At 74.3% G+C, this 229,203-nt stretch carries 182 protein-coding genes (1 of these 182 only partly in view); 91 read left to right on the top strand and 91 right to left on the bottom strand.

The features are described 5' to 3' along the window. From AC3ERT_RS00910 to AC3ERT_RS00900, 3 genes are all read right to left on the bottom strand, one after another. A protein-coding gene (locus AC3ERT_RS00910) for a non-ribosomal peptide synthase/polyketide synthase (RefSeq protein ID WP_435172182.1) crosses the window boundary here: on the bottom strand, window positions 1-5,381 show its start. It extends 18,697 nt beyond the left edge of the window; the window shows 5,381 of its 24,078 coding nt (coding positions 1-5,381); it begins with the start codon at window positions 5,379-5,381; its stop codon lies beyond the left edge, outside the window. Window positions 5,382-5,486: 105 nt separating this feature from the next. Then, entirely contained in the window at window positions 5,487-7,832 is a 2,346-nt protein-coding gene (locus tag AC3ERT_RS00905; RefSeq protein WP_435172180.1) for an ABC transporter ATP-binding protein, read from the bottom strand. A gap of 193 nt (window positions 7,833-8,025) precedes the next feature. After that, window positions 8,026-8,364: a DUF5132 domain-containing protein gene (locus tag AC3ERT_RS00900; RefSeq protein ID WP_335980808.1), complete on the bottom strand. Its 339-nt coding sequence runs from the start codon at window positions 8,362-8,364 to the stop codon at window positions 8,026-8,028. A gap of 522 nt (window positions 8,365-8,886) precedes the next feature. Between AC3ERT_RS00900 and AC3ERT_RS00895 the strand changes: the two genes are divergently transcribed. The 6 genes from AC3ERT_RS00895 to AC3ERT_RS00870 all read left to right on the top strand — a co-directional run bounded on the left by AC3ERT_RS00895 (window position 8,887) and on the right by AC3ERT_RS00870 (window position 16,789). Continuing rightward, window positions 8,887-10,470, top strand: coding sequence for an ABC transporter substrate-binding protein (locus AC3ERT_RS00895; RefSeq protein WP_435172178.1), 1,584 nt, complete (start codon window positions 8,887-8,889; stop codon window positions 10,468-10,470). A 39-nt stretch (window positions 10,471-10,509) separates the two neighbouring features. Continuing rightward, complete coding sequence (locus AC3ERT_RS00890; RefSeq protein ID WP_435172176.1) at window positions 10,510-11,478, top strand: ABC transporter permease; 969 nt, start codon at window positions 10,510-10,512, stop codon at window positions 11,476-11,478. A 2-nt stretch (window positions 11,479-11,480) separates the two neighbouring features. Then, complete coding sequence (locus tag AC3ERT_RS00885) at window positions 11,481-13,346, top strand: dipeptide/oligopeptide/nickel ABC transporter permease/ATP-binding protein (RefSeq protein ID WP_435172175.1); 1,866 nt, start codon at window positions 11,481-11,483, stop codon at window positions 13,344-13,346. Continuing rightward, window positions 13,343-14,173 carry an ABC transporter ATP-binding protein gene (locus AC3ERT_RS00880; RefSeq protein ID WP_435172173.1) on the top strand — a complete coding sequence of 277 codons (831 nt, stop codon included), beginning with the start codon at window positions 13,343-13,345 and terminating at the stop codon, window positions 14,171-14,173. The genes AC3ERT_RS00885 and AC3ERT_RS00880 overlap by 4 nt, the downstream gene beginning before the upstream one ends. Before the next feature lie 145 nt (window positions 14,174-14,318). Next, the gene (locus AC3ERT_RS00875) at window positions 14,319-15,353 is read left to right on the top strand and encodes a 3-oxoacyl-ACP synthase III family protein (RefSeq protein WP_335980813.1); all 1,035 of its coding nucleotides are present in this window, start codon (window positions 14,319-14,321) and stop codon (window positions 15,351-15,353) included. A gap of 95 nt (window positions 15,354-15,448) precedes the next feature. Beyond that, entirely contained in the window at window positions 15,449-16,789 is a 1,341-nt protein-coding gene (locus AC3ERT_RS00870; RefSeq protein WP_335980814.1) for a type I glutamate--ammonia ligase, read from the top strand. On the opposite strand, the gene AC3ERT_RS00865 is transcribed toward AC3ERT_RS00870, so the two are convergent. From AC3ERT_RS00865 to AC3ERT_RS00850, 4 genes are all read right to left on the bottom strand, one after another. Beyond that, entirely contained in the window at window positions 16,783-17,304 is a 522-nt protein-coding gene (locus AC3ERT_RS00865; protein ID WP_435137402.1) for a GNAT family N-acetyltransferase, read from the bottom strand. The genes AC3ERT_RS00870 and AC3ERT_RS00865 overlap by 7 nt on opposite strands. Next, window positions 17,301-18,518: a type III PLP-dependent enzyme domain-containing protein gene (locus AC3ERT_RS00860; RefSeq protein WP_435172331.1), complete on the bottom strand. Its 1,218-nt coding sequence runs from the start codon at window positions 18,516-18,518 to the stop codon at window positions 17,301-17,303. The genes AC3ERT_RS00865 and AC3ERT_RS00860 overlap by 4 nt, the downstream gene beginning before the upstream one ends. Before the next feature lie 259 nt (window positions 18,519-18,777). Next, window positions 18,778-19,242 carry an MmcQ/YjbR family DNA-binding protein gene (locus AC3ERT_RS00855; protein WP_435137399.1) on the bottom strand — a complete coding sequence of 155 codons (465 nt, stop codon included), beginning with the start codon at window positions 19,240-19,242 and terminating at the stop codon, window positions 18,778-18,780. A 90-nt stretch (window positions 19,243-19,332) separates the two neighbouring features. Then, on the bottom strand, window positions 19,333-20,046 hold the full coding sequence (locus AC3ERT_RS00850; protein ID WP_435172171.1) for a beta-glucanase: 714 nt from the start codon (window positions 20,044-20,046) through the stop codon (window positions 19,333-19,335). 280 nt (window positions 20,047-20,326) lie between these two features. Between AC3ERT_RS00850 and AC3ERT_RS00845 the strand changes: the two genes are divergently transcribed. Beyond that, a complete protein-coding gene (locus AC3ERT_RS00845) occupies window positions 20,327-22,324 on the top strand; it encodes an ATP-binding SpoIIE family protein phosphatase (protein ID WP_435172169.1) in 1,998 nt (665 codons plus the stop codon). A 28-nt stretch (window positions 22,325-22,352) separates the two neighbouring features. Here AC3ERT_RS00845 and AC3ERT_RS00840 read toward each other — a convergent pair whose 3' ends face one another. Further along, window positions 22,353-22,550 (bottom strand): hypothetical protein, encoded by a 198-nt coding sequence (locus AC3ERT_RS00840; RefSeq protein WP_335980819.1) that lies wholly within the window; start codon window positions 22,548-22,550, stop codon window positions 22,353-22,355. Between the two features lie 239 nt (window positions 22,551-22,789). Here AC3ERT_RS00840 and AC3ERT_RS00835 point away from each other — a divergent pair, with 239 nt between their 5' ends. From AC3ERT_RS00835 to AC3ERT_RS00820, 4 genes are read left to right on the top strand one after another with little or no spacing between them, the layout of a single operon-like run. Then, window positions 22,790-24,088 carry an ABC transporter substrate-binding protein gene (locus AC3ERT_RS00835; RefSeq protein WP_435137390.1) on the top strand — a complete coding sequence of 433 codons (1,299 nt, stop codon included), beginning with the start codon at window positions 22,790-22,792 and terminating at the stop codon, window positions 24,086-24,088. 14 nt (window positions 24,089-24,102) lie between these two features. Continuing rightward, complete coding sequence (locus tag AC3ERT_RS00830) at window positions 24,103-25,044, top strand: carbohydrate ABC transporter permease (protein ID WP_335980822.1); 942 nt, start codon at window positions 24,103-24,105, stop codon at window positions 25,042-25,044. Then, complete coding sequence (locus AC3ERT_RS00825; RefSeq protein WP_335980824.1) at window positions 25,044-25,862, top strand: carbohydrate ABC transporter permease; 819 nt, start codon at window positions 25,044-25,046, stop codon at window positions 25,860-25,862. The genes AC3ERT_RS00830 and AC3ERT_RS00825 overlap by 1 nt, the downstream gene beginning before the upstream one ends. Further along, window positions 25,859-28,336 (top strand): beta-xylosidase/alpha-l-arabinosidase, encoded by a 2,478-nt coding sequence (locus AC3ERT_RS00820; RefSeq protein WP_435172167.1) that lies wholly within the window; start codon window positions 25,859-25,861, stop codon window positions 28,334-28,336. Before AC3ERT_RS00825 ends, AC3ERT_RS00820 begins: the two co-directional genes overlap by 4 nt. A gap of 38 nt (window positions 28,337-28,374) precedes the next feature. Here the strand turns inward: AC3ERT_RS00820 and AC3ERT_RS00815 are convergent, their stop codons facing one another. The 5 genes from AC3ERT_RS00815 to AC3ERT_RS00795 all read right to left on the bottom strand — a co-directional run bounded on the left by AC3ERT_RS00815 (window position 28,375) and on the right by AC3ERT_RS00795 (window position 33,438). Next, window positions 28,375-29,034 carry an ABC transporter permease subunit gene (locus tag AC3ERT_RS00815; protein ID WP_335980825.1) on the bottom strand — a complete coding sequence of 220 codons (660 nt, stop codon included), beginning with the start codon at window positions 29,032-29,034 and terminating at the stop codon, window positions 28,375-28,377. A 1-nt stretch (window position 29,035) separates the two neighbouring features. Beyond that, the gene (locus AC3ERT_RS00810) at window positions 29,036-30,124 is read right to left on the bottom strand and encodes a methionine ABC transporter ATP-binding protein (RefSeq protein ID WP_435172166.1); all 1,089 of its coding nucleotides are present in this window, start codon (window positions 30,122-30,124) and stop codon (window positions 29,036-29,038) included. A gap of 34 nt (window positions 30,125-30,158) precedes the next feature. Further along, a complete protein-coding gene (locus tag AC3ERT_RS00805) occupies window positions 30,159-31,154 on the bottom strand; it encodes a MetQ/NlpA family ABC transporter substrate-binding protein (RefSeq protein WP_435172164.1) in 996 nt (331 codons plus the stop codon). Between the two features lie 489 nt (window positions 31,155-31,643). Next, window positions 31,644-32,402: a GNAT family N-acetyltransferase gene (locus AC3ERT_RS00800; RefSeq protein ID WP_435172162.1), complete on the bottom strand. Its 759-nt coding sequence runs from the start codon at window positions 32,400-32,402 to the stop codon at window positions 31,644-31,646. Between the two features lie 421 nt (window positions 32,403-32,823). After that, window positions 32,824-33,438 carry a helix-turn-helix domain-containing protein gene (locus AC3ERT_RS00795; RefSeq protein ID WP_335980829.1) on the bottom strand — a complete coding sequence of 205 codons (615 nt, stop codon included), beginning with the start codon at window positions 33,436-33,438 and terminating at the stop codon, window positions 32,824-32,826. A gap of 217 nt (window positions 33,439-33,655) precedes the next feature. Between AC3ERT_RS00795 and AC3ERT_RS00790 the strand changes: the two genes are divergently transcribed. After that, on the top strand, window positions 33,656-35,902 hold the full coding sequence (locus AC3ERT_RS00790; RefSeq protein ID WP_435172160.1) for a glycoside hydrolase family 3 N-terminal domain-containing protein: 2,247 nt from the start codon (window positions 33,656-33,658) through the stop codon (window positions 35,900-35,902). Window positions 35,903-35,926: 24 nt separating this feature from the next. On the opposite strand, the gene AC3ERT_RS00785 is transcribed toward AC3ERT_RS00790, so the two are convergent. After that, entirely contained in the window at window positions 35,927-37,099 is a 1,173-nt protein-coding gene (locus AC3ERT_RS00785) for a winged helix DNA-binding domain-containing protein (protein ID WP_435172159.1), read from the bottom strand. 214 nt (window positions 37,100-37,313) lie between these two features. On the opposite strand from AC3ERT_RS00785, the gene AC3ERT_RS00780 reads away from it, so the two are divergent. Beyond that, window positions 37,314-38,441: a lipid II:glycine glycyltransferase FemX gene (locus AC3ERT_RS00780; RefSeq protein ID WP_435127866.1), complete on the top strand. Its 1,128-nt coding sequence runs from the start codon at window positions 37,314-37,316 to the stop codon at window positions 38,439-38,441. A gap of 15 nt (window positions 38,442-38,456) precedes the next feature. Here AC3ERT_RS00780 and AC3ERT_RS00775 read toward each other — a convergent pair whose 3' ends face one another. The 3 genes from AC3ERT_RS00775 to AC3ERT_RS00765 form a co-directional block, all read right to left on the bottom strand. Then, window positions 38,457-39,659 (bottom strand): sialidase family protein, encoded by a 1,203-nt coding sequence (locus AC3ERT_RS00775; protein WP_435172157.1) that lies wholly within the window; start codon window positions 39,657-39,659, stop codon window positions 38,457-38,459. A 137-nt stretch (window positions 39,660-39,796) separates the two neighbouring features. Continuing rightward, window positions 39,797-40,714 carry a dihydrodipicolinate synthase family protein gene (locus AC3ERT_RS00770; RefSeq protein ID WP_335980835.1) on the bottom strand — a complete coding sequence of 306 codons (918 nt, stop codon included), beginning with the start codon at window positions 40,712-40,714 and terminating at the stop codon, window positions 39,797-39,799. After that, window positions 40,714-42,282, bottom strand: coding sequence for a sialate:H+ symport family MFS transporter (locus tag AC3ERT_RS00765; RefSeq protein ID WP_435172156.1), 1,569 nt, complete (start codon window positions 42,280-42,282; stop codon window positions 40,714-40,716). The genes AC3ERT_RS00770 and AC3ERT_RS00765 overlap by 1 nt, the downstream gene beginning before the upstream one ends. A gap of 115 nt (window positions 42,283-42,397) precedes the next feature. Between AC3ERT_RS00765 and AC3ERT_RS00760 the strand changes: the two genes are divergently transcribed. The 3 genes from AC3ERT_RS00760 to AC3ERT_RS00750 all read left to right on the top strand — a co-directional run bounded on the left by AC3ERT_RS00760 (window position 42,398) and on the right by AC3ERT_RS00750 (window position 44,838). Continuing rightward, window positions 42,398-43,144: a FadR/GntR family transcriptional regulator gene (locus AC3ERT_RS00760; RefSeq protein WP_435127872.1), complete on the top strand. Its 747-nt coding sequence runs from the start codon at window positions 42,398-42,400 to the stop codon at window positions 43,142-43,144. Between the two features lie 123 nt (window positions 43,145-43,267). Further along, window positions 43,268-44,347 (top strand): LacI family DNA-binding transcriptional regulator, encoded by a 1,080-nt coding sequence (locus AC3ERT_RS00755; RefSeq protein WP_435172154.1) that lies wholly within the window; start codon window positions 43,268-43,270, stop codon window positions 44,345-44,347. Further along, a complete protein-coding gene (locus AC3ERT_RS00750) occupies window positions 44,344-44,838 on the top strand; it encodes a GNAT family N-acetyltransferase (RefSeq protein ID WP_435172152.1) in 495 nt (164 codons plus the stop codon). Before AC3ERT_RS00755 ends, AC3ERT_RS00750 begins: the two co-directional genes overlap by 4 nt. An 87-nt stretch (window positions 44,839-44,925) precedes the next feature. On the opposite strand, the gene AC3ERT_RS00745 is transcribed toward AC3ERT_RS00750, so the two are convergent. Next, entirely contained in the window at window positions 44,926-45,492 is a 567-nt protein-coding gene (locus tag AC3ERT_RS00745; protein ID WP_435172150.1) for a sugar O-acetyltransferase, read from the bottom strand. Window positions 45,493-45,561: 69 nt separating this feature from the next. Here AC3ERT_RS00745 and AC3ERT_RS00740 point away from each other — a divergent pair, with 69 nt between their 5' ends. After that, on the top strand, window positions 45,562-46,176 hold the full coding sequence (locus AC3ERT_RS00740; protein ID WP_435172148.1) for a glyoxalase: 615 nt from the start codon (window positions 45,562-45,564) through the stop codon (window positions 46,174-46,176). 48 nt (window positions 46,177-46,224) lie between these two features. Here the strand turns inward: AC3ERT_RS00740 and AC3ERT_RS00735 are convergent, their stop codons facing one another. Together AC3ERT_RS00735 and AC3ERT_RS00730 are read right to left on the bottom strand one after the other, a co-directional pair. Continuing rightward, complete coding sequence (locus AC3ERT_RS00735) at window positions 46,225-46,602, bottom strand: DUF427 domain-containing protein (protein ID WP_335980845.1); 378 nt, start codon at window positions 46,600-46,602, stop codon at window positions 46,225-46,227. Between the two features lie 152 nt (window positions 46,603-46,754). After that, window positions 46,755-48,830, bottom strand: coding sequence for a GTP-binding protein (locus AC3ERT_RS00730; RefSeq protein ID WP_435172146.1), 2,076 nt, complete (start codon window positions 48,828-48,830; stop codon window positions 46,755-46,757). 182 nt (window positions 48,831-49,012) lie between these two features. On the opposite strand from AC3ERT_RS00730, the gene AC3ERT_RS00725 reads away from it, so the two are divergent. The 7 genes from AC3ERT_RS00725 (at window position 49,013) to AC3ERT_RS00695 (ending at window position 58,023) form a co-directional block, all read left to right on the top strand. Beyond that, window positions 49,013-49,759 (top strand): FadR/GntR family transcriptional regulator, encoded by a 747-nt coding sequence (locus tag AC3ERT_RS00725; RefSeq protein ID WP_335980847.1) that lies wholly within the window; start codon window positions 49,013-49,015, stop codon window positions 49,757-49,759. A 276-nt stretch (window positions 49,760-50,035) separates the two neighbouring features. Continuing rightward, complete coding sequence (locus AC3ERT_RS00720; RefSeq protein ID WP_435128248.1) at window positions 50,036-51,478, top strand: amino acid permease; 1,443 nt, start codon at window positions 50,036-50,038, stop codon at window positions 51,476-51,478. Between the two features lie 68 nt (window positions 51,479-51,546). Continuing rightward, complete coding sequence (locus tag AC3ERT_RS00715) at window positions 51,547-52,890, top strand: glutamine synthetase family protein (protein ID WP_435172330.1); 1,344 nt, start codon at window positions 51,547-51,549, stop codon at window positions 52,888-52,890. Beyond that, entirely contained in the window at window positions 52,887-53,606 is a 720-nt protein-coding gene (locus AC3ERT_RS00710; RefSeq protein WP_435127888.1) for a gamma-glutamyl-gamma-aminobutyrate hydrolase family protein, read from the top strand. Before AC3ERT_RS00715 ends, AC3ERT_RS00710 begins: the two co-directional genes overlap by 4 nt. A 115-nt stretch (window positions 53,607-53,721) precedes the next feature. Further along, window positions 53,722-55,122, top strand: coding sequence for an aldehyde dehydrogenase family protein (locus tag AC3ERT_RS00705; RefSeq protein ID WP_435172144.1), 1,401 nt, complete (start codon window positions 53,722-53,724; stop codon window positions 55,120-55,122). Between the two features lie 3 nt (window positions 55,123-55,125). Next, complete coding sequence (locus AC3ERT_RS00700; protein WP_435172142.1) at window positions 55,126-55,899, top strand: 3-oxoacyl-ACP reductase; 774 nt, start codon at window positions 55,126-55,128, stop codon at window positions 55,897-55,899. A 57-nt stretch (window positions 55,900-55,956) separates the two neighbouring features. After that, window positions 55,957-58,023, top strand: coding sequence for a phosphocholine-specific phospholipase C (locus AC3ERT_RS00695; RefSeq protein WP_335980852.1), 2,067 nt, complete (start codon window positions 55,957-55,959; stop codon window positions 58,021-58,023). A 21-nt stretch (window positions 58,024-58,044) separates the two neighbouring features. Here AC3ERT_RS00695 and AC3ERT_RS00690 read toward each other — a convergent pair whose 3' ends face one another. From AC3ERT_RS00690 to AC3ERT_RS00680, 3 genes are read right to left on the bottom strand one after another with little or no spacing between them, the layout of a single operon-like run. Further along, complete coding sequence (locus AC3ERT_RS00690; RefSeq protein WP_335980853.1) at window positions 58,045-58,797, bottom strand: succinate dehydrogenase/fumarate reductase iron-sulfur subunit; 753 nt, start codon at window positions 58,795-58,797, stop codon at window positions 58,045-58,047. Next, window positions 58,794-60,743: a fumarate reductase/succinate dehydrogenase flavoprotein subunit gene (locus tag AC3ERT_RS00685; RefSeq protein ID WP_435127896.1), complete on the bottom strand. Its 1,950-nt coding sequence runs from the start codon at window positions 60,741-60,743 to the stop codon at window positions 58,794-58,796. The genes AC3ERT_RS00690 and AC3ERT_RS00685 overlap by 4 nt, the downstream gene beginning before the upstream one ends. A gap of 10 nt (window positions 60,744-60,753) precedes the next feature. Next, entirely contained in the window at window positions 60,754-61,458 is a 705-nt protein-coding gene (locus AC3ERT_RS00680) for a succinate dehydrogenase (protein ID WP_335980855.1), read from the bottom strand. 93 nt (window positions 61,459-61,551) lie between these two features. Between AC3ERT_RS00680 and AC3ERT_RS00675 the strand changes: the two genes are divergently transcribed. Continuing rightward, window positions 61,552-62,445: a LysR family transcriptional regulator gene (locus AC3ERT_RS00675; RefSeq protein ID WP_335980856.1), complete on the top strand. Its 894-nt coding sequence runs from the start codon at window positions 61,552-61,554 to the stop codon at window positions 62,443-62,445. A 78-nt stretch (window positions 62,446-62,523) separates the two neighbouring features. On the opposite strand, the gene AC3ERT_RS00670 is transcribed toward AC3ERT_RS00675, so the two are convergent. Further along, a complete protein-coding gene (locus AC3ERT_RS00670; RefSeq protein WP_435172140.1) occupies window positions 62,524-63,153 on the bottom strand; it encodes a TetR/AcrR family transcriptional regulator in 630 nt (209 codons plus the stop codon). Between the two features lie 154 nt (window positions 63,154-63,307). On the opposite strand from AC3ERT_RS00670, the gene AC3ERT_RS00665 reads away from it, so the two are divergent. The 3 genes from AC3ERT_RS00665 (at window position 63,308) to AC3ERT_RS00655 (ending at window position 65,957) form a co-directional block, all read left to right on the top strand. Then, entirely contained in the window at window positions 63,308-64,168 is an 861-nt protein-coding gene (locus AC3ERT_RS00665) for an enoyl-CoA hydratase/isomerase family protein (RefSeq protein ID WP_435172139.1), read from the top strand. A gap of 95 nt (window positions 64,169-64,263) precedes the next feature. Further along, complete coding sequence (locus AC3ERT_RS00660; RefSeq protein WP_435172137.1) at window positions 64,264-64,950, top strand: TetR/AcrR family transcriptional regulator; 687 nt, start codon at window positions 64,264-64,266, stop codon at window positions 64,948-64,950. Between the two features lie 74 nt (window positions 64,951-65,024). Next, entirely contained in the window at window positions 65,025-65,957 is a 933-nt protein-coding gene (locus tag AC3ERT_RS00655; RefSeq protein WP_435127906.1) for an MBL fold metallo-hydrolase, read from the top strand. Here AC3ERT_RS00655 and AC3ERT_RS00650 read toward each other — a convergent pair. Together AC3ERT_RS00650 and AC3ERT_RS00645 are read right to left on the bottom strand one after the other, a co-directional pair. Continuing rightward, on the bottom strand, window positions 65,954-66,802 hold the full coding sequence (locus AC3ERT_RS00650; RefSeq protein ID WP_435172135.1) for an AraC family transcriptional regulator: 849 nt from the start codon (window positions 66,800-66,802) through the stop codon (window positions 65,954-65,956). The two genes, AC3ERT_RS00655 and AC3ERT_RS00650, sit on opposite strands and share 4 nt — an antisense overlap. Before the next feature lie 22 nt (window positions 66,803-66,824). Continuing rightward, on the bottom strand, window positions 66,825-67,736 hold the full coding sequence (locus AC3ERT_RS00645; RefSeq protein WP_435172133.1) for an MBL fold metallo-hydrolase: 912 nt from the start codon (window positions 67,734-67,736) through the stop codon (window positions 66,825-66,827). Window positions 67,737-67,892: 156 nt separating this feature from the next. Between AC3ERT_RS00645 and AC3ERT_RS00640 the strand changes: the two genes are divergently transcribed. Continuing rightward, entirely contained in the window at window positions 67,893-68,705 is an 813-nt protein-coding gene (locus AC3ERT_RS00640; RefSeq protein ID WP_335980865.1) for a helix-turn-helix transcriptional regulator, read from the top strand. A gap of 58 nt (window positions 68,706-68,763) precedes the next feature. Here AC3ERT_RS00640 and AC3ERT_RS00635 read toward each other — a convergent pair whose 3' ends face one another. From AC3ERT_RS00635 to AC3ERT_RS00620, 4 genes are all read right to left on the bottom strand, one after another. Next, complete coding sequence (locus tag AC3ERT_RS00635; protein WP_435127914.1) at window positions 68,764-69,018, bottom strand: hypothetical protein; 255 nt, start codon at window positions 69,016-69,018, stop codon at window positions 68,764-68,766. Window positions 69,019-69,067: 49 nt separating this feature from the next. Beyond that, window positions 69,068-70,138 (bottom strand): hypothetical protein, encoded by a 1,071-nt coding sequence (locus AC3ERT_RS00630; RefSeq protein ID WP_435172131.1) that lies wholly within the window; start codon window positions 70,136-70,138, stop codon window positions 69,068-69,070. Beyond that, the gene (locus AC3ERT_RS00625) at window positions 70,128-72,161 is read right to left on the bottom strand and encodes a hypothetical protein (protein WP_335980869.1); all 2,034 of its coding nucleotides are present in this window, start codon (window positions 72,159-72,161) and stop codon (window positions 70,128-70,130) included. Before AC3ERT_RS00625 ends, AC3ERT_RS00630 begins: the two co-directional genes overlap by 11 nt. Window positions 72,162-72,363: 202 nt before the next feature. Next, entirely contained in the window at window positions 72,364-74,409 is a 2,046-nt protein-coding gene (locus AC3ERT_RS00620; RefSeq protein WP_435172129.1) for a phosphocholine-specific phospholipase C, read from the bottom strand. Between the two features lie 460 nt (window positions 74,410-74,869). Here AC3ERT_RS00620 and AC3ERT_RS00615 point away from each other — a divergent pair, with 460 nt between their 5' ends. The 4 genes from AC3ERT_RS00615 to AC3ERT_RS00600 all read left to right on the top strand — a co-directional run bounded on the left by AC3ERT_RS00615 (window position 74,870) and on the right by AC3ERT_RS00600 (window position 80,083). Further along, window positions 74,870-76,528: a purple acid phosphatase family protein gene (locus AC3ERT_RS00615; protein ID WP_435172128.1), complete on the top strand. Its 1,659-nt coding sequence runs from the start codon at window positions 74,870-74,872 to the stop codon at window positions 76,526-76,528. A 133-nt stretch (window positions 76,529-76,661) separates the two neighbouring features. After that, a complete protein-coding gene (locus AC3ERT_RS00610; protein WP_335980874.1) occupies window positions 76,662-77,249 on the top strand; it encodes a GNAT family N-acetyltransferase in 588 nt (195 codons plus the stop codon). Between the two features lie 198 nt (window positions 77,250-77,447). Further along, complete coding sequence (locus tag AC3ERT_RS00605) at window positions 77,448-78,908, top strand: hypothetical protein (protein WP_435172126.1); 1,461 nt, start codon at window positions 77,448-77,450, stop codon at window positions 78,906-78,908. Continuing rightward, complete coding sequence (locus AC3ERT_RS00600; RefSeq protein WP_435172124.1) at window positions 78,905-80,083, top strand: ARPP-2 domain-containing protein; 1,179 nt, start codon at window positions 78,905-78,907, stop codon at window positions 80,081-80,083. The genes AC3ERT_RS00605 and AC3ERT_RS00600 overlap by 4 nt, the downstream gene beginning before the upstream one ends. Window positions 80,084-80,105: 22 nt before the next feature. On the opposite strand, the gene AC3ERT_RS00595 is transcribed toward AC3ERT_RS00600, so the two are convergent. Next, window positions 80,106-80,819: a class I SAM-dependent methyltransferase gene (locus AC3ERT_RS00595; protein ID WP_335980878.1), complete on the bottom strand. Its 714-nt coding sequence runs from the start codon at window positions 80,817-80,819 to the stop codon at window positions 80,106-80,108. Window positions 80,820-81,031: 212 nt separating this feature from the next. Here AC3ERT_RS00595 and AC3ERT_RS00590 point away from each other — a divergent pair, with 212 nt between their 5' ends. Together AC3ERT_RS00590 and AC3ERT_RS00585 are read left to right on the top strand one after the other, a co-directional pair. Further along, a complete protein-coding gene (locus AC3ERT_RS00590) occupies window positions 81,032-82,510 on the top strand; it encodes an MFS transporter (RefSeq protein ID WP_435172122.1) in 1,479 nt (492 codons plus the stop codon). An 82-nt stretch (window positions 82,511-82,592) separates the two neighbouring features. Beyond that, window positions 82,593-83,330 (top strand): TetR/AcrR family transcriptional regulator, encoded by a 738-nt coding sequence (locus AC3ERT_RS00585; protein WP_435127929.1) that lies wholly within the window; start codon window positions 82,593-82,595, stop codon window positions 83,328-83,330. Window positions 83,331-83,389: 59 nt separating this feature from the next. On the opposite strand, the gene AC3ERT_RS00580 is transcribed toward AC3ERT_RS00585, so the two are convergent. The 3 genes from AC3ERT_RS00580 to ykgO all read right to left on the bottom strand — a co-directional run bounded on the left by AC3ERT_RS00580 (window position 83,390) and on the right by ykgO (window position 85,113). Further along, complete coding sequence (locus AC3ERT_RS00580) at window positions 83,390-83,971, bottom strand: GNAT family N-acetyltransferase (RefSeq protein WP_435172120.1); 582 nt, start codon at window positions 83,969-83,971, stop codon at window positions 83,390-83,392. Window positions 83,972-84,013: 42 nt separating this feature from the next. Then, window positions 84,014-84,673, bottom strand: a complete 660-nt coding sequence (locus AC3ERT_RS00575) for a zinc ribbon domain-containing protein (RefSeq protein WP_335980883.1) — start codon at window positions 84,671-84,673, stop codon at window positions 84,014-84,016. Between the two features lie 317 nt (window positions 84,674-84,990). Continuing rightward, entirely contained in the window at window positions 84,991-85,113 is a 123-nt protein-coding gene (ykgO, locus tag AC3ERT_RS00570) for a type B 50S ribosomal protein L36 (RefSeq protein ID WP_335980885.1), read from the bottom strand. Between the two features lie 109 nt (window positions 85,114-85,222). Here ykgO and AC3ERT_RS00565 point away from each other — a divergent pair, with 109 nt between their 5' ends. Continuing rightward, the gene (locus AC3ERT_RS00565; protein ID WP_435127934.1) at window positions 85,223-85,537 is read left to right on the top strand and encodes a hypothetical protein; all 315 of its coding nucleotides are present in this window, start codon (window positions 85,223-85,225) and stop codon (window positions 85,535-85,537) included. A 19-nt stretch (window positions 85,538-85,556) separates the two neighbouring features. Here AC3ERT_RS00565 and AC3ERT_RS00560 read toward each other — a convergent pair whose 3' ends face one another. Beyond that, window positions 85,557-86,207 (bottom strand): TetR/AcrR family transcriptional regulator, encoded by a 651-nt coding sequence (locus tag AC3ERT_RS00560; protein ID WP_435172118.1) that lies wholly within the window; start codon window positions 86,205-86,207, stop codon window positions 85,557-85,559. A 215-nt stretch (window positions 86,208-86,422) separates the two neighbouring features. Between AC3ERT_RS00560 and AC3ERT_RS00555 the strand changes: the two genes are divergently transcribed. Then, the gene (locus AC3ERT_RS00555; RefSeq protein WP_435172116.1) at window positions 86,423-87,145 is read left to right on the top strand and encodes an SDR family NAD(P)-dependent oxidoreductase; all 723 of its coding nucleotides are present in this window, start codon (window positions 86,423-86,425) and stop codon (window positions 87,143-87,145) included. A 30-nt stretch (window positions 87,146-87,175) separates the two neighbouring features. Here AC3ERT_RS00555 and AC3ERT_RS00550 read toward each other — a convergent pair whose 3' ends face one another. Next, entirely contained in the window at window positions 87,176-88,138 is a 963-nt protein-coding gene (locus AC3ERT_RS00550) for a LysR family transcriptional regulator ArgP (RefSeq protein WP_435172114.1), read from the bottom strand. A gap of 118 nt (window positions 88,139-88,256) precedes the next feature. On the opposite strand from AC3ERT_RS00550, the gene AC3ERT_RS00545 reads away from it, so the two are divergent. Then, window positions 88,257-88,868, top strand: a complete 612-nt coding sequence (locus tag AC3ERT_RS00545; RefSeq protein ID WP_435172112.1) for a LysE/ArgO family amino acid transporter — start codon at window positions 88,257-88,259, stop codon at window positions 88,866-88,868. A 93-nt stretch (window positions 88,869-88,961) separates the two neighbouring features. Here the strand turns inward: AC3ERT_RS00545 and AC3ERT_RS00540 are convergent, their stop codons facing one another. Next, complete coding sequence (locus AC3ERT_RS00540; RefSeq protein WP_435127942.1) at window positions 88,962-91,046, bottom strand: SpoIIE family protein phosphatase; 2,085 nt, start codon at window positions 91,044-91,046, stop codon at window positions 88,962-88,964. Between the two features lie 200 nt (window positions 91,047-91,246). On the opposite strand from AC3ERT_RS00540, the gene AC3ERT_RS00535 reads away from it, so the two are divergent. After that, the gene (locus tag AC3ERT_RS00535; RefSeq protein WP_435172110.1) at window positions 91,247-92,080 is read left to right on the top strand and encodes an aldo/keto reductase; all 834 of its coding nucleotides are present in this window, start codon (window positions 91,247-91,249) and stop codon (window positions 92,078-92,080) included. An 87-nt stretch (window positions 92,081-92,167) separates the two neighbouring features. Here the strand turns inward: AC3ERT_RS00535 and AC3ERT_RS00530 are convergent, their stop codons facing one another. The 7 genes from AC3ERT_RS00530 to AC3ERT_RS00500 all read right to left on the bottom strand — a co-directional run bounded on the left by AC3ERT_RS00530 (window position 92,168) and on the right by AC3ERT_RS00500 (window position 101,371). Then, a complete protein-coding gene (locus AC3ERT_RS00530) occupies window positions 92,168-92,689 on the bottom strand; it encodes a GAF domain-containing protein (protein ID WP_335980934.1) in 522 nt (173 codons plus the stop codon). 50 nt (window positions 92,690-92,739) lie between these two features. Next, window positions 92,740-93,582 carry a S8 family peptidase gene (locus AC3ERT_RS00525; RefSeq protein WP_435172108.1) on the bottom strand — a complete coding sequence of 281 codons (843 nt, stop codon included), beginning with the start codon at window positions 93,580-93,582 and terminating at the stop codon, window positions 92,740-92,742. Between the two features lie 103 nt (window positions 93,583-93,685). Beyond that, window positions 93,686-97,165, bottom strand: coding sequence for an AAA family ATPase (locus AC3ERT_RS00520; RefSeq protein ID WP_435172106.1), 3,480 nt, complete (start codon window positions 97,163-97,165; stop codon window positions 93,686-93,688). Between the two features lie 31 nt (window positions 97,166-97,196). Next, complete coding sequence (locus tag AC3ERT_RS00515) at window positions 97,197-97,400, bottom strand: aroma-sacti cluster domain-containing protein (RefSeq protein WP_335980935.1); 204 nt, start codon at window positions 97,398-97,400, stop codon at window positions 97,197-97,199. An 83-nt stretch (window positions 97,401-97,483) separates the two neighbouring features. Beyond that, the gene (locus AC3ERT_RS00510) at window positions 97,484-98,107 is read right to left on the bottom strand and encodes an iron-containing redox enzyme family protein (protein WP_435172329.1); all 624 of its coding nucleotides are present in this window, start codon (window positions 98,105-98,107) and stop codon (window positions 97,484-97,486) included. Window positions 98,108-98,193: 86 nt separating this feature from the next. Then, window positions 98,194-99,336, bottom strand: coding sequence for a radical SAM protein (locus tag AC3ERT_RS00505; RefSeq protein WP_435127947.1), 1,143 nt, complete (start codon window positions 99,334-99,336; stop codon window positions 98,194-98,196). A 145-nt stretch (window positions 99,337-99,481) separates the two neighbouring features. Beyond that, window positions 99,482-101,371, bottom strand: coding sequence for an AfsR/SARP family transcriptional regulator (locus AC3ERT_RS00500; RefSeq protein WP_435172104.1), 1,890 nt, complete (start codon window positions 101,369-101,371; stop codon window positions 99,482-99,484). A 264-nt stretch (window positions 101,372-101,635) separates the two neighbouring features. Here AC3ERT_RS00500 and AC3ERT_RS00495 point away from each other — a divergent pair, with 264 nt between their 5' ends. The 7 genes from AC3ERT_RS00495 (at window position 101,636) to AC3ERT_RS00465 (ending at window position 108,823) form a co-directional block, all read left to right on the top strand. Further along, the gene (locus tag AC3ERT_RS00495; RefSeq protein WP_335980898.1) at window positions 101,636-101,797 is read left to right on the top strand and encodes a hypothetical protein; all 162 of its coding nucleotides are present in this window, start codon (window positions 101,636-101,638) and stop codon (window positions 101,795-101,797) included. A gap of 109 nt (window positions 101,798-101,906) precedes the next feature. Continuing rightward, window positions 101,907-102,089 (top strand): hypothetical protein, encoded by a 183-nt coding sequence (locus AC3ERT_RS00490; RefSeq protein WP_335980899.1) that lies wholly within the window; start codon window positions 101,907-101,909, stop codon window positions 102,087-102,089. Between the two features lie 44 nt (window positions 102,090-102,133). After that, window positions 102,134-104,848 carry a class III lanthionine synthetase LanKC N-terminal domain-containing protein gene (locus AC3ERT_RS00485; RefSeq protein WP_435172102.1) on the top strand — a complete coding sequence of 905 codons (2,715 nt, stop codon included), beginning with the start codon at window positions 102,134-102,136 and terminating at the stop codon, window positions 104,846-104,848. A 9-nt stretch (window positions 104,849-104,857) separates the two neighbouring features. Further along, window positions 104,858-106,189 carry an MFS transporter gene (locus AC3ERT_RS00480; protein ID WP_435127953.1) on the top strand — a complete coding sequence of 444 codons (1,332 nt, stop codon included), beginning with the start codon at window positions 104,858-104,860 and terminating at the stop codon, window positions 106,187-106,189. 315 nt (window positions 106,190-106,504) lie between these two features. Further along, entirely contained in the window at window positions 106,505-106,969 is a 465-nt protein-coding gene (locus AC3ERT_RS00475) for an XRE family transcriptional regulator (protein ID WP_335980902.1), read from the top strand. A 59-nt stretch (window positions 106,970-107,028) separates the two neighbouring features. Further along, window positions 107,029-107,583 (top strand): ParH-like protein, encoded by a 555-nt coding sequence (locus AC3ERT_RS00470; protein WP_435127955.1) that lies wholly within the window; start codon window positions 107,029-107,031, stop codon window positions 107,581-107,583. Beyond that, window positions 107,576-108,823 carry an MAB_1171c family putative transporter gene (locus AC3ERT_RS00465; RefSeq protein ID WP_435172100.1) on the top strand — a complete coding sequence of 416 codons (1,248 nt, stop codon included), beginning with the start codon at window positions 107,576-107,578 and terminating at the stop codon, window positions 108,821-108,823. Before AC3ERT_RS00470 ends, AC3ERT_RS00465 begins: the two co-directional genes overlap by 8 nt. A 43-nt stretch (window positions 108,824-108,866) precedes the next feature. Here the strand turns inward: AC3ERT_RS00465 and glgC are convergent, their stop codons facing one another. Both glgC and glgA read right to left on the bottom strand, forming a co-directional pair. After that, entirely contained in the window at window positions 108,867-110,087 is a 1,221-nt protein-coding gene (glgC, locus tag AC3ERT_RS00460; RefSeq protein WP_435172099.1) for a glucose-1-phosphate adenylyltransferase, read from the bottom strand. A gap of 82 nt (window positions 110,088-110,169) precedes the next feature. Continuing rightward, window positions 110,170-111,342: a glycogen synthase gene (gene glgA, locus AC3ERT_RS00455; RefSeq protein ID WP_435127961.1), complete on the bottom strand. Its 1,173-nt coding sequence runs from the start codon at window positions 111,340-111,342 to the stop codon at window positions 110,170-110,172. A gap of 413 nt (window positions 111,343-111,755) precedes the next feature. On the opposite strand from glgA, the gene AC3ERT_RS00450 reads away from it, so the two are divergent. The 3 genes from AC3ERT_RS00450 (at window position 111,756) to AC3ERT_RS00440 (ending at window position 114,528) form a co-directional block, all read left to right on the top strand. Next, window positions 111,756-112,313, top strand: coding sequence for a GNAT family N-acetyltransferase (locus tag AC3ERT_RS00450; RefSeq protein WP_335980937.1), 558 nt, complete (start codon window positions 111,756-111,758; stop codon window positions 112,311-112,313). A 220-nt stretch (window positions 112,314-112,533) separates the two neighbouring features. Then, on the top strand, window positions 112,534-113,499 hold the full coding sequence (locus AC3ERT_RS00445; RefSeq protein ID WP_435172097.1) for an acetylxylan esterase: 966 nt from the start codon (window positions 112,534-112,536) through the stop codon (window positions 113,497-113,499). Window positions 113,500-113,592: 93 nt separating this feature from the next. After that, complete coding sequence (locus tag AC3ERT_RS00440) at window positions 113,593-114,528, top strand: RNA polymerase sigma factor SigF (protein ID WP_435127965.1); 936 nt, start codon at window positions 113,593-113,595, stop codon at window positions 114,526-114,528. 48 nt (window positions 114,529-114,576) lie between these two features. Here AC3ERT_RS00440 and AC3ERT_RS00435 read toward each other — a convergent pair whose 3' ends face one another. Then, on the bottom strand, window positions 114,577-116,070 hold the full coding sequence (locus tag AC3ERT_RS00435; RefSeq protein WP_435172095.1) for an MFS transporter: 1,494 nt from the start codon (window positions 116,068-116,070) through the stop codon (window positions 114,577-114,579). Window positions 116,071-116,213: 143 nt separating this feature from the next. Between AC3ERT_RS00435 and AC3ERT_RS00430 the strand changes: the two genes are divergently transcribed. From AC3ERT_RS00430 to AC3ERT_RS00395, 8 genes are all read left to right on the top strand, one after another. Further along, the gene (locus AC3ERT_RS00430) at window positions 116,214-116,954 is read left to right on the top strand and encodes a DUF1275 family protein (protein ID WP_435172093.1); all 741 of its coding nucleotides are present in this window, start codon (window positions 116,214-116,216) and stop codon (window positions 116,952-116,954) included. A gap of 238 nt (window positions 116,955-117,192) precedes the next feature. Then, window positions 117,193-118,512 (top strand): glycoside hydrolase family 3 N-terminal domain-containing protein, encoded by a 1,320-nt coding sequence (locus AC3ERT_RS00425; RefSeq protein ID WP_335980914.1) that lies wholly within the window; start codon window positions 117,193-117,195, stop codon window positions 118,510-118,512. Window positions 118,513-118,690: 178 nt separating this feature from the next. After that, on the top strand, window positions 118,691-119,125 hold the full coding sequence (locus AC3ERT_RS00420) for an SH3 domain-containing protein (RefSeq protein WP_435172091.1): 435 nt from the start codon (window positions 118,691-118,693) through the stop codon (window positions 119,123-119,125). A 252-nt stretch (window positions 119,126-119,377) separates the two neighbouring features. Beyond that, window positions 119,378-120,883: an EfeM/EfeO family lipoprotein gene (locus tag AC3ERT_RS00415; protein WP_435172089.1), complete on the top strand. Its 1,506-nt coding sequence runs from the start codon at window positions 119,378-119,380 to the stop codon at window positions 120,881-120,883. Then, window positions 120,880-122,142 (top strand): iron uptake transporter deferrochelatase/peroxidase subunit, encoded by a 1,263-nt coding sequence (efeB, locus tag AC3ERT_RS00410; protein WP_435172087.1) that lies wholly within the window; start codon window positions 120,880-120,882, stop codon window positions 122,140-122,142. The genes AC3ERT_RS00415 and efeB overlap by 4 nt, the downstream gene beginning before the upstream one ends. Before the next feature lie 176 nt (window positions 122,143-122,318). After that, on the top strand, window positions 122,319-124,250 hold the full coding sequence (locus AC3ERT_RS00405; RefSeq protein ID WP_435172085.1) for an alkaline phosphatase family protein: 1,932 nt from the start codon (window positions 122,319-122,321) through the stop codon (window positions 124,248-124,250). A gap of 421 nt (window positions 124,251-124,671) precedes the next feature. After that, complete coding sequence (locus tag AC3ERT_RS00400) at window positions 124,672-126,873, top strand: discoidin domain-containing protein (protein WP_435172083.1); 2,202 nt, start codon at window positions 124,672-124,674, stop codon at window positions 126,871-126,873. Window positions 126,874-127,000: 127 nt separating this feature from the next. Beyond that, window positions 127,001-130,870, top strand: a complete 3,870-nt coding sequence (locus AC3ERT_RS00395; protein ID WP_435172081.1) for a DEAD/DEAH box helicase — start codon at window positions 127,001-127,003, stop codon at window positions 130,868-130,870. Window positions 130,871-130,906: 36 nt separating this feature from the next. Here the strand turns inward: AC3ERT_RS00395 and AC3ERT_RS00390 are convergent, their stop codons facing one another. The 5 genes from AC3ERT_RS00390 to AC3ERT_RS00370 all read right to left on the bottom strand — a co-directional run bounded on the left by AC3ERT_RS00390 (window position 130,907) and on the right by AC3ERT_RS00370 (window position 134,995). Further along, on the bottom strand, window positions 130,907-131,677 hold the full coding sequence (locus AC3ERT_RS00390; RefSeq protein WP_435172080.1) for a class I SAM-dependent methyltransferase: 771 nt from the start codon (window positions 131,675-131,677) through the stop codon (window positions 130,907-130,909). A gap of 42 nt (window positions 131,678-131,719) precedes the next feature. After that, window positions 131,720-132,661 carry an anti-sigma factor RsbA family regulatory protein gene (locus AC3ERT_RS00385; protein WP_335980923.1) on the bottom strand — a complete coding sequence of 314 codons (942 nt, stop codon included), beginning with the start codon at window positions 132,659-132,661 and terminating at the stop codon, window positions 131,720-131,722. A gap of 119 nt (window positions 132,662-132,780) precedes the next feature. Further along, window positions 132,781-133,311 carry a hypothetical protein gene (locus AC3ERT_RS00380; protein WP_335980925.1) on the bottom strand — a complete coding sequence of 177 codons (531 nt, stop codon included), beginning with the start codon at window positions 133,309-133,311 and terminating at the stop codon, window positions 132,781-132,783. Window positions 133,312-133,416: 105 nt separating this feature from the next. Continuing rightward, window positions 133,417-133,908: a DUF5709 domain-containing protein gene (locus AC3ERT_RS00375; RefSeq protein WP_435172079.1), complete on the bottom strand. Its 492-nt coding sequence runs from the start codon at window positions 133,906-133,908 to the stop codon at window positions 133,417-133,419. A 463-nt stretch (window positions 133,909-134,371) separates the two neighbouring features. Next, window positions 134,372-134,995, bottom strand: a complete 624-nt coding sequence (locus AC3ERT_RS00370; protein WP_335976245.1) for an alpha-ketoglutarate-dependent dioxygenase AlkB — start codon at window positions 134,993-134,995, stop codon at window positions 134,372-134,374. 82 nt (window positions 134,996-135,077) lie between these two features. Here AC3ERT_RS00370 and AC3ERT_RS00365 point away from each other — a divergent pair, with 82 nt between their 5' ends. After that, window positions 135,078-136,625 carry an ATP-dependent DNA ligase gene (locus AC3ERT_RS00365; protein ID WP_435127989.1) on the top strand — a complete coding sequence of 516 codons (1,548 nt, stop codon included), beginning with the start codon at window positions 135,078-135,080 and terminating at the stop codon, window positions 136,623-136,625. A 111-nt stretch (window positions 136,626-136,736) separates the two neighbouring features. Next, window positions 136,737-137,399 (top strand): endonuclease, encoded by a 663-nt coding sequence (locus AC3ERT_RS00360; RefSeq protein ID WP_435127991.1) that lies wholly within the window; start codon window positions 136,737-136,739, stop codon window positions 137,397-137,399. A 19-nt stretch (window positions 137,400-137,418) separates the two neighbouring features. On the opposite strand, the gene AC3ERT_RS00355 is transcribed toward AC3ERT_RS00360, so the two are convergent. Further along, window positions 137,419-137,808 carry a hypothetical protein gene (locus AC3ERT_RS00355; protein ID WP_335976241.1) on the bottom strand — a complete coding sequence of 130 codons (390 nt, stop codon included), beginning with the start codon at window positions 137,806-137,808 and terminating at the stop codon, window positions 137,419-137,421. Between the two features lie 162 nt (window positions 137,809-137,970). Here AC3ERT_RS00355 and AC3ERT_RS00350 point away from each other — a divergent pair, with 162 nt between their 5' ends. Continuing rightward, a complete protein-coding gene (locus tag AC3ERT_RS00350) occupies window positions 137,971-138,411 on the top strand; it encodes a YchJ family protein (RefSeq protein WP_435127993.1) in 441 nt (146 codons plus the stop codon). Next, on the top strand, window positions 138,408-139,028 hold the full coding sequence (locus AC3ERT_RS00345; protein ID WP_435127995.1) for a nucleotidyltransferase family protein: 621 nt from the start codon (window positions 138,408-138,410) through the stop codon (window positions 139,026-139,028). The genes AC3ERT_RS00350 and AC3ERT_RS00345 overlap by 4 nt, the downstream gene beginning before the upstream one ends. A 145-nt stretch (window positions 139,029-139,173) precedes the next feature. Here the strand turns inward: AC3ERT_RS00345 and AC3ERT_RS00340 are convergent, their stop codons facing one another. After that, the gene (locus AC3ERT_RS00340; protein ID WP_435128254.1) at window positions 139,174-140,433 is read right to left on the bottom strand and encodes an MFS transporter; all 1,260 of its coding nucleotides are present in this window, start codon (window positions 140,431-140,433) and stop codon (window positions 139,174-139,176) included. A gap of 461 nt (window positions 140,434-140,894) precedes the next feature. Here AC3ERT_RS00340 and AC3ERT_RS00335 point away from each other — a divergent pair, with 461 nt between their 5' ends. From AC3ERT_RS00335 to AC3ERT_RS00320, 4 genes are all read left to right on the top strand, one after another. Beyond that, window positions 140,895-141,077 carry a hypothetical protein gene (locus tag AC3ERT_RS00335; RefSeq protein ID WP_435127997.1) on the top strand — a complete coding sequence of 61 codons (183 nt, stop codon included), beginning with the start codon at window positions 140,895-140,897 and terminating at the stop codon, window positions 141,075-141,077. Window positions 141,078-141,356: 279 nt separating this feature from the next. Then, window positions 141,357-141,632 (top strand): DUF5133 domain-containing protein, encoded by a 276-nt coding sequence (locus tag AC3ERT_RS00330; protein ID WP_335976233.1) that lies wholly within the window; start codon window positions 141,357-141,359, stop codon window positions 141,630-141,632. A gap of 448 nt (window positions 141,633-142,080) precedes the next feature. Next, on the top strand, window positions 142,081-142,872 hold the full coding sequence (locus AC3ERT_RS00325) for a chaplin (RefSeq protein ID WP_435127999.1): 792 nt from the start codon (window positions 142,081-142,083) through the stop codon (window positions 142,870-142,872). 265 nt (window positions 142,873-143,137) lie between these two features. Continuing rightward, the gene (locus AC3ERT_RS00320) at window positions 143,138-144,904 is read left to right on the top strand and encodes an ABC transporter ATP-binding protein (protein WP_435172077.1); all 1,767 of its coding nucleotides are present in this window, start codon (window positions 143,138-143,140) and stop codon (window positions 144,902-144,904) included. A 131-nt stretch (window positions 144,905-145,035) separates the two neighbouring features. Here the strand turns inward: AC3ERT_RS00320 and pgm are convergent, their stop codons facing one another. Further along, window positions 145,036-146,676: a phosphoglucomutase (alpha-D-glucose-1,6-bisphosphate-dependent) gene (pgm, locus tag AC3ERT_RS00315; protein WP_435128003.1), complete on the bottom strand. Its 1,641-nt coding sequence runs from the start codon at window positions 146,674-146,676 to the stop codon at window positions 145,036-145,038. Between the two features lie 184 nt (window positions 146,677-146,860). Here pgm and AC3ERT_RS00310 point away from each other — a divergent pair, with 184 nt between their 5' ends. Further along, the gene (locus tag AC3ERT_RS00310) at window positions 146,861-148,375 is read left to right on the top strand and encodes a DHA2 family efflux MFS transporter permease subunit (RefSeq protein ID WP_435172075.1); all 1,515 of its coding nucleotides are present in this window, start codon (window positions 146,861-146,863) and stop codon (window positions 148,373-148,375) included. A 28-nt stretch (window positions 148,376-148,403) separates the two neighbouring features. Here the strand turns inward: AC3ERT_RS00310 and AC3ERT_RS00305 are convergent, their stop codons facing one another. The 5 genes from AC3ERT_RS00305 to AC3ERT_RS00285 all read right to left on the bottom strand — a co-directional run bounded on the left by AC3ERT_RS00305 (window position 148,404) and on the right by AC3ERT_RS00285 (window position 157,336). Next, on the bottom strand, window positions 148,404-148,889 hold the full coding sequence (locus AC3ERT_RS00305) for a MarR family winged helix-turn-helix transcriptional regulator (RefSeq protein WP_435128007.1): 486 nt from the start codon (window positions 148,887-148,889) through the stop codon (window positions 148,404-148,406). A 29-nt stretch (window positions 148,890-148,918) separates the two neighbouring features. Next, complete coding sequence (locus AC3ERT_RS00300; protein ID WP_335976219.1) at window positions 148,919-150,637, bottom strand: MFS transporter; 1,719 nt, start codon at window positions 150,635-150,637, stop codon at window positions 148,919-148,921. Between the two features lie 174 nt (window positions 150,638-150,811). Continuing rightward, entirely contained in the window at window positions 150,812-151,324 is a 513-nt protein-coding gene (locus tag AC3ERT_RS00295) for a mycothiol transferase (protein ID WP_435172073.1), read from the bottom strand. Between the two features lie 162 nt (window positions 151,325-151,486). Then, on the bottom strand, window positions 151,487-155,770 hold the full coding sequence (locus tag AC3ERT_RS00290; protein WP_435172071.1) for a discoidin domain-containing protein: 4,284 nt from the start codon (window positions 155,768-155,770) through the stop codon (window positions 151,487-151,489). Window positions 155,771-156,070: 300 nt separating this feature from the next. Further along, a complete protein-coding gene (locus tag AC3ERT_RS00285; protein WP_435172069.1) occupies window positions 156,071-157,336 on the bottom strand; it encodes an FUSC family protein in 1,266 nt (421 codons plus the stop codon). Window positions 157,337-157,684: 348 nt separating this feature from the next. Between AC3ERT_RS00285 and AC3ERT_RS00280 the strand changes: the two genes are divergently transcribed. The 3 genes from AC3ERT_RS00280 (at window position 157,685) to AC3ERT_RS00270 (ending at window position 164,714) form a co-directional block, all read left to right on the top strand. Then, window positions 157,685-159,814 (top strand): discoidin domain-containing protein, encoded by a 2,130-nt coding sequence (locus AC3ERT_RS00280; RefSeq protein ID WP_435172328.1) that lies wholly within the window; start codon window positions 157,685-157,687, stop codon window positions 159,812-159,814. A 182-nt stretch (window positions 159,815-159,996) separates the two neighbouring features. Next, window positions 159,997-161,235: a beta-1,3-glucanase family protein gene (locus AC3ERT_RS00275; protein ID WP_435128016.1), complete on the top strand. Its 1,239-nt coding sequence runs from the start codon at window positions 159,997-159,999 to the stop codon at window positions 161,233-161,235. A 257-nt stretch (window positions 161,236-161,492) separates the two neighbouring features. Continuing rightward, the gene (locus AC3ERT_RS00270) at window positions 161,493-164,714 is read left to right on the top strand and encodes a SpoIIE family protein phosphatase (RefSeq protein WP_435128018.1); all 3,222 of its coding nucleotides are present in this window, start codon (window positions 161,493-161,495) and stop codon (window positions 164,712-164,714) included. 30 nt (window positions 164,715-164,744) lie between these two features. Here the strand turns inward: AC3ERT_RS00270 and AC3ERT_RS00265 are convergent, their stop codons facing one another. The 3 genes from AC3ERT_RS00265 to AC3ERT_RS00255 all read right to left on the bottom strand — a co-directional run bounded on the left by AC3ERT_RS00265 (window position 164,745) and on the right by AC3ERT_RS00255 (window position 166,837). Then, window positions 164,745-165,197, bottom strand: a complete 453-nt coding sequence (locus tag AC3ERT_RS00265) for a roadblock/LC7 domain-containing protein (RefSeq protein ID WP_435128020.1) — start codon at window positions 165,195-165,197, stop codon at window positions 164,745-164,747. A gap of 281 nt (window positions 165,198-165,478) precedes the next feature. Continuing rightward, complete coding sequence (locus tag AC3ERT_RS00260) at window positions 165,479-166,291, bottom strand: alpha/beta fold hydrolase (RefSeq protein ID WP_435128022.1); 813 nt, start codon at window positions 166,289-166,291, stop codon at window positions 165,479-165,481. Between the two features lie 87 nt (window positions 166,292-166,378). Further along, window positions 166,379-166,837 (bottom strand): cupin domain-containing protein, encoded by a 459-nt coding sequence (locus AC3ERT_RS00255; RefSeq protein ID WP_435128024.1) that lies wholly within the window; start codon window positions 166,835-166,837, stop codon window positions 166,379-166,381. A gap of 138 nt (window positions 166,838-166,975) precedes the next feature. Here AC3ERT_RS00255 and AC3ERT_RS00250 point away from each other — a divergent pair, with 138 nt between their 5' ends. Next, window positions 166,976-167,590 (top strand): TetR/AcrR family transcriptional regulator, encoded by a 615-nt coding sequence (locus AC3ERT_RS00250; protein WP_335976198.1) that lies wholly within the window; start codon window positions 166,976-166,978, stop codon window positions 167,588-167,590. 64 nt (window positions 167,591-167,654) lie between these two features. Here the strand turns inward: AC3ERT_RS00250 and AC3ERT_RS00245 are convergent, their stop codons facing one another. Further along, window positions 167,655-169,052, bottom strand: coding sequence for an NADP-dependent succinic semialdehyde dehydrogenase (locus AC3ERT_RS00245; protein ID WP_435172067.1), 1,398 nt, complete (start codon window positions 169,050-169,052; stop codon window positions 167,655-167,657). Window positions 169,053-169,400: 348 nt separating this feature from the next. Between AC3ERT_RS00245 and AC3ERT_RS00240 the strand changes: the two genes are divergently transcribed. Further along, window positions 169,401-170,963, top strand: coding sequence for a hydrolase (locus AC3ERT_RS00240; protein ID WP_435128258.1), 1,563 nt, complete (start codon window positions 169,401-169,403; stop codon window positions 170,961-170,963). Between the two features lie 78 nt (window positions 170,964-171,041). Here AC3ERT_RS00240 and AC3ERT_RS00235 read toward each other — a convergent pair whose 3' ends face one another. Next, on the bottom strand, window positions 171,042-171,320 hold the full coding sequence (locus AC3ERT_RS00235) for a hypothetical protein (protein WP_335976190.1): 279 nt from the start codon (window positions 171,318-171,320) through the stop codon (window positions 171,042-171,044). A 477-nt stretch (window positions 171,321-171,797) separates the two neighbouring features. On the opposite strand from AC3ERT_RS00235, the gene AC3ERT_RS00230 reads away from it, so the two are divergent. Together AC3ERT_RS00230 and AC3ERT_RS00225 are read left to right on the top strand one after the other, a co-directional pair. Continuing rightward, window positions 171,798-172,202, top strand: coding sequence for an NTP pyrophosphohydrolase (locus AC3ERT_RS00230; protein WP_335976188.1), 405 nt, complete (start codon window positions 171,798-171,800; stop codon window positions 172,200-172,202). Between the two features lie 30 nt (window positions 172,203-172,232). Further along, window positions 172,233-172,637 carry a hypothetical protein gene (locus tag AC3ERT_RS00225; RefSeq protein WP_435172065.1) on the top strand — a complete coding sequence of 135 codons (405 nt, stop codon included), beginning with the start codon at window positions 172,233-172,235 and terminating at the stop codon, window positions 172,635-172,637. A gap of 41 nt (window positions 172,638-172,678) precedes the next feature. Here the strand turns inward: AC3ERT_RS00225 and AC3ERT_RS00220 are convergent, their stop codons facing one another. From AC3ERT_RS00220 to AC3ERT_RS00205, 4 genes are all read right to left on the bottom strand, one after another. Beyond that, window positions 172,679-173,686: an ABC transporter ATP-binding protein gene (locus AC3ERT_RS00220; RefSeq protein WP_435172063.1), complete on the bottom strand. Its 1,008-nt coding sequence runs from the start codon at window positions 173,684-173,686 to the stop codon at window positions 172,679-172,681. Between the two features lie 97 nt (window positions 173,687-173,783). Beyond that, entirely contained in the window at window positions 173,784-174,905 is a 1,122-nt protein-coding gene (locus AC3ERT_RS00215) for a DUF5954 family protein (protein ID WP_435172061.1), read from the bottom strand. A gap of 147 nt (window positions 174,906-175,052) precedes the next feature. Next, window positions 175,053-175,889, bottom strand: coding sequence for a hypothetical protein (locus tag AC3ERT_RS00210; protein WP_435172059.1), 837 nt, complete (start codon window positions 175,887-175,889; stop codon window positions 175,053-175,055). Window positions 175,890-176,103: 214 nt separating this feature from the next. Beyond that, a complete protein-coding gene (locus tag AC3ERT_RS00205; RefSeq protein ID WP_335976170.1) occupies window positions 176,104-177,276 on the bottom strand; it encodes an ROK family protein in 1,173 nt (390 codons plus the stop codon). 203 nt (window positions 177,277-177,479) lie between these two features. Here AC3ERT_RS00205 and AC3ERT_RS00200 point away from each other — a divergent pair, with 203 nt between their 5' ends. The 4 genes from AC3ERT_RS00200 (at window position 177,480) to AC3ERT_RS00185 (ending at window position 181,582) form a co-directional block, all read left to right on the top strand. Further along, on the top strand, window positions 177,480-178,661 hold the full coding sequence (locus AC3ERT_RS00200) for a Gfo/Idh/MocA family protein (protein WP_435128032.1): 1,182 nt from the start codon (window positions 177,480-177,482) through the stop codon (window positions 178,659-178,661). Next, on the top strand, window positions 178,661-179,581 hold the full coding sequence (locus AC3ERT_RS00195) for a sugar phosphate isomerase/epimerase family protein (RefSeq protein ID WP_335976165.1): 921 nt from the start codon (window positions 178,661-178,663) through the stop codon (window positions 179,579-179,581). Before AC3ERT_RS00200 ends, AC3ERT_RS00195 begins: the two co-directional genes overlap by 1 nt. A gap of 130 nt (window positions 179,582-179,711) precedes the next feature. After that, window positions 179,712-180,461 (top strand): sugar phosphate isomerase/epimerase family protein, encoded by a 750-nt coding sequence (locus AC3ERT_RS00190; protein WP_435128035.1) that lies wholly within the window; start codon window positions 179,712-179,714, stop codon window positions 180,459-180,461. Then, the gene (locus AC3ERT_RS00185) at window positions 180,458-181,582 is read left to right on the top strand and encodes a Gfo/Idh/MocA family protein (RefSeq protein WP_435172058.1); all 1,125 of its coding nucleotides are present in this window, start codon (window positions 180,458-180,460) and stop codon (window positions 181,580-181,582) included. Before AC3ERT_RS00190 ends, AC3ERT_RS00185 begins: the two co-directional genes overlap by 4 nt. Before the next feature lie 102 nt (window positions 181,583-181,684). Here the strand turns inward: AC3ERT_RS00185 and AC3ERT_RS00180 are convergent, their stop codons facing one another. The 5 genes from AC3ERT_RS00180 to AC3ERT_RS00160 form a co-directional block, all read right to left on the bottom strand. After that, window positions 181,685-182,521 carry an undecaprenyl-diphosphate phosphatase gene (locus AC3ERT_RS00180; RefSeq protein ID WP_435172056.1) on the bottom strand — a complete coding sequence of 279 codons (837 nt, stop codon included), beginning with the start codon at window positions 182,519-182,521 and terminating at the stop codon, window positions 181,685-181,687. A gap of 325 nt (window positions 182,522-182,846) precedes the next feature. Next, the gene (locus tag AC3ERT_RS00175) at window positions 182,847-184,187 is read right to left on the bottom strand and encodes a chitinase (protein ID WP_435172055.1); all 1,341 of its coding nucleotides are present in this window, start codon (window positions 184,185-184,187) and stop codon (window positions 182,847-182,849) included. Window positions 184,188-184,411: 224 nt separating this feature from the next. Next, complete coding sequence (locus AC3ERT_RS00170) at window positions 184,412-185,785, bottom strand: S53 family peptidase (RefSeq protein ID WP_435172053.1); 1,374 nt, start codon at window positions 185,783-185,785, stop codon at window positions 184,412-184,414. A gap of 278 nt (window positions 185,786-186,063) precedes the next feature. Then, a complete protein-coding gene (locus AC3ERT_RS00165) occupies window positions 186,064-186,975 on the bottom strand; it encodes an ABC transporter permease (protein WP_335976142.1) in 912 nt (303 codons plus the stop codon). Continuing rightward, window positions 186,972-189,758, bottom strand: a complete 2,787-nt coding sequence (locus AC3ERT_RS00160; protein WP_435172051.1) for an alpha/beta fold hydrolase — start codon at window positions 189,756-189,758, stop codon at window positions 186,972-186,974. Before AC3ERT_RS00160 ends, AC3ERT_RS00165 begins: the two co-directional genes overlap by 4 nt. 557 nt (window positions 189,759-190,315) lie before the next feature. Here AC3ERT_RS00160 and AC3ERT_RS00155 point away from each other — a divergent pair. Further along, window positions 190,316-190,969 carry a hypothetical protein gene (locus AC3ERT_RS00155; protein WP_435172050.1) on the top strand — a complete coding sequence of 218 codons (654 nt, stop codon included), beginning with the start codon at window positions 190,316-190,318 and terminating at the stop codon, window positions 190,967-190,969. Window positions 190,970-190,980: 11 nt separating this feature from the next. On the opposite strand, the gene AC3ERT_RS00150 is transcribed toward AC3ERT_RS00155, so the two are convergent. Continuing rightward, window positions 190,981-192,042 (bottom strand): aldo/keto reductase, encoded by a 1,062-nt coding sequence (locus AC3ERT_RS00150; protein ID WP_335976130.1) that lies wholly within the window; start codon window positions 192,040-192,042, stop codon window positions 190,981-190,983. A gap of 131 nt (window positions 192,043-192,173) precedes the next feature. Here AC3ERT_RS00150 and AC3ERT_RS00145 point away from each other — a divergent pair, with 131 nt between their 5' ends. The 3 genes from AC3ERT_RS00145 (at window position 192,174) to AC3ERT_RS00135 (ending at window position 194,755) form a co-directional block, all read left to right on the top strand. After that, complete coding sequence (locus tag AC3ERT_RS00145) at window positions 192,174-192,821, top strand: TetR/AcrR family transcriptional regulator (protein ID WP_435172048.1); 648 nt, start codon at window positions 192,174-192,176, stop codon at window positions 192,819-192,821. A 61-nt stretch (window positions 192,822-192,882) separates the two neighbouring features. Continuing rightward, window positions 192,883-193,884 carry an aldo/keto reductase family protein gene (locus tag AC3ERT_RS00140; protein ID WP_335976124.1) on the top strand — a complete coding sequence of 334 codons (1,002 nt, stop codon included), beginning with the start codon at window positions 192,883-192,885 and terminating at the stop codon, window positions 193,882-193,884. 130 nt (window positions 193,885-194,014) lie between these two features. Beyond that, entirely contained in the window at window positions 194,015-194,755 is a 741-nt protein-coding gene (locus tag AC3ERT_RS00135) for a phosphatase PAP2 family protein (RefSeq protein WP_435128050.1), read from the top strand. Here AC3ERT_RS00135 and AC3ERT_RS00130 read toward each other — a convergent pair. Continuing rightward, window positions 194,745-196,013 carry a transglycosylase family protein gene (locus tag AC3ERT_RS00130; protein WP_435128052.1) on the bottom strand — a complete coding sequence of 423 codons (1,269 nt, stop codon included), beginning with the start codon at window positions 196,011-196,013 and terminating at the stop codon, window positions 194,745-194,747. The genes AC3ERT_RS00135 and AC3ERT_RS00130 overlap by 11 nt on opposite strands. 148 nt (window positions 196,014-196,161) lie before the next feature. Between AC3ERT_RS00130 and AC3ERT_RS00125 the strand changes: the two genes are divergently transcribed. From AC3ERT_RS00125 to rho, 4 genes are all read left to right on the top strand, one after another. Beyond that, window positions 196,162-197,163 carry an LLM class flavin-dependent oxidoreductase gene (locus tag AC3ERT_RS00125; RefSeq protein WP_435128054.1) on the top strand — a complete coding sequence of 334 codons (1,002 nt, stop codon included), beginning with the start codon at window positions 196,162-196,164 and terminating at the stop codon, window positions 197,161-197,163. 154 nt (window positions 197,164-197,317) lie between these two features. Beyond that, window positions 197,318-198,595, top strand: coding sequence for a D-alanyl-D-alanine carboxypeptidase family protein (locus AC3ERT_RS00120; RefSeq protein ID WP_435128056.1), 1,278 nt, complete (start codon window positions 197,318-197,320; stop codon window positions 198,593-198,595). 113 nt (window positions 198,596-198,708) lie between these two features. Then, a complete protein-coding gene (locus tag AC3ERT_RS00115; protein WP_435128058.1) occupies window positions 198,709-200,814 on the top strand; it encodes a restriction endonuclease in 2,106 nt (701 codons plus the stop codon). 369 nt (window positions 200,815-201,183) lie between these two features. Beyond that, window positions 201,184-202,359, top strand: a complete 1,176-nt coding sequence (rho, locus tag AC3ERT_RS00110; RefSeq protein WP_435128060.1) for a transcription termination factor Rho — start codon at window positions 201,184-201,186, stop codon at window positions 202,357-202,359. Between the two features lie 62 nt (window positions 202,360-202,421). On the opposite strand, the gene AC3ERT_RS00105 is transcribed toward rho, so the two are convergent. The 3 genes from AC3ERT_RS00105 to AC3ERT_RS00095 form a co-directional block, all read right to left on the bottom strand. Next, complete coding sequence (locus tag AC3ERT_RS00105; RefSeq protein ID WP_335976092.1) at window positions 202,422-203,033, bottom strand: M23 family metallopeptidase; 612 nt, start codon at window positions 203,031-203,033, stop codon at window positions 202,422-202,424. Window positions 203,034-203,593: 560 nt separating this feature from the next. After that, window positions 203,594-204,610, bottom strand: a complete 1,017-nt coding sequence (locus AC3ERT_RS00100) for a GNAT family N-acetyltransferase (protein ID WP_335976088.1) — start codon at window positions 204,608-204,610, stop codon at window positions 203,594-203,596. A gap of 130 nt (window positions 204,611-204,740) precedes the next feature. Further along, window positions 204,741-205,367 (bottom strand): nucleoside/nucleotide kinase family protein, encoded by a 627-nt coding sequence (locus tag AC3ERT_RS00095; RefSeq protein WP_435128063.1) that lies wholly within the window; start codon window positions 205,365-205,367, stop codon window positions 204,741-204,743. A gap of 236 nt (window positions 205,368-205,603) precedes the next feature. Here AC3ERT_RS00095 and AC3ERT_RS00090 point away from each other — a divergent pair, with 236 nt between their 5' ends. Both AC3ERT_RS00090 and AC3ERT_RS00085 read left to right on the top strand, forming a co-directional pair. Beyond that, window positions 205,604-205,798, top strand: a complete 195-nt coding sequence (locus AC3ERT_RS00090; protein WP_335976079.1) for a hypothetical protein — start codon at window positions 205,604-205,606, stop codon at window positions 205,796-205,798. A 172-nt stretch (window positions 205,799-205,970) separates the two neighbouring features. Continuing rightward, window positions 205,971-207,620, top strand: coding sequence for a hypothetical protein (locus tag AC3ERT_RS00085; protein ID WP_435172046.1), 1,650 nt, complete (start codon window positions 205,971-205,973; stop codon window positions 207,618-207,620). A 479-nt stretch (window positions 207,621-208,099) separates the two neighbouring features. On the opposite strand, the gene yczR is transcribed toward AC3ERT_RS00085, so the two are convergent. Continuing rightward, window positions 208,100-209,611, bottom strand: a complete 1,512-nt coding sequence (gene yczR / locus AC3ERT_RS00080; RefSeq protein ID WP_435172044.1) for a MocR-like transcription factor YczR — start codon at window positions 209,609-209,611, stop codon at window positions 208,100-208,102. 64 nt (window positions 209,612-209,675) lie between these two features. Between yczR and yczE the strand changes: the two genes are divergently transcribed. Then, window positions 209,676-210,362 carry a membrane protein YczE gene (yczE, locus tag AC3ERT_RS00075; protein WP_488179794.1) on the top strand — a complete coding sequence of 229 codons (687 nt, stop codon included), beginning with the start codon at window positions 209,676-209,678 and terminating at the stop codon, window positions 210,360-210,362. Window positions 210,363-210,620: 258 nt separating this feature from the next. Continuing rightward, window positions 210,621-210,995 (top strand): RNA polymerase-binding protein RbpA, encoded by a 375-nt coding sequence (locus AC3ERT_RS00070; protein WP_031517570.1) that lies wholly within the window; start codon window positions 210,621-210,623, stop codon window positions 210,993-210,995. A gap of 104 nt (window positions 210,996-211,099) precedes the next feature. On the opposite strand, the gene AC3ERT_RS00065 is transcribed toward AC3ERT_RS00070, so the two are convergent. From AC3ERT_RS00065 to AC3ERT_RS00035, 7 genes are all read right to left on the bottom strand, one after another. Further along, the gene (locus AC3ERT_RS00065; RefSeq protein ID WP_435172042.1) at window positions 211,100-212,593 is read right to left on the bottom strand and encodes a hypothetical protein; all 1,494 of its coding nucleotides are present in this window, start codon (window positions 212,591-212,593) and stop codon (window positions 211,100-211,102) included. A gap of 66 nt (window positions 212,594-212,659) precedes the next feature. Next, window positions 212,660-213,250, bottom strand: a complete 591-nt coding sequence (gene fxsA, locus AC3ERT_RS00060) for an FxsA family membrane protein (RefSeq protein ID WP_435172040.1) — start codon at window positions 213,248-213,250, stop codon at window positions 212,660-212,662. Window positions 213,251-213,335: 85 nt separating this feature from the next. Further along, on the bottom strand, window positions 213,336-214,106 hold the full coding sequence (locus tag AC3ERT_RS00055) for a polyprenol monophosphomannose synthase (protein ID WP_435128075.1): 771 nt from the start codon (window positions 214,104-214,106) through the stop codon (window positions 213,336-213,338). After that, the gene (gene lnt / locus AC3ERT_RS00050; protein WP_435128077.1) at window positions 214,103-215,812 is read right to left on the bottom strand and encodes an apolipoprotein N-acyltransferase; all 1,710 of its coding nucleotides are present in this window, start codon (window positions 215,810-215,812) and stop codon (window positions 214,103-214,105) included. Before lnt ends, AC3ERT_RS00055 begins: the two co-directional genes overlap by 4 nt. A 727-nt stretch (window positions 215,813-216,539) precedes the next feature. Further along, on the bottom strand, window positions 216,540-218,216 hold the full coding sequence (locus AC3ERT_RS00045) for an amidohydrolase (RefSeq protein WP_435172038.1): 1,677 nt from the start codon (window positions 218,214-218,216) through the stop codon (window positions 216,540-216,542). Between the two features lie 30 nt (window positions 218,217-218,246). Then, window positions 218,247-218,687 carry an Lrp/AsnC family transcriptional regulator gene (locus AC3ERT_RS00040; RefSeq protein ID WP_328473841.1) on the bottom strand — a complete coding sequence of 147 codons (441 nt, stop codon included), beginning with the start codon at window positions 218,685-218,687 and terminating at the stop codon, window positions 218,247-218,249. Between the two features lie 65 nt (window positions 218,688-218,752). Next, on the bottom strand, window positions 218,753-219,994 hold the full coding sequence (locus AC3ERT_RS00035; RefSeq protein ID WP_435172036.1) for an FAD-binding protein: 1,242 nt from the start codon (window positions 219,992-219,994) through the stop codon (window positions 218,753-218,755). A 298-nt stretch (window positions 219,995-220,292) separates the two neighbouring features. On the opposite strand from AC3ERT_RS00035, the gene AC3ERT_RS00030 reads away from it, so the two are divergent. Then, complete coding sequence (locus tag AC3ERT_RS00030) at window positions 220,293-220,817, top strand: hypothetical protein (protein WP_435172035.1); 525 nt, start codon at window positions 220,293-220,295, stop codon at window positions 220,815-220,817. A gap of 78 nt (window positions 220,818-220,895) precedes the next feature. Here AC3ERT_RS00030 and AC3ERT_RS00025 read toward each other — a convergent pair whose 3' ends face one another. Then, window positions 220,896-222,071: an acyl-CoA dehydrogenase family protein gene (locus AC3ERT_RS00025; protein ID WP_435172034.1), complete on the bottom strand. Its 1,176-nt coding sequence runs from the start codon at window positions 222,069-222,071 to the stop codon at window positions 220,896-220,898. 399 nt (window positions 222,072-222,470) lie between these two features. Here AC3ERT_RS00025 and AC3ERT_RS00020 point away from each other — a divergent pair, with 399 nt between their 5' ends. Next, entirely contained in the window at window positions 222,471-224,258 is a 1,788-nt protein-coding gene (locus AC3ERT_RS00020; RefSeq protein ID WP_435172032.1) for a serine/threonine-protein kinase, read from the top strand. A gap of 33 nt (window positions 224,259-224,291) precedes the next feature. Here the strand turns inward: AC3ERT_RS00020 and AC3ERT_RS00015 are convergent, their stop codons facing one another. The 3 genes from AC3ERT_RS00015 to AC3ERT_RS00005 form a co-directional block, all read right to left on the bottom strand. Next, window positions 224,292-226,472 carry a putative bifunctional diguanylate cyclase/phosphodiesterase gene (locus AC3ERT_RS00015; RefSeq protein ID WP_335976278.1) on the bottom strand — a complete coding sequence of 727 codons (2,181 nt, stop codon included), beginning with the start codon at window positions 226,470-226,472 and terminating at the stop codon, window positions 224,292-224,294. Between the two features lie 155 nt (window positions 226,473-226,627). Further along, a complete protein-coding gene (locus tag AC3ERT_RS00010) occupies window positions 226,628-227,446 on the bottom strand; it encodes an SAM-dependent methyltransferase (protein WP_435128090.1) in 819 nt (272 codons plus the stop codon). A 312-nt stretch (window positions 227,447-227,758) separates the two neighbouring features. After that, window positions 227,759-229,006, bottom strand: a complete 1,248-nt coding sequence (locus tag AC3ERT_RS00005) for a chitinase (protein WP_435172030.1) — start codon at window positions 229,004-229,006, stop codon at window positions 227,759-227,761. Window positions 229,007-229,203 lie beyond the last annotated feature (197 nt).

Genomic DNA, 229,203 nt, shown 5'->3' with positions numbered 1-229,203 from the left:
GCGTGCTCCAGGGCCTCGCCGCCGAACACCACGGTGCGCAGGGCGAGTCGGCGGCCGGTTCCGGGGGCCTGGGCGTCGGCGGCCATCAGCTGGTAGAAGGCGGAGGGCGTCTGGTTGAGCACCGTGACCTTCTCGCGGGCGAGCAGGTCGAGGAAGCGGCCGGGCGTGCGGCTGGTCTCGTGGTCCACGACCACCAGGCGGCCGCCGTGCAGCAGCGGGCCCCACAGCTCCCACACCGAGAAGTCGAAGGCGTAGGAGTGGAAGAGGGTCCACACGTCGTCGGCGCGGAAGCCGAACAGCTCCCGGGTGGCGGTGAACAGCCGCACCACGTTGCGGTGCGGGACCACCACGCCCTTGGGGTCGCCGGTGGAGCCGGAGGTGTGGATGACGTAGGCGGCGTGGCCGGGGTCGATACGGACGCCGGGGTCGTCCTCGGGCAGCGTGTCGAGGTCCGCGGTGTCCATCAGCAGGCGCTCCAGGCCGCCGGCCTCGGGCAGCTCGGGGACCTGGCCGGTCGTCACCAGCAGCGCGGGCCGGGTGTCCTTGAGCAGGTAGGCGATCCGGGCGGCCGGGTATCCGGGGTCCACCGGTACGTAGGCGGCGCCGGCCTTGAGGACGGCGAGTACCGCCACGACCAGGTCCGCCGAGCGCGGCAGGGCCAGCGCCACCAGCTGCTCGGGGCCCGCGCCCCGGCCGATGAGGGCGTGGGCGAGCCGGTTGGCGCGGGCGTTCAGCTCGCCGTAGGTCAGGGTGGTGGCGCCGTCGGTGAGGGCGGGCGCGGCGGGGTCGGCCCGCACCTGCCGCTCGAACAGCGCGGGCAGCGCGGTGCGCGGCAGGTCGCCGTCCTGGTCGGTGGCGGCGGGCAGCAGGGCCCGCAGTTCGTCGGCGGACACCACGTCGATCCGGGCGATCCGCCGGGAGGGGTCGGCGGCGACGGCGCGCAGCAGCCGCAGCCAGCGGTCGGCGATGTCGCGTACGGTGGCCGCGTCGAACAGGTCGGTGCTGTACTCCACGACGCCCGACAGCCCGTCCTCGCCGGGCTGTTCGGCCAGGACGAAGGTGAGGTCGCACTTGGCCGTGCCGGTGGGCACCAGGTCGCAGCTCACGCTCAGCCGCGGCAGTTCGAAGCCGGCCGACGGCGCGTTCTGCAAGGTCAGCAGGGTCTGGAAGAGCGGGTGGTGCGCGAGGGTGCGGGTGGGGTTCAGGGCCTCCACGAGGTGTTCGAACGGCAGGTCCTGGTGCGCGTAGGCGGCCAGGGCGCCGGTGCGCACCCGCTCCAGCAGGTCGGTGAAGGCCGGGTCGCCGGACAGGTCCGTGCGCAGCACCAGGGTGTTGACGAAGAAGCCGACCAGGTCGTCCAGGGCCTCGTCGGTGCGTCCGGCGACGGGGGTGCCGATCGGGACGTCGGTGCCGGCCCCGAGTTTGCCGAGCAGGGCGGCCAGGCCGGCCTGGAGCACCATGAAGAGGCTGGCGCCGCCGTCGCGGGCGAGGGCGCGCAGGTCGCGGTGGAGGTCGGCGTCGATCCGCAGCGGCAGTTGGGCGCCCTGGTAGGTCGTCGCCGCGGGGCGGGGCCGGTCGAAGGGCAGCTCGACCTGCTCGGGCAGGTCCGCCAACCGGTCGCGCCAGTAGGCAAGTTGGCTGCCGATCAGGCTGCCGGGATCGGTTCCGTCGCCCAGCAGGTCCTGCTGCCACAGGGCGTAGTCGGCGTACTGGACGGGCAGCGGCGCCCAGCTCGGCCGCTCCCCCGCGCTGCGGGCGGCGTAGGCGGTGGCCAGGTCGCGGGCGAGCGGCCCCGTGGACCAGCCGTCGGCGGCGATGTGGTGCACCACCAGCAGCAGGACGTGCTCCTGCGGGCCGAGCCGGAAGAGTCCGGCCCGCAGCGGCGGCTCCTCGGCGAGGTCGAAGCCGCGGCGGGCGGCCCGCGCGAGCCGGTCCGGCAGGTCGCGCGCGTCGACGTCGGTCAACGGCAGCGGGGGCCGGGCCGCGCCGGGGTCCAGCACGTGCTGGCAAGGGGTGCCGTCGGCCACGGGGAAGACGGTGCGCAGGCTCTCGTGCCGCTCGACGACGTCCGCGAGGGCGGCTTCCAGGGCCCGGCGGTCCAGTTCCCCGGACAGCCGCAGCGCCAGCGGGATGTTGTAGGTGGCGCTCGGGCCCTCCATGCGGTGCAGGAACCACAGCCGGCGCTGCGCGAAGGACAGCGGGACCGCCGCGGGCCGCTCGCGCCGGGCCGGCGCCGGGCGCGCCCGACCGGCGGCGCCGACCGCGGCCGCCAGTCCCGCCGGGGTCGGCGCGTCGAACAGGTCGCGCAGTCCCAGCTCCACGCCCAGCACGGACCGGGCCCGGGCGACCAGCCGGGTGGCGAGCAGGGAGTGCCCGCCGAGGTCGAAGAAGCTGTCGTCCGGCCCGGCCTCGGCGACGCCGAGCACCTCGGCGAACAGCCCGCACAGCAGGTGCTCGGCCGGGGTGCGCGGTGCGCGGCCCGGTGCGGCGGGCCGCGGCCCGGGGGCCGGGAGGGCGCGGCGGTCGAGCTTGCCGTTGGGGGTCAGCGGCAGGGCGTCCAGCACCTCGAAGACCGACGGCACCATGTACGCCGGCAGCCGCTCGCGCAGGTGGGCCCGCAGGTCCTGGGCGCGGACGCTCCGCCCCGCGGCGGGCACGACGTAGGCGACCAGGCGGGCTTCCTCCTCGGCACGCGCCATGACCACGGCCCGCGCGACCTGCGGGAGTCCGGTGAGCGCGGCCTCGATCTCGCCGGGCTCGATCCGGAAGCCGCGCACCTTGACCTGGTCGTCGCCGCGGCCGAGGAACTCCAGGTTCCCGTCCGCGTCCCACCGCACCAGGTCGCCGGTGCGGTACATCCGGCTGCCGGCCGGACCGTAGGGGTCGGCCACGAACCGCCCCGCCGTCAGCCCGGGCCGCCCCAGGTAGCCGCGCGCCAACCCCGGTCCCGCGATGTACAGCTCCCCTGCGGTGCCCGCCGGCACCGGCCGCAGGCCGCCGTCGAGCACATGCAGCCGGGCGTTGGCGACGGGGCGGCCGATGACCGGCCGCGGGCTCGAACCCACGGGTGCGGTCACCGCGTTGACGGTGCACTCGGAGGGCCCGTAGAGGTTGAGGCAGGCGGTCCCGTCAGCAGCTCGCAGCCGCTCCCACAGCTGTTCCGGTACGGCCTCGCCGCCCGCCGCCACCAGCCGGGGGCGGTGCCGCGGGTCGTCCAGCAGCCCGTGCTCGACGAGGACCCGCAGGTAGGACGGGGTGGCCTCCAGGTAGTCGAGTCCACGGCTCGCGGCGTACTCGGCCAGGGCCTCGGGGTCGGTGAAGGTGGCGTGGTCCAGGACGTGCAGTTCGTGGCCGGTGAAGAGGGCGAGCAACTGGTTCCAGGAGGCGTCGAAGGACACCGAGGTGGTCAGGCCGACGCGCATCCGCGGCCGGTCCGCCGACGGCGGCGCGAACTGCGCCATGCCCGGGTCGGCGAGCAGGTCGAGCAGTCCGCCGTGGGTGGCCACCACGCCCTTGGGCCGCCCCGTCGAACCCGACGTGTAGATCACATACGCCGGATGCGCCGGATCAACGGCCACCGGCTCCACCACCTCCGACCCCGCCACCAGAGCGGCCGTCGCCGGATCATCCAGCACCAGAGACCCGACCCCGCCGAGCTCCGGCAACCCCGCCGCCGTAGCCGTATCCGTCACCACCAGCACCGGCCGCGCATCCCCCACCATCAGCTCGACCCGCGACCGCGGATACCCCGAGTCCACCGGCACATACGCCCCACCCGCCCGCACCACCGCAAGCAACGCCACCACCAACTCCACCGACCGCGGCAACACCACCGCCACCAACCGCTCCGGCCCCACACCCCGCCCCGCCAACACCCCGGCCAACCGGCCCACCCGCGCATCCAACTCCGCATACGTCAGCGCCACACCACCACACACCACCGCCACCGCACCCGGAGCCCGCCGCACCTGCGCCGCGAACAACCCCGCAAGATCCCCGGCCGGACCCTCCACCACAGGCCCGGTGCCCCAACCCGCCACCACCCCGCGCTCCCCCGCCGACAGCAGCTCCACCCGGCCGACCGGCTCGTCCGGGGCGCAGTCCGCGACGGCCTCCAGCAGGGCGAGCAGCCGCTGCTGGTGGGCGGCGAGGTCGTCGTCCCCGTACGCCTGCGGCGCGCCGTGCAGCCGGAGCAGCGGGGGGTTGCCGTCGCGGTAGTCGAAGACCCACACGGCCAGATCGGTGGTCGAGCCGGACACGAAGTGGTGCACGGAGGCGGGGTGCCCGGCGAAGCTCGGCCGGGCGTTGAACGCCATGATGTTGACGATCAGCGGGAACGCCGTGCCGATGCCGCCGGGCGCGCCGAGGTCGCGCAGCAGGTCCTCGCTGCGGTAGCGCTCGTGTGCGACGGCCGACTCGACCTCGCGTGCCGCCTGGGCGACGAGTTCGCCCCAGGGCATGTCCGGGCGGACCGTCAGCCGCAGGGGCACCACGTTGGACATCGTGCCGGGTACGGACATCAGCTCGCGGCCGGTGCCCCGGCGGGCGGTGACGGGCAGGGCGAGCACCACGTCCTGGGCGCCGCTGAGCCGGTGGGCGTAGAGCGCGGTCGCGGCGACCACCAGCCGGGACCAGCGGACGCCGGCCCGTTCCGCGGCCGCCCGCAGCGCCTCGGCGCGGCGCAGTTCCCGCTCGCCGGCCACCCGCAGGGCCAGGTGCGGGTCGGTGGCACCGCGGTCGGTGAGGCGGGTGGGGGCGGGCAGGTCGGCGAAGCGGCCGGTCCAGTAGGCGCGGTCGGAGGTGAAGTCCGCGGACGAGCGGTAGGCGGTGTCGCTGTCGACGAGGTCGCGCAGCGGGCCGAACGGGCAGGGCGGCACGGCGCCGCCCTCGGCGAGCGCCGAGTACACCTCGCCGACCCGCGCCCGGACCATGGAGCTGCTGATCGCGTCCAGCACCAGGTGGTGGTAGTTGAGGTACCAGAGGAACTCCGTGGGCGACAGCCGGATCAGCGCGTGGCCGAAGAGCGGGTCGCGGGCGGGGTCCAGCGGGCGGGCCAGGTCCTGTTCCATCCATGCCGTGGCCGCGGCCCGGGGAACCGGTTCAGCGGCGAGGTCGAGGTGCACCGGTGCCCAGTCCCAGCTGTCGCGGAGGACCTGGCGCGGGCCGTCGCCGTCGTCGGTGAAGGTCACGTGCAGGGCGTCGACCTCGTCGACCACCCGGCGCAGCGCGGTGTCGAACAGCTCCGGGTCGACCGGACCGTGGATCTCCAGGCACTCCCCGACGCGGTAGCCCGGGATCGGGGTGCGGGAGCTCTGCTCGGCGAGCCAGATCTCCCGCTGCGCCGCGGTCAGGGGAAGGGTTTCTCGTTCGCGACGGGACATGGGGGTACCTCCGAAAGAAGTGGGCGGGGCGGGCGCGCGGGACGTGCCGGGCCGCGCCGGTCGCGGTGGCGTCACGCGACGGGCGGCGGGGCGGGGCGTCCGCGGTCAGGCGGCGAGTTGGCCGGCCTGGATCTGCCAGAGGGATGCGTAGTGCCCGTGCCGGGCGAGGAGTTCGTCGTGGGTGCCCTGTTCGGCGACGACGCCGCCCTTGTCCATGACGTAGATCCGGTCGGCGTGGCGGACCGTGGACAGGCGGTGGGCGATGACGATCATCGTGCGGCCGGCCGCGAAGCTGCGCAGCGCGCGCTGGATGGCGGCCTCGGTCTCGTTGTCGACGGCGGAGGTGGCCTCGTCGAGGATGACGACCGGGGAGTCCTTCAGGATGGTGCGGGCCAGCGCGATGCGCTGCCGCTGGCCGCCGGAGAGCGCGGCGCCGCGTTCGCCGATCAGCGTGTCGTAGCCGTCCGGCAGGGCTGCGATGAAGGGGTCCGCCTCGGCCATGGCGGCGGCCTTGCGCACGGCCTCGTCCGGGGCGTCGAAGCTGCCGTAGCGGATGTTGTCGGCGATGGTGCCGTCGAAGAGGAAGGGGTCCTGGGAGACGAAGCCGATGGCGTGGCGCAGGCGGTGGCGTCCGAGGTCGCGGATGTCCTGGCCGTCGAGCAGGACCCGGCCGGAGTGCGCGTCCTGGAAGCGCATCAGCAGTTTGGCGATCGTGGTCTTGCCGGAGCCGGTGGCGCCGACCAGGGCGGTCACCCGGCCGGCCGGGACGGTCAGCGAGAGCTGGTCCAGGGCCGCCGGCCGGCCGGGGTAGGCGAAGGTGACCGCCTCGAGGGCGATCTCGCCGCGCACCTCGGCGGGGCCGGCCGCCGCCTCGCCGCTGTCGGTCTCGACGGGCAGGGCGCGCAGCCGCTGGACCCGGTCGTAGGAGGCGAGGGTGCGCTGGTACTGGTCGGCGATGCCGCCGAGCCGGCTCATCCGCATCAGCAGCATCTGGGGCAGTCCGATGAGCGGGCTGAACACCTCGAAGCGCAGCGTGCCGTTGAGCACCGAGCGGCCGCCGACCAGCAGGGTGCCGGCCATCGACGCGGTGGTGCAGGCGCGGACGGTCTCGGCGTGGCGGATCGTGCCGCGGTCGCTGAGCCGGCTGCTCTCCAGGGCCGCCTCGCTCAACTCGTCGACGTGTGCGGCCTCGTGGTCCTCGGTGCAGAAGCTCTTGACGGTCGCGCCGGCCTCCAGCGAGTTGATCACCTGGCTGCCGAGCCGGGCCCGGCGCTCGCCGGTGACGGCGTATCCGGCGGCGGCCTTCTCCTGGTGGCGCAGCGACAGCCAGGCGACGACCGGGATCGGCAGGAAGGCGATCCAGGCGATCTGCGGGGCCAGCAGGAGGAACGCGGGCACCAAAAGGGCGAGGCTGGTGCCGAGTTGCAGGACGTCGTTCGCGGGGCCGGCGAAGAACGCCCCGAGCTGGCCGACGTCATTGGTGAGGGTGCCGGCGACCCGGCTGGTCCGCTCGCCCTCCAGGTGGCTGAGTTCGAGGTGCTGGACGTGCCGGTAGGTGCGGCTGCGCCAGTCGTGCTCGATGTCCTGGCCGAGGCGGCGCCACTGGAGGTTCGAGGCGTAGGAGAGGGTCGCGACCGCGGCGCAGGCGGCTGCCACCAGCCCGGCCAGGCCCCAGAGTTGGGCGGAGGCCGTGGTCAGACCGAGGCGGGCCAGCGGGGCCGCCTCGCCCTTGATGAGGACCAGGCCGGTCCAGCCGAGGAAGGTGCCGAGCGCGGTCTCGGCGGCCTGGCAGGCGACCGACAGGGCGGCGGCGCGGTAGAGGCGGCGCCGGTGCGGTCCGACGATCTCCAGCAGCGGGTGGCGCTCGCCGTCCGGCCCGGCCGCATTCCGGGCGGCGTCGAGCGTCCGGCGCCAGTCGTTGCGCAGCACCACGGCGGTCGCGGCGACCACGCCGCCCGCCGCGACCAGGTGCCGGCTCAGCGCCGATCCCCTGACCAGCGCGATCCCGGCGGCGACGGTGGCGCCGACGGCGAGCGCGGGGCCCGCGGCCGGGCCGCGGTGCGCGGGCGGGGCCGCGTCGGCGGCGGGGCCGGCCGGTGCCGGGCCGCCCGCCGGGTCTCCGGCCGGTGTTCCAGCCGCTCCGCCGGCCGGTCCGCCGGCGTCGATCGGCTGCTCCGCGATCAGGGCGACGGCTTCGCGCACGGTCCGCCCGATGTCCGCGGCGCGCATCCGCGGGTCGTGCCGGACGAGCACCCCGCCGGTGACCGGGTTGGCCTGCGCCTCGGTGATCCCGGGCACGCGGCGCAGCGCGGCGGCGAGAATCCGGGCCGTGCGGGGCCGGCCGCGCACCGGCCCGACGTCCCAGCGCTGGCGGCCCGGGGTGACCGAGCGCGGGCGCGCGGCCCGGTCCGCGGATCGGGTTCCGGCTGCGGCGCCCAGTAACGATGGCATTTCTACGATCACCTGTTTGCGGGGGTCGCGGCGGACCGTCGCGCACGCGACGGAATACGGCGACGAAGTGGAAAGTGCTGGACGGCGGGTCTCAGCAGCCGAGGGCCTTGCGAACGGCCGCCGCCCGGGGGCGTTCCACCGAATGCGATCGGCAGGTGCGCGCCCGGCGGCGGCCGCAGGTCCTGACGGTTCGTCAGTGCGCCTTTCCGGCGGTGGCGCGGGGCTTCGGGGTCTTCGCGGCGCTTTCGGCGTGGCCGACGGCCTCGTCCATGGGGGCGCGCGCGGCGACGGTCCGGGCGTCGCCGGAGCGCGCTCCGGCGTCGGCGCCGGTGATCTGGGCGGCCACCACGTCGGCGGTCACCTCGGCCGCGAGGTCGTTGAGGTTCTCCCCGACCTCGTAGGCCGCCTTCTTCACCTCCATCGCGATGCCGACGGACGTCCGGACGACTCCGCTGACCACGGGCCTGAGCAGGCGCTTGGCGAGCGGTGCGACGATGAGACCTACCAGGAAGGGCGGTACGACGGGCGGCATGATGCTCCATCCTCTCCACGTATACGTATGACAGGGAACCCGGGTACGGCGAACACCGATAAGCGGCGCACGGCCGGGCGGAAGGAAGCATTCCAGCTCGGTATCCGGGATTCACCGAAAACGTCGGATTCCCGGGCACCGGAACGCGCTGTCCGATTCCGTGATCACCGTAGTGGAGCTGTGCGCGCTTGGGCCAAACGGCTACCTCCGAGTTCACTCATGCGAGTGTTCATTCCCTTCCCGCGTGACCTGAACCTCGGCGTACCGAAACGCCAAAGAAAGCGATGAACGGTTCATATGATCTCCATATGAACCGTTGGCGAGGGTGAAATCGATCGCGCCCCGCTCAGGAATGGCACAGCACCGCCCGCCGCCCCTCGTAAAGGTGAATCGCCGCCACCCGCCCGGGCCGCCCCGAACGCCCCCCGGCCTGCTGCCACATGGCCTGCCGGACATTCGAACGCCGTTGCCGCGCCCGCCGGTTGCCCCGCCGCAACCGAGCCCCGATGGCACGATGACGCCATGCCCCGACGCACCCCCGCGGTCGTCCTGGCGGCCGCCCTCACCGCCGCGTCCATATCGCTGGGCGGCTGCGGCCGCGGCCCCGCCTCCTCGACGACCACCCCCCTGGTGGAGCACGGCACCGTCCGGATCGCGGAGTCCAGCGAGACACCGAGCTTCGACCCGTACTCCGCCTTCGGCGCCTCCCAGGCCCGCTACGCCTACGACTCGCTCGTCGACACCGCTCCCGACGGCAGCCTGGTGACCGGGCTGGCCGCCTCCTGGCACGCCACGTCCACGACGGCCGCCTTCACCCTGCGCCCGGGCATCACCTGCTCCGACGGCACCGCGCTGACCGCCTCCGCGGTGGCCCGGGCGCTGACCTACGCCGACGACCCGGCGCACCAACTCGCCGGCGCCCGGACCGTACTGCCGAACGTACCGTTCACCGCGCGCGCCGACGACCGCACCGGCACCGTGTCGGCCACCAGCGCGGCCCCCTACCCGTTCCTCGTCCGGACCATCGGCCTGCTGCCGATCGTCTGCCCCGCCGGACTCGACCGGCCCGGGGCGCTCGCCCGCACCACCGAGGGCACCGGCCCCTACGTACTGACCCGCTACACCCCCGGCGGGCCCTACGAGTTCACCGTCCGCGACGGCTACACCTGGGGGCCGGCCGGGGCGCGCACCGACGCCCCCGGCCTGCCCGCGCGCCTCGTCCTGTCGGTGGTGCCCCAGACGTCCACCGCGGCGAACCTGCTGCTGACCGGCGGCATCGAGATCGCGGCCGTGAGCGGGCCGGATCGCGCCCGGCTCACCGGCCGCGGCCTGGCCGCCACCGACGTGGCGACCGTGGTCGGGCTGACCTTCTTCAACCAGCGGCCCGGCCGGGCCCTCGCCGACCCCGCCGTGCGCCGCGCCCTGGTCGCCGCCCTCGACCGCCAGGGGCTCGCCAACGTGGCCGTCGGCGGCACCGGCCGGCCCGCGACCGACTTCGGTGCCGAGGGCGCCGTCTGCCACGCCGACCTCGCCGACGCCAACCTCCCCTCGGGGGACGCCGCCGCGGCGCTGCGGGCAGCCGGCTGGACCCGCACCGGCGGCGGCCCGCTGGCCAAGGACGGCCGCCCGCTGCGGCTGCGCCTGATCACCAGCCCCGACCTCGGCCCCACCCTGCCGTCGGTCGCCGAGCTGATGGCGCGGGAGTGGACGGCCCTGGGCGCGCGGGTCGAGCAGGTCACCGAGAGCCTGCCCGCGCTGGTCAACGCGATGTACGGCACCGCCGACTTCGACGTGGTCGTCGGCAGCACCCCGGGCCTCGCCCTGCCGGTCGGCTACGTCCCCTTCTTCTCCGGCCCCGCCCCCGCGCGGGGCCTCGACTTCGCGGGGGTGGCCGATCCGGCGTACGACGCCCTGGTCGCGCAGGCCCTGAAGGAGGCCGACACGAGCGGCTGCGCGACCTGGCACCGGGCCGCGGCGGCGCTCTTCCGCGCCGCCGACGCGCTGCCGATCGCCGACGGCCGCAGCGGCGTGTACGGCTACCGCACCACCTTCGCCACCTCGTTCGGCGGCCAGCTCGTCCCCACCAGCATCCGCCTCCACCGGTGACCGCCGCCCGTGACCGCCACCCATGACCGGGGACCCGCCATGTCCGTACCCCAGCTGACGCGGCACCCGTGGGCGGTGTTCCTCGGCCGCCGCACGCTGCGGCTGCTGCTGTCCCTGGGGGTCGTGCTCACCGCGTCGTTCGCGATGGTCCGCCTCGTCCCCGGCGATCCGGTCCGCGCCTCGCTCGGCGTCGACGCCGCCCCGGACCTGGTGGCCGCCCGCCGGCACGCCCTCGGGCTCGACGCGCCTTTCTGGTCCCAGTACGGGACTTACGTCCACGGCCTGCTGCACGGCGACCTCGGCACCTCGCTGGTCACCGGCACACCGGTCGCGGAACTGGTGGAGACCCGGCTGCCGGCCACCCTGGAGATCGCCGGCCTCGCCTTCGCGGCCACCCTCGCCGTCGCGCTGCCCGGCGGGCTGCTGGCCGCCGTCCGCACCCGCGACGGGCGCCGGCCGCGGACCGAGCTGGCGTTCACCGCGGTCACCGCCGCCCTGGCCGGCGTGCCGGACTTCGTCCTGGCCGCCGGGCTGACCGCGCTGCTGGCCGTCGGGCTGCGGCTGCTGCCCGTGGCCGGGGCGGCGGGCGCGGAGTCCTTCGTGCTGCCCGTCCTCGCACTCTCGCTCGCCCCCACCGCCGTGCTGCTGCGCATCGTCCGGGTGGAGGCGCTGAGGGTCCTCGACGAGGACTACCTGCGCACCGCCCGCAGCAAACGCCTCTCCCCCGCCCGCTGCTACCTGCGGCACGCGGCGCCGAACACGGCCACCGCCGCCCTCACCGTCGCCGGCAGCCTGCTGCCCGCGCTGATCGCCGGCACCGTGCTGGTCGAGAAGGTCTTCGACTGGCCCGGCATCGGCTCCGCGCTGGCCCAGTCGGTGCTGGCGAAGGACTACCCGGTGATCCAGGCGATGGTGCTGGTGCTCGGCTCCACCCTGCTGCTCACCGGCCTGCTGGTCGATGTGCTGCTCGCCGCCGTCGACCCCCGCTCGGCGATCCGGGAGATGTGACCATGCGCCCTCCCGCCGTCCTGCGGCGCTCGCCCCTGGCCTGGAGTGCCGCGGCCATGACCGCCTCGCTCGCGGTGCTCGCCCTGATCGGCCCGCCGGTGTGGGGCGCGGCAGCGGACCGGGTGGACCCCTCGGCCGTACTCCAAGGGCCCTCCGCGCACCACCCGTTCGGCACCGACGGCCTCGGCCGGGACCTGCTCGCCCGCGTCCTGACCGCCGCCCGGCCCTCCCTGCTGCTCGCGCTGGCGGCGGTCCTGCTCGGCGCGGGCGCGGGGGTCCTCCTCGGGGCGGGCAGCGCCGTGCTCGGGCGGCGCGGCCGCCGGCTGACCGCCGGGCTGGTCACCCTGCTGCTCGCCTTCCCGGCGCTGCTCGTCGCGATGTTCCTCGCGGTGGTCCTCGGCGCGGGCAGCACCGGGGCGGTGCTGGCCCTCGCGGCCGCGGGCGCCCCCGGGTTCGCCCGGCTCGCCCAGACCCTCGCCGCCGCCGTTTCGGGCACCGACCACCTGGCCGCGGCCCGGGTGCTCGGGCTGCGCCGCGGGCGGCTGCTGTGCCGGCACGTCCTGCCGCACATCGCCGAGCCGCTGCTGCTGAGCGCCACCACGGCCGCGGGCACCAGCCTGGTGGCGCTGTCCGGACTGAGCTTCCTGGGCCTGGGCGTCCAACCACCCGGCTACGACTGGGGACTCCTGCTCAGCCAGGGCCTCGACCGGATCTACGCCGACCCGCTGCCCGCGCTGGCCCCGGGCCTGGCCGTGCTCTACGCGGCCCTGGCCTTCCAGCTGCTCGGCGAGGTCCTGGCCGGCAGCGCCGCCCGGCGCGGCCCGGCCCCGCGCGTCCCCGCGCCGCCGCCCGCCCCGAGCGGCCCCGCGCAGGACGGGCTGGTCCTCCAGGTCGAGGACCTCAGCGTCGAACTGCCCACCCCGCACGGCCCGATCCGGCCGGTGCGGGGGGTGAGCCTCACGGTGCGGCCGGGCGAGGCCGTCGGGCTCGTCGGCGAGTCGGGCGCGGGCAAGTCGCTCACCGCGCTCGCCGTCGCCGACCTGCTCCCGTACGGCGCCCGGGTGTCGCGCCGCACCCTGCGCCTGCGCGGCGCGGACCTGGCCGCCATGGCCCCCAAGGAGCGGGACCGGCACCTCGCGACGGGCCTGGCGATGGTCTTCCAGAACCCGGCCTCGGCGCTCAACCCGGCCCTGCGGATCGGCACCCAGCTCACCGAGGCCGTCCGGGCGCACCGCGGCGCGAGCCGGGCGCAGGCCGCCGCGCAGGCCGCGGAGGCGCTGCGCCGGGTCGCGCTGCCCCCGGCGCTGATGCGTTCCCGCCCGCACCAACTCTCCGGCGGCCAGCGGCAGCGCGTGATGATCGCCGCCGCGCTGATGACGCGGCCGGGGCTGATCATCGCCGACGAGCCGACCACCGCGCTGGACGTCACCGTGCAGCGGCAGATCATCGGGCTGCTCACCGGCATCCGGCGGGAGACGTCGACCGCGGTGCTGTTCGTCAGCCACGACATCGCGCTGGTGGGCGGGGCTTGCGACCGGGTGCTGGTGATGTACGCGGGCGCCGTCGTGGAGGAGTTGCCGGCCGGCCGCCTCGCCGACGGCACCCGCCACCCGTACACCCGGGCCCTGGTCGGCTCGGTGCCGGACCTCGCCGCCGACCGCGGCCGGCCGCTGCCGGTGATCGAGGGCGCGCCGCCCGACCCGCTGGCGCCGGCGCCCGGCTGCCCGTTCGAGCCGCGCTGCCCGCGCCGCCGGGCCCGCTGCGCCGAGCAGGAGCCCCCGCTGGCGGACGTCGATGCCGGCCACCGGGTGGCCTGCTGGCATCCGGTGCCGGTGGCGGCGATCCCCGGGCAGGTGACCGCCTCATGACGGCCCTTCAGGTGATCGGCCTCACCGTGCGCCACCCCGGCCCGGGCGTGCGCCCCGCCGCCGTCGACGGTGTCTCGCTGGAGATCCCGTCCGGCACCACCCTCGGCCTGGTGGGCGAGTCCGGCTGCGGCAAGTCCAGCCTGGCCCGCGCGATCGTCGGCCTGCTGCCCGTGCACGGCGGCCGGGTACTGGTCGACGGCCGGGAGGTACGCACCCGTACCGTGCGCGACCGGCGCCGGCTCGGCCGGCTGGTCCAGATCGTCCTCCAGGACCCGGACACCGCGCTCGACCCGCGGATGACGGTGCGTCAGACACTGGCCGAGGCCGCCACCGTCCACGGGCGGCTGGACCGGGACGCCCGCGCCGAGCGCGTCGCCGGACTGCTGGGCCTGGTCGGCCTGGACCACCACCTCGCCGGCCGCCTGCCGCGGCAGCTGTCGGGCGGGCAGCGCCAGCGCGTCGCCCTCGCCCGGGCGCTGGCCGCCGGGCCCGGGCTGCTGATCGCCGACGAGATCACCTCGGCGCTCGACGTGTCGGTGCAGGCGGCCGTCCTGAACACCGTCCGCGAACTCCAGCGGCGGCTGGGCCTGTCGGTGCTGTTCATCGGCCACAACCTGCCGGCGGTCTGCCATGTCTCCGACGCCGTGGCGGTGATGCGCGACGGCCGGATCGTGGAGAGCGCCCCCACCGGAACGATCCTGCGCGCACCGCGGCACCCCTACACCCGGGAGCTGCTCGCCGCCGTGCCGTCCCTGCGGACGCCCCCGCCCGGGCAGCCGTCGCCGGCGCCGGGGGCCGTCCCCCGCTCCGGGACCGGGAGCGGCTGATCCGCCGTCCCCTGCCCGCGGACGCGCCCCGCCCCCGGGCCGCAGCCGCGCCCCGCCCGCCCGCACCCGCCACGAACCGCTGTCGAAAGGAACGGACCATGGGAGCCCTTCGAGAGGTGCCGCCCGCACCCGGACGGAGGCCGGTATGACCGTCGCCCCGGACCTGACCCCCTGCCACCAGACCGGCGCCGGCCTGTCCGTGCCCTTCGCCGTCGCGGGGACCGGGATGCACCTGCCGCCGGCGGTCGTCACCAACCACGACCTCGCCCGCACCCTGGACACCAGCGACGCGTGGATCACCAGCCGCACCGGCATCCGCGAACGCCGCCGCCTGGACCCGCGGCTGGCGACCTCCGACATGTGTGTCGCCGCCGCCCGCCCGGCCCTGGAGGCCGCCGGCACCTCGCCCGCCCGGCTGGACGCGGTCGTCGTCGCCACCTACACCTGGGACCAGCCGCTGGTGTCCACCGCGCTGATCGTCAAGGACGCCCTCGGCGCGGAGCGCGCCCTGGCCCTGGACGTCACCCACGCCGCCTGCGCCTCCGGCATCCAGGCCATGCTGATCGCCGCCCACCTGCTCCAGAACCCGTCCATCACCACGGTGCTCCTCATCGCGGCCGACTGCGCCTCCCGGATCACCGACCCCGCCGACCGCACCACCGGCGTCTTCTTCGGCGACGCCGCCGCGGCCGTCGTCCTCACCCGCGCCGGCACCCCCGGCGCGGGCCTGCTCTCCTACAGCCTCGGCTCGCAGCTGTCCTACGCCGTCGAGATCCCCGCGGGCGGCTCCCGCCGGCCCGCCGGGAGCGCCACCGTCGCCGCGGGAGGCCACCACCTGTCCATGGACGGCCGCGCCGTCTGGAACACCGCGACCACCCGCCTGCCCGAGAGCATCACCCGGGCCGTCGAGCGCGCCGGCCTGCCGCTCGGCGCCGTCCGCCACTTCTTCCTGCACCAGGCCAATCTGAACATCATCACCGAGACCATGGCGGCGCTGGAGGTTCCCCCGGAGCGCGCCCCCGTCACCGTGGACCGGCTGGGCAACACCGGATCGGCCGGGCTGTTCACCGCGCTGCACACCACCGCCGCCGCCGGCGCGCTGCGCCCGGGCGACACCTATGTGCTGGCCGGGATCGGCGCGGGCTTCCAGTGGGGAAGCCTCTGCATGCGGCACGCATGACATCGCGTCAGCCCGCCGCCGCGTTCCTGCCCGGACGGGTGAACTCCCCTCCGAACCCGGGCGGGCCGGCCGCCGCCCGCAGCAGCATGGGCGGCATGACGACCACGCGCTCCCGGGCCGAACGGGCCGCCCAGGCCCGGACCGCCGCACCACGACTCGCCGCCGAGGGCATCGACGGGGTGGTGTTCGGCTGGGTCGACAACGCCGGGCTCACCCGGGTCAAGTCCGTCCCGCTCGCCCAGCTCGAACACGCCGCCGAGTACGGTGTCGGCGCCGCGCCCTGCTTCGACTACTGTCTGGTCGACGACTCCTTCACCACCACGCCGTCGAGCAGCGGCGCGACCGGCGACCTGCGGCTCGTCCCCGACCTCGACCGGCTCACCCCGCTCGCCGCCCAGCCCGGCTGGGCGTGGGCCCCGGCCGACCGCTACACCCAGGCCGGCGCCCCGCACCCCGGCTGCCAGCGCGGCTTCGCCCGCCGGGCCGCCGAGGCCGTCGAGGGGCGCAGGATGTCGGTCAAGGCCGGGATCGAGGTCGAGTGGGTGGTGGCCGACGCCGCCGGAACCCCCGCGGCGCCCGGGCCCGGATACGGCATGACCCGCTTCGTCGAGCACTCCGACTACCTGCGGGAGGTGCTGACCGCCCTCACCCGCCAGGGCCTGGACGTGCTCCAGCTCCACCCGGAGTACGCCGCCGGGCAGTTCGAGGTCTCGCTGGCCGCCGAGGGGCCGGTCGAGGCGGCCGACACCGCGATGCTGGTGCGCCACACCATCCGGGCCGTCTCCGCCCGGCACGGCCTGCGGGTGTCCTACGCGCCGGTCTTCTCCGACGGCGTGCTCGGCAACGGCGGGCATGTGCACCTCAGCCTCTGGCGGCGGGACCGCAACCTCGCACACGGCGGGCCCGGCCGCCACGGGCTGCACCCGGAGGGCGAGCACTTCCTCGCCGGCGTGCTGGCCGAACTGCCGGCCCTGCTCGCCCTCGGCGCGCCCAGCGCCGCGTCCTACCTGCGCCTGGTGCCCTCCCGCTTCGCCGGGGCCTACCGCTGCTGGGGCCTGGAGAACCGCGAGGCGGCGCTGCGCCTGATCACCGGCTCCACCGCCGGGCAGGCCAACGCCGAGTTCAAGTGCTTCGACGCCGCCGCCAACCCCTACCTGGTGCTCGGCGGTGTGCTGTCCGCGGGCCTGGCCGGGCTCGACGCCGGGCTGCCGCTGCCGCCCGAGGTCCGCGGCGACCCGGCCGCCCTCGGCACCGCCGACCGCCTCCCGACGTCCCTGTCCGAGGCGGCCGACGCCTACGAGAAGTCCGCGCTGCTGCGCACCGCCCTCGGCGGCGACCTGTACGAGGCGGTGCTCGCCGTACGCCGGGCGGAGGCGGAGCTGTTCGCCACCCGCACGGACGAGGACGTCATCGAGGCCACCCGCTGGCGCTACTGACCGGCGGCCGGTTCCCCGGCCGCGTCCAGCGGCTGCGCCATGTAGACCGCGTCGGCGCCGTAGCCCGCGGGCAGTTCGGCCTCGGGGCGGGCGCGGTAGCCCAGCCTGCGCCACAGGCCCTGCGAGCCGTGCACGGCGACCAGGGAGAGGGTGCGGTGGCCGCCGGCCCGCCCGGCCCGCGCCAGCTGCCGCTGCATCCGGCGGGCCAGGCCCCGGCCGCGTGACCGCTCGGCGATCACCAGGTCGTGCAGGTGCAGGTTGCCGGGTGCGGCCCGGCCCTCCTCGGCGCGGCTCAGGTCCGGGCAGCGCAGGAGCGGGTAGGGCAGCGCCAGCAGGTAGCCGCCGAAGCCGCCCGCGTGCTCCAGCACGAAGCAGGTCGCCGGCGAGGCGCGCTGCCGGGAGCGCAGGATCTCCTCGCCCTCGGACATCCCGCTCGCCGCGTAGGCGCGCTCCTCCAGCGCGACCACCTCGGCCCAGTCCGCCTCCCGGAGCAGCCGGACCCGGGTGCCGGTCACCCGCGCCCACCGCCTGGGCCCGGACCGCCGACGCAGGTGTAGGGCAGCGGCGCGAAACCGTTGAACCCCCGCGTGGTGTACGCCGCGGCGTACGCGCCGCAGGAGTGGACCCACACCGGCTCGCCGGAGGCGACCGCGCGCGGGACCCGCACCAGGCCGCCGTCCTGGGCGTACGCGTCGTCGCTGTCGCAGGTCGGCCCGGCCACCACGGCGTCGACGAACGGCCCGCCGGGGTGGGTCGGGAACTCCAGCCGGTACCGCAACTGGTCCATCTCGTACAGGCCGTTGAACTTCCCGCAGCTGAGGTAGAGCCAGTCCTGACGGGTGCCGTCGAGCCGGTGGCGGGAGGTGAGCCGGGCGACGTGGGCGCGGATCGCCCCGTGGTCGGCGACCAGGTGGCGGCCGGGCTCCAGCAGGAAGTCCAGCGGTGCCGGGCTCAGGGTGCGCAAGTGCTCCATGCCCTCGCGGATCACCGTGAACATCGCGTCCAGCGGCGGTTCCAGCGGCCGGCCGCGCCGGTCGAGGACGCCGAGCGCGGGCAGCCCGCCGCCGAGGTTGATCCGGTCCGGGACGATGCCGCGCCGGGTGAGCGCCGCCAGCACGGCGGCCAGCGTCTCGAACGCCCCGGCATACGCCTCGGCCGTCATCTGCTGCGAGCCGACGTGCACCGACAGGCCGGAGGGCACCAGCCCGGCGGCCCGGGCGGCGCCGAGCACCCGCACGGCGTCCTCGGGCGAGCAGCCGAACTTGTGGCTCAGGCCCCACAGCGCGCCCGCGCCTGTGGTCGCGATCCGGCAGAACACCCGCGCGCCCGGGGCGTGTGCGGCGATCGCGGCGACGTCCTCCAGGCTGTCGGTCGCGAAGTCGCGCACGCCGAGCCGGTGGGCCTCGGCGATGTCGCGGTCCGACTTGATCGTGTTGCCGTAGTGGACCAGCCCGGGCGGCACCCCGGTGCGCAGGGCCTGCGCGATCTCCCGCGGGCCGGCCGCGTCGAAGCCGCAGCCGAGCCGGGCGAGGTGGCCGAGCACCTCGTCCACCGGGCACGCCTTCATCGCGAACCGGACGGCGGCGCCGGGCAGTTCGGCCCGTAAGGACGCGTACTGGCGGCCGATGCCGTCCAGGTCGTAGATGAGGGCGTCCTCCGTGGCCGCGGCGAGCGCGGCGCGCAGTGCGGGGCGGCCCGGGCGGCCGCGGGGATCGTACGGCCGCGGCAGCACCACCCCGCCCGCGCGGTGGCCGCTGCTGCCGCGGCCGGCCGTCCGCCGCGGTTCGTCGATCCGACGCGTGTCGGCGGCCTGAGGTGTCACGGGTGTGCTCCCAACGCGGCTGGACGGTCGATGCCGGACCTCACCGGCATCCACCCGCAGAACGAACAACCCGGCCGCCGGTTATGACATATGCCCCTGATTCACCCCCGTGTTCACCCCCGGATGCACCCCCGCCGCACCGCGTCCGCCACCGGCCGGCGGCGCGTCAGGGCGCGGGCGGGGCGACGGGCGGGGTCAGCAGGAGCAGGCGGTCGCGGGTGGCCTTGGGGAGTCCGGCCACGACGCAGGAGTAGGAGTGCGCGACGAGGTCGTCGAGTTCGTCCGGGGGGATGGTGCCGTCGAGCGCGACGGTGTTCCAGTGCTTCTTGTTGAGGTGGTAGCCGGGGGTGACGGCCGGGTAGCGGTCCCGCAGGTGCAGGGAGAGGGCGGGGTCGCACTTGAGGGAGACCGAGGGCGGGTCGGTGTCGGGGCTGAGGATGGCGAAGATCCGCCCGGCGACCTTGTAGACGTCGACGCCCGGGCCGAACGGGTTCTCCTCGGCGGTCTCCGGCAGGTCGAGGGCGAGTTCGGCCACCTGTTCCGGTGTGACCTTCGGATACGGCGCGGAGTCCGGCCGCCGCTCGCCCTCGTCGGCGCCGCCGTCGCCGCCACCGCGTGCCCTGCTCGCCATCGGTCCGTCCTCCCGGAGGTGCCGCACTCACGAATCCCGCCGGTCCGCGGGCGTGCCCACGCTACCGCCGGGCACCGACACCCACCGGGGTCACGCCTGGGCGGTGCCGCGCCGGACCTCCAGGTCGGTGCACTGCCAGCTCATCTCGCGGACGTGCGGTCCGGGGGCCGGGTGGCCGTAAGCCCCGGCGGAGACGCTGATGCACACCACCAGCCAGGCGCGCCAGCCGGTGCCGACGCCGCGCCCGTCGTCGTAGACGGTCCGGCCGTCGACCTGCCAGCGGACGCTGTCGGCGCCGAGCAGGACGTCCAGCCGGAAGGGGCGGCCGGGGGTGACGAGGCCGTCGACGGTGTCGCCCGCGCCGCCGACGTGGTTGCTCAGTTCGAGCAGGTGCGGGTGGGTGGCGTGGTACTCGAAGAGGTCGACCTCGCCGTGGCCGGGCTGCGGGTGGCCGCCGGGGGTGTCGCGGCCCCATGTCCACAGCGCGGGCCAGGCGCCCTGGGTGTCGTCGACCACGCAGGTCGCCGACACTTCGTCGCCGGGCCGCAGCTCGAAGCCGCCGGGCGCGTACTCGGTGGAGACCAGGTCGGTGTGCCACCGCCCGCCGCCGGCCGCGCGGGCGGTGAAGACGCCCGCGGCGGTGGGGCCGTAGGAGGGGCCGATCTGGTCGAGTTTGTTGTCGCCGGGGTTGCGGCCGTCGGGCGGATAGGCGGAGGAGCGGCCCACGGCCCAGGCCGTGCGGTCGGTGAAGGGGGCGGCGAAGACGACGGGCGCGGGGCGCGCCGCGGACGGCGGGACGGTCATGGGTGCTCTCCCCGGACGGCGGCCGGTGCTCCCGGCCGGCTACTCCCGAACAACTACTCCCGGTCAACTACTCCCAGTCAACGCCGGTCACGTCCGGTCCGGAAAGCGGCGCGCTGAAGCGCCCCGGGAGCGCGCCCGGCGGGCAGCGCGCCCCACGCGGTCCGGCCGAAGCCGCCGAGGTGAGCGTACGATCGTGACAAAAGCTCACTAAACGTATGATCACGGTCGGCGGGCGGCGCGCGCCCGGCACGAGCAGGCAGGGACGACGGAAAGGGCGCGGATGGGCGGCGGCGCACGCGGCAATCCGGCTCGGCGCGGGGAGGACGACGCCGAGCTGCGGCAGATCGACGCGCTCAACCGGCTGCACACCGACCCGTCGGCCCGCGAGGAACTGGCGCCCGATCCGCCGGACGCGGCGGAGGACGGCAGGCCCGCGGCGGACCCCGGGGAGGCGCCGGACCCGCCCGGCGCCGACCCGGAGGAGACCGCGGAGCCGCCGGAGGCAGCCGCGGAGGCGGCGGAGGCACAGGCCCCCTCGGGCGAGGCCCCCGCCGCCGCCGCGGACGGCGCCGCCGCCAGCCCCCGGCACCGCGACGCCCTCCTGGTGGACACCGGCCACACCGTCGCCGACGCGCAGTCCCTGGACGAGGCGCTCAGGGCCCTCAACGCGCTGCGCACCCCGGACTTCCCGCTCGACGGCCAGGCCGTCTTCGGCATCAACGGCGGCTTCCTCAGCAAGCTCGCCACGAACGGCTTCCGCGCCGCCGGCCCCGAGCGGATCTTCCGGATGCCGCTGTCGACCGGCTACCCGGCCACCGAGGTGGTCCGCACCGGCCGCCCGGTCTTCCTGGCCACCGCCGAGGAGTACCGCAGCCGCTTCCCGGTGACCTATCCGCTCACCGCGCACAAGGGGCGCCGGTCGTGGGCGTTCCTGCCGCTGACGGCCGGCGGGCGGCTGAACGGGGTGTGGCTGGCGGCGTTCCGCACGCCGGTGGCCTTCACCGAGGACGAGCGGACCCTGCTGACGGTGACGGCCCGGCTGGTGGCGCAGGCGCTGGAGCGCACCCGGGTCGGGGAGGCGGAGATCGCGCTGTCCCGCGGGCTGCGCAGCAGCATGGGCCGGGCCGGGGCGGCGATCAAGGGGCTGAGCGTGGCGACGCGCTACGTGCCGACCGGCGGCGGCCTGATGGTGGGCGGCGACTGGTTCGACAGCATCGACCTGCCCAGCGGCCGGCTCGCCCTGGTCATCGGCGACGTACAGGGCCACGACGTGCACGCGGCGAGCCTGATGACGCAGCTGCGCACCGCCGTGCACGCCTACGCCTCCGAGGGGCACGGCCCGGACGCGGTGCTCGCGCGGGCCTCGCGCTTCCTCACCGAGCTGGACGAGGACCGCTTCGCGACCTGCGTCTACATCGAGGCCGACCCGGAGACCGGGCTGCTCCAGCTCGCCCGCGCCGGGCATCCGCACCCGGTGATGCGGCTGCCGGACGGCACCTGCATGATCAAGCACGTCCCCGGCGGGCTGCCGCTGGGGCTGATGCCGGGCGGCGAGGACTACCCGGTGACGCTGATGCAGCTGCACGAGCAGGAAGTGCTGATGCTGTGCACCGACGGCCTGATCGAGACCGGCGGGTACGACATGTACAGCGGGTGGGTGCGGGTGCGCGACGCGATGGCGCCGGGCCCCGGCGACGACCTGGAGCGTATGGCCGACCGGCTGGTGGAGGCGGTGAACGGTCCTGCGCAGTCCGCCGACCGCGCGCGCCCGGAGCCGGACCTGCGCCGGGCGGACGTGCGCGCGCGCAACGAGGACGACATCGCGCTGCTGCTGGTGCGCCGGGACGCCGGCGAGCGGCTGCCGGACCTGAGCGAGCGGCGGCTGGTGCTGGCCATCGAGCAGGGCCGCGGCGAGGACCTGTCCGAGGCGCGGGCGGAGCTGGAGTCGCTGCTGCACGACTGGGCGCGCTCGGACCAGGTGGACACCGCGGTGCTGCTCGCCTCGGAGCTGGCGGGCAACGTGCTGATGCACACCGACCAGTCCGCCGCGCTCGTCGCGGTGGTCGCCGGGGAGTGCGGCCGGCGCGTCCTGACCGTCGAGGTGACCGACCGCGGCGACGAGCTGCCGCACCAGCGCGCCCCGGGCGAACTCGCCTCCTCAGGGCGCGGGTTGGTGCTGCTGGACCTGCTGGCCGACGCGTGGGGCGTACGGCCGGAGGCCGAGGGGAAGACGGTGTGGTTCTCGCTGCGGGAGGACACCGCCGCGGGCGGCGGTTGAGCGCTGCCGCCGCCGGCGGCGGGGCGGTCTACGCGCTGCGGCGGCGTTCGCCGTAGGGCGGTGGGAGAGGGGCCTTGCGGCCTGCCGGGCTGTCCTCCGGGCGGGTGTGCGCCGCGCCGCGCAGCTCCGGTGCCTCGATGACGGGGGGAAGGTCGGGCGTGAGGTGCACGCCTCGCCGCCCCCGGTGGGGTCCGTTGCGGTCGTCTCCTTCGCTTCCTTCACTCATGTCCTTCGGGTACCCAGCGGTATGTCCGTAATCAGCCGACGCGTACTTTCGGGCCCCGATCGACCCCCAGCTCCGAAACGATCGAAACCTCACTCTGCACCTTTCGCCACACCCGATCCCTGCTACGTAACGCTTTGATAACCGCAGACCGGAGGGTTGACCAGCTTTCCCGGCGGTCAATACGTTCTGGGCGGCGCATAACTTTCGACATCGCCGTCGAAACATTCGAAAGGCACTCCATGATGAAGCGCGCTCGGTTCTCTCGCGCCGCCGCCGGTGGCGTGGTGCTCGCACTCGGGCTGTCCCTGGCGGCCTGCGGCGGCAGCAGTTCGGCGGGCGGCGCGGGCCGCATCCACGTCCTGGTCTACGGCGACGCCACGAACAAGGTGGAGAAGCAGATCGTCGCCACCTTCAACAAGACCTCGAAGGTCAAGGCGGTGCTGGACACCATCCCCGGCGCGGACTACCAGCAGAAGCTCCAGACGATCATCACCACCAAGCAGGCGCCGGACATCTTCTACAACTGGGGCGCCGGCAGCATCGAGCCGTTCGTCAAGGCCGGGCTGCTGATGCCGCTGGACAGCTTCATCGCCAAGGACCCGGGGCTGAAGTCCAACTTCCTGCCGTCGGTGTTCAACACCGCCGTCGTCGACGGCAAGGCGTACGGGATACCGATGCGCGGCACCCAGCCGGTGCTGCTCTTCAACAACAAGAAGGTGCTGGCCGACGCGGGGCTGAGCGAGCCGAAGACCTGGGACGACCTGCTGGCCGACGTCAAGGCGCTCAAGGCCAAGGGCAAGACGCCCATCGCGCTCGGCGGCGGCGACCAGTGGCCGACCCAGATGTGGTTCGAGTACGTCTACGACCGCATCGCCGGCCCGGGCCTGTTCGAGAAGGCGCTCGGCGGCGACACGAGCGTGTGGGCGAGCGCGGACAGCCGCAAGGCGCTGGGCATGCTCAAGCAGCTCGTGGACGCGGGCGCGTTCGGCAGTTCGTACGACTCGGTGAAGTTCACCGACGGCGGCTCGCCGGCGCTGCTGGCCACCGGGAAGGCCGCGTTCGAGCTGATGGGCTCGTGGGAGTACTCCACCGAGCAGGACGCCAACCCCGACTTCACCAAGAGCGACCTGGGCTACGGCCCCTTCCCGACCGTGCAGGGCGGCAAGGGCGACCCGGCCGACGTGGTCGGCAACACCAACAACTTCTACTCGGTGCTGAAGAAGACCAAGTACCCCGACGCGGTCGCGCAGTTCCTCAAGCTCCAGTACTCCGACGAGTTCGTCAAGGCGCACCTGGCGATCGGCAACCTGCCGACCACCACCAACACCCCGAAGTTCCTGGACACCGCGGCCAACCCGGCCTATCTGAAGTACCAGTTCAAGCTGGTCCAGCAGGCGCCGTCGTTCCAGCTGTCCTGGGACCAGGCGTACCCGCCGTCGGCGACCACGGCCATCCACACCGCCGTCCAGGAGTTCTTCGACGGCAAGACCGACACGGACGGCTTCATCAAGGCCATGCAGTCCCTGCCGAAGTCCTGACCGGGATACGCGAGATGACCACGACCACGACCTCCACCGCGGTGGCGCCGCCGAAGGCCGCGCGCGGCGCCCGCCGCGCCGGCACGGCGGTGCCCCGCCCGGGCCTGGCCTGGGCGGCCCCCGCCACCTTGTTCTTCGCGCTGTTCGCGGTACTGCCCCTGGTGCTGGTGGCGGTGCTCTCCTTCACCGACTGGGACGGCCTGGGCGCGCCGCAGTTCGCCGGCCTGGACAACTGGCGGGCGCTGCTGCACGACCACACCATGCTCAAGAGCCTGTGGCTGAGCGTGCTGATCACCGTGCTCGGGGTCGCCGTGCAGACCCCGCTGAGCATCCTGCTCGGCGTGTGGGCCGCCGGGCGGCAGCGCAACCGGGCGGTGCTGTCGGCGGTGTTCTTCGTGCCGCTGCTGCTGTCGGCGACCGCGGTGTCCGTGCTGTGGCGGGCGATGCTCGACCCGAACTTCGGGGTGCCGGCGCAGGCCCGCTGGCTGTTCGGCAACGGCAACCTGCTGGGCATGCAGTCCGGCGCGATCGGCGTCCTCGTCTTCGTCGGCGCCTGGCAGTACACGCCCTTCCACACGCTGATCTACCAGGGCGCGGCCCGCGCGATCCCGCAGGTCCTCTACCAGGCCGCGGAGGTCGACGGGGCTGGCACCGTACGGCAGTTCTTCCACATCACGCTGCCGCAGCTGCGCACCACCATGATCACCTCGATGATCCTGATGGTCGTCGGCGGCCTGACCACCTTCGACACGGTGCTGATCCTCACCCAGGGCGGCCCCGGCACCGACACCACGATCAGCGCCTACTACATGTACCAGCAGGCGTTCAAGAGCTTCGACTTCGGCGGCGGCGCGGCGATCGCGCTGGTCCTGGTGCTGGTCGCCACGGTCATCTCGCTGGTGGTGGTCCGGGTCTCCGGCTACGACCGGATGCGCAGCAGTTCGGAGGGCCTGTGATGAGGCGGCGCCCCAACGTCCTGGCCGGACTCGGCTCGCTGGTCTGGCTGTTCCTGGTCGGCCTGCCGCTGTACGTCATGCTGCTGGCCACGCTGCGCAGCCGCAGCGACTACGCGGCGCACGGCCCGCTGGCCTTCCCCGCGCACTTCACGCTGCACAACTACACGCAGGACTTCTCGAACGGTTTCGGCCGCTACTTCCTCAACACCCTGCTGGTGACGGCCGCGGTGGTGGCGATCGTGCTGCTGCTGGTGCCGCCGCTGTCGTACGCGATCGTGCGCGGCCGCGGCCGGGTCACGACCGGCGTCTTCCGGCTGTTCCTGCTGGGCCTGGCGGTCCCCGCGCAGGCGGTGATCGTGCCGATGTTCTACGTGATCAACCGCGCCGGGCTCTACGACAACCTCGCCGGGGTGATCCTGCCGACCGCCGCGTTCTGCCTGCCGGTGTGCGCGCTGGTGCTGACCGGGGCGATGCGCGACATCACCCCTGACCTGTACGAGGCGATGGCCATGGACGGGGCCCCGCAGTGGCGGGTCTTCCTCCAGCTGGTGCTGCCGCTGTCCAAGGGCGGGCTGTCCACGATCGTGGTCTTCTCCGCGCTCCAGGCGTGGAACGGCTTCCTCTTCCCGCTGGTGCTGACCCAGTCCGACTCCTCCAAGGTGGTCACGCTGGGCCTGTACGACTTCCAGACCGAGCACGGCGTGGACATCCCCGGCCTGCTGGCCGCGGTGGTGCTGTCGATGCTGCCGATCCTCATCGTCTACCTGTTCGCCCGCCGTGCCCTGGTACAGGGGCTCATGGGCGTCGGAGGAAAGTGACCGACACCGTGCCCGAACAGACCACGCCCCGCCCCGACCGGCCCGGACCCGATCCGACCGGCACCGACACGCCCGGCCCCGACACCCAGGGGGCCGCCCCCCGCTGGCACGACACCGCGCTGCCGCCCGAGGCCAGGGCCGACGCCCTGCTCGCCGAGCTGACCCTGCCGGAGAAGGCCGCGCAGCTGTACGGCGTCTGGGTGGGCGCCTCCGCCGAAGGCGGCGAAGTCGCCCCGCACCAGCACGAGATGGAGGCCCCCGCCGACCTCGACGCCCTGCTGCCGCACGGACTGGGCCAGCTCACCCGGCCGTTCGGCACCGCCCCGGTCGACCCGGCGCTCGGCGCGCTGTCGCTGCTGCGCACCCAGCGCCGCATCATGGCCGCCGGCCGCTTCGGCATCCCCGCGCTCGCCCACGAGGAGTGCCTCGCCGGGTTCGCCGCCTGGGGCGCCACCGCCTACCCGGTGCCGCTGGCGTGGGGGGCGACCTTCGACCCGGAGCTCGTGGGCGCCATGGCCGGGCGGATCGGCCGCGACATGCGGGCGGTCGGCGTCCACCAGGGGCTCGCGCCGGTGCTGGACGTGGTGCGCGACCCGCGCTGGGGCCGCGTCGAGGAGACCATCGGCGAGGACCCGTACCTGGTCGGCACGATCGGCACCGCCTACGTGCGCGGGCTGGAGTCGGCCGGGGTCGTCGCCACCCTCAAGCACTTCGCGGGCTACTCCGCCTCCCGCGCCGGCCGCAACCTCGCGCCGGTGGGCATGGGCGGCCGGGAGCGCGCCGACGTGATCCTGCCGCCGTTCGAGATGGCGGTGCGCGAGGGCGGCGCCCGGTCGGTGATGCACGCCTACACCGACACCGACGGCATCCCGTCCGCGGCCGACGAGCAGTTGCTGACCGGGCTGCTCCGCGACACCTGGGGCTTCACCGGCACCGTCGTCGCCGACTACTTCGGTGTCGCCTTCCTCCACACCCTGCACGGCGTGGCCGGCACCCTCGCGGAGGCGGCCGGTGCCGCGCTCGGCGCGGGCGTCGACATCGAGCTGCCCACCGTCAAGGCGTACGGCGAGCCGCTGCTCGCGGCCGTCGCCGAGGGGCGGGTGCCCGAAGCGCTGCTGGACCGCGCGGTGCGCCGGGTGCTGGTGCAGAAGGCCCAACTCGGCATGCTGGACGCCGACTGGGACCCGGTGCCGCCGGTACTGGACGGCCGCGCCCCGGACGCCGGCCCGGACATCAGCTCGGACACGGACGCGGACGCGTCCTCGGTCGAGGCGCTGCGCGGCAGCGTGGACCTGGACTCCCCCGCCAACCAGGACCTCGCCCGCCGGCTCGCCGAGCGCAGCGTGGTGCTGCTGCGCAACGACGGCACCCTGCCGCTGGCGCAGCCGCGCACCATCGCGGTGCTCGGCCCCAACGCCGACACGCCCACCGCGGTCCTGGGCTGCTACTCCTTCCCGGTGCACGTCGGGTCGCAGCACCCGCAGGTGCCCGCCGGGATCGAACTGCCCACGCTGCGGGAGGCGCTGGCCGAGCAGTTCGCCGGCAGCCGGATCGTCTCGGCGCCCGGCTGCGCGGTGGACACCCCCGACACCGGCGGCATCGCCGCCGCGGTGCGTGCCGCGGCCGAGGCCGACGTGGTGGTGCTCGCGCTCGGCGACCGGGCCGGGCTCTTCGGCCGCGGGACCAGCGGCGAGGGCTGCGACGCGCAGTCGCTGGCGCTGCCGGGGGTGCAGCGGCAACTGCTCGACGCGGTCCTGGACACCGGCCGGCCGGTCGTCGTCACGCTGCTCGCCGGGCGCCCGTACGCGCTCGGCCGCGCCGCGCAGGAGGCCGCCGCGGTCGTCCAGACCTTCTTCCCCGGGCAGATGGGCACCGCGGCGCTCGCGGCGGTGCTCGCCGGGCAGGTCGAGCCGTCCGGGCGGCTGCCGGTGAGCGTGCCGGCCCACCCCGGCAGCCAGCCGTCCACCTATCTGACCGCGCGGCTGGGGCAGGCCAGCGACGTGTCCAACGTCGACCCGACCCCGGCCTACCCCTTCGGGCACGGGCTGGCGTACACCTCCTTCGCCTGGACGGAGTTGGACACCGCCGCCCCGCGGGCGGGCACCGACGGCGCGCTGCGCTGCGCCTTCACCGTCCGCAACACCGGGCGGCGCGAGGGCACCGAGGTGGTGCAGGTCTACCTGCACGACCCGGTCGCGTCCGTGGTCCGGCCCGAGCAGCGGCTCGTCGGCTACCGACGGGTGCACCTCGCACCGGGCGCGGCGGCCCGGGTGGAGCTGACCGTGCCCGCCGACCTCGCCGCGTTCACCGGGCGCGACGGGCGCCGCGTGGTCGAACCGGGCTCGCTCGAACTGCGGTTGGGCGCGTCCAGCGCGGACATCCGGCTGACCGCCGCGTGCGAGCTGACCGGCCCGCCCCGCACGGTGGACCACACCCGCGCCCTGCACCCGCAGTTCACGGTGGCGCAGGTGTGATCCCGCGGGCGCCGCGCCGCTGCCGCGAAGCACCGAAGTCAGCGGCGCAGCGCCCGCCGGGCCAGCCAGTTGCCGAGGAACTGCCCGGCCTGCACGATCACCACGATGGTCGCCACCGTGATGTACACGATCGGCCAGTTGTACCGCTGGGAGCCGTAGGTGATCGCGAAGTCGCCCAGCCCGCCGCCGCCGAACAGGCCCGCCTGCGCGGACATGTCCACCACGGCGACGAAGATGAACGTGTAGCCCAGGACGATCGGGCCGAGCGCCTCCGGGATCAGCACCGTGACCAGGATGCCGATCCGGCGGGCGCCGGCGGCCCGGGCGGCCTCGATGACGCCGGGGTCGACGGTCAGCAGGCTCTGCTCGACGATCCGGCTGACCGCGAACGCCGCCGCCAGCGACAGCGCGAACGTCACCGCGTTCGTGCCGATCGTGGTGCCGATGGTGTGCAGCATCAGCGGCTGGATGGCCGTCAGGAAGATCACGAACGGCACCGGGCGCACCACGTTGACCAGGATGTTCACCGCGAGGAACACCGCGCGGTTGCCCAGCAGGCTGCCGGGCCTGGTCGCGTAGAGCAGCAGCCCGAGCGCCAGGCCGAGCAGCCCGCCGACCGCGGTGGAGATCAGCACGATGAAGAAGGTCTGCCGGATCGCCTCGCGGTAGACCGGCAGGTTGGTCACGAACTCGTGCATCTCAGTCGTCCTCCTCGGTCAACTCGACGCCGTCGGCCCGCAGTTCGCCCAGGGCCGCGTCGATCGCGGCAGGCGCGCCGACCAGCTCGAAGGTGAGGCTGCCGACCGGCCGCTCCTGGAGTTCCCCGACGCCGCCGAAGACGATCCCGGCGGCCACCTCGTGGTCCAGGAACGCCCGGGCCACCCGGGTCTGGAACCCGGTGCGGTCCTGCACCCGGACCGAGACGATCCGGCCGGGGTGCCGCTGCCGCAGCCGCGCGAGGGTCTCCTTCGAGGGCCGCTCGCGCAGCGCGGTGCCCAGCAGCCGCACGGCCGCGTCGCTGCGCGGGTGGGCGAAGACGTCGTAGACGCTGCCCTCCTCCACCACCCGCCCGGCGTCCAGCACCGCGACCCGGTCGGCGACCGCGCGGATCACGTCCAGCTCGTGGGTGATGATCACCACGGTGACGCCCAGGGTGCGGTTGGCCCGGCGCAGCAGGTCCAGCACCTCGGCGGTGGTGCCGGGGTCGAGCGCGCTGGTCGCCTCGTCCACCAGCAGCAGCGAGGGCTCGGTGGCCAGCGCGCGGGCGATGCCCACCCGCTGCTTCTGCCCGCCGGACAGCTGCTCGGGGTGGTCGCGGGCCCGGTCGAGCAGTCCGACGAAGTCCAGCAGGGCGGCGACCCGGCGGTCCCGGTCCGGCTGCCCGACCCCGGCGACCTTCAGCGGGTAGGCCACGTTGCCGGCCACCGTGCGGGAGCGGAAGAGGTTGAACTGCTGGAAGACCATGCCGATGTCGCGCCGCACCCCGCGCAGTTCGCGCTCGGCGAGCCCGGTGAGGTCGTGCCCGCCGACGTGCACGCTGCCCGAGGTCGGCGCCTCCAGGCCGTTGATCAGCCGCACCAGGGTGCTCTTGCCGGCACCGGAGTGGCCGATGATGCCGAACACCTCGCCGCGGCGGATCTCCAGGCTGACGTCGTCCAGCGCGGTGAACGGGGTGCCGCGCCGCCCCTTGCCCGCGAAGGTCCGGTGTACGTGCTCCAGCCGCACATGCACCTCCTCCGGCCGTTCCCGCGCCTGCTCCGGCCGTCCGGCCGGCTCGCTGCCGGTCATGCCGCCGCCCTCCCCGACTCCCGTGTCCGCACGGCTACTTCTTCGCCGCTTCGGCCTGCTTCTGGACCGTGGCCAGCTCGGTGCGCAGCTGCGCGGCGGGCACGGTGCGGAAGACCGCGGTGCCGCCGTTCGCCTCCTGCACGCCCTTCTCGACCGACGGGTCGTGGTAGAGCGCGGCGAGCTTGAGGTAGGTGGGGTTGTCCTGGTCGGCGGCGCGGGCGGTGAAGATGTTCACGTAGGGCGCGGCGCTGGCGCTGGCCGGGTCGTCCTGGAAGACCACGTGGGACTGGGTGAGCTTCGCGCTGGTCGCGTAGTTGTTGTTGACGATCGCGGCCGCGACCGAGCCGCTCTGCAACGCGCCGGCGGTCTGCGAGGCGTCGAGCGCGGTCACGTCGACCTTGTGGGTGAGGATGTCGGCGGTGCTGGAGAAGGCCGATCCGCCGTCCTTGAGGGTGAGCAGCTTGGCCGCCTGGAGCACCAGCAGGCCGCGCGCTTCGTTGATGGCGTCGTTGGGGATGGCGACCTTGGCACCGGCCGGCAGCTGCGCCGGGGAGGAGTACTTCAGCGCGTACAGCGGCAGCGGGTAGACGGCGGTGGCGCCGATCGGCTGGAGGTCGTCGTGCGCGGTGACGTTGTAGTTCGCCAGGTACTGGATGTGCTGGAACTCGTTGAGGTCGAGCTGCTTCTCCTTCAGCGCCGGGTTGGGCTGGCTGTAGTCGTTGAAGTTGACCAGTTTCACCTTCACGTCGAGCTTCTTCTCCGCCAGCGCGGAGAAGGTCTTCCAGTACGGCTCGGACGCGTCGGTGACGCCGATGCTCACCGTCTTCTTGTCCGAGCCGCCGCCGGAGGACAGCACCAGTCCGACGATCAGCCCGGCGACCACGACCACGGCGGCCGACGCCACCCAGGTGATCCGCCGCCGGTTCCAGCGGGCGGGCGGCAGTTGCGGGGCGTTCGACGGCTCGTTCGGCGACGGCTGCGACGGCTGCGACGGCTCGCCGGATATCGGCGTTCCAGGCGTTTCGGACATGGCGGGGCCCTCCAGGGGACGGTGGAGACGGACGGACGGGGGCGGGAACGGTTTCAGGGCACGCGGGCAGCACGGCACGGCCGCGCGGCGGCGGCAGGCGGCATGCGGCGGGTGGCCAGTGGCGGCAGATGGCCGCCGGCGCGGAACGCGCGGAACGGGGGTTCGGCAGACCGGACTACGGCGCCGGGCGCACCCGCGCGGGCCGCGGACCGTACGGGTCCTTCGGCGGGGCGTGGTGCACAGGGCGCGAGCGGACCCGGATCAGGAGGCTGATGCCTGCCCGCGCGGTCCGCTTCGGCTGCCGGTCAGGGACACAGGCAGCTGGCGACACGCGCATAGTCGATGACGCGTCGAGTCGTCAGCAGTGCGGTGTCCATGCCGATCACCCTAACAGCACCGCGGGGTGGCAATGGACATGTCCAGCAACACGGTGCGGTCACGGGAAAGGGGCGGGCCGCCCGCGGGCGGCCCCGCCCCCTACCGGTGCGGCTACTCCTCCAGGGTCAGGTAGAGGCGGGTGCCCTGCGGGGTGAAACCGAGGCGTTCGTAGACGCGGCGGGAGTCGTCGCCGGAGTACTCCAACCACACCGAGGCGGCGCCCTGTTCGAACATCGCCGCGGCGACGGCGGCGGTGACGGCCGCGCCGACGCCGCGGCAGCGGAAGGCGGGGCGGGTGCCGATGCCCGCCACCTCCGCGGTGCCGACCGCGGGCGGGGAGCAGGACGCGGCGCCGGCGCAGCCGCCGTCGGCGGTGCGCGCGTACCGCACCGCTCCCCCGCCGTCCTGGAGGCGCCGCAGCCGCGCGGCGCCCTCCGGCGAGGCGGTGGACTCCCCGGTGAACGCCTCGGCCAGTGCCGCGTCGATCGCCGTGTACTCCGACTCGGCGGTGGGCACCGCGACGGCGAACCCGGCGCCGGACGGCGGCGGCACGGTCAGCGTGCCCGGCTCGCAGACCAGGTACGTGTGCACCGCCTCGGTGCCGAACCCGGCGGCGCGCAGCGCGGGTTCGACCGCGGGCGCGCTGTCGGGCGCGAACTCCAGCCGCGGGGTGAGCCCGCGGCCGCGGAAGGCGGCGACCAGCGCCGCGACGTCCGCAGCGGTCGGCTCGGCGCCGGGCAGCGGGGTGGCGTAGTTGACGAAGGGGCTGGTGGTGGCGGGGTCGAAGCCCGCGACGAACCCGCCGGTCGCCACGGCCTCGGGGCGGCGGCGGAGGTTGGCGACGGCGAAGCTCTGCACAGGGGTGCGCATGGTGGTGGTGTGGCCTCACGGAACGTGGGTGGTGCGCCGGTCCCGGGCTGCCGTGGGTACGGCGCCGGCGGGAGGCGCGGGGCGGGCCGCCCCCGCGCGAGGGCGACCGGCGGTGCCCGGGGCACCGCGGTGGCAGGCCGCGTACGTCAGAGCGCGCGGCACGAACGGGCGGCGGCGCCGCGGACCGTTGCGTGCGTACGGCGGCCGCTGCGGGACGCCGGAACCATGGACTTCGTTCCCCACCGTGAGAGCGTTGCGTGCGAGCACCCGGGCCGTCACGGCCGCGGGCGAGGCCGACTCTGCCAGGGCGCCCCCGCCGGGCGCAACAGGTTTTCCGCCGGGCCGTGGTGCGGTGGTGCGGGGCGGGGGCGGGACCTTCGGGGCGCGTCGGACCCCACGGGACCCTCCGGCGCCCCCGGTGTCAGGAGGAGCCCGGCACGGAGCGGGCGCGCAGGTGGACGCGCTCGCCCTGCGGCCCGAAGAGGGCGAGGAACTCCACCGGCCGGTCACCGGCGTTGGCGAAGCCGTGCGGGGTGCGGGTGTCGAACTCGGCCGCCTCGCCCGCGGTGAGGATCACGTCGCGGTCGCCGAGGGCGAGCCGGAGCCGGCCGGAGAGCACGTAGAGCCACTCGTAGCCCTCGTGGGTGCGCTGCTCCAGCGGGCTGTCCGGGTCGGGGCCGCCCGGCCGGACCGGCATGATCTGCTTGTAGGCGTGCAGCCCGCCGAGGTAGTGGGTCAGCGGCACGTAGGTCTGGCCGTGGCGGGTGAAGGGCCGCGGGTGGATGCGCGGGTCGCCGGTCGCGGGCGCGCCGACCAGCTCGTCGAGGGGCACGCCGTACGCCTTGGCCAGCGGCAGCAGCAGTTCGAGGGTGGGTTTGCGGCGGCCGGATTCCAGCCGGGACAGGGTGCTCAGCGAGATGCCGGTCTCCTCGGCGACCCGGGCGAGGGTGAAGGTGCGGGCGTGGCGCAGGCTGCGCAGCCGGGGGCCCACTTCGGCGAGGACTTCGTGCAGTTCGGCCATATCCGTATGTGCCATCCCGGCAACGCCGTTTGTCAAGTTCCGCCGCGCGGCGCGGTGCCCGGCCGTACGGCGGACAGTCCCGCGCACTATCGTCGGACCGGCCGCGTCCTCGTCCCTGACCTGGTACGCGGCGGCACCGCACCACCGCACCACCGCACGAGCGCACGCCCGCACGCCCGCACGCCCGCACGACCGCACCGCCGCACCATCGACCCGGGGAGCCCGCACACCCATGGCACAGCATCCGACCGACCGGCACAGCGCCCTCATCGAGGACCTGCTGGCGCAGATGACCCCGGCGGAGAAGTTCGGCCAGCTCCAGCAGCTCGCGTGGAACGGCGACACCGGTCCGGGCGGCGGCCAGAACCACCTGGCGGAGGCCGCCGCGCGCGAGGGCCGGCTCGGCTCGGTGCTCAACCTGGTGGGCGCCGCGCACACCAACGCGCTCCAGAAGCTGGCCGTGGAGGAGTCCCGGCTCGGTATCCCGCTGCTCTTCGGGTTCGACGTGATCCACGGCTACTGGACGACGTTCCCCGTGCCGCTGGCGCAGGCCGCGAGCTTCGACCCGCAGGTGGCGGTCGCGGACGCGCGGACCTCGGCGCGGGAGGCCCGGTCGAACGGCCTGCACTGGACGTTCGCGCCGATGATGGATGTGACGCGCGAGCCGCGCTGGGGCCGGATCGCGGAGAGCTGCGGCGAGGACACGTACCTGACCGCGCGGTTCGCGGCGGCGAAGACGCACGGCTACCAGGGCACCGCCGCCGAGCAGGGGTACGACGGCGCGAGCGGCGACCTCGGCGACCTCCTGCGCGCCGACGCGGGCGGCGCCCCGGACGCCGCTTTGGGCGCGGACCTGTACGGGGGCGACCGGCTCGCGGCCTGCGCGAAGCACTTCGCCGGGTACGGCGCGGTGGAGGGCGGCCGCGACTACAACACCGTGGACCTGTCCGCGCGCCGGCTGCGCAACGTCTACCTGCCGCCGTTCGCGGCGGCGGTACGGGCCGGGGCGGCCACGGCGATGGCGGCGTTCAACACCGTCAACGGGGTGCCCTCGCACGCCAACCGCGCGCTGCTCCAGGGCGTGTTGAAGGACGAGTGGGGCTTCGACGGGGTCGTGGTGAGCGACTGGGGCGGCGTGGACGAGCTGATCGTGCACGGCTTCGCGGCCGACGGCGCCGACGCGGCCCGCCTGGCGCTGGGCGCGGGCCTGGACATGGAGATGGCCGGCACCCACGTGGGCGACCACGGCCCCGCGCTGCTGGCCGCGGGGCTGGTCGGCCAGGGCCGGCTGGACGACGCGGTCCGCCGGGTGCTGCGCCTGAAGGCCCGGCTCGGCCTCTTCGACGACCCGTACACCGACGAGGCGGCGGAGATCGCCGGGCCGACCGCGGAGAGCCGGGCGGCGGCGCGGCGGGCCGCGGCGCGCTGCGCGGTGCTGCTGAAGAACGACGGCGGGGTGCTGCCGCTGGACCGCAGCGGCGGCGGCTCGCTCGCGGTGGTCGGCCCGTACGCGGACTCCGCCGACCTGCACGGCACCTGGTCCGGTCCCGGCGAGCGGCGCTTCCCCGCGGTGAGCGTGCTCGCGGCGCTGCGGGCGGCGGCGCCGGAGCTGCGGATCGAGCACGCCGCCGGCGGCGCGGCGGCCGTCGAGGCGGTGCGCGCGGCGGACATGGCGCTGGTGGTCGTCGGCGAACAGGCCGCGCTCAGCGGGGAGGCGTCCTCGCGCGCCGACATCACGCTGCCGGGCGGGCAGGAGGAGCTGATCGCGCAGGTCGCGGCCACCGGGCGGCCGTTCGCGGTGGCCGTGGTCGCCGGGCGCCCGCTGGTCACCGAGCGCTGGATCGAGCGGGCCCCCGCGGTGCTGCTCGCCTGGCACGGCGGCCTTGAGGCCGGGCCGGCGCTGGCCGACGTCCTGTTCGGCGACGTCAACCCCGGCGGCAAGCTGCCGGTGACGCTGCCCCGCTCGGTCGGGCAGCTCCCGCTGTACTACAACCACGAGAACACCGGCCGCCCGGCGGACCCCACCGACCCGGCGAAGCCCTACGTCACCGGCTACCTCGACCAGCCGTACGGGCCGCGCTTCCCCTTCGGGCACGGCCTGTCCTACACCTCCTTCGAGGTCGGCGCGCCCCGCACCGCGGCCGGCAGCGTCGCGGTGGCCGACCTGCTGGCCGGGGCGCGGGTCGAGGTCGCCGTGCCGGTCGCCAACACCGGTGCGCGCGACGGCGACGAGGTGGTGCAGCTCTACCTGCACGACCCGGTCGCCTCCGTGGTGCGGCCGGTGCGCGAGTTGCGCGGCTTCCGGCGGGTCGCGCTCGGCGCGGGCGAGCGCACCGAGGTGGTCTTCTCGCTGGGCGCGGCCGAGTTCGGCTTCCTCGCCGACGACACCGGCGCGCTGGTCCTGGAGCCCGGCCGGATCGACGTCCACGTGGGCGGCGACTCGCAGCGCACCCGGCACCTCGCCCTGACCCTCGTGTGACCGCTCGCCGGGCGGGCAGTGGGGTCAGGGCGTGACGACGGTGGTGCGGTCGGCGGGGAAGCCCTTGTCCCACCAGTGCCGGTAGCGGCTGTAGACGGCCGGTTCGCGGTCGGCGAGCAGCGCCGACAGCCGCTCGGCCTCCTCGGTCAGCGCGCGCCACCGGGCTGCGCGGAGGGGGCGGAAGGCGGTCAGCTCCACCCCGCCGTCCACGGCCCGCCAGACTCCGGCGACCTGCCCGTCCACCAGCAGGGTCGGCAGGGTGTCGCCGTTGCGGCGGACGATCAGCGGGCGGTACTCCTCGGGGACGATCCGGCCGTGTCCGGCGTAGGCCATCAGCACGCTGTCCCACATCGGCAGCAGCCGCGGCGGGGCGGGCGTGTCCGGCTCGGGCACGGTGGCGTCCGCCAGGTCCAGCAGGGCGCCGGAGTCCGGGCCCGCCACGGGCACCACCCGCTCGCCGAGCCGGTCCAGCGCCCGGCGTACCACGGGGCTGGTCAGCAGCGTGAACCGGGCGAAGTCGCGCGCCGTCGCCGGGCCGAAGGCCCGCAGGTAGGCCAGCAGCAGGCGCTGAACCGCCGCGTCCTCGGCGGTGTCGGCGCCGTCCTCCGGGCCGAGGTCCGGGCCGGGGTCCGCCGAAGGGGCCGCCGGGGCCGCGCGGTAGGTGTTCGGCAGCCGGAACGCCCACGGGCCGCCGGTCGGCACATGGTGCAGCGGCGCGTACGTGCGCAGCGCCCACCACAGGCGCTGCGCGCCCGCCCCGAACCGCCGCCCGAGCTCCTCCTCCATCTGCGCGCCGGTCCGCGGTCCCGCCAGCAGCCCGGGCAGCTCCGCGAGCAGCCCGTCGGCGTCGGCCGCGGTCAGCCCGGCCGAGGTGAAGCGGCGGTCGTACACCCGCGCCCCCCGCAGACTGGCGCGCATCGCGGCATGGCAGTCCGCGTAGTCCGCGCCGTGCACGGCGTGCAGCGTGATCCGCATCAGGCTCGCCTTGACGACCCGGCCCTGCGCGAACGCCGCGTCGAGGTCGTCCGGCGCGAAGCCGCTCACCCGGTTCCACAGCGCGAGATACGGCGACGCGGCAGCCTGCGCCTGCGCGGCGCATATCCGGCGCACCGCCTCGGCCACGTCCAACGGCTCGCGCCGGAGCAGGAGTTGGCGGTCCAGGGTGGCCAGGGTGAGCTGCCGCGCGGTGATGCCCATCCGAGGATTATGCCGCGCCGGCGCGAGGGCGGTACGGCCCGCACCGGGCCGGTGCGGCCGGCCGCGGCACCCGGCCGCCGCGACCTATCGCCGGTCCGCGCCGCCGAGCCGGGCCGCCGGGGCCGTCGTACGCTGCGGGGACCGGCGCGACACGTTGACGCGCGGCGCCTCCCGCGAGGCCGCCCGCGCAGACGAAGGGCGGCTGAGTTCCCTGATGGCATCGACGACGTACACCGTGGCACCGATCAGCACCCGGCGGCATCTGGAGTTCGTGGCGGCGCGGGGCGGCGCCAGCCATACGCAGATGCCGTCGTGGGGCGGGGTGAAACCGGACTGGCGGGCGGAGAGCCTGGGGTGGTCGGACGCCGCGGGGCAGCTGGTCGGGGCGGGTCTGGTGCTGTACCGGCCGCTGCCGGGGGTACGGCGGTCGCTGGCGTACCTGCCCGAGGGCCCGGTGATCGACTGGCACGCAGCCGACCTGGACCGGTGGCTGGCGCCGCTGGTGGCGCACTGCCGGGCGCAGGGCGCCTTCGCGGTGCGCGTCGGGCCGCGGGTGGAGGCGCGCACCTGGGACGCGGCGGCGGTCAAGGCCGCGATCGCCGATCCGGGCATCACCCGGTTGGGCCAGGCGGCGCCGACGTGGCAGGACCCGCGGGCCGGCGAGGTGGCGGCGCGGCTGCGGGCGGCGCGCTGGCGGCCGGCCAGGACCGGCGCGGACGGCTTCGGCGCGGGCCAGCCGCGGTTCGTGTGGCGGCTGCCGGTCGCGGACCGGGCCCCACAGGACCTGCTGCGCGGCTTCAGCCAGCAGTGGCGGCGCAACGTGAGGAAGGCGGAGAACGCCGGAGTGAAAGTGGTCCGCGGCGACGCCGGGGACCTCCCGGAGTTCCACCGGCTGTACGTCGGGACCGCGGCGCGCGACGGCTTCCTGCCGCGCCCGCTGCCGTACTTCCGGCGGATGTGGGACGCCCTGACCGCCGAGCACCCGGACCGGATGCGGCTCTACCTCGCCGCGCACGACGGCGACGTGCTGGCGGCGGCGACCATGCTGACGGTCGGCGGGCACGTCTGGTACTCCTACGGCGCCTCCGCGGTGCTGCGGCGCGAGGTGCAGCCGAACAACGCGATCCAGTGGCAGATGATCCGGGACGCCTGCGAACTGGGCGCGTCCGTCTACGACTTCCGCGGGATCACGGACACCGTCGACCCGGACGACCCGCACGTGGGGCTGCTGCGCTTCAAGTCGGGTGCGGGCGGCGAGGCGTGCGAGAACCTCGGCGAGTGGGACTTCCCGGTCAACCGGGTGCTGCACCGCGCCCTGGACGCGTACCTCTCCCGCCGCTGACGGCAAGTCCCCGCGCTACGGCCGCAGTTCGGCCAGGCGCAGCCGGGCGAAGGCGATCCGCTCGTACGCGCTTGCCGCACCGGTCTCGTAGAGCAGGCCGACCTCGCCGGGGCCGGTCTGCACCAGGTCGCTGTAGGCGGCGGGGAGCGGGGACAGGGTCAACACCTCCGTCCAGGTCCGGCCGCCGTCGGTGCTCGCGCGGACCGCCATGGCGGCGCGGGCGTCGGGGTCGGCCGGCCCGGCGAACAGCAGTGGCCCGGCGGCGGGTTGCAGCAGGCTGCCCTGCACCACCGGTCCGGCCAGGCCCGGTTGGGGCGCGTACGGCTGCTCCAGGTGTGCGCCGCCGTCCGCGCTGCGGGCGTCGACCCGGACACCGGGCGCGCTGCCGTTCTGGTTGCGTGCGTTGAAGTAGACGGTGCCGTCGGGCAGTTGGGCGGCGGCGGTCTCGTTGGCGTTGACCACGCCGTCGGGGGTGTCGTCGAGGAACCCGATCCGCCAGGTGGTGCCGCCGTCGTCGCTGAGCAGGCAGTGCCCGCCGTAGTACTTCGCCTCGGTGCCGGTGTCCGCGGAGCCGGCGGGCGGCGGCACCGAGTGGTTCGCGGGGGCCACGAGGCGGCCGCGGTGGCGGCCGGCCGTCAGCGCGATCGCGTGGCCCGGGCCGGTGGCGTACCAGCGCCAGTCCGGGTGCTTGGCGGCGGCGGTGATCTCGCGCGGCGCGGTGAACGTCCGCCCGTCGTCCGTGCTGTGCTGCACCCACACCCTGCGGCCGTCCGCCGCGGACGCCTGGCCGGACATGATCTGCGCCTCGGTCACCCCGGCGCCGTTGGTGCAGGTCAGCAGGGTGATACGGCCGGTGCGCGGGTCCACCACGGGGGCCGGGTTGCCGTGGGTGTCGCTGCCGTCGCCCGCGACCGCCGCCTGCGCGGCCCAGGTGCGGCCGCCGTCGGCGGACCGCTTGGCGACGACCACGGTCCGCGCGCTGTCCGCGCTTCCGCTGCGCGCCTCGGCGAACGCCACGAGGGTGCCGCGCACCGTGCGGACCACGGCGGGGATGCGGTAGACGGCGTAGCCGTCCGCGCCGGAGGTGAACACGGTGGTCCCGGGCGCCGGAGCGGTCGGGCCGCCCTCCGCGGCGGCGGCCCGCGTCGACAGCCCGGCGAAGCCGAGTGCTCCGGCGGCGAGCGGCAGTACGACGAGCCTGCGGCGGCTGAACGACATGCGCGGTCTCCTCTTCTCCGAACAACGTGTTCCCCGAACAATGTGTGTGAACGGCTGCTCCGAACGGCCGCTCCGAACGGTCCGCCGGTGCTGCTTTCCGTGCCGCTGACCCGTGGGGTGCTCCGCCCGCCGCCCGGCTATCCGACCGGGCCCAGTTCCGCGGCGCCGACCCGGGCGGCGACGGCGGCCGCCTCCTCCGGGGTGAGGGGCAGCAGCGGGGGCAGGGTGCGGCCGGAGCGGATGACGCGGCGGGCCACGAGCGCCGCCTTGAACGCGCCCAGGGCGGCGGACATCCGCCCGATCCGCCCCCGGTCGGGCACCTCGATGATCCCGAACAGCTCGGTGAGCCGCCGCTGTTCGGCCCGCGCGGCGGCCAGGTCCCCGCGCCGCGCGGCCTCGTAGAGCCGTACGTAGCCGTGCGGGTCGACGTTGCCGAGGCCGGGCACGATCCCGTCCGCGCCGCGCTCCATCGCGAGGTCGGCGAGCGTCTCGGAGCCGGTCAGGCACCCGGCGCCGCTGCCCGCGGTGCCGTCGAGCACCCGTTGGAAGCCTTCCAGGTCGCCGGAGGAGTCCTTGACCGCGGCGATCACCTTGTCCTGGGCGAGGCCCACCAGCAGCGCGGGCGACAGCTTGACGTGGGTGTTGGCCGGGATGTCGTAGGCGACCAGCGGCACGTCGAGCGCGGCGTGCAGGAGTGCGAAGTGGGCGCGCACCTCCGGCTCGGTGACGCCGACGTAGAAGGGCGCGGTGGCCACGACCGCGTCGGCGCCGATCGCCGCCGCGCGCCGGGCGTGGTCCAGCACGCGCAGCGTCCCGGTGTCGATCACCCCGGCGAGCACCGGGACCTGCCCGGCGGCGGTGCCGACGACCGTGCGCAGCGCGGTGTCCCGTGCGGTGTCGGTCAGTTGGGCGATCTCCCCGGTGGAGCCGCCGACGAACAGGCCGTGCACGCCCGCGTCGAGCTGGAAGGCGGCGAGCCGCTCCAGCGACGCGGTGTCCACGTCCCCGTCGTCGGTCAGCGGGGTGCACAGGGGAGGGACGACTCCGTGGAACATCAGGTCCTCTTCGAGGTGTCGGGGTCGGGTCCGGCGCCGTTGCCGGCGGCGGGTGGTGGTGCGGGCGGTGCGGGAGGTCCTGGCGGTGCGGCGACGGCCGCCGGGCCGGTGTCCGCGGCCGGGCCGTGGCGCGGGGCCGGGCCCTCGCGCGGGGGCAGCCCGGCGCGTTCCGCCCGCCGGTCCGCGGCCGCCTGCACCCGGGCCGGTACGTCGCATCCGACCAGCAGGACGACGAGCGCGGTGAGCGCCACGCCGAGCACGGCGATCGAGGTACCCAGACTGAGGGGCTTGGCGAGCTTCGCACCGAGGATCGGGGCCGCGGCGCCGCCGAGCGCGCCGACGTTGTAGCTGAAGCCGAGCGCCGCCGCCCGCATCTGAAGCGGGTAGTGGTCGCTGACGTACTTCGGCAGCACCCCGGAGCCGCCCGAGCCGGTGCCGACCAGCAGGAACAGCAGCACCCACATCCACACGGTGTGGCCCGAGCCGAGGGCGAAGACCGGCACCACGAAGGCGAGCGAGGCCGTCAGCATCCCGGTGTACGCGATCCGCGTGCCGAACCGGTCCCCGAGGTAGCCGCTGAGCACGGAGCCGACCGCGTAGCCGCAGCCCGCGTACAGCAGCGCGTCGGAGACCTGGTCCGGGCTGTAGTGCAGCGAGGTCTTCAGGTAGGTCGGCAGCAGCGCCTGGAGCGGCCAGGAGTACAGGAACGCGCAGAACACGGTGACCATCAGCGCGACCACCACCGGCCACAGCCGCCCGGCGAACTGGACGGTCAGCGTGACGAAGCAGGCGGTGACCACGGCGACGAGCCCGAGCGTGACGGCCGTGTCCTGCCCGCGCAGCACCACGACGAGCGCGACCGCGGCCACCAGGCAGAGCACGATGTTGGCCGCCCGGCGCCGGCCTGCGGCGAAGAGGATCGCGGTGGCGCTGACCGGGCGGCGCCCGGCGTCGGCGGCCTGCTGCCACTCGGCGGCCTCCGGGAGCTTGCGCCGCAGGTAGATCGCCAGGACCACCGGCAGCACCCCGATCCAGAACAGCACCCGCCAGCTGCTGTGCGGCACCACCCACGCGTAGGTCTTCGCGGCGAGCACCCCGCCGAGCGGGTAGCCCGAAAGGATCATGCCGCTGGCGGTGTTGCGGAGTTTCCGCGGCCAGCTCTCGATGAGGTAGGTGACGCTGGTGCCGTACTCGCCGGCCATGCCGAGGCCGACGACCATGCGGAAGGCGAAGAGCGACCAGTAGCCCCAGGAGAAGCCGCACAGCACCGAGCCGGTCGCGTACAGCGCGATGCTCAGCACCATCGCGGGGCGGCGGCCGAAGCGGTCGCCGAGCGCGCCGATGGCCAGGCCGCCGAACCAGCGGGAGACGAAGGCCGCGGAGACCAGGGTCGCGGCGGTGACCGTGGAGAGGTGGAAGTCGTGGGCGATCTCGGTGAGGACCAGCGTGATCAGGACGAAGTCGAAGCCGTCCATCGCGTAGCCCAGCCAGGCCGCGGTGAACGCCTTCCAGTCCTGGCCGGACAGCTCCGCGCGCCAGCGCAGGGGTGGGGCCGTCGAGCGGCTCATGCGGCTCTCCTCCTCGGGAGCGGGCTCGGACGGCGGACTCGGAGCGGGGCCGGGTCCTCCGATGAGGTTGGACGTAGGACGTCCGACGTCCTACGGTCCCGGTAACGTAGGCGCCATGCCCGCTGAGCGCAAGCCCCTCGCACCGAAGGACGCACCGCGCGCCCGCGGCCGGCAGCCTTCGGTCCAGGACCGGATCACCGACCTGATCGTCGAGCTGGACCTCGACCCGGGGGACGCGCTGCCGCCCGAGCCGGAGCTGATGCGGGCCCTGGGGGTCAGCCGGAACTCGGTGCGCGAGGCGCTCAAGGGCCTCCAGGCACTGGGCATCGTGGACGTCCGGCACGGCTACGGCACCTACGTCGGCACCGCGCAGCTGCTGTCCATGGCGCCCGGGCTGCTCTTCCACGCGCGGCTGGCGGTGCGGCGCGAGCACCCCGGCGCGCTGCGCGACATCGTGGAGGTGCGGGCGCTGCTGGAGAGCGGGCTGATCCGGCGTTCGGCCGTCGAGCTGTCCGGCGCCGATCTCGACCGGCTCCAGGCGGAGTTGGACGCGCTGGCCGCCGACGGCGCCGCGGCCCGCGCCGACCACGACCGGCGCTTCCACGAACTGCTCTACGAGCCGCTCGGCAACGCGCTGGCGCTCCAGCTCATCGCGCTGTTCTGGGGGGTGTACCGGCAGCTCGAAGGCGAGGTGGGCAAGGCGCGCACCGACCACGAGCAGGTGGTGCGCCAGCACCGCAAGGTGCTGGCCGCGCTGCGCTCGCGCGACGCGGACGCGGCGGCGGCAGCCATCGCCGAGCACTTCGCGGACGTGATCGCCCGCACCGAGCGGTGGGCGGTGGACCGGGCCCGCCCGGCGTGAGGCCCGTCGCGGTGCGGCCGGGTGCGCGCCGACGCGTGTAACGCGGTGAAACGGCCGGCGCACCCTGGTGGGCTCGTGGACAAGGGGGTTACGCTGCCCGGGCGAAACGGGAGGGTGTAACGCGTGGCGAGCGGGAGCGGTAACGCAGGCGGCGGGGCCGGAGGCGGGGGCACGGGCACCGGCACCGGCACCAACACCGGCCGGGCGACGGTCCGGGCGATCGCGGCCGAGGCGGGGGTGTCGATCGCGACGGTCTCGCGGGTGATGAACGGGCAGGTGCGGGTCGCGCCCGACACCGAGAGCCGGGTGCGGCGGGCGGTGGCCCGGCTGGGCGCGCAGGCGCCGGCCCGGCGCGGCAGTGCGACCGGGGCGATCTACGTCCGCTGCCCGTACGTACTCACCGACTACTTCGGGGTGATCGTCTCGTCGGTCGCCGAGGCGGTGGACCTGCACGGGCGGCGGCTGGTGCTCAGCGCGGGCGACGCGGCGCGGGCCACCCAGGTGCTGCCCTCGCTGCCGGACGACCCGGGCATCGCGGGGGCGCTGCTGATCGTCCCGCCGGAGCCGGAGCGGGAGTTGGAGGCGCTGCGGGCGAAGGACTTCCCGTTCGTGGTGATCGATCCGCGCACGCCGCTGCCGCGGGACATCGCGTCGGTGTCGGCGGCGAACCTCACCGCGGCCCGCAGCGTCACCGCGCACCTGGTGGAGCTGGGGCACCGCAGGATCGGGGTGATCGGCGGGCCGAGCGACTGGCTGGTCTCCAAGTCCCGCCTGGCGGGCCACACGTCGGCGCTCGCGGACGCGGGCGTGCTGCCCTCCCCCGAGCTGGTCCGCTCGATCGAGCCCACCGCCGGGTGGGGTTACGCCGCGGCCTGCGAACTCCTCGACCTGCCCGAACGCCCCACCGCGCTGGTCGCGTTCAACGACAAGGCCGCGGTCGGCGCGCTGCGGGCGGCGTACGAACGGGAGTTGGCGGTGCCGGCGGACCTGTCGATCACCGGCTTCGACGACATCGACCTGAGCCGCAGTACGGTGCCGCGGCTGACGACGGTGCGCCAACCCCTGGAGGAGATGGGGCGGATGGCGGTCTCGCTGCTGATGCGGCTGCTGGAGCAGCACACCGTGGAGACCCTGCATGTGGAGCTGGCCACCGAACTGGTGCTGCGCGGCTCCACCGGTCCGGCGCCGGGGGGCGCCGGGTGAGCGAACCGTTCAGCCTCCAGCCGCTGCGGCCCGAACACGCCACCGCCGTGCTCGCCTTCGAGCGCGAGAACCGGGCGTACTTCGCCGCCTTTGTGCCCGACCGCGGCGACGCGTTCTTCGCCGACTTCGACGCCCACTTCACCCAACTCCTCGCCTTCCAGGCCGCCGGCGAGGATTACCCGCACGTCCTGCTCACCCCGCACGGCGACGTCGCCGGCCGCGTCAACCTCTACCGCGTCACCCCCGAGCGCTCCGCCGAGCTCGGCTACCGCATCGCCCAGCACGCCGCCGGCCGCGGCCTCGCCACCGCCGCCGTCCGCGAGATCTGCCACGTCGCCGCCACCGCCTACGCCCTCACCGCCCTCACCGCACGCGTCACCGACGACAACCCCGCCTCCCGCGCCGTCCTCGAACGCAACGCCTTCCGCCCCACCACCCCCCTCACCCTCAACCACAAACCCGCCACCGCCTTCCACCGCCCCCTCCCCTGACACCGCCTCAGCCGGGCCAAACAGGCGGTTCCACGAGGACGCCGTCGTACGGGGCGGGCAGGGGGCGTTCCTGCGGGTAGGCGGGCGTCACGCTTCGGACGGCGGGGGCAGGGGGCGGAGGATGCGGGCCGGGTTGCCCACGGCCAGGACGGACGGCGGGAGGTCCTTGGTGACGACGGAGCCCGCGCCGACCACGGTGTTCGCGCCGATGGTGACGCCGGGGCAGACGATGGCGCCGCCGCCGAGCCAGACGTTGTCGCCGATGGTGATGGGCAGGGCGCGCTCCCAGCCGGCGCGGCGGCGGTCGGGGTCCAGTTCGTGGGTGGGGGTGAGGAGTTGGACGTTGGGGCCGATCTGGACATCGGCGCCGATGGTGATCGGGGCGGCGTCGAGGAAGACGGCGTTGAAGTTGACGAAGGTGCGCGGGCCGATGGTGATGTAGGTGCCGTAGTCGCACTGGAAGGGCGGGCGGACGCGCACCTGGTCGCCGACCGAGCCGAGCAGGTCGCGCAGCACGATCCCGCGCTGTTCGGGCCCGGTCGCGGAGTTGAACGCGCGGCACAGCTCCTCGCGCCGCCTGGTGTCCGCGCCCAGTTCCTCGTCGTCCGCGATGTACCACTCGCCGGCCAGCATGCGTTCCTTGTTCACACCCATGGCCCCCAGTGTGCCCGGATGGAGCAGGGGGAGCGGGCGGGGGCGGGGAGCCGTGCTTACCGTCGGGACATGACTTCCATCGAATCCGTGGTCCTGGAGGCGGAGGACCCCGCCGCCGCCGAGGAGTTCTACGCCGCCGCCTTCGGCCTGGGCGGGCGGCTGCGGGTGCGGCCGGCCGAGGGGGAGACCAGCGGCTTCCGGGGCTTCACGCTGTCGCTGACGGTGGCCCGGCCGGCCACCGTGGACGGCTTCCTCCAGGCGGCCCTGGACGCGGGCGCCACCGCGGTGAAGGCGGCCGCGAAGTCGTTCTGGGGCTACGGGGGCGTGGTGCGGGCGCCGGACGGGGCGCTGTGGAAGGTGGCGACGTCGGAGAAGAAGGACAAGGGCCCGGCGACGCGGGAGGTGGACCGCTTCGTGCTGCTGCTGGGCGTGGCGGACGTGAAGGCCACCAAGGAGTTCTACGTCGGGCAGGGCCTGACCGTGGGCAAGAGCTTCGGCCGCAAGTACGTGGAGTTCGCCGCGCCCGGCAGCCCGGTGCAGCTGGCGCTGTACGGCCGGGCGGCCCTCGCCAAGGACGCCGGGGTGCCGCCCGACGGCAGCGGCTCGCACCGGATGGCCGTGGTCGGCGGCGACCGGGGGGCCTTCACCGACCCGGACGGCTTCGCCTGGGAGCAGCCCGCCTGAATCGGGCGCCGGGCGCGGCGGCCCGGCGCCCCCGGTCCGGCACCCCGGTCAGGCGCTCTGGAGCTGCTCGACCTCCACGTGCTGCGGGTAGAACGCGACATGCCCGGCGATCGCGCCCACCGCCTCGTACGGCTCGCGGTAGGTCCACACGGCGTCGGTGACGGTGCCGTCGCCGGTGACCAGCGAGTAGTACGAGGCGTCGCCCTTGTAAGGGCAGTAGGTGCTGGTGTCGGTGGGGGCAAGCGCGTCCGCCGCCACGTCGGCCAGCGGTATGTACTGGACGGCCGGGTAGTCGGCCTCCTGGAGGGTGAGCGCGGCGGTGGTGTCGGCGACGACCTTGCCGCCGGCGCGCACCACGACGCGGGCGGCCGTCGGCTCGACGGTGATGGGGTGGTCGGGGCCGGGCGTCTTGACGGGGCGGGCCATGAGGACTCCAGAACTCCTGCCGGGTCGGCCCGGACGGTCATCCGGGCCTCCCCCACGTCAACCCCGCCGGCCCACCCGCCATTCCCGCCGACCCATCCGCCATTTGCGCCGGCTCACCCCGTGGCCGACGGCTCACCCCCGTTGCCGCCGACTCACCCGTCGCCGCCGCCGGCCCGCCCTCCGTTCGCGCCGGCTCCCGGCACCCGCCGCAGCACCCGCAGCAGGTACTCCTCCCGGTCCAGCGGGTTGTGGTCGGTGCGCGGCCGCTCCGGCACCTTCCCGGTGACCGGCCGGTAGTGGTGGAAGGCGCTCTCCAGCGCCCCTTCGCCCCGGGTGAGCGTGGGCAGTCGCCGCTCCAGGTCGTGGACGCGGGCGGCGGGGATGTCGCCGGCCAGTTCGTACCCGCCGTCGTGCGCGGCCGGGGTGCGGGGCAGCGCGCCGAGCCGGGCCAGCACGGGCAGCACCGTGCCCAGCGCGTCGGCGGGCAGGTCGAGCCGGAAGCGGTGCATCGGCTCGTGCACGGTGGTGCCCGCCTGCCGCAGCGCCGCCATGAGCACCAGCGGGGTGAGCCCGCGGAAGTCCGCGCCCGTACTGGACATGCTCTTGTCGAAGGTCCCGTGCGCGTGGCTCTGCCGCGGCCAGTACCCGCAGTGCGTCATCGTGACCGCGCAGTCGGTCACCCGCCAGCCGTGCAGCCCCTGCTCCAGCGTGCGGCGCACCGTCTCCTCCACCGCGGCGAAGAACGCGTAGGGCATCGCGCCCAGTTCCACGCCGAGCCCGAAGGCGACCCCGCTGCCGGCCGGGCCCGGCGCGACCCGCAGCCCCACCGTGGCCAGGAACGGATTGCCGTCCTTCGCGATGGACTCGACGGCGGCGCCGGTCCCGGCCGGGCGCTCGATGTGCAGGGTGGTGGTGGGCCGGAAGTCGGCGTCGAGCCCGAATTCGCCGGCCAACGTCGCCTGGATGACCTCCTTCTGCACCTCGCCGTAGAGCGACACGGCGATCTCCTGCCGCAGTTCGTCCCGGCGCAGGTCGATCAGCGGGTCCTGCTCGGCGAGTTGGACGAGCGCGGCGTGCAGCGCGCCGCGGTCGGCCGGGCGCCGGGCGGTGACGACCGTCTCCAGGGACGGCGGCGCGAAGTGCCGGTCCTCCCCCGCCGCGGGCGGCGGCGCTCCGACGGTGTCGCCGATCCGCACGTCGCCCAGACCCCAGACGCGGGCGATCCGCCCGGCCGGGGCGTGGTCGCGCCGGGTGTCGGTGCCGGCCTCGAAGACGCTGAGCGCGGTGACCCGGCCCTCCCCGACCGGGCCGCCGCCGCGGTGCACCGGCAGCCGGTCGCGGGTGCGGACGGTCCCGGCGGCCACCCGCACGTAGGCGATGCGCTCGCCTGCCGGGCCGCGCTCCATCTTGAAGACGGTGCCGCGCACGGGCGCGTCCGGGTCGGGGCGGCGCGCCGGCAGCAGTGCGGCGATGCCCGCGATCAGGGCGCTCGTTCCCGCACCGGTGACGGCGGAGCCCGCGTAGACCGGGTGGACGAGGGCGGCCGCGGTCTGCTCGGCGAGCGCCGCGCGCAGCCGGGCGTGGTCGACGGCGTGCTCGTCGCGGACGTACGCGGCCAGCAGCCGGTCGTCGCGGCGGGCCAGCAGGTCCAGCAGCCGCGCGTCGAAGCCGGGGTCGGCCGCGGTGTACGGCGGGGCGGCCGCCTGCGGGGTGCCCTGGGCGCGGGCGCCGGTCATCGCGACGATGTCGGGGGTCAGCCGGCCGGCGACGGCCCGAAGGGTGCGGTCGAGGTCGGCGCCGCGCCGGTCGAGCTTGTTGACGAAGATCAGCGTGGGGATGCGCAGGCGGCGCAGGGTGCGCATCAGGACGCGGGTCTGCGGCTGGACGCCCTCGACCGCGGAGACGACCAGGACGGCGCCGTCGAGCACGCCGAGCACCCGCTCGACCTCGGCGATGAAGTCGGGGTGGCCGGGGGTGTCGATCAGGTTGACGTCCGGGCCGCCGGGACCTCCGTCGGGGGCGCCGCCCCCGGGCAGTGTGAAGGCCACCACGGCGGACTTGATGGTGATGCCGCGCTGCTTCTCCAGCGCGAGCGTGTCCGTGGTGGTGCTGCCGCGGTCGACGCTGCCGATCTCGTCGATGACACCGGCGGCGTACAGCAGCCGCTCGGTGAGGCTGGTCTTACCGGCGTCGATGTGCGCGAGGATGCCGAGGTTGAGCGAGTGCACAGGCCGTCATGTCCTTGGGGTCGGGGGTGGTGGCTTCCGGGGCGGGCATGACGGAACCGCGCATCTTCACTGCTCCTCGGTCGGTGGCCGGCCCGGGTGGCCGGCGTGCGTGACCGGCCGATCACAGCACGTCCGCATACCGGGGGCAACGTGTTTTCCGGCGGCGGGCGGACAATGGCGGGATGAGCGAGTTGTCCGAGCCGGACGCTGCCGGCACGCTGAGCGGCGCCGCGTTCTTCCGGCCGGTGCGGGCCGGGAACGCCTTCGAGGAGACCGTCGAGCGGCTGCTCCAGGTGATCAAGCTCGGTGTGGTCGCACACGGTGAACGGCTGCCCCCGCAACGGGAGTTGGCGGAGCGGTTCCGGGTCAGCCGGGTGACGCTGCGGGAGGCGCTGGGCTCGCTGGAGCAGGCGGGGTACGTGCAGTCGCGGCGCGGCCGCACCGGCGGGACCTTCGTCACGCACCGGCCCGGGGGCGCGGACGGCGGGCCGCCCGGGCGTTCGGCCGAGCGGGCGCCGGACGAGCTGGAGGACACCCTCGCCTACCGCCGGGCGCTGGAGATCGGCGCCGCCGAACTGGCCGCGGGCCGCGCGCTCGGCCCCCAGGAGCGCCGCCACCTCGCCGACCGGCTGCGGGACACCCAGCAGTGCGACGCGGTGGACTACCGGCGCACCGACTCCCGCTTCCATCTGGCGATAGCCGAGCTGAGCGGGTCCAGGTCGCTGGCGGCGAGCATCGCCGACACCCGGATGCGGCTGAACGACCTGCTCAACGCGATCCCGCTGCTGCCGCGCAACATCGAGCACTCGCAGGCGCAGCACGCCCGGATCGTGGCGGCGATACTCGACGGCGACCCGGCCACCGCCCGCCGGGCGGCCGAGGAGCACCTCGCCGCGACCGCGTCGCTGCTGCGCGGCTTCCTGGGCTGAACTCCGGTCCGCCCGCACCCGGCAGGCCGCAGACCGGACCGACCGCCGCCGCCCACCGCGCTCTTGACGGCGCGTCCGGCGGAGTGAGACGGTCTCCCCGCTAATGGAACAGGTTCATTCCATTAACCAGCCCGGGAGACGCCCATGTCTGCTCCCCGCCCGCCGGACCCGACCGCCAGTCCCCCCACTCCCCCCAAACCCCCCACTCCCGCCTCCCCCTCCGCCGACGAGCAGCGGCTGCGCGAACTCGGCTACGTCCAGGAGCTGGCCCGCTCGATGTCGGGCTTCTCCAACTTCGCCGTCTCCTTCTCCATCGTCTCGATCCTCTCCGGCTGCCTGACCCTGTACGGGTTCGGCATGAACACCGGCGGCCCGGCGCTCATCACCTGGGGCTGGCCGGTCGTCGGGCTGATGACGCTGTGTGTGGGCCTGGCCATGGCCGAGATCTGCTCCAGCTTCCCGACCGCGGGCGGCCTGTACTACTGGGCGGCGAAGCTCGCGCCCTCCCGGGCCCCGGCGTGGAGCTGGTTCACCGGCTGGTTCAACTTCCTCGGGCAGGTCGCGGTCACCGCGGGCATCGACTACGGCGCCGCCACCTTCCTCAACGCCCTGCTGGACCTCCAGTTCGGCCTGTCGGCCACCCCCGGCCACACCGTGGAGCTCTTCGCGGTGATCCTCCTGGCGCACGGCCTGCTCAACACCCTGGGTGTGCGGCTGGTGGCGCTCTTCAACGACGTCAGCGTGTGGTGGCACCTGGTCGGCGTGCTCGTCATCGTCGCGGTGCTGGTGTTCGTGCCCGACCACCACTCCTCCACGTCGTTCGTCTTCAGCAGGTTCGTCGACGACACCGGCTTCCACAGCCCCTTCTACGTCTCGATGCTGGGCCTGCTGCTGGCGCAGTACACCCTCACCGGCTACGACGCGTCCGCGCACATGACCGAGGAGACCCACGACGCGGCCCGCTCCGGCCCGCGCGGCATCGTGAACGCCATCGTGGTGTCGCTGGTCGCCGGGTGGGTGCTGCTGCTCGGCCTGACCTACGCCATCCAGGACTACGACGGCGAGCGGACCACCAGCAGCGGGGTGCCGCCGGCGCAGATCTTCATCGACGCGATCGGCCACACCGGCGCCAAGCTCCTGCTGCTGATCGTGATCGGCGCCCAGTTCTTCTGCGGCATGGCGTCGGTGACCGCCAACTCCCGGATGATCTACGCCTTCTCGCGGGACGGCGCGCTGCCCGCCTCCCGCCTGTGGCACCGGATCAACCCGCGGACGCAGACACCGACCAGCGCCGTGTGGCTGGCCGCGGCCGGCGCCTTCCTGCTCGGCCTGCCCGCGCTGTGGAACTCCACCGCGTACGCGGCCGTCACGTCGGTGTCGGTGATCGGCCTCTACATCGCCTACGTCATCCCGGTCTACCTGCGGCTCCGGCAGGGCGACGCGTTCACGCCCGGGCCCTGGCACCTGGGGCGCTGGAGCCGGCTGGTGGGCAGCGTGGCCGTCGGCTGGACCGGGCTGATCACGATCCTGTTCATGCTCCCGACCGTCAGCCCGATCACGGTGGCGAGCTTCAACTACACGCCGGTCGCGGTCTGCGTCGTGCTGGGCTTCGCCGGGGTGTGGTGGCTGGTCTCGGCCCGGCACTGGTTCACCGGCCCCCGGGTGCAGGACCGCGACTCCTTGTCCGGCGCCGAACCCAGTGATCTGGAGGCGAGTTGAGCAGCGGGACCCGTACGCACAGCACGGACAGCCCGAGCGGCGGGAGCGGCGGGAGCGGCCGTCCCCGGCTGACGCTGGAGGAGTTGCGCTCGCGCGTCGCGGCCGGCGCGGTCGACACCGTCGTGCTGGCCATGACCGACATGCAGGGCCGGCTCCAGGGCAAGCGGGTGGCGGCCGACTTCTTCCTGAGCGACGTGGTGCCCGGCGCGGCCGAGGGCTGCGGCTACCTGCTGGCCGTCGACGTCGACATGAACACCGTGGACGGCTACGAGGTCTCCTCCTGGGACGCCGGCTACGGCGACCTGGTGCTCGCCCCGGACCTCGCGACGCTGCGGATGGTGCCCTGGCACCCGGCGACCGCCATGGTGCAGTGCGACGTCACCCACCACGACGGCACCCCGGTCGGTGTCTCGCCCCGGCAGGTGCTGCGCCGCCAGCTCGACCGGCTCGCCGGGCACGGCTGGCACGCCTACGCGGGCACCGAGTTGGAGTTCATCGCGTTCCGCGACAGCTACGAGCAGGCGTGGGACCGCGCCTACCACGGCCTGACGCCGGTCAACCAGTACAACGTGGACTACTCCATCCTCGGCACCTCCCGGATCGAGCCGCTGCTGCGCCGTATCCGCAACGGGATGGCCGGCGCCGGCCTGACCGTCGAGTCCGCGAAGGGCGAGTGCAACCCCGGGCAGCACGAGATCGCCTTCAAGTACGGGCCGGCGCTGGCCACCTGCGACGACCACGCGGTGTACAAGACCGGCGCGAAGGAGATCGCCGCGCAGGACGGGGTGAGCCTGACTTTCATGGCGAAGTACGACGAGAAGGAGGGCAACTCCTGCCATGTGCACCTGAGTCTGCGCGACGCCGAGGGCCGCCCGGTGCTCGCCGGCGACGGCCCGTACGGCTTCTCGCCGGTGATGGAGCACTTCCTGGCCGGGCAGCTCGCCTGCCTGGCGGACTTCGCGCTGCTGCTCGCGCCGAACGTCAACTCCTACAAGCGGTACGTGGCCGGCAGTTTCGCGCCGACCGCGATCGCCTGGGGCCGGGACAACCGCACCTGCGCGCTGCGCGTGGTCGGGCACGGGCCGTCGCTGCGGTTCGAGAACCGGGTGCCCGGCGGCGACGTCAACCCGTACCTGGCGGTGGCCGCGCTGGTCGCCGCCGGGCTGCACGGGGTGGAGCAACAGCTGCCGCTGGAGCCGGAGTTCACCGGCAACGCCTACGCGTCGGCCGCGCCGCGCGTCCCGGCCACGCTGGGGGCGGCGGTGGACGCCTTCGCTCGCAGCGAGGTCGCCGAAGCGGCCTTCGGGGCGGACGTCGTCCGGCACTACGCGCACGCCGGGCGCACCGAACTGGCCGCGTTCGAGGGGGCGGTGACCGACTGGGAGCGGCGCCGCGGATTCGAGCGGCTGTGACGCGCCCGCTGGTCGGCGTCACCGGCTACCTCGACGAGGCGGCGTGGGGCGTGTGGCGGCAGCCCGCCGCGCTGGTGCCGGACACCTATGTCGCGTCCGTCGCCCGGGCCGGGGCCGCCGCGGTGGTGCTGCCGCCGCAGGACGGCGGGGTGGCCGAGGTGCTGGACCGCCTCGACGGCCTGGTGCTCGCCGGCGGCCCCGACGTGGACCCGGCCCGGTACGGCGCCGCACCGCACCCGCGCACCGGCGTGCCCCAACCGGTGCGCGACTCCTGGGAGTTCGCACTGCTCGCCGGTGCGCTGGCCCGGGAGCTGCCGGTGCTCGCGGTGTGCCGCGGCATGCAGCTGCTGAACGTGGCGCTGGGCGGCACCCTGGTCCAGCACCTGCCGGAGCGGGTCGGCGGCAGCGCCCACCAGCCGGCGCCGGCGGTCTTCGGGCGCCGCAGCGTACGCACCCGGCCGGGGAGCGTCCTGCACGGCATCCTGGGCGCGAGCGCCGAGGTGTCCTGCTACCACCACCAGGCCGTGGACACCCTGGGCCGGGGGCTGACCCCCACCGCGTGGAGCAGCGACGACACCGTGGAGGCGCTCGAACTCGCCTCACACGAGGGCGTGTTCACCGTCGGTGTGCAGTGGCACCCGGAGACCGACCCGTCCGACCCCCGGCTGTTCGCCGCGTTCGCCGCGGCGGCCGCGTCCCGGCCCGGTGCACGATGACGCCGGCGCGCGGTCCGTGCCGCACCGGCCCCTGCACCGGCCGCCCGCCCCATCGCGCGACCGGCCCCTTGACCGACCGATCGACCGACCGCTTCGAGAACAGGGTGGACAGCTGATGGCCCCAGGACAGGGCCCCGCGACGGACGTCGGGGGCGGGGTGTGGCCGGTGGTGAACCCGGCCACGGAGGAGATCATCGACCGGGTGCCGATGGCGGACCTGGCCGCGGCGGACGCGGCGATCGCGCGCAGCCGGGCGGCGTTCGGGCCGTGGCGGCGGGTCGCCCCGGCCGACCGGGCCCGGCTGCTGCGGGCGTTCGCCGCCGCGGTGGACGCCGACCGCGAGCACCTGGCGCGGCTGGAGGTCGCCAACTCCGGCCACACGCTGGGCAACGCCCGGTGGGAGGCGGCCAACGTCCGCGACGTGCTGGAGTACTACGCCGCCGCGCCGGAGCGGCAGGCCGGCCGGCAGATCCCGGTGGCCGGCGGCCTGGACGTCACCTTCCACGAGCCGCTCGGCGTGGTGGGGGTGATCGTGCCGTGGAACTTCCCGCTGCCGATCGCCGGTTGGGCGCTGGCCCCGGCGCTGGCGGCGGGCAACACGGTGGTGCTCAAACCCGCGGAGCTGACCCCGCTGACCGCGCTGCGGCTGGGCGAACTCGCCTTGGCGGCGGGCCTGCCCGCGGGCGTGCTGGAAGTGGTGCCCGGCCGCGGCGACGTGGTCGGGCGGCGCTTCGTGACGCACCCGGACGTCGCGAAGGTCGTCTTCACCGGCTCCACCCGGGTCGGCAAGGAGATCATGGCCGGGTGCGCGGCCCAGGTGAAGCCGGTGACACTGGAGTTGGGCGGCAAGAGCGCCAACGTGGTGTTCGCCGACGCCGACCTGGCGAAGGCCGCCGCCACCGCGCCGTCGGCGGTCTTCGACAACGCCGGGCAGGACTGCTGCGCGCGCTCCCGCATCCTGGTGCAGCGCGAGGTGTTCGACGACTTCATGGCGCTGCTGGAGCCGGCGGTCAAGGCGGTGCGGGTCGGCGATCCGGCCGACCCGGCGACCGAGATGGGCCCGCTGATCTCCGCGCGGCGGCGCGCCGCGGTGGCCGCCTACGTGCCCGAGAGCGCGCCGGTCGCCTTCCGCGGCAGCGCCCCGGACGGGCCGGGCTTCTGGTTCCCGCCGACCGTGCTGTCGCCGGTGCGGCCGGACGACCCGGCGTTCACCGAGGAGATCTTCGGGCCGGTGGTGGCCGTGGTGCCGTTCACCGACGAGGAGGACGCCGTACGGATCGCCAACGACACCGCCTACGGCCTGTCCGGCTCGATCTGGACCCGGGACGTGGGTCGGGCGATCCGGGTGGCGCGGGCGGTGGAGGCGGGCAACCTGTCGGTCAACTCGCACGCGTCGGTGCGGTACGCGACACCGTTCGGCGGGTTCAAGCAGTCCGGGCTGGGCCGCGAGCTGGGCCCGGACGCGCTGCACGCCTTCACCGAGACCAAGAACGTCTTCATCGCCACGGAGGATTGAGCAATGACGCTCGCAGCACGCCTGGACGGCCGCGTCGCGGTGATCACCGGCGCCGGCAGCGGCATCGGGCTGGCCAGTGCCCGCCGGCTGGCCGCCGAGGGGGCGTCGGTGGTCTGTGTGGACATCGACGAGGACAGCGGCGCCGCGGCCGCGGCGGAGGTCGGCGGCCTGTTCGTGCGGGCCGACGTCACCGACGAGGACGCGGTGCGCGGCATGTACGAGACGGCCGTCGCCACGTACGGGCGGCTGGACGTCGCCTTCAACAACGCGGGCATCTCCCCGCCGGAGGACGACTCGATCCTCACCACCGGCCCGGACGCCTGGCGCCGGGTGCAGGAGGTCAACCTGACCAGCGTCTACCTGTGCTGCAAGTACGCCATCCCGCACATGCAGCGGCAGGGCAAGGGCTCGATCATCAACACGGCGTCGTTCGTGGCGGTGATGGGCGCGGCGACCTCGCAGATCTCCTACTCTGCGTCCAAGGGCGCGGTGCTGTCGATGAGCCGGGAACTGGGCGTGCAGTTCGCGCGCGAGGGCATCCGGGTCAACGCGCTGTGCCCGGGGCCGGTCAACACCCCGCTTCTTCAGGAACTGTTCGCCAAGGACCCCGAGCGCGCCGCCCGCCGTCTGGTGCACATTCCTCTCGGCCGGTTCGCCGAACCGGAGGAACTGGCCGCCTCGGTCGCGTTCCTGGCGAGCGACGACTCGTCGTTCATCACGGCGTCCACCTTCCTCGTCGACGGCGGGATCTCGGGCGCCTACGTGACCCCGCTGTAGCGGGCCCGGCCCCGGCCGGTCCTGCCCCTCCCCAACCCCCACGGAAAGGTCCACCACATGAGCGACGTCAGCCGCAGGACGTTCATGGCGATCTCGGCCGGGGCGGCCGCCGCGGCGACCGTCGGCGGTGCGGCGGAGGCGACCGCCGCCGCGCCGGGCCAGGCGCCGGCCGCCGCGCCGAAGGCCACCGGGACGCTCACCGACGCCAAGCACGTCGTCGTCCTCATGCAGGAGAACCGCTCCTTCGACCACTACTTCGGCACGCTGAAGGGCGTCCGCGGCTTCGCCGACCGCAGCGCGATCCAGGTCGCGGGCGGCTACAGCGTCTTCAACCAGCCGAACGGCAGCGGCCGGCAGTACCCGTGGCAGTTCAGCGCCACCGCGCCGGCCGGCGGCGCCGACCCCGAGCGGCTCGCGCAGTGCAACGGCGACCTCGCGCACGGCTGGGCCGACCAGCACGCGGCGTGGAACGGCGGCAAGATGGACGGCTGGGTCGCCGCCAAGGGCAACGTCCGCACCCTCGGCCACCTCACCCGCGCCGACATCCCCTTCCACTACGCGCTCGCCGACTACTACACCGTGTGCGACGCCTACTTCAGCTCCACGCTCAGCGCCACCGGCCCCAACCGCACCTTCCACTGGAGCGGCCAGATCGACCCGGACGGCCGCAGCGGCGGTCCGGCCTACGACGGCGGCTCGGAGTCCGGGCTGCGGTGGCAGACCTACGCCGAGGCGCTCCAGAACGCGGGCGTGAGCTGGAAGGTGTACCAGAACGCGGCGGACAACTTCACCGACAACGCGCTGGCGTACTTCACCCAGTTCACCTCCGCGGCCGCCGGCACCCCGCTGCACGACCGCGGCATGGGCTCGGTGCCGAAGGCCACCGGGCGGACCCCGGACGACATCGCGGCCGCCATCAGGGCCGACGTGCTCGCCGGCACGCTCCCCCAGGTGTCCTGGGTGGTCGCCGACGAGGGCTCCTCGGAGCACCCGTACGCCACGCCCGCCGACGGGGCGCACTTCGTGCACATGGTGATCGACGCCCTCAACGCCGATCCGGCGGTCTACAACTCCACGATCCTGTTCCTCAACTACGACGAGAACGACGGCTTCTTCGACCACGTGCCGCCGCCGGTCCCGGTGTCCGGGACCGCGGGCGAGTTCTACACCGGCACCCCGATCGGGCTGGGCGTGCGGGTGCCGATGATCGCCATATCCCCCTGGAGCCGCGGCGGTTGGGTCGACTCCGAGGTCTTCGACCACACGTCGGTGCTGCGCTTCCTGGAGACCTGGACCGCGGCGCTGGGCACCCCCGCGACGTGCCCGAACATCAGCGCCTGGCGCCGCGCCGTCTGCGGCGACCTGACGTCCGCGTTCGACTTCGCCAACCCGGTGGCCGGGCTGCCGTCGCTGCCCGACACCTCGGCGGTGATCGGCGAGTCGACCTGCGCGCCGCTGCCCAACCCGGCGCCGGTGACCAACGCGCTGCCCGCGCAGGAGTCCGGCACCCGCCCGGCGCGCGCCCTGCCGTACCAGCCGGACGCCTTCCTCGACCACATCGAGTTCGGCACCGGCGGGGTGACCAAGGTGTGGCTGGCGATGGACAACACCGACGCCCGCTCCACCCGCGCGGTGCACTTCGCCGCCTACGCCAACGCCCACCGCGGCGGCGGGCCCTGGCAGTACACGGTGGCCGCGGGCGGCACCACCAGCGACTTCTTCAACTGCGGCAGCGGCTACGGCGACGGCAAGTACGACCTGAGCGTGGTGGGCCCCAACCGCTTCCTGCGCCGCTTCCAGGGCGACACCACCGCACCCGGCAAGGACGTCGCCGTCACCCCCTCGTACGCCGTGACCAACAGCACCGGCAAGCTCGCGCTGTGGTTCACGATGGCCAACCACGGCGCCGCGGCGGTCACGTTCACCATCACCGCGAACGCCTACCGCACCGACGGCCCGTGGACGTACCAGGTGCCGGCCGGCGGGCAGGTCGCCGACTACTTCAACGCGGTGGCGTACAACGGCGGCTGGTACGACTTCACGGTGACGGTCAGCGGTGACGCGAGCTGGTCGCAGCGCTTCACCGGGCACCTGGAGACCGGCGCGCCGAGCGTCAGCGGCTGACCGGGCAGCGCGCCGGCGGCCTCAACGGCTGCGCGCGGCCTTGCGGTTGGCGCGCAGCCACTCCTTGTTCATCGAGGTGATCGACATCAGCGGGATGCCCTTGGGGCAAGCGGTCGCGCACTCGCCGGTCAGGGTGCAGCCACCGAAGCCCTCGGCGTCCATCTGCCCGACCATGTCCAGCACCCGGCTCTCGCGCTCCGGGCCGCCCTGCGGGAGCGCGGCGAGGTGGTTGATCTTCGCGGAGGTGAAGAGCATCGCGGAGCCGTTGGGGCAGGCGGCGACGCAGGCGCCGCAGCCGATGCACTCGGCGTGCTCGAAGGCGCGGTCGGCGTCGGGCTTGGGCACGGGCGTGGCGTGTGCCTCGGGCGCGGCGCCGGTGGGCACCGAGACGTAGCCGCCGGCGCCGATGATCCGGTCGAAGGCGGAGCGGTCCACCACCAGGTCGCGGACGACGGGGAAGGCGGCCGCGCGCCAGGGTTCGACGTCGATGGTGTCGCCGTCGCGGAAGGAGCGCATGTGCAGCTGGCAGCTGGTGGTGCGCTCCGGGCCGTGCGCGTCGCCGTTGATGACCACGCCGCACGCGCCGCAGATGCCCTCGCGGCAGTCGTGGTCGAAGGCGACCGGGTCGGCGCCTTCGAGGGTGAGGCGTTCGTTGAGGGTGTCGAGGACCTCCAGGAACGACATGTCCGGCGAGATGCCGTCGACGTCGTAGGCGGTCATGGCACCGGGGGCGTCGGCGTTCTTCTGCCGCCAGATGCGCAGGGTGAGCCTCATGCGTAGCTCCGCTGGGTGGGGTGGACTTCGGTGAAGACGAGTTCTTCGCGGTGCAGCACGGGCGGCTCGCCGGTGCCGGTGAACTCCCAGCCGGCGGCGTACCCGAACTCCTCGTCGCGGCGGGCGGCCTCGCCGTCGGGGGTCTGGGACTCCTCGCGGAAGTGGCCGCCGCAGGACTCGGCGCGGTGCAGGGCGTCCAGGCACATCAGCTCGGCGAGTTCGAGGTAGTCCACGACGCGGTTGGCGCGCTCCAGGGACTGGTTGAACTCGGCCTCGGTGCCGGGGACCTTGATCCGCTGCCAGAACTCCGCGCGGATCTGCGGGATGCGGTCCAGCGCCTTGCGCAGGCCCTGCTCGTTGCGCGCCATGCCGCAGAACTCCCACATCAGCTCGCCCAGTTCGCGGTGGAAGGAGTCGGCGGTACGGTCGCCGTCGACGCTCACCAGCCGGTGCAGCCGCTCCTTGGTGGCGGCCAGCGCCTCGGTGACGGCGGGGTGCTCCGGGTCGACGGGGGCGGCGGCCGGGTGCCGGGCGAGGTAGTCGTTGAGGGTGGCGGGCAGCACGAAGTAGCCGTCGGCCAGGCCCTGCATGAGCGCGGACGCGCCGAGCCGGTTCGCGCCGTGGTCGGAGAAGTTGGCCTCGCCGATCGCGAACAGCCCCGGCACGGTGGTCTGGAGGTCGTAGTCCACCCACAGCCCGCCCATGGTGTAGTGCACGGCCGGGTAGATCCGCATCGGCACCTCGTACGGGTTCTCCGCGGTGATCCGCTCGTACATCTCGAAGAGGTTGCCGTACTTCTCCGCGACCGCGCGCCGGCCCAGCCGGGCGATGGCGTCGGCGAAGTCGAGGTAGACGCCCTGGCCGCCGGGGCCGACGCCGCGGCCCTCGTCGCAGACGTTCTTCGCGGCGCGGGAGGCGATGTCGCGCGGCACCAGGTTGCCGAAGGAGGGGTAGATCCGCTCCAGGTAGTAGTCGCGCTCGGCCTCGGGGATGTCGGCCGGCGGGCGGGCGTCGCCCTTGGCCTTGGGCACCCAGATCCGGCCGTCGTTGCGCAGCGACTCGCTCATCAGGGTCAGCTTCGACTGGTGGTCGCCGGTGCGCGGGATGCAGGTGGGGTGGATCTGGGTGAAGCAGGGGTTGGCGAAGTACGCGCCGCGGCGGTGCGCCCGCCAGATCGCGGTGGCGTTGGAGTTCATCGCGTTGGTGGACAGGTAGAAGACGTTGCCGTAGCCGCCGGTGGCGAGCACCACCGCGTCGGCGAGGTGGGTGCTGACCTCGCCGGTGACCAGGTCGCGGGCGACGATGCCGCGGGCCCGCCCGTCGACCACCAGCAGGTCGAGCATCTCGGTGCGCGGGTGGATCTCCACGTTGCCGGCCGCGATCTGCCGCGACAGCGCCTGGTAGGCGCCGAGCAGCAGTTGCTGGCCGGTCTGGCCGCGGGCGTAGAAGGTGCGGGAGACCTGGACGCCGCCGAAGGAGCGGGTGTCGAGCAGGCCGCCGTACTCGCGGGCGAAGGGCACGCCCTGCGCCACGCACTGGTCGATGATCTCCACCGAGATCTGCGCCAGCCGGCGCACGTTGGACTCCCGGGCGCGGAAGTCGCCGCCCTTGACGGTGTCGTAGAAGAGCCGGTGGATGGAGTCGCCGTCGTTGCGGTAGTTCTTCGCGGCGTTGATGCCGCCCTGCGCGGCGATGGAGTGGGCCCGGCGCGGGGAGTCCTGGTAGCAGAACTGCACGACGTGGTAGCCCTGTTCGGCGAGGGTCGCGCCCGCGGAGCCGCCGGCCAGGCCGGTGCCGACCACGATCACGCGGTGCTTGCGGCGGTTGGCGGGGTTGACGAGCTTGGCGGTGAAGCGGCGGGTGTCCCAGCGGTCGGCCATCGGGCCGTCGGGGGCCTTGGTGTCGGCGATGGGCGCGCCGGTGCCGTAGCGGGTGTAGTCGGTCAACTCGGCTCCCTCAGTGGACGGTTCCGGTCATGACGCCGACCGGTACGGCGATGAAGCCGGCGGTCAGCAGCACGGCCAGGCCGGTGGCGGTGGCCTTCAGCGCGCGGTCGCGGCGGCGGCTGCCCGCGCCGAGGGTCTGCGCGGCGCTCCAGAAGCCGTGCTGGATGTGCAGGCCGAGCGCGAGCATCGCCACGATGTAGATGACGTCGCCGTACCAGGTGTGGAAGGTCGCCTCCACGTTCTGGTACGGGTGGCCGGGCTGGGCGTTGCGGTTGACGGTGAGCGTGGTCAGGTCCAGCAGGTGCCAGACGATGAACAGCGCGAGGATCACCCCGCCCCAGCGCATGGTGCGCGTCGCGTAGCTCGCGCGGGCCTTTCGGTGGACGTAGCCGACCGGGCGGGCCCGCAGGTCGCGGCGGCTGAGCTGGTAGGCGCTCACGCCGTGCGCGAGGACCGCCGCGACGAGGACGACCCGGATGATCCACAGCGCCCACTCGTAGTGCAGCGCGGGCTCGCCGAGGGTGCGCAACCAGTGCGCGTAGCCGTTGTAGTCGTCGGCGCCGAAGAAGATCTTGAGGTTGCCGAGCATGTGGGCGACCAGGTAGAGCAGCATGATCAGGCCGCTCACCGCCATGACCGCCTTCTTGCCGACGGTGGAGTCCCATGCGGTGCGCAGCGTGGGCGGCCGCCGGTCGGTCCGCGTTGCCAGTGCCATGTCCACGACGGTAGGACGCGGAGTGACGAGTGGTCCAAGACATGATTCGGCTTGTTTCCATAGCTACTGCCTATCGACAGTTATCGTGGGGGGATGCAGTTCCAGCAGCTCGCGTACTTCGCGGCGGTCGCGCAGGCCCGGCACTTCACCCGCGCCGCGCAGTCCCTGCACGTCTCGCAGCCGTCGCTGTCGCAGCAGATCCGGGCGCTGGAGAAGGAGTTGGGGGCGCCGCTGTTCAGCCGGGCGCGCGGCAACATCACGCTCACCGACGCCGGGGAGGCGCTGCTGCCGCTGGCGCTGCGCATCCTGGCCGACGCCGACACCGCGCGGCACGAGGTGCTGGAGCTGGCGCAGCTGCGCAGCGGGCGGGTCCGGCTCGGTGCCACGCCGAGCCTGTGCACGGGCATGCTCCCCGACGTGCTGCGCGCCTTCCACGACCGGCACCCCGGTATCCGGCTGCTCCTGGAGGAGGGCGGCTCCCACGACCTCGTGCGCGAGCTCGCCCGCGGCGCCCTCGACCTCGCGCTCGTGGTCCTGCCCCTGCCCAGCCCCTCCCCCGCGCTCACCACGGTCGAGCTCTTCCAGGAGGACCTGGTCGCCGTCTCCGCGCTGGACGCCGCCGCGCCGCCGTCACCGCTGCGGGTCGCCGACCTGCGCGGGCAGCCCATGGTGATGTTCCGGCACGGCTACGATCTGCGCGACCTCACCGTCTCGGCGTGCCGCTCCGCGGGGTTCGAGCCGACCTTCACCATCGAGGGCGGCGAGATGGACGCGGTCCTGGGGTTCGTACGGGCCGGGCTCGGGATCGGTGTCGTGCCCTCCACGGTGGCGGCTCGCGCCGGCGAGGGCCTTCGGGTCACCCCGCTCGCGGCCCCGGGGCTGCGGCGCACCGTGGCGCTCGCCCACCGCAGCGATGTGGCCCCGCCGCGCGCGGCGAGGGTCCTCCAGCAGGTCATCCTCACCGAAGCGGTCCCCTCGCGCCCCTGACCCCCCGGCTTCCTCCGCCCCGTCCGCGCAGAGACCACCTGCCGGCGGCGGGCCGGCCGCGGACGAAGCCTCGGCCTCTTACGACGGAGCGTCCGTCTGCCGGCGCGCCGGGGTCGAGAAGGAGGCGAACGCGGCGTCCAGCAGGTCGCCGAGGCCCTCCTGGCCGTCGCTCGCACTCCATCGCCCGAGAACGATCCACAGGATCTCGAGCGCCGCCGCCACGCGTACGTCGGCGACGACCGACGCCCCGTCGGCGTCGGCGTCGGCCGAGGAGTCCGTCCGCCGCAGGCGGGCGACGATCTCCGGCCGCCATTCGGCCTGCTTCTCGCGGAGACGTGCGCACAGGGCCGGGGTCTGGTCGACCAGGCCCAGGATCGTCACGAGTTCCGGCACGTCGCGCACGAGGAACCTGGTGGCCGCCTCCACCGCGTTGCGCAGCCTGCCCCAGTCGTCCGGTCCGGCCCGCTCGGCCTCGAGCGCGTCGGCGATGACGTCACCGACCGGGTCGAAGACGAACAGGACCACGTCTTCCTTGGTGCCGAAGTACCGCAGGAAGGTGCTTCGCGACACCCCGGCGGCTTCGGCGAGGTCGGCGAACGTGACCTGGTTGAAGCCGGTGAGGCAGAAGCGGTTGAACGCGACGCGGGCCAGCTCTGCCTGCACCGCGTGGCGGCTGATCTCACGGGTACCGACCGGCGCTGCACTCATGAGGACAAGTGTACTCCGCCACACTCGTTTGCTTCTTCGCATATGAGTTCCTAACCTGATACTCAGTGTCAGCCGCGAACCTGAGATTCGCGTTGCTGTCCCCAGCCGACGGACCGGTCACGGGCCGTCCCCTACCGCGGTACGGAGCCACCTCATGACCTACGAAGACCTTCCCGCCCTGGCGATCGCCGTCTCGGACGGGGTCGCGACGGTGACGATCGACCACCCGCCGCTCAATCTGATGGACGCGGTGCTCCTGCCGTCACTGCGGGCATTCGTCGCGCGGGTGCGGAACGACGCCGACGTCCGCGTCATCGTCTTCGAGAGCGCCGACCCGGAGTTCTTCGTCGCCCACGGCGACATGGCCTACCTCACCGACCCCGACGCGCTGCCCGCGGCCACTCGCGCGGCGATCGCGGCCGCGCCGGGCGCGACCGTCCCCGACGGCATGAACATCCTCCAGGCGATGAGCGAGGAGGTCCGCTCGCTGCCGCAGGTCACCATCGGCAAGTTGGCGGGCTTCGCGCGCGGCGCGGGCAACGAGTTCTTCATGTACCTGGACATGCGGTTCGCGGCGATCGGCAAGTCGGGGCAGGGGCAGCCGGAGTCCCTGCTGGGCATCCTCCCCGGAGGCGGCGGCACGGTGAACATGACGCGCCTGACCGGAAGGGCCCGGGCGCTGGAGCTCATCCTCGGCGCGGAACTCGTGGGCGCGGAGCTCGCGGAACGCTACGGCCTGATCAACCGCGCCCTGCCCGCCGCAGAACTCGACGCGTTCGTCGACACCCTCGCCCGGCGGATCGCCGGCCTGCGACCGGAGGTGATCACCCTCACCAAGGCCGCGGTCGACGCGGTCGCGCCTCCGATCCCTCATGCGGCGTACGCGGTGGAGAACGAGGGCCTGTTCGCGGCGTTCGGCGACGAGGTCACCGAACTCGCCCACAAGCTGCTGGCCGCCGGCATCCAGACCCGCGAGGGCGAACGGGACCACGAGCGCATCGCCAACAGCATCTGAGTCCGCCGCACAACCGCAGCTGGGACGTTCGGGGTTTGCCGGCCGTTTATTAGACTGTACTGTCAAGTCTAATAAACGGCGGAGGGGAGACCGGCATGACCGAACAGCTGAGCGCGGACCGACCGGGGGCGCGGCGGAAGGAGCCCGGACGCCGCAGGTCGGGCTCCGACGAGAAGATCCTCGCGGCGGCGAAGAACCTCTTCCTGGCCGACCGCTACGACGGTGTCACCCTGGAGCGGATCGCCGAGCGCGCGGGAGTCTCACGGCAGACCGTCTACAACCGCTTCGGGTCGAAGGACGCCGTCTTCCGGGAGATGGTCCGCTACCACTGGTCGGCGTTCGCCGGCCCGGACCGACGGGGCGTCGAGTGCGACGCCGGCGCGAGCGCGGAGGAGGTTCTGCAGGGGTTCGCCGAGTCGCTCCAACGCTTCGCCGCCGAGACGGACCAGATCCGCTTCGCCCGGCTCGTGGTGGCCGAGTCCGTGCGTCGGCCGTGGATCGCGGACGAGTTCTACCGGGTGGGCAAGGGCCCTGTCGTGGAAGCGTTCGTCGGCTGCCTCGACGACCTGGTCCGCAGCGGGCGCCTGCAATGCCCGGACACCTACCTCGCGGCGCGCCAGTTCATGGGCCTCGTCCAGGAGTTCCTCGTCTGGCCGAGGGTCATGGCCTTCGAGGAGGAGACCACCGCCCAGCCGGCCGCGGAAGTGGTGATCGAGGAGGCCGTACGCGTCTTCCTGGCCCGCTACGCACCCGGGCCGAACGCCCCGGGCCGGCCTGCCTGATCCGCCCGCCGCCTGACCACCGCACCTCTTCCCGACCTGTTCCGACCTGTTCCACGCTCTCCGAAGGACCCGTCGTGCCCGCACCCACCATTTCACTCGGCGATGTCGAGATCACGCGCGTCGTCGAGTGGTCCGGCCCCATCCGTACCGCCCGCTTCGTCATCCCGGACAGCGACGGGGAGACCTGGCGGCGCCATCAGGACTGGCTGGCGCCGGACTTCTGGACCCCGGCCGACGACGCCTACCGCTGCCACATCCAGACCTGGGTCCTCCGCAGCGAGGGCAGGACCATCCTGGTGGACACCGGGGTCGGCAACGACCGGGAACGCCCGCAGATTCCGCAGTTCACCGGGCTGCGCACCGACTACCTCGCCCGCCTGCGCGAGGCCGGTGTCGCACCCGAGGACGTCGACATCGTCGTCAACACCCACATCCACTACGACCACGTCGGCTGGAACACCGAGTCGCGTGACGGGCAGTGGGTGCCCACCTTCCCCAACGCCACCTACCTGATCCCCCGCGCCGACAACCTGTACTTCGACCCGGAAAGCGCCGTCCGCAGCCGGGCCCCGCGGGACGAGCACGAGCGCCTGCGCTGGGAGGGCAGCAGACTCGTGTTCAACGACAGCATCGCCCCCATCCACCGAGCGGGACAGGCAGTGCTGTGGGAGGACACCCACCGCATCGACGGCAACCTGCGGCTGGAGGCAGCGCCGGGCCACACCCCCGGCTCGTCCGTCCTCACCCTGCGCTCGGGCACCGACCGCGCCGTCTTCGTCGGGGACATGCTGCACAGCCCCGTCCAGGTCCTCGAACCCGGCTGGAACAGCTGCTTCTGCGACGACCTCCCCCTCGCGGCCAGGACCCGCCGCGCCTATCTCGCCCGCGCCGCCGAGCTGCGCGAGCTCGTCATCCCGGCCCACTGGCCGGGGCACGGAGCCGCCGAGGTCCGGCAGGACAGGGACGGCTTCGCCCTCACCGCATGGGCCGCCTTCCCACGCGGCTAACGGCCGGTGCGGTGCTGCTGCCGGTAGCGGCCGGCCGAGATCCCGTACTCGCGTTTGAACGCGTTGGCGAAGGCGTAGGGGGAGCCGTAGCCGGTGCGCTGCGCGACGGTGGACAGCGGGACGTCGGTCGTCTGGAGCAGGCGTGCCGCCACGGTGAGCCGCCACCACGTCAGATAGGTGAGCGGTGGCTGCCCCACCATGGCGGTGAACCTGCGGGCGAAGGCGGCACGGGACAGGCCCGCGTGCGCGCCCAGCGACTCCACGGTCCAGGGGTCGGCCGGGCGTTCGTGCAGGGCCCGGAGCGAGCGCGCGACCACCTCGTCGTCGAGGGCGACGCACCAGCCGGTGGCCCGCAGTCCCGCACGTTCGATCAGGCAGGCCCGGATCAGGTGCACCAGGAGCACTTCGAGCAGCGCCGGCAGCACCAGGTCCCTGCCGTGCATCGGTTCGCCCAGTTCGCCGAGCAGCAGGTCGATCGACGCCTGGAGACCCTGGTAGCGGTCCGGCCGCGCCGGAAGGCTCACCAGGTCGGGGAGGTCCTGGAACAGCGGATGCGGGCGGGCCCGCTCCAGCCGGTAGGCGCCGGACAGGAAGCGGGCCGTGCGGTCGGTGGCGTTCGCGAGCGTGTGCGCGGTCCCGTGCGGGAGCAGAACGGCGTCGCCCGGTCGCAAGGTGACGACCGCTTCGTCCGGTGCCGTCACCTCGATGCGTCCCGTGGTGCCCACGTAGAACCGGGCACCGTCGAAGATCCCGGCGTCCTTCTCCCACCACGGGTCCGCGTCCTCCAGCGTCAGGGAGGGGCGTCCCACGCGCATGGTGCCGATCGCGTCGCTGAGCACGTCCATCGCCGTATCCTCCCGCACCGCGTCAGGTGTCCGAGAACGGCGCCCACCGCTTGATCGAGACGGCCCCGTTCGACCGCGCGACTTCGGCGGCACCCGCGCCGCCCAGGTGCGCCGGCACGACCAGGCTGTTCGTCGCGGCGGCCCGCTCCAGGACGCGGCGCCGGGACCGGGTGGCCTCGGCCTGGTCCTCGCTCAGGCAGGTGTCGTGGTCGGGTTCGATCATCTGCAGCGGAGTGTGGACCAGGTCGCCGACGAACACCGCCCGGTCGGCGCCGGACTCCAGCCACAGCACCGCCGAGCCGGGTGTGTGACCGGGGGCCGGTTCCAGGACCAGGTTCTCGTCGATGCGGTGGCTGTCGCCCTCCCACAGCACCGTCCGGCCGGCCCGGTGGACGGGCAGGACGCTGTCGTTGAACGTCACCCCGGTGTCGGCCGCGGACTGGAACGGGGACTTCGGGACATGGCCGCTTGCGGGGTTCCAGAAGTCGAAGTCGGCCCGGCTGATCAGATACCGCGCGTTCGGGAACGTCGGTACCCACTCGCCGTCGACCAGCCGGGTGTTCCACCCCACGTGGTCGTTGTGCAGGTGGGTGTTGACGACGAGATCCACGTCCTCCGGCCGCACCCCGGCCGCCGCCAGCCGGTCGAGGAAGTCGCCGTCGCGCTGGTGGAACACCTCGACCTCGCGCTGCTTGTCGTTGCCGAGGCCGGTATCGACCAGAATGGTGCGGCCCGCGCTGCGCAGCACCCAGGTCTGCACGTGCGCCTGCCACGCACCCGTCTCGGCGTTCAGGAAGTCGGGCGCCAGCCAGGATTCGTGCCGGCGCCACAGTTCGCCGGGAACGGACGGGAACAGGACATCGGTGGTGGCGAAGGCACCCTGCCACTCGACCACCCGCGAGACCTCGACATCACCCAGAATGATTTTCTTCACCCCCCCACCGTAGGAAGGGACGGTGAGACGCTAAATGCTCCGCTGTCTCGCTTTCTTAAGACAGCGTCTCGCCGCGGTCCCGTCCGCCACCGGAACCGACCGGCCAGGACGGACCGCGACACCAGGCGACTGCGGCGACGGGGCAGACTGGGGGCTATGGCCGGCGGCGAAATCCACCAGGTGGACGCGTGGCGCCCGAAGGTCCCGGGCATCACCGAAGTGCTGCACGCCCACTTCACGCACCACGCGTACCCCGTGCACACCCACACCACGTGGGACCTGATGCTGCTGGACGACGGTGTCGTGGACTTCGCCCTGGACCGCAGGCGGCACGGCGCGACGGACGCCAGCCGCGTGGTGCTGCTGCCCCCGGGGGTCCCGCACGACGGCCGCACCGTCAACCCGGCCGGGTTCCGCAAGCGCGTGCTGTACCTGAGCACGGACGTGCTGCCCGCCCGCCTGGCGGGGAAGGCGGTGGCCGGCCCGATCCTGGGCGACGCTGCCCTGCGCGCGAGGGTGCACCGCCTGCACGCGGCCCTGCGCGACCGGGACGACGCGCTGGAGGCGCAGTCCCGCCTCGCCTTCGTACGCGAACGCCTGCTGGTGCACCTCGACGCGCACCGGGTCCGGCCACCGGGCCGGGAGGGCGACCGGCTCGCGGCCCGGCTGCGCGAACTGCTGGACGCCCGCGTCGCCGACGGCCTGACCCTCGACGAGGCCACCGCGCTGCTGCACGCCCACCCCACCCACCTCATCCGCAGCTTCTCCCGCGCCTACGGACTGCCCCCGCACACCTACCTCACGGGGCTGCGGATCGACCGGGCCCGGCGCCTGCTCCTCACCGGCGAGCGGCCCGCCTCGGTCGCGGCGGCCGTCGGCTTCTACGACCAGGCGCACCTGAACCGCCACTTCAAGCGCCACCTCGGCGTCACCCCGGCCGCCTACGCCCGCCGCCGCCTGGCCCGGTAGCACGCCGGAGCGGCCGTCCGACGTCCGTGGCGGACACCGCGTCACGGTGCCGCCGACGTCAGGACGCCCCCTTCGGCGTCTTGTCCGCCTTCTCGACCTTGTCGATCAGCCGCTGCTCCTCCGCCGGGAACTGGTCGAACAGCTTGCTCAGCGTGCCCATCCGGCCGTGGAAGTCGGTGCCCCACCGGTCGGCGGCGGTCCCGACCCACGTCCCGGTCATCATCTGGTTGACCTTCTCGATGGCCGCCCGGATGTTCCCCTCGGCGGTCTTCACCGCGGCCATGTCCTTCTTGCAGTCGTCCACGTCACTCATCTGTCCTCCTCGGAGAAGTCGTCCGCCGCCCTCCCCCTCGCCGCGACTCTCACGAGCCGGCCGCGGCGAGGGCGAGGGCGGGGTCTGCGGAGCTGCGGTGCACCAGGTTCCCGAGGAGCAGGACGCGCTTGCCGCTCTGGGCGATGTACGCCTGGGTTCCGCAGGTGCTGGTCAGAGCGGGGTACTGGTGGCCGGGCGTGCAGGCGTGGCCGTCGTTCGGGGTCTTCGCCAGCACGGTCGCGCGGCCGTTGTGGACATACACGACGGCTGCCGACGAGCCGGCGGTGTCCTGGGCCAGGGCGTAGAAGCCGCCGCCGGTCGCGGGTGCCAGGTGCGACAGGCGCAGCGACGCGATCGCCGTGTGGGTGCCGGGTAGCGTGCCGGACAGGTGCAGGTGCTCGGGCGCCTTGCCGACGGGGATGGCCACGATGTCGGAGAGGTCGCCGGTGGCGGAGTAGACCGTTCCCGCCGGGTCCACCACGGCGCCGGTGAAGATCGGTGCCGACTGGTGGTAGAGGCGGGTGGAGGTGCCGTTCCCGAGCGCCCAGAGGTCGCCGCCCTCGCTGATGACGAGCGACCCGTCCGGGCGTTCGCCGACCGGCAGCGCGTTGTCGGAGGTCGGCGGGATCGCGAGGGCGGTGGTGCGGCCGTCCTTGTCCGTCACGGGCAGCTTCGCGACCCGCGTGGGCGGGCTCTGCTTGAGGACGCCGAAGACGACGGAGCCGTCCGAGCGGACCACCAGGGAGGCGTTGTCCACCCGGTGGTCGACCCGCACGTATCTCGCGACGACGCCCTGCGGGGTCATCCGCAGCACGTCGGGATGGTCGGCGCCGTCCCACTCCACCATGTACACGTCGCCCGACCGGCTGGTGGTCACCAGGGTGTCGCCGGACATCACGTCCTCGTTGAGGTCGTAGGTGTCGCTGAGCGCGCCGAGGTCGAAAGCGGCGATCTTCCCGGCGGCCGGGGTCGGCAGGCCGGCCCGGGCGCTCTTGTGGCCGCCGCCGCCCGAGCACCCGGCCAGGAGCCCCGCCACCGCCACCGCCGCCGCCAGGTACCGCTTGGTCCGGGTGCGCTTGGTCCGGGTGCCGGACCCCGGGCGACAGGCCCTAGTTGCCATCAAGTGATCCTTCGTACGTCCTGAAGCCGCTGTCGAGGTCGCCCATGACGCCGTTGGTCGTGGAGGCGACGCTCGTGCCGGTGAACCAGCTGGTGAAATCCGTGTTCTGCCACGCGTCCGGGGACACGGTCTGGGTCTTGGGGTCGTACCACGTCTGGCCGGCGGGCGCGGGGATCTTCCCCGACCGGATGAGTCCCTGGGCCAGCGCCGGCGCGTACGCCTTCTCGACGTCCTTGGCGTCCTTGGAGTTCACGGCCTGCTGCGCGGCGGCGTTGTCGGTGGAGAACGGGTCGGTGGTCGGCGCCTTGACCGACCGGCCCCAGGTGGCGAGGGTCTGCGAGTACTTGAAGCCCTTGGTGACCACCTTGTCGGTGACGCCCTTGGGGAGTGAGGTACCGCTGAACAGGACGCCCGCGGTGTTCAGGACCGCCAGGTTGGCCTTGTGCTGCTCGTCCAGCTGCTGGGCCGCGCTGTAGCTGATGTTGTTCTTGGCCTTGGTGAACAGGCCGATCATGTTGCCCAGGTTGGTGATGTCGTCGCTGGAGCCGGCGGCGTCGCTGAGCTGGGCGTGCATCGCGGTGTCGAACATCGCGGCGGCGCTGGGGTCGTCACGGGTGAACAGCTCCATCGCCGCTTGCAGGTCGTCGTGCGGGAGGACCAGGCCGTGCTCCGTGGTCGAGTAGCCGCCCGCCTGCGAACCGGCGATCTTGGACGAGGCGCCGAGCTGGTCGGCCCAGGTGGCGGTGATGCCGGCCAGGGCGACGGCGGTGCTCTGCGGATAGGTGAAATAGGCGAGCTGCTCCTTCTGGGAGCGGCCGGCGAAGGTGCTGTTCTCCTTCGCCGCGGCGGCCAGGATGTTGTACGCGGCCTGGCCGGACTGGTCGGCGAAGTCGGGACTGCGGTCGCTGGCGGCCAGCGTGAGCACCCGGCCGATGGGTTCGGAGTCGTCCACGGTGCCGGTCCGGCTGGTGGTCTGCCAGTTGTACTCCAGCAGGTCGGCCGCGTACCCCTTGCTGGCGGCGGTGTTCTGGCCGAGCAGGTCGCGGGAGCCCTGCGCGTTGTCGCCGAGCCGGTCCAGGACGGCGAGCACCGGGTCGTTGGCCCGGATGGCCGCGACGGTCTGGTCCGCACCGGACTTGGAGCCGACCGCGCCGGTGAGGCCCAGGTCGTCGAACCACGCCTTGCCGTCGCCGTAGTACCCGGGGTAGGCGCCGCCGCCGGGGAACATCTCGTAGTCCGGCCGCATCGCGCCCTGCTTCTCGCGCCAGTCCAGCATGCCGCCGCTGATGTCGGAGAGGACCTGCGCGTTCCACTTGTCACCGGAGGGGCCGTACTTCAGCAGCATGCCGATCGACCAGGCGTCGTCGTCGGTGGGGTGGGTGAGCGGCGCCAGGTAGTCGGGGGCGGGATGGGGGTAGTCGCCCTTGACCGCGAGGTCGGCCAGCGTCTGGGTGGCCTGGCCGAACTGGGCCATCGCGGCGACGGACTCCTTGCTGAGCAGGGTGTTGTCGTGCGTGCCGTCCTCGGCGTGCAGGGCGTTGGCGGCTCCGGTCATGTCCTTGATGCCGCCGTTGATCATGAACGCCGTCATGTAGGCGGAGTCCTTGCCGTGGTCGGACAGCGACTGGGCCACGTTGAGGATGATCTGCCGGGAGTTCGGGTCCTTGGGGTTGGCGAGCGCCTTGCTCAGCTCGCTCGCCTCCTGCTGGGCCTCCTTGGCCGGGTCGATGTCCTTGGTGTCCCAGGGAATCTGGTACATGTCGCCGTTGATGCCGCACAGGTACGGCTGGCCCGCGCCGTCCAGCAGGTTCAGCGCCTCGTCGGCCCGCAGCGCCATGGCGTGCGCGTCGTCGCCGACCTGCTGGGCCTGCTGTCCGATCGCGCTCAGGTTCAGGGAGCCGCCCCACCGGTCGAAGTCCGTCCGGATCGTGCCGCCGTCCGAGGCCAGTGCCGCGGCCAGATCCGCCAGGCGGTTGGCCAGTTGCCGTAAGCGCTGCGGGTTCACACCCGCGAAGTCCGTCATCGGTCCCCCGTACACGTCGTGGGCGCGCGCACCACCCGTCACGTCCGTGCGCGCGCGTCCGGTCAGTTCCGTTCCACGGTAGCGGCGCAGGGCTCCGGAATCCGTACCCGCACGGCGGCTGTGACCGAGCCGGGACGAAACGTCGGGCGGGGGAGCCTCGGCGGCCTGGCCGCCAGGGCTCCCCCGCCCACCAGGGTGTGTCCTAGGCCGTCGCGATCGCCGGGTCGCTGACGCCGGGGCGGCCGGTCTCGACGTGCCCGGCGAAGCGCCGTGTGAAGGCCGCGTCGTGGTCGGACTGCACGGTCACGTCGTACCAGCGGTCGGCGAGGGCGGGCCGGTAGGTCTCGCGGCGCCCGGCGCGTACGACGAGCATCCGCTGCTTGCCGTCGTAGGCGTTGCGGACGGTGAAGCGGATGTCGCTGCCGCCGGAGTTGGCGAGGGTCAGCTCGACCTGCCCGGTGCGGGCGTCGTGCCGGGCGGTGACCTCGGCGCCGGCGCGGTGCGCGGTGCCGCCGAAGGCCCGCAGGAAGCCGGCCGGGCCGTGCACGGTCAGGTCGTAGGTGCCGGAGGTGCCGTCGGTGTCCCACTGCCCGGTGAGGGTGTGCCCGGCGCCGGTGGTGTACGTCCACGGGCCGTCGGTGCGGTTGCCGGAGGTGACGTGGAAGCACGCGCCCGCCCCGGCGCCGCCGCCGAACGTCAGGGTGACCTGGCCGGCGGCGGTGACGGCCGCGTCCGTGTGCGGCGCGTACGGCAGCGGCCGGGTGGGCCGGGAGCCCTTCTCCTGGCGCGGCACCGCCTGCTCGGCGGGCGGCACCGGCACGTAGGAGTCGTGCCGGTCGGAGTCCGTCGGCTGGTAGCCGTCGGTGCCGGGCAGGCGCGCGGGCCGGTCGTGCTGGAGCGAGAAGTCGAACGCGGAGGTCAGGTCGCCGCACACCGCGCGCCGCCACGGCGAGATCTGCGGCTCGTGCACGCCGAACCGCTGCTCGATGAACCGCAGGATCGAGGTGTGGTCGAACGTCTCGGAGCAGACGTAGCCGCCGGTGCTCCAGGGCGAGACCACGAGCATCGGCACGCGCTGGCCGAGGCCGTACGGGCCGGGGGCGTAGGTGGAGTTGCCGGGGAAGAGCTCGAGGGAGGTGTCGACGGTCGAGCCGCCCTGGCCCGCCGCGGCGGCGTACGGCGGCACGACGTGGTCGAAGTAGCCGTCGTTCTCGTCGTAGGTGATCAGCAGCGCGGTTCTGCTCCACACCTCGGGGTCGGCGGTCAGCGCGTCCAGGACCTGCGAGATGTACCAGGCGCCGTAGTTCGCGGGCCAGTTGGGGTGCTCGGAGAACGCCTCGGGAGCGGCGATCCAGGAGACCTGGGGCAGCCGCCCGGCCTTGACGTCGGCGCGCAGCACGTCGAAGAAGCCGTCGCCGGCCTTGGCGTCGGTACCGGTGCGGGCCTTGTCGTAGAGCGGGTCGCCGGGGGCGGCGTTGCGGTACTGGTCGAAGTAGAGCAGCGAGTTGTCGCCGTAGTTGCCGCGGTAGGGGTCCTCGATCCAGCCCCAGCCGCCGGCCGCGTCGAGGCCGTCGCCGATGTCCTGGTAGATCTTCCAGGAGATGCCGGCCTTCTCCAGCCGCTCCGGGTAGGTGGTCCAGCTGTAGCCGGCCTCGGAGTTGTCGACGACGGGGCCGCCGCCCTTGCCGTCGTTCCCGGTCCAACCCGACCACATGTAGTAGCGGTTGGGGTCGGTGCCGCCGATCAGCGAGCAGTGGTAGGCGTCGCAGATGGTGAACGCGTCGGCGAGCGCGTAGTGGAACGGGATGTCGTCGCGGGTCAGATGGGCCATCGTGGCCGCGGACTTGGCCGGAATCCACTGGTCGTACCGGCCGCCGTTGACCGCCTTGTGGCTGCCGGTCCACTCGTGGTTGAGGCCCTCGATGAACTTCATGCCGAGGTCCTGCGTGTCCGGGTGGTAGGGCAGCACCTCGCCGGTGCCGTTCGGCTGGTGCCACACGGACTTGCCGCTGGGCAGGGTGACCGGCCGCGGGTCACCGAAGCCGCGCACCCCGCGCAGCGAGCCGAAGTAGTGGTCGAAGGAGCGGTTCTCCTGCATCAGGACGACGATGTGCTCGATGTCCTTGATGGTGCCGGTGCGGCGGCCGGCCGGGATGGCGGCGGCCCGGGTGATGCTGCCGGACAGCGCGGAGAAGCCGGCGGTGGCGCCCGCGATCTGAAGGAAGCGGCGCCGGTTGAGTTCGGTCATGCTCGCGGGACCTCTTGGGCTCGGGGCGGATGCTGGGCCGGGCGGCGCGGACAAGTTGGCGTGCGCGGGCCGGCGTACCGCTGACGTCGGGTGGTGCGGGGCCCGGCGGTGGCGGCCCGGGCCGGGCGGTCCCAGATCACCGAGCGCCGGCGACGTGCGGGTGTCGTACGGGTGGCGCGGCGCCGTACGGACCGCGAACAGCCCGCCGGCGGGGGGAGGTTGCGGCCGCGCCCGCGACGGCCTTTGGCACCGGCCCGTCACGGTGGGTTCCGTCGCCGGCGCGCAAGGCGCCGTTCAACTGGCCGTCGCCGCCGGGCGGGATTCTGCACGACGTCACCGCGCCGCCCTGGCGCGGGCCCGCACTTTTGCGCACCGCTCGGCACGGCACCGCACCGCCCGCACCTCCACGCACCGCCCGGCACGACCGCGCACCGCACCGCACCCGCGTCAAGGAGTCTTGATGGCCGCACAGTTGGACCCGTCGCACCCTTCCGAGCCGTCGTCGCAGCAGCCCGGGGAGCAGGCGGCGGCGCAGGCCCCGGCCGGGCCGCGGATCGGCCGCCGGGCCGCGGTCGGCCTGCTCGGCACCGCCGGCGCCGCCGCCGTGGCCGCGCCGCTGCTGACCGCGGCGCCGGCCGCCGCCGCGCCGGCGAGCAGCGCCACCGCGGGCGCCCCGGCGTTCCTGCCGTCGCCGGACGCGGGCGGCGCCCCGCCGGTGCAGGGCCTGCACCTGACGTTCGGCAAGGACCCGGCCACCCAGATGGTCGTCTCCTGGCTCACCGACGCCCCGGTGAAGCGGCCGCGGGTGATGTACGGCACTCTCGAACACGGCCTGGGCTCGGGCGTGGACGCGGTCACCCGCAGCTACGCCGACGGCAAGTCCGGCCGTAGGGTCTACGTCCACCACGCGGCGCTGAACCGGCTCTCCCCCGGCAAGCAGTACTTCTACGTCGTCTCGCACGACGGCGCCACGCCCGACAGCGGGACCTTCGCCACCGCGCCGCGCGGTCGCCGCCCGCTGACCTTCACCAGCTTCGGCGACCAGTCCGCGCCGCAGGTCACCTGGGCGTCGGACGGCAGCGTGGCGCTGGACGCCAACTCCACGCCCGCCACCAAGGACATCGTCACCGGCATCGAGCAGGTCGCGCCGCTGTTCCACCTGCTCAACGGCGACCTGTGCTACGCCAACCTGGACGTCGACCGGGTACGGACCTGGAACAACTTCTTCACCAACAACACCCGTTCGGCCCGCTTCCGGCCCTGGATGCCGGCCGCGGGCAACCACGAGATCGAGTCGGGCAACGGCGAGATCGGCCTGGGCGCCTACCAGACGTACTTCGCGCTGCCGTCGACCGAGACCGACGCCGAACTCGCGGGCCTGTGGTACGCGTTCACCGCCGGCTCGGTGCGGGTCATCGTGCTCCAGAACGACGACAACTGCCTCCAGGACGGCGGCGACCTCTACATCAGCGGCTACTCCGGTGGCCGCCAGCTCGCCTTCCTGGAGCGGGAGTTGAAGGCGGCGCGGGCCGACCGCGACATCGACTGGGTGGTCGTGGCCATGCACCAGGTGATGATCTCCTCCTCCGACGCCAACGGCGCCGACCTGGGCCTGCGCGCCAAGTACGGCCCGCTCTTCGACCGCTACCAGGTCGACCTTGTGGTCTGCGGGCACGAACACAACTATGAGCGGTCGCTCGCGGTGCGCGGGGTGGTCAGCGGCAGCGAGACCCTCACCCCGAACCCCGCCTCCACCCGCACCGACGACATCGACACGAGCCTGGGCACCGTGCACATGGTGCTCGGCGGCGGCGGGGTCTCCGGGACCACCAACCAGTCGTTCTTCAAGGACGGCACCGCGAAGGTGATCACCGCCGTGGCCGACAGCCGCCCCGAGGGCGGCAAGCGCGCGGCCACGTACGTCAAGGAGGAGGCGGTCTGGACGGGCGTGCGCGACATCGAGCACCCCTACGGCTTCGCGTCCTTCACCGTGGACCCGGGCCGCTTCGCGGGCGACACCACCCGGCTGCACGTCACGTACTACAACGTGGACAAGCCAGCCGGCGAGCTGTCGGTCTTCGAGCAGTTCACGCTGCACCGGCGCCGCTCGGACGGCTAGCCGCGGCCGGGCGGCCGCCCCGCCGTGCGCCGAACGGGGCGTGCCGCGCCCCGCCAGGCGGGTGGGGCGCGGGCGGCCGCACCCGGTGGGCTACGATCCGCCGAGTCCCCCCAAACCACGCAGGAGGCGCGACATGGCCGACAGCGAATACCGGGTCGAGATCGACGGTGCCCGGGTGCTCACCCCCCGGCTGCTGCTGCGGCCGTGGGAGGACGCCGACGCGGCGGGTGCCCTGGCGGTCTACGGCGCCGACGAGGTGACCCGCTGGCTCGCCCCGGCCATGCACCGCACCCCCGACGCCGAGGCGATGCGCGAACTGCTGGCCTGCTGGCGGGCGAACTGCGAGGAGCTGGACCCCCCGGCCGGCCGCTGGGCGGTCACCCGGCGCGACACCGGCGAACTGGTCGGCGGCGCGGCGCTGCTGCCGCTGCCCCCGTACGGCGTGGACCTGGAGGTCGGCTGGCAGCTCGCCCCGACCGCGTGGGGCGCGGGATACGCCTCGGAGGCCGGGCACGCCGTCGCGCACTACGCCTTCGAGGCGGGCGTCGACGAGATCTTCGCGGTGGTGCGCCCGCGCAACGAGCGCGGCGCCGCGACCGCGCGGCGGGTGGGCATGGAGTGGGTCGGGGAGACCGAGAAGTACTACGACCTGCGGCTCCAGGTCTACCGGCTGCGCAAGGCCGAGTTCCCCCCGTCCCCGGCGCCGCACCCGGCCGACTAACCGCGGCCGCACGGCCGTACGGCCGGCCCGACCACCGGTCGAATACCCGGTCGATCCGGCATGCCCGCGCTGTTACGGTACGAGGCGCCGGCCGCGGGACTCCGGCGCGACTTCCGGAACCTGCCTCTGAAGCAATGATTCGCAGCTCGCGCCCTCACACCCCGGCCGGCATCCATCCACCGGGGAGGGGTGTGTGCGGTGCCGGGTGCGCTGGAGGGTCTGGTCGCCGCCGAGGACGTGCTGCTCTTCGTGAACGCGGCCGTCACCTCGACCGGCCAGCGCGAATTCCACAGCGGGGCCGCCGAGCAGCGGATGTCCCTGGAGTTCCTGCACGCGTACATGCTCGGCAACTACCGCGGGCTGTACGCGGCCGCCCTCGCGCTGGGCGTCAACGACCACAACGCCGCGCTGATCGTCCGCGAACTGCTGCGCACCGCCGCCGAGGCGAGCCCCGAACAGCGTCGCACCGAGGGCGCGCTGATCGCCCGGCGGCTGCACCTGCTGCCGCCCCAGCGGGTGTACGCGCTCTTCGCCGAGTTGCGCGCGGCCCGGGTGAACAACCGCCGCACCCGGGCGATCGTCCGGGACTGGCTCGCCGCGCGGCCCGACGCGGGCTTCGACGCGGTGAAGTACCGCGCGGGCCTGAAAGCCGCGCTGCGCCACACCCATCTGCGGTTGGGCCCCGAGGAGTTGGGGCCGTTCCTGTTCGCGCCGCGCAGTCGGGCCCGCTACGGGCACCCGCTGCTGGACGCGCACCGGCGCGCCCGTTACGAGCAGGCGGCCGTCTTCGAACTGCCGTTCACCGTGGCCGAGGGGTTCGCGGCGCGGCATCGCATCCCGCGCGAGGTCTTCCTGGAGCGGATCGCGCCGCGCCTGACCCGGCTGGAGCGGCTGCGCCTCCAGGAGGCGGCCCGCAGGTCGGGCGTCGGCGCCGTCGGCACCGACCTGACCCGGATGCCGCTGACCAGGCTCGCCTCCTACGTGCTGGGGCTGCCGCGCGCGGACCGGGTGGCGCGCCGGGCCGAACTGACCGCGGCGCTGACGACCGCGGCGCGCCGTGTCGCCGGTGCGCGTGCCGGGACTTGGGGCCGGGTGACGGCGGTGCTCGACGACTCCTCCTCCACGTACGCCTCCGGCCACAAGCGGCGCCGGCCGCTGGCCGTGGCGCTGGCGGCGCACTTCCTGCTGGCCGTGCTGGCCGGTTCGTACCGGGCACTGTGGACGTCCGGCCGCACCGACGCGCTGCTGGCCGGTCCCTACGGCCCGACCCCGCTCGGCACGCGGCTGCTGGACGCGCTGGAGCCCGGCCCCGACCTGGTGCTGGTGGTCTCCGACGGCTTCGACAACGCCCCGCCGGGGCTGGCCGCGGAGGTGCTGCGAGTGTGGCGGTCCCGGATCGACCCGGGCGGCCGCACCGGTGTGGTCCACCTCAACCCGGTGTACGACGCGGAAGGCTTCGATATGCGCCGGCTGTCACCCGCAGTGCCGACAGTGGGCATCCGCGATGCGGAGGATCTGCCCGCCCTGACCGAACTGGCCGCGTTCGCCACCGGCCGCGGCGGCCTGCCGCGGCTGAGGGCGCATCTGGACGCGCGGGTCGCGGAGTTCCTGGCGGGTGGCTCCGGCCCCGGGCCCGGAGCCGCCGGGGGTGCCGTGTGACGGCCGCCTTCCGGCTGGACCTGGCCGGGCTGGAGCCGGGTCCCGCCCAGGTGTGGGGCGGGGTACGGCTGGTGCCGCTGCTGCGGGCCGCACCGGTGGAGGGGCTGCGGCTGCACGCCGAGCTGTACCGCGACGGGTACGGAAGCGTGGTGACCGGGCCGCGCACGACGTACACCTCCTACATCCCGCACGGCTTCGTCGCGGACTGGGGCGCGGACGCCGGGCAGCGCGGCCCGGCCGCCGCGTACGGTACCCAGCTGCGCGGCGGGCAGGGCGGTCAGGAGGCGGTGGCGGGCATGCCGCTGAGCGTGCACCGGCGCATGGCCCGCCGGGAGGCGAAGCACCGGCTCCGCTTCCTGCCACTGCACCTCGCCCTGGAGGGCTTGCTGAGCCTGCACTTCGGCGGCCCGTCGATCGCCTGGGCCGAGTGGTCAAGGCAGGCGCTGCGGCACGGCCTGTCGCCGCGGGTGGAGGAGGCGTACCTCGGCGCGGACGTGCGCGGCCTCGACGACGCGCTGCGGGTCTTCGAGGTGCATCCGGGCCAGTGCGGGCTCGCCCTCTACGTCGCCGACGCGCTGGCCGCGGTGTTCGCCGTGCCGCACCCGGCGGACTACCGGGCGCTGCACGACACCCTGCTGCTCGACCTGTACGGCGAACTCGTCTACCAGTACGCCCTGTTCGGCGCCGCCCTGCCCGACTACCGGCCCGCACTCGGCGACCCCGGGTCGGTGCCGGAGCTGCGCGCGGCCGTGGCCCGCGAGGAGCGCGCCTGGCGCGCGTTCCACGACGGCACCATGGCCGCCGGACTGCTCGACGGGGAGTACCGGGCCCAACGGGTCCACCGCGCGGGGCCGTTCACCCTGCACCGCTTCCTGCCGGCCTTCCGCCCGCGCCAGGAGAACCACATCGGCGAGGCCATCACCGCGGCCGACGGCCGGATCGCCTACCTGAAGACCTTCCGGCTCTCCGAGGCCCAGGTGCGCCGCGGCCACCTGCTGTCCCGGCTCGCCGCTCACGACTGGCACTTCGCCGACACCGCCGCCGACCTCGGCCTCACCCCGGCGGAGTTGGCCCAGCGCCTGCGCTCGGCCGGCGTCGCCCACCTGCTGCGCCAGGACCTCGCCGACGCCGCGCGCCGGCCGCCGTCCGGCCGCGGCGCGGGCAGCGCCCGCTGACCGGGGAGGGGGCGGCCGCGCCTCACCCGATCCGGCGGGCCAGTACCAGGCGGCAGCGCGGGCTGCCGTCGGGGCGTCGGCCGAACTCCTCCAGCGCCAGGGTGCTCACCTCGAAGCCCGCGGCCGCGAGGTCCGCCCGCACCGGCTCCAGCGGGAAGGTGCGGTAGTACATCACGAACGGCGGGCGCCACAGCGCGTTGCGCACCCGCATCGCGGCGTCGAAGCCGGCCAGTGCCCAGTACCAGGGCGAGCCGACCGGGGGCGGCGCTGCGACGGGGAAGGCGAACAGCGCGCCGGGGCGCAGCGCGCGGTGCACCCCGGCGAACAGCGCGGGCCGCTCGGCGGGCAGGAAGTGCCCGAACGCGCCGAAGCTGACGGCGAGGTCGAACTCCGTGTCGAACGGCAGCGCCCGCGCGTCGGCCCTGACCCAGCCGTGCTCGGGGTGGGCGGCGCGGGCGCGCTCCAGCATGCCGCGGCTGATGTCCGCGCCGGTGACGCCGTTGGGGCACAGCCCGGCCAGCACTCTGACGCCGGCGCCGGTGCCGCAGCACACGTCGAGCCCGGTGCGGAACGGCCCGTACGGCCGCAGCGCCGCCGCGGTGGCGTCGAGGAAGCGGTCCGGGGTGCGGAAGGGCGTGTGGTCGAAGGCCGGTGCCAGCAGGTCGTACCCGTGCTCGACGGAGGACAGCGCCTGGACGGCCAGCTCGCGTACGGAGGGGCCCTGGGAGGAGAACACCCGGCCCACCCTAGAACCGGGTGCGGCGCGATGTGCGCGAGATCTCACCCGAACGAAACGGAACCGCCATTCCCGTTGACGTATGCTGGCTTTAGCGGAATCACAGTTCCGGATCTCCGCGCACACCTCCGAGCGCTGTCGCTCGTCCCGTTCTCCGTACGGCCCGGACCACCGCGTCCGCGCCGCCCCTTTTGCGTCCGTTAAGGAGTTCCATGGCGTCCGAAACCCGGCGCACCCCTCACCAGGTGACGTTCGCGGTGCTGGCGGCGAGCGTCAGCGCGTACGCACTGCTCCAGTCGCTGGTGACCCCGGTCCTGCCGACGATCCAGGAGTCGCTGCACACCTCGCAGAACACGGTCACCTGGGTCCTGACCGCGTATCTGCTCTCCGCGTCCATATTCACCCCGATCATGGGCCGGGTCGGGGACATCGTCGGCAAGAAGCCGGTCTTCGTGGCCACCCTGGTCGCGCTGGCCGCGGGCTCGCTGCTGGCCGCGCTGGCCACCAACGTCGGGGTGATGATCGTCGCCCGGGTGATCCAGGGCATCGGCGGCGGCGTGCTGCCGCTGGCGTTCAGCATCGTCCGCGAGGAGTTCCCGCGCGAGAAGATGAGCGGCGCGGTCGGCGCGATCGCCTCGCTCGTCGCGGTCGGCGGCGGCCTGGGCATCGTGCTGGCCGGCCCGATCGTCAACGCGCTGGACTACCACTGGCTGTTCTGGCTGCCGATGATCCTCACCATCCTCACGGCGGTCGCCACGGTGCTGTTCGTACCGGCCAGCCGCACCCGTACCGAGGGCCGGATCAGCTGGGCGCCCGCGCTGCTGCTGTCGGCATGGCTGGTGGCGCTGCTGGTCGCGCTGAGCCAGGCGTCGGTGTGGGGCTGGGGCTCGGGCAAGGTGATCGGCCTGATCGTCGCCGCCGTGGTGCTGGCGGTCGCCTGGGTCGAGACCGAGCGCCGGTCGGCGACGCCGCTGATCGACATGAAGATGATGAGCCGTCCCGCGGTGTGGACCAACAACACCGTGGCCCTGCTCTTCGGCGTCGGCATGTACTCCGTCTTCGCCTTCCTCCCGGAGTTCGTGCAGACCCCCAAGTCCACCGGCTACGGCTTCGGTTCGACCATCACCCAGTCCGGGCTGATCCTGCTGCCGATGTCGGTGGCGATGTTCCTGGTGGGCCTGGGCGCCAACTCGCTGGCCGCCCGGATCGGCGGCAAGACCGTGGTGCTGCTCGGCTCGCTGATCAGCGCGGTGTCGATGGCGCTGCTCGCCTTCGCGCACGGCGCCACCTGGGAGCTGTACATCGCGACCGCGGTGATGGGCGTCGGCTTCGGCCTCGCCTTCGCGGCGATGTCCAGCCTGATCGTGAGCGCGGTCCCGGCCGAGCAGACCGGCGTGGCCAGCGGCATGAACGCCAACATCCGCACCATCGGCGGCTCGATCGGCGCCGCGCTGATGGCCAGCGTCGTGACCTCCAGCCCGGCGGCCGACGGCCTGCCCCGCGAGGCCGGCTACACCCACGGCTTCGCGATGCTCGGCGTCGCGCTGCTGGTCGGCGCGCTGGCCGCGCTGCTGATCCCGGTCTCCCGGCGCGGCACTCTGGTAGCCAGCTCCACCGAGGACAACGAGCCGGCGGGCACCGCGCTCACGGCCGTACCCGGCGGTACGGTCATGAGCGACACGTCGGAGTGAGGTCCGGCACCGGACACTCCGGTGCCGACCGCACCACAGGGGAGCCGGCACCGGGCAGGGCCGCACCGATCGGAAGTGGACGATGGCAGCGCACAAGGCGGGGCACGGCCCCGTAGCCGACAGCACCGGGCACGGCACGGGGCACGGTGCCGTGTGCGGTGAGCACCCGGCGCCGAAGGGCGCTGCCGACCCGACACCCGCCGGCGGCGCCGCCCCGCACCGCCCGATGCGGCGCGACGCCGCGCGCAACCACCAACTGGTGATCGCCGCGGCCCGCGAGGTGCTCACCGAGTACGGCACCGACGCCAGCATGGAGCTGATCGCCTCCCGCGCGGGCGTCGGCGTCGGCACCCTCTACCGGCGGTTCCCGAACAAGGAGGCGCTGGTCGACGAGATCGCCGGGCAGATGCTCGGCGAGCTGGTCGCCGAGGCGCGCAGCGCCCTGGCCCTGCCGGACGGCACCGGACTCGACGTGTTCATCGGGGTGTTCGGCCACTGGCTGAGCCTGCACCGCGGCTACGCCGACAAGCTGGTGGGCCGCACCGAGGCCGCCTGCGTGGAGCAGCTGCGCGACCTGATCGACCTGCTGCTCGACCAGGCCAAGGCGGCCGGGCGGGTCGCCGCGCACATCGAACTCGGCGACGTGATGGCCCTGGTGTGGGGGCTGCGCGGCGTGGTGGAGACCAGCGGCGCGGTCACCCCGGACGCCTGGCGGCGCTACGCCGACATCCACCTGGCGGGCCTGCGCGCCCACTCCCCCGCATCGGCCCGCCCCGCGGTGACCCGCGAGCAGCTCACCCGGATCAACGCCCAGGGCTGAACTCCCCCGCACCGCCCGCCCTGCCGGCTCCGCCCGACACCGCGGCGGCCCGGGCCCGTTCAGACCGGGCGGGCCAGGTGGAGCAGGCGGGGACGGTCGTCCCGGGCGGGTACGGGGGCGAAGCCCAGCCGCTCGTAGAGGGCGATCGCGCCCGTGCGCCAGTCCCACACCGACAGCCGCAGGGTGTCCACCCCGCGCGCGGCCGCCTCGGTGAGCGCGGCGCGCACCAGGGCCGCGGCGATCCCGCGGCCGCGGTACTCCGGGGCGGTCCACAGCCGCTTGATCTCGGCCGCGCCGCCCACCGCGCCGGTCAGCACCAGGCAGCCGGGCACCGCGTCCCCGGCGACGGCCAGCAGCACCGTGTCGGCCGCGAACGCGGTCCGCGGGTCGAGGACCTCCGCGCGGTAGCGCTCCGGCAGGTCGGCCACGTCGGTGACGGCCTCGCCCTTCTCCGCCTGCGTCTGGAGGTGGTAGGCGGCGAGCAGCCCGGCCGGGCCCTGGCCGCCGGCGAGGCCCGGGCCGGGCCAGCGCACGACGGTGGTGGCCGGCACGGCGGCCGAGGCCGGGGTGGCGGCGGTCGCTTCGGCCGGGGCCTGTTCGGCGGGGGTCTGTTCGGCGGCGGGCCGGGGGCGGTCGTTCATGCCCCCAGCCTCACACATCCGCAGGTCAGCGCGGCGCGGGGGTCAGCGGCGGGTGCCGCAGTCCGGGCAGAAGGCGGCGCCCGCCGGGAGCTGCGCGCTGCACGAGCCGCAGGTGTCCGGCTGGGCGAGCCGGTTGCCGCAGCCGGGGCAGAAGGCCGAGCCGTGGGTCTCGGCGCGGCACTGCGGGCAGACCAGCTGGCGCGGGGTGTTCACGTCGAACGACTGCCCGGCGGTCTGCCCGACGGCGTAGGCGCGCTCGGTCACCATGTCGTTGAGGCCGCGCTGCTGGGCGGCGAGCGCCTCGGCGGCGGTGTCGGGGGCGCAGGTCAGGCAGATGCCCTGCCCAGCGTTCCAGCAGCGGTTGCAGACGTAGCCGGTGCAGCGCGGACAGCGGTTGAAGTGCCCTTCCGCGGTGGATATCGCGCGCTGGAAGGCCGCGTCGCGGGCGGTGCCGTAGCCGGCGCCGGCCAGCCCGTCGGCCGCGGTGGACACGCCGCTGCCGGCCCGGCCGAGCATCCCCCAGGCCGCGTTGACCCCCTTGCCGACCCAACTGGCCATCCGGCCACCGGTGTACGGCACGAACGGCGAGCGCCACGTGTCGTAGCAGCGGTGGCAGGAGAACTCGAACTGGAACCCCGCACCCGTGCCCTGTTGCTCGCACAGATCACGGTAGTTGTTGCTGAAGTAGATCTCCGCGGTCACCGGTCGCCCTCCCCGAGCAGCCTCCGGCCGGGCCCCTGCCCGCCGGTCCTCCCCTACCGGCAACGGACGCCCCGTCCGCCGCTGCCGGTTCTGCGGGCCGGGTACGGCGCCGCAAGCACCCTGTATTTTCCCACATCCGGGCGCCCCCTTGGCGCTGCTGGGCACACCGCTGCGCCCCCGCGCTCCCCACGGTCACCACCCGGCACGCCCGCCCCGTTCCGCATCGCGGTCCGAACCGGCCGCGGCCGCCGTACGCCCGTGTCCCGGGTGTACGGCGGCCGCGTGCGGGGGCTGGCTGGGGCCGGCCCGTGGCGGGATCAGCCCTGGCGGGCCTTGCTCCGCGGGTCCTTGCGGTTGATCACGTAGACCTTGCCGCGGCGGCGCACGACCTGGGCGCCCGGGCGGCCCTTCAGGGAGCGAAGCGAGTTGCGTACCTTCATGGTGGCGCCCTTCTGCTCGTAGTCTCTACGGTTGCAGGTGCGACAACCGCGGTGCCCGCGCGTTCATTCCGCGCGGGCGGGCGGTCCTCCAGGAGGGGACGGGCAGACCATGACCGAAACACCGCAGGACCGCGACCGGCCGGGCGCCGACGAGGGCCCGGACTTCGACCGGCCGGGGTTCTCCAGCCCCGACTTCTCCAGTCCGGACTTCACCGGCCCCGGCGGCGACCGGATCGGCGACTTCACCCCGCCCGACTTCGAGGTGCCGCCCTTCGAGGGCCCCGACTACGAGGCCGAGGACGCCGACGAGCTGGTGCCCGAGGAGGCCGGGTTCTCCAGCCCCGGCTTCACCAGCCCCGACTTCACCAGCCCCGGCCCGATCGACGACCCCGACGACACCCACGGCACCCCCACCTCGCACTGACGCCCGGCCGCGCCAGGCCTCAACCGCCGGGCCGCACCGTCAGATCGGCGATCCGCGCGAGCATCGCGTCGAGTGCCGCCTCCAGCGGAGCCGTCTCGCGCCGGACCTGGGTGAGCAGCAGGCCGCCCTGGAGGGCGGCGAGGAGGGCGAGGGCGAGCCGGTCCGGGTCGCCGTCGCCGCGCAGCTCGCCGCGGTCGCGCATCGCGTGCAGGCCGGAGCGGATCGCCGCCTCCCACCGGGCGAAGCCGCCGACGAGGTCGGCGCGCGCCACCTCGTCGGTCTCGGCGAGCTCGCTGGCCAGCGACCCGATCGGGCAGCCGCCCTGGCAGTGCGCCTCGCGCTGGATGCCCACGACGAGGTCGCGCCAGGCGCGCAGCGCCTCCAGCGAGTCCAGGCTGCCCAGCAGCGGCTGCTGCGCGTCCAGCACGGCCTGGGTCTGGTGCGCGATCACCGCGCGGACCAGGGCGCTCTTGTCCGCGAAGTAGTGGTAGATCTGCGAGGTGCTGACCCCGGCGGCGGCCCGTACGTCGTCGGTGCTGGTGCCCGCCACGCCGTGCTCCAGCATCAGTCCGGCCGCGGCCGCCACGATCCGCCCGCGGGTGGCGGCGCCCTTGCGGGTCAGCTTCTGCGGCGCCGTCGGGTCGGACACGGGGGGCGAGTCGATGCTCATGCGTTCAGCGTAGGCCCTGCCCAGCGCTTCCTCCCGGCCCGCGGGGCGCCCGCCACGGAAAAACTGGAGTTGACACTCCAATCTTTGGGTGACAAGAATGGAGTCATCGCTCCAATATTCAGCGGCGGGCGATCACCCCCGGCGGCGCACCCGTGCCGCGCGGGCACACACACCCCCACCACGCACACCCCCACCACCGAAAAGGGCGGATCACCATGGAGTTCGAAGGCCGCAAGGCACTGGTCACCGGCGGCACCTCCGGCATCGGCCGGGAGATCGCCCGACAACTCGCCGCGGGGGGCGCCGAGGTCCTCGTCAGCGGCCGCGACGCGCAGCGCGGCGCGGCCACCGTCGCCGCGATCGAGGCCGCGGGCGGCAAGGCGCGCTTCTTCGCCGCCGACATGGCCGACCTCGACTCGGTCGGCCGGCTCGCCGAGCAGGCCGCCGACGTCGACATCCTGGTCAACAACGCGGGCGTCTTCGACTTCGCGCCGACCGGCGAGCAGTCCGTGGCGTCCTACGACGCGATGTTCCAGGTCAACGTGCGGGCGCTGTACTTCCTGACCGCCTCGATCGCGCCGCGGATGGCCGAGCGCGGCGACGGCAGCGTGGTCAACATCAGCACGATGGCCGCGACCGTGGCGCTGCCCGGCGGGTCCGTCTACAGCGCGACCAAGGCCGCCGTGAACTCGCTGACCCGCACCTGGGCGGCGGAGTTCGGCACCTCCGGGGTCCGCGTGAACAGCGTCTCCCCCGGCCCGACCCTCACCGAGAGCGCCCCGCTGGAGATGGTCGACACGCTCGGCGCCACCACGCTCCTCAAGCGCCACGCGAGCACCGCGGAGATCGCCGCCGCGGTGGTCTTCCTCGCCTCGCCCCGGGCCGCGTACGTCACCGGCGCGACGGTGCCGGTCGACGGCGGGCGCGCCGTCGCGTGACGCCCCGCGCGCCCGCGGCCCGGCGGCCGGTCAGCCCGGCGCGGGGGCGGGCGGGGAGAGGGTGCGGGCCGCGGTGCGGTGGACGGCGTCGGCGACGGCGGCCAGGTCGGGCGAGTCGAGCTTCCACTGCTGCCAGTACAGCGGGACGTCCACCGGGCGGCGGGCGGCCAGCTCCACGAGGGTGCCCGCCGCGAGGTGCGGGCCGGCCTGCGCCTCGGGGATCATGCCCCAGCCGAGCCCGGCGGCGACCGCGGCGAGGAACGCCTCGGACGAGGGCATGCAGTGCCGGGCGCGCGTCGCGGCGGTCAGGCGCGCGGAGCCGGCCGCCCGCCGCGGGGCGAGCAGGTCCAGGAACCGGTCCTGCAACTCGTCCTTGCGGTCGAAGACGATCGCGGGCGCGGCCGGCAGCGCCTCGCGCAGCGGGCGGCCGGCCAGCCGGCGGGCGACGAACCGCGGCGCGGCCATCGCCCGGTAGCGCATCCGGCCCAGCGCCCGCACCGAGCAGCCCTGCACCGCCAGCGGGGAGGAGGTCACCGCGGCCATCACCCGGCCCTGGCGCAGCAGTGCCGCGGTGTGGTCCTCGTCGTCGCGGTGCAGGTCGAACAGGATGCCGCGGTCGGCGGCGGCGTCCACGAGCGCGGGCAGGAACCACGTCGCGAGCGAGTCCGCGTTGACCGCGATCGGCAGGGTGGCCGGACCGAGCGCGTCGTCGAGGCCGAGTTCGGCGCCCGCGTCCTGCTCCAGCCGCGCGAGCTGCCGCCCGTAGCGGATGAGCACCTCGCCGGACGCGGTGGGCCGCACCGGCTTCGTCCGCAGCAGCAGCACCCGCCCGGTGCGCTGCTCCAGTGCCTTGACCCGCTGGCTCACCGCCGACGGCGTGACGTGCAGGGCCTCGGCGGCCGCCTCGAAGGTGCCCTCGTCCACGGCGGCGAGCAGCGTGCGCACCTGGTCCAGCGGCAGCCCGTCCACCGTCGCCGCGCCCCTTTCCCGCACCGCCCGCCGGGTCCTTCCGAGCACAGGCGGCACATCGTAAGCAGTCCTTAAGCAGTGCTCATGCTACCTAAGAATCCTTAGCTGGCCTGAAAGATCACCCCGCTCCTAGCCTCGGGGCATGCACGCAGCTCTCTTCGCCGTCCTGGCGGGCCTCGGCACCGGTCTGTCCCTGCTGGTGGTCATCGGCGCCCAGAACGCGTTCGTGCTGCGCCAGGGCATCCTGCGGCAGCACGTGCCCGCGGTGGTCGTGATCTGCGCCGTCTCCGACCTGCTGCTGATCTCGGCGGGCGTCGGCGGCATCGGCACGGTCGTACGGCGCTGGCCGACCGCCCTGACGGTCACCGCGTGGGCCGGCGCGGCGTTCCTGGTGGCGTACGGGGTGCTGGCCGCCCGCCGGGCCCTGCGCCCGCAGCAGCTGACCGCGGCCGAGGGCGCCGGCGCCTCCGCCCGCACCGCCGTCCTGACCTGCCTGGCGATGACCTGGCTCAACCCGCACGTCTACCTGGACACGGTGCTGCTGGTCGGCTCGGTCGCCAACAGCTACGGCCACGCGCGGTGGCTGTTCGGGGCGGGCGCGGCGGCGGCGAGCACGCTGTGGTTCACCGGGCTCGGCTTCGGCGCGCGGCTGCTGCGCCGCCCCTTCGCCCGGCCCGGGTCGTGGCAGGTGCTGGACGCGGTGATCGCGGTGACGATGGTGTGCATGGGCGTGCTGATGGCGACCCGGGCCTGACCGCGCGGCGGCCGTGCCGTACGCGGCGGGCCCGTGCCGTACGCGGAGGCCCATACCGTACGCGGCGGGCTTCCGCACCGTACGCGGGCCCGCTCAGTGCAGCAGCCGGCCGCGCGGCAGGGCGCCGCGGCTGGGGCCCTGCCGGATCGGGCGGAAGCCGATCACGGCGGCGTCGTCGCGGCGGCTGCCGGCGCCCGACAGCATCTGGGCGCAGATCTGCGCGAGCGTCAGCCCGTCCGCGCGGGCGGCCTGCGCGGTCGCGGCGAGCGCGGCCATGCCCTGGCCGAGGTCGGTGCCGGGCACCTCGATCAGGCCGTCGGTGTACAGCAGCAGGGTGTCGCCGCTGTCGAGTTCGTGGTGCCAGGTGGCGCGGGGCGCGTCGGGCGCCACGCACAGCGGCAGGTCGGGGCCGTCGCCCAGCAGGTAGCGCGGCTCGCCGGCCGCGGGCAGCAGCAGGGGCGGCGGGTGCCCGGCGTTGGACCACGCGAGGTGCCAGCGGCCGTCGGACCGCGGCGCCAGGTTGGCGTGCACCACCGTGACCAGCGGCGCGATCCGCAGCCCGTCCACCACCCGGTCGAGCTGGGCGAGGCTCTCGGCCGGGCCGCCCGGGTGCTCCTGGTCGTAGGCGATCACCCGCAGCATGCTGCGCAGCTGGCTCATCGAGGTGGCGGCGTCCAGGTCGTGCCCGGCGATGTCGCCGATGGTCAGGGCCACGGTGCCGTCGGGCAGCAGCAGCGCGTCGTACCAGTCGCCGCCGACCTCCGCGGTCTTGCTCGCGGGCTGGTAGTGCGCGGCCAGCTCCGCGCCGGGCACCACCGGGGTCGCGGTGAGCAGCGCGCGCTGGAGGGTGAGCGCGGTGTGCCGGGTGCGCTGCAGCTCCACCGCCTGCCGCAGCGGTTCGCGCGCCTGGTACAGGATCTCCCGCAGCAGCGCCCGGTCCGCGGCGCCGGGCGGCGGGCTGTCGGCGCAGCTGGCCGCGCAGGCGAACGCGACCACGGCCGAGTCGATCACGATCGGCACCATGGTCAGGCTGGTGGCGCGCGCCTCGCGCAGCCACCGCCGGGACATCTCCGACAGCACGCTGTCGGGCGGGTCGCCGGTGGGGAAGGTGATCAGCCGGGGGCGGCGGCTCTCGATGACCTGCTGGGCGGCCTGGCCGACGAGATAGGGCCGGTTGCTCAGCGGGGGCAGGGCCGGCAGTCCGGCGCGGGCGGTGGTGGCGACCCGGACCGCGGTGAGCGGGCCGCCGACGCCGGCCGCGGGCAGCATGAAGACCGCGCACGCGTCGGTCAGCTCCGGCACGACCGCGGCGGCCACGGCGGCGAACGCGTCCGGCACGTCGTCGGCGGTGGTGACCGTGGTGACCCGGGCGAGCAGCCGCTCGCGCAGCCGGTTGCGCCACTGGTCCTCGATGTCGGCGGTCGCGCCGATCCACTCCACCAGTTCCCCGCCGCGCTCGACCGGCACCGCCCGGGACTGCACGTGCCGGTACTCCCCGGTGGCGGTGCGCATCCGGAAGGTGCACTCGAAGCGCGCGCGGCCCTCGGCCGCCTCGTTCCAGGTCCGCACCAGCCGCTGCCGGTCGTGCGGGTGCACCGCGGCCATCCACTCCTGGTCGATCACCGGCCGCCACGGGATGCCGGTGAACTCCTCGAAGCCGCCGACCAGTTCGACGATCTCGCCGTTCGGCTTCATCAGCCACACGATCTGGGTGACCGCGGACATCAGCGCCTCGTACCGCTGGAGCGCCTTCTGCCGCTGCTCGGAGAGCAGTTGCGCGGCCTCGACCGCCTCCACCTGCGGGGTGGTGTCCACCGCCACGGCCAGCACCCCCGCGCCGAACCGGGAGACCACCGGCGAGCAGCTGTAGACGAAGTGCCGGCGGCCGGGCGCGCCGGGCGCGGTGCCCTCGGTGGTGCGGGTCTCGGTGACCTGCCGGGCGGCGCGGTCGAGGTGGACCTGGTCGAGCATCTTCAGGAAGCGGGCGGCATTGGGCTCGGTGAACACCTCGGCGGCGGGCGCGCCCAGCTGCCGCGGGCCGAACAGGGCGCGGAAGGCCTCGTTGACGTAGACCAGCCGGTGGTCCTCGCCCGCGGTGATCGCGACGGCCACGATGGCCCGGTCGAACACCTCGGGTTCGAGTTCGGGCACGCCGGGGCCCGCGCCGATCCGCCTCATGCTCCGATCATCGCGCGCCGCGGCCCGCCGGGCGCGTCGAACGCGCCGCGCGTTCGTACATCTGACCGATTCCGGGGGCCGCGGGCTTCCGGCGGGCCGCGGCGCGCCCGTGCCCTTACGGTGGTTTGCGGGGGTACGGCCGCGTAGGTATCCGCGCACCCCCCTGCCCCGGCAGCCACGCAAGGAAGAAGGCGCTCACCATGGCCTCAGCGCCCACCATCCCGGACGTCACCCTCAACAACGGCGTCACGATCCCGCAGCTCGGCTTCGGCACGTTCCAGATCGAGCCGAAGGACACCAAGGACGCCGTCCTGGCCGCGCTGGAGATCGGCTACCGGCACATCGACACCGCCGAGATGTACGGCAACGAGAAGGAGGTCGGGCAGGCCGTCGCGGAATCCGGCCTGGACCGCTCCGAGGTCTTCGTGACCAGCAAGCTCAACAACGGCTTCCACGCCTACGGTGACGCGCTGACCGCCTTCACCCGCAGCCTGGACGACCTCGGCATGGAGTACATGGACCTGTTCCTGGTGCACTGGCCGCTGCCGGAGGTCGGCGACTACACCGAGACGTGGCGGGCGATGGAGGAGATCTACCGGTCCGGCCGGGTCAAGGCGGTCGGCGTCTCCAACTTCCAGATCGCGCACCTCAAGCGGCTCTTCGAGGAGACCTCGGTGGTGCCCGCGGTCAACCAGATCGAGGTGCACCCCTATCTCGTGCAGGACGAGTTGCGCGCCTTCGGCGAAGAGCACGGCATCGCCACCGAGGCGTGGTCCCCGATCGCCAAGGGCATGGTCCTGGACGACCCGGTGATCACTGCGATCGCCCAGCGGGTCGGGCGCAGCGCGGCGCAGGTGACGCTGCGCTGGCACCTGCAGCGCGGCGACATCGTCTTCCCGAAGTCGGTGACGCGCTCGCGGGTGGCGGAGAACCTGCGCCTGTTCGACTTCGAGCTGACCGGCCAGGACCTGGCGGACATCTCCGCGCTGGACCGCGGTGAGCGGACCGGCCCGGACCCGGACACCTTCAACTGAGTGCCGTAGGGGCGTACCCCGGCCGGGCGACGCGCCGCCGCCTCCCGCGCCCCGGGTCGCGGGAGGGGGCGCGCGCCCGGCCGGGGGTCAGACGGAGGTCTCCAGCAGCCTGCGCAGGTCCTCGGCCATGCGCAGCGCCGCGGCGCGCCCGTCGCCGCCGAGCGCGCCGGCCGGCGCGGGCCGGGCCCGGTCCACCACCACCCGCAGCGCGGCCGCCGCGTGCCGGGCGAAGAGCGCCAGCAGGTCCAGCTCGCTCAGGCTGGAGCGGGACTGCGGCACCGGGTCGAGCACCTCCAGCACCCCCAGCACCCGGTCGCCGTGGGTCAGCGGCGCGGCCATCAGCGCGTCGGGGACGTACTCGGTGGACTCGGCGAAGTCCCGGTCGAAGGAGGAGCTGCGGGACAGGTCGTCCACGATGACGGGCTCACCGGAGGAGACCACCCACCCCGCGATGCCGCTCTCGGCGGGGAAGCGCCGCCCGACCAGGAAGCTCTCGCCCTGGCCGGAGACGGCCTGGAAGACCAGCTCGTGAGCCGGTTCGTCGAGCAGGAACACCGAACTGGCCTGGGCGCCGAAGATGGCCCGAGCGGTGTCGACCACCGACTGCATCAGCTCCTGGGAGAGCGGGTCGGTCACTGCGTTGCTCTCGTTGCTCTGTGTCACGAAGCACCCCTGATGCCCAGTTGGACGTTGGCCGCGGAAAGGTAGAGCGCGTTCTTGAGCTGGAAGGTCGTCATCCGGCGGTGCCGGGACAGGATGCGGGCGCACAGCCCGGCGATGTAGGGCGTGGCGAAGCTGTTGCCCGTGGTCCTGATCGACCCGCCGCCGAGCCAGGCCACCTGGACGTTCTGGCCGGGGGCGAAGAACTCCACCGGGGGGCTCGGGTTGTACAGGTGCAGCTCGGGGTCGTCCTCCTGGTGGCTGCCCACGGAGATCACCGACGCGAACCGCCACGGGAAGCTCTCCACCGGGGTGTTGTGCGCGGAGGCGACGATCGCGGTGCCGCGGAAGTACGCCTCGTCGGCGAGGACCCGCAGCTCCTCGGCGAACTGCGGGCGGGTGGTGGACAGGCTGAGGTTGATCACGTCGAAGCCCTGGCGGATCGCCCAGCGCAGGCCCGCGAGCAGCACGTCCCCGGTGCCGCCGAAGCCCTTGCCGAGCACCTGCACGCTGTACAGCTCGCACTCCGGCGCGGTCCTGCGGATGATGCCCGCGCAGGCGGTGCCGTGGCCGCAGGAGTCGCCCGGCTCGATCGCCACGACGCTGGTGCCGGCGGCGTCCTTGCGGACCGTCCAGGAGCCGTCGACCCGGCCGATCAGCGGGTGGCCGCCCTCCACGCCGGAGTCCACGACGCACACCCGTACGCCGGTGCCGAGCGCGTCGGCCCAGCCGCGGCCGGGCGCGGGCGGCTCGCCGTCGGCGGCGACGAGCACGTCCTCCGGGCGCTTGCCGCGCAGGCTCCAGGTGAGTGAGGGGACGGCGCCCTTCTCGACGGTTCCCATGCAGCAGCCTCTCGCGTTCTGGCGGGGTCGCGGGTGCGGTGGGCGGCCCGCGCGGGTTCTCGGGGCGTGACGTGCCGTACGGGCGGCAGCGGCGGCGGGCGGCTCACGCGGGGGCCTGCTGCCGGCGGGCGGCGCGGCGCGCGCCGGGCAGGTGGCCCTTGGCCGCGAAGTGCCGGGCGGCCTGAGCTGCGGCCTCGCCCGCGGCCTCGGCGTTCCCGGCGCGGCGCAGCACGTCGGCGCGGTCCAGCCAGGCGACGGCGAGCAGGACCGGGGAGTCGGTGCCGGCGGCGGTGCGCACCGCGCGGGCGGACAGCGCCTCGGCCTGCTCGGCGCTGCCGCGCGCGGCGGCGATCCGGGCGAGGAGACCGTCGAGGTCGGCGGTGTCGGAGGCGGCCTCGCCGGGGGCGGCGGGGGCGCCGGAGTCCGCGGTGGTGGTGCCCGGGCCGGTGGCAGGGTCCAGGCCCGCGCCGGGGTGGTCGGCCGGACGTTCACCGGTGGCCGCGCCGGGCTCGGCGAGCGCCCCCGGGGTGTACGGGTCCGGGCCGGTGTGCGAGCCGCTGCCGGTACGCGCCCCGGGGCCGGCGGCCGAGGCGGCGGCCGGGCCCGAGCCGTTGGGGGCGGCGGCGAGGCGGGCGGCGGCCTCGTCGTGGCGGCCGACGTCCACCAGCAGCCGGGCCGCCTCGCGGGCGACCACACCGCGCAGCCCGTCGGCCTTCAGGCGCGCCGCGGCGGCGTCGGCCTCCTCGAGCAGGTCCAGGGCCCGGGCGCGGTCGTCCCCGAGGGTCGCCACCGCCGCGGCGAACAGCGGGAGCACCACGCGGCCCTCGGCGTACCCGAGTTCGCCGGCCAGCCGGCGGGCCCGGCTCAGGCACGCCTCGGCGTCCACCCACCGCTCCTGGAGGGCGAACAGCACCGCCAGCGGGCAGTTCAGCGTCAGCCGTACGGTAGGGCGCTGCTCGCCGTGCTCGGCCAGCAGGTCGCGGCTGCGGGCGACCGCCGACGGGACCGGTTCGGGGCCGCGCCACAGCGAGACGCCGATCGCGCCGAGGGCCAGGGCCCGTTCGGGCTCGGCGCCGGCCCGGCGCGCGTGGGCCAGGGCCCGCGACAGCAGGTCGTCCGCGGCCACATGGCGGCCCTGCGACTGCCGGTCCTGTGCGATCCGGATGCAGGCCCGCGCCTGGCCGAGGTCGTCGCCCGCCTGCTCGAAGACCGGCAGCGCCCACTGGGCGACGGTCCCCGCGCTGCTGCCGTCCGGCGCCGCCGACACCGCGGCCAGCGCGAGCCGCGCGTGGGCCGCTTCCACCGGGCGCACCGCCTCCCGCCCGAGCACGTCGAGCAGCAGCGCGCGGCCCTGGTCGGTACGGCCGGTCGCCAGCAGGACGTCGCCGAGCCGCCGCGCCGCCGCGCCCCACTCGGGCTCGTCCTCGGCCGCCAGCTCCACCGCCCGTTCCAACAGCCCCGCCGCCCACGCCAGATCCGACCGCGCCAGCGCCCGCGAGCCCGCCTCCACCAGCAACCGCACGGCCCGCACCCGCAGGTGGTCGGTGTGCGGGTCCAACACGCCCAGCTCGGCCCGGTAGCGGTAGGCCCGCTCCAGATGCGCCGCGACCGCCGCCACGCCCTCGACCCCGCCGGACCGCGCGCGCAGCAGCGCCTCGCCCGGGCCGCCCTCCTCCCGGGGCCCCGCGGGCGCCTCCTCGGCGGCGGGCGCCAGGCGCCTGGACAGGGCCAGCGCGGCGTGTTCATGGCGTTCGGCACGGGTGCGCTTGGCCATGGACTGGTAGGTGACCTCATGGACGAGTCCGCTGCTGAAGCGCAGCGGATGGGTGCCGGCGAGCAGGCGGTGGCGGCCGAGTCCGGCGAGCGCGTCGCCCAGCGGCCCGGGCGCGGGGGTGCGGGCCGCGGCGTCGTAGAGGGCGCCGCCGGGCGCGCCTTCGGGGTCGTCGGCGACCAGGTCGGCGACCTGGTCGGCGGTGAACTCCCGGCCCGCGACGGCCGCGATGTCCAGCGCGGCGCGCTCCGCCCGGCCGAGGGCGCCGATCCGCGCGCCGAGCAGCGCCTGGAGGGTGGTCGGCAGGTCGCCGCCGCCGTCGGGGCGGTAGCCGGAGTCGGGCTGGGTGAGGGCGGCGAGGAGCTGTTCGAGGTAGAAGGGGTTGCCGCCGGCGGACTCCAGCACCTGCGGCGGTACGCCCGTACGCCCGCGGGCGGGCGCGGCGCCGTCCCAGTGCGCGCCGACCTCGGTGAGCGCTTCGGCGACGGTCTCGGCCTGCGCCGTGGTCAGGCCGGGCAGGGTCAGGGTGCGCGCCCGGGGGCCGCCCCACCCGGTGTGGCGGTCGGCGAGGTCGGGACGGGCGGCGCACACGAACAGCACGCCGGCGCCGGCGAGTTCGGCGCGCAGCGCGGTGACCATGGCCAGCAGCGGCTCGCTCGCCCAGTGCAGGTCGTCCAGCACCAGGACGACCGGTCGGCGGCGCGCCAGTACGGCGAGCAGGCCGGTCAGCGCGGCGCAGGTGTCGTCGGTCGACGGGTTGGGGGTGCCGTCCTCCAGCAGCCCGGCCGACAGCACGGCCAGCGCGGCGGCGGCCTCCTCGCGATCCGTGCGGTCCGCGATGCCCGCGGGGTCCGCCATGTCCGGCTCGTTGTCGAGGAGTTGGCGCACCGCCTCGGCGAGCGGCGCCAGGCTGCCGTGCTCGCCGTAGGGCCGGCAGCGGCCCGCGCCGTGGGCGAAGGCCCGCCCGGACTGCTTGCGCCACTCGTGGATCAGCCGGGTCTTGCCCATGCCGGCCTCGCCGAAGACCACGACCAGGTCGGGCCCTTGGCCGTCGCGTGCGGCGGTGGCGGTGAACGCCTCGCGCAGCGCCGCCAGTTCGCGGTCGCGGCCGACGAAGGGCACGTCGAAGCGGCGGCTGACCTCCGGCTCCTCCTCGACCACGGCGACCAGCCGGTAGGCGTCGACCGCGTCCTCCTTGCCCTTCAGCCGCAGCGCGCCCACCGGTTCGGTCCGGGCCCGCGCGCCGGCCGCGCGGCGGCTCTCCGGGCCGATCAGCACCTCGCCCTCGGCGGCGTTCTGCTCCAGCCGGGCCGCGACGTTGACCGTCTCGCCCGACACCAGCGCCTGGCGCGAGGACACGTCGGAGGCGGTGACGACCGGCCCGGTGTTGACCCCGATGCGCACCCCGATCCGGATGCCGAGCGAGGGCCCCAACTCCACGTCGTTGAGGCGCTGTACGGCGTCCAGCATCGCCAGTGCCGCGGCCAGCGCCCGCGCCGCGTCGTCCTCGTGGGTGACCGGCACCCCGAAGACGGCCATCACCGCGTCGCCGATGAACTTCTCGACGGTGCCGCCGAACTGCTCCAGGCACTCCCGCATCCGCTCGAAGTAGCGCAGCACCACGGTCCGCAGCGTCTCCGGGTCGAGCACGCCGGACAGCGCGGTGGAGCCCACCAGGTCGCAGAAGACCACGGTCACGACCTTGCGCTCCTCCTGCCGCACCCCGGCCGGTCCGGGGGCGGCCGGGGTGCCGCAGGAGGGGCAGAAGCGCGCCTCGGCGGGCAGTTCGGCGTCGCACGCGGTGCAGTGCATGCTCGGTCCCTTCCGCTGGTGGTGGAGCGGCTCAGAAGAGCGCGCCGCCGGCGATCTCGCTGTGCGCCTGCACTTCCGGGCCGACCTCGTCCAGCCGCGCCTTGATGTCGAGCATCACCGACAGCTCCTCCGCGCTCAGCGCCCGCAGCACGTCCCGCTGCTCCTCGGTGAGGTCGGCGACGCCGAAGCCGTGCGCCTGGAGCACCTCCAGGGTGTCGTCGGCCGTGCCGTCCATGCCCGCCCCGCCGATGTCCGCCCCGCCGATGTCCGCGCCGCCGTGGCCGCCGTCGCGCTCCCGGCTCTGCGCCGCCCCGTCGCTCATGAGGTGTGCGTCCTTTCCCTGGGGTGTTCCTGCTGCGCTGCCCGGCCGATGTGCGCGAACAGCTCCACGAGCCCGTCCACGGTGTGCAGCGCGCTCATCACGACCGCGTGCAGCAGGGGCGGGTCGAGCGGCAGCCCGTCGAGCAGCGCGAACAGCGCGGCGGTGTGCCCGCCGTCCAGCTCGGCGTGGCCGCGTACGGTCCGCAGCGCCGCGGCGGGCACTCCGGCGGCGGCGATCCGGTCCGCCAGCCAGGGCGCGGGCGCGTTGCCCTCCAGCACGGCGATGTAGCCGAGCAGCGCGACGGGGTGGTGGTGCGTGATCCAGTAGTACTGGGCGCCGGCCAGCCGGGCGACGACGGGGGACGGCTGCCGGTCGCGGACGGCCGCGGCATCGCCGCCCAGCGCGGCGATGTCCGCCAGCAGCCAGGCGTCGTGGCCGCGTTCCTCCTCGATGTGCGCGCGCAGGTAGGCGGTGAGCGGCGCGGCAACCGGGTCGCCGGGGCCCAGCCGGGCGCAGCGGCCTGCCGCCTGCTCCATCAGCGGCACGGACGCGCGGATCAGCCCGTGCATGGCGGCCAGGTAGCGGTCGTAGCGCGAACTCAGGCCCTGCGGGCGCCACATGGCGGTGGTGGCCGCCTGCACCGCGGGCGCGGTCAGCGCCAGCCGGGCGCGCAGCGCGGTGCCGGGCGGGACCGCGGTGGCCGCGCTCACCGCGCGGCTCCGCGCGGTGCGACCAGGTCGGCGTAGGGGGCGCAGCCGTGCCGCCGGACCAGGGCCACGGCGCCGGCCGCGGCCTGGCCGTCGGCGGCGTACCGGTCCAGCAGCGCGCCCGCGGGTCCGGCGCCCGCGGCGGCCGCGGCGGCCAGGACGCGCGGCTGGTCGGCGAGCGCGCGGCAGCCGTCGCAGTAGCCGCGGACCGGGGCCGGCTGGGCGGCGGGGTCGGCTTGAGCGGCGTGGGCGGCGGGGTCGGCGGCGCCGTAGCGGTGCCGCAGGTTCGCGGGGCCGACCGTCCTGATCATCCGCAGCACCGGCGACCGCCGCACCCGGGCGCTGATCTCCGGCCAGCCGTTGGCGCCGATGTGGCCGAGCGCCAGGTGCGCGGGGGCGGGTCTGCGGTCGACGACGTCCTGGTTGCAGCAGGCGAGCACGGCGCCGTCGGCGGCGACCACCGGCCAGGCGGCCATGGCGCAGGGCAGCGCGCGCTCCGGGTCGGGCGCCGCGGTGTCCGCGGCGGCCCAGGAGGCGGCCCGGCCCACCCGGCGCAGGGAGTTGACGAGCATGGGCACCCGGGTGCCGAAGGTGTGGCGGATGTCGGCGGTGACATCGGCGAGGTAGGGGTCGTCAGGGCCGCTGCCGACCAGGTGGACGCTGGTGGCGACCCCGGCGTCCAGCACCTGCGCCAGGAGGGCGAGGACGGGCGCGCGGCCGGTCTCGCGCTCGTGGAAGGCGTCCATGCTCACCGAGAAGTGGTCGACGGACGTCACGGCCCGCCAGATCCGCTCCGGCACGGCGTGGGCGCCCGGCCGTTCCGCGCGGGCCGCCGGGCCGACGAAGAAGGCGCCGGTGAGCAGCGCGGTCCTGGTGCCGGCCGCCCGCGCGCTCGCGGCGAGTTCGGTGACGAGGCCGGGCCGCAGCAGCGGTTCGCCGCCGGTCATCATGAGCACCGCGGGGTGCTCCTCGGCGGTGAAGCTGCCGACGAAGGACCGCAGCCGGGCGGCGTCGGGTTCGCCGGAGGCCATGGTGGCGGCGGTGGAGCAGTGCGCGCAGTGCAGCGGGCAGCGGCCGGTGACGGTCAGGAGCAGGCCCGCGCCCGGCAGCGGGCGCTGTGTCATCAGTTCGGCGAGTTCCATCGCACGCTCCTCATCGTCCTCCCGAGTGTCGGCGGGAGCGGTTCGAGGTGGGGTAAGAAGCGGTATGGGAGCGGTAAATCCGCAGGTGGCGGCCCGGGACACCGTTGGCCCCCGAAGGGGCGCACGCCGGGTCGGCGCGTGCGGCTCAGGCGGTGGCCCGCGGCAGCGGCAGGAGGTGGCGCTGCGCCTGTTCACGCGCGTAGACCTTCGTCAGGCGCGGGAGCTCGTAGCGGGCGGCGTGGGCGGTGACCTCGCTGCGCGGTGCCATGAGCACGCCGGCGTCCATCAGCGACTCCAGCCGGTGCAGGGCGTCGTCCTGGTCGCAGGTGAGCGCCTCGGCGGCCTGGCGCAGGGTGAAGGGCCGGTCCGGCAGCTCCCCCAGCAGGCACAGCGCGGCCCGGTCGGCCGGGCCGAGGTCCTGCCAGCAGCCGGCCAGGCTCGGCCGGACGTCGGCGTCCCCGGCGACGAGTTCGTCCAGGACGGTCCGGTCGTCGCCGAGCCGGGCGGCGTACTCGCCCAGCGGCAGGTGGCGGCGTACGGCGAGCTTCAGGCCGCTGACGCGTACGGCCAGCGGCAGCATCCCGGTGGCGGCCACGATCCGTTCGGCCGAGGCCGGACAGGAGCGCAGGCGGTCGGTGCCGATGATCCGGCCGAGCAGTTCCAGGCTCTCGGCCCGCTCGAAGGGCGCCAGCTCCAGCCGGTTGGCCGCGGCCAGGCCCGCCAGTTGGGCGCGGGCGGTGACCAGGACGGCGCTGCCGCCGCTGTCGGGCACCAGGGGCCGCACCGACGCCTCGTCGGCCGCGTCGTCCAGCACCAGCAGGACCCGCCGCGGTGCCAGCCAGGCCCGCCACGCGGCCGCGGCCTCCTCGGCGCCGGGCCGCCGGGTCCCGGTGTCCAGGGCGCCGGCCCCGTGCGGCGGTTCCGGCAGGCCGGCCAGCCGGGACAGCTCGGCCACCAGGGCGGCGGCCGGGCGCGGCCGGCCGTGCTCGTCGCGCATCCGCAGCAGCACCCGCCCGTCGGGGAACTCCGCGGCCAGCAGGTGCGCCGTGTGCACCGCGAGCGCGGTCTTGCCGGTGCCGACCGGCCCGGTCAGCAGCGTCAGCCGCCGTTCGCCCGCCAACAGGCCGCACAGCTCGTGCAGTTGGGGAACGCGACCGGTGAAGTCGGCGAGGTCCTGCGGGAGTACGGCGCCCAGTTCGCCGCCGGGGCGGCGCGGCGCGGTCCGCGGGTCGGCGGCGCCGAGCGAGCCGAGGGTGCCGCCGGGCTGCTGGGGGCCGCCGTCGAGGATCGAGCGGTAGAGCGTCTCCAGCGCGGCGCTCGGCTGGAGCCCGTACTCGGCGGCGAGGAGCTGGCGCAGGGCCGCGTAGGCGGACAGCGCCTCGGTCTGCCGGCCCTGGGCGAACAGCGCGGTCATCTGCACGGCTCTGAGCCGTTCCCGCTCGGGGTGCCGCTCGACCAGGTCCGCGACGGTCTCGGCGACCTCGGTGGCGCGGCCGAGCCGCAGCTCGATCTCGGCCCAGTCCTCGTAGACCTGGAGGTGGCGGCTGTCGAGGCGTTCGGCCTCGGACCGCACCGCGGGCGAGAACCGCAGTTCGCGCAGCGGGAGTTCCTGCCGCAGTCCGAGCGCCTCGCGCAGCATCCGGGACGCCGGGCCCAACGCGCCCTGCGCGGTGGCCTCGCGGGCGGCCCTGGCCAGGTGCTGGAAGCGCAGCACGTCCAGTTCGTCGTCCCGCACCCGCAGCAGGTAGCCGCCGGCGTGGTGCGCGAGGCGGTCGCCCGCCCCGACGGTGTCCAGGAGCTTGCGCAGCGCGGAGATGTACACCTGGATGTTCTTGCGCGCGGTGCGCGGGGGCCGGCCGTCCCACAGGGTGTCGGTCAACAGGTCGAGCGACACGGGGGTGTTGGCGCGCAGCAGCAGCATCGCCAGCAGCAGCCGCTGTTTGAGCGGGCCGAGCGGGAGGGGGCCGTCGGGCGTGCCGACGGACAGGGGGCCGAGGACGGTGAGGCGCAGGGCGTCGTGCTGGGGTTCGGCCATCTCTGGTTTCACCTTTCCCACCGGCTGACCCGGGACCAGGTCATGAGCTGAGATGAATGACATCAGGCGGATGACTTATATCAAACGGATTCGCCCGGGTGAACAAGGCAACATCCGGCCGAGCCGCGGCAGTTGTCGGCCAACCCACCGCGACCTGCGGCGATACCGGCCGCATACCGCGAGTAGACCGGTTCCGAATCCCCTGCTCCTAGCGTGTGGAACGTCCGAACGACGCTTCACATCCGCTGACACGAGGAGACGATCATGGCTGACGCCGTCGACCCGACCAACGAGGAAGCCGCTGCCGAGACCGAGACCGACAACGAGGTCGAGGCGCACACCGCCGCTCCCCTGGAGCTCCAGGACCTGGAGGTCAGCAACCTGGAGGCTCCCGGCAGCACGGTCAGCCTGGCCGCCTGCGCCTGATCCTCCCGTGTGGGCGGCGTGCCGCGACGGCGCGCCGCCCACACGTCGTTGTGCGCCCGTACGGCCGGGGCCGGCCGCCCGGGCGCCCGCACCCCGACAGGAGACGACCATGGCCGAACCCGTACCGTCCGCGCCCGAACCCGAGCCCGAAACCGCCGCCGACACCGAGGAGTCCGAGGTCGAGGCGCACACCGCGATGCCGCTGGGCCTTCAGGAGCTCGGGGTGAAGGCGCCCGAACCCGACCAGCTGCTCGGCTCCACGAGCGCGACGAGCCTGGCGGTCTGCTGCTGACTCCCCGCCGTACCCCGCACGTCGATCCCGCACCGGAGAGGCCCATGATCCCGTTCCTGTACGTCGTCGCGGACAAGGAGTTCTACGCCCCGCTGGAGACCGCCCGCGACCGCGGGGAGGTCTACCGGCCCGCGGCCGTACCGGACGGCTGGACCGGGGCCGAGGCCGGGATCTGGACGATGTGGCACCGCGGCCGGCAGCTGCGCGGTGTCGAGGACGGCTGGAAGGTCCACGTGTCCGCGCGGCCCGGCCGCCAGCAGCACGTCCTCGACACCGTGGCCGCGGTCTGCTTCGAGCAGGACGTCGCCTTCAAGAACATGTCCTGCGCACTGTTCTACTGGTGGATGCACCACAAGCAGGCCGCCCGCCAGCAGAGCGGCAAGTTCGTCGCCGCCTACCCCACGAGCGTCGAGGCCGCCCGCACGCTCATGGAGCGGCTGCGCACCGAACTCGCCGACGAGGAAGGCCCGTTCATCCTCACCGACCGGCGCTACCGCGACTCGCGCACCGTCCACTACCGGTACGGCGCCTACCTGCCGCGCGACCGCGTCAACGCCGACGGCACCTACACCATGCTGCTGCGCCGCCCGGACGGCGTCCTGGCCGAGGACCGCCGCGGGGTCTCCTTCCACCTGCCCGACGGCGTCACCGACCCGTTCACCGCCGGCCGGCCGAAGGCGAAGGGACCGAAGGCGAAGGGACCGAAGGCGAAGGGACCGAAGGCGAAGGGGCCGAAGGCGAAGGGCGCGACCCGTGCGAAAGGCGCCCCGGCCACGGCGGACGCACCCGCACCCGCACCCGTCACCTTCCACGGCTACGCCTTCGAAGAGGCCCTCCAGTTCTCCAACTCCGGCGGCACCTACCGCGCCCGCGAACTCGCCACCGGCCGCCAGGTCTTCATCAAGGAGGCCCGCGCGCACACCGGGATCGCCCACGGCGAGCGCACCGCGCCCGACCAGCTCCGCGCCGAGCACGCCACGCTCACCGCGCTGCACGAGGCGGTGCCCGGCCTGGCCCCGCAGCCACTGGAGCTCTTCCGCGAGTGGGAACACCACTACCTGGTCACCGAGTTCGTCGAGGGCGAGACCCTCCAGCGCTGGATGGTCGCCCATCAGCCCATGCTCGGCACCGGCCGCCGCCGCGAGGAGTTCGACGACTACTACGCGCGCTGCGAGAAGCTGATCGCACGGGTCGAGACCGCGCTGGACCGCCTGCACGCGGCCGGCTATCTCTTCGTGGACGTCAGCCCGGGCAACGTCATGGTCGGCGACGACGACAGCGTCCGGCTGGTCGACTTCGAGGCCGCCCAGCGCGCCGACAGCGACGAGATCCTGGTGATCGGCACGCCCGGCTACGCCCCGCCGCCCGAACTCGTCGGCGACGACCGGCTGATCCACGACACCTACGGGCTGGCCGGCCTCGCCCTGCTGCTGCTCGGGCCCTTCCACCAACTGGCCCGCCGCAACCCCGATACGCTCGCCCACCTGCGCGGCGAGCTCCAGGAGCGGGCGCCGGTGCCGCAACCCCTGTGGCGCAAGGCGGTCCGCTTCCACCCGCCGCGCCCCGCCGCCGACGGCGCCGTACCCCTGCCCACCCCCGAGCAGGTGGCCGCCGAACCGCTGCGCCACCTGGCCGAGTTGCGCGACCGCACCGCCGACGCGCTGACCGCCATGGCCGAACCCGGCCACCCGGCCCGGGTGTTCCCCACCATCGCCGACGGATACGCCAGCAACACCCAGTGCCTGGCCTACGGTTCCGCGGGCGTGCTGCACGCCCTGACCCGAGCCGGGCGCGCCCTCCCGGACGGCGCCCTGGAGCGGCTGCGCGCCGACACCTTCGACGGCATCGAGCGCCTGGGGCCCGGGCTGATGGCCGGCACCGCCGGAATCGCCTGGGTGCTGGCCGACCACGGCCTGCTGGACGAGGCACGCGACCTGCTCGCCGCCGCCGACCGGCACCCGCTGACCGCCTCCGGCGCCTGCGCCACCCTCTTCGGCGGCAGCTCGGGCCTGGCCATGGCCCACCTCGCCCTCTACGGGCACACCCGCGAGAACGCGCACCTCGACCGCGCGCAGCAGCTCGCCGCGGCGCTGCCGCCCGACGCCGAACTCACCGCGCTGCTCGGCGCCGACGACGCCACCGGCCTGATGCACGGCCGGACCGGCATCGCCCTGATGCTCCAGCAACTCGACGCCGTCACCGGGTCGTCGGCGGGCACGGAGCGCGGGGTGCGGCTGCTGCACGCCGAACTCGACCGCGCCACCGACCCCGACGCGCCCGGTCTGGCCTTCCCGATCTCCGCCGCCGACAGCCGCAGCCTGCCCTACCTGTACTGCGGCTCCGCCTCGATGGCGCACACCGTCGTCCGCTACACCCGCACGATCGGCGACGAGCGGCTGGTCCAGGCGCTGCCACGGCTGCTGGCCGCGGCCCGCACCCCGTACACCGCGATGTCCGGGCTCTTCCAGGGGCAGGCCGGACTGGGGTTCGCGGCTGCCGAGCACGCCCGGCTGACCGGCGACGCCGCCGCCCGGGACGCCGCGGTCCGCAGCGCGCGGGCCCTGTACAAGTTCGCGGTGCCGCACCCGACCGGGGTGCGCTTCCTCGGCGACCAGAACATGCGGTTCAGCGCCGACCTGTGGAGCGGCTCGGCGGGCGTGCTGCTCTTCCTGACGCAGCTGCTGGACCCCGCGCCCGACCCGCTGTTCACCGTGGACGCGCTCGCCGCCGCCCCCGCCCCGACCGCCGCAGCCAGGTGAGGTGCCCCGATGGACCGTGACACGACCGACAGCCCGAGCGGCGGACCGGACGCGGACACGAAGCAGCCGCCCGGCCCCGCGGACCGGGGCGTGCGGCGCGACGTCAACTACTACTGGTGCGGGCAGACCGCCTCCGCGTTCGGCTCGGTCTTCACCACCATCGCGCTGCCCGTCGTGGCGGTGGTGCACCTCAACGCCTCGGCCGGGGCCATCGGCCTGATCAGCGCGGCCGCCACCGCGCCGATCCTGCTGCTGGGCTTCCCGGCCGGCGCGCTCGCCGACCGCCTCGCCCACCCGCGCCGCACCCTGGTGCTGCTCGACCTGGTCTGCGCGGCGGCCGTCGGCGCGGTCGCCCTGGGACTGGCCGCGGGCACCGTCTCGCTGCTGTGGCTGGGCCTGCTGTGCGCCGTCATGGGCGCCACCTCCACGTTCTCGATGTCCGTGTACTTCCTGCACCTGCGCCAGCTCGTCGGCCCCGACGGCATCGGCAGCGCCCGGGCCCGGCTCCAGGCCGGGCAGTACGGTGCCGCGCTCGTCGGCCGGCTGCTGGCCGGGCCCGCGATCGCGGTGCTCGGCGCGGCCGCCGCGCTGTCGGTCGACGTGGCCAGCTACCTGCTCAGCGCCGTAGCGCTGCTCGCCATGCGCTCGCCCGACCTGGTGCCGCGCGGCCCGGCGCCCTCGATGCTGACCTCGCTGCGCGGCGCGCTGGCCGGCCTGCGGCTGTTCACCGGCGACGGCTTCCACCGCGCGCTGGCGGTGTTCATCGTGGTGCCGGCCGCGGCCCTGGCCGGGGTGACCGCCCTGACCGGCCCGTTCCTGCTGCGGGTGATCCACCTGCCGACGGCCGCGTACGGGTCGCTCTTCGCGCTGTCGGGGCTGATGGGGCTGTCGGGCTCGGCCGTCGCCGGGCGCGTGCTGGCGCCGGGGCGCAACCCCCGGCGGGTGCTGCTCGGGGCGTTCACCGCGGCGATGGCGTGCAGCCTGCTGCTGCCGCTGGCCGACGGGCCGCTGCCGCTGGCCGCGTGTTGCGCGGCGCTGGGCATCGGGCTGCCCATCTTCTTCGGGTCGATCGCCAATGTGGCCGTCAGCTCGGTGCTCGTCGCCGACATGTCCGAGGAGACGCTCGGCCGCGCGATGGCCGCGCTCCAGGTGTGCGTGGCCACCGCGGGCCTGGTCGGCGCGCTGGGCAGCGGTGTGCTCGGCGACTGGCTCGGGGTGCGCGGCGCGCTGTGGGCGATGGGGCTGATCGCGCTCGGCGGCGTCGCGCTGAGCCTGCCGCCCGCGCTGCGGGCCGCCCGAAAGGCCCCCGCTGTGCCCGCGCCGGAGCCGGCCGCGGTCTGACCGGAGCACCGGCTCGCATCGCCCACCCAAGTGCCGCCCCCGGTCCCCGACATGGCCGGAAATCCCCTTGCCCGGCCGGATCGGCGTTCCGACGGCTCCGGCCGCCCGCCGGACCGAACGGACAGCAACGTCCGCGTCACGCACGGAAGTCGGCGGCGGGGGCGAACCCACGGACACCGCCACCCGCGCCCTGTCACCCGGTTCACATCGGCCACACAGCCGACGGCCATTCCGGGATCGGGTGGGCACCGGCTACGATGAGGCCGGGGGCAGGGCACCCGGGCCTGGCCGGTACTACTCGGGGGGAGGCGGACCATGGACAAGCGTGTTTCCGCCGTGTCGTCCACCACCACCGCCGACCGCGAGCCGGACGCCACCCTCGCCGACAAGATCGACGCCCTCTTCCGCGTCGTCCGGCGCCCCAACCGCGAGCCGTACAGCCACGAGGAAGTCGCCCGCGCCTGCCGCGAGGCCACCGGCGAGAGCTTCTCCGCGACGTACCTGTGGCAGTTGCGCACCGGCCGCCGGGACAATCCCACCAAGCGCCATCTCGAGGCCCTCGCGCAGTTCTTCGACGTCCCCGTCGGGTACTTCTTCGACGACGAGCAGGGCGCGGCCATCGCCAAGGAACTCGAACTCCTCGGCGCGCTGCGCGACGCCGGTGTGCGCAGCATGGCGCTGCGCGCGGTTAACCTGTCCCCCGAGGACGCGGCCACGATCAGCGACATGATCGACGTCCTCGCCCGCAGGGAGCGCAGTTCCCAGGGGCGCGGCTTGTAGCGTGCCCGAACTCCGCTGTGAGGTCTCATGGCTCCGGCCGGTGGAGGGAGGGACAGCGGGTGAGGCGGGCAGGACGCGGCGGCGGCCGGGAGATGTGGAAGCGCTGCCGGCGCACGGTGGACGGGCTCGACCTGCCCGACCCGTTCGACGCGGCGGTCTTCATCGGGATGCTCGCCGGCACCCGCGGCCGTCCGATCGAGCTGGTGCCGATCTCCGCGGCGCTGCACACCCCGTGCGGCCTGCTGGTCACCACCGACCGGGCCGACTGCATCCTGTACGCGGCCGACACCAGCGCGCTGCACCAGCAGCACATCCTGCTGCACGAGGCGGCCCATCTGATCTGCGGCCACCACGAGACCGCGCCCGCCGCGTCGGCGGCCGCCGAGGTGCTCATGCCGCACCTGGCGCCGTCGCTGGTCCAGCGGGTGCTCGGCCGCAGCGTGTACACCGAACCGCAGGAGCAGGAGGCGGAGTTGGTGGCCTCCATGATCCTGGCGCGCACCGCCCAGGACGCCCGCGACGCCCGGCCGCAGCCGCCGCACCCGGGGCGGGCCCGGTTGGACCGGCTGTTCGGCACTCCGGAGGGCCCGGCGCCGGGCCGCCTCGATGACTGACCTGCTCTCCTTCCTCGGCGCCGCGTTCTTCCTGGTCTTCGGCGTCCACCGGCTGACGATCACCCGCGGCTCCCGCGCGGACCCCGCGCAGCGCTACGTCTCCGGTTTCGCGCTGTGCATGGGCCCCGCGCTGCTGCTCAACTCCCCTACGGTGACAGGTGGGTTGGCGGCCGACCCGGCGCTCGACACGGCGGTGATGTTCGTCAGCCACAGCCTGAAGCTGTCGGGCCTGGCCTTCCTCGCCCTGGTCGCCTACGCCCTCAAGTCCCCGGCCGCCGGCCGGACGGCGCTGCGGCGCCAGGCGCGGCTGGCGGGTGCGGCGCTGGCCGCGTCGCTGCTGCTGTTCCTGGCCGCCCAACCGCACACCCGGGGCGACGAGTTGTCCGTCCCGGACGGCCACCGGTGGGCGCTGGCCGCCTTCAGCGCGCTCTTCGCGCTCTACGGCGCCTGGTGCCTGCTCGTGCTGGCCCGCGAACTCGCCGGCCACGCGGCCCGGACCGCGCCGGGGCTGCTGCGGACGGGGCTGCGGCTGATGATGCTCGCCGCCGCGTTCGGCGCCGCCTGGACGGCCTGGGCGCTGGACGACGTCCTCGGCGATCTGCGCGCGGGCCACCAGGGCGTGGGCGAGGACATGGTGTCCTCCTTACTGGGCGCGATCACCGCGCTGCTGGCCACCGGCGGGGCGACGGCGACCTTGTGGGGCGGCCCGCTCGGCGCCCCGGTGCGGTGGCTGCGCGCCTACCGCCGCTACCGGGCGCTGGAGCCGCTGTGGTCGGCGCTGCACCGCGAGCTGCCGCAGATCGCCCTCGACCCGTCGGCGGCCGAGCGCCGACCGGGTCTGCGCCGGGCGGAGTTCGCGCTGTACCGGCGGGTGATCGAGATCCGCGACGGGCACCTGGCACTGCGGCCGTACTTCGACGCCGACGTCGACCGGTGGACGGCGGGCGCGGCGGAGGACGGCCGCCCGCGGCAGGCGGTGCTGGAAGCGGCCACGATCGCCGCTGCACTGGAGAACAAGCGGGCCGGGCGGCGGCACAGTGCCCAGGGCGCCCGGACGGCCGGGGCCGCGCCGCAGCCGCCGGCGGCCGTGGCGGCGACGGTGGCGGCCGAGACGGCGTGGCTGCTGGAGGTGACGGCGGCGTTCACCGGTTCCCCGGCCGTCGCCGACGTGCGCCGACGTGTCCGGCGGGCCGCGGCCGGCCCCGGCGGCACCGCGGCAGCTCCCGACCCGCGGACGTGACCGGGGACCGGGGCCGCCGCCCGCGGGCAGGCCGCGGCCCGGTTCAGCCGACGGGGCTGCCCTTGCCCAGCACGATCACCCCCGCGTCCGAGACGGCGTACAGCTCGCGGTCCCGCGCCGGGTTGACGCCGATCGTGGCGCCGGGCGGCACGTCCACGTTCTTGTCCAGCACCGCCCCGCGGACGATCGCGCCGCGCCCGACCCGCACGTTGTGGTGCAGCACCGAGCCCTGCACGACCGCGCCCGGCTCCACCACGACACCGGGCGACAGGACCGAGCGGGTGACCTGGCCGCGCACCACGCAGCCGGGGCTGACCACCGACTCCCCCACGATGCCGCCGGCGGCGATCTTCGCCGGCGGCAGCGAGCCGGGGTTGGTGTGGATCGGCCAGTCGCGGTTGTAGAGGCTGAACGCGGGCCGGTCGGAGACGAGGTCCATGTGCGCGTCGTAGTACGTGTCGAGGGTGCCCACGTCCCGCCAGTAGCCGTGGTCGCGGGCGGTCTCGCCGGGGACGTGGTTGGCGTCGAAGTCGTAGACGTGCGCGGCGCCCTGCGCGGTCAGCCGCGGCAGGATGCTGCCGCCCATGTCGTGCACGGACTGCGGGTCCTCCGCGTCCGCCTGCAGCGCCTCCAGCAGCACTTTGGTGGTGAAGACGTAGTTGCCCATCGAGGCGAAGACCCGCCCGGGGTCGTCGGGCAGCACCGGCGGGTCGGCCGGCTTCTCCAGGAACCGCTCCACCATCACGCCGTCGGCGCCTGGGGTGATCACACCGAAGCCGCCCGCGTCGGCCCGGGGCACCTTGATGCCCGCCACGGTGACGCCCGCGCCGTGCTCGGCGTGCTGCGCCAGCATCTGCCGCGGGTCCATCCGGTAGACGTGGTCGGCGCCGAACACCGCGACGTAGTCCGGCTGTTCGTCGTGGATGAGGTTGAGCGACTGGAGGATCGCGTCGGCGCTGCCGAGGTACCAGCGCGGGCCCAGCCGCTGCTGGGCGGGCACCGGCGTCACGTAGTTGCCGAGCATGCTGGACATCCGCCAGGTCGTCGAGACATGGCGGTCCAGGCTGTGCGACTTGTACTGCGTCAGTACGCAGATCCGCAGGATGCCGCCGTTGACCAGGTTCGACAGCACAAAGTCGACCAGGCGGTAGTTCCCGCCGAAGGTCACGGCCGGTTTCGCCCGGTCGGCGGTGAGCGGCATCAGCCGCTTGCCCGCGCCGCCGGCCAGCACTATGCCAAGGACCGAAGGTCCACCTCCGCGCATCGGCGCCCCCTTGTCCGTCGTCTGTACGCTGCCTGTACGCCGTCGTCCGTCGTCGTGACGTGCCCGTTCCGTGCCCCGCCCGCTACGGCGCCGCGCCCGCCTTCGCCACCTCCTCGTACAGCTGCGCGGTGCGGCGCGCGACGGTGTCCCAGCCGAACTCGCCGACCGCGCGCCGCCGTCCCGCCTCGCCCATCCGCGCCGCGGCCGCCGGGTCGGCGAGCACCCGGTCCAGCGCCCGGGCGAGCCCCGCCTCGAACTGGTCGGCGTGGCCCTCCCGGTAGGGCACCAGCAGCCCGGTCGTGCCGTGCGCGACGACCTCGGGGATGCCGCCGACCGCGGAGGCGACCACCGGTGTGCCGCACGCCATCGCCTCCAGGTTGACGATGCCCAGCGGCTCGTAGACCGACGGGCAGACGAACACCGCGGCATGGCTGAGGAGTTGCACCACCGCCGGGCGCGGCAGCATCGACGGAATCCAGTGCACCCCGTCGCGCACCGAGCTGAGTTCGTCGAAGAGCGATCTGAACTCCCGGTCCAGCGCGGGGGTGTCGGGCGCGCCCGCGCACAGTACGAGCTGTGCGGCCGGGTCGATCGAGCGGGCGGCGCGCAGCAGGTGCGGCACGCCCTTCTGCCGGGTGATGCGGCCGACGAACAGCACGTACGGGCGGGCCGGGTCGACGCCGAGCCGGGCGAGGGCGTCGGTGCGCGGGTCGGCCCGGTAGGTGGCGGTGTCGATGCCGTTGCGCACCACGTGCACCCGCGCGGGGTCGAGAGCCGGGTAGCAGGACAGGATGTCGCCGCGCATGCCGTCGGAGACCGCGATCACCGCGTCGGCGGACTCCATCGCGGTGCGCTCGGCCCAGCTGGACAGGGCGTAGCCGCCGCCGAGCTGCTCGGCCTTCCAGGGGCGCAGGGGTTCCAGCGAGTGCGCGGTGAGCACGTGCGGGATGCCGTGCAGGAGCTTGCCGAGGTGGCCGGCGAGGTTGGCGTACCAGGTGTGGGAGTGCACCAGGTCGCGGCCCTGGAGCGCGGCGGACATCTGGAGGTCGACGGCGAAGGTGCGCAGCGCGTCGTTGGCGCCGTCGAGGCTGTCGGGGGCGCGGTGGCGGGCGACGCCCGGGCTGTCGCCCTCGCCCCAGCAGTGCACGTCGAGGTCGACCAGGCGGCGCAGTTCTCGGGCGAGGAACTCGACGTGCACGCCCGCGCCGCCGTAGACGTCCGGGGGGTACTCCCGGGTCAGCAGTGCGACCTTCACGCGGACCTCCTGCCGTCGGCGACCGTTCTCCTTGCTTTCCCCGCTTGCGGGTGACTTATCACCGCGGCGGCCCGGGTTCGCCGGCGGCGCCGCCGGCCGGGGGTGCGCCGGTGCGCGGACGCGCCGCGGTGTGGTGCGGTTGACCCGGATTCGGCCATGCTCGGCGCCTTGCCACCCGTTGCCACCGGTTTGCCACCCATGACCGCCCGCAGTCACCGGCGCGGGCTTTTGCCCACGTATGGGGCGTCGGTGCACTCGTGGGCCGGGTGGGACCCGGCCCGGGGCAAGCACAACCCCGTCGCGCCCGCGGCAATACCGCCGATCCCGCCCCGCGGGACGCCGTACGGAATGACGCTTTATTGACGGCTGCGATCCCCCGGTCCCGGGCACACGTATGGGAGAGACGACACGTGATGACCACCCCCCACTCCCCCGCACCTCTGCCGCTGCGCGCCGGAGAGCGGTTGGCACTGGCACTGGCGAGGGAAGAGATGATGCAGGACTACCACCGGTGGGAGACCGACCCGCAGACGGTCGTCGGTTTCGGTGCCCGCTGGCCGGTGTCCTGGGAGGTGTTCCAGGCCCGTTTCCTGAGCAGTCACACCTCGGAGCACTACCAGCTCTTCGAAGTGGTCACCACCGAGGACGCGGTGCCGGTGGGCACCACGTCCCTCTGCGTCGACCAGGCGGTCAACACCGCCGAACTCACCCTGGTGATCGCCCCGGAGCACCGCGGCCGGGGCTATGCGTCCGAAGCCACCGCTCTCACCTTGGACTGGGCGTTCTCCATCGCATCGCTGAGCGCGGTGTGGCTGGAGGTGCTGGCCCCGCACACCGCCGCGGTCAACGCCTATCTGAAGGCCGGTTTCCGTACCGCCGGCCGGCTGCGCAGCGCCGCGCTGTGGCAGGGCCGGCGGGTGGACAAGCTGCTCCTGGACTGTGTGCCCGACGACCTGGCAGAAAAGAGGTGATCCGCGATGTCCTGCCCCGATGTCAACTGCCGCAAGGGCGGCTGCACCACCGACCCCGGTCAAGGCCGGCCCGCCGCTGAGCGCGCTCCCGAGAAGTGAGCCCGGCCGCCCCGGGCCGCGCCCCCGCCTGCCGGAGGTGCGGCCCGGGGCGCGTCGCGGCGGACCGGGCCAGTACGGTGTGCGGGACCTTTGGTGATCAGCCGCGGAGGGGACGCAACCGATGGCCCAGTTCGACATGCCGCTGGAAGAGCTCAGGACGTACCGCAGCGCCTCGATCGAGCCGCCGGACTTCGACCGCTTCTGGGCGGACACCCTCGCGCAGGCCCGCAGCCACGACCTGGACGCCCGGTTCGAGCCGGTCGCGACGGCGATACGCACGGTGGAGATCTTCGACGTGGAGTTCTCCGGCTTCGGCGGGCACCGGATCAAGGGCTGGTTCTCGATACCGGCCGGGTCCACCGAACCGCTGCCGCTGGTGGTGGAGTTCGTCGGCTACGGCGGCGGGCGCGGGCTGCCGCACCAGAACCTGACATGGGCCTCCGCGGGATACGCGCACTTCCTGATGGACACCCGCGGCCAGGGCGGCTCCTGGTCGACCGGCGACACCCCCGACCCGGTGGGTTCGGCGTCCGCGACGCCCGGCTTCCTGACCCGCGGCATAGCCGACCGCGACACCTTCTACTACCGCCGGGTGATCACCGACGGTGTGCGCGCGGTCGAGGCGGCCCGCAGCCACCCGCTGGCCGACGCCGCCCGCACGGTACTGACCGGGGTCAGCCAGGGCGGCGGGCTGAGCATCGCGGTGGGCGGCCTGGTGCCGGACCTCGTCGCGGTGGCGCCGGACGTGCCGTTCCTGTGCGACCTGCCGCGGGCGGTCCGGATCACCGACGCGGCCCCGTACCGCGAGGTCGCGGTCTACCTGGCCAACCACCGCCCGGAGCGGGAGCGGGTGTTCGGCACCCTCGCCTACTTCGACAACGTGCACTTCGCGACCCGCGGCAGCGCCCCCGCGCTGTTCTCCACCGCGCTCCAGGACCTCACCTGCCCGCCCTCCACGGTGTTCGCCGCGTTCAACGGCTACGGCCACCAGGACCGGACCATCGAGGTCTACGACTTCAACAGCCACGAGGGCGGCGGCGCCCACCACGAGGCGCTGCGGCTGGAGTGGCTGCCGAAGTACGTCTGAACGGCGCGGGCGGTGCGCCGCGTTGACCGGGTGCGCGGCGAACCGCTTTTGAAAAAGGGAGGAATACGTTCGCGAGGTCCGGGCAGAAGGCGGATGACCGTTTTACCAGTTCGAGGCGATGAGGTGACCGTGACCGTGAACGCGCAGCAGCCGGCCGGCACGAGCGGAACCGCGACCTACCCGGGTCCGGCCGACCAGGCCCAGGAGGCGACCGGCGGGCTCCCCTGGATCGAGGACGCCACAGCCGTCGCCCCGAAGGACGCCCGGGTGCTGTCGAAGCTCTTCTTCGACCGGCTCCAGGAGCTGGAGGAGGGCACCCACGCCCACAGTTACGCCCGCAACACCCTGATCGAGATGAACCTCGCGCTCGTGCACTTCGCCGCCGGGCGCTACCGCAACCGCCCGTCGACCGACCGCGAGGAGATCGTCCAGGTCGGCACGATCGGGCTGATCAAGGCGATCGACCGGTTCGACCTGTCCCGGGAGACGGAGTTCACCACCTTCGCGATCCCGTACATCGTCGGCGAGATGAAGCGGTTCTTCCGCGACACCTCGTGGGCGGTCCACGTGCCGCGGCGGCTCCAGGAGCTGCGGGTGGAGCTGGGCAAGGCCAAGGAGCAGCTGGCGCTGCTGCTGGACCGCGACCCGACGGTGGCGGAGCTGGCCGCCCACCTGGAGATGTCCGAGGAGGACGTGCTGGAGGGCCTGGTCGCCGCGAACGGCTACACCGCCGGTTCCCTGGACGTGCCGTGGTCCGACAGCGACGCCGGCCCCGAGAGCGACGGCCGCACCCTGGCCGACTCCATCGGCGACTGCGACCCGTCGATCGAACTGGTCGAGGACCTGGGCAGCCTGGCCCCGCTGATCGCCGAACTCTCCGACCGCGACCGCGAGCTGCTGCGGATGCGCTTCGTCGACGAGATGACCCAGTCGCAGATCGGAGAGGAGCTGGGGTACTCCCAGATGCACGTCTCCCGGCTGCTCAGCCGTATCGTCCGCAAGCTCCGGGCCGGCCTGCTCGCCCAATGACGGCCCGCGCCCGGTACGGACGGGTGCGGCAGGGGTGACCGCGGCCGCTCAGGCCGGTTCGGCCGCTTCGGCCGCTTCGGCCGCGGTCAGGGGCCTGGCGATGTCCTCCAGCGACTTCTGCTCCGCGTCGACCGCGAAGACCGCCGCGACCAGGCCGCCCGCGCACATCAGGCCCGCGCCGATGCAGAACGCCAGCACGGTGTCCGCGACCTTCCCCGAGGAGGTCAGGTCGGCGAAGACCAGCGGTCCGGTGATGCCGCCGGCCGCCGTGCCGACCGCGTAGAAGAACGCGATGGCCATCGCGCGGGTCTCCATCGGGAAGATCTCCGACACCGTCAGATAGGCGCTGCTCGCGCCGGCCGAGGCGAAGAAGAGCACCACGCACCAGCACGCGGTGAGCGTGGTGGCGTCCAGCGTCCCGCGGTGGAAGAGCCAGGCGGTGAGGAAGAGCAGCACGCCGGACAGCAGGTAGGTGCCGCTGATCATGATCCGCCGCCCGACCAGGTCGAAGAGCGGGCTGAGCAGCACCGCCCCGCACAGGTTGCCGGCCGCGATCACCGCGAAGTAGTAGCCGGTGTGCCCGGAGTCGACGCCGTAGAAGGTGATCAGGATCGTGCCGAAGCCGAAGGTGATGGCGTTGTAGAGGAACGCCTGCCCGATGAAGAGGGACAGGCCCAGCACCGCGCGTCTGGGGTACTTCGCGAAGACGGTCCTGGCGATCAGCCCGAAGCCGATGCTCCTGCGCTGGTGGATGGTGATCTCGCGGCCGGCGCGCGGCAGCCGGGTGCCCTTCTCCGTCTCGACCCGCTGCTCGACGTCGGCGACGAGGTGCTCGGCCTCGTCGCCGTAGCCGTGGATGAACTGCCAGCGCGGGCTCTCCGGCACGTGCCGGCGCACCAGCAGGATGACCAGGCCGAGCACCACGCCCAGCGCGAAGGTCAGCCGCCAGCCGACGTCCTTGGCGAACAGGCTCGTGTTCAGCGCCGCGATGGACAGCAGCGAGCCGCCGATCGCGCCGAGCCAGTAGCTGCCGTTGATGCTCAGGTCCACCCGGCCGCGGTACTTCGACGGGATCAGCTCGTCGATCGCGGAGTTGATCGCCGCGTACTCCCCGCCGATGCCGAAGCCGGTCAGGAAGCGGAAGGTGAAGAACCACCACGGCGCGAAGGACAGCGCGGTCATCGCGGTGGCGCCCAGATACACCGCGAGGGTCACCATGAACAGCTTCCGGCGGCCGTAGCGGTCGGTGAGCCAGCCGAAGAAGAGCGCGCCGACGCACGCCCCGGTCACGTAGAGGGCGGCGGCGAGGCCGGTGATGTCGGAGGAGGAGATGGCAAGACCGGAGCCCGGTTCCGACAGCCGCCCGGCGATGTTGCCGACGATGGTGACTTCCAGGCCGTCCAGAATCCACACGGTGCCCAGGCCCACCACGATCATCCAGTGCCAGCCCGACCAGGGCAGCCGGTCCAGCCGGGCCGGCACGTCGGTGGTGACGGTGCGGCCGCCCTCGCTGCTGGACCGGTCCGCGGCGGACGTCGCCATGGCGGATCACCTCCTCGGCGGCCAGTCTCACACCGGGCCGCCCGACACGCGCGCACGCCACCCCCGGCGGGTCGACGCCGCCGCACACCCGCGCGGCAGGGCACCATGCTGGGACAACGCCGCCGCCCGGGAGGGACCTCGCCGTGCGCACCACGCTCCACCAGATCCGGTCGATCGTCGCGCCTCCGCTCACCGGCCCGCACGGCCCGCTGCCGCCGCTGCTGCTCGTCCTGACCGTGGTGACCGGCCTGGTCGACGCCTTCAGCTACCTCGCCCTGGGCCGGGTCTTCGTCGCCAACATGACCGGAAACGTCGTCTTCATCGCCTTCTCGCTGGCCGGCGCCAAGGGCTTCTCCCTGCTCGCCTCCGTCCTGGCGCTGCTCGCCTTCGTCGCGGGCGCGGTGGCCGGCGGGCGGCTGTACGGGCTGGCCGCCGCGCACCGCGCGCGACTGCTGCTCGGCGCCACCATTGCCCAACTGGCTCTGGTACTGGTGTCGTTGGGCTTGTCGGAGACGGTGTCGCTGCCCGCGGACGGCGCATCGCGCGCGGTGCTCGTGGTGCTGCTCGGGCTGGCGATGGGCTCGCAGAATGCGGTGGTCCGCCGGCTGGCGGTGCCCGATCTGACCACCACGGTGCTGACCATGACGCTCACCGGGGTCGCCGCGGACTCACGGCTGGCCGGAGGCGGGGACAGCAGGGCCGGGCGGCGGCTGCTGTCGGCGCTGGCGATGTTCGCCGGGGCGCTCGCCGGGGCGGCGCTGATCGTGCACGGCCATCCGACCGCGCCGCTGCCGATCGTGGCGGCCCTGCTGGCCGTGGTGGCGGCCGGGCTCGTCCCGCACCGCCACTCGACGCTGCCGTGGGCGGCCCCGGAGGCCGGCTGACGGCGGGTGCCCGGCGGATGGTTGCGGTACGGCCCCCGGCAGCGCGGGGGCGCGGGGCGAGGGGGCTCGGGGGCGCGGGGGGCGCGGGCCGGTTTCACCCGGGTGGCCGCTCACCAGGGGACCTGTGAGGAACATGTGCCGCCGCTGGGAGATCATGGCAGGACAGCCCCCTGTCCCCGTCCGCCGTCCTGTTGTCCCCCTGTTCCGCAGACCGGCCCCCATGAGGTGAGGTTCCGCAGTGCGCAAGCACCCGCAGCATTCCCCCGCCGCCCGACCGTCGTACTCCGCGCGCCTGCTCCGGCACGGCGCCCTCGCGGCCGGCCTGCTCGTGGCCGTCGCCGGGTGCGGGAACGGCAACTCGTCCTCCTCGTCCACGCCCACCGGCACCACGGCCACGTCCTCGCGGGCCGGCGCCTCCCCCGCGACCTCGACCAGCACCACCGCGAGCCCGACGGGGACCACCAGCGCGCCGCCCAGCACCTCGGCTCAGCCCACCGCCACCGCGGCCTCCTGCGTGGACCGGGCGTACGACGCGATGACGAACTCCCAGCGGGTCGGCCAGCTCTTCATGACCGCCGTCACCAGCACCGGCGTGACCGCCGCCCAGATGCAGGCGATCACCACCGGCAAGACCGGCTCGGTCTTCCTCCAGGGCCACACCACCGCGGGCACCACCGCGGTGAAGGCGGTCACCGCCAAGGTCCGCTCGCTGGCCTCCCCGGTCAAGGGCGTGTCCCTGGGCATGTTCGTCTCCACCGACCAGGAGGGCGGCCAGGTCCAGGTGCTCAACGGCTCGGGCTTCAGCACGATCCCGAGCGCGGTCACCCAGGGCACCTGGTCCACCTCCACCCTCCAGAGCAGCGCCGCCACCTGGGCGCGCCAACTGGCCGCCGCCGGGGTCGACATGAACCTCGCGCCGGTCGCCGACACCGTCCCGGCGAACCAGGTGACGGTGAACGCGCCGATCGGCAAGCTCGACCGGGAGTACGGCACCACCCCCTCCACCGTCGCCTCCCACAGCACCGCGTTCCTGCGCGGCATGAAGCAGGGCGGCGTGGTGCCGGCCATCAAGCACTTCCCGGGGCTGGGCCGGGCCAGCGGCAACACCGACTTCACCGCGAACGTCACCGACTCGGTGACCACCGCCACCGACCCCTACCTCCAGCCGTTCAAGGCCGGTATCCAGGCGGGCACGCCGTTCGTGATGGTCTCCTCGGCGATCTACACCCGGATCGACTCCCACAACCCGGCGGCCTTCTCCTCCGCGGTGATCCGCACCCTGCTGCGCGGCAAGCTCGGCTTCAAGGGCGCGGTCATCTCCGATGACCTCGGCAACGCCGCCGCGGTCGCCAACCGCACCCCGGCCCAGCGCGCGGTGGACTTCATCACGGCCGGCGGCGACATCGTCCTCACCGTGCGGACCAGCGACATCTCCCCGATGACGTCGGCGGTGCTCAGCCGGATGTCGTCGAACTCCGCCTTCCGCTCCGACGTGGCGGCCAGCGTGCGCCGGGTGCTCACCGCCAAGCAGAACGCGGGCGTACTGACCTGCGGCTGACCGGCGGCAGTCTCCTACCACGACCGCAGCAGCACCAGCAGGGCCCCGGTGTCCGCCGACCGGGGCCTTCTGCGGTCCATCCGGGTGGTCCACCCGTTTCCCTGGACCGGTTCGGCGCTCCGGCATGCGATCAAGGAGGAGCACAAGGGAACGCCGCACTGTGAGAAAGAAGGCCGCAATGTACTCAGCGCATGCCCGGCACCGCGTCACGACCGGCATCGCCGGTCTGCTGATCGCCGGTTCCGGCCTGCTCGCCGCGCCGTCCGCGTACGCCGCGGCGCCCCGGCCCGCCGTACCCGCGGACAGCGCCGCCGGCGCCACGAGCGCCGCGAGCGCCGCCGCTCCGGCGTCGGCCGGGCAGCAGACGCAGGCCACCGCCGAGCCGCAGGGCCGGGTCGTGTCGCGCCTGCCCCTGACGATCCGTGAGAAGGCCACGTCGAACTCCCGCTCGCTGGGCACCCTCCAGCCCGGCACCGTGATCTGGCTGCACTGCAAGGTCGTGGGCCAGAACGTCGACGGCAACAAGCTCTGGTACCTGCTCGGCAACGGCCGCCCCGGCTACGTGGCCGCGCGCTACGTGCAGAACCTGTCCGCGGTGCCGTACTGCAAGTGACACCACCACCGGCCCACCCCGGGCCGAGTGGCGGCGGACCGGCGCGAGGTCCGGCACGAGCCATGGCACGAGCGCCGGCACCAGCGCCGGCGCCGCCGCCGCAAAGTTTGGTGAGGGCACCCTAAGCATGACGCGCGGGTGAACTGCGGGCGAATTGTGGGTTCCTGGCCTTTGTGCAGGTGGGAGGGCGTGCTGCCGCGTGTTTAGCATGTCGGCGTCACATCCTGCTGCACCGATTCCCGGAGGTCCGGTGTGCCCGCCGAACCCGCGCCCGAACCCGCACCGGCGGCCGGCGAGAAGACCGCCGCGCCGCCCGACGGCGTAGTGCCGCCCGCCGAGGAGGCGGCCGAGGTGGAGCGGACACCCGGCGACGAACCGGCCGCCCCCGACGGGAAGCCGGCCCCGGCCGACACCACCGCCGCCACGGCCGACACGACCGGCACGACCGGCACCGCCGACACGGACACCGGCGCGGACACCGACCTCACGGCCTCCGCGGCCCCCTCCCCCGACACCCCCGCCACCGCCGCCGCCACCGGCGCGCCCCGCAGGCGCCGCGCGCGCGGCTGGACCGTGGCGGCCACCGCCGTCGCCGTCGCCGCCGCGGTCACCGCCGGGGTGCTGGCCACCGGCGGCGGCCACCGCACCGCCGGCACCAAGGCCGCCGCCTCCGCCGACGGCCTGGAGCACACCGCCGTCGAGGTGTCGCCGAGCACCTGCGGCAGGGGCTGGGGCGCCGCGCAGCAGCCGCACGCCGGCACCCAGGCGTTCGACCTGCACAACACCGCGGGCAGCGCCACCGAGGTCTACCTCAAGGACCCCAAGACCGGGAAGCTGTTCGCGGAGATCGAGGGGCTGGCTCCGGGCGCGACCCGCTCGATGGTCGTGGACCTCGGCAGCGGCCGGTACGCCTTCGAGTGCCAGCAGGAGGACACCGACGCGGTCACCGGCCCCACCGTGACCGTCCCCGGCACCGTCCCGCAGGGGCCGTCCTCGCTGCCGGTCACCGTGCACGACCTGATCCCGCCGACCCTGGCCTACCAGAAGTGGATCAAGGCGCGGATGGCCGAACTCGCCACCGACACCGGGGTGCTGAAGTCCGACATCGACCGCGGCGACCTGGCCGCGGCCCGCCGCGACTGGCTCACCGGCCACCTGGTGTACGAGCGGATGGGCGCCGCGTACGACACGTTCGGCGACGCCGACGGCGTCATCAACGGCACCGCGCCGATCGGCCAGGACCCGTCCGCCGACCCGGACTTCACCGGTTTCCACCGGATCGAGTACGGCCTGTGGCACGGTGCGTCCGCGAAGTCCCTGCGCGGCCAGGCGGACACGCTGGACAAGGCGGTACGGGCGCTGAAGGCGCAGTGGAGCACGCAGCAGATGGACCCGGCGAACATGGGGCTGCGCGCGCACGAGATCATCGAGAACGCCGAGCAGTTCGAACTGACCGCCCGCACCGACTACGGCAGCGGCACCAACCTGGCCACCGCGTCGGCGAACATCGACGGCACCCGGGCGATCCTGGCGAAGCTCCGCCCGCTGCTGGCCGCCCGCGACACCGGCCTGAAGCAGCTCGACGCGTCGCTGGACCGCGCCCAGAACTACCTGAAGTCCCTTGAGCACGGCGGGAACTGGACCCCGCTGGCCGAGCTCACCCGCGCCCAGCGCGAGCAGGTGAACGCCGACTTCGGCGACCTGCTGGAACAACTCGCCCCGGTGGCGGCGATCTTCGACGTACGGAGGACGGTATGACGACCGACACGGGCTGCCCGGCCGGCGGCGGCGAACTGCGCCGGCGCGGTTTCCTGCGCGGCGCGGCGGTCGGCGTCGGGGCGGTCGGCGCGGTCGCGGGCGGCGCCGCCGCGCTGACCGGGTCGAGCGCGGCGGCCGCGACGCCGTCGGCGAGCGCCAAGCAGGCGGCGCCGTTCCACGGCGCGCACCAGGCGGGCATCACCCAGGACGTCCAGCCGGCCAGTGTGTTCCTGTCGTTCGACGTCACCGCGGCCGACCGGCGGGAACTGGTGGAGCTGCTGCACACCGTCACCGAGCGGGCCCGGTTCCTGACCGGCGGGGGCACCCCGGCGGCGCTGGGCATCACCGACTCGCCGTCGGACAGCGGGACACTGGGCCCGCGGGTGCCCGGCGACGGGCTGAGGGTCACCACCGGGGTCGGCGCGTCGCTCTTCGACGGCCGGTTCGGGCTGGCGGACCGCAAGCCGCTGCGGCTGACCGAGATGCCCGCGTTCGAGGACGACGACCTTCAGCCGGACTGGTGCCACGGCGACCTGAGCCTCCAGCTCAGCGCGCCGCACCAGGACACGGTGCTGCACGCGCTGCGCGACATCGCCCGGCACACCCGCGGCGGCATGCAGGTGCGCTGGCGGATGGACGGCTTCACCAGCCCGCCCCGGCCCAGCGGCACCCCGCGCAACCACCTCGGCTTCAAGGACGGCACCGCCAACCCGGACATCAGCGACCCGGCGGTGGCGAAGAAGCTGCTGTGGACCGGCGGCAACGGCGAGCCCGCGTGGACCACCGGCGGCTCGTACCAGGTGGTGCGGCTGATCCGGATGCTCGTCGAGTTCTGGGACCGGGTCTCGATCACCGAGCAGGAGCGGATGTTCGGCCGGGCCCGCGACACCGGCGCGCCGCTGGACGGGAACGCCGAGTCCGACACGCCGAACTACGCGCTGGACCCGATGGGCGACGTGATCCCGCTGGACAGCCACATACGGGTGGCCAACCCGCGCACCGCGAAGACCGACGACTCCCGCCTGCTGCGCCGCGGCTACAACTACGACCGGGGCATGGACAGCGACGGCAACCTCGACATGGGGCTGGTCTTCGTCTGCTACCAGCAGGACCTGGAGCGGCAGTTCGCCACCGTGCAGAAGCGGCTGGCCGGCGAGCCGCTGGTGGACTACATCACCCCGTTCGGCGGCGGTTACTTCTTCGCCCTGCCCGGTGTCAAGGACCGCAGCGACTGGCTCGGCCGCGCCCTGTTCGCCTGACCTGCGCACACAGTTCCCACCCAGGCCACCCACACCGAACCGCCCCCTTCTGTTCACCCGGGGGCCACCACCGGGCCGTTGTCATGTCGCGGCTCACCCCGACGATCGCGTTCGACACCGCGCGCGAACCGACAACCGGCACGCGTCGAGCACCACACAGCGGAGGCTGACACAGCATGAGCACCACAGGCGGTACGAGCAGGTCAAGAGGGGGTTCCCGGCGGCGCACCGCGCGCTGGGGGGCGTTCGCCGGGGCGGCGGCGCTCGTACTGCTGGGGGGCACCGCGCCCGCCTACGCCGACAACGCGGACCACGGCGGCGGCAAGGGCAGCACCAGCACCACCACGCCGATCAAGCACCTGGTGGTGCTCTTCGACGAGAACGTGTCGTTCGACCACTACTTCGCGACCTACCCGAAGGCCGCGAACACCGACGGCACCACGTTCACCGCGGCGAAGAACACGCCGAAGAACATCGACACCGCCGCGCACGCCGGCCTGGTGAAGTCGAACCCGAACCAGTACACCCCGCAGCGGCTCAGCCCGGACGAGGCCGTCACCTGCGACCAGAACCACAGCTACGGCCCGGAGCAGTACGCCGCGAACGGCGGCAAGGCCGACCAGTACGTCCAGAACACCGACAGCGGCAAGTGCTCGGGCGGCCTGTACTACCAGCCCGGCCTGGTGATGGACTACTACGACGGCAACACCGTCACCGGCCTGTGGAACTACGCCCAGCACTACTCGCTCGGCGACAACTCCTACAGCTCCAACTACGGCCCGTCCACGCCCGGCGCGCTCAACCTGGTCTCGGGCCAGACCCACGGCGTGGTCTCGGTCGACCCGGCCTCCGGCACCGAGAACCCGAAGCAGACCGCCACGCCCGACTCGTACACCGTGGTCTCCCCGAACGCCAAGGGTGTCGGCACGGTCGCCAACGACCCCGACCCGGCCTACGACGACTGCTCGGACAACAGCCACACCAGCACCAACGCGCTCGCCTCGATGACCGGCAAGAACGTCGGCGACCTGCTCAACGCCAAGAACGTCACGTGGGGCTGGTTCCAGGGCGGGTTCCGCCCGTCCACCGCGTGGGACGGCAAGCAGGGCGACTACGCCAGCTGCCTGGGCGACACCCACACCAACGTGGCCGGCGCCTCCTCCGTCGACTACAGCGCGCACCACTCGCCGTTCCAGTACTACAAGTCGACGTCGAACCCGCACCACCTGGCGCCGAAGAACACCGCCGAGATCGGCCACAACGGCCAGGCGAACCACAACTACGACCTGACCGACTTCGACTCGGCGCTGAAGGCCGGCAACCTGCCCGCCGTCAGCTTCCTCAAGGCGGCCGAGTACCAGGACGGCCACGCGGCCTACTCGGACCCGACCGACGAGCAGAACTTCCTGATCAAGGAGATCAACGCGATCCAGTCCTCCGCGGACTGGAAGGACACCGCGATCGTGGTCGCCTACGACGACTCCGACGGCTGGTACGACCACGCGTACGTCGCGCCGAGCAACGGCTCCAAGGACACCACGGTCGGCTCGAACGGCAAGGCCGCCGACAGCCCCGCCTGCCAGGCCGCGCCGGCCGCCGCGAAGGGCTACGCGGACCGCTGCGGCCCGGGCACCCGGCAGCCGCTGCTGGTCATCTCGCCCTACAGCAAGGTGAACTCGGTCGACCACACCCAGACCGAGCAGGCCTCGATCACGAAGTTCATCGAGGACAACTGGAAGACCGGCCGGGTCGGTGACGGGTCCTTCGACGCGCGCGCGAACACCCTGACCAACGCGTTCGACTTCAAGCACCCGAACAACAAGCAGGTGCTGCTGAACACCAACGGCTCGGTGAAGTCGGTCAAGCCGATCAGCGCCACCAAGCCCACCGCGCCCGGCAAGTCCGGCACGTCCGGCAGCGGCGGAAAGTCCGGCAGCGCGGGCGGCTCGTCGAGCTCCGGCGGCAACGCCCCGACGGCGCAGCTCGCCGAGACCGGCGGCTCCTCCCCGGCGCTGCCGCTCGGCATCACCGCGGGCGTCCTGGTGGTCGGCGGCGGCGCGCTGTACTACGCCCGCCGGCACCGCGCCTCCTCCCGCACGGCGGCCTGACGGGCCACCGCGCGGCACCGCGTCACACGAAGGGTCGTCCCGGTCGCCGGGGCGGCCCTTCGCCATGCCCGCCCGCCTGTCGGGCCTTGAAGCAACTGCCGGACCGGTCGGCCGCGTTGCCTTCACGAGGCGAACGCGCGGCGTGCCCGGCGGCGGGTCGGCGCCCGCCAACCGGCCGCCAACCGGCCGCCGGGCACGATCCGGCAGCGGCTGCGCGCACAACTCTTGACATGGGTGAAACACAGGGAGAAACATTCCGGTGTGCGTTGGGAGAGCGCTCTCACCGGTCAACCGGGGGGCGCTCGCCCGTAGTTCGGCACCTTTGGCCCAGCACCTTCAGCTCGGCACCGCAGTTCGGCACCTCAAGTCCGGCACAGCAGTCCGGACTTGCACCCCCACCCCTGGAACCAGGAGAGCCGCCATGCTTCCACCCCCCACCACCGCCGCGCTCAGACCCGCGGCCGCCACGGACCGGCACAGCCGGCGTACCGTCGTGGCCGCGGTGATCACCGCGCTGTTCGCCTCCCTGCTGCTGTTCGTGCCGGCCCGGGCCGCCCACGCGGCCGACACCCTGCTCTCGCAGGGCAAGACGGCGACCGCCTCGTCCACCGAGAACGGCGGCACCCCCGCCTCCGCGGCGGTCGACGGCAGCACCACCACCCGCTGGTCCAGCGCCTTCTCCGACCCGCAGTGGCTGGAGGTGGACCTCGGCGCCACCGCGACGGTCAGCTCGGTCACTCTCAACTGGGAGACCGCGTACGCGACCGGCTTCAAGATCCAGCTGTCGTCGGACGGCACCACCTGGACCGACGCGTACTCCACCACGAGCGGCACCGGCGGCACGCAGACGGTCTCCGTAAACGGTTCCGGGCGCTATGTCCGGATGTACGGGACCGCGCGGGCCACCCAGTACGGCTACTCGCTCTGGGAGTTCCAGGTCTACGGCACCTCGGGCGGCTCCACCGGCGGCACCGGCCCGATCCAGGGCGGCGGCGACCTCGGGCCGAACGTGAAGGTCTTCGACCCCTCGACGCCCGACATCCAGAGCCAGTTGGACGCGATCTTCGCCCAGCAGGAGAGCAACCAGTTCGGCGACGCCCGCTACCAGGTGTTCTTCAAGCCCGGCACCTACAACAACATCAACGACCAGATCGGCTTCTACACCTCCGTCTCCGGCCTGGGCAAGAACCCGGACGACGTCCAGATCAACGGCGACATGACCGTGGACGCCGGCTGGTTCAACGGCAACGCGACGCAGAACTTCTGGCGCAGCGTGGAGAACATGGCGATCAAGCCGGTCAGCGGCACCGACCGGTGGGCCGTCGCGCAGGCCGCGCCCTTCCGCCGCATCCACGTCGAGGGCGGCCTCAACCTCGCGCCGAACGGCTACGGTTGGGCCAGCGGCGGCTACATCGCCGACAGCAAGATCGACGGCACGGTCGGGCCGTACTCGCAGCAGCAGTGGTACACCCGGGACAGCTCGATCGGCGGCTGGACCAACGGCGTGTGGAACATGGTCTTCTCCGGGGTCCAGGGAGCGCCCGCCCAGGGCTTCCCGAACCCGGTCTACACCACGCTGAGCACCACCCCCGAGTCCCGTGACAAGCCGTACATGTACCTCGACGGCAGCGGCAACTACCAGGTGTTCGTGCCGAACCTGCGCACCAACGCCAGCGGCGTGGACTGGCCGAACACGCCGGGCACCTCGATCCCGCTGACCCAGTTCTACGTCGCGAAGCCCGGCGTGTCCGCGGAGACCATCAACGCCGCGCTCGCGCAGGGCCTGAACCTGGTGCTCACCCCGGGCATCTACCACCTCGACGAGCCGATCAGCGTGAACCGCGCCAACACCGTGGTGCTCGGCCTGGGTTACGCCACGCTCATCCCGGACAACGGGGTGGACGCGATGAAGGTCGCCGACGTGGACGGTGTGAAGCTGGCCGGCTTCCTGATCGACGCGGGCACCGGCAAGTCGCCGCAGCTGCTCCAGGTCGGCGCGCCCGGCTCCTCGGCGAGCCACGCGGGCAACCCGACCACCATCCAGGACGTCTTCGCGCGGATCGGCGGCGCCGGCCCGGGCCAGGCGACCACCGCCTTCGAGATCAACAGCAACGACGTGGTGATCGACCACACCTGGCTGTGGCGCGCCGACCACGGCGCGGGCGTGGGGTGGACCACCAACCCCGCGGACGAGGGCCTGAAGGTCAACGGCAACAACGTGCTGGCGACCGGCCTGTTCGTGGAGCACTTCGAGAAGTACGACGTCGAGTGGGCCGGCCAGAACGGCCGGACGATCTTCTTCCAGAACGAGATCGCCTACGACCCGCCGAACCAGGCCGCCATCCAGAACGGCAGCACCCGCGGCTACGCCGCCTACAAGGTCGACAACAACGTCACCAGCCACGAGGGCTGGGGGCTGGGCAGCTACTGCAACTTCACCGCGGACCCGACGATCGTGCAGGACCACGGCTTCGAGGCGCCGAACACCCCCGGCGTGAAGTTCCACGACCTGCTGGTGATCTCCCTCGGCGGCATGGGCCAGTACGCCCACGTCATCAACGACACCGGCTCCCCCACCTCCGGCACCTCCACCGTCCCCTCCACCGTCACCAGCTACCCGTAAGGCCGCACCACCCCCCGGCCGCCGCCCCCACCCGGGGCGGCGGCCCTCTCACTCCCCGATCACTCCCCGCTCCCGCCCCCGCCACGCTCTGCTAACGTGCCCGGACATCTACGGTCAGGGGGGGCTGGTGGGAACCGTCAGGCGATCGAGGGCGGAACGGCGGCGGCAGGCGCAGATCCTCCGCTACTGGCGGGCGGTGGAGTACTTCAGCCCGCCGACGGTCGACCGGGTGGACCCGCGCAACAACGTCTTCCCCGTGCGCCCGGACCGGCCGCTCCCCTGGGAGCCCGGTTCCCGGACCGGCCCTGCCCCGGTCCGCGACAACTTCGTGTGGCAGCACACCGTGTACGCCGGGACGTTCGCGGTGGAGAAGGTGCGCGACGTCCTGCTGGAGGCGTTCCGGGCGCCGGACGCCGAGCTGGACCTCGACGGCCGGATCAGCGGTGACAGCGCCGTGCTGTGCTTCACCGTCAACCAGGACGGCCTGCTGGTCAAGGACAGCGCCACCCTGTCCGCCTGTGCCTGGGCCGTGGGCCGGACCCTGGACCCGGGCCCGCACGACGACGCCTGGCTGGCCGGATTCGACGAGTACGGCAAGGGGTTGCTCCAGCGTCTGCTGGATCTCGGCGACGGGAAGGTGGCCGTCGAGCGGCGGACGTCGGCCGACCCCGACGGGCCGCCCTCGGGGCTCGGACCGGTCGCGGGCCTCTTCTCCCGGCTCGCGGTCACCGCGGCGCGGAACGGGCTGGGCGTCGCGGCAGCGGCAGCCGGCGCGCACCTCGGACCGGTGGGGGGACTCGCGACCGAGCTGATCGAGCAGGCCGGCGGCGAGCTGATCGACGCGGCGGCCCGCAGCCTCGGCGGCCTGGAGGCGGGCGACGGCGGTCCCGCCGGCACGCGGCGGCCCCGCGGTGCCGGGGCAGCGGGCGGGCGGAACGGCACGCGGCAGCAGGAACCGCCGGTCGAGCTGGGCACGAAGGTACTCGACGTGCACGACCTGGTGGCCGTCACCCGCTGGGTGGTGGATCAGCTGGGCGTGGGCGCGGCGCTGCGGCCCGACGCGATCCGGATCAGGAGCCGCGCGATCCCGGCGCGGCAGGCCGGCGAGACGGGGGGCGACACCCTCCTCAACAGCTTCTACGCCGACGACCTGCAACGGGTCGCCGAGGCCGTCGAGGAGGGGCGGGCCGGCGACGCGCTGCTGTCCTACCTCAGCGCCGACGCGGACCTGGACGCGGCGGACCGCCACGACGTGCGCCGCGCGCCGGAGACCGTACTGGACCAGGTCCGCCCCTCGCGCATGCCGCTGGGACGATGGCCGGCCGACAGCGACAAACCCCTCGTTCTGAGCCAGCAGTTCGCGGTCAACCGCGTCATGGAGACGCTCGGAGCCGACGGCGGCACCGGGGTCTACGCGGTGAACGGCCCGCCGGGCACCGGCAAGACCACCATGCTGCGCGACTTGATCGCCGCGGTCGTGGTCCGGCGCGCCGAGCGGCTGGCGGAGCTGAGCAGTCCCGAACTCGCCTTCTCCCGCCAGCCGTTCACCTGGCGCAGCGAGGACAACGCGGGCAAGATCCACCCGCGCGGCATCCATCCGCTGGTGCCCGCGCTCACCGGTTTCGAGATGGTGATCGCCTCGTCCAACAACGGGGCGGTGGAGAACGTCACGTTGGAGGTCCCCGGCGCGCGGGCGATCGGTGCGCAGTGGGCGGCCGACGCGGACTACCTCTCGGGCCCGGCCGGTATCGCGCTCGGCGAGCCGGCCTGGGGCGCGATCGCCGCCCGGCTGGGCCGGCGCAGCAACCGCTCCGACTTCGTGCGGCGGTTCTGGTGGGGGAACCCGCCGCAGGTCCCCGGCCGGCGGCGCGAACCGGCGGGCACGGCGGCTTCCCCGACTTCACCGGCTTCCCCCGCTTCCCCGGCTCCCGCTGCTCCCGGCCCCCTCGGGCCCCTCGGGCTCCAGAAGATGTTGCAGATGCAGATGCAGAGGGGTGATCGCGGCACTCCCGGGAGGACGGCCGCCGCGGTCACCGCCGACGGCGAGCACCGGCCGCTGGGGCGGGAGACGTGGAGCGATGCCGTACGGCGCTTCATCGCGGCCCGGCGGAAGGTACACGAACTGGCCGCGCAGCGGCAGGAGATCGCCGACCTCGCCGCCCGGCTGGCGGGGCCGGACGCGCTCCTGGCCGCCCTCCTGACGCGGGAGTCCGACGCCCAGGACGCGCTGTCCCTCCTCCAGCAGGAGCGGCGTCGCGGCGAGTCCGCGCTCGACGAGCGCCGTACGGAGTACGCCGGGCGCCAGGAGGCGCTGTCGGCCGCACGGCTCCTCCTCGACGAAGCCGATGCCGCCGCGGCCTCCGGTGAGCAGCAGGTCAGTGCCGCGGAGGCGCTGCTGCACCGCCATGACGCGCGCAAGCCCGGCGTCGTCCGGCGGTTCTTCTCGCCGGAGACCCTGCGGCGCTGGCGGGCCGAGCGCACCCTGCTCGAGGCGCAGCTGGCCGCCGCCGACGCCCGGTTCACCGCGCTGGAGTCGGCCAGGGAGACCAGGCAGGTCGAAGTGCGGGCCGCACGGGGCAGGTTGGACGAGGCGGTGGCCGCCGTCCGGCGGGCGGAGTCGCGGCTCGCCGTCTGCGACCAGGCCCGCGAGCGGCAGACCGCGGCGCTCGCCGAGGCCGGGGACCAGGCGGAGCGCAGGCGGCGCGCACGGGAGGACGAGGAGCGGCGGCTGGCCGACGCGCGCCGGCGCTGGGGCGCCGCCGTTCCGGGTGCGGAGTGGCGGGCCGACCCCGGCGACCGGGAGGCGATGGAGGCGCGGGAGCTGTCCGCGCCGTGGATGGACCCGGAGTTCGCCGCCGCGCGCTCCGCGCTCTTCCTCGCGGCCCTGGATCTGCACCGGGCGCTGCTGGCCAACGCCCCCGACCGCCTGCGCAAGAACCTCCAGGCGGCCATGGACGTGGTGGGCGGCCAGGCGCCGTCGGAGCTGCCGGCGAAGGTGGTGCTCGCCGCGTGGCAGATGCTCTTCCTGGTGGTGCCGGTGATCTCGACGACCTTCGCGTCGATGGGGCGGATGTTCGACCGGCTGGGTGGCGAGGCGCTGGGCTGGCTGCTGGTCGACGAGGCGGGCCAGGCCGCGCCGCAGGAGGTGGTCGGCGCCCTGTGGCGCTCGCGCCGCGCGGTGGTCGTCGGCGACCCGATGCAGCTCGAACCGGTCGTCACCCTGCCGTGGACCGGGCAGCGGCGGCTCGCGTCCCGCTTCTCGGTGGACCGCCGGTGGGCCCCGTCCGCGGCCTCGGTCCAGACCCTCGCCGACCGGCTCAACCCGTACGGCACCTGGCTGGCCGACCGGGACGGCGAGCAGGTCTGGCTCGGCTCCCCGCTGCGCGTGCACCGCCGCTGCGACCGGCTGATGTTCGAGGTCAGCAACGCGATCGCGTACGACGGGATGATGGTCTACGGCGTCTCCCGCGACCAGGACGACTTCCCCCTGGTGCAGCGCAGCATCTGGCTGGACGTGCCCTCCCTGCCGGGCGAGGAGAAGTGGAACCCCGAGGAGGGCAGCGTGCTGGAGTGGTTCCTCGGCCTCGTCGGGGACCGCATGGCGGACACGGTGGGCGCAGCGCCCGCGGACGGCGATCCGGCGGGGGAACTGCGGCGGCGGTTCGACGAGTCGCTCTTCGTCATCAGCCCCTTCCGCGACGTGGTGGCCGGCATCGACCGGGTGGCGGACGGCCGCCTGTCCCGCAAGCGGTACGGGACGGTGCACACCACGCAGGGCAAGGAGGCGGACATCGTGGTCCTGGTGCTCGGCACCGGGACCGGCCAGGTCGGTTCCCGCGACTGGGCCGCCAAAAACCCCAACCTGCTGAACGTCGCCGTCACCCGCGCCCGCCGCCGGCTCGTCGTGATCGGGGACCACGCCGTCTGGTCGCGGCACCGCTACTTCGGCGACCTCGCAGGCCACGCCGGGCTCCACCGGTGGACGCCCGAGCGCTGAGCAGCCGCCCGCCCGGGGGCCGGGCCGCGGGTGCGGCTACGGCTGCGGCTGCGGTTTGCGGGCCTCGATGAGGAAGCGGGTGGAGTGGGCGACGAAGGGGCCCTGCGTGGTGATGAGGCGGTGGAGGTCGCGCAGGCGGTCGCGGTAGCGGTCCACGGTGAAGTCGGGCACCATCCAGATCACCTTGCGCAGGAAGTAGACCACCGCGCCGATGTCGTGGAACTCCATCCGCAGCCGTTCCAGGCGCAGGTCCAGCACCTCCAGGCCGGCGGCCTCGGCCGCCGCCCGGGCCGTCCCGGGGTCGCGCGCGTCCCCGGCGCCGGACGGCTGCGGCCCGAGGAAGTACTCGTAGACCTCGGCGGCGCTGGCGGGACCGACCTGCTGGGAGAGGTAGGTGCCACCGGGGCGCAGCACGCGGGCGATCTCCTGCCACCACACGGTGACCGGGTGGCGGCTGGTGACCAGGTCGAACGCCGCGTCCGCGAAGGGCAGCGGCGGTTCGTCGGTGTCGGCGACCACGACCGCGCCGCGCGGGTGGAGCAGGGCGGTGGCCTTCGCGACGTTCGGCGGCCAGGACTCGGTGGCGGCCATCACGGGCGGGAGGACCGGGGCGCCGGCCAGCACCTCGCCGCCCCCGGTCTGGAGGTCCAGCGCGGCCGAGACCCGGCCCAGCCGCTCGGCCATCAGCCGTTGATAGCCCCACGAGGGCCGCTGCTCGCTCGCCCGCCCGTCCAGCCAGGAGAAGTCCCAGCCGGCCACGGACACGGCGTCGGCCTCGGCCACCAGCGCGTCGAAGGTCCGGTCCATCGGTTCAGCGTCGCGGCCCGCGCCAGGGCGCGGCAACCGGTTTTACGCGGTCGCGGGCGGGGGGAGGGTGAGGTAGCAGCGGATCGCGGTGCCGGCCGCGCCGGTGTGGGTGCGGACCAGGTCGGCCAGTTGGTGGACCATGAGCAGGCCGCGGCCGCCGGGGCGGCCGGGCGGGGGCAGGCGGCTGCCGGCGAGGGGGTCGGCGAGCCGCCCGCCGTCACGCACCTCGCAGGCGATGTGGCCGTCCTCCGCCCAGATCCGCACCACGCCCGAACCGCCGCCGTGCCGCACGCTGTTGGTGGTCAGCTCGGCGACGGCCAGCGCCAGGTCGTCCAGCCGCCGGCCGGTCAGCCCGAGCGCGTCGGCCGCGCGGACCGCGAACTGCCGTGCCGCGCGCAGCCCGTCGTCGTCGAACCGGAAGGACGCGGCGAACCGGGGCTCGGCCAGCGGCACGTTGTAGGAGGCGGCGGCCATCTCGGGCGCGTAGTGCGCGCTGGGCCGGCGGCGGCCGCCCTCGATCAGCACCGGGTGGGTGACGCAGGCGTCGCCCAGGGCCTGCGGGGCGAGCCGGGCCGCGTCGTACAGGCACAGGATGGTCGCGCGGCGCCCGTCGAACGCGGCGTTGACCAGGGCCTCGTGCTGCACGCAGGCCGGGTACTCCAGCGGGGTGCGGCCGGGCCAGACGGGTTCGGCCACGATCCGGACCGGGCCGGAGGGCTGCGCGTCGGCGAAGGCGGCGAGCACACCGGGGATGATCCGGCCGGGGTTGCGGCCCGCGCTGGCCATGTCGGTGAAGTGCACGCCGTCGGCGAGCGGACCGAGCGCGTTGTGCAGCCGGGCCAGCCGTTCCCCGGGCACCGCGACGGCGACGGGCTCGCCCGCGGCCAGGCCGTCCCGTACGAAGGCGAGGGTGCTCTCGAGGTACTCGGCGTCGTCCCGGTAGAAGCAGGCGGGGTGCGAAAAGGCGTCCGCGGACTCCCCCATGTCCTCCCACCCCCTTTCGGACACCTGTGCCGGTGCCGACAGTATGCGCCCCCGAAAAGATGACCTTGGGCAGGGGCCCTGCCCTGCCCGCCGGGCCGGGCCGGCTGTGCCGCCCGGTGTCAGTCGTGGTTGATCGCCTCGAACGCCGCCGACAGCGTCTCGCTCTCGTCGTCCGGCACCGCCCGCTCCAGGGCCGGCACCAGGTCGCGCCGCTCGTGGAAGAGGTACTGGTACATCTGGGTGAGGGCGCCGTCGATCGTCAGGCGGCGGGTGTCCTCCGGGTGCCGCCCGGTCAGCGCCCGGTCCAGGATGCCCTGGATCAGATCGCCCTCCTGCCGGTCCCGCGCCACCACCCGGGCGCTCTCGCCGTGTCGCTCCAGCACCTTGCGGACCGTGGCCTCCTTGGCCGCGCAGTGCCGCGCGAACATGTCGGCCAGCGGACGCAGCTCCTCCGGGGCGTCCACGTCCCGCATCCGCAGGTCCTCCACCGTCGCCAACAGCATCCCTCCCGACGTCACCAGGCTCGCCGCCAGTCCGGTCGGCACGTGCTGACCCTTCTTCCCCGCGCCGTCCTCCTGATGCCGGCGCCTCAGACCCCACCTGCCGCGGCCGCCGCCGGCCGCCTTCTCCCGCTCGCCCGCTCCACTCATCGCCACCGGCTCCTTCTCCTGCGCTCACGGACCCCTACCTCCTACGGTGCAACGGCCCGGCCGTCCCCGCTCCTCACCTTGAGCCGCCGGGGCGGGGGCGCCCGCTCACCGGCCGCCGCCGTCCTCCTCGTCGGGCAGGTCCTCGTCCGCCACCAGGTGCACCGCCGCCTCCTCCGCGGACGCGGCGCCCCCGTCGATCCCCACGTCCGCGCCGATCTCGCCGTCCCGCCGGGTGTGCGCGCCCTCGTCGGGGCCGACCAGCCGCCCCGAGCGCGCCTCGCCCGCCTCCGGGTCCACCAGTTCCCCGTCCGTGTCCGGCGCGTCCCCCAGACCGTCGCCCTCCGGCGCCTCCCGGTCCGGCCGTTCCCGCGCGAGGCGCTGGTCCAGCGACTCCCCCTCCCGCTGCTCCTCCCCCGTCGTCCCGCTCTCCTCCACCGCCAGCGGTTTCTCGGGCGGGGAGTACCCCTCGTCCAGTACGTCCGCCACGCCCCGGTCCTCCAACGTGTCCTCCGGCTCCAACAGCCCGTCGTCCTCCTCCTGCCGATACACGTCGTCCCCCCACCCGAACCCGTTCGCTCCGACCTGCCGGTCGCTCATCAGCCCGCTCTCATCCCGTCGAGGACCCTTCACCAAACCACCGCCTACCCTTACGCTCTCACCCAAAACGACAGCGCGGGTTCCCCCGCGGCGCCCGCCCCACCGAAGGGTGGGTCCTGTGGCTTGCGGGACCTTGCGGTCCGCCGTGGCTGGTCGCGCAGTTCCCCGCGCCCCTGGGTATGTGCGGGTATTCCGCGGATTGTGGCGCGCCTGAGGGTCTTTATGCCGACCGATCGCAGGAACCACGATCCGCGGAGGGCCCGAGCGCATTCCAGGGGCGCGGGGAACTGCGCGACCAGCCACCACGGACCGCAAGGTCCCGAAAACCACAGCACACCCCACCCCCCGGGGACCGGCACCCCGGGAGGGCCCGAGCGCATTCCAGGGGCGCGGGGAACTGCGCGACCAGCCACCACGGACCGCAAGGTCCCGGAAACCGCAGCACACCCCACCCCCGGGGGGTTCAGCGAACCCCGGAAGGCCGGAACTGCACGCTGATGCGTCCGCCCACGACCCCGCGGGTCTTGGGCACCGCGTGGTCCCAGGTGCGCTGGCAGGACCCGCCCATGACGATGAGGTCGCCGTGCCCGAGCGGGCACCGCAGCTGCGCGGGACCGCCACCGCGGGGACGGAGGAGGAGCGGGCGGGGCTCGCCGAGGGAGAGGATCGCGACGAGCGTGTCGTGGCGGCTGCCGCGCCCGGTGCGGTCGCCGTGCCAGGCGACACTGTCCCGCCCGTCGCGGTAGTAGCAGAGCCCGGCGGTGGCGAAGGGCTCGCCGAGTTCGTCGGCGTAGTGGGCGTCGAGGGCGTCCCGCGCCCGGTCCAGGAGGGGGTCGGGCAGCTCCTGCCCGGCACCGTAGTGCGCGAGGAGGCGGGGCACCGCCACGACGTCGTCGTACATGACACGGCGCTCGGCCCGCCAGGGCACCTCGGCGGCGAGCCGTTCGAAGAGGTCGTCGGCGCCGGTGAGCCAGCCGGGGAGGGTGTCGATCCAGGCGCCGGAGCCCAGCGGGGTCCGGCGGACGGCGGCGAGGTCCCCGAGACCGGGTTCGCCGATGCCGAACAGGGACGCCTGCTGATGGTGCATACCAGCAGCGTAACCGATATTCGTACGAACATTCGATTGCATGGGCGAGGCAGGGCGGTCCGGGGCGGCGCAGGATGGTCGCATGCTGTTCTCCGAGGTCGCCCGGGTCTCCCGGGAGGTCGCGCGGACCTCCGCGCGCACCCGCAAGACGGAACTGCTCGCGGAGTTCTTCCGGGCGGCGAGCCCGCAGGACGCGCCGATCGCGATCGCCTACCTGGCCGGCCGCCTGCCGCAGGGCCGCCTCGGCATCGGCTGGGCGGCGCTGCGGGGCCGGGCCGCCCCGGCGGCGGAGCCGACGCTGACGGTGCGGGCGGTGGACGCGGCGCTGACGGCCGTCGGGGAGGTGTCGGGCCAGGGCGCGCAGGCCGGGCGCCGGGCGCTGCTCCAGGACCTGTTCGGGCTGGCGACGGCGCCGGAGCAGGAGTATCTGCTCGGGCTGCTCACCGGTGAGGTGCGGCAGGGCGCGCTCGACGCGGCGGCGGTCGAGGGGCTGGCGGTGGCGACGGGCGCGGAATCGCCGCAGGTGCGGCGGGCGGTGATGCTCGCGGGTGCGCTGGAGCCGGTGGCGCAGGCGCTGCTGGACCGCGGCCCGCAGGCGCTGGCGACGTTCGCGCTGACGGTGGGGCGGCCGCTGCTGCCGATGCTGGCCGGCTCGGCGAAGGGCGTGGCGGAGGCGCTGACGCGGCTGGGGCCGTGTGCGGTGGAGGAGAAGCTCGACGGGATCAGGGTCCAGGTGCACCGGGACGGCGGCCGGGTACGGGTCTTCACCCGCACCCTGGACGACGTCACGGCGCGGCTGCCGGAGGTGGTGGCGGCGGCGTCGGCGCTGCCCGCGGAGCGGTTCGTGCTCGACGGCGAGGTGCTGGCACTGGCGGCCGACGGGCGGCCCCGCCCGTTCCAGGAGACCGCGGGCCGGGTCGGCTCGCGGGTGGACGTGGCGACGGCCGCGGCGGCGCTGCCGGTGCACCCGGTCTTCTTCGACGTGCTCTTCGTCGACGGCCGGGACCTGCTCGACCTGCCGTACGGGGAGCGGCACGCGGCGCTGGCCGCGCTGGTGCCGGCCGCGTACCGGGTGCGGCGCCTGACCGTCGCGGACCCCGGCGACGAGGAGCAGGTGCGCGCCGCCGAGGAGTTCTTCGCCGCGACCTTGGAGCGCGGCCACGAGGGCGTCGTCGTCAAGGGCGCGGGCAGCCCGTACGCGGCGGGGCGGCGCGGCGCGACATGGCTGAAGGTCAAGCCGGTGCACACCCTGGACCTGGTGGTCCTCGCGGTGGAGTGGGGCCACGGCCGCCGGACCGGCATGCTGTCGAACCTGCACCTGGGGGCGCGGGCCGAGGACGGTTCGTTCGTGATGCTCGGCAAGACCTTCAAGGGCCTGACCGACGCGCTGCTGACCTGGCAGACCGAGCAGTTGCTGGCCCGCGCGGTCTCCGACGACGGCCACCTGGTCACGGTGCGGCCCGAGCTGGTGGTGGAGGTCGCCTACGACGGGGTGCAGACCTCCCCGCGCTACCCGGCGGGCCTGACGCTGCGCTTCGCCCGGGTGCTGCGCTACCGCCCGGACAAGACGGCGGACCAGGCGGACACCGTGGCCGCCGTCCGCGCGGTCCACGGCGGGCAGGCGGGCTGAGGTGCCGGGGCCCGGGCCCCGCCTCCCCGGTTGCGGCCGCGCCGAGCGGGTACCCGAGGTCGAGATACGACCGGAGCAACCGACCGAGCACCGGACGAGAGGTGAGCCGCCATGGCCCGCACCACCCGGCGCGACACGGCACGCGCCCTGCTTCGCGCCTACGGCCGCACCTACGCCGACGAGGCGGGTATCCGCCTGACCGACACCCCGCAGCCGCTCTACCGCCTGCTCGTCCTGGCGAGCCTGCTCAGCGCCCGTATCCGCGCGGGGGTCGCCGTCGCGGCGGCCAAGGAGCTGTCCGCCGCCGGGATGCGCAGCCCGCGCGCGATGGCGCGGGCCACCTGGCAGCAGCGGGTGGACGCGCTCGGCCGCGGCGGCTACCGCCGCTATGACGAGCGGACCGCCACCCAGCTGGGCGACGGCGCGGAGCTGGCGAGCGCGGAGTACGGCGGCGACCTGCGCGGCATGCGCGCCCGCGCGGACGGCGACGTCGGCGCCCTGCGCCGCGAGCTGCGGGAGTTCCCGGGGATGGGGCCCGCCGGCGCGGACATCTTCCTGCGCGAGGCCCAGGCCGTCTGGCCCGAGTACGCGCCCTATCTCGACGCCAAGGCGCTCGAGGGCGCCCGGCTGCTCGGCCTGCCGGACTCCCCCGAGCAGCTGACGCGGCTCGCCGACGGCGCCGAACCGGCGGTGCTCGCCGCGTCGCTGGTGCGCGCCTCGCTCGACAAGGACGCGGCCGCCACGGTCGCCGAGGCGGCCGCCGCCGCGCGCTGAGGGCCGCGGACGACCGGTCCTACCGGTTCTCCAGCCGCAGCTTCGCCTCCTGTTCCTGGTCACCGGCCGCGGTGCCGACGACGCGGACGGCGAACGCCTCGGCGAGGCCCTCCCGCAGCCGGTCGACGGCCAGATAGCCGCCCTGCGCGGTCAGCGTGACGGGCGCGGTGAGGCGGCCGGGGTCGGCCAGGCCGAGGGTGCGGGACACGTCGAACGTGGCCGACCACACCGTGGGGTGCTCGCCCTCGGTCTCCTCGGGTGCGTCGTCGGCGGCCCGGTCGGAGGGGAAGCTGGCCTGGAGCGCGGCGAACACGGCCGCCGCGTCCTGTCGTGCGCAGCTGTCCACGACGACCGCGACCTGCGAGGACGGGTCGACGGGCGGTTCCTGCTGGTCTTGCGCGGTACTCACGGTTGCTGTCCTTCCGGGTGGACCGGCGACGGACGGTCCGCGGACACAGCGGACCACGCCCTGCACATGTCCACTGTGTGCCGGCCAAAACCCCCTGATGGGCCGTACGGGCGCGGACCTTCCGGGTGATCCGCGCCCGGCCGCCTGCGGCACAATCGGGGCATGCCGCGACGCCCCGCCCGTACCGCCCGCCCGACCGCGCCCCGCGCCGGCCGGGACACCCCCGCCGCCACCGCCGCCTGCCCCTGCGGGCTGGCCGCCCGCTACGGGGAGTGCTGCGGCGCCCTGCACGCAGGTGCTCCCGCGCCCACCGCGGAGCGGCTGATGCGCTCGCGCTACGCCGCGTTCGCCGTGGGCGACACCGCGTACCTGCTGCGCACCTGGGCCGCCGCCACCCGGCCGCCGGACCTCGACCTCGACCCGGCGGTGCGCTGGACCGGCCTGGACATCCTCGGCAGCACCGGGGGCAGCGCTTTCCACACCGAGGGCACCGTCGAGTTCCGCGCCCGCTACCGGCTGGACGGGCGGGACGGCGAGCAGCGGGAGAACAGCCGCTTCGTCCGCGAGGGCGGGCGGTGGGTCTACGTGGACGCGCTCGCGTGAGTGCCGCGCCCGGGCTCGACCCGGTGGTGCGCGCGGCGGTGGCCCACCACGTGCTGGAGGTGCTGGCGCGGGCCTGCCCGGGCGGCCGGGCCGACCTGCGCGGGTCGCTCGCCACGGGCACGGCCGACCCGTACAGCGACATCGACGCGCGGTGGACGGTGCCGGACGAGCGGTTCGGCGGCTGCGTGGACCGGGCCGGCGAGGTGCTCGCCGAGGTGCGACCGGTGCTGTCGGTACGCGGCGACCCCGACCGTGCCGGCGACCCCGGCCACCGGCTGCTCTTCGTCGCCTTCGAGGGGCTGCCGCCGTTCTGGCGGCTCGACCTGGAGATCACCGCGGCGCCCGGTGCCGCGCCCCGCGCCCCAGCCGTCCGCCACCCCTGGCGGCCCGCGGCCAGCGCCCTGGCCAACGGCGTCGCCGCGGTCAAGGCGCTGCACCGCGGCGACCCGGCCACCGCCCACGCCCTGCTCACCCGCGCCTACGCCCGCACCGGCCTCCCGGGCCGCCCCACCGGCCGCTTCCCCGCCGACCTCGCCGCCCTCGCCCGCGCGGCCCTCACTCTCGACCCGGCGCTGGACCGCGAAGCCGCGGCCCTCACCGCCCTCCCCCTGCCCTGACCGCCCCGTCGCCGGTGCCAGGTCATGTCCGACCGATCCCGCCCGGCGCTCTGGGGGAGCCTCACACGCCGTGGGGCGTGCGGGAGCACCAGGTTCCGCCGTCCCCCGCCCGTCGGGCGGGACGACGCCAGTTGCCGGACACGGCCTACGCGATCGGGTCGCGGGCGTCGTAGTGGCGGAAGGAGCGCTGGAACAGGCCGATCAGGGTGATCGCGACGATGCAGGCGAGGCCGCCGCCGACCACGGCCGCGGTCGGGGTGAGCAGGTCGGACACCGAGCCCGCGAGGAAGTCGCCGAGGCGGGGCCCGCCGACCACGACGACCAGGAAGACGCCCTGGAGGCGGCCGCGCATGTCATCGGGCGCGGCGGACTGGAGCATCGTGTTGCGGAAGACCATGGAGACGGTGTCCGCACAGCCCGCGAGGGCGAGGAAGAACAGGCCGAGCGGCAGGCTGCGGGTCAGCCCGAAGACGGCGACGGCCGCGCCCCAGGAGCCCACGGCGACGAGCACCGCGAAGCCCTGGCGGTTCACCCGGCCGAGCCAGCCGGAGAAGACACTGCCGACCAGCGCCCCGACCGCGGGCGCGGCGGCCAGCAGCCCGACGGTGCGGGTGTCGCCGCCGAACCACAGGCCCGCGACGGCGGGGAACAGCACCCGGGGCTGCGCGAGCACCATGGCGGCGAGGTCGGAGATGAAGGTCGTCCGCAGGTTGGGGCGCGCACCGAGGTAGCGCAGCCCTTCGACGACGGACGGCCGGCGCCGTGCCGCGGCCGGGTCGGCGCCGGGCTCCCCGGGGAGCATCGCGGGCAGCCGCCACATCGCGTACAGGGAGGCGGTGAAGGCGGCGACGTCGATCAGGTAGGCGGCCTGGTAGCCCCAGAAGCCGACGAAGACGCCGCCGAGCATCGGCCCGGCCATCTGCCCGACGCCGCTGGACAGGGAGGCGAGCGCGTTGGCCGCGGGCAGCCGCTCGGGCGGCAGCAGGCGGGGGATCATGGACGAGCGGGCGGGCGAGTTCATCGCGAAGCACACCGCCTGGAGGGCGACGATCGTGTAGAGCGGCCACACCCGGTGGACGTGGAGAATCGCGACCACGGCGAGCGCCGCCGACAGCACGGTGGCGCCGCTGGCGGTGACGAGGCCCAGCCGGCGCCGGTCGACCGCGTCGGCGACGGCGCCGCCGTAGAGGCCGAAGACGATCAGCGGCACCAGGGAGCACAGGCCGACCAGGCCGACATAGAAGCTGGAGCCGGTGATCGCGTACACCTGGAGCGCCACGGCCATGGCGGTCATCTGCTGGCCTATGTAGGACACGGCGTTGCCGAACCACAGGCGCCGGAAGTCGGGGTGCTCGCGCAGCGGGGAGACGTCGGCGAGCAGCCGGGAGCGGCGCTGGGCGGGTATCGCGGCGGGTGCCGTACCGGCCGCCGCGGTGCCGGGCGCGGTCTCGGGGCCGCTGCCGGGCGCGGTGTCGGGGCCGGTCGGCTCGGCGGTGGCGCGGTCGTCTTCTTCGCTGTTGAGCACGCGAAACCGTAGCAACCTGGGCCGGACGGGGGACCGGCGGGTCCGCCGGGTGGGCGCACGGGTGACGCGTCCACCCGGGTGGCGGATGCGGATCGAAACCGGGTGGTGGCGGAGCGTACGGCGGCATAGGCTGAACGGGACGAGCAGGCTGTCGGGGAAGTACCTGGCCCCGCGGCCCGTCCCGGAATCCGTCGCCGACTCGGCTGCACTTCCGGCACCGGCATCAGGCGCCACCGCGTCCGCACCGCCCGACAGAGAAGGACTTCCCCCCGGGCGCCATGACGCGACGCGGTTCGGCCGCGTCCGGCGCTACCGGACCACGCGACGCTAAGGAGTGCGCGGTGTCAGCAGACAGGTTCACCCGCAACGACGGTGAGGACAGCAAGCCCGGGCGCGACCGGGACGGCACGTCCCTGCTGGAGGAGGAGCGCCCGCTGGACGTCTGGTCCAGGTGCGCGCCGATTCGGCTCGCCGGATACGAGGACGACCCCAGCGAGACGCACATCCTGCGCAGCATCGACTGACGCGGACCCGTGAGCGGCGCCCGCCGCCCGGACGACCTCCGGGGGCGGGCCCCTGCCGTCAGGGCGGCAACGGGCGGGCCGGCAGCGGCTGTCGGCGGCTTCCGGCCTCACGCACATCGCAACTCCCGGCCGACCCACGGGTGTCCGAAGCAGGCCGTTCTGTGACGCGTCTCATGCGCGAATCGACGTAAATTCGGCGTGAATTTCGCATGCGGCGGTCAGGATCGGGCAAACGGCCCTCGTGTGTGGCGTTTTCACCGACCCCCGAGGAGCGAACTCATGCTGATGGCCCACCCGACCGTCCTGCGCAACCTGGTGGAGCGTTACGAGACGCTCCGTGCCGTCGTCGACGAGGGCCGCGCGGACGGGTCGGACCGTGCGGAGGGCGTGGACCCCCTGGTACGGCAGCAGTTGCAGGACACCACGTACACGTTGTGCGTCTCGACCGGCACCCGGGAGATCGGGGCCGCGCTCGCAGCCGCGCGCCGCCACATCGACACGATCGCGGTCGATCCGTTCGACCCGACCCCGGCGCAGGACGCCAGCGCGGCCTGACCGCCCCTTCAACACCGCAGCACCGAACGAAGTCTGACGCACCGACCGGACGACGGAGTACCGGACGGCGACCCCGCGGGTGCGGGTCGCGCACGTCCACGCGACCCGCCGCCCGCGCACACCTCACCGGTACGGACCCCGGCAACGGGAGTCCCGACGACCGGTCCCACCCCGCGAGCCGCCACCGGCGCCGACCGGCCCGCGGGCGCCGCTCCCCCTTTCCCCCCGAGGTCATGGAACATCCATGCCCTTTTCCCTGGGCCGCCATTGACCTGGCGTTTCGCGGCCGCCGCAGGCCATCCGCCCATAGCGGCAGGCGGCAGGGGGTGCCAGTGGGGCATCACTCGTTGGAATGAAAAGGCGGGTGGATGCGACTCGATCGGGCGTGTGCGGGCGTTGTCCCCGGTGCGGGCATAGCGCTCGCTATGTTCCGGAAGGCAGTGAGGGTATGAACAAGGTCGCCCGAAAGGGACTGGTCACGGCGATGGTCGCGGGCGGTGTGCTCGCCTCCGCCGGGGCCGCGCAGGCGGACGCCGGGGCCGGGGCGCAGGCGGCGGGCTCGCCGGGGGTGCTGTCCGGGAACTCGGTGCAGGTGCCGGTGCACGTGCCGGTCAACGCGTGCGGGAACACCGTCGACGTGGTCGGGCTGCTCAACCCGACCTTCGGCAACACCTGCGCCAACACCTCGTCCGGCTCGTCGACGGCGGCGGTCCCGGCGGCCCCGGCGGCCCCCGCGTCGAAGGCCTCCACCGACGGTCGGCCCGCCAAGCACGCCGGGAAGCCGGCCGACGAGTCCGGCACCGCCGGCTCCCACTCCACCGGGGGCGCCCACGCGGCCTCCCACGCCACCGGCTCCCCCGGCGTGCTGTCCGGCAACTCCCTCCAACTGCCGGTCGACGTCCCGGTCAACATCTCGGGCAACTCGGTCAACGTGGTGGGCATCGGCAACCCTGCCTTCGGCAACACCGCGGTCAACAGCAGCACTCCGCCCCGCACCGCCACTCCCCCGCCGCCGGCCCACCAGCCGAACCCCGCGCCGCCGAACGACCGGGCGGACATGGCCGACACCGCCGACTCCTCGGCCCTGCCCTCCCTCGCCCACACCGGCGCCGACGGCCTGGGCTGGACCGCCGGCGCCAGCGCCGCGCTGCTGCTCGGCGGCGCGCTGCTCTACCGCAAGGCGCGCCCGGCCTCCCGCACCGCCGCGAGCGCGGGCCCCGTCGGCGCCGGCCCGCGCTGACCCGCCGTCCCCGGCCGGCGGCACCCCTCCTCGGGCCGCCGGCCGGGGCCCCACCACCAGCCACCGCGCCCCGGTCGATCGGTTTCCGCGCCCCCGCGGCCAGGGACGACACCGCACGGCCGGTGGCAGCTCGGCTCCTCACCCCTAAGGTGTACGCGCGCACATCCCGCACGCCCGCTTCAGCGCCGAAGCCCGCCCGTGCCGTGCCGCTCCCGTACCGCACCCTGCCGTATCACCGCGAAGCCGTGATCCGAGGAGCCCCGCAATGGCGTTGCCGCAAGGCACGCTCAGCCACCGCTACCGTGGCGAGCACCCCCTCCGTACCCTCCTCTACCTCTTCCACCCCGACCGGCGCCGCGTCGGCGTCGCCGTCGCCGCGTTCCTCGCCAAGCACGCGCCCGTGTGGCTGCTGCCGCTCATCACCGCCAACGTCGTGGACGTGGTGGTGAAGCACGAGCCGATCTCCGTCCTGTGGTGGAACTCGGCGGTGCTGCTGGTGATCCTCGTGCTCAACCCGCCGTTCAACCTCGCCTATGTGCACCTGATGCAGGGCTCGGTCCGGCGCACCGGCACCCGGCTGCGCAGCGCGCTGTGCCATCGGATGCAGCAGCTGTCGATCGGCTACCACTCCCGGGTCAGCGCGGGCGTGCTCCAGACGAAGGTGGTCCGGGACGTCGAGACCATCGAGACCGCCGCCCAGCAGACCGCGGACAACGGACTGGCGGCGATCGCCACCCTGTCCGGCGGGCTGGTGGTCATCGGCATCCAGGCACCCGTGTTCCTGCCGGTCTACCTGGTCGTGGTGCCCGCCTCCGCCGCGCTCGTGGTCAGGCTGCGCCGCCGGATCAAGGACCGCAACGAACTCTTCCGGCAGCAGGTCGAGCAACTCTCCTCACGGGTCAGCGAGATGACCACGCTCATCCCGATCACCCGGGCGCACGGCCTGGAGGACACCGCCCTGCACCGGATGGACCGCACCCTGGGCGAGGTGCTGCACGCCGGGCTGCGACTGGACCGGCTCAACGGCTGGTTCGGCTCGCTCGCCTGGATTCTGCTCAACACCATCGGCGTCGCCTGCCTGGCCGGCTCCGCGCTGGTCGCGTACTACGGCTGGTTCAGCGTCACCCCCGGCACCGTGGTGATGCTCTCCGCGTACTTCTCCAGCCTCACCGGGTCGGTGACCACGCTGCTGACGCTCGCCCCGCAGATCGGCAAAGGCCTGGAGTCGGTGCGTTCGATCGGCGAGGTGCTCCAGGCGCCCGACCTGGAGCAGAACGACGGCAAGGCCGAAGTCGCCGGCGTCCTGGGCCGGTTCGAGTTCCGCGACGTGACCTTCACCTACCCCGACAGCGACCGGCCCTCGCTGGACCGCTTCGACCTGGAGGTGCGCCCCGGCGAGACGATCGCGCTGGTCGGCGGCTCGGGCGCGGGGAAGTCCACGGTGCTGAACCTGGTGATCGGCTTCCTGCGGCCGACCGGCGGCCGCATCCTGCTGGACGGTGTCGACATGGAGGCCCTCGACCTGCGCGACTACCGCAGCTTCCTGTCGGTGGTGCCGCAGGAGTCGATCCTCTTCGAGGGCAGCGTCCGGGACAACGTCACCTACGGCATGGCCGACGTGCCCGACGAGCGGGTCCGGGCGGCGCTGCGGGACGCCAACGCGACGGAGTTCATCGACCGGATGCCGCAGGGCCTGGACACCGTCGTCGGCGAGCGCGGCGCCCGGCTGTCCGGCGGGCAGAAGCAGCGCCTCGCCATCGCCCGGGCGCTGATCCGCGACCCGCGGGTGCTGGTGCTCGACGAGGCGACGTCCGCGCTCGACTCCCGCTCGGAGGCCCTGGTGCAGCAGGCGCTCGGCCGGCTGGTCAAGGGCCGTACGGTCTTCGTCGTCGCGCACCGGCTGTCCACGATCAGGAACGCCGACCGGATCGTGGTGATGGACGAGGGCCGGATCGTGGAGATCGGCTCGCACGCCGAACTGCTGCGCCGCGGCGGGGCGTACGCCGGGCTCCAGGCGGCGCAGCTGGCGTAGGCGGGGCCGTGCGCGGCCGGCGGAGGGGCAGCCCGGCGCACAGCCGCCCCGAGCACCAGGGGCGGCCCGGGACATCCGCGCCCGGGCCGCCCCCGCCCTGCGACCTGTCACGGCCTCCGGCCGGCGGGCCGTCAGCCGCCGAGCACGCCGGAGACCATCGCCTTGGCCTCCTCCTGCACCCGCGCCAGGTGCTCCGGTCCCTGGAAGGACTCGGCGTAGACCTTGTAGACGTCCTCGGTGCCGGACGGGCGCGCGGCGAACCAGGCGCTGTCCGTGCAGACCTTGATGCCGCCGAGCGGGGCGCCGTTGCCGGGCGCCTCGGTGAGCACCGCGGTGACCGGTTCGCCGGCCAGCTCGCGGGCGGGCACCTGGTCGGGCGAGAGCTTGGCCAGCACCGCCTTCTGCTCGCGGTCGGCGGGCGCGTCGATCCGGGCGTAGGCGGGCGTGCCGAACCGCCCGGTCAGCTCGGCGTAGTGCGCGGACGGGCTGCGGCCGGTCACGGCGGTGATCTCGGCGGCGAGCAGCGCCAGCAGGATGCCGTCCTTGTCGGTGGTCCACACGCTGCCGTCGCGGCGCAGGAACGACGCGCCCGCGGACTCCTCGCCGCCGAAGGCGAGGGTGCCGCCGAGCAGCCCGTCCACGAACCACTTGAAGCCGACCGGCACTTCGGTGAGGGTGCGGCCGAGCCCGGCCACCACCTTGTCGATCATCGAGGAGGAGACCAGGGTCTTGCCGATCGCCAGCCCCCGGTCCCACTGGTCGCGGTGCCCGACCAGGTAGTCGATCGCCACCGCGAGGTAGTGGTTGGGGTTCATCAGCCCGCCGTCGGGGGTGACGATGCCGTGCCGGTCGGCGTCCGCGTCGTTGCCGGTGGCGACGGCGTACTCGTCCTTGCGGGCGATCAGCGACGCCATGGCGTACGGCGAGGAGCAGTCCATCCGGATCTTGCCGTCCCAGTCGAGCGTCATGAACCGCCAGGTCGGGTCGGCGTGGGGGTTGACCACGGTCAGGTCGAGGCGGTGGCGTTCGGCGATCGCGCCCCAGTAGTCGACGGAGGCGCCGCCGAGCGGGTCGGCGCCGATCCGGACGCCCGAGGCGCGCACCGCGTCCAGGTCGAGGACACCGGGCAGGTCGTCGACGTAGCCGCCGAGGAAGTCGTGGCGGCCGGTGGTGTCGGCGGCCAGCGCCCGGGCGTAGGGGATGCGGCGCACCTCGCGCAGCCCGTCGGCGATCAGCGCGTTGGCGCGGTCCTGGACCCAGCCGGTGGCGTCGGAGCCGGCCGGGCCGCCGGTGGGCGGGTTGTACTTGAAGCCGCCGTCGCGCGGCGGGTTGTGCGAGGGGGTGACGACGACGCCGTCCGCGAGGCCGGCGGTGCGCCCGCGGTTGTGGGTGAGGACGGCGTGCGAGACGGCCGGGGTCGGGGTGTAGCCGTCGGCGGCGTCGATCAGGACGGTCACGCCGTTGGCGGCGAAGACCTCCAGCGCGGTGACCCGGGCGGGCTCGGAGAGCGCGTGCGTGTCGGCGCCCAGGAACAGCGGGCCGTCGGTGCCCTGCGCGGCGCGGTACTCGCAGATGGCCTGGCTGGTCGCGGCGATGTGGTCCTCGTTGAACGCCGTGTCCAGCGCCGAGCCGCGGTGGCCGGAGGTGCCGAACGCCACCCGCTGCCCGGGCTCGGCCGGGTCGGGGTGCAGGGCGTAGTAGGCGGTGACCAGCCGGGGGACGTCGACCAGGTCCTCCGGGCGGGCGGGGGTTCCGGCGCGCTCGTGCGGCATCCTGCACTCCTTCTCACTGCGGGCTGTCGGGGGTCGTGCGGCCGTGCGGGGCGGCCTGACCTGCCCGTCCATTCTCGCCCGGCGCACGCCGCCGGGCCGACACGGCCCCGCCGCAGATCCCCCGTCCGCCCGCCGGGCCTACGATGGTGACGCTTCGGCGGGCGCCGGACGGAAGGCGGAGGCGATGGCCACGGCTGGACTGCCGGCAGCACCGGGCGGGGTACGGCTGGCGTCGTCCGCGGGCCGGTGGGTGCTGGCCTGCTCGGTGCTCGGCTCGGGCATGGCGATGCTGGACGGCACCATCGTCAACATCGCGCTGCCGCGCATCGGCGAGGACCTCGGCGCGTCGCTGGCGGCGTTGCAGTGGACGGTCAACGGCTATCTGCTGACGCTGGCCGGGCTGATCCTGCTCGGCGGCGGGCTCGGCGACCGGTACGGGCGGCGGCGGGTGTTCACCGTCGGCGTGGTGTGGTTCGCGCTGGCGTCCGCGCTGTGCGCGATCGCGCAGGACGCCGGCATGCTGATCGCCTCCCGGGCGCTGCAGGGCGTGGGCGGGGCGCTGCTGACGCCGGGTTCGCTGGCACTGGTGCAGTCCACGTTCCGCCCGGAGGACCGGGCGAAGGCGGTCGGCGCGTGGTCGGGCCTGGGCGGGGTGGCGGGCGCGGTCGGGCCGTTCCTGGGCGGCTGGCTGGTGGACGGGCCGGGCTGGCGGTGGATCTTCTTCATCAATGTGCCGCTCGGCGCCGTGGTCCTGCTCATCGCCGCGCGGCACGTGCCGGAGAGCCGGGACCGGCAGGCGTCCGGGTCGTTCGACGTGGCCGGGGCGGCGCTGGCCGCGCTGTGCCTGGCCGGGATCACGTACGCGCTGATCTCCGCGTCCAGCCGTCCTTCGCTGCTGGGCGTGGGGCTGCCGGTGCTCGCGGGGGTGCTGTGCGGGGCGGCGTTCCTGCGCACCGAACGGGTCCGGGCGCACCCGATGCTGCCGCTGGACATCTTCTCCTCCCGGCTGTTCACGGCGATGAACGTGGTCACGCTGTGCCTGTACGCGGCGATCGGCGGGGTGTTCTTCCTGCTGCCGGTGCAGCTCCAGATCGCCGCCGGGTACAGCGCGCTGCGCGCGGGCCTGGCGACGCTGCCGGTCACCGCCTTGATGCTGCTGCTCTCCGCGCCCGCGGGTGCGCTCTCCCAACGGATCGGGCCGCGGCTGCCGTTGACGGCCGGGCCGCTCGTCGCCGCCGCGGGCATGCTGCTGCTCACCCGGATCTCGCCGGGCACGTCCTCCTACCTGGTGGACGTGCTGCCCGCGGTCGTCGTCCAGGGGCTGGGGATGAGCCTGTTCGTGGCGCCGCTGACCGCGACGGTGCTCGCGTCGGTCGAGGTGGACCACGCGGGGGTCGCCAGCGGCGTCAACAACGCGGCGGCCCGGGTCGCCCAACTCCTCGTGGTGGCCGCGCTCCCGCTCGCCGTCGGGCTCTCCGACCACGCGTACACCTCCGCGCACGCGGTCAACGCGGCGTTCGGCCGCGCGATGGGCATCTGCGCGGGGCTGTGCGCGGCCGGCGCCGCGCTCGCCGCCTTCCTCGTACCCTCGCGGACGGTGCTCGCCGAGGGCGCCCCGGACACGGCGGAGCCGCAGTGCGCGCCCAACTGCGGCTTCTCCTCCCCTCCCTTGGAGCCGGGCTCCCAGCGCAGCGTCTGAGGCTGCCTTGTCCCACCCGTCCCGCGACCTACCGAGGTCCCTGACGGTGCTCAGCGGGGCTGACCGTCGGATGGGGGCCCTCCGTGAGGAGTTGTTCGAGGACGGGGAGGGCGGCGGTGAGGTGGGCGTGCTGGGCGGGGGTGAGGCGGGCCATGCGGCGGGCGAGGAGTTCGGCGCGCTCGCGGCGGATGCGTTCGAGCAGGGCGCGGCCCTCTTCGTGGATGCTTACGAGGAAGGAGCGGCCGTCGGCGGGGTCGGCCTCCTTGCCGATGAGCCCGGCGGCGGCGAGCGGCCGGACGGTGCGGGTGAGGGCGGGCGCGGAGACCTGCTCGCGGGCGGCGAGCTCGCCGAGCCGGATCGGCCCGAACTGCTCGATGCGGGCGAGCGCGGACAGCTGGGCGTAGGTGAGGTTGAGGTCGTCCGCGGACGCCTGGGCGAGCTGGCGGTACAGGCGGGCGACGATCAGGGCGACAGCGGACGGCGAGGCGCCCCCGCGCCCTTCGTGCTCGGTCATGGCGGGGACGCCTCCTTCGGCCGTACGGTTCAGCCCTGCTGCTCGGGCACCTTGCGGGAGCGGATCAGGGACGCACCCGCCGCGACCAAGGACATCACGATCGCGAGGGCGAACACCACGACGAGGCCGTCGTGGAAGGGCCCGGAGATCAGGTGCGGGAAGAACTCCCGCCCGGTGAGGGTCTGCGCGTTGGCCTTGGGCAGCTTCCCCAGCAGGTCGGGGCCGAGCAGCTGCTGGATCGGGTTGTACCCGAGGAACGCCGCGAACAGGGTGCCGACCGGGGGCAGGTTGGCCACCTGGTGGGCGCTGGCCGCGGGTACGTGCTGGGCCGTCAGGCCGGTGCTGAGGGTGTGGGGCAGCGAGCGGGCCAGCCCGGCGACCATGAGCGAGAAGAACACGCCGATGGACAGCACCATGCCCGCGTTCTGGAAGGTGGCGCGCATGCCGGAGGCGGCGCCGCGGGACTCCGCAGGCACGCTCGCCATGATGATCGAGGTGTTGGGCGCGGCGAACAGGCCGCCGCCGAGGCCGTTGAGGAAGACCACGAGCGCGAAGACCCAGTAGCTGAAGTTCGTCGGGATGAGCAGCAGCCCGGCGAAGGAGCCGGCCATCACCACGAAGCCGGCGGCGGCGAAGAGCCGGGCGCCGTAGCGGTCGGACAGGGCGCCGGCGACGGGGCCGGCGGCGAGGAACCCGACGGTGAGCGGCAGCAGGTAGATGCCCGCCCACAGCGGGGTGTCGGCGTAGTTGTAGCCGTGCAGCGGCAGCCAGATGCCCTGGAGCCAGATGATCAGCATGAACTGGAGGCCGCCGCGGGCGATGGACCCGAGCAGGGTGGCCGCGTTGCCGCCGGCGAAGGCCGCGTTGCGGAAGAGCTTGAGCGGGAACATCGGCTCGGCCACGCGGGACTCGATCAGGCAGAACACCACGAGCAGCGCGGCGCCGCCGATCAGTCCGGCGAGCACCCAGGGGTTGGTCCAGCCCATGGTGTGGCCGCCGTAGGGCTGGATGCCGTAGGTGATGCCGGCGAGCAGGGCGGTCAGGCCGACGGCGAAGGTGATGTTGCCCCACCAGTCCATCTTCGCGGGGCGGCGGATGCCGGTGTCGTGCAGGGAGCGGTAGGCCCACACGGTGCCGATCAGGCCGATGGGTACGTTCACCCAGAAGATGGAGCGCCAGTTCCACTCGGCGAGCAGGCCGCCGAGCACCAGGCCGATGAAGGAGCCGGCGATGCCGGCCACCATGTTCACGCCGAGCGCCATGCCGCGCTGCTTGGCCGGGAAGGCGTCGGTGATGATGGCCGCGGAGTTGGCCATCAGCATGGAGCCGCCGACGGCCTGCGCGACGCGCCAGCCGATCAGCCACAGGGCGCCGCCGCCGCCGTGCATCGGGTCGACGGAGAGGATCACCGAGGTGATGGTGAAGATCAGGAAGCCGGCGTTGTAGATCTTGACCCGGCCGAGGATGTCGCCGAGCCGGCCGAGGGTGACGACCAGGACCGCGGTGACGAGCATGTAGCCCATCAGCATCCACAGCAGGTAGCTGACGTTTCCGGCCTGGAGCGGGTCCAGCCGGATGCCGTTGAAGATCGCCGGCAGCGAGATCAGCACGATCGAGGAGTTGATCGTGGCGATGAGCATGCCGAGCGTCGTGTTGGACAGGGCCACCCACTTGTAGTGCGGATGGTCGGCGGCGATACGCGGGGATCTCCGCTGTATTCGGGTCGTCGAGTCTTCTTCGGTCGCCATGCGGCGGTCACACCCCACCCGGAGAGAGAGCCGTTAGTTAACTTAGGTTAAGTAAAACTCTATCATTCAACATCACTGCCGTGCAGGGCGGTTCGGCGGCGTCGACGGGGTGCGGGGAGCGCACGCGCGAGGCGGCGCACTCCCCCCTTTCCGGCGCGGTCCGGCGGCCTCGGTTCAGCGGCGCCGCAGCAGCACGCCCCGCACGTAGGCGGCCTGCCCGGCGTGCTGGAGGTCGTCGCCGATCACGCTGATCAGCCGCACCCCGAGGGTGACCGGCGGGGTCCACCGCTCGTCGACGACCTCGTCCAGGTCCGCGTCGGACAGGCCGCCGAGGTAGTCGAGGGTGGCCGCGTGCACGGCGTCGTAGTAGCCGGTCAGCAGCTCCGGGTCGGCGACGCGGACCTGGCCGACCTCGGCGGCGCTGTGGCCGTAGCCGATCGCGCCGGCCGGGAAGGGCAGGTCGAAGCGCTGCTGCCAGCCCTCGGCGGTCCAGATCTGCTCGCGGCCGGCCACCTCGGCGACGTGGTCGTCCTGGACCCGGGTGAGGTGCCAGACCAGCCAGCCGATCGAGTTGGCCTCGTCGTCCAGGCGTGCGGCCAACTCGTCGGCGGTCAGGCCGTCGACGGCGGCGTGCACGACCTCCTTGATGCGGCCGTAGGCGTCGGCGAGGACTTCAGCGGTGTTCATCGGATCTCCAGACGGGAACAGGGCGGGAAGGTCACTGCGGGGGCAATGCCCGCAGCGCTCGCATTCTTCCCGCCCGGCCCGCCCGGCAGCCGTGACCGCCACGCGGGCGTGCCCGCGCTCGTGGTGCGAACGCGGGCACGCCCAGGGGTGTGTGCCGGGGTTCTACTGGGTGACGTTGATGGTGAAGGTGGACGTGGTGTTCTCGATGTCCACCGCGTTGTCGCTCTCGGTCAGGCCGTTGATCGTCACCGATCCGTCGGCCGGGCCCTGGCCGGGTTCCGGCTGCGGGTTGGCCCACAGGCCGAAGCCGGACTTCGCGTCGTAGGTGTCGCCGCTCTTGTGCGCGCCGGTCACCGACAGGTTGGTGATGGTGGTGTCCTTGATGGGGTTGAGCGGGGTGCTGCCGTTCCACTTGGTCTGGAACATCACGCCCGCGTACGTCGGGTCGCTGATGTCGATGTCGCTCAGCCGCAGACCCTGCATCGTGAACTCCGCCGAGTAGATCCACAGCGCCGGGAAGACCTGGGCGCCCCAGAAGTGGCCGCCGTCCCTGGCGAGCGTGATGTCCGCGAAGTTCGTGGTGGGCGAGGACTCGAAGCCCAGGGCGGGGATGCCGCCGAAGGCCAGCGAACCGATCGTCACACCGGGGTAGGTGAGGCTGTCGGCGATGTAGAGGTTGCTGAAGGTGTTGCCGCCACCGCCGTAGACCGCCAGGCCCGCGGCGCGCCACACGGTCTGCACGCTGAGGTTGGTGAAGGTGTTGCCGGTCTCCTGCTCGTTGTGGTTGTCGATCGCCGGGAACAGGGCGAAGCTGTCGTCGCCGGTGGACCGGGCCTCGTCGTTGCTGACGGTGTTGCCGGTGGAGCCGTTGGTCAGGTTGACGCCGTCGGCGAAGGTGTCGCGGATGCGCAGGTTCGTGAAGTGCGAGTCGTCGACGTTCGTCGCCCACACCCCGCAGATCGTGTGCTCGATCCACAGGTTGTCGATCGTCAGGTCGGAGACGCCGGTGAGGTCGAAGACCTTGCCGGGGCCGTCGATCCGGCTGGTGTAGTTGCCGAAGAAGCCGAACCCGGTGAAGGTCGAGCCGTCCGCGGTGCTCTGCACCGCGAAGCCGCCGTCGGTGTTCTCCTGGGTCTGCGGCGTGGTGAACTGCGTGAACCACGGGCCCGCGCCGATCACCTTGATCGCCCGGCCGTAGACGGTGAACTTGTTGGCGGTCTGGTAGGTGCCGGCCGGCAGGTAGACGCCGAGCTTGGTGGTGTCCTGCCGCGCGGTGTCCAGCGCGTTCTGCACGTCCTGCTGGGTGAAGCCGGCCGGCACGACGTACTTCGCCGGGTCCGGGTTCGGCGTCGCGGTGGCCTGCTCCAGGTCGATGTAGTCGATGTTGTAGTAGGCCGCGGTGTTCGCCGCGTCCTTCTGGAGCCTGATGGTGTGACCGGCCGGCACGGTGGTGCCGAGCATCACGTTCGCCTCGTCGTAGATGTGCCGCGGCCCGCCGGAGCCGGCCGAGTTGGTGGGACTCGTCTCGTCGCCGTAGAGCCACTCGTACTTCGAGGTCAGACTGATCGTCTTCAGCAGGGTCCCGTCCACGTAGACGTCCAGCGTGGTGGAGTCGGTGCCGTCGGGGATGTTGAAGCGGGTGACCAGGGTGTTGGTGGCCGCCCGGGTGGTCCACTGCACGTACTGGCCGGCGCCGCCCAGGTGCACCGCCTCGCGGCCGGACGCCTCGCCGGCCGGGTCGCCGATGGTGCGGTTGGGGCCGAGTACGGTGGCGCCGCCGCCGACCGTGCCGTCCTCCGCCTCATAGGCGTCATACGGCATGTTGGCGCCGCGGCCGACGAAGAACGCCTGGCTGTCGGTGTTGTTGGCCTGCTTGGTCGAGACTTCGTTGGTGTCGACCGCGACGGTGGTCTTCAGGGTGTACTTGCCGTCGGCGGCCGTCCAGCTGCCCAGGTCCACCGGGGCGGTGGTGGCGCCGACGGCGATGGCGCCGCTGTAGGAGCCGGTGAGGGTCTTCACCACGGCGCCGCTGGCGGCGTCGAGCACCGAGACGGTGACGGCGTGCGCGCCCGACGCGGCGGCGACGGTGCCCTGGTTGCGGATCGCGACGGTGAAGCCGACGCTCTGGCCGGCGGACGGGTGGCCGGGCGACCAGGCGGTGACCGGCACCAGGTCGGAGCTGTCGACCGGCTTGACCACCAGCGGGTTCGGCGCGGTGTAGCTGTTGTTCGTCTCGTTCTGCTCGATCACGGCGTTGGCCTCGTCGACCTTCGCGGTGAGCTGGTAGCTGCCGGCGTTCTGGGCGCCGATCGCCGCGGTGACCGTGGTGCTGCCGCCGGCCGCGAGGGCGCCGACCTTCGCGCTGCCGACCTTGGTGGTGCCGAGGTAGAAGTTGACGTCGGTGGCCGCCGCGGCGTCGGTGCCGGTGTTCTTCACGGTGGCGGCGAGCGTGACCGGGTCGGTCTCGACCGGGGCGGCGGGCGAGGCGGTCAGCGCGCTCACCGTCAGGTCCGGGTTGGGCCCGGGCACCCCGATCACCTGGACCTCGGCGGCCTGGCCGCCGCCCGCCCCGGAGTTGGCGCTGAAGGTCAGCCGCACGTCGGCGACGCGCGCGGACACCGGGATCGTGACGCTGTTGCCGGTGGCCGGGTCGAAGCTGTACTGCTTGGCCGCCACCAGCGGGCTGAAGCCGGTCGCGGACTGCTCGCGGCCGTCGACCGCGATGGTCTGGGTGCGCGCGCTCCACGCGCTGGACGGGTTGAGCTTCACCACGACCTGGCTGGTGTCCACGTTCGCGCCGAGCTGGATGGTCAGCGAGCTGGTGCCGCTGCCCTCCCAGTAGGTGGTCACGTCGTCGTCGTTCGCGTTCGCGGCGACATAGGTCTGCACCGTGGAGGAGGCGGTGATCGGCTTGCCGACGGCCTGGTTGGTGCCGCCGGTGGGCGGGGAGGTGCCGTTGCGGGTGACGGTGTTGCTGTTCGCCGACTCGTTGCCCGCCGCGTCCACGGCCCGGACGTAGTACGTGACCGTGGCCGTGTCCGGCTGGCTGTCGGTGTAGGCGAGGGTGTCGCCGGCGGTGGTGGCGGCCTTGGTGCCGTTGCGGAAGACCTCGTAGCCGGTGACGGCCACGTTGTCGCTCGCGGCGTTCCAGGTCAGCTTGATCTGGCCGGAGGCGGGCTGGGTGTAGGCCAGGCCGGTCGGCGCCGAGGGCGCCTGGGTGTCGCCCGAGGTACCGGTACGGGTCACGCTGTTGCTGGCCGCGGACTGGTTGCCCGCCGCGTCGTGCGCCTTGACGGTGTACGTCACGGTGGCGGTGTCGGCCTGGCTGTCGGTGTAGGACAGGGTGGTGCCGCTCACCGAGCTGCGCAGGGTGCCGTTCGCGTAGATGTCGTAGCCGGTGACGCCGACGTTGTCGGTGGCCGCGTTCCAGGTCAGCTTGACCTGGCCGGAGGCGGGCTGGGTGTAGGCCAGGCCGGTCGGCGCCGAAGGCGCCTGGGTGTCGCCGGTGGTCGGCCCGTACACCTCGAACTCGGAGATCTGGCCGGCCGGCCAGCCGGTGTTGCCGGTGACGTTCAGCCGCACGTAGCGGGCCGTGGCCGTGTCGAAGGTGATGGTGACGGTGTTCCCGGTGGCCGGGTCGAAGGTGTACCCGGCGGAGGCGGCCAGGTCGGAGAAGGTGCTGCCGTCGGTGCTGCCCTGCACCGCGAGCGTCTGGGTGCGGGCCGCCCACGCGGTGGCCGGCGGCAGCTTCAGCACGACCTTGTTCACCGGGACCGCGCTGCCCAGGTCCACCCGCAGCCACTGCGGGAAGGCGTTGTTGGTGCTCTCCCAGTAGGTGTTCGCGTCACCGTCCACCGCGTTGCCCGACGGGTAGACGTCGTTGTGGCCCGACTCGGCGGTGGGCCGGCCCGCGGCGAGGTTGTCGGTGGAGGCGGCGGCCGCGAGCGCGGTCAGCTCCGACAGCTGAGCGGTCTTCCCCGCGGTGTTCGCGGACACCTCGGCGCGTATGTAGCGGGCCTTCTGCGCCGGGAAGGACACCGTGACCGTGTTGTCCCGGCCCGGGTCGAACGTGTAGGAGGCGGAGGTGACCAGCGTCCTGAAGCCGGTCCCGTCCTCGCTGCCCTGGAGCGCCATGGTCTCGCTGCGCCGGCTCCAGGAGGCGGGCACCTTCAGCCGGATCTGGTCGACGACCCGGTCCGCGCCGAGGTCGACCTGCGCCCACTGCGGCAGCTTCCGGCCCGAACTCTCCCAGTACGTGCCCTGGTTGCCGTCGTCCAGCCGGGCGGCGGTGTGCGTCCCGTCGGTACTGCTCGCGGCGGCGGACTTCGCCGCCACCGGTGCCGATCTGGCCGCGGCGGCGGCGGGCAGCGCCTGCACGCCCAGCAGGAGCAGGCCGGCGGCGGTCACCCCCGCCACCAGCCGTGGAATGGAGCGCTTGGGTCTCATGGGCGTCCCTTACGTGTCGTGGTCCGGAAAAGGAGACTCACTGCGTGCACGATCCGAAACATGCGGGCCAACACCGCGAAGTTGCGACCCTGTAACACCGATCCATCGTGGATCTGCTCATAATTTGCGCGGGTGTGGCAGAGTGTTACAGACGTGCTACGGCGGCGTCCATCCTTGCGACAGCAGAGATTCACGTGCGGGCAGGCCGGACCGCCGCCGCGCGCGGGCGCGTACGGACCCGGGCGGGGCGGGGGCGCTGACGGGTACGGGTGCGGGCGCGCGCCCGCACCCGCGCCGGGCTCAGCCGTCCGAGCCGGACTGCCTGCGGAGGGCCGCCCGGACCGGAGCCGACGCGCGCTGTATGACCGTCTTTCCGCGGAGCCGGCGGCTGAGCATCACGAGCCGCGGATGCCGCTCGCTCAGCTCTCTCGACTGCCGGTCCAGCTCCTCCACCAGCCGCTCGGAGCGCTTCTCCACGGCCAGTTCGTCCAGGATGCGGTCCACCTCCGCCAGCAGCGCGCCATGCAGCTGCCACTGCCTCGGATGCGACTGCACCCCGGCCAGCAGCAGGTCCGCCACCTTGTCGCGGGCCTCGCCGGCGTCGACGAGCGCCTGCGTCAGCCCGTCCTCCGCGGTCTGCGCGCTGGCGGCGACCTGCGTAGTGATCAGCACCGCGAAACTCTCCACGGCGGCGGCCACATGGTCGAAGAGCCGCTCCAGCTCCTCACCGATCTCCGGGGCGAAGAGCGTCTCGTCGGTACGTTTCTTCGCCAGGTCGGTGAGCGTGCGCGAGAGCACCCGCAGCACCACCGCGCAGATCTCCAGGGTGTCCAGGCCGGTGCGCAGCGCCACCCGGGACAGCAGCCCCTCGCGCACCCGCGGGTTGAAGCGCAGGCTGTCCTCGGCCTGCCGCAGCGACGCGTCCACCTCGCTGATGTCGTGGTCGACCCGGCGCGCCTCGTGCAGCCGGGCCGCCGCCCGCTCGACCGGCAGGTGCCCGGCGACCTGGCCGCCGATGTCGCGGAAGAGCCGCCCCATCCGGTGGGCCATGGCCTCGATCGAGCCGCCCGCGGACTGCACCCATACCGGCGGCGCGAACAGCAGGTTGAACAGCAGCCCGACCGCGGCGCCGATCAGCGTCTCGTAGATCCGGTCCCAGGCGGTGGAGGCCACCTTGGTGACGCCCAGCACCAGCATCGCCGAGATCGCCACCTCGGCCTCGAACTCCCCGACCTTCACCACCCGTCCGACCAGCAGCGCGGTGAGGATGATCAGGCCCAGGCTCCACCAGCTCAGCCCGACCAGCGAGCTGAAGGCGATCGCGATGACCACGCCGACCACGACCGCGTTGACCCGCCGGATGCCGGTCATGAAGGTGGAGTACAAGGTGACCTGCACCACCAGCAGCGCGGTCAGCGGCGCGGTGAGCGGGACCGGCTGCGGCAGCAGCCACACCGCGACGACGTAGGAGATGACCGCCGCCGTCGTGGAGCGGCCGATCTGCGCCGCCACCGGCTCCGCGGTCCAGCGGACCAGCTTGACCATCGGCTCTGGTACGTCGGGCATCGCGTGTACTTTCCCGCTCTCGGTGTCTCCGGCTCCGCTGACCGCCTGGTGGGCCAGCCTAGGGTCGATCCGCGCCGGGCACGCGAGGGCGCGCGGGCGGACCGGGCGGGCGCCGCCCCGCATGGACGGCGCGGCCACCCCGCACTCCCCTACCCGCTGGAGGGCCGCCACACCTGCCGCCGCGTCAGGTCTTGCACGCACCCGGCGCCCCGCGAGCCAATCTCGTTCACTTTCTTGACGGGTCGGCAACAGCGCCGTAATCATCACAGCAATCAGAGAGCGCTCTCCCAACTCCCCGTCCACGCCACCCACTTCCAGGAGACGGTCGTGACCGGCAACCCCCCACTCGTGCTCGCACCCCCCACCCCAAGACGCTTCTCCCGCTCCCTCGTCCTCGCGTGCGTCGCGGCGCTGATCGCCGCGTGCGCGCTGGTGGCGACCCAGACCCCGGCCCGCGCGGCCGGCGCCCTGCTGTCGCAGGGGAAGACCGCCACCGCCTCCTCCACCGAGAACGCGGGCACCCCCGCCTCCGCGGCGGTCGACGGCGACAACGGCACCCGCTGGTCCAGCGCCGCCGCCGACCCCCAGTGGCTCGAAGTCGACCTGGGCGCCAGTGCCACCCTCGACTCCGTCACGCTGCGCTGGGAGACCGCGTACGCGACCGCCTACCAGATCCAGACCTCCGCCGACGACAGCACCTGGACGAGTGCCTACTCGACCACCACCGGCAAGGGCGGCACCGAGACGGTTTCCGTAAACGGTTCCGGGCGCTATGTCCGGCTCTACACCACCCAGCGCGCCACCCAGTACGGCGTGTCGCTGTGGGAGTTCCAGGTGTACGGCACCGCCGGCGCGACCGGCACCGCCTGCTCCACCACGAACGCGGCGCTGCACAAGACCGCCACCGCCTCCTCCACCGAGAACGCGGGCACCCCCGCCTCCGCGGCGGTCGACGGCGACAACGGCACCCGCTGGTCCAGCGCCGCCGCCGACCCGCAGTGGCTCGAGGTCGACCTGGGCTCCTCGCAGCCGGTCTGCGGGGTCCAGCTGAGCTGGGAGACCGCGTACGCGACGGCGTACCAGATCCAGGTCTCCACCGACGGCACCACCTGGACCAGCGCCTACTCGACCACCACCGGCAAGGGCGGCACCGAGCTGATCACCCTGTCCGGCACCGGCCGCTACGTGCGGATGTACGGCACCGCGCGGGCCACCCAGTACGGCTACTCGCTGTGGGAGTTCCAGGTCTTCACCGGCGGCAGCGGCGACGGCGGCACGGGCGGCGGGGACGGCGGCACCACTCCCCCCGGCTCCACCCTGCTGTCCTACGGCAAGCCCGCCACCGCCTCCAGCTACCAGGACGACGCGAACTGCGGCGGCTGCACCCCGGCGAAGGCCTTCGACCACGACTCCGCCACCCGCTGGGCGACCAGCGACGTGAACGGCTGGGTGGACCCGGGCTGGCTCCAGGTGGACCTGGGCGCGAGCGCGCACATCACGCAGGTCGTCCTCCAGTGGGACCCGGCGTACGCGACGGCGTACCAGATCCAGACCTCCGCCAACGGCACCGACTGGACCAGCATCTACTCCACCACCACCGGCAAGGGCTTCAAGGAGACCCTCTCCGTCGACGGCACCGGCCGCTACGTGCGGATGTACGGCACCGCGCGCAGCAACGGCTACGGCTACTCGCTGTGGGACTTCGACGTGTACGGCACCGGCGGCGACCCGACGCCGCCGCCGGCCGCGCCGCCGAACCCCGGCAGCCCGGAGAAGGTCGTCTTCGACGACGAGTTCAACGGCGCCGCGGGCACCGAGCCGGACGCCACCAAGTGGAGCCAGGACCCCGGCACCGGGCAGAACGGCGAGCTGGAGACGTACACGAACGGCGACAACACGAAGATGGACGGCAACGGCGACCTGGTGATCGAGGCCGACAAGACCTCCACCGGCTACACCTCGGGCCGGATCAACACCTCCGACCACTTCAACTTCACCTACGGGCACGTGGAGGCCCGGATCAAGGTGAGCGGCACGCAGGGCCTGTGGCCGGCGTTCTGGCTGCTGGGCTCGAACTTCAAGACCGGCACGCCGTGGCCGCAGTGCGGTGAGATCGACATCATGGAGCACGTCGGCAAGGTGCCGGACTCGGTCTACTCCACGCTGCACGCGCCCGCCTACAACGGCGGCAACGGCGACGGCTCGCCCTACACCGTCGCCGGCAGCGACTTCGCCTCGGCCTTCCACACCTACGCGCTGGACTGGGACTCCAGCCACATGACGTTCTCGGTGGACGGCACCGCGTTCTTCACCGTGGACAAGGCCAACCTGGAGCAGACCAGGGGGCCGTGGATCTACGACCACCCGTTCTACCTGATCCTCAACAACGCGGTGGGCGGCGACTGGCCCGGCGCACCCGACGCCACCTCGGTCTTCCCGCAGAAGATGCTGGTCGACTACGTCCGCGTGTCGCAGTAACACCAGCCCCGCACACCCCCTGCACAACGGAACGCGATCTCCCGACCCCCTTGTCTCCGCCTTTGGTTCAGGCCAATAGTGGAACCTCGCATTCCTACCGACGGGTTCGCGGGCGGGGTGCCGCCACGGTGTCCGCGCCGCGGCAGCGCCCCGCCCGCGCCCCCACCCCGCAGGAGGAGTCAGTGCTCTCTCGACGTTCATTCGTCAAACGGATCGGTGCCACCGGCCTGGTCGCCGCCGCCGGTTCGGCGGCGGGCTTCGCCGCGCTCACGCCCCACGCGTCGGCGGCCGGCGTCTCGCTGCCGGTCTCGCTCGCCAACAAGTCGGGCAGCGACACCGTCTACGCGTACATCAGCGGCGCCGACGACTCCGGCTGGCCCGGCTTCGTCGGCGCCGACGGCGCCTTCAACCGCCTGCCCAGCCCGTCGTCGGTGCTCACCCCCACGCCCGACTACGCGATACCGCTGGGCGGTTCGGGCTCGGCGGCGACCACGGTCACGCTCCAGGACTACGTGATCGGCGGCCGCGTCTGGTTCTCCATCGGCGACCGCATCCAGTTCTTCGTCAACCCGCCGGGCGCGGACGGCGGCGTACCGGGCCTGGTCCAGCCGGGGTTCACCAGCTCCGACCCCAACTGGCAGACCCAGTGGACGTTCGCCGAGTTCACCTTCAACAGCGCCAACCTCTACGCCAACATCAGTTACGTCGACATGGTGTCGCTGCCGATCGCGATGGCCAGCACCGGCGCGGGCGGCAACCAGTCGGTCAGCCCGCTGCCGGACGGCGCGCTCGCCTCCATCGCCTCCGGTCTCACGGCCCAGCACGCCAGCGACGGCGCGCCCTGGGACCAGCTGGTCGCCACCGGCTCCGGCGGCGCCCCGCTGCGGGTGCTCGCGCCGTCCCACGCGCCGACCGACTTCGGCGGCTACTGGGACTCCTACCTGGACGCGGTGTGGAGCCACTACGCGTCCACCCCGCTGACCGTCAACGCCCAGGGCAGCTCCGGTACCTACTCCGGCACGGTGTCCGGTGACGCGTTCGTCTTCTCCGGGCTCGACGACGACGGCGTGCCGTTCACCAGGCCGAGCGCGGCGGACATCTTCGGCTGCGCCAGCGGGCCGCTGTACAACTCCGGGTCCGACGCGCGCGGCGCGGTCGCGGCACGGCTGGCGGCCGCCCTCAACCGCAGCTCCCTGCTGGTGTCCGGCGGCGACAACCAGCCCGACGGCGTCAGCGCGTCCGGCTACTACCAGGACCCGGTGACCAACCACTACGCACGGCTGGTCCACCAGTACGCCTCGATCGGGTACGCCTTCCCCTACGACGATGTCGGCCCGACCGGCGCGGCACCGGTCGACGGCCACATCCAGGACACCGCGCCGACGTCCTGGAGCCTGACCCTGGGCAGCGCGGGCTCGTAGGCCCCCAGCACACCCCGCCGTTCCGGCGTCCGCGGGCGCGGGGGCGGCCGGGGCCGCTGTCAGCCGGATGGCCCAGGTCGCGGCGGGCACGCGGGGGCGCCCGGGCCGGCGCGTGCACGGCGGCGGGCGGGCGCCCGCGGTTGCGGCCGGGCGCTTCGGCTGCGTGCGCGCGGCGAGAGATTACCGCGGCGGGCTCGTACCGTGACCTTCGGGGCGAAACGGCCGGCGGCCCGGAGCGAGCTGAGGCAGGTGTGGCGATGAGCGGTCCCGCGCAGGGCGACGGCGCCGCGCCGGCCGGTGCCACCGACGCGCTGCGACTGGCGGTGCTGGACGCCACGGAGGGCCTGGGCGAGACGGAGATCCTGCGGCTGGCGGTGCAGCAGTGCGTCGCGGCGCTGGGCGGGGTCGGCGGCCTGGCGCACCTGGTCGGCCCCGAGCACGGCACCCTGCGGCTGGCCGCGGCCAGCGGCGTGCCCGACCCGGTGGCGCGCGCCTGGGAGCAGCCCGGCGACCACCGGCTGGCGCCGGTGCGCGCGATGGAGCGGCGGCAGGTGCAGTGGGCGCCGCACTGGCCCGAGCCGGGTCCGGGCGGCGCGGGCGGCATGGCGGCGGGGCTGCGGGCGTGCGGGGTGCTGTCGGCGCCGATCCCGGTGGACGGCGCGTCGGTGGGGGTGCTGTCGGTGCTGCTGGAGCGGGAGCCGGGGCCGGACCGGCAGCGGTTCCTGGCGGACGTGGCGGCGCTGGTGGGGGTGCGGCTGCCGGTGGCCCGGCGGTGGCGCAGCGGCACGGCGCCCTGGTGGCAGGAGCCGCAGAGCGCGGCCGGGCAGGTGCGGCGGGAGATCAGCGTCGGGACCTGGAGCTGGGACCTGGACAGCGGGCTGGTCGACATGGACGAGGTCTCCGAGGGCCTGGTGGAGCTGGCGGGGCTGGAGCCGGGCGCCTGGGACCACCGGATCGAGTCGTGGATGGAGCGCATCCACCCCGACGACCGGCCCGCGGTGCAGGAGGCGATCGAGGAGTCCCTGTGCGACGGGCGGCCGTACGCGGTCGAGCACCGCGTGCTGGACCGCGCCGGCCGGGTCAACTGGCTGGAGCTGCGGGCCGCGTGCGAACGCGGCGGGAACGGCCGCGCGATCCGGCTGGTGGGCACCGTGTGGAACGTCACCGCCCGGCGCAGCCAGCTGGAGTGGCTGGCCGGGCTGCTGGAGCTGAACCCGGACCCGATCTACGTGGTCGCCGCGGACGACCGGGTGCAGTGGGCGAACCTGGCCGCCCGCGAACTCGGCGGCGACAGCGCGGGGGCGCCCACCGGCCGCACCCCGTGGGACGCCGAGCCGCTGCTGCGCGACCGGGGCCTGCCCGAGCTGCTGGACCGGGCCCGGGCCGCGCCCGGCTCCGCGGCCACCATGGAGGTCGACGTGGACCGGCCGGCGCCGCGCGGCTCGGCGTCCTACCTGGTCAGGGCGGTGGAGATCGGCGGTTTCATGTCGATCCAGATGTCCGACACCACCGAGCGGCGCCGTGCGGAGCAGGCCGCGGCCGCGCGGGGCCGGCAGGTCGCGGACCTCAACGCGGCGCTGGTCCGGGCGCTCAACACGCAGGACGTGGTGGCCGCGGTGGTGCGGCACGTGCTGCCGCTGGTGCGGGCGGACGGCCTGGTGGTGCACGATCTGACGGGGGCGTCGCCGCGGCTGATCGGTGACGTCGGCTTCGTGCCCGCGCTGGTCGAGGAGGTGCACGAGCTGCAACTGCGGCAGGCGGAGCGGCGGCAGCAGGAGCGTGCGGCGGGCCCCGGCTTCGGCGGCGTGGCGGCCCCGGCGGGCGGGCCGGGCGTCACCGACCAGCCGCGCTTCGTCTCCCGTGCCGACCGGCCGGCCGCCGCGGCAGCCGCGGGCGAGGCGGCGCCCGGCACGGCGCCGTGGCTGCTGGGCCGGCTGGCGGAGCTGGACGGGGTGGGCGCGTGGGCGGTGCTGCCGCTGGCGGTCGGCGACCGCACGGTCGGGTCGTGCGTCATCGGCTGGAGCGCGTCGCGGCCCTTCACCGAGGACGACAAGACGCTGCTGGGCACGGTGGGCGTGATCATCGCCCAGGCGCTGGGCAACGCGCGGCTCTACGAGAGCGCCCGGCACCGCGCCGAGCGCCTCCAGCAGGAGCTGCTGCCGGGCCGGCTGCCGGACACGGTGGGCCTGCGCGCGGTGGCCCGCTACCGTACGGCCGACGGCCAGGAGCTGGGCGGCGACTGGTACGACACGATCGCGCTGCCGGGCGGCCGGACGCTGGCGGTGATCGGCGACGTGCTGGGCCACGGCCTGGAGCAGGCGATCGCGATGGGCATCATCCGGCACGCGGCGCTGACCGTGGCGGCCCTGGACATGCCGGTGGACGAGATCATGGCGCACCTCAACGACGTGGTGGTGCGCCTCGCGCCGCGCGTCGACGACCCGGTGGTGTGCGCGACCTGCCTGCTCGCGCTCTACGACCCCACGTCCGGGTCGTGCAGCATCGCCAGCGCCGGGCACGCCCCGCCGATCGCGCTGGAGCCGGGCGGGCGGGCGCGGCGGCTCACCATTCCCAGCGGGCCGCCGCTGGGAATGGCGCAGGTGCCCGCGCAGGTCACCGAGACCGTCCTCGCCGAGGGCACCGTGCTGGTGCTGTACACCGACGGGCTGCTCGGTTCGCGGGCGCCGGACGCCGAGGAGCTGACCGAGGCGGTCGGCCGGTACGCCGCCGCCGAGCCGCTGCCGGCCGGCGGCGGGCCGGCGCGGCGGTGGCTGGCCGCGCTGTGCGACGCGGTGGTGGCGCAGCTGCCGCCGGACCCGTACCGGCAGGACGACGCGGTGCTGCTGGCGCTGAGCACCGAGCGGGTGCCGGCGGACCGGATGTCGGCGTGGGACCTGCCGTGGGCACCGGAGTCCGCGGGCCGGGCCCGGGACCTGACCGCGGCGGAGCTGGCGTCCTGGCACCTGGACGACCTGACCGACGCGGCCACCCTCATCGTCAGCGAGCTGATCGGCAACACGGTGCGGCACGCGGTCGGGCTGGTGCCGCAGCCCCCGCAGGAGGCGGCGGCCGGGCCGGCGGAGGGCCCGGGGCTGGAGGACCTCGGCGGCCTCGGGCTGGAGGGCGGACTGAGCCTGCGGATCGGGCTGGGCCTGGACGAGTCCCCCGAGCCGCACACGGCCGGCGGCGGCTTCGTACGGCTGCGGCTGCTGCGGATCGAGCACGCGCTGATCTGCGAGGTGTACGACGGCTCGCAGGCCACCCCGCGGGTGCGGCACCCGCTGCTGGACGACGAGTTCGGCCGCGGCCTGCAACTGGTGGCGATGATGGCCGCGCAGTGGGGCACCCGCTACACCGAGCGCGGGAAGTGCATCTGGGCCCGGCTGGACGCGCCGCCCCCGCCGGACGGCGACGGCACCGGCGCCCAGGCGGCGGTGCCGGAGGCCGGCACCCCGCCCGCGGAGCAGCCCGCCGCCTGACCGGCCGGGGACGCCCACGGCCCGCGGTCCTCACACCTCCAGGTCCGCGCCGGCTGCGGCGAGCAGGTCCGCGACGAGGTCGGCGGTGGCGCGGGCCGCGGTGTGCAGCCGCTGAAGGTCCGGGTGCGGCCCGGCCAGGACGGCCAGGACGCAGGACGGGCCCGCCGGGTAGAGCGCGACGCAGCCGTGTTCGGCGCTCACCAGCAGTTCGTGGAAGGAGTCGTCGCCGCCGGTCCCGGCCAGCCGCAGCCCGATGCCGAATCCGGCGGAGCTGAGCGCGGCGAGCGCCTCGGCGGGCGCGTCGGGGGCCTCGTGGGCGATGAGCAGCCCGTCCGCGGTGGCCGCGACCGCCCCTGTGGCGTCGGGCAGCCGGGACAGCAGGCGGCCCAACTCGTCGCGTACGTCGGCTTCGTGCGCCATGATCCGCTGCCATGCGTCGGGCGCCTCGGGCAGTTGTCCCCCGGCGGGTGTCGCGGCCGTCATCCGCGCGCCCCCCGCGGTTTCGGGGCGGTGCGGGCGGGTGGGCCGGGCGGGGGTGCGCTCGGCCGCGGCGGCGTGACCGCCCCGCGCAGGTACGTGTGGTTCCCGGACACGCGACTCCCCTCGGTGCAGGGCCCGTCGGGCCGCCGCCCGGCCGGGCGGTGAGGAGTCAAGTTACGCACCGCGCCGCCCCGTTCGAGGAGTTCTGGCATTTTCCCCTGGTACGTGCGGGGTGCTGTTCTAGGATGCCCTCCGCGCCTTTCCGGTTTCCGGCGCGGCCGCGGTCAGCCGCGCGCGGTGGCGAACTCCCAGACCACCGGCAGGAACTCGGCGGGCGTCTCGACCTGGGGCATGTGCCCGGTGCCGGGCAGCAGGCGGAACCCGGCGCCCGGGATGGCCGCGGCGAAGGCGCGTCCGTACTCGGCGTCCACGATGCGGTCGCTCTCGCCCCACGCCACGAGCGTCGGCTGCGCCGCCTTCGCCAGCCGCTCGCGCAGCGTCGGGTCGTTCATCTCGCGGCCCGCGTAGACCTCGAGGGCGACCCGGTTGGCGGCGGCGACCGCGCGCTGCTCGTCGGTGAGCGCGGAGGGGTCGAAGCGGAACTTCGACGGGTCGTGGAAGGACAGCCGCGCGAGTTCGACGGGCGTCAGCGGGAAGGTGTCGGCGACGGGGTGGCCGGGCAGTTCGATGCCGACGGCGTTGACGAGGAGCACCCCGCGGACGCGTGCGCTGCCGAGCAGCGCGAGTTCCGCGGCGATCCAGCCGCCGACGGAGTTGCCGACCACGGTGGCGTCGCGGACGTCGAGCGCGTCGAGCAGGGCCGCGTAGACCTCGGCGAGGCCCGCCGGGCTGCTCAGCCACGCGGGGCGGGCGGTGCCGCCGAAGCCGGGGTGGACCGGGGTGATCACCCGGGCCGGTCGCTCGGCGGCGAGCCGGGCGGCGAAGGGCGCGACGGTCTGCGGGCCGCCCCCGCCGTGCAGCATCAGGAAGGTGCGGGGCGCGTCGGGCCCGGGGGTGTCGGGCTCGTCGACGGTGACGGTGAGGTCGAGGGTGCCGGCGGTCACGGTGAGGGTGCGGGTGGAGGTGGTGCTGGTCATCAGGGGTGCTCCTCGGGCGGATCGAACGGTGGGTTCGGCGGGTCGTTGCGACGGGTGCGGCAGGGGCGCGGGCCGCGCGGGTGGCGGTCAGGCGTAGTCGCCGGCGGGCTCGGTGGCGTAGCGGCTCATCACGTCGGCGGTGCTGCGCGCGGTCAGCGCCCGGCCGCCGGCGATCATGTCGCGCAGGTCGCGGAAGTAGTTCACGTACAGGTCGGGCGTGAAGGTGTTGAGGATGACCGCGGGCACGTCGCCGTGGTTGGCGAAGGTGTGCGGCGCGCCGGGCGGGATCATCGCGAGGGTCCCGGCGGGCGCGACGTGGACGGCGGTACCCACGGTGAAGTGCACGGTGCCGGAGACGACGTAGAAGCCCTCGTCGTGCTCGGCGTGGCGGTGCTGCGGCGGGCCCTCGGTGTGCGGGGCGATGGTGATCTCGCCGATGCCGAGCCGGTGCCCGGTGGTGGTGCCGTCCTCCAGGATGCGCATGCGGGTCGCGCCCAGCTCGATCACTTCGCCGCCGTCCGGGCCGACCACGGAAACCCCGGTCACTGTCCTCAGCTCCTGCCACATTCGTAAGAGTTCGCTCTCACGAAGAGAAGATAGGCGGATCGCTCTCGTCATGCAAGTCCTCTCTCATGACGAGAGTCGGATGCTAAGATGCCGGTGGGACGACAGGAGGAGCGGGCGATGACCACACAGGCGGGCGCGGGGCGCAGCAACCAGAAGAAGCGCACGCGCGCGGCGATCCTCGCCGCCGCGCGCGACCTCGTGGAGTCCGGGCGCGAGGTGACGATGCCGGAGATCGCGCGCACCGCGCTGGTCTCCGAGGCCACCGCCTACCGCTACTTCCCCGACCTCCCGTCGCTGGTCGGCGAGGCGCTGAGCGGGGCGTGGCCCGCGCCGGCCGACGCGCTCCGACCGGTCGCGGGGTCGGCGGACCCGGTGGAGCGGGTCGCGTTCGCGTGCGCGTTCCTGCTGCGCGGCACCCTCGCCCGGCAGGGGGCGGTGCGCGCCATGATGGCGGCGACCATCACCCGCCCCGAAACGGCCGCGGCCCGGCCGGGCGTCCGGTTCGGGCTGATCGAGGAGGCGCTCGCACCCGTCCGCGAACGGTTCGCCGCCACCGCCCCGCAGCGGCTGGCCCAGCTCGAACGCGACCTCGCGGTGACCGTCAGCGCGGAGGCCCTGTTCTGCCTCACCGACCTGTGCGGGCTCCCCCCCGAAGACGCGATCACCAGCGCCGTCCGCACCGCGTCCACCCTGACAGCGGCAGCGCTCCGCGACCTGCCCCCCGGCCCCTGACGGCCGCGGCCCGGCCGGGCCGCTACCGCGCGGCGCGGCACGCGGCCGTCCACCCGGTGGCGCGTCAGCGGCCGAACCACACCGTGGTGACGTTGCAGAACGCCCTGATGCCCTGGGCCGACAGCTCGCGGCCGTAGCCGGAGCGCTTCACCCCGCCGAAGGGCAGGGCCGGATGGGAGGCGGTCATGCCGTTGAAGAAGACGCCGCCGGCCTCGATGTCCCGGGCGAAGCGGCGCTGCTCGTCCGCGTCGCGGGTCCAGACGTTGGAGCTGAGCCCGAACGGCGTGTCGTTGGCGAGCGCGACGGCCGCGTCCAGGTCGGGCACCCGGTACAGCGTGGCGACCGGGCCGAACGCCTCCTCGCGGTGGATGCGCATCGCGTCGGTGACACCGGCCAGCACCGTGGGCTCGTAGAACCAGCCGTCCGGCAGCCGCGGCGGGCGGCGGCCCCCGCACAGCGCCGCCGCGCCCCGGTCCAGCGCGTCCTGGACCAGCTCCTCCAGGTCGGCGCGGCCCTGCTCGCTGGAGACCGGCCCGATGTCGGTCGACTCGTCCATCGGGTCGCCGACGGCCAGCTCCTCCATGGCGCGCACGAAGCGCTCGGTGAACGCGTCGTACACGTCCTCGTGGACGATGAACCGCTTGGCCGCGATGCAGGACTGGCCGTTGTTCTGCACCCGGGCGGTGACGGCGGTGGCGACCGCCGCGTCGAGTTCCGCGGCGGCCGACGGCATCACCACGAACGGGTCGCTGCCGCCGAGTTCGAGCACGGTCGGCTTGATCGCTTCGCCTGCCGCCGCCGCGACCGCGCGCCCGGCGCCCTCGCTGCCGGTGAGCGTGGCGGCGGCCACCCGCGGGTCGCGCACGATGTCCTCGACCGCGCCCGAGCCGATCAGCAGCGTCTGGAAGCACCCGTCGGGAAAGCCCGCCCGGTGGAAGAGGTCGCCGAGGTAGAGCGCGGTCTGCGGGACGTTCGAGGCGTGCTTGAGCAGGCCCGTGTTGCCCGCCATCAGCGCCGGCGCGGCGAACCGGACCACCTGCCAGAGCGGGAAGTTCCACGGCATGACGGCCACCACGACGCCGAGCGGGCGGTAGCGTACGACGGCCCGGTCGGCCCCGCTGTCCGCCACGTCGGCCGGGTCGGGGTGCTCGTCGGCGAGCAGTTCCTCGGCGTGGCCGGCGTACCACCGCATCGCCTTGGCGCACTTGGCGGCTTCGGCGCGGGCCGCGGCGAAGGTCTTGCCCATCTCGGTGGTCATGGTGCGCGCGATCGTGTCGCGCTCGCTGTCCAGCAGGTCGGCGGCGGCGCGCATCAGGGCGGCGCGGGTGGCGAAGTCGGTCTCGCGGTGTGCGCGGAAGGCGCGTGCCGCCTTGGCGATCCGCTCCTCGACGGCTGCCGCGTCCATCGGCTCGAACGTCTTGAGGGTCCGCCCGGTGGCCGGGTCCACGGTGGCGATGGGCATCTTCAGCTCCTCCTTGGTCCCCCGTCCCATCGTCACCCGATCCGGCCCGGTCCCGCGACAGCACGGGGCCACGTGGTGGCACCGGGGCGCCGACGCGTCCAAGGTCTTCGAGGGACGTTCACTAATTCGTCACACCATCCACATACGTCCCCGGCTCTACGCGCGGAGAATCAGGTGCTGCACCACGTCTCGCTCCGCATGCCCGCTTCCGACGACGGTTCCCCCATCAAACCGCCCCCACCTGGAGGTTGACGGATGCCCATCCGAGTCCCCGGCGCCACCGGCCCGTTCCGCAGATCCGGCAGGTCCGGTGCCGAGCAGGCCGGCCGGGTCCCGGCCCTGCCGCAGATCCCGCTCTTCTCCCGCAGCCGGGTGCTGATCAGCGCGGCCGCCGGGCTCAGCGCCGTGGCCGCGCTCGGCGGTCTGGCGCTGTCGGGCGGCAGCGCGCAGGCCGCGGCCCGCCCGCAGGCGGCGGCCGCCGCCCCCGCCGCCTCGGCCACCCACCGCGTCCTGTTCGACGACACCAAGGCCGAGGAGGCCGGGAACGCCGACTGGATCATCAGCACCAGCAAGCCCGACCCGCTCGGCGAGAACGCCTCGCCCAGCAAGGAGACCGACTGGACCGGCGCGCTGTCGTCGTGGGGCGTGGCCCTGCAGAAGACCGGCGACTACTCGCTGGCGACGCTGGCCTCCGGCAAGACCATCACCTACGGCAACTCCTCCAACGCGCAGGACCTCAGCAACTACGACGAGTTCGTCATCGACGAGCCCAACACCCTGCTGAGCGCGGCCGAGAAGACCGCGGTGATGACGTTCGTGAAGAACGGCGGCGGCCTGTTCCTGATCTCCGACCACAACGGCAGCGACCGCAACAACGACGGCTACGACTCGCCGAAGGTCATCAACGACCTGCTGACGAACAACACCGTCGACAGCTCCGACCCGTTCGGGTTCTCCGTCGACTCGCTCGACATCAGCACCGACACGCCCAAGGCGATCAGCGACAGCTCCGACCCGGTGCTCCACGGCGCGTTCGGCACCGTGACCGGCAGCATCATCGCCGACGGCACCACCTTCACCCTCAAGCCGTCCGACAACTCCTCGGTCAAGGGCCTGCTGTACCGCACGGGTTACTCCGGCAACACCGGCGCGTTCTTCGTCACCAGCACCTTCGGCAGCGGCCGGGTGGCGATCTGGGGCGACAGCTCGCCGGTCGACGACGGCACCGGCCAGTCCGGCAACACCCTGTACGACGGCTGGAACGACACCCGCGGCACCGACGCGGCCCTCGCGCTCAACGCCACCGCGTGGCTGGCCGGCGACGGCAGCGGCACCACCACCGGCGGCACCACGTCGGGGACCACCTCCGGCACGACCTCGGGGACGTCCTCCGGCACCACGTCCGGCTCCACCACCGGCTCCACCACGGGCGGCTCCGGCAGCTGCACCTCCGCGCAACTGCTCGCCAACCCCGGCTTCGAGTCCGGCAACACCAGCTGGACCGCGAGCAGCAAGGTGATCACGAACGCCACCGCGGAAGCCGCGCACACCGGTTCGTACAAGGCGTGGCTGGACGGCTACGGCACCGCCACCACGAACACCCTCGCGCAGAGCGTGACGATCCCGTCGGGCTGCTCGGCCTCGTTGAGCTTCTGGCTGCACATCGACACTGCCGAGACCGGCTCGACGGCGTACGACACGCTGACCGCGCAGGTGCTCAACTCCTCGGGCACGGTGCTGTCCACGCTCGCGACGTACTCCAACGCGAACGCGGCGTCCGGCTACACGCAGCGCACCTTCGACCTGAGCGCGTACGCGGGCCAGAGCGTGACGCTGAAGTTCACCGGGGTCGAGGGTTCCAAGCTCCAGACGTCGTTCGTCATCGACGACACCGCGCTCAACGTGAGCTGACCGCACACCGGTCCGTTCACGACACGTGCTTCGGGCGGTGGGGCCGCGACCGGCCCCGCCGCCCGAGGTGCGTCCGGGCTACGGCTGCGGCGGTCCGTCGGGGCCGGGCAGCTGCCGGGGCGCGCGGTGGGCCGCGGCGGGTCCGAGCGTCGGGGCGAGCACGCGGAACGCCACCAGGCCGGGGCGGGCCGGCCACGGGACCGGCGCCTCGACGCCGGGGAAGCGCTCCACGAGCGCGTCGAAGACCCGGTAGGCGCTGGCCTCGTCCCCTGCGGTGATCAGGACGTGGGCGAGGCCGTCGGTGCGGCCGTCGACGCCGCCGGGGCGCTGCGCGGGGACTCTGCGGTCCTTGGGCACGGATTCGGCTCCCTTCCTCGGGGCGGGCCGGCCCCTCGCGGACCGGGCCGGTTGCCGGGAGGGACATGGCCGGCGGGGACGCGGTTGCCGGTCGGTGCCGGTTTTCACCCGCACGGGCCGCGGGCGGCATGGCGGGCGGGGCATCGGGTAGGCGCGAGGGCGTCCACTGCGGGGCGCACCCGCGTCCCGCCCCGCCGCGACACCTGGGAGGACACGATGACCGAGCCGTATCCGAATCCGAAGCCCGGACCCGGACCCGGCGGCCCCCGGCCCGCACCCGGCCCCGGCCCCGGGCCGGACCCCGTACCGAACCCCACGCCCCACCCGGTCCCCGGGCCCGCGCCCGACCCGGTGCCGACCCCGCCCGGGCCCGAGCCCACACCGCCCTCGCCCGCGCCGGAGCCGATCCCGCCGTCGCCCCAGCCGGAGCCGGCGGCGCCCCCGCTGACGTGAGCGGGGTGTGCGAGGGTGGGGGACGTGACGGAACGCCCCCTGCTCGTCGTCGACGGCGCGAACGTCGTCGGCTCGGTGCCCGACGGCTGGTGGCGCGACCGGTACGCCGCCGCGGAGCGGCTGCGTGACGCGCTCGCGCCCTGCGCGGCCGCCGGGCTGCCCGCGGACGGCCCCGCCCCGGCGTGGGCGGCCGGTGTGCCGCTCGACGTGGTGCTCGTCGTCGAGGGCGCGGCCCGCGGGGTGGCGTCCGTGCCCGGGGTGACGGTGCGCTCCGCGCCCGGCAGCGGTGACGACCTGATCGCCGAGATCGCCGCCGGCGCGGCGCCCCGCCCCTGCCTGGTCGTCACCGCCGACCGTGGCCTGCGCGCCCGCGTCACCGCGACCGGCGCCGAGACCGCCGGCCCCCGCACGGTCCGCCGCCGCCCCTGACCTCCGCTCAGCGCAACTCCTGTGCCGCGTATGGACCGCGAACTGTGCCGCGGCACCGACGAGTTCACCGGCGGCGAGAGCTGCACGGTCGGCCGGCAGCACACCGGGCCGCTGACGGTGACCGACGCGCTCACCCCGCTCGTGGCCGCGTTCGCCGCGCAGGACCACCAGGCCCGCGGGCTCGCCCTGTTCGCCGTCGACTCGCTGGCCGCGGTCGGCGGCGCCCTGGTCGGCCTGCTCGAACCGCGGCTGACGGCACCGGCGTTGGACCTGCGCCAGTTCACCGGCGGCGCCGTCAGCCCGGCGCTGCGCACCGACTACGCGCTGACCGCGGCGCTGGTCGGCGGTGTGCTGCTGCTGATCCTCGCCGCGGCGGCCGCCGAAACCCTGCTGGCCCGCAGGCGCCAGCTGGGCGCCGTCCTGCGCCTCGACTGAGGCGGGCGGGTGCCGTGGGGCGGGGCGGTGGGCGCCGGCGGTCACTCCGGCTCGGGGCCGGTGCCGCCTGCCGCGGCCTGCCGTGCCTTCGCGCGGCGCGCCGCGTCGTCGGGCCAGACCCCGACGTGGTCGGTCTCCAGGGCGAGCCGCACCCGCCTGCGCAGGTGCAGCCGCTCGGTGAACTCGCGCGGGATCTGGAGCCGCCCGTTGCGGTCCAGCACCGCGTACTCCTCGGAGGTGAGCGCCTGCAGGCCGTCCGCGCCGGTGGCCACCCGCCGCAGCACCTCGGTGGACGTACGGCCGTCGCGTATCCGCACGGTGCGCTGGACCTGCTCGGAGACGAGCGCGTCGTGGGTGACCACGACGACGGTGACGCCCAGTTCCTCGTTGGCCCGGCGCAGCGCGGCGAAGATGTCGTCGCTGGTGGCGGTGTCGAGTTCGCCGGTGGGCTCGTCGGCCAGCAGCACCCGCGGCTCGTTGGCGTTCGCGACGGCGATGGCGACCCGCTGCTGCTCGCCGCCGGACATCGCGTCGGGGGTGCGGTCCGCCACGTGGCCGACGCCCAGCAGGCCGAGCAGTTCCTCGGCGCGGGCCCGGCGCCCGGCGCGCTTCGCCCCGACGTAGCTCATCGGCAGCATCACGTTCTCGGCGGCCGTCAGGTACGGCAGCAGGTTGCGGCCGGTCTGCTGCCACACGAAGCCGACGGTGGAGCGCCGGTACGCCAGCCGGGCGCGGCGCTTCATCGCCAGCAGGTCGTGCCCGGCGACCTCGGCGGAGCCCGCGGTGGGCACGTCCTGGCCGGAGAGGATGCCCAGCAGGGTGGACTTCCCGGAGCCGGAGGCGCCGATCACCGCGACCATCTCGCCTTCGGCCACGGCCAGGTCGAGCCCTTGCAGCGCCTGCACCTCGACGCCCTCGGTGCGGTAGATCCGCACCAGGTTCTCGCAGACGACGAGGCCGTCCTCGCGCTCGGGGACGGCCGCCGCGGCGGCGCGCCGCGTCAGCTCCGCCAGGTCCGGCGCACCGGCCGCCGGTTCGTGTGCCGCCATGCCGCGCCCCCGGGGTGTTGTGCGGATCGACGGCGCCAGCGTAGTGCGTGCCGGGCGGGGTGCGTGGCGGGCCGACGTGCCGGGCGGGGTGCGCCGGTCAGCGGCGGTCGCGGAGGTGGTCGCGGCGGCGCCGTTCTTCGTCGAGCAGGGCCATGAACTTGCGGGTGCCCTCCTCGGCTTCGCCGTCCTCCTCGTCCTGGACCGCGGCCTGCTCGCGCAGTTGGCGGTCGTGGACCATGGCCGGCGGCACCGGGTCGGCGTCCGAGGGGCGCGGGCCCTCCGGGCCGTCCGGGCCGGTGCGCAGCAGCCGTTCGACCCGGATGATCCGGAAGTGCCGCCCGGCGACGTCGAGTTCGTCGACCTGCTCGGTGTCGAGGTGGTCGGCGGCGCGCTTGTGGAGTTCGTGCTCCTCGTCGGTGAGTTCGCGCTGCCAGGGCACCATCACCCGCAGCTGCATGGCCAGTCCGTCGCGCGCGTCGCGCGGGGTGGCGGCGGTGCCGGTGGACTGCGGCCGCCAGCGGCCCCCTTCCCGCTCGGCGGCCATGAACGTCGCCGGCAGCAGGACACCGCCCGGGTGGGTGTGCGCGGCGGCGCGGGAGTCCTCCCGTACGTCGCGCGGCACGCTGCCGTTCTTCCGCAGGGCGGTGAGGAGTTCGGCGCGCAGCACGCCCGGGGACGGTGCCGCCGCGCCGCCGGGGGCGGCGACGACCAGGTCCGAGGCGGGGTCGAGCGGCGGCTGCGCGGGGTCCGTACGGTCGGGGTCGGTGGCGCGCGGCGGTTCGGGGCCGTCCGGGCCCATCCGGATGAAGCGCTCGGCGCGGACCACGCGGTAGCGGGCACCGGCCACGGTCAGCTCGTCGAGCCGTTCCCAGTCGAGCCGTTCGGCCGCCGCGGTGTACTGCGCGCGGCCGGTCTCGTCGCCGTCGGCGGCGCAGCGGTCGGCGCGGGTCCGGAAATACGCGCCCAGCGCGTCGCGGGCGTCCTGCGGGGCGAGCCCGGCGAAACCCGGGTGCAACTTCCAGCCACCTTCGGCCCGTTCGCGGGCGATGCCGAAGACCGGGCCGCCGGCGAAGAGGGTCGACGGGTACGCCTTGCGCGCCTTCCAGGTCTCCACGTCCGCGGGCGCGGCCGGCCCCGCCGCGACCGGCGACGATGGCGCGGTCGACCGCGGCCACTCCCGGCCGGCCACTTCCTCCTGAGCGTCACCGTTCGCCTTCATGCCCTTAGCATGCCCGCCCGGCCGCCCCCAGTCCCCCGGTTCGGCCAAAACCGCACCCCCGCCCGGCACCGGCGCCCGCCCGTCCCACCGGCCAATGGCCCCTCACCGCAGGCGTGTTCCCCACCATTGGCGGCGATTCACGCCGTTTCAGCCGGCCTTGGCCAGCTTGGCCACCTGGGCGTTCACCACGGCGTCGGGGATCTCCGGACGGCCGCCGGGGAAGCCCAGCGCGGACAGGACCACGATGGTGGCGCCGACGCGGACGACCAGGAAGCGGAAGGGCACGTCGACGGCGTCGTCGTCCCCGCCGTCGTTCCCGCCGTCGTTCCCGCCCGACACGACCTGGGTGATGGTGTACTCCACGGCGTCGTCACCGACGGAGGGCGCGGCGGCCGGCACGGGACGGGTGTACCGCTCCCCCTGACCGCCGGGAAAGGAGTCACAGGTTTTGAGCGACGCGCGCAGGTCCGTCATCACCCCGGCGGCGTCCGCCGGTTGGTAGGCGAGGAGCGTGTCCCCCACCACCGAGTCGTCCTCGCCGTCCTTGACGTCCCGCGTGACGCTCTGCTCGAACAGGGCGTGGTGCTGGTGGCCGGGGCTCACCGGCCCCATGGCGATCCCCGCCAGCGCCGTGCACACGGCTGGTGACACCTTGGGCAGTCGGGCCACGTCCGTGATCGCGACCTTGATCGAGACCCCGTCGGGGCCGTGGCCGAACTGCGTGCCCGTGGACCATCCCGGCAGGTCCGGCTTGCCCACGGCCGCCTGTTCCAGCTGGCGTTGGTCGAGCATCCGCGCCGCCCGAGGCGTGCCGCTCGCCGCCGCCCCGGCGGTCGATGCCGCACCCGAGGGCGCGTGCGTACCCCCGCCCTTGCCGCCACCGCCGCCCCCGCAGGCCGTCGCCGCGGCCACCACCAGGACCGCGAGGCAGAGCGGGCCCGCCAGCGGCCGTCGCGCCGTCCGCACCCGAGCTGCGTCGCCCATGTGTGGTCCCCCCTGCTGTGTCCGGCCGAACCCCGCGGCCGTTCGGAGCCACCGGGGCGCGGAGCGCGGTCCCCGTATCCGCGGCCCGCCGCGCCGACTGCCTGCGGCAACGTACCGGGCTCCCTTCGTACGGGGCAATTCCGTTGCCCATGGGGCGCCGCGCGCCCGGGCCGCCGCCCGCGCACGTGCGGACCGAGCGCCGGCCGTTCGGCGTTCAGGCGCCGAGGAAGCGGGCGATGCCCTCCGGGGAGAGGAGGTGCTGGACGGCGAGGCGGCGGGCGCCCTCGATGCCCGCGCGGCGGCCGAGCACGGTGCTCTCGATCGCGACCGTGCGGGTGGCCAGCGGCAGCGCGCGGCCGTAGACGGCGGCGCGGATGTCGGCGAGCAGGTCGTCGTGGAGGGAGGCGAGCGAGCCGCCGAGCACGATGGTGTCGGGGTTGTAGAAGCTGACGAGGGAGGCGAGGACGTCGCCGAGGCGCTGCGCGGCCAGCCGGACCTGGCGGCGGGCCAGCGGGTCGCCCTCGGCGACCAGGCGCACCACGTCGGCGGCGTGTTCGGCCGGCAGCCCGGCCTCGCGCAGCCGCGCGGCGACGGCGGCGCCGGACGCGACGGCCTCCACGCACCCGGTGTTGCCGCAGTGGCAGAGCACGTCGTCGTGGCCGGGTACGGCGATGTGCCCGATGTCGCCGGCCGCGCCGCTGGCCCCGCGGTGCACCACGCCGCCGGAGACGATGCCGCAGCCGATCCCGGTGCCGACCTTGACGTAGAGCAGGTGGGCGGTGGCGGGCCGGTGGCCGTACTCGCCGAGGGCCATCATGTTGACGTCGTTGTCCACCAGTACCGGTGCCGCGCGGCGCCCGGCGAAGAACCCGGGCACCCGGTAGCCGTCCCAGCCGCGCATGATCGGCGGGCGCACCACGGTGCCGGTGCTGGCCTCGACCGGTCCGGGCACGCCGACGCTGATCGCGCGGACGTGCCCGGCCGGGTGCCCGGCAGCGGCCAGCATCCGGTCGATCTGGGCGTCCAGCGCGGTCAGTACGGCCTCGGGCCCGTCGTTGATGTCGAGGTCCTCGGTGGTCTCGGCGAGGACGGCGCCGCCGAGTTCAGAGATCGCGACGGTGCCGTGGGTGGCGCCGAGGTCCACTGCGCACACCACGGCGCTGTGCGAGGCGAGGTGCAGGGCCAGCGGCGGGCGGCCGCGCTCGGTGGCCACGGTGCCGGTCTCGACCAGCAGGCCGCGCTCGATGAGCAGGTCCACCCGCTGGGCGACGGCCGCGCGGGACAGGCCGGTGGCGGTGACGAGTTGGCTGCGGCGGGTGGCGCCGCCGGCCACGAGCCCGGCGAGTTCGCTGAGCGAGGTGAGCTGCCGGTCGGTTGCTGCCGTCACGTCGTCGCCCGTCCCTCGTCCGCTCGGCCCTCGGCCCGCTGATCTGTCGGCCCGTTGGCCCTGCCCTGTTCCCCGTCGCCGCGCCACCGCTCCCTGGGCGGCCGTCGACCCCGATTTATGACAGAAGTTAGCGTAATTTTTGCCATTGTCAACCGAAACCCTGGTGGCTAGCGTTCTGGTCGAACCGAAAGAGAGGGAAGTCTGTGTCACTCTCGGGGCCCGACGACACGAACCCACCGGGCACACCCAGCAGCCCCGGCACCCCCGGCGCCACCGGCGGCACCGCGCTGCGTACGGCGATCGCCGGCACCGGCATGATCGGCCGGGTCCACCTGGACGCCGTGCGGCGCAGCGGCGCCCCGGTCGTCGGGGTGAGCGCCTCCACCCCGGCCCGGGCGAAGGAGGCCGCCGCCGCGCTCGGCGTGGACCGGGCCTTCGACTCCTCCGAGGAGCTGGTGACGAGCGACGACGTGGACGTGGTGCACATCTGCACCCCGAACGACGCGCACGCGCGCCTGGCGGAACTCGCGCTGCGCGCGGGCAAGCACGTGGTCTGCGAGAAGCCGCTGACCACCTCCTCGGCCACCGCCGGCGCCCTGGCCGAACTGGCCGCGCGCAGCGGCAAGGTGGCCGCGGTCCCGTTCGTCTACCGCTACCACCCGATGGCCGCCGAGGCCCGCGCCCGGGTGCGGGACGGCCGGGCCGGCGACGTACGCCTGGTGCACGGCCACTACCTCCAGGACTGGCTGCTGCTGCCGGAGGACACCAACTGGCGGGTGGACGCGGCCGCCGGCGGGCCCTCCCGGGCGTTCGCCGACATCGGCTCGCACTGGTGCGACCTGGTGGAGTGGGTGACCGGGCACCGGATCGCCGAGCTGACCGCGCTCACCCAGACCGTGCCGCGCACCGGCGGCACCCCCGCCACCGAGGACGTCGTGCAGCTGCTCTTCCGCACCGACCTCGGTGCGAGCGGGAGCGTGACGGTCTCGCAGATCTCCCCCGGTCGCAAGAACCGGCTGTGGTTCGAGGTCGACGGCACCCGCACCTCGCTCGCCTTCGACCAGGAGGCGCCCGAGTCGCTCTTCGTCGGCAGCCGCGGTGAGAACGCCGCGGTGCTGCGCGACCCGGCCACCCTGTCCCCCGAGGCGGCCCGGCTGTCGGTGGTGCCCGGCGGGCACCCGATGGGCTACCTCGACTGCTTCGCCGCCTTCGTCCGCGACGTGCACGCCGCCGCCCGCGCGGCCGACGCGTCCGGCACCGCCGACCCCGCCCCCGGCGCTCCCGCCACTCCCTTCGCCACCTTCGCCGACGCCGCCCGCATGGTGCGCCTGACCGAGGCCGTCCTCGGCTCGGCGGAGGACCGGACCTGGAAAGAGGTCTCCTGATGAAGCTGGGCTTCCTCACCGCCTGCCTTCCGCAGCTGCCGCTCGCCGAGATCGCCGGCTGGGCCGCCGCCCACGACTACGACGCGCTGGAGGTCGCCACCTGGCCGTCCACCGGGTCGCGCGACTTCGAGGCGAGCCACATCGACGTGGTGGACTTCGGCAAGGCGGAGGCGGAAAAGGTCCGCACCCTCTTCGACCAGCACCGGCTCACCTTGTCGGCGCTGGCGTACTACGAGAACAATCTGCACCCCGACCGTGAGCGCCGCGCCGAGATCGCCGCCCACGTCCGGGCCAACGTGGACGCGGCCGCGCTGCTCGGCGTGGACTACGTCGGGACCTTCATCGGCCGCCACCCGGGCCTGTCGGTGAAGGAGAACCTCGCCCAGGCCGAGCGCGAGCTGCCGGCGCTGGTGGAGTACGCCGGCGAGCGCGGCGTGAAGATCATCATCGAGAACTGCGTGATGGAGGGGTGGCACCCCGACGGCTACCCGGGCAACCTCGCCTACTCCCCCGAGTTGTGGGAGTGGATGTTCGACCTCGGCTTCTACCTCAACTACGACCCCTCGCACCTGCTGTGGCTGGGCATCGACCCGGTGACGGCCCTCAAGCCGTACCTGGACCGCATCCCGCACGCGCAGGCCAAGGACGCGCAGCTCGACCCGCGGGCCCGGGACCGCTACGGGTTCTTCGGCCGCACCGTGGAGCGCACCGACGGCTGGGACAGCGGCTGGTGGCGCTACCGGGTCCCGGGCCTGGGCGACGTGGACTGGCGCCGGCTGGTGGACACCTTCTACGAGGGCGGCTTCACCGGGGTGCTTTCCGTCGAGCACGAGGACCCGGTGTGGAGCGGCGACGTGGAGCGCGTCACGGGCGGTCTGGAGATCGCCCACCGCACGCTGCGCCCGCTGATCGTCGGATGACCGCCGCGCGAGCCGCACAGGCCGCACGAGCCGCACGATCCCCACGCGCCGCCCGCACCACCGCACGTCCGCACCAGCACGCGCACCCGCACCCGCTTTCGCCGTCGTACTTCCAGGAGGCATCGCTTCGATGGCCAAACCCCTGAGCATCCAGCTCTACACCCTCCGCGACCAGATCGCCGCCGACCGCGACGGGACGCTGACCCGGCTCGCCGAGATCGGCTACCGCGCCGTGGAGGCGTTCGACCCGACCGCCGACCCGGCCGGCTTCCGCAAGCTCCTGGACGACCTGGGGGTCGGGGTCTCCAGCACCCACGCCTACGCGCTGTTCGACAAGGACGCCGGCGAGGTCTTCGAGGCGGTCGCCACCGTCGGCACCGACCTGGCGATCATCCCCGGCGGCATCGCCGAGGAGGAGTTCACCACCGCCGACGGGCTGCGCCGCACCGCCGACAAGCTCAACGGGTTCGCCGCCAAGGCCGCCGAGCACGGCATCCGGATCGGCTACCACAACCACTGGTGGGAGATCGAGCCGCGGTTCGAGGGCCGTACCGCGCTGGAGGTGCTCACCGACGAGCTGGCGCCCGAGGTGTTCCTGGAGGTCGACACCTACTGGGCGCAGGTCGGCGGCGCCGACGTGCCGGCGCTGCTGCGCACGCTGGGCGACCGGGTGCTGGCCCTGCACGTCAAGGACGGGCCGGGCGTCAAGGGCGAGCCGCACACCGCGGTCGGCAAGGGCGCGATCGACGTGCCGTCGATCCTGGCCGCGGCGCCGGACGCGCAGCGGATCGTGGAGCTGGACACCTGCGCCACCGACATCTTCCAGGCCGTCGCCGAGAGCCGCGCCTACCTGACGGCACTGGAGGAGGGGCTGTCATGACCACCGCTTCGGGTGCTTCGGGCTCCGGCCCGGTCGGCGTCGCGCTGATCGGCGCCGGCGTGATCAGCACGCAGTACCTCCAGGCGCTGTCCACCTTCCCCGACATACGGGTGCTGGCGGTGGCGGACCTCGACGTGGCGCGGGCCCGGGCGCAGGCCGACGCGTACGGCGTGCCGCACGCCGGCGACGTGGCGTCGGTGCTGGCGATCCCCGAGGTGGAGATCGTCGTCAACCTGACGATCCCGGCGGCGCACGCCGAGGTCGCCGCCGCCGCGCTGGCGGCGGGCAAGCACGTCTACGGCGAGAAGCCGCTGGCGCTGGCGCCCGTGGACGGCGCGAAGATCCTCACGCAGGCGCAGGAGCTGGGCCTGCGAGTGGGCAGCGCGCCCGACACCTTCCTGGGCGCGGGTCTGCAGTCGGCGGCGCGGGCGCTGGCGTCCGGGGTGATCGGCGAGCCGGTCAGCGCGGTCGCGGTGACGCAGGGTCCGGGGCCGGAGAGCTGGCACCCGAGCCCGGAGTTCCTCTTCCAGTACGGCGGCGGGCCGCTGTTCGACATCGGCCCGTACTACCTGACCGCGCTGGTGGCGCTGTTCGGGCCGGTGGAGCGGGTCGCGGCCAGCGCGCGGCAGGCGCGCGTGCAGCGGGTGGTGGGCTCCGGCCCCAAGGCCGGCACGGCGTTCGCGGTGGAGGTGCCCACGCACGTGCACGCGCTGCTGGACTTCGTCTCGGGCCCGAGCACCGCGGCCACCTTCAGCTTCGACTCCTCCGTGCCGCGCCGGATGATCGAGGTCACCGGCACCGAGGGCACACTGTCGCTGCCGGACCCGAACACGTTCGAGGGGCCGGTGCAGGTACGGTCGTTCGAGGACCAGGAGTGGCGCGGCCTGCCCGTGACGGGCACGACCGCCGGTCGCGGCATCGGCGTACTGGACATGGCGCGCGGCATCAGGACCGGTGCGCCGCACCGCGCGTCGGGTGAGCTGGCGCAGCACGTCCTGGAGCTGATGTCCACGGTGACGGACTCCGCGGAGCGGCACGGCTTCGTGGAGATCTCCTCCCGCGCCCCGGAAGTGGCCACGCTTCCGGAAGACTGGGACCCGGTGGCGGCGACGCTGACCTGACCGGCGCCGTCGCCACCGCCGACCCGGGGTCCGCCCCGGCGACCTGACCGGCCCACCCGTGGGGGATGGGCCGGTCAGGTCTTTTCGTCCGCCGGGTGCTGCTCAGGAGTTGACGGTGTCCGTCGCGAGCAGGCCGATGATGACCACGCCGATCACGATCCGGTAGACCACGAACGAGTTGAAGGAGTGCCGGGCGACGAACTTCAGCAGCCAGGCGATGGAGGCGTAGGCGACCACGAAGGAGACCAGGGTGCCGACGGCCAGCGCGGAGCCGCTGACGCCGCCGCTGGTGGCGTCCTTGAGTTCGTACAGGCCGGCACCGGTGAGCGCGGGCAGGCCGAGGAAGAACGACAGCCGGGTGGCGGCCATCCGGTCCAGGTCCCGGATGAGCGCGGTGGAGATGGTGGCGCCGGAGCGGGAGAACCCGGGGAAGAGCAGCGCGAGGATCTGCGAGCAGCCGACGATCATGGCGTCCTTGACGGTCACCTGGTCCTCGCCGCGTTTGAAGCGGGCCATCTGCTCGGCGGCCCACATCACGCCGCTGCCGACGATCAGGGAGACCGCCACCACCCACAGCGAGCCGAGCACGCCGTCGATGAGCGGTTTGGCGGCGAGTCCGACGATCACGATGGGGATCGTGGAGTAGATCACCCACCAGGTGAACTTGTAGTCGTGGTTGCCGCGCTCCTCGCGGTGCGCCAGGCCGCGCACCCAGGAGGTCACGAACCGCGCGATGTCCCGGTAGAAGTAGACGAAGACCGCGGCGATCGCCCCGACCTGGATCACGGCGGTGAAGCCGACCACGGCGTCGTCGTCGACGGGGATGTTCATCAGCCCCTCGACCAGCTTGAGGTGGCCGGTGGAGGAGACCGGCAGGAACTCGGTCAGCCCTTCCACGATGCCGAGAAGGGCGGCCTGGCCGAGGCCGATCGCGCTCATGGGTGGTTTCCGTCCCCTGGTCTTCTGGTCTGGTGGTGCTGCCGGAGCTGCCCGGAAGTGCGGACGGACCGGGCACGCCCGTGGCATGCCCGGCCCGCTCCGACCCGACTACATTCGCGTAGACGTCCGGTCAGACTCTAGAGGATCGGCGGCCGCCGTACGACTTCGGGGCGGCGCCGCCACGGAGTACCGTACCGGCGCCGCGCGCCACTTCGCCGCAGGTCACAGCGTGTTCACCGGCGCACCGACCGCTGTTCACCCGCCGGCCACCTCGCGCCTGCGGCCGGGCTGTCGGCCGTCCGTTCGAGGGGTCCGTACGAGGGCGTCAGCAGGCGCCCTCGTCCTCCCAGACGCCCCACTCGCCGGTGGTCCCGGGGGTCTCGTTGGTGGTCCACCACTTCGCCAGCCAGGTGTGGCCGCCGTAGGAGACCTTGTCGCCGCCGACGTACACCGCGCTCGCCGACCACGCGGCGGCGGTGCAGGTCCCGCCGGTGCCACCCCCGGTGCTGCCGCCCGTACCGCCGCCGGTGGTCCCGCCCGTGCCGCCGCCGGTGGTCCCGCCGGTGCCGCCGCCGTTGTCGCTGCTGCCGTTGAACGGCTCGAAGGTCCGGCTGAACTGCCAGGTGCTCTGCGAGATGCCGGAGCAGGAGTCCGAGGCGCCCTGGCCCGGGCAGCCGCCGTTGTCCCGCTGGAGCGCCCAGAACGACAGGGTGTTGATGCCCTTGCCGACCGCCCAGTTGTAGACGGTGGTGGCGTCGGCGGTGGTGAAGGTCTCCGCCGCCCCGTAGTCGTCGATGCCCGGCATCTCGGTGACGCCGATCATGCCCCACAGGTCCGCGTCGCTCTTCGACGGGTAGAGCTGCGCGAGTTCGTCGTGCAGGCCCTGCGAGGCGGTCTCGGTGTCGGTGGCCATCTCGTGGCTCGCGCCGTCGTAGTAGTCGAACGTCATCTGGTTCACGACGTCGAGCCGCACCCCGTCGGCGATCGCGTTCTGGAGGACCGACAGCCCGGAGCCGTCGCCGAGGGTGCCGGTGGTCAGGCCGTGGGTGGTGGTCGGCAGGGTGTAGGAGAACTGCACGGTGCGGCCGTTGCTCGCCGCCCAGTCCTGCACCAGCTTGACGGCCTTGTTGCGGCGGTCCAGCCCCGCGGCGTTGGTCAGCGAGTCCGCCTCGACGTCCAGGTCGATCCGGCTGACGTTGTAGGTGGTGATGACGCTCTCGTAGGCCGCGGCGATGGAGTTGACGTTGGTGCAGCTGTCGGCGATGTCGGTGCCGGTGCTGTCGGCCGCGTAGCCGCCGAAGGAGGGGATGACGTCGCCGCCGCCGGCCTGGATGGTGGCGATGTCGCTGCCGAAGTTCGCCTGGCTGACCGGCGTGGAGCTGTCGCCGTTCCAGTCCGGCGTGCAGGACCCGGCCGACGCGGTCTGGAGGAACGCCATCGTCAGGTACTTGTTGCCCGAGGCGCTGGCCAGCCCGGAGAGGCTGTCGCCGTTGTACGCCTCGAAGTAGGGGGCGAAGACGTGGCTCGGAAGTGCGGTGGCGGCGCTCGCCTTCGGGGCCGCGGCGTGCGCGCCGCCGGCGCCGGCCAGCGCCAGGCCGGCCGACGCGGTGACGGCGGCGGCGACGGCGATCAGGGCGCGGAGTGGTCTGCGAACGGGTCCGGTCATGGACCGCGCTCCCTTCGGTGGGGGGTACCAGCACAACGGGCCATGCTGGTCTGGACCAATGCTGGTCCATACTGTTCGATCTGGAGCCCCCAACTGTCAAGAGCCCTTACAGATAAACCGGTTGGCGGATGCACCGAAGGCGCGCGAAAGCGGCCGCCGCCGCGCCCGGTGTACGCGGGCGCGGCGGCGGCCGCTTTCAGGGCCGCGGGTTCAGGACCGCGAGGTCAGCGCCGCGGGCTCAGCAGCGCCAGCGCGGGCACGAACCGCGCCGCGTCCACGGTGCCGAGGCCGGTGGCCATGTCGTAGCCCTTGACCGCGGTGTAACCGGTGACGCCGTCGTAGGAGTTGTTCGTGCCGTCCTTGACGTCGACCACCCCGCCGAACTTCTCCGTCCCCTTGGCCAGCGCGTACAGCGCGGTGTGGATGTCGCCGACCCGGTGCCCGGCGACCTGGTCGGCGAGCGCCACGATGCCCGAGAAGAGCGGGCTGGCCTCGCTGGTGCCGCCGTAGACGTCCCAGCCGGTGGCCGACGGGTCGTAGCTGGAGTACACCCAGGCGCCACCGTCCACGGCCGCGGCCATCGAGATGTCGGGGGTGCCGCGCTGCGCGCCGACCACGTCGCGCACGCCGTTCTGGTACGCGGGCCGGGCGAAGACGTGCGACTGGCCGCCGCCGCCCGCCCCGTAGTCGTTGTACACGCTGTCCGGCGCGGTCCGTTCGCCCGCCTGGTCCAGGTGGAGCTGGGTGCCGCCGACGGAGGTGACCAGCGGGTCCGAGGAGGGCCAGGAGTTGACCCGGTAGGGGTAGTTGGAGGTGCCGTCCTCGGTGGCGTCGGTGGCACCGCCGTCACCGGAGGAGCCCAGCACCGTGACGCCGTTGCGGGCGGCGGCCTCGAAGGCATAGCGCAGCTTGCGGATGCTGGAGAAGTCGCCCTGGGCGAAGCCCGGGAAGGTGTTCTCGGTGGCGCCGAAGCTCTGCGTGATGACGTCGCCGACGCCCTGGTCGATCAGGGCCTTCTCACCGTCCATCATCTCCGGCAGGCCGGTCACGCCCTCGGTCTCGGCGACCCCCGTCTCCAGCAGCACGATGTGCGCCGCCGGTGCGATCGCGTGCGCCATCTCCACGTCGAGCGTGCTCTCGCCGGCCCACCCGGTGTGGTCGGGGTTGGTCGGGTCGAAGGGCGGCACATCGCCCCACTTGACCACCTGCACCTTGGTGCTGGGCATCCCGAACTGCTTGCTGTAGACGTCCAGGTCGTGCTGGATGGTCGGCGAGCCGAACGAGTCGACGATCACGATCGTGCGGCCCTTGCCCGTCACGCCCGCGCGGTAGAGCGGGTTGAGGTCGTACGCCTGCCGGTACTGCGTGGGGGTGTAGCAGTTGATGCCCCACTGGGCCTGGCACTGGGCGATGGTCAGCGGGCTGCCCGCGCCCTTGACCAGCTCGTGTCCGGCGACGGCGGGCACCGGTTTCACGGCGGGGGCGGCCGCCGCGGTGGCCGCGCCGGTGAGCGGGGCGGCGATCAGGGCGGCGGCGGTGAGGGCGGCGGCTCCTGCCGCGGCGACCACGGCGCGCGGCCGCGGGCGAGGTGTGCGCATGGACTCTCCTTGCGTGGCGGGCTCTCCTGGCGTGCGGGAACGGCCGGCCCGGGGCCGGTCGCGGGTGGTCACTCGGATAGATCATGCCCAGGGCACGGGAGTTCGCCGTGGGCCGTCCGTCGTTTTACCCGAACGGCCGATGATTTTACGATGCCATGACCATGTCATGACGCAAGCCGACGCGGCGTCATAACCGGTGCCGCGCCGGTCGGGTCGGGCGGGGTCAGGTCCGGGCAGGCCAGGCCGGGTCAGTGCCGGTCAGATCAGGTCAGATCCGCTCAGGACACGATGTCCTTCGTCCGGAAGCCGCGGAAGGCGAGCGCGGTGAACACCACCGCGTACGACACCGAGATCGACGTGCCCTCGGTCATACCGGTCCACTCCGTGACCGGCTGCATCGTGTCCAGCCAGGCGAACTGCCAGTGCGCGGGCAGGACGTCGCGCCACCGGTGCAGCGCGGTCACCGCGTCGAGGACGTTGCCGATGATGGTCAGCCCGACCGCGCCGCCGACCGCGCCCAGCGGCGCGTCGGTGATCGTGGACAGCCAGAACGCCAGCGCCGCGGTGACCAGCTGGCTGAGGAAGAGGTAGCCGACCGAGACCGCCAGCCGCCCGACCGCGGTGCCCGCCGGCACCGTGTCCCCGGTGGGCAGTTCGAGGTCGCCCCAGCCGTACGCGGCCGTGCCCGCCGCGAACGCCACCAGCGGCAGCAGGACCAGCGCCGCCGCGCTGAACCCCAGCGCGACGGTGAACTTCACCGCCAGCAGCCGGGCCCGCGGCACCGGCGCGGCCAGCAGGTAGCGCAGGCTCGACCAGCCCGCCTCGGAGGCGACCGTGTCGCCGCAGAACAGCGCGACCGGCACCACCAGCACGAACCCGGCCGACACGAACAAGGTGGCCGCGGTGAAGTTCGCGCCGGACGCCGTGGCCGTGTTGATCAGGGTGGCCGTGGTGGTGCCGTCGCCCGGGGTGCCGCCGATCGCGAACGCGGCCATCAGCACGAACGGCAGCAGCAGGAGCAGCCCGCCGACCACCAGGGTGCGGCGGCGGCGCAACTGGCGCCGGGCCTCCACCCGCAGCCGCAGCGTACGGCCGGGGCGGTAGCCGGGCGCGGCCACGCGGTCCGTATCGGCCGGGGAGCCGGCCGGCTCCGGCAGCTCGGGCACGGTCGCTTCGGGCACGGTGCTCATGCCGAGCCTCCGATCAGGGTCAGGAACGCGTCCTCCAGGCGGCGGTGCGGGCCGACCTGCGCCACCGGCACGCCGATCCCGACCAGTTCGGCCACCAGCTCGACGGTGCCGGCCCCCTCGGCCATCACGACCAGCAGCCCGTCGTCGGCCGGCACCGCGCTGGCCACCACCGGCAGCGCCGCCGCCCGCTCGACCAGCTCCGGCGTCAACTCCCCCGCCACGCCCACCAGTACGGTGTCGGTCGAGCCGATGATGTCCGCCACCGGCCCCGCGGTGACCAGCCGCCCGCGGTCCATGACCACCAGGTGCGTACAGGTCTGCTCCACCTCCGCCAGCAGGTGGCTGGAGACGATGACGGTCCGGCCGGTGGCGGCGTAGCGGATCATCACCTCGCGCATCTCGCGGATCTGCGGCGGGTCCAGGCCGTTGGTGGGCTCGTCCAGGATCAGCAGATCGGGCAGCCCCAGCATGGCCTGCGCGATCGCCAGGCGCTGCCGCATCCCCTGGGAGTAGGTCCGCACCGCGCGCTGGAGGGCGTCGCCGAGTCCGGCGATCTCCAGCGCCTCGGCGAGGTGGGCGTCCTCGTCCGGGCGGCCGGTCGCCTGCCAGTACAGTTCGAGGTTCTGCCGGCCCGTCAGGTGCGGCAGGAAGCCGGCGCCCTCCACGAACGCGCCGACCCGGGAGAGCACCGGCGCCCCGGGCCGCACCGCCTCCCCGAAGACCCTGATCTCGCCCTCGTCCGGGCGGATCAGCCCCATCAGCATCCGCAGCGTGGTGGTCTTCCCGGCGCCGTTCGGCCCGAGCAGCCCCAGCACCTGGCCGGGCTCGACCTGGAAGCTCAACTCCCGTACCGCGTACCGGTCCGCGGACTTCGCGTACCGCTTGCTCAGCCCGCTGATCCGCAACGGGACCCCGGCCAGCGCCGGATCGGCCGGGCGGGGGCGGACCCGGCGGCGGCCGACCAGCAGCAGTGCGGCGGCGACCACCACCGCGGCCGGCGGCAGCGCCCAGGTCCACCACGGCAGCGTGTGCGCGCCGAGGGCCAGCGCCTGGTCGGTGGGCAGCGTGACGGCGCCGGAGCCGGCCAGGGACACCGTGTAGGCGGCGGGCGCGGCCGGTGTCGCGTAGCCGAGGTCGGTGCTGGCCAGCACCACGGCCAGCCGGTGCCCGGCCTTGAACTTGTGGTCGACCGCCGGCAGCCGCACCCGCACGGTCCGCCCGTCCGGCGAGCCGGTCACCCGGATCGGGGTGGCCAGGCCCGACGGCAGCGTCTCCTGGCCGTCGGCGCGGACGTCGTACAGCTTCGCGAAGAGCACCGCCTCGGGCGCGGTGGTGGCCACCTTGACGGTGACGGTCGGCGCTCCGGTCAGGACGGTGGTGCGGCGCAGCGGTGCGGATTCGAAGCGCGCCGACTGGGCGGCGTAGTCCACCGTGAGGCTGCGGCCGAGCTCGGCGAGCCCGGACAGCGCGCCCGAGCCGGGGACGGCGGAGATCGCCGGCGGTGAGCCGCCGGCGGGGTTGGTGATCTGCTGCGCGCGGCCGGTGAGGGCGATCTGCCGGGTGGCGGTGCCGTCCAGGCCCGGGTAGCGGTCCAGGCTCGCGCCGCTGAGCACCTGGCTGCCGTCGGTGGAGTTGATGCCGGTGACGCGGGTGACGCGGAAGGCGGGGCCGGTGCTGACGCCCTTGTCGCCCTTGAGGTAGCGGTCGAACCAGCGGGTGACCCGGGCGTCGATCCGGGCGTCCTCGGTGTCGCCGCCGTCGTGTCCGCCCTCGATCCAGTCGACGGCCACCGGCACGCCGTTCGCCTTGATCGTCCGGGCCATCGCGTCGGACTGGGCGAGGGTGAACAGCGAGTCGGTCTGGCCCTGCACGACGAGCGTGGGCACCTTGATGCGGCTGCCGACCGCGGCGGGGCTGAGCGCGGCGAGCTGGGCCCGGTCGGCCGCGGTGGGCCGGCCACTGGTGGCGACCCGCTTGTACAGGTCGCAGATCGACGGCTCGAAGCGGCCGCAGACGGGGTCGGAGGGCGCCGCCGGCGCGGCTGCCGCGTCGGCGGAGTTGCCGGAGGAGGCGCTGCCGGAGGACGCGGTGCCGGGGGCGGTGGTCGCGCCCGTGCCGCCTGTGCCGCCCGTACCGGAGGACGCGGTGTCGTCGCCGGTGGTCTCGGGCCGGGCGCCGGAGAAGAGGATGCCGCTCCACAGCTTCTTGTACACGCCGTCGGGCAGCAGCGCGTCGGCGAGGTTCCAGTACGTCTCGCGGGGCGCGATCGCGTCGATCCTGGGGTCGTCGCCCGCGGCGATCAGCGAGATGGCACCGCCGTAGGAGACCCCGGAGATGCCGACCCGGGGGTCGCCGGGCGCGTCGAGCTGCACGTCGGGGCGGGCGGCGAGCCAGTCGACGAGGCGGCTGACGTCGGCGGCCTCGCCGTCCTTCGCGTTGAGCCCGATCCGGCCGCCGGACGCGCCGAAGCCGCGCGCGGACCAGGTCAGCACCGCGTAGCCGTGCTTCGCCAGCGCCTCGGCCTGGCCGCGCACGTCGTCCTTGGTGCCGCCGAAGCCGTGCGCGAGCAGCACCGCGGGCCGCCGCTGGGAGCCGCCGTCGGTGAAGTACGACGTGTCCAGCCGCACTCCCCCGGCCCCGGTCAGCATCGCGTCCGTACGGTGCACCGACCCGCCCGAACCGGCCGCCGCCGCCGTGTCCGTGACGGCCCCGCCCCACGCGAGGGCGGCGAACGCCCCCGCCAGCGCGACCCACTTCCGCCCCCGCGGCCACCGAAGATCCATCCCCTGATCCTAGGCCGTGTCCGACCCATGGCGTCGTCCCGCCCGAAGGGCGGGGCCCAGAGCGCCTGGTGCTCCCCCACGGCCTGCGGCATTGGGCGGTGCCTACCGATCGCAGGGCGGAGAGTGGGGCCCCTCCGCGGCGAAGCCCTGGGGGACCCGAGCGCAGCGGGCCGCGCCGACGACCGGCAAGCTGGGGCCTCCGGCGAAAGGCAGGGGAGAGCCTGTGTGCCAGGCCCCGCCGGCTGGGGGCGCCCCCATGCCCCCTGGCCATGGGGGTGGGATGTGTCAGGAACGGCCTGGTCCGGCAGGCGGGCGGCCCGCACCGCCACAGGGACGCGAGGGCCGCCCGCACGCGGGAGATCGCCGCGGGCGTGGTGGAGGCGTGGGCGGACAGCCGGAGCGCGTCGGGGCGGGTGGTGGGGGTGGCCCCGTGCGCGTGCAGGGCGGCGGCGACGTCGGCGGCGGGGGGCGCCGGACCGCGGAAGGACACGGTGCCGGCGGTCGGGGGCGGGACGGCGCGGGACCGGAATGTCGGTGGCGCGGGATACGGTCGGGGCGTGGGCAAGGGGTTGACGGCGGCGCAGCGCAGGGCGGTCGCGGAGTCCGACCCGGCGACGGGGCGGGTGGCGGCCGGGGCCGCGGTGTGCGCGGCGCTGGTGGCCGCCGGGTTGGCGGTGCGGCACGGCCGCGCCGGGCAGCACTACTTGACGCCGGAGGGCCGCCGGCTGCGGGCCGAACTGGCCGGGCGCGCCGCGGCCCAGGCGGCTCCCGCGGCGGCCGGAGGCGGCCAAGCGGAGCCGGCCGACGGCCGGTTCACCGCCGACGACGGCTCGGGCGCGGTGCGCGCGTCCGCCGGGCGCGCCGCGGAGGTCGCCGCCGCGTGGGAGGGGCTGCGCCAGATCCGCGCGGTGCTGGGGGACGGCGCCTTCGACGTACCGGCGGCCTGGGAGCTTGAGCGGCCGGTGCACGCGGTGGCGCTGGCCCTGGAGGCGGCGGGGGTGCCGCCGCACCGGGGCGATCAGGCGCCGGGCTACCGCGTGGCGCCCTCCGGCCACCCGGGGCTGGTCGAAGTGACCTGGTCCGCGGCGGACTCCGGCCCGGGCGCGCTCGCCAGGGCCGCCGCCCTGCTCGCCCCGGCCGGCTGGCAGGCCACCACCCACCGCACCCGCACCGGCGCCCCCTTCCTCCTGGTCTCCCCCCGCCACGCCTGACGCCCAGGGCCTCAGCCCTCGGCCGCCGGCTCCCCGCTGCCCACCACCGGCGGGTTGAGCCGCGCGAACCCCTCCTGCCGGTGGTAGGGGAAGTACGGATAGGGCGCCGTCCGCGCGCTCGCCGCGTCCAGCCGCGCCATCTGGTCGGGCGTCAGCGTCCAGCCGACGGCGCCGAGGTTCTGCCTCAGCTGCTCCTCGTTGCGGGCGCCGATCAGCACGGAGGAGACCGTCGGCCGCTGGAGCAGCCAGTTGAGGGCGATCTGCGGCACCGCGCGGCCGGTCTCCGCCGCGATCCCGTCGAGCGCGTCCACCACGCGGTGGAGCAGTTCGTCCGCGACCGGCGGGCCGAAGTCCGCGGTCCGGTGCAGCCGGCTGGCGGCGGGCAGCGGCTGCCCGCGCCGGATCTTGCCCGTCAGCCGCCCCCAGCCCAGCGGGCTCCAGACGACCGCGCCGATGCCCTGGTCGAGGCCGAGCGGCATCAACTCCCACTCGTAGTCGCGGCCGACCAGGGAGTAGTACACCTGGTGCGCGACGTAGCGCGGGCGGCCCTGGCGCTCGGCGGCGGCCAGCGACTTCATGGTCTGCCAGCCGGAGAAGTTGGAGACGCCGACGTAGCGGACCTTGCCGGCCCGCACCAGGTCGTCGAGCGCCGCCAGGACCTCCTCGACCGGGGTGCCGGCGTCGAAGGCGTGCAGCTGGAAGAGGTCGATCCGGTCGGTGCCGAGCCGGCGCAGCGCGGCGTCGCACGCGGCGATCAGCCGGGACCGGGAGGTGCCGGCGTCGCCTGGGCCGTCGCCGGTCGGCAGACCGGTCTTGGTGGAGAGGATCACCTCGTCCCGGCGGCCCTTGACCGCCGCGCCGAGCACCTCCTCCGACGCCCCGCCGGAGTAGACGTCGGCGGTGTCGAACATGGTCACCCCGGCGTCCAGGCAGATGTCCACCATGCGGCGCGCCTCGCGGGCCTCGGTGGTGCCCCAGTTGCCGAAGAGCGGGCCCCGCCCGCCGAACGTGCCCGCGCCGAAGCTCAAGGCCGGCACGTGCAGTCCGGACGAACCCAGTCGCCTGTATTCCATGACCGCTCCTCGGTCCGCGCCGCCGTACGGGAGCCCGCGGGGACCCGACACCGACTAACGGGCCTGTAGTTCCGTTAAGGTGGCACCGACGATAGCAGCGCGAGCCGCTTAACGAAACAGGAGTCCCGTTTATGGTGGCGAAGAACGTGGCGAAGGACCAGGACCCCGGTACCGTCCGGCCGGGCGGGCGCACCGCCCGGGTGCGGACGGCGGTGCTCGCCGCCGCCGGCGACGCGCTGGCCGAACAGGGCTTCGCCCACCTCGACCTGGCCGACGTCGCCCGCCGCGCCGAGGTGGGCCGTACGACCGTCTACCGCCGCTGGGGCACCGTGACCGGCCTCGTCGCCGACCTGCTCGCGGACATGGCCGAGACCTCGCTGCCGCGCACCGAGACCGGCTCGCTGCTGGGCGACCTCACCGCCAACGCGCAGCTGGTGCGGCGCACCCTCGCCGACCCGCGGCAGGGCGCCCTGTTCCGCGCGGTGATCGCCGCCGCCACTTGCGAACCGCGCACCGCCGAGGCGCTGCACCGCTTCTACGACACCCGGGTCCAGGAGTGGGCGCCCTGCGTCGAACAGGCCGTCGCCCGGGGCGAGGCACCCGAGGGCACCGACCCCTGCGAGGTCGTCCGCGCGGTCTCCGCGCCCCTGTACTACCGCCTCCTCACCACCGCCGACGCCCCCGACGAGGCCGCCGCCCGCCGCGCGGCGGCCGCGGCCGCCACCGCGGCCCGCGCCGGCGTCTACGTCCGCACGCAGCCCCAGCCCGCCCGGCCCTGACGCCCGGACCTGCGGGGGGACCCTGCCGGCGGGTCATTGCAGGCGCATAGGGTCGGGGGTCATGGAATACCGTCACCTCGGCCGCAGCGGCCTGTTCATCAGCGAGATCGCCTACGGCAACTGGCTCACCCACGGCTCCCAGGTGGAGGAGGACGCCGCCACCGCGTGCGTGCGGGCCGCCCTCGACGCGGGCATCACCACCTTCGACACCGCCGACACCTACGCGCAGACCCGCGCCGAGTCGGTGCTCGGCCGCGCGCTGAAGGGCGAGCGCCGCGAGGGCCTGGAGATCCTCACCAAGGTCTTCTGGCCCACCGGCCCGGGCCTCAACGACCGCGGCCTGTCCCGCAAGCACATCGCCGAGTCGATCAACGCCTCGCTGCGCCGGCTCCAGACCGACCACGTGGACGTCTACCAGGCGCACCGTTTCGACGTCTCCACTCCGCTGGAGGAGACGATGGAGGCGTTCGCCGACGTCGTGCACTCCGGCAAGGCGCACTACATCGGCGTCTCGGAGTGGACCGCGGACCAGATCCGGCGCGGCCACGCGCTCGCCCGCGAGCTGCGTATCCCGCTGGTGTCCAACCAGCCGCAGTACTCCGCGCTGTGGCGGATCATCGAGGGCGAGGTCGTCCCGACCTGCGAGGAACTCGGCCTGGGCCAGGTGGTGTTCTCGCCGATCGCGCAGGGCGTGCTGACCGGCAAGTACCTGCCCGGGCAGCAGCCCCCGGCGGGCTCGCGCGCCACCGACGACAAGGGCGGCTCCGGCATGATCAGCCGCTGGATGCGCGACGACGTGCTGGAGCGGGTGCAACTGCTCCAGCCGCTCGCCGCCGAGGCGGGCCTGTCCACCGCGCAGCTCGCGGTCGCCTGGGTGCTCCAGAACCCGAACGTGTCCGCGGCGATCATCGGCGCCTCCCGCCCCGAGCAGGTCACGGAGAACGCCAAGGCCGCCGGTGTGACGCTGGAGGCCGAGCTGATGGCGCGGATCGAGGAGGCGCTTGCCCCCGTCGCGACCACCGACCCGAAGCGGGTCCACGACAACGTGCCCGAGCGCCGCTGACCGCGCGGCGACTGCCCGGCCGGGCCCGTGCCGCCGCGCGTGGCGGTACGGGCCCGGCCCGCGCCGGGCGTACGCTGACGAGACCGCCCAGACCTCCCCCGCAGACGTCCGCCGAAGGCACGCCCGCCCGATGACCCGCACGCCGTACGACCCGCCGCCGGCCCCGCCGCACCGGTCGCCGTACTCCCGGCGCGGCCTGGCGTGGGCGGTGGGGCTCGCGGCGGCGTTCGCGGCGCTGGCCGCGGTGGTGCTCACCCGCCACGGCACCCCCTACCCCTTCGACACCGGCCCGGTCGACTGGTCGGTACGGCACCGCCCGCACGCCTGGTCGACGGCCGGCCGCTACGTGACCGACGCGGGCACGGGCCCCTTCCCCTACGTGGCGGCGGCGGTCGGCGGGTGGCTGGGCGGCAGCCGGGGGCGGGCGGCCGGCGCCCGCGCCGGGGTGCCCACCGCGCTGCTCGCGGTGGTGGCGCTGCTCGCCGAGCAGATCGTGCGCACCGCGCTGATGACGGCCTTCCACCGGGCGCGGCCCCCGGCCGCGGACTGGGCGGTGGCCGTGACGGGGCACTCCTTCCCGTCCGGGCACACCTCGTCGAGCGCGATGGCGGCCGGGCTGCTGGCGTGGGGCGCGCTGCGGGCCCGCCCGGGTGCGGTGGGCCGGACCGTGGCGGCGGTGTGCGTACTGGCCGCGGCCGCGATCGGCTGCTCCCGGGTCTACCTGGCCGTGCACTGGCCCACGGACGTGCTCGGCGGCTGGCTGTACGCGGGCTGCTGGCTGCTGCTGGTGCTGCCGCCGCTGAGCCGGTTCGCCCGCGCTCAGGAACGCGCGGGCGGTGCCGGTGGTAGCGGGGGCGGGGTCAGACGGTGACGCCGTGGGCGCGCAGGAAGTGCAGCGGGTCGATGTCGTCGCCGTAGTCCGGCCCGGTGCGCATCTCGAAGTGCAGGTGGGGGCCCGTCGCGTTGCCGGTCGCGCCCGAACGCGCGATCCGCTGGCCCTCGTTGACGTGCTGCCCGACCCGCACCGAGATCTGCGAGAGGTGGCCGTACTGGCTGTACTCGCCGTCGGCGTGCTTGATGACGACCTGGTAGCCGTACGCCCCGCCCCAGCCGGCGCTGACCACGGTGCCCGCGGCGACGGAGTGCACCGCGGTGCCGGTGCCGACGAGGAAGTCCACGCCGGTGTGCTGGCCGCTGGCCCAACTGCTGCCGCCCACGTGGTAGCCGGTGCCGATGGCGGCGTGCACGGGCACGGTCCAGCTGGACGTCTTCTTGGCCGCGGCCGCGGGGTGGGCCTTCTTCGGCGCGGACTTCGGCGCGGACTTCGCGGCGGGCTTGGCGGGGGCCGCCTTGGCGGCGGACTTCGCGGCGGGCTTCGCCGGCGCGGCCTTGGCGGACGTGCCGAGCGTGAGGTGCTGGCCGGGTCTGATCAGGTCGGGGTCGTCGCCCACCACCGCGCGGTTGCCCGCGTACAGCGCCGGCCAGCCGCCCTCGACCCGGTGGTCCGCGGCGATGCCCGAGAGCGTGTCGCCGCGCACGACGGTGTAGGGGTCGCCGGCGGCGGGCTTCTTCGCCGGTGCGGCCTCCGAGACGGGCGCGGCTTTCCCGGCCGCGGGCTTCTTGGCTTCGGGCTTCTTGGCCGCGGGCTTCTTGACCTCGGGCTTCGCCGCCGCCTTCGCCGGCTCGGCCTTCTTCGGTGCGGCCTTCTTCGTCCCGGTGGTCACGTGCACGGTGTGCGAGGCCGTCGCCGCCTCGCGGGTCAGCCCGGCCCGCAGGGAGCAGACCGGCCACGCGCGCGGCCCCTGGCTGTCGAGCACCTTCTCGGCGACCGCGATCTGCTCGCTCTTGGAGGCGAGGTCGGCGCGCGGGGCGTACGCGGTCCCGCCGTAGGCGCGCCAGGTGCTGGCGGTGAACTGGAGCCCGCCGTAGTACCCGTTGCCGGTGTTGATCTTCCAGTTGCCGGAGGACTCGCACTTGGCGACCTTGTCCCAGACCCCGGTCGTGGCCGCCTGCGCGCTGCCCACGGCGATCAGCGGCAGCGCGAGCCCGGCGCCGCCCGCGGTGACGGTCAGCGACGCCTGCGAGACCCGGCTCGGACGGTAGCGGCGGTGGCGTCCGCGTAAGGCCATGGCACGCGTCCTTTCCCTCCCCTGCCCGGGCCGTCCCGGGCGGGCCGAAGAAGCGGCCCAAAGATAGGCCCGCCCCGGCGCCGCCACAAGAGCACCCGCACCCGCACCAGGTGGGACTAGGCGGCGCATCCGGGGCGTTGTACTCCAAGTGACCTCCGTGCTGCGCGCCACCCCGTTCTCCGTCCTGGACCGGTCCCGGACCCGTCAGGGCGAGGACCCGCCGTCGGCGCTGCGCGAGACCGTCGGCTTCGCCCGCCGGATCGAGGCGCTGGGGTACCACCGGTTCTGGGTCTCGGAGCACCACAGCGTGCCCGGGGTGGCCGGGTCGGCGCCCACGGTGCTCGCGGCGGCCGTGGCCTCGGCCACCTCGCGGATCAGGGTCGGCACCGGCGGGGTGATGCTGCCCAACCACCGGCCGCTGGTGGTGGCCGAGCAGTTCGGGGTGCTGGAGTCGCTCTTCCCCGGGCGGATCGACATGGGCCTGGGCCGCTCGGTCGGTTTCACCGGCGGGGTGCGCAAGGCGCTGGGCCACGGCAAGGAGGCCGCCGACGGCTTCGGCGACCAGATCGCCGAGTTGCTCGGCTGGTTCGACGGCTCGCAGCGCGCCTACCCGCAAGTGCACGCCTGGCCCGCCGAGGGGCTGCGCCCGGCGCCCTTCCTCCTCGCCACCGGCAGCGGCGCCGACCTGGCCGCCGCCCACGGCCTGCCCCTGGTGATCGGCGCGATACGGGGCGAGGACGCGATGCTGCGGGCCGTGGACCGCTACCGCGCCGCCTTCCGCCCCTCGCCGTGGGCCGCCGCGCCCTATGTGGTGCTCTCCGGCACCGTGGCCGTCGCCGCGACCGGCGAGGCCGCCCGCCGCCTGCTGGTCCCCGAGGCGTGGGCCACCGCCTACTCGCGTACGCACGGCGTCTTCCCCGCGCTCGCGCCCGACGCCTCGATCGCCGCCGCCGCGATGTCCGACGCCGAGCGCGAGCGCTTCGAAGCGGCGATGTCCGGGCAGGTCAGCGGCAGGCCGGACGAGGTCGGGGCGCGGCTGGAGTCCCTGCTGACCCGCAGCGCGGCCGACGAGTTCCTGGTGACCACCAGCACCTACGACCGCGCCGAACTCCTGGAGTCCTACCGCCTGCTGGCCGAGCTGCTGTGCTGACCGCCGCACCCGACGGGCGGTCAGCTCACCCCGCCCGGGGGCGAGGTGACGGCACGTCCGGTCGGCCGCGGGCACTCCCCCGACGGAGCAGCGGCCTCACCGGGATGGACGGCGCCACCGCGCCAGTGGCGTTCATCATTCCTACGGTGATCGCATGACTGCCATCCGTCCCGTTCGCCCCTCCGGTCGCCGCCGCACCGCCGCACCCGCCGCCCTGCCGGCCGCCGTGCTGGCCGCCGCCTGCTGCCTGACCGCGCTGACCGCAGGACCGGCCGCAGCCGCCGGCGGCTCGGCCGGCACCTCCTCCCAGGCGTCGGTGGACCGTACGCTGCTGGCCGAGCCCGGGGTGCACGTCATGCCCCGCGCCGGCGCGCCCGACCTGCCGTCCGGGCTGTCCGCGCTGTCCTGGACGGTCTCCGACGCCCGCACCGGCCAGGTGCTGGCCGCGAAGGACGCGCACCGCAAGCTCCCGCCCGCCTCCACCCTCAAGACCCTCTTCGCCGACACGGTGCTGCCCCGCTTCCCCGGCGACCTCAAGCACAAGGTCAAGGACTCCGACCTGGCCGGGCTCGGCGAGGGCAGCAGCCTGGTCGGGGTGCAGCCCGGCCAGACGTACACCGTCGCCGACCTGTGGCGGGGCGTCTTCCTCGCCTCCGGCAACGACGCCGTGCACGTCCTGGCGAACATGAACGGCTCCGTGGCGAAGACCGTCACCGACATGCAGGCCAAGGCGCGGATGCTGGGCGCCCTGGACACCCACGTCGTCACCCCGGACGGGTACGACGAGCCGGGGCAGGTCTCCTCGGCGTACGACCTGGCGGTGTTCGCCCGGGCCGGGCTCGACAACCCGGACTTCGCGCGGTACGCCTCGACGAAGGACTCGCAGTTCCCCGGCGGCTACGACGCGCACGGCTCGTACGTCTCGTCCTTCGGCATCGAGAACACCAACCGGCTGCTGACCGGCGAGAAGGGCGTCAGCGCGTACCCGGGCCTGGTCGGCGTGAAGAACGGCTACACCACGAACGCGGGCAACACGCTGGTCGCCGCCGCCCGCAAGAACGGCCGTACGATCATCGTCTCGGTGATGAACCCGCAGTCCGGCGAGACCAACGCCGTCTACACCGAGGCGGCCAAGCTGCTCGACTGGGGCTTCGCCGCGGCGGGCCACACCACTTCGGTGGGCACGCTCAACGCCGCGGCGCCCGCGCGGTCCGCCGACGCCGAGCAGGCCGGGAGGACCGGGAAGGCCGCCGGCGCCGGGGGGAGCGCCAAGGCGGCCGGTTCGGCGCCGCAGGAGGCGCACGCCGCCCCCGTCGCCGCGCACTCCGCGGTGGCCTCGCCGACGGCCTGGGCGGTCGGCGGCGCGCTGGTGCTGCTCGCCGGCACCTCGGTGGTGGTCCTGCGGCGGCGCGGCACCGCGAAGAACCGGTGAAGCTCCTGGCAGAGGGGTACTCTCTGTGACGGGGCGGTCGGGCCGGGCGGTGGGCGCGAGCCGGCGGCCGCCCGTGCGCTGACACGCGCCGCCGGAGGGGGAGCCGCAACCAGATGAGCCGTCGTTCGACCGGGTCGGTGGCCACATGGGCCGAGACCCAGCGCCAGCAGCAGCGGCAGGCGGAGGCCCAGCACCGGGCCCGCGAGCAGCAGCGGCGCGAGGCCGAACGGCGGCAGCGGGCCGCCGAGCGCGCCCAGGCCCGCGCGCAGCGCGAGCAGCAGGCGGCGTACCGGCAGCGCCGCGAGGAGGACGCGCGCCGGCGCACCGACGAACTGGACCGCCGCCGGGCCGAGTTGGCGGGCCTGCTGCGGGCGGGCTGCGCGGCGCCGCTCTTCTCGCCCGAATCGCTGGTGCTCTCCGAGGAGTTGGAGCCCTTCGCGCCCGGCCCGCTCGCGGTGCCGGTGGCGCTGCCGCGGCTGGAACAGTACGCCCCGGCTCACCGCTCGGCCTGGAGCCTGGGCCGCCAGGACCGGCAGGTCCGCGAGCGCTACGAGCACGACCTGGCGGTCGCGCGGGCCGCGGAGGCGCAGCGGCAGCGCCAACTCGCCGACTACCAGGAGCGCTACCGCGCCTGGGCGCAGCAGCGGCTGGCCGAGGTGCGCCGGCACAACGCGGGGGTGCGCGACGCGCTGGACCGGCTGCGCGCCGCCGAGCCGGAGGCGGTCGAGGAGTATCTGACCGGGGCGCTGTACGCGTCGCGGGCGTGGCCGGAGGGGCTGCCGCGGCAGGTGTCGGCGAGTTTCGAGGCGGCCGAGCGGCAACTGGTGCTGAACTGGGAGCTGCCCGCGTTCTCGGTGCTGCCGCAGGCTGCCGCGGTGCGCTACCTGCCGAGCGTGGACCGCGACAAGGAGGTGGCCGCCCCGGTCACCGAGCGGCGGGCGGCCTACCGGGACCTGCTGGCGCAGTGCCTGCTGCTGGTGCTGCGCGAGCTGTTCGGCGCGGACCGGTTCGGCCTGCTGGACTCGGTGGTGCTCAACGGCTTCGTGGACGGCACCGATCCGGCCACCGGGCACCGCAGCGCGGTGTTCCTGGCCACCGCGGCGGTCTCCCGGGCGGACTTCGCCGCGGTGAACCTCGCACAGGTCGACGCGGTGGACTGCCTGGTGGACGGGCTGGGCGGCGAGCTGTCGGCGCGCCCGGACCGGCGGGCGGCGGTGGCGCCGCTGCGGCAGCCGGGCGAGGCGGGCCGCCATGTGGTCACGCACGGCGGCGGCGAGGAGCCGGACCTGCTGACGATGGACCCGCTGGAGTTCGAGGAGCTGGTCGCCGAGTTGTTCCGGGCGATGGGCATGCGCGCGCTCACCACGGTGCGCTCCGGTGACGGCGGGGTCGACGTGGACGCGCTCGACCCGGACCCGATCCGCGGCGGCAAGATCGTGGTGCAGGTCAAACGCTACCGCAACACCGTCTCGCCCAGCGCCGTCCGCGACCTTTACGGCACGGTGCAGTCCGAGGGCGCCAACAAGGGTGTCCTGATCACCACTTCGGGCTTCGGGCCGACCTCGCACACCTTCGCCAACGGCAAGCCGCTGACGCTGGTGTCGGGCCCGGAACTGGTGGACCTGCTCCACCAGCACGGGCTGGGCGGGCAGTTGGGCCGGACCCCGGCCGTGGCCGCCGGCGGCCAGGCGCCGACGGCCGGACAGGACCTGGGTGTCGATGACGAGCCGGACGCGAGCGTGCTGGGCATGTGGTGGGCCGGGGACGTGGCGCTGGACGTGTGCGCGCTGGTGTGCGCGGGCGGCCGGGTGCTCGGCGATGACCACTTCGTCTTCTACAACAACCCGCGCACCCCGGACGGCAGTGTGCGGATGATGCCGCCGCTCGGCGGTGACAAGGCGGCGATCTGGGTGGGCTTCGACCGGCTGCCGGCCACCGCGGACCGGGTGGTGCTGGTCGCGGCGATCGACCCCGCGGTGAACCCGGATGCCGACCTGGCGGGCTTCACCGACGCCCGGATACGCCTGACCGACCCGCAGGGCAGCGAGGCGGACCGGCTGGCTGTCTCCGACGGCCGCCCCGGCGAGACCGCGCTCGTGCTCGGCTCCTTCCGCCGCCGCTCCGGCGACGACTGGGCCTTCGTGCCCGGCGGCAAGGGCTACCAGGGGCCCGGCGGCCTGGTCGAGCTGGTGCAGGAGCACGGCATCGAGGTGGAGTAGGGCGGCGGCGGTCCGCCGTGTGCTACAGTCACCGTAGGGACTTGTAGGTTGCGTCTTTTCTGACAGCGCCTCGTCCCCTCCCCCGCTCGGTTCTCGTCCGAGTGCGGTGCCTTCTCCCGCAGTGCGCGTCCCGCCGCTCCCCACGTCCGACGTCGTGGTGCGTGCGCCGAGCCGCACGGCGCGTCTTTCCGTACGGCGCGCTTTCCCGTACGGCGCGGCAGCGGCGGTCCTCTCCCGCCCGCGCCCTGCCGTCCTCCGCGGTACCCGGAGCGTGAGTCCTCCGCCCGGACCGCCCCTCCCCCTCCCATGCGACCCGGTGGCGCCCGACGCCGCCGACCCGAACTTTCCGTCCGCGAAAGGACGACTTCCATGACCGACACGATCACCTACCCCACGACAGACATCACGACCGAACGCCCGCCCGCCCGGCGGGAGGTGCCGCAGCGGGTGACCGGCGTGCTCGACACCGAGCGCGGCGGCCAGGCCCGGCTGCGCGGCCCCGGCCTGCTCCCCTCGCCCGACGACCCGGCGGTGCCGCAGGCGCTGGTGCGCCGTGCCGGGCTGCGCAGGGGCGACCTGGTCGAGGGCACCACCGGCAAGCCGGGCGCCCTCGCCGACGTCCACCTGGTCAACGGGCTGCCGCCCGCCCCGGCGCGCCCCCGCTTCGCCGACCTCACCCCGCTGCACCCCAAGGAGGCGCTGCGGCTGGAGAGTTCGGCACTGAGGGGCTCGCCGGCCGCCGCGAACCGGGTCATCGACCTGATGGCGCCGGTCGGCAAGGGCCAGCGCGGGCTGATCGTCGCGCCGCCCAAGGCCGGCAAGACCGTGCTGCTCCAGGGCATCGCGGCCGCGGTCGCCACCAACCACCCCGAGGCGCACCTGATGGTGCTGCTCGTCGACGAACGGCCCGAGGAGGTCACCGAGATGCGGGCGAGCGTCCGCGGCGAGGTCATCTCCTCGACCTTCGACCAGCCCGCCCGGCAGCACATCCAGGTCGCCGAACTCGCCGTCGAGCGCGCCAAGCGGCTGGTCGAGCAGGGCCGAGACGTCGTCCTGCTGCTCGACTCCCTGACCCGGCTGTGCCGCGCCCACAACAACAGCGGTGCCGGCAGCGGCCGTACGCTCTCCGGCGGGGTGGACGCCGCCGCGCTGCTCGGGCCGAAGAAGCTGTTCGGCGCGGCCCGGCTCGCCGAGGAGGGCGGGTCCCTCACGATCCTGGCGACCGCGCTGGTCGACACCGGCTCGCGCGCCGACGACTTCTACTACGAAGAGCTCAAGAGCACCGGCAACATGGAGCTGCACCTCGACCGGTTCCTCGCCGAGCGGCGGGTCTTCCCCTCGATCGACATCGCGACCTCCGGCACCCGCCGCGAGGAACTGCTGCTGCCCGCCGAGGAGTTGGCCGTCCGCCACCACCTGCGCCGGGCCCTGGTCTCCCGCGACCCGCACGCCGCCACCGAAGTGCTCCTCACCCGCCTGCGCGAGACCCCGACGAACGCGGACTTCCTGCGCACCGCCCGCGCCACCCTCCCCGGCGCGGCATAGCCCCGCGCGAGTACCGGCCCGCGCCGCGGGGCCCCGCCACACCGGCGGGGCCGCCGCGTCCGTCAGATGGTGACGCCGTGGCCGCTCATGTACGCCACCGGGTCGATGTCCGAGCCGTAGCTCGGCGTGGTGCGCACCTCGAAGTGCAGGTGCGGGCCGGTGACGTTGCCGGTCGCGCCCGACACGCCGATCTGCGTGCCCTCGGTGACGGTCTGGCCGGCGGAGACCAGTACCTTCGACAGGTGGCCGTACAGCGTGTACTTGCCGTCGGCGTGGCGGACGATCACGTCGTTGCCGTACGCGCCGTCCCAGCCGGCCGAGACCACGGTGCCCGCGGCGACGACGTGCACGGGGGTGCCGGAGCCGACGAGGAAGTCGACGCCGGTGTGGGAACCGCTGGACCACAGCGAGCCGGACGCCTTGTAGCCGGTGCCGATGGCGGCGTCGCCGACGGGCTTCATGTAGCCGGTGGCGGCGGACTTCGCGGCGGTGGTGGTCGCGGTGGCAGCGGTGGCGCTCTTGACCGGGGTGGCCGCGCCGGCGTGGGTCGCGGCCACCAGCGGCAGCACCAGCGCGGCGCCGCCGGCGCCCGCGGCCACGTAGAGGCGGGTGAGACGGGGCAGGCGGCGGCCGCCCAGGGTGCTGGACCTGCGGTGCCGGTTGTGTGCGGGCATGGGGGATGTCCTCTCCTACGCCTGCGAGGTGAGCTGTCGGGTTCGGGCAGGAGATGCCCGGCCGCGGCTGCGGCTTCACCCCGAGCCGCCCGGGTGCGGCCGCCGCTGGCGCGGCGGCCGGTCCGGGCGGCGGACTACCGTGGGTCCCCCGCTCCTGCCGTGTCGGTGCTCGGGTGGTCCGCGCGTCGGGCGGTGGCAGGACTCGGCGGTCCGCCCGGCGGATGGGATGCGGGGGTGCCCCGCACCGACGGAACCTAGGGGACCGGCCCGGCCCGGGCAAACAGCGCCGGGCGCCGGAGCGCAGGCCGCCGTCACGGTCGGCGACCGTGCCCCCGAATGTCCGTGATGCGAGCGTTGCGCCGGGTGCGCCGACCGCCACCGTCCATCACGAACAGCCCGCCGCCGCGACGTTCCGTGCGACCTCGCACCGCGCACCGTACATGTCCGGCGACCACCCGGTGATCCCGCTCACAGAAGTCCCAATTGCCCGAATTAGCATGGTATTTCAGGTCATGCTGTGACCTGCGGCACGCAGGTTCCCCGGGTCGCGCGAGGCCGCTTCAGAAGGTGCCCGCGGGACCGGTGAGGCGGTGGTCGAGCATGCGGGCGAGGCGGTAGGCGACCGGGCGGAAGCCGATCGCCGGAAGGTGTCCGGCCGCGTGCGGGGACGCGGACGGCCACTGCGCGGACATGTACCGGTGCCCGGCGTCGTACGCCCAGGCCAGCGCGGTCGCCAGCAGGACCCGGCTGATCCCCTCGCCGCGGAACGCGGGTTCGACGTACATCTCGACGAGTTCGACGCAGGACGCGGGCACCACCGGGTCGGGCCGCGCGGGGACCAGCACCACCATGCCGATCTCCTCGCCCCGCCGGGACGCGATCCACGCGCCGCACCGGGTGTCCGCCAGCGCGGCCGCGTAGTGCACGCGCAGCGCCGCCAGCGCGGCCTCCGGCTGCGGCTGGAAGGTCGCGGTGCCGCGCTGCCGCCGGGCGGACTCCGCGGCCATCCGGCCGATCTGCGGCAGGTCGCCCGGCCCGGCCCGGCGGATGGCCAGCCCCTCGACCCCGCGCGGCTGCCGCCCGCGGGCCTTGACCGCCATCAGCCCGCAGACCCGCTCCCGACCGAACCCGAGGTCGGACCAGGGCGCGGTGCCGACCTCGCCGGCCGGCACGTCCACGTAGTGCGCCAGCCGCTGGTCGGCGACGAGCCGTTCGGCGACCCGGACGTACAGCGCGCGCAGCACCTCGCTCTCCCGCCCGGCGGGCAGCGCGTGGCCGCCGTAGGGCACGAGCGCAGCACGCGGGTGGCCGCGCAGGGCGGCCGGGTCGTCGGGGGCGAGGTCGACCGGTACGGCCGCCAGGTGCCCGATCAGGCCGCCGTCGCCGTCGAGCGCGCGGACCGCCTCGATGCCGGGCGTGCGGTGCAGCCCGTCGAGCAGTTCCCCGCCGCGCACCGGGCCGTCGGCGAGCCAGGACCGCTGCGAGGGAGGGCGCCGGGCCCGGGCGAACCAGCGGTCGTACCGCTGGACGGCGAGGGGTATGTGCTCGGTGGTCAGCGGCGCGATGGCGACAGTCATGGTGCTCGTGGACGCTAGCGGTGGGCGCCGTCCCAGGGCAAGGCGGGCCCGGCCGGGGGCGGGGACAGGTCGGGACGGGTGCCGCCAAGCGCCCGAAAGTCGGTGCCGCGCACGGGCGTTCAGGCCCGCCTCACCCTGTCCATGCCGGGTGGTTGGGGTCGTCCGCGCGCACCAGGACGTCCGCGGCCTCCTCCGGCAGCGCCTCCCGCGCATACCGCTCGTACGCGGGCAGCGTCCACCGCTCCGGCGCGGGGGTGCGCCGGGCCAGCGCCGCCGGGGACAGCCGCAGATGGACGGTGAGGTCGAACGGCAGGCCCTGCCCGAGCAGCAGCGGGCCGTCCAGCAGCAGCACGCCGCCGGGCGGGAGTTCCACGTATCCGGCCCGGGTGGAGCGGTCGGTGCGCGGGTCGCGCAGCGAGGGCAGGGCGCGGCCGGTGCCGCCCGGGCCGAGCGGGTCGAGCACCTCGCGGCGCAGCGCCCCGGTGTCCAGCCAGAGCTGGTAGTAGGCGTCGACGTCCTCGTGGCCGTACTCCAGCCGGAGCGAGGCCGGGCGCCAGAAGGTGTCGGCGCCGACCCGCAGCACCGGTCGGCCGAGGGCGGGCAGCGCGGCGGCGACGGCGTCGGCGAGGTCCGCGGGGCGGGCGGCCGGCGCGCCGTCGACGGCCACCCGCCACCAGGGGCCGGGCGGGCGGCCGGCGGCGATCCGTTCGGCGAGGGCGTCGGCGAGCTTGGGCCAGGTGATGGGGGTCGGCTGCACCCGGCCATCCTGCCGGACCCGGCCCAGGTGCCGCCCCGGCGGCCCGCCCTCACCCGTTCGGGCGAGAGGGCCGTACGGCACTGGAACCGGGAGCCGCCTCCTGCCGCGTCGCACCTCACCCGGGTGGCGGAAAGCGACGACATATCACCCGTTTGCCAGCGCGCACGATCTATTACCTTTTGTGAGCCTGGAAGGACTCACGGTGACCGTCCCCATCACCTCAGGAGAAGAGCCCCATGATCCTGTCCATCTCCGGCGTCGTCCTGCTCGGCGTCATCTGCTTCCTGTTCTTCCGCAAGGACGGCCTGAAGGTGTCCCACGGAGTGGTCTGCGCCCTCTTCGGGTTCTACCTCGCGGGCACCGCGATCGCCCCCAGCATCACCGCGGGCGGGGCGAGCCTGGCCGGCCTCATCGGCGGGCTCAAGATCTAGCCGTCCGGATCTCCAGGGCGTCCGGCGGCCACTCCTGCCCCTCCCCCGGGCCCGGCGGCGGTCGATCCGCCTCCGGGCCCGGCGCCGTTCCCGATCCCGCCACCCCCCCGGCCCCGCGCGCGCCCGTGTCCCCCACGCGCCGTCCCCCACCCGAACCACCCATGGAGCACCCGTGGTCAGGCGTCCCCTTCCCAGCATCCTCACCAGCCGGCCGGCGCTCGCCCGCGGCCGCAACCTGGCGCGCACCGCGGCCGACGGCGCCGGTGACGTGCTGCACCCTGTCATCACCATCGCCCGGGGCATGCGCCGGCAGGCGTCGTGGGCCGGCGAGTGGTGGGGCCGCACCCCGAAGGACCGGCGGGGGCCGGCGCTGCTGCTGGCCGCGGCGGCCGTCGTGATCGTGGCGATGATGCCGTACGGGCCGATCCTCGGGGTCGCCGCGCTCGTGGCGTCCGCGGCGTGGCTGGGCCGGGAGCGCGGCGCGCCGGCGGCGGCCGGGCCGACCGAGGCCGAGGGGGTGCGGCTCCAGTCGCTCTACGAGGCGCTGGTGCCCTACCTGTCCGACCCGGGCGACCCCGCGCCGCTCTACGCCCACGACGGCAGCTGGGAGCGGGCGTTCAGCTCCTACGAGTTCCAGGACGGCCGGCTGGCGCGGCTGCACCTGCGCTACCCGGCGTACTTCACCGACGGCGAGGACGACTCCCGCACCCGGGTCGAGCAGCTGCTGCACGCCAAGGCCGGCCGCGGCCGGGAGTACCGCTTCGACTGGAACGAGGAGGAGAACCACCTCACCCTCACCGCCCTCCCGCCGCTGCCGACGGACATCGCCGCGCAGCGGTTCGTCACGTCACCGGGCGAGACCGTACTCGGCTTCACCGACGAGGGCGCGGTGCAGCGCACGGTGCCGGTGTCGGTCCCGTCCGCCGACGAGGGCGCCGACGGCGGCGACGGTACGGTCACCCGCGACGCCCCCGCCGTCCTGTGGCGGACCGGTGCCCGCTCCACCGAGCCGCACCTGCTGGCGCTCGGCCAGCCCGGCACCGGCACGACGAGCCTGCTCCGCTCGATCGCGCTCCAGGCGCTGGTCCACGGCGACGTGGTCGTCATCGACGGCGGCGGCACCGGGGAGTACGCCGCGCTGGCCGGCCGCCCCGGTGTGCTCGCCGTCGAGGACGGGCTGCTCGGCGCCGCGGCCACCCTGGAGTGGGCCGTCCACGAGACCGAGCGGCGGCTGATCGCGGTGAACCGGGCCCGGCAGGCGGGCCGCCCCGTCGCCGAGGACGTACGGCGGCCGCTGTGGATCGTCGTCGACCGGCCGACCTCCCTCACCCAACTCGCCCTCGCCGAGGGGCGGCCCGACCCGCAGGCCCTGCTCGACGTCCCCCTGCGGCACGGGCGCGCCGCCAGTGTCGCGGTCGCCGTCGCCGACCAGCTCGACGCCACCGAAGCGCTCGCGCCGGTCGTCATCTCGCAGACCCGCGCCCGGGTCGTCCTCGGCCGCCTCGCCCCCGAACACGTCCAGGCCGTCCTCGGCGCGCCCCAACGCACCACCCCCGCGGCCGACGTACCCCCCGGCCGCGGTTACGCCCGTCTCGGCACCGGCCCCGTCCTCCGGCTCCAGGTCCCCGCGGCCCCCGACCCCTACGACGAGGAAGCGCCCGCCGCCCACCGTTCCGCCGTCCTCACCCTCCTCCCCTCCGACCCCACCCCCGCTCCCTCCTCTCCCCCCGCCCCACCCGACGACGCCCCTCCCCCGCTCGAAACCGTCACCCTCCGCAAGGGTGCGGTGATCCGTACGGTGGCCGACCTCGAGCTCGGCTGAACCCGACCCCCCGGGGTGGGGGTTGCTGTGAGTTGCGGGACCACCCGCCGGCGGTGGGCTTGTCGCGCCGTTCCCCGCGCCCCTGGGTCTGCTCGGGTTCTCCTGCGGTACCCACCCTCCGGGGTGGTGGGTGCTGGCGTCCCGGGACCTTCGGCCGGTGGGGGCTTGTCGCGCCGTTCCCCGCGCCCCTGGGTGCGCTCGGGTGCTCCGCAAGTTGTGGTGGCTGTGGGTGCCCAGCCTCTGCCCACTCACGCACGCCACAGTTCGCGGAACAGCCGCACCTACTCAGGGGCGCGGGGAACTGCGCGACAAGGCACCGCGGACCGCAAGGTCCCGACGAGGCACGGAACCCACCACCCCGGAGGGTGGGCACCGCAGGGAAACCCGAGCAGACCCAGGGGCGCGGGGAACTGCGCGACAAGCCACCGCGGACCGCGAGGTCCCGACGAGGCACGGAACCCACCACCCCGGAGGGCGGGTCAGGCCACGAAAAGCCCGGAGGGCTCCGACCCCTCCGGGGCAGCGCCGGAGCGGACGAGTTCGGCGGCCTGGGCGAGGCGGGCGGCGGCCTCGTCGGCGGCGGGGCCGCTGACGGTGAAGGGAATGCGGATGTAGGACTCGAAGGCGCCGTCGATGCCGAAGCGGGGCCCGGCGGGGACGCGGACGCCGAGCCGTTCCCCGGTGACGGCGAGGCGGGAGCCGGAGACGTCGCCGGTGCGGACCCACATGGTCATGCCGCCGCGGGGCACGCTGAAGTCCCACCCGGGAGTGTGGGCGCGCAGGGCCGTGACGAGGTCGTCGCGGCACTCGCGGGCCCGGTCCCGCCGGGAGGCGAGCGCCTGCTCCCAGCCGTCGCCGCGCAGCAGCCATGCGACGGCGAGCTGGTCGACCACGGGGGACGCGAGGTCGAGGTAGGCGCGGGCGGAGACGAGGCGGCGCACCACGTCGGGGGTGGAGCGCACCCAGCCGATGCGCAGCCCGGCCCAGACGCTCTTGCTGGCGGAGCCGACGGTCATCACGGTGCCGCCGCGGTCGAAGGCGGCGAGCGGCCGCACCCCGGACTCCTCGCCGTCCAGGACGAGTTCGGCCATGGTCTCGTCGGCGACCACCGTGGCGCCGGCGACGCGGGCGGCCTCGACGAGTTCGCGGCGCTCGTCGTCGCCGACGAGGGTGCCGGTCGGGTTGTGGAAGTCGGGCATGACGTAGACCATGCGGGGCGCGGCGTCGCGCATGACGCGGCGCCATATGTCCATGTCCCAGCCGCCGAGGCGTTCGCGCAGCGCGACGGGCACCAGGCGGGAGCCGGTCTCGCGGAAGAGCTCCAGCACGTTGGCGTAGCTGGGCGACTCCGCGGCGACCCGCTCGCCGTAGCCGACGGAGTGGCGGGCGACCGCGCCGACCGCGCCCATCGCGCCGGTGGTGACCATGATCTGCTCGGGCATGGTGGGCACCCCGCGGGCGGTGTAGCGGTCGGCGATGGCCTCGCGCAGCACCGGCAGCCCGGCGGGGAAGTCGCCGTGGGTGGCGGCGTAGGCGGGCAGTTCCGCGAGGGCGCCCTGCATGGCGCGGGTCAGCCACGGTTCGGGGGCGGACAGGGCGGCGGTGCCGAGGTCGATCACGGAGCCGGCGGCGTCGGGCGGCAAGGGCTCCAGGCTGCGGGAGGGCAGGATGTGGCCCTCGGGGATCGCGGTCCAGCTGCCGGCGCCGCGCCGGGAGCGCGCGAAGCCCTCGGCGCGCAGCGCCTCGTAGGCGGCGGCGACGGTGGTGCGGCTGACTCCGAGGGCGAGGGCCAGTTCGCGTTCGGCGGGCAGCCGGGCGGCCACCTGGAGCCGTCCTTCCAGCACCAGCAGCCGTACGCCGTCGGCGAGGCCGCGGTAGGCGGGCAGCTTCCGGGCGCCGGGGGCGGTCGCGGCGGCCCGGTCGGTCGCCGGCCGGGGCGTCAGGAGCCGGGCCAGATGCGCCGCGCTCACCGTAGCGGTCCACTGAGGCATGAAACTCAGTCCACCTTTCCCTGATTGGCCATGGCAGGAAACCGTCCGCAGGCCACACAGTGTCATGCGCGCTCGTCCACACGCCAGGGGGGTCCCTATGAGCCGTCCACTCGCCCACCGCCTCGTCGTCCTGTACGCCGGCCTCGCGCTGTACGGCGCGAGCGACGCCCTGCTGGTCCGGGCCTCGCTCGGTCTGGACCCGTGGGACGTCTTCCACCAGGGGCTCTCCCGGCTGACCGGGCTGAGCATCGGCGCCGTCTCCATTGTCGTCGGCGCCGCCGTTCTGCTCCTGTGGTGGCCGATCCGGCAGCGGCCGGGGCTCGGCACTGTCTCCAACGTGGTGCTCGTCGGGCTCTCGCTGGACGCCACCCTCGACCTGGTGCCCTACCACGCGGCACTCGCGGTGCGGGTACCGCTGATGGTGTGTGCCGTGGTGCTCAACGGCGTCGCCACCGGCCTGTACATATCCGCCCGCTTCGGCCCCGGCCCGCGCGACGGCCTGATGACCGGGCTGCACCGCAGGACCGGCCGCTCGCTGCGGCTGATCCGCACCGGCATCGAGCTGACCGTGCTGGTGGCGGGCTTCGCCCTCGGCGGCGGCGTGGGCGTGGGCACGGTGCTGTACGCGGTGTCGATCGGTCCGCTCGCCCAGTTCTTCCTGCGCCTGTTCGACGGCTCCGCGGCCACTACGACCGGCTCTGCGGTGATTCGCCGGGAAGCGCCGGAACACCGAGTGGTGGACACGATTTAGCCCTGAGGGGTGCGGGCGGGTAGTGTACGCGGTTGGCCCAGCGACCTGACCGCCGTCGACGGCAAAAGATACGACGACAGTGGGTGACATATCCCGCCAAGTGTGACAAATGGGATGTCGCTGGGTAGAAACAGGGGCGACACGACGGGCGACGCATATCCCGAAACGGGAATCTTCACCGCCGACCGGACGTTGACCGGATGACGACGACAGCGACACCTGTCCTGTGGGCGACCAAAAGCCCGGGAGGCACGATTCATGAGTGAGCGAGCTCTCCGCGGCACGCGACTCGGGGCCACCAGCTACGAGACCGACCGCGGCATCGATCTGGCCCCGCGCCAGACCGTTGAGTACGCATGCCGGAACGGACATCGATTCGAGATGCCGTTCTCGGTTGAGGCCGAGATTCCGCCGGAGTGGGAGTGCCGCGCCTGCGGCCAGACCGCGCTCTTGGTGGACGGAGAAGGTCCCGAGGAGAAGACCACCAAGCCGGCGCGCACGCACTGGGACATGCTGATGGAGCGGCGCACGCTCGAAGAGCTGGAGGAAGTGCTCGCCGAGCGGCTGGCCGTCCTCCGTTCCGGTGCGATGAACATCGCGGTGCATCCGCGCGACAACCGCAAGACCGCCTGACCGGACCCGGGTCCGCGGCGCCGCGGACCCGCCCGGGCCCGCACCCGCGGCGGCCCGCGATCCCTTCCGCCCGGCCGGAGCCCACCGCTCCGCGCCGGGCGCAGCTATGCCCCGGCGCGGGCCCGGCGGCGGCGCACCCGCGCCACCCCTGCGGCCACCGCTCCCCCGGCCACGACCGCGGCCAGGACCGACCACGCGACCGTGTGCCGCCGCGCCACCGGCGACGCCGGGGAGGCGTCCACGGCGATGACGGCCCGGTCGTTGCCCGGGGTGCGGTCGAAGGGGCCGTAGGTGCTGATGGTGCCCTGCGCGCCGGGCACCACCCGGTCGATGCGCACCCGGAAGCCGATGACGGTCGTCCGGCCCTGCGCCGGCCCCGGCCCGAAGGGGTCGGTGCCGATGTCGCAGACGAACGCGCCCCCGGACTTCGCCGGCCGGTCGCACGCCCAGGTGCCGCCGTCCTCCTCGATGGTGTACGGGATGGACGTCACCGTGGTGCCCTCCGGCGGCACCACCTTGAAGCCGCCCATCGTCTCGCTGCCCAGCGGACGCCCCGGGCCGTTGTTCCGCACCCCCAGCCGCACCGTCACCGTCTGGCCGACCCGGCCGCGTACGGTCGCGGTCACCGGCTGGTAGTCGGCCTGCACCGTGGTGGTGACACGGACGGTGCCGGTGGCGGCGGTGAAGCCGCGGTCCGCGGTCCTGGCCAGCGCCAGCGGGGCCTGCGTGCCGCGCACGGTGAACCCGGCCGGGCGGGTGCGGTCGGACGACCAGCTGTAGGTGAGGGTGCCCGACATCCGGCCCGCGGCGGTCGTGTAGCGGATCGGGGCGCTGGTACGGAAGGCGGTGTGCGGGCCTGCCGCGGTGGCGAAGCCGCACCAGGCCGAGGTGAAGGACGGGTCGAAGAAGCAGTTGCCCGGGCGCGAGGTGAGCTTCAGCCCGGGATCGGCGGAGACGGTCAGTGCGACGCCCTGCCGGGCGGCGAAGCGGCTGTGGTTGGCGAAAGCGAGGGTCACCGGGCGGGAGCTGCCCGGCGCCACGTCCTGCGCCGTCAGGTCCTTCCCGGGCACATCGAGGGAGGGGCCGCCCACCGTCATCCGGGTGGACCCGGTCACCTCGGCCGCGTTGTCCGCGACGGCGGTGTACGTCACCGTCCCGCCGTCACCGGGTGCGACGCCGTCCACGCCGTTCAGCGTGAAGGGCGCCTCGGACTCGCCGTCGCCGTTCTGCACGTCGCCGTAGGAGCAGGTGAACACCGCGCCGGACCGGGTGCAGTTCCCGCCGCCGCCCGCGCTCACCCGGGCGACGCCGGCGAGCCCCGAAGCGTCCACGACGACCCTGACATCGCGGGCCGGGCCCGCGTCGCTCGCCCGCACGGAGACGGGGATGACGAAGCCGCTGTTCGTGCCGTCGGCGCCCTCGTCCGCCGCGTACATCACGAACGTCTTCGGCGCCTCGGCCCGCAGCACCACCCGACCCGCCCCGGCCGCGGCCGCGGGCAGAGCGGTCGCGAACGGCACCGCCGCCACCAGGAGACCGCCCAGGGCCACGGGCAGGGCGCGGGCGGCGGTGCGTACCCGCCGCAACAGCATGATCATGCGGGCACTATGCCAACTCCCGCCCCCGCACACCATTTCCGCCTCTGGCGGCGCTCCCGTGCCCGCTCAGTCCCGGTTGACGACCTCGCCCTGGACGACCTTGTCCCCGCCGCCCGCGGGACCCCCGCCGGGGCCGCCGCGCCCACCCCCGAAGCCGCCCGGACCGCCCGGGCCACCGAAACCGCCGAAGCCGCCAGGTCCGCCGAGTCCGCCGCCCGGCATCGGCACCGCGCGGGAGAGCAGCGCCCGGTCCACCCGGCGGCCGATGAAGGCCCGGGTCGGCGGGAAGAGCAGCACCAGCGCCACGGCGTCGGAGACGAAGCCCGGGATGATCAGCAGCAGCCCGCCCAGCATGGCGAGGCCGGTGCGGCCGCCGCCCTGCGGCGGGCCGAGGGCGACCCCCTGCTGCTGGGCGCTGACGGACGCCGTCAGATTCCGCCAGGCGCTGCGCCCGGCCCGCTTGACCGCCGCGGCGCCCAGCACCAGCCCGGCCAGGATGCACAGGAACACGACGAAACCGCTGGTCGCCCCGGCCACCAGGATCAGCAGCCATATCTCCAGCACCGCCCAGGCCGCGATCGCGAGGGGCACGATGGTGCGGGCCCGGGAGCGCCGCCGTCGCTGCGGCCGGACCGGTGGCGGTGTCGTCGTCGTCATATCTCAAGTGTGCCAAAGACCGGGTAAAGCCCGGCTCAGGGTTGCCCCCTTCCCCTGGCTCCCGCCGGCTCATACCCGGCGCCGGCTACGGCAGCGGGCGGCGCCCGGTGATCTTGCCGGCGCGGGCGCCCACACCCCAGGCGGTGACCCGCCACAGCGCCTCGGCCACGATGTTGCGGCTCATCTTGCTGTCGCCGCGCTCGCGCTCCACGAAGGTGATCGGCACCTCGACCACGTGGAAGCCCGCCTTCACCGCGCGCCAGGCCAGGTCGACCTGGAAGCAGTACCCGGCCGAGGCGATGTCGCCCAGGCCCAGGCTCTCCAGGGTCTGCCGCCGGAAGGCCCGGTAGCCGCCGGTGACGTCGCGCAGCGGCACGTCGAGCATCAGCCGCGAGTAGGTGCTGCCGCCGCGGGAGAGGTACTCGCGGTGCTTGGGCCAGTTGACCACCCGGCCGCCGGGAATCCAGCGCGAGCCGAGCACCAGGTCGGCGCTCTTCAACGCGGTGAGCAGCCGCGGCAGTTCCTCCGGCTGGTGCGACCCGTCGGCGTCCATCTCCACCAGCACGCCGTAGTCGTGGTCGATGCCCCACTGGAACCCGGCGAGGTAGGCCGCGCCCAGGCCCTCCTTGCCCTTGCGGTGCATCACGTGCACCTGCGGGTCGTCGGCGGCCATCTCGTCGGCCAGCTTCCCGGTCCCGTCGGGGCTGTTGTCGTCCGCGATCAGGATGTCCGCGTCGGGCACCGAGGCCCGGACCCGCTTGACGATCGGCCCGACGTTCTCCGCCTCGTTGTAGGTGGGGATGATGACCAGGACCTTGCCGAGGGAGTCAAAGCTCCGCTGCCCGTCCTCGTTCACTGCTGCGACTGCCCTTTCGCCATGCGCGTGCGCTCCAGCCTGCCGATCGCGACGGCGGCCGCGCAGGACAGGAGACCCACCATAGCGAGTGCCCACTCAGGTGCCGCACCGACTCGGTCCGCGACCGTCTTCTCGTCGCGCAGCGGAATGTCGGCGCTGATGACCTGCTGGGTGAACTCCTTGCTGCGTTTCTCGATCGTCCCGTCCGGCTCGACCACCGCGCTGATCCCGCTGGTCGCCGCGGTGACCACGGCCCGGCCGTGCTCGACCGCGCGCAGCTTGGACATCGCGAGCTGCTGGTCGGGCTGGCCGGTGCGGCCATACGTTGCGTTGTTGGTCTGTACGACGATGGCTTGGGCGCCGGCGTTCACTGTGTCGCGAACAATTCCGTCGTAGGCCACCTCGAAGCAGATCACGTCGCCGAGGTTCGCCGGGCCGATCCGGAGCACTCCGGTGCTCTTACCTGGGTAGAAGTCCTTCGGGATCTCGTTCAGCATCGGAATGACCTTGGTCAACTCTTTACGGAACGGGACGTACTCGCCGAAGGGCACCGGGTGCTGCTTCGTGTAGTGGTCGCCGGGGCCGGTGAGCGGGTCCCACACGATGCCCTCGTTCTGCACGTGGTCCTTGTCCGGGCCGTCCACCAGCGCCCCGACCAGCACCGGCACGCCCACCGCCTGGACCGCCTCGCTGATCTTCGCGTACGCCTGCGGGTAGGTGAAGGGGTCCAGGTCGGAGGAGTTCTCCGGCCACAGCACGATGTCGGGCTTGGCCACCTTGCCCGCCTTGATGTCCGCGGCGAGCTTGAGGGTGGCCTGCACGTGGTTGTCGAGGATCTTCATCGGGCGGCCGAGGAAGTGCATGCCCGGCTGCTGCACGTTGCCCTGCACGATGGCGACCTTCACATGGCCGACGGCATCGGTGTGGATCGGCACCAGCAGTCCGGCCAGCAGCACCGCCGCGGACAGCACCAGCGCGCCGGCGGCGGGCAGCAGGCCGCGTACGGCCGCCGCGGGGGCCCACGGGCGCCCGGCCCGGCCGCGCCAGGCCCGGTGGGCGGCCAGGGCCGCGGCGGCCAGCACGGTGCCGCTGAGGGCCACCGCGAAGCTCACCAGCGGGGCGCCGCCGAGCGCGGCGAGCGGGGTGAACGGCGAGCCGGTGTTCGCGAACGCCAGCCGCCCCCACGGGAACCCGCCGAACGGCAGCCGGTCCCGGACGAGTTCCTGCGCCACCCACAGGCACGACGCCCACAGCGGCCACCACGGCAGCCGCCTCGCCACCACCATCAGCGCGGCCATCAGCACCAGGTACAGCGCCTCGATCGCCGACAGGCCCACCACGGCCAGCCAGATCACCGACCGCAGCCACACCAGCAGCCACAGGAAGAACGGGAACGCGAAGGCGAAGCCCAGCCACGCGCCCTGCCGGACCGTGCGGCCCTCGAGCACCAGCGCGAGGCCGGCCACCGCCACCACGGACAGCGGCCACACCCCGTACGGCGGGAACGCCGCGGCCATCATCAGGCCGAACGCCGCGGCGACCGCGCTCCTGGGGGCGGCGGCCCTGGCCGTGGCCTTCCACCGCGCCCGCCGGGTCACCGGTACGACCGGTGCGACCGGTACGACGTTCACTTCGGCGGCGGGCGCGGCCCCGTCGGGCGCGACCCCGTCGGGCGCCGCGGGGGCGTTCGGCGGACGCAGGCGCACAGGCGTGGCCTTCCTGCAGGTGGGGACATCTGACGAAGGTGACGGTACCCCGTGTTCCTGGGGGGTTGATGGGTGCGGGTCCGCCCGGGCTGCCCCTGCACGCCGGTTCCCGGACCTTGCGGCCGGTGGGTGGCTGGTCGCGCAGTTCCCCGCGCCCCTGTCGGGGTTGCTCAGCGTCGTCGGGTGCGGGTGGGGCGAGCTGCGGAGCAGCCGCACGTACTCAGGGGCGCGGGGAACGGCGCGACAAGCCACCCGGCGGGCGCAAGGTCCCGTGACGAGGGGGCGGGGCACCCCGGGGGGTCGGGGCACCCAACGGGAGCGGGCCCGGACACCCTTCGGGCCGACCTGGGAACCGCTGGCTGCGGCTCGGCACCGAGGCCGTTGTCTACTGGGTGTCCGGGCCCTTCCCGGGTCACACCTGCCGATCGGGCGGCACTCCCCCCGCGTTCCGCGCCGCGGACGCTGGACCTGGCTGCCAGTGGCGGCGCGCGGTGGGCGCGGCGCCCCATGACCCAGCGGTGTTCGACGCAACCGCGGAGAGCCCCCGGTCCGACGTCCTGTGGTGGACCTGGCCGAACCTACCCGCCGCCGACCAGCCACTGTCAACACCGCTGTGACCTGCGGATCTTCGACAAATCAGCAGGTCAGTGGCGAGGTGTCCGGGCGGTTGCGACACGCCGCGGGGCGGGCACCGCGCACCGTTCGGGCGCATGCCGGAAAGCGCAGGTCACCCGTTCGGCGGGTGGTGGACCGTACGGCCGGCGACGACGGTGCGCAGGGCGGTGGGCAGCGGGGTGCCCGGGGTGAGGTCGGGCAGGCCGGGGGTGCCGGAACGGGGGTCGGTGGACCAGTTGGCGACGCGTTCGTCGGGGGTCTGCACGACCAGGTCGCCGACCTGCCAGACCGCGTAGTCGGCCGGGGCGCCGGGGGTGAGGACGCCGGCGTCGTCGCGGCCGGCGGCCCGCCAGCCGCCGCGGGTGTGGGCGTTGAAGGCCGCGCGGGCGGAGACGCGGTGCCCGGGGGTGCGGTGGAAGGCGGCCGCGCGGACGGCGCCCCACGGGTCGAGTGGGGTGACGGGGCTGTCGGAGCCGAGGACCAGCGGCACCCCGGCGCGGGTCATCGCGGCGTACGGGTTGAGGGTGCGGGCGCGCTCGCGGCCGAGCCGGGCGGCGTACATGCCGTCGTCGCCGCCCCAGGTCGCGTCGAACGCGGGCTGCACGGAGGCGATCAGGCCGAACTCGGCGAACGCGGCGATCGTCTCGGCGGTCATCAGCTCCGCGTGCTCCACGCGGTGCCGCAGGGCCCGTACGCGGCCTGTGCCGGCCGTGGCGGCGGCCGCGCGCACCCCGTCGACCACGGCGGCCAGCGCGGCGTCCCCGATGGCGTGGAAGCCCGCCTGGACCCCTGCCTGGGTGCACACGGTCAGGTGGCGGGCGATGGTGTCGGCGTCGAGGTAGGTGACGCCGAGGTGGTCGGCGTCGGCGTAGGGGGCGTGCAGGGCGGCGGTGTGGGAGCCGAGGGAGCCGTCCACGAAGAGGTCGCCGCCGGCGCCGAGCGCGCCGAGGTCGCGCAGCCGGTCCAGGTCGGCGGGGCCGGTCACGGGCTCGGCCCAGTAGCCGTGCACGCGGGGGCCGGGTTCGGCCGCGGCGAGGGCGAGCAGGCCGGTCAGGTCGTCCTGCGAGGAGATGTCGGGGCCGGCGCACTCGTGGAGGCTGCCGATGCCGCGGGCGGCCGCGTGGCGCAGCGCGGCGCGCTGGGCGGCGGCGCGCTGGGCGGGGGTCACGGCGGCGTAGGCGGCCGCGCGGGCGGCGTGGTGGGCGTCGCGGGTGACCGGGCCGGTCTCATGGTGTCCGGGCAGGCCGGCGGCGCCGGGCACGAGGGCGAGCAGGGCGCTGGTGACGGCGGCGGAGTGGACGTCGGTGCGGGCGAGGTAGAGCGGGCGGCCGTGCACGGCCCGGTCCAGTTCGGCGCGGGTGGGCGGGCGGCCCTCGGGCCAGCGGCTGTCGTCCCAGCCGTGGCCGAGCAGCACCCGGTCGCCGGGGTGGGCGTCGGCGTAGGCGGCGGTGCGGGCCAGGGCGTCGGCGAGGGTGCGGGCCGGGCCGAGGTCCAGGCCGGTCAGGGCGAGGCCGGTGGCGGTGGTGTGCACGTGGGCGTCGACGAAGGCGGGGGTGACCAGTGCGCCGTCGAGGTGCACGACCTCGTCCACGCCGTCGGCGAAGGAGTCGGCGGCGCCTTCGGAGCCGACCCAGGCGACGGTGTCGCCGTCGACCACCATCGCGGTCGCGAAGGGGTCGGCGGGGCTGTAGACGAAGCCGCCGCGCAGCAGCACGGTGCCGGCTGCGGGGCGGTCGCTGGGGTGCTGGTCGGGGGTTTTGGTCGCCGCTGCGGCGGGGCGCTGGTGCATACCGCCAGTCTGCCCGGGCCGGTGGCGCGGTCAGATCCGGGGGGGCCTGGATTCGTAGGCGGTGGACAGCACCACGGTGGTGCGGGTGGAGACGCCGGCCAGGGAGCGTATCCGCGACAGCAGGTGCTCCAGCTCGATGGGGGCGGAGACGCGCACCTTGAGGATGTAGTTCTCGTCGCCGGCCACGCTGTGGCACGCCTCGATCTCGGGTACCTCGGCGAGCCGGTCGGCGATGTCGTCGGGTGCGCTGGGGTCGAACGGCTTGACGGAGATGAAGGCGGTCAGCGACAGGCCGACCGCTTCGGGGTCGATGACGGCCGCGTAGCCGCGGATGACGCCGCGCTGCTCCAGCCGGCGGACGCGCTGGTGCACGGCCGAGGTGGACAGGCCGGTGGCCTTGCCCAGGTCGGTGTAGCTCATCCGCCCGTCGGCGACGAGCAGTTCCACGATGTGCCGGTCCAGCTCCTCCACAGCCGTTGACCTTACCGGCACCGCGGGGTCCGTGGGCACGTCTCGGCCGGGCCCGGGGTGGCCGGTCACGGGCCGAGCAAGCGGCGCAGGTGGGCGTTGCCGAAGGTGCCGTCGGGGTCGAGCTCCGCGACGAGCGCCTGGAAGTCGGCCATCCGGGGGTACAGGCCGCGTACGGTCGCGGGGTCGGTGGTGGCGAGCTTGCCCCAGTGCGGGCGGGCGCCGTAGGGGGCGAGGGCGGCCTCCATGCGGCCCAGGACGGGGGTGACGGCGGCGGGGTCCTGGCGCCAGGTGAAGTGCAGGCCGACGGTGTCGTGCCCGTAGGCGGGGCTCAGCCAGAGGCGGTCGGCGGCGATGGTGCGGACCTCGCAGGTCATCAGGACCGGGGCGAGGGTCTCGCGCAGGTCGGCGAGCGCGGCGATGGCGGCGGTGCCGTGGACGCGGGGCACCAGGTACTCGGACTGAAGTTCCGCGCCGCTGCTGGGGGTGAACTGGGGGCGGAAGTGCGGCAGCCGCTCGTACCAGGGGCCGGGGGTGCCGTCCTGCGGGGTGCAGTGCACCGGGTCGACGCCGGGCACGGGGTGCAGCGAGCCCGGGGCGGGCTCGGTCCACGGCAGGTCGGGTTCGGGGGTGCCGTCGAGGCGCTTGAGCCAGACCTGGGTGAAGCGCGGGGCGCGCCAGTCGGTGAAGAGGCTGACGCTGTAGGCGGCGCCGGTGAGGGTGTCGAAGTGGGCGAGCGCGTCGGCGAGGGCGAGGCCGGTGCGGGCGGTCTGGCGTACGTCGAAGGCGGGCACCGTCTCCAGCGTCAGGTGGGTGGTGATGCCGAGGGCGCCGAGGGAGACCACGGCGCCGTCGAAGCGGTCGCCGTCCTGCGCGCGGCTGAGGCGGAGGGTGTCGCCGCCGGCGGTCAGCAGGTCCAGCGCGGTCACGGAGGTGGCCAGGGAGCCGTTGGTGTCGCCCGAGCCGTGGGTGCCGGTGGCGACCGAGCCGCCCACCGAGATGTGCGGCAGGGACGCCATGTTGGGCAGGGCCAGGCCGTGGGCGTGCAGGTACGCGGCGAGTTCGGCGTAGCGCACGCCGGCGGCGACGCGGACGGTGCCGGCGGCGCTGTCGATGTCCATCTCGGCCGGGAGCGCGGCCAGTTCGACGAGGTCGCCGTCGGTGTCGGCGATCGCGTTGAAGGAGTGGCCGCTGCCGAGCGCCTTGACGCGGCGGCTGCCGGCGACGATCGCGCGCAGTTCGTCGAGCGTGGTGGGCCGGTGCACGCGCTGTGCGCCGAACGTCAGGTTGCCCGCCCAGTTGGTCCGCATGCCGTGCCACTCCCGCCCGCCGGCCCGCTGCCGACACAACCGTGCTGGTCCCCGCCTTTTGGTCACCCTATAAGGCGGCCGTGCGGGTGGCTTTCGGGGGCACCGGGGGGCGTAGGGGCGCATCGCGGGGGCGCATCATCCGGCCATTCCGGGAGTGTGACGAAGGCCACACCGCGACGGCGCGGAGGGCTCCGCATGGCGCGATTACCCGCGTAGCACGGCGGGAAGTGCTCGCTATGGCCGCGAGCGTGAAGCCGGGCCGGCCCAACGGAGGGCATCACCCAAGGGGGAAACCCATATGCGTCACCCTGTGCGCCACAGCCGCAGTGCCCGGACGTCGTCCACCGCCGCGGAGGGTCACGAACGCGACCTCGCGCTCGCTCCCGCACCGACCGCCGACAAGGCCGCCGCCGGCGATGACCACGCCGCCGACGCCGACGACTTCGACCCGGCGGACGGCTTCGACGACGGCGCGGAGCCCTACGACGAGGACGGCGACGACCTCGCCGACGTCGTACGCCTCGCCTGCCCCGACTGCGGTCGGCCGATCGCCGTCGCCGGCGACGACACCCTGCTGCCGCCCCACGCGGTGTGCCCCAACCCCTGGCAGCCCTTCGGGCTCACGGTCTGCGCCGGCTCCGGCCGCGCGGTGGCCGAGGCCGGAGCCCTCGAGCCGCTCGTGCTGGCGCCCGCCCACGAGCCCCTGGCCCCGGCCCGCCCCCTCGACTGGCGCACCCAGCCCTTCTCGCACGTCGGCGGCCCCGGCTCCCGCCCCGTCCGCGTCCCCGCCCAGCGCGCCGCCCACCCGCCGCTGGCCGCCTGAGCAGCTGGGCGTCGCGGCCGGAAGGGGGCGCGTGGGCGCCCCCGACGGCGAGGAGCCGCACACACCCGCGGCCGGTACCTAGCCGCGGGTCTCCGGGCCCACCAGGTGGCGTGCGATCACCATCCGCTGGATCTGGTTGGTGCCCTCGACGATCTGGAGCACCTTCGCCTCGCGCATGTACCGCTCGACCGGGAAGTCCGCGGTGTAGCCGTACCCCCCGAGCAACTGCACCGCGTCCGTGGTGACCTGCATCGCGGTGTCCGTGCAGAACAGCTTCGCCATCGCCGCCCGCGCGCTGAACTCCCGCCCGGCGTCGCGCAGCCGGGCCGCGGTGAGGTAGAGCGCCCGGCCCGCCTCGACCCGGGTGGCCATGTCCGCGAGCATGAACCGCAGCCCCTGGAAGTCCGCGATCGGGCGGCCGAACTGGCGGCGCTGGGCCATGTGGTCCGCCGCCGCGTCGAGCGCGGCCTGCGCCACGCCGATCGCACACGCGGCGATCCCCAGCCGCCCGGCGTCGAGCGCGACGAGCGCGATCGCGAAGCCCTGCCCCTCCTCGCCGATCCGCCGCTCGTCGGCCACCTCGACCCCGTCGAAGTGCAGCTGCGCGGTCGGCGAGCCCTTCATCCCCATCTTGTGCTCGGGCGCCCCCGCGCTCAGCCCGGCCGCGTCACCCGGTACGAGGAACGCGGAGATGCCGTGCGCGCCCTCGCCGCCGCTGCGGGCCAGCACGGTGTAGAAGTCGGCGACGCCGCCGTGGGTGATCCACGCCTTGGTGCCGTCGATCGTCCAGGAGTCGCCGTGCCGTACGGCCCGGGTGCGCAGGCTCGCCGCGTCGGAGCCCGAGGTCGGCTCGGACAGGCAGTAGGCGCCCAGCAGTTCGCCGCCGAGCATCGCGGGAAGGTGGTCGGTGCGCTGCTGCTTGCTGCCGAACGCGGCCACCGCGTGGCAGGCCAGGGTGTGCACGCTGACCCCGAGCCCCACGGTCAGACGCGCGGCCGCCAGCTCCTCCAGCACCTGGAGGTAGACCTCGTACGGCTGGCCGCCCCCGCCGAACTCCTCGGGGTAGGGCAGGCCGAGCAGCCCGGAGCGGCCGATCAGCGCCATGGTCTCCCGCGGGAAGTGCCCGGCCTCCTCCTCCGCCGCGGCGGAGGGCGCGATCTCGCGGCGGGCCAGGTCCCGGGTCAGGTCGAGCAGAAGGCGGGCCTCGTCGGTGGGCAGCTGCCGTTCGACCGGCTGCGGGCCTTGCTGGGGCATGGCGGCACATCCTCCCTGTGGGGTGGCGGCGGCCCCGCGCGAGGGTGAGGTGGAGCCGTCCGGTGAGAACTACCCCGTTCCCGTCGCGATCTCCCACGCCGGGTCTCGGCAACGGGTGATCAACGGGTCCGGCGCATGGAGTATGCCGTATGGGGGCGAAGACGTCACCGGCGAATTACCGCCACGGCTCCTCCCGCCGCAGGGGTGCACCCGCCGGGTGCCGCCGGGCGACACCGGCCGACACGGGGCGCCACCGGCCGCCACCGGCCGCCTGCGGGGGCCGCAACCGCGGGGGCGACCCGCCGCGTCCCCTGGTTCGGCGCCCGGGCGGTCCGGGCCGCGCGGGCGAACCCGTCGGACACCCGCGAACGGAGCGGAAGGCCACGTACGCTGCTGCGCATGGAGAGCTTGGAGGCGTCCGATCCCCGGTCGGTGGGCGGTTATCCGCTCTTCGCCCGGCTGGGCGCGGGCGGCATGGGGCAGGTCTACCTCGCCCGCACGGTCGCGGGGCGGCCGCTGGCGCTGAAGACGGTCCGCGCGGAGTTCGGGCTCGACCCGTCCTTCGGCGAGCGGTTCGCCCGCGAGATCAGGAACGCGGACCGGGTGCGCTCGCCGTGGACGGCCGCCGTGGTCGACTACTCCCCCGAGGGGGCGAGCCCGAAGTGGCTGGCGACGGAGTACGTGGCCGCGCCGTCGCTCGCGGATTGGATACGGGCGCACGGCCCGCTGCCCGCGCGGAGCGTGGTGGCGCTCGGCGCGCAGTTGTGCGAGGCGCTGCACGCGGTGCACCGCGCGGGCCTCGCGCACCGCGACGTGAAGCCGTCGAACGTGCTGCTGGCGCGGGCCCGGCCGCTGCTGATCGACTTCGGGATCGCCCGGGCCGCCGACGACACCCGGCACACCAGCACCGGTGCGATGATCGGCTCGCCCGGGTACATGGCGCCGGAGCAGGCCACGTCCGGCGGCTCGGCCGAGCCGGGCGACCTGTTCGCGCTGGGCGCGGTGCTGGTCTACGCGGCGACCGCCCGCGGCCCCTTCCACCACCCCGGCGAGACCGTCTCCACCGCCGCCCTGCTCTACCGCGTGGTGCACGAGGACCCGGACCTGACCGGGGTGCCCGCCGAACTGCTGCCGGCGGTGTCCGCACTGCTGGCCAAAGACCCGGCGGAGCGGCCGGCGGCGCCGGCGGCGGCCGAACTGCTGGGCGGCGCCGGGCAGATGTCCGCGCCGCCGCCGTGGGGCGGCCTGCTGCCGCCGGGGCTGGCAGGCGAACTGGACGCGCGCGAGGCGGAGATGCGGGCCGCGCTGGCCGTGGCTCCCCCGGCCGCTCCCCCAGCTGATCCCCCGGCCGGTTCACCGGCCGCTCCGCACACCGATCCGCCGGCCGCCCCGAAGGCCGCCGAGCCCGGCGCGCCCCCGGTGGCCGCCACCACGCCGTACGGGCCGGAGTCCGCGACCTTCCGCCACCCCGCCTACCAGGGCCAGGGCCTTCCGACGGGCCCTCAGCCGCCCGTACCGGGGCCGCAGGCACCGCCGCGCGGGTATGCGCCGCCCAGTGGCCCGCACGGCTCCTCGGGGCCTGCCGCGGCCCCCGGCCGCGGGCGCCGCGGCGGCACGGTGGCGGTGGCGGCCGCGGTCGCCGTGGTCCTGGTCGTGGCCGGCTCCGTCGCGGCCTACCGCTGGCGGCAGCACTCCGGCGGGAGCGACGACGCCGCCGGCGGGACCCCCGCCGCCACGACCCCTGGCACCACCGCCCCCACAGGCACCGCGTCCGGCACCGGCGACGGCTCCGGAAGCTCGGGCGACGATCTGCCCGCCGCCTGGATCGGCACCTGGTACGGCGTGGGCCCGGGCGTGCCCTCGCTCACCGGGAAGGCCAAGGTCACCATCACCTTCACCGGCGGCGCGCGCGGCAGTGTCGTCGGCAAGGAGGTCACCCATGTGACCGACCTGTTCGGCGGCGCCGACATCGGCTGCGTCGACACGCTCGGCTACACCGGGCAGGACGGCTCGACGCTGGAGTTCCAGACGGTGTCCAGCACCCCGTCCGACCCGTCCAGCGGCACCGTGTGCTCCGGGGTGCGCGTGTACACCCTCACCCTCGGCGGCGACGGCCGGACGCTGGCGCTGACGAACTACACCGACCTGTCGGTGGGCGCCCCCAGCACGTTCAGCAAGCAGAGCTGACCGGCACCGAGCAGAGCTGACCGGCGCGGGCGGTCAGCTCGCGTCGGCGAGCAGCAGGGTGCCCATCTGCTCGGGCGGCGCGGGACGGCCGTAGTACCAGCCCTGACCGGTGTCGCAGCCCAGGTCGCGCAGGTAGCCGGCCTGGGCGCTGGTCTCCACGCCCTCGACGGTGACGGACAGGCCCAGGCCGTGCGCGAGGGAGACGATCCCCTCGACGATCTTCAGGTCGACCGGGTCGGCCGGGTGGTGGCTCATCCCCCGGGTGAAGGCGCGGTCGAGCTTGAGCACGCTGACCGGCAGCCAGCGCAGCGAGGAGAGGTTGGAGTAGCCGGTGCCGAAGTCGTCCAGGGCGATCTCGACACCGAGGTCCGCGATCCGGCGCAGCGGCTTGAGCGCGTCCTGGTCGGCGCCGATCAGCGCGCTCTCGGTGACCTCCAGGCACAGCGCGTCCGGCGGCAGGCCGCTGTCGTCCAGCACCCGGGTGACCTCGGCGACCAGGTCGGGGTGGTGGAGCTGGATCGGCGAGAGGTTGACGTTGACCCGCGGGGGGCGGGCGCCGTGGTGGTTGCGCTGCCACACCTCGGCCTGCCGGACCGCCTGTTCCAGCACCCAGCGGCCGAGCGGCACGATCTGCCCGGTGTTCTCGGCGAGCGGGATGAAGCGGTCCGGGCCGATCACGCCGTGCACCGGGTGGCCCCAGCGGACCAGGGCCTCGGCGCCGTGCACCACGCCGTCGCTGAGCCCGATGAGCGGCTGGTACTCCACGAAGAACTCGCCGCGCTCCAGCGCGCCGGGCAGCCGGTTGGTGAGGCTGTGCCGGGTGATGGCGCGGGCGTCGGCGTCGGGGTCGGCGACCTCGTAGCGGTTGCCGCCCAGTTCCTTGGCCCGGTACATGGTGATGTCGGCGCTGCGCAGCACGTCGGCGGCGGCGTGCTCGGCGGTCGGGGTCAGGACGATGCCGATGCTGCCGTGCACCGGCAGTTCACGGCCGTCGACGAGGACGGGTGTGGCGAACGCCTCCAGGATGCGGCCGGCCAGGTCGGTGACGGCGTCGAGGCTGGGCGGGTCGGTGTACAGGGCGACGAACTCGTCGCCGCCGATCCGGGCCACGAGCTGGTCGGGCGAGGTCAGGCAGTTCCGCAGCCGGTCGGCGACGGCGACCAGCAGCTGGTCGCCGACGGCGTGGCCGAGGCTGTCGTTGACCGCCTTGAAACCGTCGAGGTCCAGGTAGCACAGGCCGATCCGGCGCCCGGCGCCCGCCTCGCCGCCGTCGGGCGCGTCCTGGTCGGCGAGCGCCTGGTCGAGCCGTTCGAAGAACAGGGCGCGGTTGGGCAGGCCGGTCAGCGCGTCGTGGGTGGCCTCGTGGCGCAGCCGTTGCAGCAGTTGGCGGCGCTCGGTGATGTCCTCCAGCAGGGCCAGTTGGTACTGGGGGGCGCCGGCGCTGTCGCGGAGCACGGAGACCTGGAGGTTGCCCCACAGCACGGAGCCGTCGGCGCGCGGATACGCCTTCTCGGTGTGGTAGCCGTCGCGCTCGCCGCGGAGCATCTCGCCGTTGAGGGCGCTGATCACCGCGGGGTTGTCCGGGTGGGTCCACTCCGGGACGGTGCGCTGCATGACGTGCCGTTCACCGCCGAACATACGGCTGAGCGCGTCGTTGATCTCCAGGACGCGGCCGTCGAGGTCGGCGATGCCGATGCCGATGGCGGCGCCTTCGAAGACCGCGCGGAAGCGGGCCTCGCTGGCGGCCAGCGCGCGTTCGGCGTCGGCCTGGGCGGCCAGTGCGGCGCGGGAGATCGACTCCTGCTCGTGCAGGGTGCGTTCGCGCAGCGCCTGGGAGAAGCCGACGGCCACGGCGTGCTGGAGGCGGGAGCAGCGGGCGCGGGTCTCGTCGGCGGACAGGCCGCCGGGCGGGCAGTACAGCACCAGGTAGGCGTCGATGACGCCGAGGATGCTGGGCAGCGCCTCGGGGTCGGTGCAGTGCGCGTCGACCAGGGCGGCACCGACCGGGACCGCGGTGCGCGGGTCGAACCGGTCGGCGCTGAGCGCGTCCCGCAGCACGCGGGCCAACGGCCGCAGGTACGCCTCCAGTTCGGCCCGGGTCATGGAGGTGGCCGTCAGCGGGTAGACCGCGCGGGCCCAGATGGCGGCGAAGCGGCGCAGGCTGTCGTCGGCCGCGGCCCGGGCGCACAGCTCGGGGTCGGCGTGCGCCAGCACCTCGGGTTCGGCCCGGCCCGGTGCGCCGGCGGCGGCCGGGGGTTCGGGGGCGTGGTCGGGGGCCGTTCCGGGAGCGGCGACCGCCGACCCGTCCGCGGGGGCGGCGGCCGGCCGGGTGCCGGCTCGGCGCGCCGCGTCGCCGGCCGCCTTGGTGCTCACGCCTTCAACCCCACACCGGCGAGCCCGAGCAGCACCACCGGGTCGTCGTCGTCGGCGGGCGGGGTGTCGGGCCGCCAGTGGGGCAGGTGCACGATGCCCGGTTCCACGATCTCGAACCCGGCGAAGAGCGGGCGCAGTTCGTCGGCGGTGCGGTGCACCAGGGGGCTCGCGGTGCGCTGGTAGACCGTCGCGACGTCGCGCTGCGCGTCGGACTGGCCGGTCGACTCCGCGGGGGTGGCGTGGGTGATGGCCATGATGCTGCCGGGGGCGAGGGCGTCCCGCAGGGTGGCGATGATCTCGCCGGGGCGGTCGTCGTCGGACAGGAAGTGCACCACCGCGATGAGCATGAGCGCGACCGGCCGGTCCAGGTCCAGCAGGCGGCGGACCTGGGGCGATTCCAGGATGGAGCGCGGGTCGCGCAGGTCGGCCGCGGCGATGTCGGCGTCGGGGTTCCCGGCGAGCACCGCGCGGCTGTGGGTGACGGCCACCGGGTCGTTGTCGACGTAGACGACGCGGGCGCCGGGGTGGGTCTCCTGGGCGACCTCGTGCACGTTTCCGAAGGTGGGTATGCCCGAGCCGATGTCGAGGAACTGGGTGATGCCCTGCTCCAGCGCGTAGTTGACGGCGCGGCGCATCACCGCGCGGTTGGCCTGGCCGATCTTGGGCATCCCCGGCAGCGCCTTCAGCGCGGTCCGGGCCGCTTCCCGGTCGACCTCGAAGTTGTGCGAGCCGCCCAGGAAGTAGTCGTAGATCCGGGACACGCTCGGAACGGTGATGTCGATGTTCTGCGGGGCCCAGGACGGTCGGTCGGTCACGGTCGGTGCTCCAGGTCGTGGGAGTGCGGACGCGGCAGGCGGGCAGAGGCCGGATCGGGCAGACTCCCGGATGCTCGACCGAGATTACTGATCACTTGTTCGGAGTGAAGCACATCGCCGGAAACGCGAGGTCCGTTTTGCTCGGCTGGCACCGGCATGTACCGATGCGGATACGCGCACCTGCGGAGACGCGCACCCAGCAGGAAGGGCCCGTGGCGCCTGAGCGCCCCGGGCCCGACCTTATCGCGCGGACGGTGATCGGATGAGTGCTTCTAAAGATGAACCGCTCGTCGGTGTACGGTCCCTAACGGCTCAGCAGGAGCCCTCGTCCTTCCAGACGCCCCACTCGCCGGTGGTGCCGGGCTGCTCGTTGGTGGTCCACCACTGGGCGAGCCACTTGTGGCCGCCGTACGACACCTCGTCGCCGCCGGTGTAGACCGCGGAGGCGCTCCAGGCCGCCACGTCGGCGCAGCTGCCGCCGGCCGGCGGGGTGGTGGTGGTCGGGGTGTCGGTGGGCGTGCCGGTGGGCGGGGTCGCGCCGGCGAACTCCACGGAGTACTTGGCGAAGTCCCAGGAGTTCTGGGCGACCGAGCTGCACGAGCCGGAGGTGCTGCCGTTGTTGTCCGGCGGGCTGCACTGGCGGTCGCGGTTGAGCGACCAGAAGGTGAAGCGGCCCATGCCGTGGCTGGTGGCGTAGTCCAGCACGGTCTGGAAGTCCGCATGGGTGAAGTACTCGCCGGTGTCGCTGCGGCCGTTCATGCCGGAGAAGCCCTCGTGGGCGTAGGCGGTCGCGGCGCTCCAGCCGAAGGTGCTCTGGAGCAGGCTGTTGAACGCGGTCAGGGCCGCGGTCTGGGAGGCGGCGCCGTTGTCGAAGCCGCCGTCGAAGGGCATGATCGAGAAGTTGTTCGGGGTGAAGCCGATCGACTTGGCCTCGTCGAGCATCTGGGTGCCGAACCAGCCGGTGCCGGCCGAGGTGCCCGGGGTGGTGACCGAGAGGTAGATGCCGGGGTTGTTCTGCTGGAGGATCTTCGCGGCGCCCAGTTCGTTGGCGACGGCCGCGGTGTTCTCGTACTCCGGCTCCTCCAGGTCGAAGTCGATCGCCTTGAGCTGGTACTTGTCGACGACCTGCTGGTAGGCGGCCGCGGTCGAGGCCGCGTCGGAGCACGCCTGGCCGAGCTTGGTGCCGCCGTAGCCGCCGATCGACACCGAGACGTCGCCGCCCTTGGCGCGGATCGCGGAGATGGTGGCCGCGACCGAGGTGTCGGAGGACACCGGGCTGGTGCCGCCCCAGGTGGGGCTGCACCCGCCGCCGCTGGGGGCGAGGATGAAGGCGAGCTGGAAGGCCTTCAGGCCGCTGGCGTCCATGATCGCGGTGGCGTCCGGCGGGTTGTTGTCCAGCGGCATCAGGTAGGGCGCGGCGGCGTACCAACTGCTGCTGAGCGCGCTGGCCGTGGGGGCCGCGCTGGCCTCGCCGGTGCCGAGGGCAGCCGCGGTGCCCAGCCCGGCGGCGGCCAGCAGCGCGGCGGCCACTCCGGTGCCGAGGGCTTTGAGACGGTTCACGTCGGACCTCCTGTGGGGGGAACGTCCCAGCAGGTTCCTGCGGTGATCCGAACACGTCAATAGGTTGGTCCAGACCTTTGGGTCAACCCACAAATTGGTCTCTACCAGTGCGGGCGGCCCGCCCCGCCCGCACGCCAACCGGCCCAAGGGGGGGGGGGGGGGGGGGGGGGGGGGGGGGGGGGGGGGGGGGGGGGGGG

It is taken from the genome of Actinacidiphila sp. bgisy145 (assembly GCF_057708125.1).
Note: the sequence above shows the minus strand (reverse complement) of the source record. Positions and strands in the feature narration are given on the sequence as shown.

Bases quoted from the DNA above. Each gene is read 5' to 3' on its own strand.
- AC3ERT_RS00150 (WP_335976130.1), bottom strand. From the start codon at position 192,042: ATGGAATACAGGCGACTGGGTTCGTCCGGACTGCACGTGCCGGCCTTG.
- AC3ERT_RS00885 (WP_435172175.1), top strand. From the start codon at position 11,481: ATGCGCCCTCCCGCCGTCCTGCGGCGCTCGCCCCTGGCCTGGAGTGCC.
- AC3ERT_RS00400 (WP_435172083.1), top strand. From the start codon at position 124,672: ATGCTTCCACCCCCCACCACCGCCGCGCTCAGACCCGCGGCCGCCACG.
- AC3ERT_RS00900 (WP_335980808.1), bottom strand. From the start codon at position 8,364: ATGCCGCCCGTCGTACCGCCCTTCCTGGTAGGTCTCATCGTCGCACCG.
- AC3ERT_RS00130 (WP_435128052.1), bottom strand. From the start codon at position 196,013: ATGGCCTTACGCGGACGCCACCGCCGCTACCGTCCGAGCCGGGTCTCG.
- AC3ERT_RS00720 (WP_435128248.1), top strand. From the start codon at position 50,036: ATGTCGGGCTTCTCCAACTTCGCCGTCTCCTTCTCCATCGTCTCGATC.
- AC3ERT_RS00540 (WP_435127942.1), bottom strand. From the start codon at position 91,046: ATGAGGCGGATCGGCGCGGGCCCCGGCGTGCCCGAACTCGAACCCGAG.
- AC3ERT_RS00475 (WP_335980902.1), top strand. From the start codon at position 106,505: ATGGACAAGCGTGTTTCCGCCGTGTCGTCCACCACCACCGCCGACCGC.
- AC3ERT_RS00365 (WP_435127989.1), top strand. From the start codon at position 135,078: ATGCTGTTCTCCGAGGTCGCCCGGGTCTCCCGGGAGGTCGCGCGGACC.
- AC3ERT_RS00670 (WP_435172140.1), bottom strand. From the start codon at position 63,153: ATGAGTGCAGCGCCGGTCGGTACCCGTGAGATCAGCCGCCACGCGGTG.
- AC3ERT_RS00185 (WP_435172058.1), top strand. From the start codon at position 180,458: ATGACCACCGCTTCGGGTGCTTCGGGCTCCGGCCCGGTCGGCGTCGCG.
- AC3ERT_RS00385 (WP_335980923.1), bottom strand. From the start codon at position 132,661: ATGGGGGAGTCCGCGGACGCCTTTTCGCACCCCGCCTGCTTCTACCGG.
- glgC (WP_435172099.1), bottom strand. From the start codon at position 110,087: ATGCGCGGAGGTGGACCTTCGGTCCTTGGCATAGTGCTGGCCGGCGGC.
- AC3ERT_RS00515 (WP_335980935.1), bottom strand. From the start codon at position 97,400: ATGGACGGCACGGCCGACGACACCCTGGAGGTGCTCCAGGCGCACGGC.
- AC3ERT_RS00625 (WP_335980869.1), bottom strand. From the start codon at position 72,161: ATGACGGACTTCGCGGGTGTGAACCCGCAGCGCTTACGGCAACTGGCC.
- AC3ERT_RS00770 (WP_335980835.1), bottom strand. From the start codon at position 40,714: ATGTTCCACGGAGTCGTCCCTCCCCTGTGCACCCCGCTGACCGACGAC.
- AC3ERT_RS00585 (WP_435127929.1), top strand. From the start codon at position 82,593: ATGGCAGCGCACAAGGCGGGGCACGGCCCCGTAGCCGACAGCACCGGG.
- AC3ERT_RS00170 (WP_435172053.1), bottom strand. From the start codon at position 185,785: ATGCGCACACCTCGCCCGCGGCCGCGCGCCGTGGTCGCCGCGGCAGGA.
- AC3ERT_RS00815 (WP_335980825.1), bottom strand. From the start codon at position 29,034: ATGCACGAGTTCGTGACCAACCTGCCGGTCTACCGCGAGGCGATCCGG.
- AC3ERT_RS00780 (WP_435127866.1), top strand. From the start codon at position 37,314: ATGGCATCGACGACGTACACCGTGGCACCGATCAGCACCCGGCGGCAT.
- AC3ERT_RS00450 (WP_335980937.1), top strand. From the start codon at position 111,756: ATGACCACCCCCCACTCCCCCGCACCTCTGCCGCTGCGCGCCGGAGAG.
- AC3ERT_RS00350 (WP_435127993.1), top strand. From the start codon at position 137,971: ATGCCGCGACGCCCCGCCCGTACCGCCCGCCCGACCGCGCCCCGCGCC.
- AC3ERT_RS00640 (WP_335980865.1), top strand. From the start codon at position 67,893: ATGGCCGGCGGCGAAATCCACCAGGTGGACGCGTGGCGCCCGAAGGTC.
- AC3ERT_RS00330 (WP_335976233.1), top strand. From the start codon at position 141,357: ATGCTGATGGCCCACCCGACCGTCCTGCGCAACCTGGTGGAGCGTTAC.
- AC3ERT_RS00635 (WP_435127914.1), bottom strand. From the start codon at position 69,018: ATGAGTGACGTGGACGACTGCAAGAAGGACATGGCCGCGGTGAAGACC.
- yczE (WP_488179794.1), top strand. From the start codon at position 209,676: ATGCGCGCTCGTCCACACGCCAGGGGGGTCCCTATGAGCCGTCCACTC.
- AC3ERT_RS00895 (WP_435172178.1), top strand. From the start codon at position 8,887: ATGCCCCGACGCACCCCCGCGGTCGTCCTGGCGGCCGCCCTCACCGCC.
- AC3ERT_RS00375 (WP_435172079.1), bottom strand. From the start codon at position 133,908: ATGAGCGACCGGCAGGTCGGAGCGAACGGGTTCGGGTGGGGGGACGAC.
- AC3ERT_RS00045 (WP_435172038.1), bottom strand. From the start codon at position 218,216: ATGCACCAGCGCCCCGCCGCAGCGGCGACCAAAACCCCCGACCAGCAC.
- AC3ERT_RS00675 (WP_335980856.1), top strand. From the start codon at position 61,552: ATGCAGTTCCAGCAGCTCGCGTACTTCGCGGCGGTCGCGCAGGCCCGG.
- AC3ERT_RS00065 (WP_435172042.1), bottom strand. From the start codon at position 212,593: ATGATCATGCTGTTGCGGCGGGTACGCACCGCCGCCCGCGCCCTGCCC.
- AC3ERT_RS00225 (WP_435172065.1), top strand. From the start codon at position 172,233: ATGGACCGCGAACTGTGCCGCGGCACCGACGAGTTCACCGGCGGCGAG.
- AC3ERT_RS00370 (WP_335976245.1), bottom strand. From the start codon at position 134,995: ATGCACCATCAGCAGGCGTCCCTGTTCGGCATCGGCGAACCCGGTCTC.
- AC3ERT_RS00290 (WP_435172071.1), bottom strand. From the start codon at position 155,770: ATGAGACCCAAGCGCTCCATTCCACGGCTGGTGGCGGGGGTGACCGCC.
- AC3ERT_RS00775 (WP_435172157.1), bottom strand. From the start codon at position 39,659: ATGTCGTTCAGCCGCCGCAGGCTCGTCGTACTGCCGCTCGCCGCCGGA.
- AC3ERT_RS00845 (WP_435172169.1), top strand. From the start codon at position 20,327: ATGGGCGGCGGCGCACGCGGCAATCCGGCTCGGCGCGGGGAGGACGAC.
- AC3ERT_RS00105 (WP_335976092.1), bottom strand. From the start codon at position 203,033: ATGCCCGCACACAACCGGCACCGCAGGTCCAGCACCCTGGGCGGCCGC.
- AC3ERT_RS00760 (WP_435127872.1), top strand. From the start codon at position 42,398: ATGCCCGCTGAGCGCAAGCCCCTCGCACCGAAGGACGCACCGCGCGCC.
- AC3ERT_RS00530 (WP_335980934.1), bottom strand. From the start codon at position 92,689: ATGCAGTCGGTGGTCGACACCGCTCGGGCCATCTTCGGCGCCCAGGCC.
- AC3ERT_RS00070 (WP_031517570.1), top strand. From the start codon at position 210,621: ATGAGTGAGCGAGCTCTCCGCGGCACGCGACTCGGGGCCACCAGCTAC.
- efeB (WP_435172087.1), top strand. From the start codon at position 120,880: ATGACGACCGACACGGGCTGCCCGGCCGGCGGCGGCGAACTGCGCCGG.
- AC3ERT_RS00420 (WP_435172091.1), top strand. From the start codon at position 118,691: ATGTACTCAGCGCATGCCCGGCACCGCGTCACGACCGGCATCGCCGGT.
- AC3ERT_RS00250 (WP_335976198.1), top strand. From the start codon at position 166,976: ATGACCACACAGGCGGGCGCGGGGCGCAGCAACCAGAAGAAGCGCACG.
- AC3ERT_RS00795 (WP_335980829.1), bottom strand. From the start codon at position 33,438: ATGGCACATACGGATATGGCCGAACTGCACGAAGTCCTCGCCGAAGTG.
- AC3ERT_RS00810 (WP_435172166.1), bottom strand. From the start codon at position 30,124: ATGACCGGCAGCGAGCCGGCCGGACGGCCGGAGCAGGCGCGGGAACGG.
- AC3ERT_RS00495 (WP_335980898.1), top strand. From the start codon at position 101,636: ATGGCTGACGCCGTCGACCCGACCAACGAGGAAGCCGCTGCCGAGACC.
- AC3ERT_RS00165 (WP_335976142.1), bottom strand. From the start codon at position 186,975: ATGAGCACCGTGCCCGAAGCGACCGTGCCCGAGCTGCCGGAGCCGGCC.
- AC3ERT_RS00140 (WP_335976124.1), top strand. From the start codon at position 192,883: ATGGAATACCGTCACCTCGGCCGCAGCGGCCTGTTCATCAGCGAGATC.
- AC3ERT_RS00800 (WP_435172162.1), bottom strand. From the start codon at position 32,402: ATGCGCACCCCTGTGCAGAGCTTCGCCGTCGCCAACCTCCGCCGCCGC.
- AC3ERT_RS00890 (WP_435172176.1), top strand. From the start codon at position 10,510: ATGTCCGTACCCCAGCTGACGCGGCACCCGTGGGCGGTGTTCCTCGGC.
- AC3ERT_RS00190 (WP_435128035.1), top strand. From the start codon at position 179,712: ATGGCCAAACCCCTGAGCATCCAGCTCTACACCCTCCGCGACCAGATC.
- AC3ERT_RS00700 (WP_435172142.1), top strand. From the start codon at position 55,126: ATGACGCTCGCAGCACGCCTGGACGGCCGCGTCGCGGTGATCACCGGC.
- AC3ERT_RS00500 (WP_435172104.1), bottom strand. From the start codon at position 101,371: ATGGCCGAACCCCAGCACGACGCCCTGCGCCTCACCGTCCTCGGCCCC.
- ykgO (WP_335980885.1), bottom strand. From the start codon at position 85,113: ATGAAGGTACGCAACTCGCTTCGCTCCCTGAAGGGCCGCCCGGGCGCC.
- AC3ERT_RS00220 (WP_435172063.1), bottom strand. From the start codon at position 173,686: ATGGCGGCACACGAACCGGCGGCCGGTGCGCCGGACCTGGCGGAGCTG.
- AC3ERT_RS00565 (WP_435127934.1), top strand. From the start codon at position 85,223: ATGACCGAAACACCGCAGGACCGCGACCGGCCGGGCGCCGACGAGGGC.
- AC3ERT_RS00580 (WP_435172120.1), bottom strand. From the start codon at position 83,971: ATGAACGACCGCCCCCGGCCCGCCGCCGAACAGACCCCCGCCGAACAG.
- AC3ERT_RS00905 (WP_435172180.1), bottom strand. From the start codon at position 7,832: ATGCCATCGTTACTGGGCGCCGCAGCCGGAACCCGATCCGCGGACCGG.
- fxsA (WP_435172040.1), bottom strand. From the start codon at position 213,250: ATGACGACGACGACACCGCCACCGGTCCGGCCGCAGCGACGGCGGCGC.
- AC3ERT_RS00405 (WP_435172085.1), top strand. From the start codon at position 122,319: ATGAGCACCACAGGCGGTACGAGCAGGTCAAGAGGGGGTTCCCGGCGG.
- AC3ERT_RS00690 (WP_335980853.1), bottom strand. From the start codon at position 58,797: ATGAGGCTCACCCTGCGCATCTGGCGGCAGAAGAACGCCGACGCCCCC.
- AC3ERT_RS00840 (WP_335980819.1), bottom strand. From the start codon at position 22,550: ATGAGTGAAGGAAGCGAAGGAGACGACCGCAACGGACCCCACCGGGGG.
- AC3ERT_RS00525 (WP_435172108.1), bottom strand. From the start codon at position 93,582: ATGGGAACCGTCGAGAAGGGCGCCGTCCCCTCACTCACCTGGAGCCTG.
- AC3ERT_RS00295 (WP_435172073.1), bottom strand. From the start codon at position 151,324: ATGAACACCGCTGAAGTCCTCGCCGACGCCTACGGCCGCATCAAGGAG.
- AC3ERT_RS00555 (WP_435172116.1), top strand. From the start codon at position 86,423: ATGGAGTTCGAAGGCCGCAAGGCACTGGTCACCGGCGGCACCTCCGGC.
- AC3ERT_RS00590 (WP_435172122.1), top strand. From the start codon at position 81,032: ATGGCGTCCGAAACCCGGCGCACCCCTCACCAGGTGACGTTCGCGGTG.
- AC3ERT_RS00835 (WP_435137390.1), top strand. From the start codon at position 22,790: ATGATGAAGCGCGCTCGGTTCTCTCGCGCCGCCGCCGGTGGCGTGGTG.
- AC3ERT_RS00630 (WP_435172131.1), bottom strand. From the start codon at position 70,138: ATGGCAACTAGGGCCTGTCGCCCGGGGTCCGGCACCCGGACCAAGCGC.
- AC3ERT_RS00535 (WP_435172110.1), top strand. From the start codon at position 91,247: ATGGCCTCAGCGCCCACCATCCCGGACGTCACCCTCAACAACGGCGTC.
- AC3ERT_RS00380 (WP_335980925.1), bottom strand. From the start codon at position 133,311: ATGAGTGGAGCGGGCGAGCGGGAGAAGGCGGCCGGCGGCGGCCGCGGC.
- AC3ERT_RS00270 (WP_435128018.1), top strand. From the start codon at position 161,493: ATGAGCGGTCCCGCGCAGGGCGACGGCGCCGCGCCGGCCGGTGCCACC.
- AC3ERT_RS00265 (WP_435128020.1), bottom strand. From the start codon at position 165,197: ATGACGGCCGCGACACCCGCCGGGGGACAACTGCCCGAGGCGCCCGAC.
- AC3ERT_RS00545 (WP_435172112.1), top strand. From the start codon at position 88,257: ATGCACGCAGCTCTCTTCGCCGTCCTGGCGGGCCTCGGCACCGGTCTG.
- AC3ERT_RS00445 (WP_435172097.1), top strand. From the start codon at position 112,534: ATGGCCCAGTTCGACATGCCGCTGGAAGAGCTCAGGACGTACCGCAGC.
- AC3ERT_RS00870 (WP_335980814.1), top strand. From the start codon at position 15,449: ATGACGACCACGCGCTCCCGGGCCGAACGGGCCGCCCAGGCCCGGACC.
- AC3ERT_RS00435 (WP_435172095.1), bottom strand. From the start codon at position 116,070: ATGGCGACGTCCGCCGCGGACCGGTCCAGCAGCGAGGGCGGCCGCACC.
- AC3ERT_RS00660 (WP_435172137.1), top strand. From the start codon at position 64,264: ATGACCGAACAGCTGAGCGCGGACCGACCGGGGGCGCGGCGGAAGGAG.
- AC3ERT_RS00665 (WP_435172139.1), top strand. From the start codon at position 63,308: ATGACCTACGAAGACCTTCCCGCCCTGGCGATCGCCGTCTCGGACGGG.
- AC3ERT_RS00120 (WP_435128056.1), top strand. From the start codon at position 197,318: ATGACTGCCATCCGTCCCGTTCGCCCCTCCGGTCGCCGCCGCACCGCC.
- AC3ERT_RS00030 (WP_435172035.1), top strand. From the start codon at position 220,293: ATGCGTCACCCTGTGCGCCACAGCCGCAGTGCCCGGACGTCGTCCACC.
- AC3ERT_RS00620 (WP_435172129.1), bottom strand. From the start codon at position 74,409: ATGACCGAACTCAACCGGCGCCGCTTCCTTCAGATCGCGGGCGCCACC.
- AC3ERT_RS00090 (WP_335976079.1), top strand. From the start codon at position 205,604: ATGATCCTGTCCATCTCCGGCGTCGTCCTGCTCGGCGTCATCTGCTTC.
- AC3ERT_RS00115 (WP_435128058.1), top strand. From the start codon at position 198,709: ATGAGCCGTCGTTCGACCGGGTCGGTGGCCACATGGGCCGAGACCCAG.
- AC3ERT_RS00035 (WP_435172036.1), bottom strand. From the start codon at position 219,994: ATGCGGACCAACTGGGCGGGCAACCTGACGTTCGGCGCACAGCGCGTG.
- AC3ERT_RS00680 (WP_335980855.1), bottom strand. From the start codon at position 61,458: ATGGCACTGGCAACGCGGACCGACCGGCGGCCGCCCACGCTGCGCACC.
- AC3ERT_RS00325 (WP_435127999.1), top strand. From the start codon at position 142,081: ATGAACAAGGTCGCCCGAAAGGGACTGGTCACGGCGATGGTCGCGGGC.
- AC3ERT_RS00825 (WP_335980824.1), top strand. From the start codon at position 25,044: ATGAGGCGGCGCCCCAACGTCCTGGCCGGACTCGGCTCGCTGGTCTGG.
- AC3ERT_RS00785 (WP_435172159.1), bottom strand. From the start codon at position 37,099: ATGGGCATCACCGCGCGGCAGCTCACCCTGGCCACCCTGGACCGCCAA.
- AC3ERT_RS00310 (WP_435172075.1), top strand. From the start codon at position 146,861: ATGGCCACGGCTGGACTGCCGGCAGCACCGGGCGGGGTACGGCTGGCG.
- AC3ERT_RS00740 (WP_435172148.1), top strand. From the start codon at position 45,562: ATGACTTCCATCGAATCCGTGGTCCTGGAGGCGGAGGACCCCGCCGCC.
- AC3ERT_RS00725 (WP_335980847.1), top strand. From the start codon at position 49,013: ATGAGCGAGTTGTCCGAGCCGGACGCTGCCGGCACGCTGAGCGGCGCC.
- AC3ERT_RS00615 (WP_435172128.1), top strand. From the start codon at position 74,870: ATGGCCGCACAGTTGGACCCGTCGCACCCTTCCGAGCCGTCGTCGCAG.
- AC3ERT_RS00195 (WP_335976165.1), top strand. From the start codon at position 178,661: ATGAAGCTGGGCTTCCTCACCGCCTGCCTTCCGCAGCTGCCGCTCGCC.
- AC3ERT_RS00100 (WP_335976088.1), bottom strand. From the start codon at position 204,610: ATGACTGTCGCCATCGCGCCGCTGACCACCGAGCACATACCCCTCGCC.
- AC3ERT_RS00440 (WP_435127965.1), top strand. From the start codon at position 113,593: ATGACCGTTTTACCAGTTCGAGGCGATGAGGTGACCGTGACCGTGAAC.
- AC3ERT_RS00020 (WP_435172032.1), top strand. From the start codon at position 222,471: ATGGAGAGCTTGGAGGCGTCCGATCCCCGGTCGGTGGGCGGTTATCCG.
- AC3ERT_RS00735 (WP_335980845.1), bottom strand. From the start codon at position 46,602: ATGGCCCGCCCCGTCAAGACGCCCGGCCCCGACCACCCCATCACCGTC.
- AC3ERT_RS00175 (WP_435172055.1), bottom strand. From the start codon at position 184,187: ATGACCGGACCCGTTCGCAGACCACTCCGCGCCCTGATCGCCGTCGCC.
- AC3ERT_RS00745 (WP_435172150.1), bottom strand. From the start codon at position 45,492: ATGGGTGTGAACAAGGAACGCATGCTGGCCGGCGAGTGGTACATCGCG.
- AC3ERT_RS00510 (WP_435172329.1), bottom strand. From the start codon at position 98,107: ATGTGGCGCCCGCAGGGCCTGAGTTCGCGCTACGACCGCTACCTGGCC.
- AC3ERT_RS00480 (WP_435127953.1), top strand. From the start codon at position 104,858: ATGGACCGTGACACGACCGACAGCCCGAGCGGCGGACCGGACGCGGAC.
- pgm (WP_435128003.1), bottom strand. From the start codon at position 146,676: ATGCCGCACGAGCGCGCCGGAACCCCCGCCCGCCCGGAGGACCTGGTC.
- AC3ERT_RS00650 (WP_435172135.1), bottom strand. From the start codon at position 66,802: ATGGACGTGCTCAGCGACGCGATCGGCACCATGCGCGTGGGACGCCCC.
- AC3ERT_RS00320 (WP_435172077.1), top strand. From the start codon at position 143,138: ATGGCGTTGCCGCAAGGCACGCTCAGCCACCGCTACCGTGGCGAGCAC.
- AC3ERT_RS00025 (WP_435172034.1), bottom strand. From the start codon at position 222,071: ATGCCCCAGCAAGGCCCGCAGCCGGTCGAACGGCAGCTGCCCACCGAC.
- AC3ERT_RS00465 (WP_435172100.1), top strand. From the start codon at position 107,576: ATGACTGACCTGCTCTCCTTCCTCGGCGCCGCGTTCTTCCTGGTCTTC.
- AC3ERT_RS00305 (WP_435128007.1), bottom strand. From the start codon at position 148,889: ATGACCGAGCACGAAGGGCGCGGGGGCGCCTCGCCGTCCGCTGTCGCC.
- AC3ERT_RS00300 (WP_335976219.1), bottom strand. From the start codon at position 150,637: ATGGCGACCGAAGAAGACTCGACGACCCGAATACAGCGGAGATCCCCG.
- rho (WP_435128060.1), top strand. From the start codon at position 201,184: ATGACCGACACGATCACCTACCCCACGACAGACATCACGACCGAACGC.
- AC3ERT_RS00360 (WP_435127991.1), top strand. From the start codon at position 136,737: ATGGCCCGCACCACCCGGCGCGACACGGCACGCGCCCTGCTTCGCGCC.
- AC3ERT_RS00390 (WP_435172080.1), bottom strand. From the start codon at position 131,677: ATGGACCGGACCTTCGACGCGCTGGTGGCCGAGGCCGACGCCGTGTCC.
- AC3ERT_RS00790 (WP_435172160.1), top strand. From the start codon at position 33,656: ATGGCACAGCATCCGACCGACCGGCACAGCGCCCTCATCGAGGACCTG.
- AC3ERT_RS00765 (WP_435172156.1), bottom strand. From the start codon at position 42,282: ATGAGCCGCTCGACGGCCCCACCCCTGCGCTGGCGCGCGGAGCTGTCC.
- AC3ERT_RS00245 (WP_435172067.1), bottom strand. From the start codon at position 169,052: ATGCCCATCGCCACCGTGGACCCGGCCACCGGGCGGACCCTCAAGACG.
- AC3ERT_RS00210 (WP_435172059.1), bottom strand. From the start codon at position 175,889: ATGGGCGACGCAGCTCGGGTGCGGACGGCGCGACGGCCGCTGGCGGGC.
- AC3ERT_RS00485 (WP_435172102.1), top strand. From the start codon at position 102,134: ATGATCCCGTTCCTGTACGTCGTCGCGGACAAGGAGTTCTACGCCCCG.
- yczR (WP_435172044.1), bottom strand. From the start codon at position 209,611: ATGCCTCAGTGGACCGCTACGGTGAGCGCGGCGCATCTGGCCCGGCTC.
- AC3ERT_RS00520 (WP_435172106.1), bottom strand. From the start codon at position 97,165: ATGCACTGCACCGCGTGCGACGCCGAACTGCCCGCCGAGGCGCGCTTC.
- AC3ERT_RS00215 (WP_435172061.1), bottom strand. From the start codon at position 174,905: ATGAAGGCGAACGGTGACGCTCAGGAGGAAGTGGCCGGCCGGGAGTGG.
- AC3ERT_RS00875 (WP_335980813.1), top strand. From the start codon at position 14,319: ATGACCGTCGCCCCGGACCTGACCCCCTGCCACCAGACCGGCGCCGGC.
- AC3ERT_RS00880 (WP_435172173.1), top strand. From the start codon at position 13,343: ATGACGGCCCTTCAGGTGATCGGCCTCACCGTGCGCCACCCCGGCCCG.
- AC3ERT_RS00830 (WP_335980822.1), top strand. From the start codon at position 24,103: ATGACCACGACCACGACCTCCACCGCGGTGGCGCCGCCGAAGGCCGCG.
- AC3ERT_RS00505 (WP_435127947.1), bottom strand. From the start codon at position 99,336: ATGGAACTCGCCGAACTGATGACACAGCGCCCGCTGCCGGGCGCGGGC.
- AC3ERT_RS00850 (WP_435172171.1), bottom strand. From the start codon at position 20,046: ATGACCGTCCCGCCGTCCGCGGCGCGCCCCGCGCCCGTCGTCTTCGCC.
- AC3ERT_RS00145 (WP_435172048.1), top strand. From the start codon at position 192,174: ATGGTGGCGAAGAACGTGGCGAAGGACCAGGACCCCGGTACCGTCCGG.
- AC3ERT_RS00135 (WP_435128050.1), top strand. From the start codon at position 194,015: ATGACCCGCACGCCGTACGACCCGCCGCCGGCCCCGCCGCACCGGTCG.
- AC3ERT_RS00805 (WP_435172164.1), bottom strand. From the start codon at position 31,154: ATGTCCGAAACGCCTGGAACGCCGATATCCGGCGAGCCGTCGCAGCCG.
- AC3ERT_RS00285 (WP_435172069.1), bottom strand. From the start codon at position 157,336: ATGCCCGACGTACCAGAGCCGATGGTCAAGCTGGTCCGCTGGACCGCG.
- AC3ERT_RS00260 (WP_435128022.1), bottom strand. From the start codon at position 166,291: ATGACCAGCACCACCTCCACCCGCACCCTCACCGTGACCGCCGGCACC.
- AC3ERT_RS00560 (WP_435172118.1), bottom strand. From the start codon at position 86,207: ATGAGCATCGACTCGCCCCCCGTGTCCGACCCGACGGCGCCGCAGAAG.
- AC3ERT_RS00705 (WP_435172144.1), top strand. From the start codon at position 53,722: ATGGCCCCAGGACAGGGCCCCGCGACGGACGTCGGGGGCGGGGTGTGG.
- AC3ERT_RS00855 (WP_435137399.1), bottom strand. From the start codon at position 19,242: ATGGCGAGCAGGGCACGCGGTGGCGGCGACGGCGGCGCCGACGAGGGC.
- AC3ERT_RS00610 (WP_335980874.1), top strand. From the start codon at position 76,662: ATGGCCGACAGCGAATACCGGGTCGAGATCGACGGTGCCCGGGTGCTC.
- AC3ERT_RS00180 (WP_435172056.1), bottom strand. From the start codon at position 182,521: ATGAGCGCGATCGGCCTCGGCCAGGCCGCCCTTCTCGGCATCGTGGAA.
- AC3ERT_RS00160 (WP_435172051.1), bottom strand. From the start codon at position 189,758: ATGGATCTTCGGTGGCCGCGGGGGCGGAAGTGGGTCGCGCTGGCGGGG.
- AC3ERT_RS00490 (WP_335980899.1), top strand. From the start codon at position 101,907: ATGGCCGAACCCGTACCGTCCGCGCCCGAACCCGAGCCCGAAACCGCC.
- AC3ERT_RS00695 (WP_335980852.1), top strand. From the start codon at position 55,957: ATGAGCGACGTCAGCCGCAGGACGTTCATGGCGATCTCGGCCGGGGCG.